The sequence below is a fragment of the Acidovorax sp. JG5 genome (genome assembly GCF_017939685.1).
In the GTDB taxonomy this organism is placed as follows: Bacteria; Pseudomonadota; Gammaproteobacteria; order Burkholderiales; family Burkholderiaceae_C; genus Acidovorax.
In genome coordinates, this window is the sequence record NZ_JAGKSE010000001.1 from 112,723 (window position 1) to 339,380 (window position 226,658).

General features: G+C 65.2%; 194 protein-coding genes, 6 pseudogenes and 1 riboswitch (2 of these 201 only partly in view). Of the genes and pseudogenes, 96 read left to right on the forward strand and 104 right to left on the reverse strand.

Translation table 11 applies throughout. The features are described 5' to 3' along the window. The 10 genes from J8G26_RS00525 to J8G26_RS00570 form a co-directional block, all read left to right on the forward strand. On the forward strand, positions 1-62 hold the 3' portion of the coding sequence (locus tag J8G26_RS00525; protein WP_210567537.1) for a site-specific DNA-methyltransferase. It extends 1,675 nt beyond the left edge of the window; 62 of the gene's 1,737 nt are visible here — the last part of the coding sequence; the start codon falls outside the window, past its left edge; the stop codon is at positions 60-62. 3 nt (positions 63-65) lie between these two features. Then, positions 66-1,820, forward strand: a complete 1,755-nt coding sequence (locus J8G26_RS00530; RefSeq protein WP_087747991.1) for an RNA-binding domain-containing protein — start codon at positions 66-68, stop codon at positions 1,818-1,820. A gap of 86 nt (positions 1,821-1,906) precedes the next feature. Beyond that, complete coding sequence (locus J8G26_RS00535) at positions 1,907-4,624, forward strand: DEAD/DEAH box helicase family protein (protein WP_210567538.1); 2,718 nt, start codon at positions 1,907-1,909, stop codon at positions 4,622-4,624. After that, positions 4,621-6,168, forward strand: coding sequence for a polyamine aminopropyltransferase (locus tag J8G26_RS00540; protein ID WP_210567539.1), 1,548 nt, complete (start codon positions 4,621-4,623; stop codon positions 6,166-6,168). Before J8G26_RS00535 ends, J8G26_RS00540 begins: the two co-directional genes overlap by 4 nt. A 76-nt stretch (positions 6,169-6,244) precedes the next feature. Then, on the forward strand, positions 6,245-10,003 hold the full coding sequence (locus J8G26_RS00545; protein WP_210567540.1) for a PAS domain S-box protein: 3,759 nt from the start codon (positions 6,245-6,247) through the stop codon (positions 10,001-10,003). Next, positions 10,003-10,992 carry a two-component system response regulator gene (locus tag J8G26_RS00550; RefSeq protein WP_087748492.1) on the forward strand — a complete coding sequence of 330 codons (990 nt, stop codon included), beginning with the start codon at positions 10,003-10,005 and terminating at the stop codon, positions 10,990-10,992. Before J8G26_RS00545 ends, J8G26_RS00550 begins: the two co-directional genes overlap by 1 nt. 123 nt (positions 10,993-11,115) lie before the next feature. After that, on the forward strand, positions 11,116-12,777 hold the full coding sequence (locus J8G26_RS00555; protein ID WP_246881193.1) for an FAD-dependent oxidoreductase: 1,662 nt from the start codon (positions 11,116-11,118) through the stop codon (positions 12,775-12,777). A gap of 294 nt (positions 12,778-13,071) precedes the next feature. After that, a complete protein-coding gene (locus tag J8G26_RS00560) occupies positions 13,072-13,629 on the forward strand; it encodes a GNAT family N-acetyltransferase (RefSeq protein ID WP_210567542.1) in 558 nt (185 codons plus the stop codon). 82 nt (positions 13,630-13,711) lie between these two features. Continuing rightward, positions 13,712-14,416, forward strand: a complete 705-nt coding sequence (locus J8G26_RS00565; protein ID WP_210567543.1) for a riboflavin synthase subunit alpha — start codon at positions 13,712-13,714, stop codon at positions 14,414-14,416. Positions 14,417-14,481: 65 nt separating this feature from the next. Then, positions 14,482-14,973: an NUDIX hydrolase gene (locus J8G26_RS00570; RefSeq protein WP_210567544.1), complete on the forward strand. Its 492-nt coding sequence runs from the start codon at positions 14,482-14,484 to the stop codon at positions 14,971-14,973. A 57-nt stretch (positions 14,974-15,030) separates the two neighbouring features. Here J8G26_RS00570 and J8G26_RS00575 read toward each other — a convergent pair whose 3' ends face one another. The 3 genes from J8G26_RS00575 to tcuA all read right to left on the reverse strand — a co-directional run bounded on the left by J8G26_RS00575 (position 15,031) and on the right by tcuA (position 18,722). After that, positions 15,031-16,008 (reverse strand): tripartite tricarboxylate transporter substrate binding protein, encoded by a 978-nt coding sequence (locus J8G26_RS00575; protein WP_210567545.1) that lies wholly within the window; start codon positions 16,006-16,008, stop codon positions 15,031-15,033. Positions 16,009-16,093: 85 nt separating this feature from the next. Further along, positions 16,094-17,275: a tricarballylate utilization 4Fe-4S protein TcuB gene (gene tcuB / locus J8G26_RS00580; protein WP_210567546.1), complete on the reverse strand. Its 1,182-nt coding sequence runs from the start codon at positions 17,273-17,275 to the stop codon at positions 16,094-16,096. Next, on the reverse strand, positions 17,262-18,722 hold the full coding sequence (gene tcuA, locus J8G26_RS00585; RefSeq protein WP_210567547.1) for an FAD-dependent tricarballylate dehydrogenase TcuA: 1,461 nt from the start codon (positions 18,720-18,722) through the stop codon (positions 17,262-17,264). Before tcuA ends, tcuB begins: the two co-directional genes overlap by 14 nt. A 181-nt stretch (positions 18,723-18,903) precedes the next feature. Here tcuA and J8G26_RS00590 point away from each other — a divergent pair, with 181 nt between their 5' ends. Then, positions 18,904-20,469 (forward strand): Fic family protein, encoded by a 1,566-nt coding sequence (locus tag J8G26_RS00590; protein WP_210567548.1) that lies wholly within the window; start codon positions 18,904-18,906, stop codon positions 20,467-20,469. A 51-nt stretch (positions 20,470-20,520) separates the two neighbouring features. On the opposite strand, the gene J8G26_RS00595 is transcribed toward J8G26_RS00590, so the two are convergent. Both J8G26_RS00595 and J8G26_RS19245 read right to left on the reverse strand, forming a co-directional pair. After that, positions 20,521-21,468: a LysR substrate-binding domain-containing protein gene (locus tag J8G26_RS00595; RefSeq protein ID WP_210567549.1), complete on the reverse strand. Its 948-nt coding sequence runs from the start codon at positions 21,466-21,468 to the stop codon at positions 20,521-20,523. A 194-nt stretch (positions 21,469-21,662) separates the two neighbouring features. Then, positions 21,663-21,790: pseudogene (locus tag J8G26_RS19245) on the reverse strand (IS481 family transposase); the annotation flags it as partial. 103 nt (positions 21,791-21,893) lie between these two features. Between J8G26_RS19245 and J8G26_RS00600 the strand changes: the two are divergent. Further along, complete coding sequence (locus J8G26_RS00600; protein WP_210567550.1) at positions 21,894-23,423, forward strand: catalase; 1,530 nt, start codon at positions 21,894-21,896, stop codon at positions 23,421-23,423. Positions 23,424-23,549: 126 nt separating this feature from the next. Here J8G26_RS00600 and J8G26_RS00605 read toward each other — a convergent pair whose 3' ends face one another. Beyond that, positions 23,550-24,449 (reverse strand): LysR family transcriptional regulator, encoded by a 900-nt coding sequence (locus J8G26_RS00605; RefSeq protein WP_060784212.1) that lies wholly within the window; start codon positions 24,447-24,449, stop codon positions 23,550-23,552. Positions 24,450-24,545: 96 nt separating this feature from the next. Between J8G26_RS00605 and J8G26_RS00610 the strand changes: the two genes are divergently transcribed. Continuing rightward, a complete protein-coding gene (locus J8G26_RS00610; RefSeq protein ID WP_055396456.1) occupies positions 24,546-25,529 on the forward strand; it encodes an NAD-dependent epimerase/dehydratase family protein in 984 nt (327 codons plus the stop codon). A 196-nt stretch (positions 25,530-25,725) separates the two neighbouring features. Continuing rightward, on the forward strand, positions 25,726-26,073 hold the full coding sequence (locus tag J8G26_RS00615) for an asparagine synthase-related protein (protein ID WP_282598111.1): 348 nt from the start codon (positions 25,726-25,728) through the stop codon (positions 26,071-26,073). Here the strand turns inward: J8G26_RS00615 and J8G26_RS00620 are convergent. Then, entirely contained in the window at positions 26,028-26,930 is a 903-nt protein-coding gene (locus J8G26_RS00620; RefSeq protein WP_210567551.1) for a nucleotidyl transferase AbiEii/AbiGii toxin family protein, read from the reverse strand. The genes J8G26_RS00615 and J8G26_RS00620 overlap by 46 nt on opposite strands. Continuing rightward, positions 26,927-27,526, reverse strand: coding sequence for a type IV toxin-antitoxin system AbiEi family antitoxin domain-containing protein (locus J8G26_RS00625; protein ID WP_210567552.1), 600 nt, complete (start codon positions 27,524-27,526; stop codon positions 26,927-26,929). Before J8G26_RS00625 ends, J8G26_RS00620 begins: the two co-directional genes overlap by 4 nt. Positions 27,527-27,832: 306 nt before the next feature. Between J8G26_RS00625 and mnmA the strand changes: the two genes are divergently transcribed. Beyond that, a complete protein-coding gene (gene mnmA / locus J8G26_RS00630) occupies positions 27,833-28,978 on the forward strand; it encodes a tRNA 2-thiouridine(34) synthase MnmA (RefSeq protein ID WP_210567553.1) in 1,146 nt (381 codons plus the stop codon). 192 nt (positions 28,979-29,170) lie between these two features. On the opposite strand, the gene ssb is transcribed toward mnmA, so the two are convergent. Further along, positions 29,171-29,719, reverse strand: a complete 549-nt coding sequence (gene ssb / locus J8G26_RS00635; RefSeq protein WP_210567554.1) for a single-stranded DNA-binding protein — start codon at positions 29,717-29,719, stop codon at positions 29,171-29,173. A 117-nt stretch (positions 29,720-29,836) separates the two neighbouring features. Next, positions 29,837-31,024: an MFS transporter gene (locus tag J8G26_RS00640; RefSeq protein ID WP_210567789.1), complete on the reverse strand. Its 1,188-nt coding sequence runs from the start codon at positions 31,022-31,024 to the stop codon at positions 29,837-29,839. Between the two features lie 290 nt (positions 31,025-31,314). Here J8G26_RS00640 and uvrA point away from each other — a divergent pair, with 290 nt between their 5' ends. Then, positions 31,315-34,314, forward strand: a complete 3,000-nt coding sequence (gene uvrA / locus J8G26_RS00645; protein WP_210567790.1) for an excinuclease ABC subunit UvrA — start codon at positions 31,315-31,317, stop codon at positions 34,312-34,314. A 61-nt stretch (positions 34,315-34,375) separates the two neighbouring features. Here uvrA and J8G26_RS00650 read toward each other — a convergent pair whose 3' ends face one another. Then, positions 34,376-36,337, reverse strand: coding sequence for a sigma-54-dependent Fis family transcriptional regulator (locus J8G26_RS00650; protein WP_210567555.1), 1,962 nt, complete (start codon positions 36,335-36,337; stop codon positions 34,376-34,378). 314 nt (positions 36,338-36,651) lie between these two features. Here J8G26_RS00650 and J8G26_RS00655 point away from each other — a divergent pair, with 314 nt between their 5' ends. Both J8G26_RS00655 and J8G26_RS00660 read left to right on the forward strand, forming a co-directional pair. Beyond that, positions 36,652-38,175 carry an aldehyde dehydrogenase family protein gene (locus J8G26_RS00655; protein WP_087748007.1) on the forward strand — a complete coding sequence of 508 codons (1,524 nt, stop codon included), beginning with the start codon at positions 36,652-36,654 and terminating at the stop codon, positions 38,173-38,175. 185 nt (positions 38,176-38,360) lie between these two features. Further along, positions 38,361-38,735, forward strand: a complete 375-nt coding sequence (locus J8G26_RS00660) for a DUF779 domain-containing protein (RefSeq protein WP_087748008.1) — start codon at positions 38,361-38,363, stop codon at positions 38,733-38,735. A gap of 79 nt (positions 38,736-38,814) precedes the next feature. Here J8G26_RS00660 and J8G26_RS00665 read toward each other — a convergent pair whose 3' ends face one another. Beyond that, positions 38,815-40,776: a methyl-accepting chemotaxis protein gene (locus J8G26_RS00665; protein ID WP_210567556.1), complete on the reverse strand. Its 1,962-nt coding sequence runs from the start codon at positions 40,774-40,776 to the stop codon at positions 38,815-38,817. A 290-nt stretch (positions 40,777-41,066) separates the two neighbouring features. Between J8G26_RS00665 and J8G26_RS00670 the strand changes: the two genes are divergently transcribed. Together J8G26_RS00670 and J8G26_RS00675 are read left to right on the forward strand one after the other, a co-directional pair. Then, a complete protein-coding gene (locus tag J8G26_RS00670; protein WP_087748010.1) occupies positions 41,067-41,507 on the forward strand; it encodes a hotdog domain-containing protein in 441 nt (146 codons plus the stop codon). An 8-nt stretch (positions 41,508-41,515) separates the two neighbouring features. Next, positions 41,516-42,442, forward strand: a complete 927-nt coding sequence (locus J8G26_RS00675) for an EamA family transporter (RefSeq protein WP_087748011.1) — start codon at positions 41,516-41,518, stop codon at positions 42,440-42,442. A gap of 101 nt (positions 42,443-42,543) precedes the next feature. On the opposite strand, the gene J8G26_RS00680 is transcribed toward J8G26_RS00675, so the two are convergent. The 10 genes from J8G26_RS00680 to def all read right to left on the reverse strand — a co-directional run bounded on the left by J8G26_RS00680 (position 42,544) and on the right by def (position 51,117). Continuing rightward, positions 42,544-43,521, reverse strand: coding sequence for a succinylglutamate desuccinylase/aspartoacylase family protein (locus tag J8G26_RS00680; RefSeq protein ID WP_210567557.1), 978 nt, complete (start codon positions 43,519-43,521; stop codon positions 42,544-42,546). Positions 43,522-43,526: 5 nt separating this feature from the next. Beyond that, the gene (locus J8G26_RS00685) at positions 43,527-44,507 is read right to left on the reverse strand and encodes a tripartite tricarboxylate transporter substrate-binding protein (RefSeq protein WP_087748013.1); all 981 of its coding nucleotides are present in this window, start codon (positions 44,505-44,507) and stop codon (positions 43,527-43,529) included. A 115-nt stretch (positions 44,508-44,622) separates the two neighbouring features. Next, a complete protein-coding gene (locus tag J8G26_RS00690; protein WP_210567558.1) occupies positions 44,623-45,516 on the reverse strand; it encodes a LysR family transcriptional regulator in 894 nt (297 codons plus the stop codon). 96 nt (positions 45,517-45,612) lie between these two features. Further along, positions 45,613-46,437 (reverse strand): orotidine-5'-phosphate decarboxylase, encoded by an 825-nt coding sequence (gene pyrF / locus J8G26_RS00695; protein WP_087748014.1) that lies wholly within the window; start codon positions 46,435-46,437, stop codon positions 45,613-45,615. 130 nt (positions 46,438-46,567) lie between these two features. Next, complete coding sequence (locus J8G26_RS00700) at positions 46,568-47,779, reverse strand: phosphoglycerate kinase (RefSeq protein WP_210567559.1); 1,212 nt, start codon at positions 47,777-47,779, stop codon at positions 46,568-46,570. Between the two features lie 84 nt (positions 47,780-47,863). Then, positions 47,864-48,199, reverse strand: a complete 336-nt coding sequence (locus tag J8G26_RS00705; RefSeq protein WP_087748016.1) for an AzlD domain-containing protein — start codon at positions 48,197-48,199, stop codon at positions 47,864-47,866. Further along, positions 48,196-49,017 carry an AzlC family ABC transporter permease gene (locus tag J8G26_RS00710; RefSeq protein WP_210567560.1) on the reverse strand — a complete coding sequence of 274 codons (822 nt, stop codon included), beginning with the start codon at positions 49,015-49,017 and terminating at the stop codon, positions 48,196-48,198. The genes J8G26_RS00705 and J8G26_RS00710 overlap by 4 nt, the downstream gene beginning before the upstream one ends. Next, on the reverse strand, positions 49,014-50,090 hold the full coding sequence (locus J8G26_RS00715) for a methionyl-tRNA formyltransferase (RefSeq protein ID WP_210567561.1): 1,077 nt from the start codon (positions 50,088-50,090) through the stop codon (positions 49,014-49,016). The genes J8G26_RS00710 and J8G26_RS00715 overlap by 4 nt, the downstream gene beginning before the upstream one ends. Positions 50,091-50,110: 20 nt before the next feature. Continuing rightward, complete coding sequence (locus J8G26_RS00720) at positions 50,111-50,611, reverse strand: hypothetical protein (protein WP_349238289.1); 501 nt, start codon at positions 50,609-50,611, stop codon at positions 50,111-50,113. Further along, on the reverse strand, positions 50,608-51,117 hold the full coding sequence (gene def, locus J8G26_RS00725; protein ID WP_087748019.1) for a peptide deformylase: 510 nt from the start codon (positions 51,115-51,117) through the stop codon (positions 50,608-50,610). The genes J8G26_RS00720 and def overlap by 4 nt, the downstream gene beginning before the upstream one ends. 199 nt (positions 51,118-51,316) lie before the next feature. Between def and J8G26_RS00730 the strand changes: the two genes are divergently transcribed. Both J8G26_RS00730 and dprA read left to right on the forward strand, forming a co-directional pair. After that, positions 51,317-52,519: a LysM peptidoglycan-binding domain-containing protein gene (locus tag J8G26_RS00730; protein ID WP_210567562.1), complete on the forward strand. Its 1,203-nt coding sequence runs from the start codon at positions 51,317-51,319 to the stop codon at positions 52,517-52,519. Between the two features lie 62 nt (positions 52,520-52,581). Then, a complete protein-coding gene (gene dprA, locus J8G26_RS00735; protein WP_210567563.1) occupies positions 52,582-53,736 on the forward strand; it encodes a DNA-processing protein DprA in 1,155 nt (384 codons plus the stop codon). A 37-nt stretch (positions 53,737-53,773) separates the two neighbouring features. On the opposite strand, the gene J8G26_RS00740 is transcribed toward dprA, so the two are convergent. The 5 genes from J8G26_RS00740 to J8G26_RS00760 all read right to left on the reverse strand — a co-directional run bounded on the left by J8G26_RS00740 (position 53,774) and on the right by J8G26_RS00760 (position 63,320). Continuing rightward, positions 53,774-56,080, reverse strand: coding sequence for a DUF1631 domain-containing protein (locus tag J8G26_RS00740; protein WP_210567564.1), 2,307 nt, complete (start codon positions 56,078-56,080; stop codon positions 53,774-53,776). A gap of 25 nt (positions 56,081-56,105) precedes the next feature. Then, complete coding sequence (gene secF, locus J8G26_RS00745; protein ID WP_087748022.1) at positions 56,106-57,056, reverse strand: protein translocase subunit SecF; 951 nt, start codon at positions 57,054-57,056, stop codon at positions 56,106-56,108. 14 nt (positions 57,057-57,070) lie between these two features. After that, positions 57,071-58,954 (reverse strand): protein translocase subunit SecD, encoded by a 1,884-nt coding sequence (secD, locus tag J8G26_RS00750; RefSeq protein WP_087748023.1) that lies wholly within the window; start codon positions 58,952-58,954, stop codon positions 57,071-57,073. Positions 58,955-59,110: 156 nt separating this feature from the next. Continuing rightward, positions 59,111-59,446 (reverse strand): preprotein translocase subunit YajC, encoded by a 336-nt coding sequence (yajC, locus tag J8G26_RS00755; protein ID WP_087748024.1) that lies wholly within the window; start codon positions 59,444-59,446, stop codon positions 59,111-59,113. Between the two features lie 298 nt (positions 59,447-59,744). After that, a complete protein-coding gene (locus tag J8G26_RS00760; protein WP_210567565.1) occupies positions 59,745-63,320 on the reverse strand; it encodes an indolepyruvate ferredoxin oxidoreductase family protein in 3,576 nt (1,191 codons plus the stop codon). A 167-nt stretch (positions 63,321-63,487) separates the two neighbouring features. On the opposite strand from J8G26_RS00760, the gene J8G26_RS00765 reads away from it, so the two are divergent. Next, positions 63,488-63,973: an Lrp/AsnC family transcriptional regulator gene (locus tag J8G26_RS00765; RefSeq protein ID WP_210567566.1), complete on the forward strand. Its 486-nt coding sequence runs from the start codon at positions 63,488-63,490 to the stop codon at positions 63,971-63,973. 150 nt (positions 63,974-64,123) lie between these two features. Then, positions 64,124-65,842 carry an MFS transporter gene (locus J8G26_RS00770; protein ID WP_087748027.1) on the forward strand — a complete coding sequence of 573 codons (1,719 nt, stop codon included), beginning with the start codon at positions 64,124-64,126 and terminating at the stop codon, positions 65,840-65,842. A 132-nt stretch (positions 65,843-65,974) separates the two neighbouring features. Here the strand turns inward: J8G26_RS00770 and J8G26_RS00775 are convergent, their stop codons facing one another. Continuing rightward, positions 65,975-67,198, reverse strand: a complete 1,224-nt coding sequence (locus tag J8G26_RS00775) for an MltA domain-containing protein (RefSeq protein ID WP_210567792.1) — start codon at positions 67,196-67,198, stop codon at positions 65,975-65,977. Between J8G26_RS00775 and J8G26_RS00780 the strand changes: the two genes are divergently transcribed. Both J8G26_RS00780 and J8G26_RS00785 read left to right on the forward strand, forming a co-directional pair. Continuing rightward, positions 67,131-67,271, forward strand: a complete 141-nt coding sequence (locus J8G26_RS00780) for a hypothetical protein (protein WP_210567811.1) — start codon at positions 67,131-67,133, stop codon at positions 67,269-67,271. The genes J8G26_RS00775 and J8G26_RS00780 overlap by 68 nt on opposite strands. 139 nt (positions 67,272-67,410) lie before the next feature. Further along, on the forward strand, positions 67,411-68,058 hold the full coding sequence (locus J8G26_RS00785) for an OmpA family protein (RefSeq protein ID WP_210567567.1): 648 nt from the start codon (positions 67,411-67,413) through the stop codon (positions 68,056-68,058). A gap of 28 nt (positions 68,059-68,086) precedes the next feature. Here the strand turns inward: J8G26_RS00785 and J8G26_RS00790 are convergent, their stop codons facing one another. From J8G26_RS00790 to J8G26_RS00805, 4 genes are read right to left on the reverse strand one after another with little or no spacing between them, the layout of a single operon-like run. Continuing rightward, on the reverse strand, positions 68,087-68,716 hold the full coding sequence (locus J8G26_RS00790) for a response regulator (protein WP_210567568.1): 630 nt from the start codon (positions 68,714-68,716) through the stop codon (positions 68,087-68,089). Then, positions 68,716-70,761, reverse strand: coding sequence for an ATP-binding protein (locus J8G26_RS00795; RefSeq protein ID WP_349238290.1), 2,046 nt, complete (start codon positions 70,759-70,761; stop codon positions 68,716-68,718). Before J8G26_RS00795 ends, J8G26_RS00790 begins: the two co-directional genes overlap by 1 nt. Further along, a complete protein-coding gene (locus J8G26_RS00800) occupies positions 70,758-71,573 on the reverse strand; it encodes a carbon-nitrogen hydrolase family protein (RefSeq protein ID WP_087748031.1) in 816 nt (271 codons plus the stop codon). The genes J8G26_RS00795 and J8G26_RS00800 overlap by 4 nt, the downstream gene beginning before the upstream one ends. Further along, entirely contained in the window at positions 71,570-75,715 is a 4,146-nt protein-coding gene (locus tag J8G26_RS00805; RefSeq protein WP_210567569.1) for a YhdP family protein, read from the reverse strand. The genes J8G26_RS00800 and J8G26_RS00805 overlap by 4 nt, the downstream gene beginning before the upstream one ends. A gap of 102 nt (positions 75,716-75,817) precedes the next feature. Here J8G26_RS00805 and glnE point away from each other — a divergent pair, with 102 nt between their 5' ends. The 11 genes from glnE to J8G26_RS00860 all read left to right on the forward strand — a co-directional run bounded on the left by glnE (position 75,818) and on the right by J8G26_RS00860 (position 88,181). Beyond that, positions 75,818-78,586: a bifunctional [glutamate--ammonia ligase]-adenylyl-L-tyrosine phosphorylase/[glutamate--ammonia-ligase] adenylyltransferase gene (gene glnE / locus J8G26_RS00810; protein ID WP_210567570.1), complete on the forward strand. Its 2,769-nt coding sequence runs from the start codon at positions 75,818-75,820 to the stop codon at positions 78,584-78,586. A 165-nt stretch (positions 78,587-78,751) separates the two neighbouring features. After that, positions 78,752-79,969 (forward strand): HD domain-containing phosphohydrolase, encoded by a 1,218-nt coding sequence (locus J8G26_RS00815; RefSeq protein WP_087748034.1) that lies wholly within the window; start codon positions 78,752-78,754, stop codon positions 79,967-79,969. A 405-nt stretch (positions 79,970-80,374) separates the two neighbouring features. Then, the gene (locus J8G26_RS00820; protein ID WP_210567794.1) at positions 80,375-80,905 is read left to right on the forward strand and encodes a glutathione peroxidase; all 531 of its coding nucleotides are present in this window, start codon (positions 80,375-80,377) and stop codon (positions 80,903-80,905) included. Between the two features lie 244 nt (positions 80,906-81,149). Beyond that, a complete protein-coding gene (locus J8G26_RS00825) occupies positions 81,150-82,460 on the forward strand; it encodes an FAD-dependent oxidoreductase (RefSeq protein ID WP_210567571.1) in 1,311 nt (436 codons plus the stop codon). Next, positions 82,457-83,245: a DUF1365 domain-containing protein gene (locus J8G26_RS00830; RefSeq protein WP_210567572.1), complete on the forward strand. Its 789-nt coding sequence runs from the start codon at positions 82,457-82,459 to the stop codon at positions 83,243-83,245. The genes J8G26_RS00825 and J8G26_RS00830 overlap by 4 nt, the downstream gene beginning before the upstream one ends. Positions 83,246-83,280: 35 nt before the next feature. After that, positions 83,281-84,513, forward strand: coding sequence for a cyclopropane-fatty-acyl-phospholipid synthase family protein (locus tag J8G26_RS00835; protein ID WP_210567573.1), 1,233 nt, complete (start codon positions 83,281-83,283; stop codon positions 84,511-84,513). Positions 84,514-84,594: 81 nt separating this feature from the next. Further along, on the forward strand, positions 84,595-85,089 hold the full coding sequence (locus J8G26_RS00840; protein WP_210567795.1) for a chalcone isomerase family protein: 495 nt from the start codon (positions 84,595-84,597) through the stop codon (positions 85,087-85,089). After that, positions 85,086-86,411: an MFS transporter gene (locus J8G26_RS00845; protein ID WP_210567574.1), complete on the forward strand. Its 1,326-nt coding sequence runs from the start codon at positions 85,086-85,088 to the stop codon at positions 86,409-86,411. Before J8G26_RS00840 ends, J8G26_RS00845 begins: the two co-directional genes overlap by 4 nt. After that, positions 86,408-86,950 (forward strand): DUF3833 domain-containing protein, encoded by a 543-nt coding sequence (locus J8G26_RS00850; RefSeq protein WP_210567575.1) that lies wholly within the window; start codon positions 86,408-86,410, stop codon positions 86,948-86,950. The genes J8G26_RS00845 and J8G26_RS00850 overlap by 4 nt, the downstream gene beginning before the upstream one ends. Next, complete coding sequence (locus J8G26_RS00855) at positions 86,947-87,729, forward strand: SDR family NAD(P)-dependent oxidoreductase (RefSeq protein WP_210567576.1); 783 nt, start codon at positions 86,947-86,949, stop codon at positions 87,727-87,729. The genes J8G26_RS00850 and J8G26_RS00855 overlap by 4 nt, the downstream gene beginning before the upstream one ends. After that, complete coding sequence (locus tag J8G26_RS00860; RefSeq protein WP_210567577.1) at positions 87,729-88,181, forward strand: nuclear transport factor 2 family protein; 453 nt, start codon at positions 87,729-87,731, stop codon at positions 88,179-88,181. The genes J8G26_RS00855 and J8G26_RS00860 overlap by 1 nt, the downstream gene beginning before the upstream one ends. Positions 88,182-88,261: 80 nt before the next feature. Here the strand turns inward: J8G26_RS00860 and J8G26_RS00865 are convergent, their stop codons facing one another. Beyond that, positions 88,262-88,876 (reverse strand): glutathione S-transferase N-terminal domain-containing protein, encoded by a 615-nt coding sequence (locus J8G26_RS00865; protein ID WP_087748035.1) that lies wholly within the window; start codon positions 88,874-88,876, stop codon positions 88,262-88,264. A gap of 102 nt (positions 88,877-88,978) precedes the next feature. Between J8G26_RS00865 and purB the strand changes: the two genes are divergently transcribed. Both purB and J8G26_RS00875 read left to right on the forward strand, forming a co-directional pair. Next, a complete protein-coding gene (purB, locus tag J8G26_RS00870) occupies positions 88,979-90,358 on the forward strand; it encodes an adenylosuccinate lyase (protein WP_210567578.1) in 1,380 nt (459 codons plus the stop codon). Positions 90,359-90,439: 81 nt separating this feature from the next. Beyond that, complete coding sequence (locus tag J8G26_RS00875) at positions 90,440-91,000, forward strand: YaeQ family protein (protein WP_210567579.1); 561 nt, start codon at positions 90,440-90,442, stop codon at positions 90,998-91,000. 73 nt (positions 91,001-91,073) lie between these two features. Here J8G26_RS00875 and J8G26_RS00880 read toward each other — a convergent pair whose 3' ends face one another. Continuing rightward, positions 91,074-91,508 carry a DUF3717 domain-containing protein gene (locus J8G26_RS00880; protein ID WP_210567796.1) on the reverse strand — a complete coding sequence of 145 codons (435 nt, stop codon included), beginning with the start codon at positions 91,506-91,508 and terminating at the stop codon, positions 91,074-91,076. A 557-nt stretch (positions 91,509-92,065) separates the two neighbouring features. Between J8G26_RS00880 and J8G26_RS00885 the strand changes: the two genes are divergently transcribed. The 3 genes from J8G26_RS00885 (at position 92,066) to J8G26_RS00895 (ending at position 93,817) form a co-directional block, all read left to right on the forward strand. Then, complete coding sequence (locus J8G26_RS00885; RefSeq protein ID WP_210567580.1) at positions 92,066-92,794, forward strand: TerC family protein; 729 nt, start codon at positions 92,066-92,068, stop codon at positions 92,792-92,794. Positions 92,795-92,899: 105 nt separating this feature from the next. Beyond that, complete coding sequence (locus tag J8G26_RS00890; RefSeq protein ID WP_087748038.1) at positions 92,900-93,352, forward strand: hypothetical protein; 453 nt, start codon at positions 92,900-92,902, stop codon at positions 93,350-93,352. Positions 93,353-93,463: 111 nt separating this feature from the next. Further along, the gene (locus J8G26_RS00895; protein ID WP_210567581.1) at positions 93,464-93,817 is read left to right on the forward strand and encodes a phage holin family protein; all 354 of its coding nucleotides are present in this window, start codon (positions 93,464-93,466) and stop codon (positions 93,815-93,817) included. Here the strand turns inward: J8G26_RS00895 and J8G26_RS00900 are convergent. Next, complete coding sequence (locus tag J8G26_RS00900; protein WP_087748502.1) at positions 93,785-95,341, reverse strand: M48 family metalloprotease; 1,557 nt, start codon at positions 95,339-95,341, stop codon at positions 93,785-93,787. The genes J8G26_RS00895 and J8G26_RS00900 overlap by 33 nt on opposite strands. An 85-nt stretch (positions 95,342-95,426) precedes the next feature. Between J8G26_RS00900 and moaC the strand changes: the two genes are divergently transcribed. The 8 genes and pseudogenes from moaC (at position 95,427) to J8G26_RS00935 (ending at position 102,948) form a co-directional block, all read left to right on the forward strand. Next, entirely contained in the window at positions 95,427-95,912 is a 486-nt protein-coding gene (moaC, locus tag J8G26_RS00905; RefSeq protein ID WP_210567582.1) for a cyclic pyranopterin monophosphate synthase MoaC, read from the forward strand. Between the two features lie 65 nt (positions 95,913-95,977). After that, entirely contained in the window at positions 95,978-96,565 is a 588-nt protein-coding gene (locus J8G26_RS00910; RefSeq protein ID WP_210567583.1) for a Uma2 family endonuclease, read from the forward strand. A gap of 67 nt (positions 96,566-96,632) precedes the next feature. Further along, positions 96,633-96,815: pseudogene (locus J8G26_RS19250) on the forward strand (PIN domain-containing protein); the annotation flags it as partial. Between the two features lie 293 nt (positions 96,816-97,108). Next, positions 97,109-98,434, forward strand: coding sequence for a nucleotide sugar dehydrogenase (locus J8G26_RS00915; protein WP_210567584.1), 1,326 nt, complete (start codon positions 97,109-97,111; stop codon positions 98,432-98,434). A gap of 21 nt (positions 98,435-98,455) precedes the next feature. Next, positions 98,456-99,922, forward strand: a complete 1,467-nt coding sequence (locus tag J8G26_RS00920) for a Fic family protein (protein ID WP_210567585.1) — start codon at positions 98,456-98,458, stop codon at positions 99,920-99,922. Then, entirely contained in the window at positions 99,919-101,082 is a 1,164-nt protein-coding gene (locus J8G26_RS00925) for a glycosyltransferase family 4 protein (protein WP_210567586.1), read from the forward strand. Before J8G26_RS00920 ends, J8G26_RS00925 begins: the two co-directional genes overlap by 4 nt. A gap of 1 nt (position 101,083) precedes the next feature. Continuing rightward, positions 101,084-102,130, forward strand: coding sequence for a glycosyltransferase family 4 protein (locus J8G26_RS00930; protein WP_210567587.1), 1,047 nt, complete (start codon positions 101,084-101,086; stop codon positions 102,128-102,130). A 122-nt stretch (positions 102,131-102,252) separates the two neighbouring features. Beyond that, positions 102,253-102,948, forward strand: a complete 696-nt coding sequence (locus J8G26_RS00935; protein WP_210567588.1) for a hypothetical protein — start codon at positions 102,253-102,255, stop codon at positions 102,946-102,948. A gap of 17 nt (positions 102,949-102,965) precedes the next feature. Here J8G26_RS00935 and J8G26_RS00940 read toward each other — a convergent pair whose 3' ends face one another. Then, positions 102,966-104,078, reverse strand: a complete 1,113-nt coding sequence (locus J8G26_RS00940) for a glycosyltransferase family 2 protein (protein WP_210567589.1) — start codon at positions 104,076-104,078, stop codon at positions 102,966-102,968. Positions 104,079-104,109: 31 nt separating this feature from the next. Here J8G26_RS00940 and J8G26_RS00945 point away from each other — a divergent pair, with 31 nt between their 5' ends. Further along, positions 104,110-104,745: a class I SAM-dependent methyltransferase gene (locus tag J8G26_RS00945; protein ID WP_210567590.1), complete on the forward strand. Its 636-nt coding sequence runs from the start codon at positions 104,110-104,112 to the stop codon at positions 104,743-104,745. A 149-nt stretch (positions 104,746-104,894) separates the two neighbouring features. Here J8G26_RS00945 and J8G26_RS00950 read toward each other — a convergent pair whose 3' ends face one another. The 4 genes from J8G26_RS00950 to J8G26_RS00965 all read right to left on the reverse strand — a co-directional run bounded on the left by J8G26_RS00950 (position 104,895) and on the right by J8G26_RS00965 (position 109,503). After that, positions 104,895-106,133 carry an oligosaccharide flippase family protein gene (locus J8G26_RS00950; RefSeq protein WP_210567591.1) on the reverse strand — a complete coding sequence of 413 codons (1,239 nt, stop codon included), beginning with the start codon at positions 106,131-106,133 and terminating at the stop codon, positions 104,895-104,897. Between the two features lie 44 nt (positions 106,134-106,177). Continuing rightward, complete coding sequence (locus J8G26_RS00955; protein WP_210567592.1) at positions 106,178-107,035, reverse strand: glycosyltransferase family 2 protein; 858 nt, start codon at positions 107,033-107,035, stop codon at positions 106,178-106,180. Then, positions 107,032-108,987, reverse strand: a complete 1,956-nt coding sequence (locus J8G26_RS00960) for a hypothetical protein (RefSeq protein WP_210567593.1) — start codon at positions 108,985-108,987, stop codon at positions 107,032-107,034. The genes J8G26_RS00955 and J8G26_RS00960 overlap by 4 nt, the downstream gene beginning before the upstream one ends. An 81-nt stretch (positions 108,988-109,068) precedes the next feature. Next, positions 109,069-109,503, reverse strand: a complete 435-nt coding sequence (locus tag J8G26_RS00965; RefSeq protein ID WP_282598113.1) for a pilin — start codon at positions 109,501-109,503, stop codon at positions 109,069-109,071. Between the two features lie 589 nt (positions 109,504-110,092). Here J8G26_RS00965 and J8G26_RS00970 point away from each other — a divergent pair. Further along, a complete protein-coding gene (locus tag J8G26_RS00970; RefSeq protein ID WP_210567594.1) occupies positions 110,093-111,490 on the forward strand; it encodes a Fic family protein in 1,398 nt (465 codons plus the stop codon). Between the two features lie 47 nt (positions 111,491-111,537). Here the strand turns inward: J8G26_RS00970 and J8G26_RS00975 are convergent, their stop codons facing one another. The 15 genes and pseudogenes from J8G26_RS00975 to sucC all read right to left on the reverse strand — a co-directional run bounded on the left by J8G26_RS00975 (position 111,538) and on the right by sucC (position 120,118). Continuing rightward, the gene (locus tag J8G26_RS00975) at positions 111,538-111,939 is read right to left on the reverse strand and encodes a type II toxin-antitoxin system VapC family toxin (protein ID WP_210567595.1); all 402 of its coding nucleotides are present in this window, start codon (positions 111,937-111,939) and stop codon (positions 111,538-111,540) included. Beyond that, a complete protein-coding gene (gene vapB / locus J8G26_RS00980; RefSeq protein ID WP_087748046.1) occupies positions 111,936-112,169 on the reverse strand; it encodes a type II toxin-antitoxin system VapB family antitoxin in 234 nt (77 codons plus the stop codon). The genes J8G26_RS00975 and vapB (J8G26_RS00980) overlap by 4 nt, the downstream gene beginning before the upstream one ends. Positions 112,170-112,262: 93 nt before the next feature. Further along, positions 112,263-112,499 (reverse strand): annotated as a pseudogene (locus tag J8G26_RS00985) (nucleotidyl transferase AbiEii/AbiGii toxin family protein); the annotation flags it as partial. Then, entirely contained in the window at positions 112,496-113,116 is a 621-nt protein-coding gene (locus J8G26_RS00990) for a type IV toxin-antitoxin system AbiEi family antitoxin domain-containing protein (protein WP_210567596.1), read from the reverse strand. The gene J8G26_RS00990 and the pseudogene J8G26_RS00985, both read right to left, overlap by 4 nt. Positions 113,117-113,303: 187 nt before the next feature. Next, positions 113,304-113,570 (reverse strand): BrnA antitoxin family protein, encoded by a 267-nt coding sequence (locus J8G26_RS00995; RefSeq protein WP_087748048.1) that lies wholly within the window; start codon positions 113,568-113,570, stop codon positions 113,304-113,306. Beyond that, positions 113,554-113,853, reverse strand: a complete 300-nt coding sequence (locus tag J8G26_RS01000) for a BrnT family toxin (protein WP_087748049.1) — start codon at positions 113,851-113,853, stop codon at positions 113,554-113,556. Before J8G26_RS01000 ends, J8G26_RS00995 begins: the two co-directional genes overlap by 17 nt. Before the next feature lie 328 nt (positions 113,854-114,181). Beyond that, the gene (gene vapC, locus J8G26_RS01005; protein ID WP_210567597.1) at positions 114,182-114,592 is read right to left on the reverse strand and encodes a tRNA(fMet)-specific endonuclease VapC; all 411 of its coding nucleotides are present in this window, start codon (positions 114,590-114,592) and stop codon (positions 114,182-114,184) included. Further along, on the reverse strand, positions 114,592-114,825 hold the full coding sequence (vapB, locus tag J8G26_RS01010) for a type II toxin-antitoxin system VapB family antitoxin (RefSeq protein WP_087748051.1): 234 nt from the start codon (positions 114,823-114,825) through the stop codon (positions 114,592-114,594). Before vapB (J8G26_RS01010) ends, vapC begins: the two co-directional genes overlap by 1 nt. A gap of 69 nt (positions 114,826-114,894) precedes the next feature. Beyond that, the gene (locus J8G26_RS01015) at positions 114,895-115,686 is read right to left on the reverse strand and encodes a 3',5'-cyclic-nucleotide phosphodiesterase (RefSeq protein ID WP_210567598.1); all 792 of its coding nucleotides are present in this window, start codon (positions 115,684-115,686) and stop codon (positions 114,895-114,897) included. A gap of 98 nt (positions 115,687-115,784) precedes the next feature. Further along, positions 115,785-116,444 (reverse strand): FHA domain-containing protein, encoded by a 660-nt coding sequence (locus J8G26_RS01020; protein ID WP_210567599.1) that lies wholly within the window; start codon positions 116,442-116,444, stop codon positions 115,785-115,787. Between the two features lie 43 nt (positions 116,445-116,487). Beyond that, positions 116,488-117,276, reverse strand: a complete 789-nt coding sequence (locus J8G26_RS01025) for a Stp1/IreP family PP2C-type Ser/Thr phosphatase (protein ID WP_210567600.1) — start codon at positions 117,274-117,276, stop codon at positions 116,488-116,490. Positions 117,277-117,616: 340 nt separating this feature from the next. Beyond that, entirely contained in the window at positions 117,617-117,745 is a 129-nt protein-coding gene (locus J8G26_RS19515) for a hypothetical protein (protein WP_282598114.1), read from the reverse strand. Then, positions 117,719-117,907: pseudogene (locus tag J8G26_RS01030) on the reverse strand (TerC family protein); the annotation flags it as partial. The gene J8G26_RS19515 and the pseudogene J8G26_RS01030, both read right to left, overlap by 27 nt. Positions 117,908-118,041: 134 nt before the next feature. Continuing rightward, positions 118,042-118,938, reverse strand: coding sequence for a succinate--CoA ligase subunit alpha (sucD, locus tag J8G26_RS01035; protein ID WP_087748055.1), 897 nt, complete (start codon positions 118,936-118,938; stop codon positions 118,042-118,044). A 19-nt stretch (positions 118,939-118,957) separates the two neighbouring features. Continuing rightward, positions 118,958-120,118, reverse strand: coding sequence for an ADP-forming succinate--CoA ligase subunit beta (sucC, locus tag J8G26_RS01040; RefSeq protein WP_210567601.1), 1,161 nt, complete (start codon positions 120,116-120,118; stop codon positions 118,958-118,960). Positions 120,119-120,290: 172 nt separating this feature from the next. Between sucC and argC the strand changes: the two genes are divergently transcribed. Together argC and J8G26_RS01050 are read left to right on the forward strand one after the other, a co-directional pair. Further along, positions 120,291-121,223 (forward strand): N-acetyl-gamma-glutamyl-phosphate reductase, encoded by a 933-nt coding sequence (argC, locus tag J8G26_RS01045; RefSeq protein ID WP_210567602.1) that lies wholly within the window; start codon positions 120,291-120,293, stop codon positions 121,221-121,223. A 152-nt stretch (positions 121,224-121,375) separates the two neighbouring features. Next, on the forward strand, positions 121,376-122,119 hold the full coding sequence (locus J8G26_RS01050; protein WP_210567603.1) for an SOS response-associated peptidase family protein: 744 nt from the start codon (positions 121,376-121,378) through the stop codon (positions 122,117-122,119). Positions 122,120-122,146: 27 nt separating this feature from the next. Here the strand turns inward: J8G26_RS01050 and J8G26_RS01055 are convergent, their stop codons facing one another. The 8 genes from J8G26_RS01055 to J8G26_RS01090 all read right to left on the reverse strand — a co-directional run bounded on the left by J8G26_RS01055 (position 122,147) and on the right by J8G26_RS01090 (position 130,424). Next, positions 122,147-123,406, reverse strand: a complete 1,260-nt coding sequence (locus J8G26_RS01055) for a branched-chain amino acid ABC transporter substrate-binding protein (protein WP_210567604.1) — start codon at positions 123,404-123,406, stop codon at positions 122,147-122,149. A gap of 67 nt (positions 123,407-123,473) precedes the next feature. Next, on the reverse strand, positions 123,474-125,108 hold the full coding sequence (locus J8G26_RS01060) for a long-chain-fatty-acid--CoA ligase (RefSeq protein ID WP_210567605.1): 1,635 nt from the start codon (positions 125,106-125,108) through the stop codon (positions 123,474-123,476). 217 nt (positions 125,109-125,325) lie between these two features. Beyond that, the gene (gene ubiD / locus J8G26_RS01065; RefSeq protein ID WP_210567606.1) at positions 125,326-126,813 is read right to left on the reverse strand and encodes a 4-hydroxy-3-polyprenylbenzoate decarboxylase; all 1,488 of its coding nucleotides are present in this window, start codon (positions 126,811-126,813) and stop codon (positions 125,326-125,328) included. Positions 126,814-126,879: 66 nt separating this feature from the next. Further along, the gene (locus tag J8G26_RS01070) at positions 126,880-127,476 is read right to left on the reverse strand and encodes a UbiX family flavin prenyltransferase (protein ID WP_210567607.1); all 597 of its coding nucleotides are present in this window, start codon (positions 127,474-127,476) and stop codon (positions 126,880-126,882) included. Further along, positions 127,469-127,879 (reverse strand): putative zinc-binding protein, encoded by a 411-nt coding sequence (locus tag J8G26_RS01075; RefSeq protein ID WP_087748062.1) that lies wholly within the window; start codon positions 127,877-127,879, stop codon positions 127,469-127,471. Before J8G26_RS01075 ends, J8G26_RS01070 begins: the two co-directional genes overlap by 8 nt. After that, positions 127,876-128,391: an SCP2 sterol-binding domain-containing protein gene (locus tag J8G26_RS01080; protein WP_210567608.1), complete on the reverse strand. Its 516-nt coding sequence runs from the start codon at positions 128,389-128,391 to the stop codon at positions 127,876-127,878. The genes J8G26_RS01075 and J8G26_RS01080 overlap by 4 nt, the downstream gene beginning before the upstream one ends. A 45-nt stretch (positions 128,392-128,436) precedes the next feature. Next, positions 128,437-129,360 (reverse strand): U32 family peptidase, encoded by a 924-nt coding sequence (locus J8G26_RS01085; protein WP_210567609.1) that lies wholly within the window; start codon positions 129,358-129,360, stop codon positions 128,437-128,439. Between the two features lie 20 nt (positions 129,361-129,380). Further along, positions 129,381-130,424 carry a peptidase U32 family protein gene (locus tag J8G26_RS01090; RefSeq protein WP_210567610.1) on the reverse strand — a complete coding sequence of 348 codons (1,044 nt, stop codon included), beginning with the start codon at positions 130,422-130,424 and terminating at the stop codon, positions 129,381-129,383. Between the two features lie 277 nt (positions 130,425-130,701). On the opposite strand from J8G26_RS01090, the pseudogene J8G26_RS01095 reads away from it, so the two are divergent. From J8G26_RS01095 to J8G26_RS01115, 5 genes and pseudogenes are all read left to right on the forward strand, one after another. Continuing rightward, a pseudogene (locus J8G26_RS01095) lies at positions 130,702-131,092 on the forward strand (MFS transporter); the annotation flags it as partial. A gap of 147 nt (positions 131,093-131,239) precedes the next feature. Further along, positions 131,240-132,160 (forward strand): TauD/TfdA family dioxygenase, encoded by a 921-nt coding sequence (locus tag J8G26_RS01100; protein ID WP_210567611.1) that lies wholly within the window; start codon positions 131,240-131,242, stop codon positions 132,158-132,160. A gap of 84 nt (positions 132,161-132,244) precedes the next feature. Then, entirely contained in the window at positions 132,245-133,300 is a 1,056-nt protein-coding gene (locus J8G26_RS01105; RefSeq protein WP_210567612.1) for an ABC transporter substrate-binding protein, read from the forward strand. 8 nt (positions 133,301-133,308) lie between these two features. Beyond that, the gene (locus J8G26_RS01110; protein WP_246881182.1) at positions 133,309-134,271 is read left to right on the forward strand and encodes an ABC transporter ATP-binding protein; all 963 of its coding nucleotides are present in this window, start codon (positions 133,309-133,311) and stop codon (positions 134,269-134,271) included. Next, positions 134,268-135,179 (forward strand): ABC transporter permease, encoded by a 912-nt coding sequence (locus J8G26_RS01115; RefSeq protein WP_210567613.1) that lies wholly within the window; start codon positions 134,268-134,270, stop codon positions 135,177-135,179. Before J8G26_RS01110 ends, J8G26_RS01115 begins: the two co-directional genes overlap by 4 nt. Before the next feature lie 6 nt (positions 135,180-135,185). Here J8G26_RS01115 and J8G26_RS01120 read toward each other — a convergent pair whose 3' ends face one another. The 6 genes and pseudogenes from J8G26_RS01120 to J8G26_RS01145 form a co-directional block, all read right to left on the reverse strand. Continuing rightward, positions 135,186-136,058, reverse strand: coding sequence for an alpha/beta hydrolase (locus J8G26_RS01120; protein ID WP_210567614.1), 873 nt, complete (start codon positions 136,056-136,058; stop codon positions 135,186-135,188). A gap of 147 nt (positions 136,059-136,205) precedes the next feature. Then, positions 136,206-137,696 carry a M20 family metallopeptidase gene (locus tag J8G26_RS01125; RefSeq protein ID WP_210567615.1) on the reverse strand — a complete coding sequence of 497 codons (1,491 nt, stop codon included), beginning with the start codon at positions 137,694-137,696 and terminating at the stop codon, positions 136,206-136,208. A gap of 223 nt (positions 137,697-137,919) precedes the next feature. Then, a pseudogene (locus J8G26_RS19520) lies at positions 137,920-139,889 on the reverse strand (methyl-accepting chemotaxis protein). A 261-nt stretch (positions 139,890-140,150) separates the two neighbouring features. After that, on the reverse strand, positions 140,151-140,735 hold the full coding sequence (gene metW, locus J8G26_RS01135; protein ID WP_087748071.1) for a methionine biosynthesis protein MetW: 585 nt from the start codon (positions 140,733-140,735) through the stop codon (positions 140,151-140,153). Beyond that, positions 140,732-141,934 carry a homoserine O-acetyltransferase gene (locus J8G26_RS01140; protein WP_210567616.1) on the reverse strand — a complete coding sequence of 401 codons (1,203 nt, stop codon included), beginning with the start codon at positions 141,932-141,934 and terminating at the stop codon, positions 140,732-140,734. Before J8G26_RS01140 ends, metW begins: the two co-directional genes overlap by 4 nt. 144 nt (positions 141,935-142,078) lie before the next feature. After that, a complete protein-coding gene (locus tag J8G26_RS01145; protein ID WP_087748072.1) occupies positions 142,079-142,642 on the reverse strand; it encodes a TMEM165/GDT1 family protein in 564 nt (187 codons plus the stop codon). 19 nt (positions 142,643-142,661) lie between these two features. Beyond that, positions 142,662-142,845, reverse strand: a riboswitch (yybP-ykoY riboswitch). A 256-nt stretch (positions 142,846-143,101) separates the two neighbouring features. Between J8G26_RS01145 and J8G26_RS01150 the strand changes: the two genes are divergently transcribed. Together J8G26_RS01150 and J8G26_RS01155 are read left to right on the forward strand one after the other, a co-directional pair. Further along, positions 143,102-143,488, forward strand: a complete 387-nt coding sequence (locus J8G26_RS01150) for an RNA-binding protein (protein WP_087748509.1) — start codon at positions 143,102-143,104, stop codon at positions 143,486-143,488. A gap of 268 nt (positions 143,489-143,756) precedes the next feature. Beyond that, complete coding sequence (locus tag J8G26_RS01155; RefSeq protein WP_210567617.1) at positions 143,757-144,305, forward strand: RNA-binding protein; 549 nt, start codon at positions 143,757-143,759, stop codon at positions 144,303-144,305. A gap of 145 nt (positions 144,306-144,450) precedes the next feature. Here J8G26_RS01155 and J8G26_RS01160 read toward each other — a convergent pair whose 3' ends face one another. The 4 genes from J8G26_RS01160 to J8G26_RS01175 are packed head-to-tail and all read right to left on the reverse strand — an operon-like array spanning position 144,451 to position 147,428. Then, positions 144,451-145,233, reverse strand: coding sequence for an SDR family oxidoreductase (locus J8G26_RS01160; RefSeq protein WP_210567618.1), 783 nt, complete (start codon positions 145,231-145,233; stop codon positions 144,451-144,453). A gap of 28 nt (positions 145,234-145,261) precedes the next feature. After that, positions 145,262-145,855, reverse strand: a complete 594-nt coding sequence (lptC, locus tag J8G26_RS01165) for an LPS export ABC transporter periplasmic protein LptC (protein WP_210567619.1) — start codon at positions 145,853-145,855, stop codon at positions 145,262-145,264. Continuing rightward, positions 145,852-146,433 (reverse strand): HAD hydrolase family protein, encoded by a 582-nt coding sequence (locus J8G26_RS01170; RefSeq protein WP_210567620.1) that lies wholly within the window; start codon positions 146,431-146,433, stop codon positions 145,852-145,854. The genes lptC and J8G26_RS01170 overlap by 4 nt, the downstream gene beginning before the upstream one ends. After that, a complete protein-coding gene (locus J8G26_RS01175) occupies positions 146,433-147,428 on the reverse strand; it encodes a KpsF/GutQ family sugar-phosphate isomerase (RefSeq protein ID WP_210567621.1) in 996 nt (331 codons plus the stop codon). Before J8G26_RS01175 ends, J8G26_RS01170 begins: the two co-directional genes overlap by 1 nt. A 48-nt stretch (positions 147,429-147,476) precedes the next feature. Between J8G26_RS01175 and J8G26_RS01180 the strand changes: the two genes are divergently transcribed. After that, a complete protein-coding gene (locus J8G26_RS01180) occupies positions 147,477-149,462 on the forward strand; it encodes a monovalent cation:proton antiporter-2 (CPA2) family protein (RefSeq protein WP_210567622.1) in 1,986 nt (661 codons plus the stop codon). A gap of 134 nt (positions 149,463-149,596) precedes the next feature. On the opposite strand, the gene J8G26_RS19525 is transcribed toward J8G26_RS01180, so the two are convergent. Continuing rightward, the gene (locus J8G26_RS19525) at positions 149,597-152,644 is read right to left on the reverse strand and encodes an EAL domain-containing protein (RefSeq protein WP_210567623.1); all 3,048 of its coding nucleotides are present in this window, start codon (positions 152,642-152,644) and stop codon (positions 149,597-149,599) included. A 200-nt stretch (positions 152,645-152,844) separates the two neighbouring features. Here J8G26_RS19525 and J8G26_RS01190 point away from each other — a divergent pair, with 200 nt between their 5' ends. Next, positions 152,845-153,399, forward strand: coding sequence for an adenine phosphoribosyltransferase (locus J8G26_RS01190; RefSeq protein WP_086913825.1), 555 nt, complete (start codon positions 152,845-152,847; stop codon positions 153,397-153,399). 62 nt (positions 153,400-153,461) lie between these two features. Here the strand turns inward: J8G26_RS01190 and J8G26_RS01195 are convergent, their stop codons facing one another. The 8 genes from J8G26_RS01195 to rpmH form a co-directional block, all read right to left on the reverse strand. After that, on the reverse strand, positions 153,462-154,325 hold the full coding sequence (locus J8G26_RS01195; protein ID WP_087748080.1) for a hypothetical protein: 864 nt from the start codon (positions 154,323-154,325) through the stop codon (positions 153,462-153,464). A gap of 412 nt (positions 154,326-154,737) precedes the next feature. Then, positions 154,738-155,229, reverse strand: coding sequence for a cyclic nucleotide-binding domain-containing protein (locus tag J8G26_RS01200; RefSeq protein ID WP_087748081.1), 492 nt, complete (start codon positions 155,227-155,229; stop codon positions 154,738-154,740). A gap of 80 nt (positions 155,230-155,309) precedes the next feature. Continuing rightward, entirely contained in the window at positions 155,310-156,734 is a 1,425-nt protein-coding gene (gene mnmE, locus J8G26_RS01205) for a tRNA uridine-5-carboxymethylaminomethyl(34) synthesis GTPase MnmE (protein WP_210567624.1), read from the reverse strand. A 203-nt stretch (positions 156,735-156,937) separates the two neighbouring features. Further along, positions 156,938-158,524: an ABC transporter substrate-binding protein gene (locus J8G26_RS01210; RefSeq protein WP_210567625.1), complete on the reverse strand. Its 1,587-nt coding sequence runs from the start codon at positions 158,522-158,524 to the stop codon at positions 156,938-156,940. 125 nt (positions 158,525-158,649) lie between these two features. After that, on the reverse strand, positions 158,650-160,362 hold the full coding sequence (yidC, locus tag J8G26_RS01215; RefSeq protein WP_210567626.1) for a membrane protein insertase YidC: 1,713 nt from the start codon (positions 160,360-160,362) through the stop codon (positions 158,650-158,652). Then, complete coding sequence (gene yidD, locus J8G26_RS01220; RefSeq protein WP_087748084.1) at positions 160,359-160,661, reverse strand: membrane protein insertion efficiency factor YidD; 303 nt, start codon at positions 160,659-160,661, stop codon at positions 160,359-160,361. Before yidD ends, yidC begins: the two co-directional genes overlap by 4 nt. After that, positions 160,658-161,149, reverse strand: coding sequence for a ribonuclease P protein component (locus J8G26_RS01225; protein ID WP_087748085.1), 492 nt, complete (start codon positions 161,147-161,149; stop codon positions 160,658-160,660). Before J8G26_RS01225 ends, yidD begins: the two co-directional genes overlap by 4 nt. Before the next feature lie 63 nt (positions 161,150-161,212). Next, entirely contained in the window at positions 161,213-161,347 is a 135-nt protein-coding gene (gene rpmH, locus J8G26_RS01230) for a 50S ribosomal protein L34 (RefSeq protein ID WP_005798102.1), read from the reverse strand. 355 nt (positions 161,348-161,702) lie between these two features. Here rpmH and dnaA point away from each other — a divergent pair, with 355 nt between their 5' ends. The 11 genes from dnaA to J8G26_RS01285 all read left to right on the forward strand — a co-directional run bounded on the left by dnaA (position 161,703) and on the right by J8G26_RS01285 (position 176,881). Then, complete coding sequence (dnaA, locus tag J8G26_RS01235) at positions 161,703-163,118, forward strand: chromosomal replication initiator protein DnaA (RefSeq protein WP_087742879.1); 1,416 nt, start codon at positions 161,703-161,705, stop codon at positions 163,116-163,118. Between the two features lie 125 nt (positions 163,119-163,243). Beyond that, the gene (gene dnaN / locus J8G26_RS01240) at positions 163,244-164,362 is read left to right on the forward strand and encodes a DNA polymerase III subunit beta (RefSeq protein ID WP_087742880.1); all 1,119 of its coding nucleotides are present in this window, start codon (positions 163,244-163,246) and stop codon (positions 164,360-164,362) included. 125 nt (positions 164,363-164,487) lie between these two features. Further along, positions 164,488-167,103, forward strand: coding sequence for a DNA topoisomerase (ATP-hydrolyzing) subunit B (gene gyrB, locus J8G26_RS01245; protein WP_210567627.1), 2,616 nt, complete (start codon positions 164,488-164,490; stop codon positions 167,101-167,103). A gap of 297 nt (positions 167,104-167,400) precedes the next feature. Further along, positions 167,401-168,423 carry a type IV toxin-antitoxin system AbiEi family antitoxin gene (locus J8G26_RS01250; RefSeq protein WP_210567628.1) on the forward strand — a complete coding sequence of 341 codons (1,023 nt, stop codon included), beginning with the start codon at positions 167,401-167,403 and terminating at the stop codon, positions 168,421-168,423. After that, positions 168,404-169,276: a nucleotidyl transferase AbiEii/AbiGii toxin family protein gene (locus J8G26_RS01255; RefSeq protein ID WP_210567629.1), complete on the forward strand. Its 873-nt coding sequence runs from the start codon at positions 168,404-168,406 to the stop codon at positions 169,274-169,276. Before J8G26_RS01250 ends, J8G26_RS01255 begins: the two co-directional genes overlap by 20 nt. A 111-nt stretch (positions 169,277-169,387) precedes the next feature. Further along, positions 169,388-170,884 (forward strand): DUF3375 domain-containing protein, encoded by a 1,497-nt coding sequence (locus tag J8G26_RS01260; RefSeq protein ID WP_210567630.1) that lies wholly within the window; start codon positions 169,388-169,390, stop codon positions 170,882-170,884. Continuing rightward, a complete protein-coding gene (locus J8G26_RS01265) occupies positions 170,884-171,627 on the forward strand; it encodes a DUF4194 domain-containing protein (RefSeq protein ID WP_246881199.1) in 744 nt (247 codons plus the stop codon). Before J8G26_RS01260 ends, J8G26_RS01265 begins: the two co-directional genes overlap by 1 nt. Next, a complete protein-coding gene (locus tag J8G26_RS01270; RefSeq protein WP_210567632.1) occupies positions 171,624-174,968 on the forward strand; it encodes an ATP-binding protein in 3,345 nt (1,114 codons plus the stop codon). Before J8G26_RS01265 ends, J8G26_RS01270 begins: the two co-directional genes overlap by 4 nt. Then, complete coding sequence (locus tag J8G26_RS01275) at positions 174,965-176,146, forward strand: Wadjet anti-phage system protein JetD domain-containing protein (RefSeq protein ID WP_210567633.1); 1,182 nt, start codon at positions 174,965-174,967, stop codon at positions 176,144-176,146. The genes J8G26_RS01270 and J8G26_RS01275 overlap by 4 nt, the downstream gene beginning before the upstream one ends. A gap of 16 nt (positions 176,147-176,162) precedes the next feature. Continuing rightward, a complete protein-coding gene (locus J8G26_RS01280; protein ID WP_210567634.1) occupies positions 176,163-176,564 on the forward strand; it encodes a YkgJ family cysteine cluster protein in 402 nt (133 codons plus the stop codon). Between the two features lie 65 nt (positions 176,565-176,629). After that, positions 176,630-176,881 (forward strand): 4Fe-4S binding protein, encoded by a 252-nt coding sequence (locus J8G26_RS01285; RefSeq protein WP_210567635.1) that lies wholly within the window; start codon positions 176,630-176,632, stop codon positions 176,879-176,881. Between the two features lie 74 nt (positions 176,882-176,955). Here J8G26_RS01285 and J8G26_RS01290 read toward each other — a convergent pair whose 3' ends face one another. After that, positions 176,956-177,825: a BRO family protein gene (locus J8G26_RS01290; RefSeq protein WP_210567636.1), complete on the reverse strand. Its 870-nt coding sequence runs from the start codon at positions 177,823-177,825 to the stop codon at positions 176,956-176,958. A gap of 324 nt (positions 177,826-178,149) precedes the next feature. On the opposite strand from J8G26_RS01290, the gene dinG reads away from it, so the two are divergent. From dinG to J8G26_RS01320, 6 genes are all read left to right on the forward strand, one after another. Then, the gene (dinG, locus tag J8G26_RS01295) at positions 178,150-180,324 is read left to right on the forward strand and encodes an ATP-dependent DNA helicase DinG (RefSeq protein WP_210567637.1); all 2,175 of its coding nucleotides are present in this window, start codon (positions 178,150-178,152) and stop codon (positions 180,322-180,324) included. Between the two features lie 53 nt (positions 180,325-180,377). Next, the gene (locus J8G26_RS01300) at positions 180,378-180,734 is read left to right on the forward strand and encodes a zinc ribbon domain-containing protein YjdM (RefSeq protein ID WP_087742891.1); all 357 of its coding nucleotides are present in this window, start codon (positions 180,378-180,380) and stop codon (positions 180,732-180,734) included. Positions 180,735-180,827: 93 nt separating this feature from the next. Further along, on the forward strand, positions 180,828-181,445 hold the full coding sequence (locus tag J8G26_RS01305) for a 3'-5' exonuclease (RefSeq protein ID WP_087742892.1): 618 nt from the start codon (positions 180,828-180,830) through the stop codon (positions 181,443-181,445). 367 nt (positions 181,446-181,812) lie between these two features. Next, a complete protein-coding gene (locus tag J8G26_RS01310; RefSeq protein WP_087742893.1) occupies positions 181,813-182,316 on the forward strand; it encodes a C40 family peptidase in 504 nt (167 codons plus the stop codon). A gap of 58 nt (positions 182,317-182,374) precedes the next feature. Then, a complete protein-coding gene (locus J8G26_RS01315; protein ID WP_210567638.1) occupies positions 182,375-183,481 on the forward strand; it encodes a 3-deoxy-7-phosphoheptulonate synthase in 1,107 nt (368 codons plus the stop codon). Between the two features lie 215 nt (positions 183,482-183,696). Further along, on the forward strand, positions 183,697-188,238 hold the full coding sequence (locus J8G26_RS01320; protein ID WP_349238291.1) for an EAL domain-containing protein: 4,542 nt from the start codon (positions 183,697-183,699) through the stop codon (positions 188,236-188,238). A gap of 451 nt (positions 188,239-188,689) precedes the next feature. Here the strand turns inward: J8G26_RS01320 and J8G26_RS01325 are convergent, their stop codons facing one another. Both J8G26_RS01325 and J8G26_RS01330 read right to left on the reverse strand, forming a co-directional pair. After that, positions 188,690-189,091, reverse strand: a complete 402-nt coding sequence (locus J8G26_RS01325; RefSeq protein ID WP_210567640.1) for a YkvA family protein — start codon at positions 189,089-189,091, stop codon at positions 188,690-188,692. Between the two features lie 393 nt (positions 189,092-189,484). Then, a complete protein-coding gene (locus J8G26_RS01330) occupies positions 189,485-190,078 on the reverse strand; it encodes a Spy/CpxP family protein refolding chaperone (RefSeq protein ID WP_210567641.1) in 594 nt (197 codons plus the stop codon). A 313-nt stretch (positions 190,079-190,391) separates the two neighbouring features. Between J8G26_RS01330 and J8G26_RS01335 the strand changes: the two genes are divergently transcribed. Next, the gene (locus J8G26_RS01335; RefSeq protein ID WP_210567642.1) at positions 190,392-191,474 is read left to right on the forward strand and encodes a recombination-associated protein RdgC; all 1,083 of its coding nucleotides are present in this window, start codon (positions 190,392-190,394) and stop codon (positions 191,472-191,474) included. A gap of 73 nt (positions 191,475-191,547) precedes the next feature. Here J8G26_RS01335 and cueR read toward each other — a convergent pair whose 3' ends face one another. After that, entirely contained in the window at positions 191,548-192,012 is a 465-nt protein-coding gene (gene cueR, locus J8G26_RS01340) for a Cu(I)-responsive transcriptional regulator (RefSeq protein WP_210567643.1), read from the reverse strand. Next, positions 192,009-192,206, reverse strand: a complete 198-nt coding sequence (locus J8G26_RS01345; protein ID WP_086926139.1) for a cation transporter — start codon at positions 192,204-192,206, stop codon at positions 192,009-192,011. Before J8G26_RS01345 ends, cueR begins: the two co-directional genes overlap by 4 nt. A 151-nt stretch (positions 192,207-192,357) precedes the next feature. On the opposite strand from J8G26_RS01345, the gene J8G26_RS01350 reads away from it, so the two are divergent. Both J8G26_RS01350 and J8G26_RS01355 read left to right on the forward strand, forming a co-directional pair. Continuing rightward, on the forward strand, positions 192,358-194,685 hold the full coding sequence (locus J8G26_RS01350; RefSeq protein WP_210567644.1) for a heavy metal translocating P-type ATPase: 2,328 nt from the start codon (positions 192,358-192,360) through the stop codon (positions 194,683-194,685). Positions 194,686-194,804: 119 nt separating this feature from the next. Continuing rightward, on the forward strand, positions 194,805-196,463 hold the full coding sequence (locus tag J8G26_RS01355) for a methyl-accepting chemotaxis protein (RefSeq protein ID WP_210567645.1): 1,659 nt from the start codon (positions 194,805-194,807) through the stop codon (positions 196,461-196,463). Positions 196,464-196,568: 105 nt separating this feature from the next. Here J8G26_RS01355 and J8G26_RS01360 read toward each other — a convergent pair whose 3' ends face one another. The 4 genes from J8G26_RS01360 to J8G26_RS01375 all read right to left on the reverse strand — a co-directional run bounded on the left by J8G26_RS01360 (position 196,569) and on the right by J8G26_RS01375 (position 199,590). Further along, positions 196,569-197,669 (reverse strand): alkene reductase, encoded by a 1,101-nt coding sequence (locus J8G26_RS01360; RefSeq protein ID WP_087742899.1) that lies wholly within the window; start codon positions 197,667-197,669, stop codon positions 196,569-196,571. A gap of 256 nt (positions 197,670-197,925) precedes the next feature. Continuing rightward, positions 197,926-198,534: a glutathione transferase GstA gene (gene gstA, locus J8G26_RS01365; protein WP_210567646.1), complete on the reverse strand. Its 609-nt coding sequence runs from the start codon at positions 198,532-198,534 to the stop codon at positions 197,926-197,928. Positions 198,535-198,668: 134 nt separating this feature from the next. Next, a complete protein-coding gene (locus J8G26_RS01370; protein WP_087742901.1) occupies positions 198,669-198,926 on the reverse strand; it encodes a YkgJ family cysteine cluster protein in 258 nt (85 codons plus the stop codon). A gap of 70 nt (positions 198,927-198,996) precedes the next feature. Further along, positions 198,997-199,590 carry an NAD(P)H-dependent oxidoreductase gene (locus tag J8G26_RS01375; RefSeq protein WP_087748089.1) on the reverse strand — a complete coding sequence of 198 codons (594 nt, stop codon included), beginning with the start codon at positions 199,588-199,590 and terminating at the stop codon, positions 198,997-198,999. Positions 199,591-199,884: 294 nt separating this feature from the next. On the opposite strand from J8G26_RS01375, the gene mnmG reads away from it, so the two are divergent. The 6 genes from mnmG (at position 199,885) to J8G26_RS01405 (ending at position 205,916) form a co-directional block, all read left to right on the forward strand. Next, the gene (gene mnmG / locus J8G26_RS01380; protein WP_210567647.1) at positions 199,885-201,891 is read left to right on the forward strand and encodes a tRNA uridine-5-carboxymethylaminomethyl(34) synthesis enzyme MnmG; all 2,007 of its coding nucleotides are present in this window, start codon (positions 199,885-199,887) and stop codon (positions 201,889-201,891) included. Next, positions 201,888-202,589, forward strand: a complete 702-nt coding sequence (gene rsmG / locus J8G26_RS01385) for a 16S rRNA (guanine(527)-N(7))-methyltransferase RsmG (RefSeq protein ID WP_087742903.1) — start codon at positions 201,888-201,890, stop codon at positions 202,587-202,589. Before mnmG ends, rsmG begins: the two co-directional genes overlap by 4 nt. Positions 202,590-202,726: 137 nt before the next feature. After that, positions 202,727-203,539, forward strand: coding sequence for an AAA family ATPase (locus tag J8G26_RS01390; protein WP_086910884.1), 813 nt, complete (start codon positions 202,727-202,729; stop codon positions 203,537-203,539). A gap of 34 nt (positions 203,540-203,573) precedes the next feature. Continuing rightward, complete coding sequence (locus J8G26_RS01395; protein ID WP_086910885.1) at positions 203,574-204,113, forward strand: alpha/beta fold hydrolase; 540 nt, start codon at positions 203,574-203,576, stop codon at positions 204,111-204,113. 5 nt (positions 204,114-204,118) lie between these two features. Further along, a complete protein-coding gene (locus J8G26_RS01400) occupies positions 204,119-205,111 on the forward strand; it encodes a ParB/RepB/Spo0J family partition protein (RefSeq protein WP_210567648.1) in 993 nt (330 codons plus the stop codon). Positions 205,112-205,139: 28 nt separating this feature from the next. After that, positions 205,140-205,916, forward strand: coding sequence for a class I SAM-dependent methyltransferase (locus J8G26_RS01405; protein WP_210567799.1), 777 nt, complete (start codon positions 205,140-205,142; stop codon positions 205,914-205,916). Here J8G26_RS01405 and J8G26_RS01410 read toward each other — a convergent pair. Continuing rightward, entirely contained in the window at positions 205,894-206,514 is a 621-nt protein-coding gene (locus J8G26_RS01410) for a flavin reductase family protein (protein ID WP_210567649.1), read from the reverse strand. The two genes, J8G26_RS01405 and J8G26_RS01410, sit on opposite strands and share 23 nt — an antisense overlap. Before the next feature lie 198 nt (positions 206,515-206,712). After that, a complete protein-coding gene (locus J8G26_RS01415) occupies positions 206,713-207,609 on the reverse strand; it encodes a helix-turn-helix transcriptional regulator (protein WP_210567650.1) in 897 nt (298 codons plus the stop codon). Between the two features lie 65 nt (positions 207,610-207,674). Here J8G26_RS01415 and J8G26_RS01420 point away from each other — a divergent pair, with 65 nt between their 5' ends. Next, positions 207,675-208,937, forward strand: coding sequence for an MFS transporter (locus J8G26_RS01420; RefSeq protein WP_210567651.1), 1,263 nt, complete (start codon positions 207,675-207,677; stop codon positions 208,935-208,937). A gap of 85 nt (positions 208,938-209,022) precedes the next feature. On the opposite strand, the gene phnE is transcribed toward J8G26_RS01420, so the two are convergent. The 7 genes from phnE to J8G26_RS01455 all read right to left on the reverse strand — a co-directional run bounded on the left by phnE (position 209,023) and on the right by J8G26_RS01455 (position 215,004). Next, on the reverse strand, positions 209,023-209,835 hold the full coding sequence (phnE, locus tag J8G26_RS01425; protein WP_210567652.1) for a phosphonate ABC transporter, permease protein PhnE: 813 nt from the start codon (positions 209,833-209,835) through the stop codon (positions 209,023-209,025). Then, positions 209,832-210,686, reverse strand: coding sequence for an ABC transporter permease (locus tag J8G26_RS01430; protein WP_210567653.1), 855 nt, complete (start codon positions 210,684-210,686; stop codon positions 209,832-209,834). The genes phnE and J8G26_RS01430 overlap by 4 nt, the downstream gene beginning before the upstream one ends. Positions 210,687-210,708: 22 nt before the next feature. Then, positions 210,709-211,539, reverse strand: coding sequence for an ATP-binding cassette domain-containing protein (locus J8G26_RS01435; protein WP_210567654.1), 831 nt, complete (start codon positions 211,537-211,539; stop codon positions 210,709-210,711). A 66-nt stretch (positions 211,540-211,605) separates the two neighbouring features. Continuing rightward, a complete protein-coding gene (locus J8G26_RS01440; RefSeq protein ID WP_210567655.1) occupies positions 211,606-212,478 on the reverse strand; it encodes a putative selenate ABC transporter substrate-binding protein in 873 nt (290 codons plus the stop codon). Between the two features lie 87 nt (positions 212,479-212,565). Continuing rightward, on the reverse strand, positions 212,566-212,898 hold the full coding sequence (locus J8G26_RS01445) for a YnfA family protein (RefSeq protein WP_210567656.1): 333 nt from the start codon (positions 212,896-212,898) through the stop codon (positions 212,566-212,568). Positions 212,899-213,072: 174 nt separating this feature from the next. Then, positions 213,073-214,497 (reverse strand): FAD-linked oxidase C-terminal domain-containing protein, encoded by a 1,425-nt coding sequence (locus J8G26_RS01450; protein ID WP_210567657.1) that lies wholly within the window; start codon positions 214,495-214,497, stop codon positions 213,073-213,075. Between the two features lie 150 nt (positions 214,498-214,647). Continuing rightward, positions 214,648-215,004 carry an EF-hand domain-containing protein gene (locus J8G26_RS01455; protein ID WP_210567658.1) on the reverse strand — a complete coding sequence of 119 codons (357 nt, stop codon included), beginning with the start codon at positions 215,002-215,004 and terminating at the stop codon, positions 214,648-214,650. 158 nt (positions 215,005-215,162) lie between these two features. Between J8G26_RS01455 and J8G26_RS01460 the strand changes: the two genes are divergently transcribed. Further along, positions 215,163-215,738, forward strand: a complete 576-nt coding sequence (locus J8G26_RS01460; protein ID WP_210567659.1) for a cob(I)yrinic acid a,c-diamide adenosyltransferase — start codon at positions 215,163-215,165, stop codon at positions 215,736-215,738. A 91-nt stretch (positions 215,739-215,829) separates the two neighbouring features. Here J8G26_RS01460 and J8G26_RS01465 read toward each other — a convergent pair whose 3' ends face one another. After that, positions 215,830-216,267, reverse strand: coding sequence for a hotdog fold thioesterase (locus tag J8G26_RS01465; RefSeq protein ID WP_210567660.1), 438 nt, complete (start codon positions 216,265-216,267; stop codon positions 215,830-215,832). A gap of 136 nt (positions 216,268-216,403) precedes the next feature. On the opposite strand from J8G26_RS01465, the gene J8G26_RS01470 reads away from it, so the two are divergent. Next, positions 216,404-217,714: a diguanylate cyclase gene (locus J8G26_RS01470; protein ID WP_210567661.1), complete on the forward strand. Its 1,311-nt coding sequence runs from the start codon at positions 216,404-216,406 to the stop codon at positions 217,712-217,714. A 187-nt stretch (positions 217,715-217,901) separates the two neighbouring features. On the opposite strand, the gene J8G26_RS01475 is transcribed toward J8G26_RS01470, so the two are convergent. After that, positions 217,902-219,422, reverse strand: coding sequence for an acetyl-CoA hydrolase/transferase family protein (locus J8G26_RS01475; protein ID WP_210567662.1), 1,521 nt, complete (start codon positions 219,420-219,422; stop codon positions 217,902-217,904). 105 nt (positions 219,423-219,527) lie between these two features. Then, positions 219,528-220,835, reverse strand: coding sequence for a solute carrier family 23 protein (locus J8G26_RS01480; protein ID WP_210567663.1), 1,308 nt, complete (start codon positions 220,833-220,835; stop codon positions 219,528-219,530). A gap of 155 nt (positions 220,836-220,990) precedes the next feature. Between J8G26_RS01480 and J8G26_RS01485 the strand changes: the two genes are divergently transcribed. Continuing rightward, on the forward strand, positions 220,991-223,120 hold the full coding sequence (locus J8G26_RS01485; protein ID WP_210567664.1) for an acetoacetate--CoA ligase: 2,130 nt from the start codon (positions 220,991-220,993) through the stop codon (positions 223,118-223,120). 49 nt (positions 223,121-223,169) lie between these two features. Here the strand turns inward: J8G26_RS01485 and J8G26_RS01490 are convergent, their stop codons facing one another. Then, on the reverse strand, positions 223,170-224,105 hold the full coding sequence (locus tag J8G26_RS01490) for a LysR family transcriptional regulator (protein ID WP_210567665.1): 936 nt from the start codon (positions 224,103-224,105) through the stop codon (positions 223,170-223,172). Positions 224,106-224,235: 130 nt separating this feature from the next. Between J8G26_RS01490 and J8G26_RS01495 the strand changes: the two genes are divergently transcribed. The 3 genes in view from J8G26_RS01495 to J8G26_RS01505 are tightly spaced (each overlapping or abutting the next) and all read left to right on the forward strand, a layout consistent with a single transcriptional unit that may run on beyond the window. Continuing rightward, positions 224,236-225,222 carry a tripartite tricarboxylate transporter substrate binding protein gene (locus tag J8G26_RS01495; RefSeq protein WP_210567666.1) on the forward strand — a complete coding sequence of 329 codons (987 nt, stop codon included), beginning with the start codon at positions 224,236-224,238 and terminating at the stop codon, positions 225,220-225,222. Next, positions 225,219-226,466, forward strand: a complete 1,248-nt coding sequence (locus J8G26_RS01500; protein WP_210567667.1) for a CaiB/BaiF CoA-transferase family protein — start codon at positions 225,219-225,221, stop codon at positions 226,464-226,466. Before J8G26_RS01495 ends, J8G26_RS01500 begins: the two co-directional genes overlap by 4 nt. After that, positions 226,463-226,658, forward strand: the 5' portion of a protein-coding gene (locus J8G26_RS01505) for an acyl-CoA dehydrogenase family protein (RefSeq protein ID WP_210567668.1). 962 nt of this gene lie beyond the right edge of the window; only the first 196 of its 1,158 coding nucleotides appear in the window; its start codon is at positions 226,463-226,465; its stop codon lies beyond the right edge, outside the window. Before J8G26_RS01500 ends, J8G26_RS01505 begins: the two co-directional genes overlap by 4 nt.

The window sequence follows — 226,658 nt, forward strand, 5'->3', positions numbered from 1 at the left end:
CGCGCCTGGCGCTGGCGCGGGTCACGTTCAAGCACATTCCGTATGACGTGAAGGCGAGGTGACCGATGACCCCGTCCCACTTGACCGCATCCGAACTGCAAGACTGGCTGCGCGTGCGCTTTCCCAAAGAGGACGAACGCCATGAGTGGAAGGAGTGGAACAGCCTCAAGTCCAACATCTCGGGCCGCAAAGGTGACGACCTCGTGTCTTACGTCTCGGCCCTGGCCAACATGGAGGGCGGCTGCATCGTCATTGGCGTGCAGGACAAAACCCTGGCATTGACGGGTATTCAGGACTTTGCCGACTACACGGTGGACAACGTGGTGCACCGTGTGCTGGGCAAAACGCCGGGGCTGCCATCCATGGGGTTTCGCGTCGAAGAACTGTGCGCCAGCGACACGGGTGCCGTGGTGTGGCTGGTGCATGTGCCGCGCCATGCACCACGCGAGCTGGTGCTGGCGCACGACAAGGCTTGGCAGCGCGATGGCGACAGCCTGGTGGAACTGCGCGAGGACCGGCGCCGCGCCATCCTGACCGAGCACCTGGCGGGCGAGGACTGGAGCGGCGTCGTGGTGGCCGGGGCCACGCTCGCCGACCTGGACGAAGCCGCCATTGCCAAGGCGCGCGAGAAGTTCCTTGAAAAGCACCAGCGCGAGGATTGGGCCGCACAGATACCGCAGTGGAGCGCAGAGAAGCTGCTGGACAAGATCGGCCTGACTATCCATGGCCGCATGACCCGGGCTTGCCTATTGCTGCTGGGTAGCCGTGAAAGTGCCACGGCGCTGCTGTCGCCCCACCCGGCGGAAATCACCTGGAAGCTGGCGGCCGAGCGGGTGGCCGAGCACTTTCACCCGCCTTTTTTACTGACAACCACCAAGGTGGCGCAGTCCATCCGCAACCCCAACATCAAACTGTTTCCGGCCAATGAACTGCTGGCCGTGACCCTGCCGCGCTACGACACGAACACGGTGCTGCTGGAAGGGCTGCACAACTGCCTGGCGCACCAGGACTACGCGCAGGGCGGGCGCGTGGTGGTGGAGGAGTCCACCGGGCTGGTGCGCATGATCAACCTGGGCGGCTTTTTCGACGGCCAGCCCGACGACTACGCCAGCGGCATGCGCACCCCCGCCCGTTATCGCAATGAGCGCCTGGCCAAGGCCATGGCCGAGGTGGGCATGATCGACAAAGTGGGCTTCGGCATTCACGACATGGTGCTGGCGCAGCGGCGGCGCTTTCTGCCGCTGCCGGACTATGAAGGATCGTCCCCCCTGCGCACGGTCTTCAATGTGTACGGACAAGAGATTGACGAAAACTACAGCCACTGGCTGATGGAGCGCACGGACTTGCCCATTGAGCATGTCTTGTGGCTCGACCGGGTGCAAAAAAAGCGCAGGCTGGATACGGCGCAAGTGACTGAACTGCGCCGGGCCGGCTTGATCGAGGGCCGTAGCCCCAATTTGCATATCTCGGCCCAGTTGGCAGTGGCAACCGGGCAGGAGGTGGCGTACCTGAATCGGCGTCGCCCTGATGCCGATGATTACAAAACGGCCTTGTGCAGGCTGCTGGCGCTGGGGCCGCAGCCACGCGCCAAGGTGGATGAACTGCTGCTGCCCAAGCTGCAACTGTGGATACCTGACCTGGCCCAGCGCAAGGAATACGTCCGAACCCTCCTCAAGGAGATGACCAAGGAAGGGCGAATTCAGAACATTGGCGGAAAAACCAAGGCGGCCCGGTGGGCGCTGACGCCGGATGGCGGATCACCAAACAACCACCAGACACCACCAAACACCACCCAATCAAAGGTGGATTCTTCCCAATGAAATTTTAAAAATCTCTTTTAAATCAATAAGTTGCATTTGGGAAGGCTGCTTTTTTGCTCCAAACTTCCCCAATCACTTCCCAATTCATGACCTCCCTCACCCTCAAGTCCTACCAGCAAACCGCCCTCGACGCCCTGGGCGCTTTTGCCCGCGCATCGCGCATCAAGGGCCCGGCGCTGGCCTTTGGCGAACTGGCGGGCCGCCCCTACAACCTTCACGCCTTTGGCGCGCAGGTGCCTTGCGTGTGCCTGCGCATTCCCACGGGGGGCGGCAAAACGGTGCTGGCTGCGCATGCGGTGCCCCTGCTGGCGCGTGAGTGGCAAGGCAGCGATGCGCCCGTGGCCGTGTGGCTGGTGCCCAGCGATGCCATCCGCCAGCAAACGCTCAAGGCCTTGCAGACGCCCGGCCATGCCTACCGCGCCGCCCTGACCGATGCCTATGGCGAGGGCCTGCAGGTGTGCACGCTCGACGATGTGGCGCAGATCGCCCCGCCCGACTGGGGGCGCCATGCCGTGGTGGTGGTGGCGACCATCCAGAGTTTTCGCATCGAGGACGCGGGCCAGCGCAATGTGTACAGCTTTGCTGAGAGCTTTGAGCCGCACTTCAAGGGCGCGCACGATGGCGATCTGGCCTGCCTGCACGACCTGCCCGACGCCGTGGTGACGGCGCAAGACGCCGCGCAGGATGCCACGGGCGTGCTGGCGGGCTTTGTGGGCCAGCCACGCTGGAGCCTGGCCAACTGGCTGGCGCTGCACCGCCCCCTGGTCATAGTGGACGAGGCGCACAACACCAAGACGGACAAGAGCTTCACCGCGCTGCAGCGCCTGAACCCCGCGTTCATCCTGGAGCTGACGGCCACGCCGATTGCGCACAAGACCAATGTGCTCTACCACGTCAGTGCGCAAGAGCTGGCGGCCGAGGACATGATCAAGCTGCCCATCGTGCTGGCCGAGCACCCCGAGGGCTGGCCCGCCGCCGTATTTGGCGCGGTGCAAACGCAACGCAAGCTGGAGGCCGAGGCGCTCAAGGACGAAGCCGAGGGCCACGGCTATGTGCGCCCCATCGTGCTGTTTCAGGCACAAAACCTGGGCGACGAGATGCCACCCGAGGCCCTGCGCCGCTATCTGGTGGACGAGCTCAACCTGCCAGACAACCAGATCGTGGTGGCCACAGGCACCACGCGCGGGCTGGACGACATCGACCTGGCGGCGCGCCATTGCCCGGTGCGCTATGTGATTACGGTGCAGGCGCTGCGCGAGGGCTGGGACTGCCCGTTTGCCTATGTGCTGTGCAGCCTGCAAAAGCTGACCAGCGCCACGGCGGTGGAGCAGTTGCTGGGCCGCGTGCTGCGCATGCCGCAGGCCCGCCGGCGCGGGCGCGAGGCGCTCAACCGCGCCTATGCCCATGTGTGCGCGGCGGAGTTCTCGGCAGCCGCGCATGCGCTGGCCGACCGGCTGATTCAGCACATGGGGTTCGAGGCGCTGGATGTGGCCTCGATGCTGGCGCCGCCATCGGCGTATCCGCTGTTCGGTGAGGCGTTTGAGTCAAATCAGCCCTTAGCGCCCGCCCCGCAAGCGCTGATAGCTACCAATTTTGAAGCAATTACGGCCACACCCGAGCTGCTGGCGGTGCCCGGTGTGCAGGCGCAGACCATTGCCGGCACCGCGCAGGTGGTGGTGGCGGGCCACATCGAGGCCAGCACCGAGGCGCTGATGCTGGCCCAAGTGCGCGGGGCCAAAAAGCAAGAACAGCTGCGCGAGCAGGTGGCCCAGCACAACGCGCTGGTGGCGGCCAGCGTGGCACCCGCATCGCGCGGCGTGCGCTTTGCGCCCGTGCCCACGCTGGCCTACCGCACCGACGCACAGGCGCCGCTGTGGCCGCTGGAGCATGGCGCGGTGCTGGGCACGGTGGAGCTCGACCTGCTCAGCCCCCAGGCGGTGCAGCTGCCCGGCTTTCATGTGGCGCAAGAGCCTGACGTGATCGAGATCGATGTGCAGGACGCACGCGTGACGCTGCGCCCCACCGATGTGCAGCAAATGGCCATGGACTACGGCGCCAGCAGCATCACCGCCGAAACGCTGGTGCGCTGGCTGGACCAGTCGCTGCACAAGGCGCTGCATGCACCGCTGGCGGGCATCACCCAGTCGCAGCGCCGTGCTTTTTTGGCGGCGGTGGTGAACCACCAGCTGCATGCCTGCGGCCTGCCGCTGGTGGTGCTGGCGCAGGCGCGGTTTCAGCTGGCCCGGTGCATCGCGATGCATGTGGGCGAGCTGCGCGACCAGGCGGCCACGCGGCAGTTTCGCCAGCTGGTGCTGCAGCACGGCCAGGCGGGCGCCTGGCTGGTCGAGAGCGATTGGGCCCGGCCCCATGTGTTTGAGCCAGGCCGCTACCCGGCGCCGAAGGCATCGCGCTACAGCGGGCGCTACCAGTTCACGCGGCATTACTTTGCCGTGCTGGCCGATCTGAAGGACGGCGGCGAAGAGTTTTTGTGCGCGCAGTTGATTGACCGCCACCCAAAAGTCCGGCAATGGGTGCGCAACCTCGATACCGCGCCCTGCGGCTTTGCCCTGCCCACGTCGCGCGGCCGGTTTTTTGCCGACTTTGTGGCCGAGCTGGTCGATGGCCGTGTGGCCTTGCTCGAATACAAGGGGGCGCATTTGCTGAGCGACCCGTATGAAACGGAAAAGAGCCAGGTCGGTGCGCTGTGGGCACAGGCCAGCGCGGGCAAAGCCGTGTTTGGGTGGCTGACCAAGCAGCAAGACGGCAAGAGCCTGGCGCAGCAACTCGATACGGTGCTGGCATGACACCTGCCACCGCACCTGGGGCGCCACCCGGCGGCGCCCGCCCCATTGACATCGCCCTGCTCGCCAGCGTGTTCGTGGTGGCGGCCTGTGGCCTGCTCTATGAGCTGGCGGCGGGCGCGCTGGCGTCGTATTTGCTGGGCGACTCGGTGCTGCAGTTTTCCACCATCATCGGCACTTATCTGTTTGCCATGGGCGTGGGCTCGTGGCTGTCGCGCTATTTCGAGCGCCAGTTGCCCGCGCATTTTTTGCGCATCGAATTGCTGGTGGCGCTGATCGGCGGGGCGCTTCCAGCTACGCTTTTTATAGCAAATGCCTACGCGCCGGGCGCCTTCCGGTTTTTGCTGTACGGCATGGTGCTGGTGGTGGGCACGCTGGTGGGGCTGGAGATTCCGCTGGTCATGCGCATCTTGAAGCGCAACGTGGCGCTGAAAGACCTGGTCTCGCAAGTGCTCACTTTTGATTACCTGGGCGCGCTGGCGGTGTCGCTGGCGTTTCCGCTGCTGCTGGTGCCGCAGCTGGGCCTCATTCGCACGGGCCTGCTGTTTGGCCTGATGAACGCGCTGGTGGCGCTGTGGGCGGTGTGGCTGTTTCGTTGGGAGCTGCGTCGCCTGCGCGCGCATGTGGCGGCCTGCGTGATGGTGCTGGGCCTGCTGCTGGCGGCGCTGGTGGGCGCCGAGCAGATCACCAGCTTTGCCGAGGACAAGTTCTACCAGGACCGCATCGTCTTTACCGCCGCCTCGCCCTACCAGCGCATCGTGGTCACCCACGGCAAGCAGGGGCACCGGCTGTTTTTGAATGGCAACCTGCAGTTTTCTGAGCGCGACGAATACCGCTACCACGAGGCGCTGGTGCACCCGGCCATGGCGGCGCACGGCGCGCCCAAGAAGGTGGCGGTGCTGGGCGGCGGCGACGGCATGGCGGTGCGCGAGATCCTCAAATACCCCTCGGTCGAATCGGTCACGCTGGTCGAGCTGGACCCGGCCATGACGCGGCTGTTCAGCGAGAACCCGACGCTCATGCGCCTGAACGGCGGGGCGCTGCAAAGCCCCAAGGTGCATGTCGTCAACACCGATGCCTTTCAGTGGCTGCAAGATGGATCAGACCTTTTTGACGTGATCGTGGTCGATTTCCCCGACCCCACCAACTTTGCCATCGGCAAGCTCTACACCCACAGCTTTTATGCCCTGCTGGAGCAGCGCCTGGCCGCCAGCGGCTACGCCGTGGTGCAGACCACCTCGCCCCTGGTGGCGCGGCACAGCTTCTGGACCGTGGTGCAGACCATCGAATCGACGGGCCTGCGCACGGCGCCTTACCACGCCCATGTGCCCAGCTTTGGCGAGTGGGGCTTCATCATCGCCAGCCGCCGCCCCTGGCGCCTGCCCGAGGCGCTGCCTGCGGGGCTGCAGTTTCTGAGCGCGGACACGCTGCCGCCACTGTTCGATTTTCCGCTCGACATGGCGCGGGTGCCCGCCGAGGTGAACCGGCTGTCGAACCAGGCGCTGGTGCACACCTACGAGCGCGAGTGGGGCCGCACCACGCACTGACAAGGCCTGAAACAGGCCGAAATGGGCGCAGTCGCCGCTTCGGCACAATGGCCCCCATTGTTTACAGGTTGCCCAGATGCTCGACCGGTTTTTTGTTGTCAGTGCCGATCAGGTGGTGCTGAACGTTTTTTGGAGCCATGACCCCTGGCTCGTCGCCGTATCGGTGGCCCTGGCCATTGCCTCGTCCACCATGGCCCTCCACCTGGCGGGCCTGGCGCAGCGTGCGCCAGACGCCGCCAGCCGCCGCCTGATCATCCTGTCGGGCTCGGTGGCCCTGGGTGGTGGGGTGTGGTCCATGCATTTCGTCGGCATGCTGGCCTTCGAGCTGTGTGCGTCGGGCAACTTCAACCCGTGGATCACCATGGGCTCGGTCATTCCCAGTTTGCTGGCGTCCTGGGTGGCGCTCCAAGTGCTGGCGCAAGCGCAGGTCAGTACCCGCTCATTGCTTTTCAGTGGCACGCTGGTGGGTGCAGGCATTGGCGTGATGCACTACACGGGCATGGCCGCATCCGAGTTTGCTTCAGCCATGCGCTACGACGTGCCGGGTTTTCTGGCATCGCTGGTGTTTGCAGTGGTGGTGGCCTGCCTGGCGCTGTGGGTGCGCCTGCGGCTCAGCCGCGTGGCACGCATTCCGCGCTGGGCCGCCACTGCGCTGGGCGGCGTGGTCCTGGGGCTGGCGATTGCAGGCATGCACTACATCGCCATGGCGGCGTTGCGCGTGGTGTCGCCAGTGGCCGAACCGGCCGCTACCGGCTCGCATTCGGTGTACCTGGCGCTGGCCATTGCCATGATGGCGCTGGTCATGGGCCTGGTCATCACGGGGGCGAACGTGAGCATCCGGTTTCGCCAGCTGCTGCGCGAAACCCGGGCCAATGCCTCGCGCCTCAGTGCACTGGTCGACACGGCCGTGGACGGCATCATCATCATCGATACGCAGGGCACGGTGCGGCTTTTCAACGGCGCGGCCGAACGGCTGCTGGGCTGGACAGCCGCCGAGGTGATGGACCGCAACATCCACATGCTCATGCCCTCGCCCCACCGCGATGCGCACGATGGCTACCTGCGCAACCACCTCGAAACCGGCCTGACCAAGATCATCGGCTCGGCGCGTGAGGTGGAAGCGGTGCGCAAGGATGGCTCGCTCGTGCCCATCCGGCTGGCTGTGGGGCGAGTGGAGCAACCGGGCGAGCCGCTGTTCGTGGGTTTTCTGACCGACCTGACCGAGCGCAAGGCGCTGGAGCGCGAGCGCCGTCAGGGCGAAGAGCAGCTGCGCTCTCTGGTCAGCAACCTGCCGGGCGTGGCGTTCCGCTGCCTCAATGGTGGCAGCTGGCCCATGCTGTTCATCAGCGATGCGGTGGTGCAGATCACCGGCTGGACAGCCGATGATTTTCTGCAGGGCCGCATCCATTTTGGCGACATCACCCACCCCGAGGACGCCGCCCACATCGCGCTGGATGTGGAGCACGCGCTGCAAACCGCGCGGCCCTACCAGGTGGAATACCGCATCAAGACCCGCGACGGCCACACGCGCTGGATGTCGGAAAGCGGCCGCGGCGTGCCGGACACGGACGGTGCCGTGCACTGGATCGACGGCGTCATCCTGGACGTCACGGACATCAAGGCGCGCAATGCCGAGTTTGAAGGCACGGTGCAGGCCATTGGCCGCTCGCAGGCCGCCGTGGAGTTTGATCTGCGGGGGCATGTCATTGCCGCCAACCCCAACTTCCTGGCGCTGACCGGCTACACCATGGACGAGGTGATCGGCCAGCCCCACGCCCTGTTCTGCCACCCAGCGTTGGTGCAAAGCGACGACTACGCCGCCTTCTGGCGCCGCCTGGGACAAGGGGATTTTGTAGCGGGCGAGTTCCAGTGGTTTGGCAAGGGCGGGCGCGAGGTGTGGATCCAGGCCACCTACAACCCCATTTTCGATGCCGAGGGCCAGGTATCGAAAATCATCAAGTTCGCCACCGACCTGAGCCAGCGCCGGGCGATGGAGGAGGCCCTGCGCACCGCCAAGGACCGGGCCGAGCAGGCCGCCGCCGCGCGCAGCACCTTCCTGGCGAACATGAGCCACGAGATTCGCACCCCCATGAACGCCATCATCGGCTTCACCGAGGCGCTGCTCGACTCGCACCTGGAAAGCACGCAGCGCCGCCACCTGGGCACCGTGCACCACGCGGCGCGATCCATGCTGCGGCTGCTCAACGACATTCTGGACACCGCCAAGCTCGAGAAAGGCGCCGTGGAGCTGGAGATCGAGGCCTTCAGCCTGCGCGAGCTGTGCGACCAGATCCTGGCCTCGCTGCGCATCACCGCGGCCAAGAAGGGCCTGTCCCTGGGGCTGGACTACCCGCCCTCCGTGGCGGAGTTCTGGCAGGGCGATGCCTTTCGCATCCAGCAGATTCTGCTCAACCTCCTTGGCAACGCGATCAAGTTCACCCACGAAGGCAGCGTCACGCTGCGGGTCTCGGGCAGCGATGGCCACCTGCTGTTCGAGGTGGTCGACACCGGCATCGGCATCGACGAGGCAGGTCTCAAGCGCATCTTCGACCCGTTCTCGCAGGCCGATGCGTCCACCACGCGCCGCTACGGTGGCACGGGGCTGGGCACTACCATCGCGCGCCAGCTCACCGAACTCATGGGTGGCCACATCGCCGTGGCCAGCCAGATAGGGCAGGGCAGCACGTTCAGCGTGCGGCTGCCGCTGCAGGTGGCCTCCGAACACGACGGGGACCCCCACACGGCCGCCGTGCGCACCAAACCCCGCCTGGCGCTGCCCCCGCTGCGCGTGCTGGCGGTAGACGACGTGCCCGCCAACCTGGAACTGCTGGACATCACCCTGCAGCGCGGTGGCCACAAAGTGGTGCAGGCCCACAGCGGAGCCGATGCCCTGCAGGCCTTTGAAAATGAGCGCTTCGACGTGGTTCTGATGGACCTGCAGATGCCAGACATGGACGGCCTGGAGGCCACGCGCCACATGCGCACCTTCGAGCAGACGCAGCGCCGCAAGCCCACCGCCATCGTGGCCCTGTCGGCCAGCGTGCTGGAGCAAGACCGCCGCAACGCGCGGGCGGCCGGCATGGACGGCTTTGCCAGCAAGCCCATCGAGCCGCTGCGCCTGATGGGAGAAATCGCACGCGTCATCGGCCTGCACGGGTTGGTGGACGACGCACCGCCCATCACCGGCTCGGCGCCCCTGGCGGCCGACACGCCCCACGGGCGCAGTGCCCCGGCGTTGCCGGCCATCGACTGGGAGCGGGGCGTGCGGCTGTGGACCCAGGCGCGCTACCTGCGCGAAGCCATTGCCCGGTTCCTGCAAGAGTCGGATGCCACCCTGGACGCCCTGCGCGCCCACGTGGCGGCCACCGATGTGCAGGCCCTGGTGGCCGCCGCGCACCGGCTGCGCGGCGCTGCGGGCAACCTGGCGCTGACCACCGTGCAGCGCCTGGCCGAGCGCCTGGAGGCCGCCGCGGCACAACCGGCCCACGCCAGTGCCCGCACGGCGCTGATTGACGCGCTGGACGCGGCGCTGGGCCAGGTGCGCCAGGCGCTGGACAGCCTGGACGCCCCCGACGCCAGCCCGCACGGCACCCCCGCCGTGCCCCATGCCCTGGGCGCGCCAGAGCGGTCCGAGGTGCTGGCTGCGCTCAACGCCATGACGCAGGCTCTGGCCACGGGAGAATTGCCCGATGGCCCCCTGGCCGTGCTGGAGCAGCACATGCCCGCAACCTGTCTGGATGGATTGCGCGAAGCCCTCGACCGTTTTGACTTTGACGATGCGCTGGACGCCTTGCGCACCTTGCACGCGCACGTCGAGAAGATACCCGCCCCATGATGCCTGCCGAAGACCCCCGCCCACGCCTGCTGCTTGTCGATGACGAGCCCACCAACCTGCAGGTGCTGCGGCACGTGCTGCAAGACGACTACCGCCTATTGTTTGCCACCGATGGTGCCCGCGCCCTGCAGATTGCCCAGCAACAAAAGCCGCAGCTCATCCTGCTGGACGTGATGATGCCGGGCATGGATGGCTACGCCGTGTGCGCTGCCCTGAAGGCCGAGCGCGACACGGCGGGCATCCCCGTGATCTTCGTCACGGCCCTCACGGACACCGCCGAAGAAACGCGCGGGTTTGACGCAGGCGCGGTGGACTACATCACCAAACCCATCAGCGCGCCCGTGGTGCGCGCGCGCGTGCGCACCCACCTGTCGCTGGTGCGCATGGACGAACTGCGCGAAACCCGCCTGCAGATCGTGCAGCGCCTGGGGCGCGCGGCCGAGTTCAAGGACAACGAGACCGGCATGCACGTCATCCGCATGAGCCACTTCGCCCAGGTGCTGGCGCTGGCGCTGGGGTATTCGGCCGCCTGGGCAGACGACCTGCTCAACGCGGCGCCCATGCACGACGTGGGCAAGATCGGCATCCCCGATGCCATCCTGCGCAAGCCCGGCAAGCTCACCGCTGAAGAATGGGACGTGATGCGCCGCCACCCCGAGATCGGCGCCGACATCATTGGCGAACACCCCTCGGGCGTGCTACGCCTGGCGCGCACGGTGGCCCTGTTTCACCACGAGAAATGGGACGGCTCCGGTTACCCCCATGGCCTTGCGGGCGAGGCCATCCCTCCAGAGGCGCGCATTGTGGCTTTGGCCGATGTGTTCGATGCGCTCACCGCGCGCCGCCCCTACAAGGAGCCCTGGCCCATTGAAGACACGGTGGCGCACCTGCGCGCGCAGGCAGGGCTGCATTTCGACCCGGCGATGGTCGATGCCTTCATCGCGCAGCTCCCCACCTTGCTGGACATCAAGAACCGCTGGCCTGACTGACCGAACCAGGCGCCCCTGGGGTGTCGCTGGTGGCTTAGAGTAGGGCCCATGCCCGTGACTTCTCCGCCCACTCCGTTCGGCCCGCCCCTCTCGCGGCGGCATTGGCTGCAAGCCAGCGGCGCCATGCTGGGCGGGGCGCTGGCCGGCTGCGACCGGGCACCGCGCACGCTCGAAGGCGGCTTCACCGGCATCGACATGGCGCGCGGCCATGCGCTGCGCGACCTGCTGGCCACCGGCACCCTGCCCGCGCCCGCCGTGGTGCGCCGAGCGCAGGTGGTGATTGCGGGCGGCGGCGTGGCCGGGCTGGCGGCGGCGCGCTCGCTGCGGCTGGCGGGGGTGGATGACTTCGCCCTGCTCGAGCTGGAAGACGCGCCAGGCGGCAACAGCCGCGGCGGCCAGGTCAACGGCATCGCCTGCCCGCTGGGCGCGCACTACCTGCCCGTGCCCGGCGACGACGCGCGCGAGGTGCAGGACCTGCTGGAAGAACTGGGCCTGCGCGAGCGCGTGGCCGGGCGCTGGCAATACGACGAGCGCTACCTAGTCCACAGCCCGCAGGAGCGCCTGTTTTTCGAGGGCGCGTGGCAAGAGGGCCTGCTGCCCGTGCAGGGCGTGCAGGGCGTGGGAGAGGCCACGCTGGCGCAATACCGGCGCTTTGCCGAACGGGTGCAGGCGCTGGGCAAGGCCGCGCGCTTCGCCATGCCCATGCTCAAGTCTTTGGATGCAAAACGGCCGCTGGCGCCCACCCATCAAGCGCTGGATGCTATAACTTTTGCTGCATGGCTGGACCAGGAGGGGCTGGATGACCCGCGCCTGCGCTGGTACCTGGACTACTGCTGCCGCGACGACTATGGCGCGGGCACGGCGCGCGTGTCGGCCTGGGCCGGCATCCACTATTTCGCCAGCCGCCACGGCTTTCATGCGCCGGGCGACGCGGCCGCCGAAGACCGCGAGGGCGTATTGACCTGGCCCGAGGGCAACGGCTGGCTCACCCAGCGCCTGGCCGCGCCGCTGCACGACGGCGGCCAGTTGCGCACGGCCTGCAGCGTGCTGCGCATCACCGAGGGACCCCGTGGCGTGCAGGTGGACGCTTTCAACCACGCCACCGACAGCGTGGAGCGCTGGCAGGCGCAGCGCTGCATCGTGGCGCTGCCGGTGTTCATGGCAGCGCGCGTGGTGCAGAGCCCGCCCGCCTTTTTGCGCCAGGCCGCGCAGCGCCTGTCGTGGGCGCCCTGGCTGGTGGCCAACATCCACATCGACGCACCGCTGACCGACCGCCCCGGCGCCGCGCCCGCGTGGGACAACGTGCTGTACGGCGATGCCAACCCGGGCGGCCTGGGCTATGTCGATGCCGGCCACCAGCGCCTGGACCCGCGCGCCGTGCTGGCCGGCCCTACCGTGCTCAGCTATTACCAGGCCCTGGGCGATGTGCCGCAAGCCCGCGCGCAACTGGCCACCCAGCCCTGGACGCACTGGGCCCAAGCCACGCTGGCCGCCTTGAGCGTGCCCCACCCCGACCTGCCGCGCCGCGCCACGCGCGTGGACATCACCCGCTATGGCCACGCCATGTCCATCCCCACGCCAGGCGTGCTGGGTTTTTTAAGCCAAATTGGCCTTCAGCCCTTACCCAACAAGCGCAAGCAGCTATCAAACGGTGAGCGCGCCGCGTGGCTGCCCACCCCCACCACCGCGCGCCTGGCGTTTGCGCACAGCGACTGGTCGGGCTATTCGGTGTTTGAAGAAGCCTTCACGCGCGGGCATGGCGCGGGGCTGGCGGTGGCGCGGTAGCGGTGCGGGTCCACTTCGGCAGTGGTGCATGTCAGTCATCAGGGCGTCACGGCCGGTGGTTACCTTTGCGGCATTGTTTTGTTTTCCGAATGCTGTTTGCCATGCCGATCCTCTCGCTCCCGCCCCTGAATGCCACCATTGCCGCCGTGCTGACCGTGACCGCCAGCGCCTGGGGCCTGCCCGCCGCCGCGCAGGTCGCCTGACCTTCCTCGCGCCAAGCGCGCAGCACAAGCCAATGAGGGGCTGACACCCCTTGCCTGACAATCCGGTGCTTGCTTTTTGCCTGCCGCCACCGTGACCTTCCCTCCCGTTTCCCGTCCGTCGCCAGTGCGCCTGCGTGCCCTGGCGCACCGCGACCTCGCGGACCTTCTTGCCGTGCAGCGGGCCTGCTATGGCCCGGGCTTTGTCGAGAGTGCCGAGGTGTTTGCGCGCCGCCTGGCCAGCCCGGCCAACTGCTCGCTGGTGCTGGAGCGCGATGGACAAGTCTGCGCCTATCTGGCGGCCTACCGCTCCGTGCTGGGCAAGGTCACGCCTTTGCACGGTGATTTCGAGCCGACGGCGCAGGCCGACACGCTGTATCTGCATGACATGGCGGTGCTGCCCGCCTGCACCGGACAGGGCATGGCCCAGGCACTGCTGCAGTCGCTGTGGGACCACGCGGCAGCGCAGGGGCTGCGGCACACGGCGCTGGTGTCGGTGCAGGGCTCGCAAACCTATTGGGAGCAGCATGGCTATGCCCCCAGGCCGTTGGACGATGCAGCGCAGCGCGAGCGCCTGGCCAGCTATGGCGCGGGCGCGGTGTACATGGCGCGCGCCATGGCGGCGGCCACCAGTTTGCCTCCGATGCGATAAAAAGAGCGGCGCACCGCGCAGGCCAGGCCGGGTGGCAAAATTCCCGGTCCCCATTCCAACGCACACCAAAAGCCGCGCCACCATGTTCACAGGCATCGTCCAAGCCACGGCAGGCATCGCCGCCATCCACGACCGCGCAGGCCTGCGCACCTTCACGCTTGACTTCCCCGAGGGCTTCTGCCACGACTTGGGCCTGGGCGCCAGCGTGTCCACCGACGGCGTGTGCCTCACGGTCACGGAAATTCTCTCGCCCACGCAGGCCAACTTTGACGTGATGCTGCAAAGCCTGAACATCACCACGCTGGGCAGCTACCAGCAGGGTGACCGCGTGAACGTGGAGCGCGCTGCCAAAGATGGCGCAGAGATCGGTGGCCACCCGCTGTCGGGCCACGTGGATTTCACCGGCACGCTGATCGAGCGCCGCGAATTCGACAACAACCTGGTGTGGCGCGTGGCCGTGCCGTCCGACTTTCGCAAATATGTGTTTGCCAAGGGCTACATCGCCATCCATGGCGCCAGCCTCACGGTGTCGGAAGTGAACCGCGCCGAGGGCTGGTTCGAGGTATGGCTGATTCCCGAAACCCGCCGCGCCACGGTGTTCGAGGGCAAGCAGGTGGGCGATGCGCTCAACATCGAGATCGAGCGCAGCACCCAGGTGGTGGTGGACACCGTGCGCGAGGCCGTGCACGAGAGCCTGGGCCGCCTGCAACCCGTGCTGGAGGCGCTGCTCCAGGAAAAGGGCCTGTCGCTCGACGACTTTGTCCAGGCGCCCGTGGTTCCGCACTGAGAGGCTGAGTGGCGCCATAAGGCGTCATCAGGCGCCTGTCACGACCCGTGGTCATAATGCGCGCCATGCCAAACCGCTGGAAACCCAATGTCACCGTGGCCGCCATCATTGAGCGTGATGGCCGTTTTTTGCTGGTGGAAGAAGACACGGCCGATGGCTTGAGGCTCAACAACCCGGCCGGTCACCTGGACCCGGGCGAGTCACCCATCGAGGCCTGCGTGCGCGAGGTGCTGGAGGAAACGGCACACGACTTCACGCCCGCGGCCCTGGTGGGCGTGTACCTCAACCGCTTCACGCGCACGCGCACCGGCGACGACATCACCTACCTGCGCTTTGCCTTTGCCGGCACCGTAGGCACGCACCACGAATGGCGTGCGCTCGATGAAGGCATCGTGCGCACCGTGTGGATGACGCTGGACGAGTTGCGTTCCAGCGCCGCCCGCCACCGCAGCCCGCTGGTGCTGCAGTGCATCCAGGACTATCTGGCCGGGCAGCGCGCGCCGCTGGCGCTAATCCATACCGACGCGAGCGTGCTGCAAAACGCAGCGGCCCTCTGACGGGGCCGCATGGTTTGGGCGAGGCCGCCTGGGCCTCGTCGGGTTGCAGTGCCGAAATCAGTCCGCCGTCAGCTTGCGCTCCTTGATGATGGCGGCCCACTGGGTCGATTCCTTCTTCATGAAGGCCGCGAAGGCGGCGCGCGTGGTGGGCTGGGGCGTGAGGCCGTGCTTGAGCAAGGCTTCCTTCACGTCGGTATCGTTCAGCACCTTCACGATTTCCTTGTTCCAGCGGTCCAGCATCGGCACAGGTGTTTTGCCGGGTGCCACAAAGGCATACCAGTTCAACGCCTCGAAGCCCGGAAAGCCCGACTCGGCCACCGTGGGGATGTTGGGCAGGTAGGCCGGGCGCGTCAGGCCCGTGGTGGCCAGCGGAATCAGCTTGCCCGACTCCACATGCGGCATGGCCGTGGGCGGTGCGGCAAAGTAGGAAGCGATGCGTTCGCCCAGCAGGTCCTGCAGCGCCGGCGCGCCGCCCTTGTAGGGCACATGCACCATGTCGATGCCGGCGCGCTGGTTGAACAGTTCGCCCGCCAGGTGCGATGCCGAGCCCGCGCCGGTAGAGGCAAAGTCCACGCTGCCGGGTTTCTTTTTGGACAACTGGATGAATTCGGCCAGCGTCTTCACGCCCGTACCCTTGTGCACCACCAGCACGTTCGGAAAGTTCACACCGCCCGAGATGGGCCCCAGGTCCTTGAACGGGTCGTAGCTGAGCTTCATCAGGTGCGGGGCGATGGTCAGCGGGCCGACCGAGCCGAACAGCAGCACCGAGCCGTCGGGTGCGGCGTTGGCGACGAACTGGTGGGCAATGTTGCCGCCCGCACCGCCCTTGTTGTCCACCACCACGGTCTGGCCAATGTTCTCGCCCAGTTTCTTGGCGATCAGGCGCGCAGCGGCATCGGCAGCGCCGCCCGCCGCAAAGCCCACCACCAGCGTGACAGGCTTCTTGGGCGGAAAGTCCTGCGCCAGCGCAGGGTTGCAGAAGGCCACAAAGGCAATGGCCGCGGCGGCGGCCTGGATCAGGGTGCGTTTTTTCATGGTGGGTCTCCTGGTGTTGTTTCTAATGAAATGTGGCTGTAGCCCAGACCAATCGGGCGCTGGGAGCTATTGTTTTTGATGAATTTCAGTCACTACCCAGCCCGATCGGGTTGGGCTGGCGCTTTTCCACCGCGTGGCGCAACAGCGCTGCGGTGCGGAAGATGCCGTGGGCAAACTTGCCATAAGGCAGCGTGGCAAACAGCGCCATCACCGCACCCAGGTGCAGGCACAGCAGCAGCGGCAGGGCGGGTGTGCCACGGCCCAGCCACAGCGCCAGGCCGCTGGTGGCGGTGAGGAACAGCAGGGCGATGAAGCCCCGGTCCATGGGTTTTTGCGCGGCATCGCCGTGCTGCGGGTGGCGGCGCAGGTTCAGCCGCCACAGGCCGGCCGTGCCCAGCGCCAGGCTCACGCCGCCCACCGCGCCCAGCAATTTGGGCAGGCTGGGCAGGTCGTAGGGGGCTGCCCAGCCGAAGGCATAGTGGTACACCGTGGCCACGCTGGTGGCGGCAAAGCACAGCATGAAGCCGTAGAACGTGAGGTGGTGAAAGCGCCGGCGCGACAGCGTGTAGGCGTCGTCCTCGTTGTGGCAACCCTCGCCGTGGCCGCCGTCCAGGTATTTGAGGCGCAGCACGGCGTCGGTGGCCTCGGCGGCGGCGGGTGTGGACAGCGGCGCGCCGCTGGTGGCGGGCGTCACGTCGCGCCAGAAGCGGCGCACGCCCAGCGCTAGCGCCAGCGTGGCAAACAGGAACACCGGCGCAAACAGGCCCACCAGCAGGTTGTGCGGGAAGATGCCGTAGAAGCCGCCCACCGGCGTGCTCCACAGGGCGCCCACGCCTGCGCCGCCAAGCGCAACGGCCAGCACCAGGAACAGCGCCAGCCCTGCGGCCAGCGCCAGCGACAGCGTGAGCCCCTGGCGCTGGTAGAGCTGGCCCAGCGCGGGCGGCCAGGCGTAGTCGGCATAGGTTTGCCCGCGCACCTGGGCCATGGCCTGCGGCACGTTCACCGCAAACTCGTGCGGCGGCGCGTATTGGCAGGCGTGCAGGCAGGCGCCGCAGTTGTGGCACAGGTTGGCCAGAAAGTGGATGTCAGCCTTGCCGAATTCGAGCCGGCGCGTCATGGCCGGGAACACGGCGCAAAAGCCCTCGCAGTAGCGGCAGGCGTTGCAGATCTGCATCTGGCGCGCCACTTCGGTCTCGGGGGCGGACAGCACGATCTCGCCGTTGGCCAGCGCCCTGGCGTCGCGCGTCAGGGCTTCAAGCGTTTGCATCATGTACTCCTGTTTTTGTAGCTGCTTGCGCTTGCTGGATGCGCGCTGGAGGCTTGTTTGACTGTAAAGCTGCTTGCGCCGCCTGCGTACCGGCAATGCGGCCAAACGCCGTGCCAATGCTCATGCCCACCCCGGCGGTGTAGCCCTTGCCCAGCACGTTGCCGGCCATCATTTCGCCCGCCACGAACAGGTTGTCGCTGGGCTGGTTGTTGAAGCGCACGGCGGCCGTGTCGTCGGTGTGCAGGCCGAGATACGTGAAGGTGACGCCAGGCTTGAGCGCGTAGCCATAGAACGGCGCCTGGTCGATGGGCCGCGCCCAGTGCGTCTTGGCGGGCGTGACGCCTTCGGTGCGGCAGTCGTCCAGGGCGGTGTGGTCGAAGCTGCCCACGCGGCAGGCGGCGTTGTAGGCGTTGAGGGTGCGCATGAAGGTGTCCACCGGCAGGCCCAACTTGTGCGCCAGCTCGGGCAGGCTGTCGGCCTTGACGCCCGGAAACACCGGCGGCATGAAGCGGCCAATGGCCTTGCTGTCGATGATCGAGTAACCAATCTGCCCCGGCTGCTGCGCCACCAGGCGGCCCCAGATGGCGTAGCGCTTGGGCCAGAAATCCTCGCCCTCGTCGTAAAAGCGCTCGGCCTCACGGTTGACCACCACACCCAGCGACACGCAGTCGATGCGCGTGCAGATGCCGCCGTCGTAGAGCGGCGCGCGCGCGTCGATGGCCACCATGTGCGCCTGCGTCGGGTCGCCAATGCGGTCGGCGCCATGGTCTTCGAGCAGATGGCGCAGCAACACGCCCTTGTTGTAGGCCGTGCCACGGATCAAAAAGTTGTCGGCCGGCCATTCGCCGCGCTCGTTCTGGCCCCAGGCTTCGCGCAGCCATTCGCGGTTGGATTCAAAACCACCGGCGGCCAGCACACAGGCCTTGGCGGTGATGCGCTGGCCCTTCACATAGGCAGCAATGAAGCGGCCGTTGTCGATCTCGATGCGGTCCACAGGCGCTTCGTAGCGGATCTGCACGCCGAGTTTTTCAGCGCTGCGGAAATACGCATTCACCAGCGCCTTGCCGCCACCCATGAAGAAGGCATTGGTGCGCGCCACATGCAGCGCGCCCGACAGCGGCGGCTGAAAGTGCACGCCGTGGCGGCGCATCCAGTCGCGGCAAGTGCTCGATTCACGAATCACCAGGCGCGCCAGGTGTTCGTTGGTCAGGCCGCCCGTCACCTTGAGCAGGTCTTGCCAATACTCTTCTTCGGGGTAGGCATCGACCAGCACATCCTGCGGCGCATCGTGCATGCAGCGCAGATTGCGCGTGTGGCCCGAGTTGCCGCCGCGCCACTCGCGCGGGGCCGATTCAAGCAGCAGCACGCTGGCACCGGCCTCGCGGGCCATCAGCGCGGCGCACAGGGCAGCGTTGCCGCCGCCGATCACCAGGACGTCGGGGCTCATGGGCAAGTTCTTTTCATCATTCATGGGGGTAGGGGAATGTAGAAAGAACACCGCCGCTTGCGCAGGGGCCGCGCGGCATGACCCCATCACGGATCGTGATGGGTGAAAGACATTCGGCAAAAACCGCCCTTGCGTTGGGTCGGCGTCAGCAAGCCGTGGCATCCTCAGCACCCATAAAGGTATGAGCACCAAACTTCCCATCAACCTCACCGACCTGCTGCGCCAGCGCACGGTCGAGGGCGAACGCATCGAATACAAGGCCGGATGGAATCCGGATGCAATCCTCCGTACCCTGTGCGCCTTTGCCAACGATTTTGAAAATCTCGGCGGCGGTTATGTAGTGATCGGGCAGGATTGCGATGCCAGCGGTGAGCCGGTGTTTCCGCCCGTGGGGCTGGCCGACAACCAGCTCGACAAGATTCAGCAGGAGTTGCTGGCTGCTTGTCAGTTGATTCAACCGCCGTATTTCCCGGTATTGAGCCTGGAGAAAGTGGATGGGCGCAATCTGATAGTGCTGTGGGCTCCGGGTGGACAGAACCGGCCCTACAAAGCGCCGGAAGCCGTCACTGCCAACAAGAAAACCTGGCGCTACTACATCCGGCGCTACAGCAGCACGGTCGAGGCCAAGGGCGAAACCGAGCAGGAGTTATTGAGCCTGGCCGCCAAGGTGCCGTTTGATGATCGCTACCACCCGTCGGCACAGATGGATGATTTATCCAAACCGCTGATGCAGGCTTTCTTGCGGGAAGTGGGCAGCGCGCTGGCGGCAGATGCGCCCGGATTGTCGGTCGAGGCCTTGGCGCGGCAGATGAATGTGGCGGGCGGCCCCACCGAGTCGCCGTGGCCCAAGAACGTGGGTCTGCTGTTTTTCAACGAGGCGCCGGAGCGGTTCTTTCCCGGTGTGCAGATCGATGTGGTCTGGTTCCCCGAAGGCGCGGGCGGAGATCGCTTCGAGGAAAAAATCTTCAAGGGGCCGCTGGCGCGGATGACACGCGAGGCCTTGCACTACATCCAGCGCAATTACCTGCGCGAAACCGTCATCAAGCACCCAGACCGCGCTGAAGCCACTCGGGTGTGGAACTTCCCCTATGCCGCCATCGAGGAAGCCTTGGTCAATGCGGTCTATCACCGGTCTTACGAAGAACGCGAGCCCATCGAGGTACGCATCAGCCACGAAGAACTGGTCATCCTGAGCTTCCCCGGCCCCGATCGGTCGATCCGGCTGGAGGACTTGCAGGCGGGCCGGGCGGTCAGCCGCCGCTACCGCAACCGGCGCATTGGCGAGTTCCTGAAAGAGCTTGATCTGACCGAAGGCCGTTCGACCGGCATTCCCAAAATCCTCAAAGTGATGGCTGCCAATGGCTCGCCCGCACCGCTGTTTGAAACCGACGAGGATCGGCTGTCGTTCGTGATTCGCTTGCCCTGCCATCCGCACGCCGTGGGCGCAACCATGGCCACCGAGCAAGTCACAGGGGAAGTCACAGGGGAAGTCACAGGGGAAGTCACAGGGGAGGTTGAGCGCCTGCTGCGCGCGATGGCGGGCGAGATGCCCCGCCATCTGATCCAATCCACGCTGGGCCTCAAAAGCGCAGAGCACTTCCGCACGGCCTACCTCAAACCCGCATTGGCGGCAGGTGCCATCGTCATGACATTGCCCGACAAACCGCGCAGCAGCAAGCAACGCTACCGACTGACCGACTTCGGTCAACACTGGTTGAAGACGCAGCCAGGCCAAGCCGATGACTGAAGTTGGCACTTCAGTCATCCGCATTTGCAATCGGCTTGCTGCTCGAACCCCTCACCCGTCGGCTGCAACCACCAAACTCGCGCCCACCCACCGCCCCGACTGCACCAGCTCGCGCACGCAGTCGCCCAGCACCACGCGCGCTGCCAGCGCGGCGGGCGAGAGCTCGTCGTCCGACAGGCTGCACAGCGCGGCGGGCCGGTAGGCCGGGCCGTCGGTGATTTCGGCCAGCGCAAAGCGCTGCGCTGCGTCGGGGTAGCGGCCCACCGCCGCCCAGGGCTGGATGGTGCTGCCCAGGCCCATGTCCACCGCATCCATCAGCAACGCCAGCGAGTCGATTTCCATGGCCATGCGCGGTGCCACGCGCGCCTGGGCAAAGGCGGCATCCAGCCGGCTGCGCAGGCCGTGCGGGCCGGTGGGCAAAATCAGCGGCTCATCGCCCAGCTGCGCCAGGGCCACCTTGCCCGCTGGCAGTGGCTGCTGCGCCGGGTGGTGCGCCGAGCGGATCAAAAACAGGCGCTCTTCCAGCAGCGGCAGCACGCTCCAGCGGCGTGCGGGCTGGGTGTCAAACAGCACGGCCAGGTCGAGCTGGCGCGCGTTGAGCATGGTCGACAGGTGCCCCGACAGGCTGCCCACCATGTGCAGGCGCACATCGGGGTAGCGCTCGTGCATGGCGCGCATCAGCGGCACACCCAGCACCGACGCTGTGGTGGGCGACAGGCCCACGCTCACGCTGCCCGTCAGCCGCGCCTGCTGCGCCGCCCGCGCGGCCTGGTCGGCATGGCGCAGCGCCAGTTGCGCCTCGCGAAAAAACGCCAGTCCCGCCTCGGTGGGCACCGCGCCCTTGGCCGTGCGCTGCAGCAGCCGGGTGCTGAGCTCGCCCTCCAGGCGGCTGATCTGCTGGCTCAGCGCCGACTGCACCATGTTCAGGTCGAGCGCGGCCCGGCCCATGGAGCCGAGCTCGACGATGCTGACGAAGTAGCGGAGTTGGCGCAGTTCCATGGGGGGCGATGGTCGCACAGTGGGTCAAGCGGCCCATAGCCTACAGCGCTGGAATCAGGTTTTCTGGGGAATTCACCAGCGTTTTGGCGGTGAAAATCTGGGTCGAGTTTGACTTGAGTGGTTCACTCTGCCACAGCGGTGGCAGCTATCGACCCTAAGCAGTCATGCGACCCTATAGGCCGACCTGTGATCGGGGTCCGTTTCTTCCACCTCACTATCGTTTTCAGGTTGATTTCATGGCGCGCAGAAAGCGTTGACTATTTTGTATTGATCGACGGACAACCTTTGTCGTTGTGGCACTTCCGTGCAGAATCTGGCCCATAGTGCTTCCTTCTATTCAAGGTAAAATATTGCACCATCAAAACTTGCGATCAAACACCTAGTCTATAGTTGTTGATGGCCCCACAACCAATTAGGAGAAATTCATGAGCGACGACACCAAAAAGTGCCCCGTAACCCACATGACTACTGACTTCGGCGCCCCCGTGGTCACTAACCGCGACAGCCTCACTGCAGGTCCTCGCGGCCCCTTATTGGCTCAGGATGTCTGGCTGAATGAAAAGCTGGCCGGTTTTGTGCGCGAGGTCATCCCAGAGCGCCGCATGCACGCCAAGGGATCGGGTGCCTTCGGCACATTCACGGTCACGCACGACATCACCAAGTACACCCGCGCTAAGATTTTCAGCGAGGTAGGAAAGAAGACGGAGATGTTTGCCCGCTTCACTGCGGTAGCTGGGGAGCGCGGTGCGGCCGATGCCGAGCGCGATATCCGTGGTTTTGCTCTGAAGTTCTATACCGAAGAGGGAAACTGGGACATGGTGGGCAATAACACTCCGGTGTTCTTCATCCGCGATCCTCGCCAGTTCCCTGATCTGAATAAGGCCGTCAAACGCGACCCTCGCACAAACTTGCGCAGCGCCACCAACAATTGGGATTACTGGACGCTTCTGCCCGAAGCTCTGCACCAAGTCACTGTCGTCATGAGCGATCGCGGCATCCCTGCCAGCTACCGTCATATGCACGGTTTCAGCTCGCACACCTACAGCCTCTGGAACCAGGCCGGCGAGCGTTTCTGGGTCAAGATGCATTTCCGGACCCAGCAGGGCATCAAGAACCTTACCGATGCAGAGGCCGGCGAATTGGTCGCCCAGGATCGTGAAAGCCATCAGCGCGATCTGTATGAAGCCATCGAACGTGGCGAATATCCCAAGTGGACGATGTTTATTCAGGTCATGCCAGAGGCTGATGCGGAGAAGTACGCCTTGCATCCGTTCGATCTGACCAAGGTCTGGTACAAGGGCGACTATCCGCTCATCGAAGTTGGTGAGTTCGAGCTGAACAAAAACTCCGAGAACTTTTTCGCCGACGTTGAACAGGTGGCCTTTTCCCCTAGCAATCTGGTACCTGGTATCGGTGTCAGTCCGGACCGTATGCTGCAAGCACGCCTTTTCAACTACGCCGATGCTCAGCGCTATCGACTGGGCGTAAATTACCACCAGATCCCTGTCAATCAGGCTCGCTGCCCAGTGCACAGCAACCACCGCGATGGTCAGGGGCGGGTCGATGGCAACTATGGTGCTTTGCCGCACTACGAACCCAACAGCTTTGGCCAATGGCAGGGCCAGCCGCAGTTCTCGGAGCCGCCGCTCAAGCTCACCGGCAATGCAGCCCACTGGAGCTACGACAAAGATGACCACAACTACTTCGAGCAACCTGGCAAGTTGTTCCGTCTAATGAACGACGGTCAGAAGGAAGCGCTTTTTGGCAACACCGGCAGAGCCATGGGCGACGCTCCAGAGTTCATCAAGTTCCGTCACATCCGCAATTGCCACGCCGCAGACCCTGCATACGGTGCAGGCGTAGCCAAGGCCCTGGGCATCAACCTTGAAAAGGCACTGGCCTCAAAAAAGGATGACCCTATGTACGGAAACCCACTGGTCGCCCTGCCTGCGTAGTAAAAGCGCCGGAAGTATGAAAAAGAGCCTTGGTAGACGCCAAGGCTCTTTTCTCACACCGTCAACTAAGTCAGGTTCTTCAGTCATTGGCAAGCAACCTCATCTGGTCAGATCGATGTCGACTTGCTAGGGAGTCACGTAGTCTTGTAGCCCCTTCAACAGTGCATCAAATGTCACCTTGCAGCTCGGGTTATTGCGCAGATCTTCGTGCATGGTGAGCCAGGTCTCCAGGCTCAGCGGAATGCTGCCAGGCAATATGTTCACCAGATTCAGGTCGCGCGCCGCTATATGCATTTGGCACACGCCAATACCGCAGCCAGCTCGGATCAGCGCAATCTGTGCCATGTCGTTGTCGGTACGCACCGCAAAGTTTTCGCGGTTCCAGATTGGGAATGCCTTGCGTGCGGCACGCACGAACGGCGTCTCTTCATCAAAGCCAATCAGCGCGTGCTGAGCCAGATCAGCCAGAGAGCTGGGAGTCCCGTGCTTGTCCAGATAGCGTTTGTGCGCATGAAAGCCAAGTGGCATCACTCCAACGCATCGGGCAATTAGTTGCTCCTGTCTGGGCTGTGTCATGCGCACGGCGATGTCGGCTTCGCGCTGCAGGAGGTCCTGCACCCTGTTGGTCAGCACCAGTTCTACCGTCAGGTCCGGGTGTGTGTCCTGCAGTTTCGCCAGGATAGGTGGTAATACCTCTTGCCCTATCACCTCGCTGGCCGTAACTCGCACTGTGCCTTGGATACCTGAGCCTTGGCTTTCGGCCGCGCGCTTCAGCGCAGCGGCAGCGCTGTACATGGTCAGGGCAAACGGCTGCAGCGCTAGCGCCGCCTCGGTGGGTAGTAGCCCCGTTTGCGAACGGGTAAACAGCGTCACGCCCAATGCTGTTTCCAGTGCGTCGACATGCCGCCCCACGGTGGGCTGGGCAATTCCCATGGAGCGCGCTGCACCGGACAGCGAGCCCTCTTCCAGTACGCCCAAAAAGGTGCGATACAGCTCCCAGCCAATATCGGTGTTGTTGATGGTCATACGAAAATGTATGGCGACTATCACATCTTGGTCAATTGCTTAATAGCAGTGCCCGCTAGAAACTCCTTGCCATCGCAACACATCCGGGGGTAATGAATGGAAAGCAACACGGCCTTGGTTCTAGGAGCCACCGGCGGCATTGGTGGCGAAATGGCTCGGCAATTACGCGATGCTGGCTGGACAGTGCGTGCATTGCGCCGAAGCGGTGAGCAGCAAATTGAGCGGCGCGACGCCATGAACCGCGAGGACGTGCTGGCAGCAGCAGAAGGCTGTTCCGTCATAGTGCACGCAGTCAACCCACCCGGTTATCGTCGTTGGGGTGAGCTGGTACTGCCCATGCTGGACAACACCATCGCCGCCGCGCATGCTAACGGAGCTACTATCGTGCTGCCTGGCACAGTCTACAACTACGGTCCCAGCTCCTTTCCCACGTTACATGAGGATTCACCGCAGCAGCCCATCACCCGGAAGGGAAGCATACGTGTGGAGATGGAGCAGCGTCTGAAGCAGGCCAGCAGCCAGAACTGCAGAGTGCTCCTGGTGCGTGCGGGGGACTTCTTCGGACCCAAGCTGGGCAGTAGCTGGTTCTCGCAGGGCATGCTAAAGCCCGGTCAGCCGGTTAAGTCTATTAGTGTGCCCAACGCACCCGGCATGGGCCACCAGTGGTCTTACCTACCCGACGTAGCCCGCACTATGGTGGAGCTGTTGCAGCTGCGTAGCACGTTGGATCCCTTTGCCGCCTTCCACACGGCCGGTCATTGGGACGCAGACGGCACCCAGTTGGCGGAAGCGATCTGCCGCGTGGTAGTCAAGCGCGGAGGAGTCAAGCCCAAAGTGAGAGCCTTCCCCTGGTGGCTTACCGTGCTTGCTGCGCCCTTTGTACCGACCCTGCGAGAGCTATGTCAGATGCGCTATTTGTGGAGCACGCGGGTAAAGATGAGCAACGCCAAGCTGGTCTCGACGCTTGGGCATGAGCCGCATACGCCGCTGGATGAGGCGGTGGAGGCCGCCTTGGAAGGTATGGGGTGCTTGCAGACGACGCCTGTGCGCAAGTTAAGCACCGTCAACAGTGATGGCTAACGACATCTGTCGCAAATTTCACAGTGCTTGATTGACTGTGATCAACCTAGACCTGCCTTTCACAGCTACCTACCGGACGACAGCTTCTGGCCGATAGCAGCCGATCCCAAGCACTACGGGATGTATGCCCTCCGTGTCGCTATGCGTTCTGCACGCCCGCACAAGGTGGCCAGCGCATAAAAATACAATCAGGGCAATGACTGCCCATACCAAACAGCGCGTTGTCGTCGGCCTCTCGGGCGGAGTGGACTCCGCCGTCACCGCCCACCTTCTCAAGCAACAAGGCCACGAGGTGGTCGGCATCTTCATGAAGAACTGGGAAGATGACGACGACAGCGAATACTGCTCGTCCAACATCGACTTTGTGGACGCCGCCGCCGTGGCCGATGTGATCGGCATCGAGATCGAGCATGTCAACTTTGCCGCAGCGTACAAGAGTCGAGAAGCGGAAGATTCCGTCGTTGCCTTGATCCCGCCCCAAGTCGCGGCGAGCGGCGCTCAGACCCAGCGCAATGCGTCTGGGTGCCATATGGCCCTCGCCTGACTGTTGGCAGCGACAACCTCCGTAGGTGGCCACAGCAGGTCATCCAGCAGCGCCACGGTGTCACCCAGGCCGGCAGCTGTGATGCGGTTCTTGTTCAGGAAGGCTTGCCACTGGCGCTGCTTGGCGGCGTCTTCGCTGAACTGCTTTGTCAGGGCCAAGGGGCGCTCGGTGGGCAGCGCGGTCTGGCGCCGGGCAAAGGTGGCGGCGATGGCGGCGGCCAGTGTGGCGCCATCCAGTTCCGTGCGCCGTGCGATCACTGCGAGGTCGAAGAAGTCCTTCATGCGGCTGTTTGCCTGCCCCAGCATCACCATGGCCTGGTACTTCTCGGCGATCACGGTGTAGACCGGATAGACCCGAAGCAGTGGGGCCGTGAAGCCGCCCAGCAGGGTGGGGTAAGCCACGGTCAGCGGCCCCGGCGTCACGGCATCACCAAAGCCTACGTCGATCTGCAACGTGCAGCGTGCGGAGCCGATGCGTGCCACCAGCGTGATGCGCGTGCCGCCGTAGGGGTTGTCTTCGCGTATGGCATCCGCCTTCACAGAATCGGGGTCGAACGAGATGCCGTCGCCCAGATCCATGGCAGCAACTTCGCAGAAGGTGGCGATCAGGTTTGCCTCATCGTCGGGGCCGAAGCCCAGCAGGTCGGCATCGCGTGTGGGGCGGTGCGGGGTGTCGTACCACAGCGCAAAGAGCAGTGCGCCCTTGAGCAGGAAGCGGTCTGCATGCGGCGAGGTGCTGACTCGCAGCAACAGGCGCTCCAGCGCAAAGCGGTTGAGCAGCAGGCTGTAGTCGTCGCCCCTCTGCTTGGCCAGCGTCAGCAGCCGCGCGAGGACGGAGGCTGACAGGTTTGCGCTCATGCCGCCACCGCCTCAAGGTAGGGCTGCATGACACGTTCAACGCGGTTGATCTGGGCGAAGTGGCTCAGCTCGTCCATGGTGACCTTGCGGCTGCGCCAGGCATCTTTCAGCGCCTCCAGCGCCACGTCCAGGCCGATCTTGTTGCGGAATTTGAAGCAGTCGGTCACCGTTTTGGCCGCGCTGTACACCCGGATGGGCGCGCCGTGGTCGGTCACGGTCTCGATGCCGTCGCTGTACGCGGCGCCGCGCAGGCGCGTGATGCGCAGCGTGGGGTAGCTCAACGCCGGTGTCTGACTGCCTTCAGGCAACGCGACCCAGACTTCGTGCGGCAGTTGCGTGCCGATCTCATGGAATTGCAGCGCGCTCAGCAGGCACAGCACGGCCTTCGGCACGCGCTGACAGACCTCGATCAGTGTCTGGTGCGCGGTGAATTCAGCGTCGGGGAGCCCGTACAGACCACGGGCGAAGCGTTGCAGCTTGCCAGCCTGGTGCAGCCGGATCAGAAGCTGCGGCGACCAGCCGTGCTCGCGCACATCCGCAGCCCGCAGCACGCGACGGTGCCGGGCCAGTTCGAGGATGTGGTCAGACTGGTTCATATGGGGAGCGAGTTTAATATTCTCATTACTTGTTTTCAAGTGATGTGATTTTCAATCGAAAAAGGATGCTGGCTGACCTGCAGCTCGCCGGCCCTGGAAAGACGGCCGCTGGGGGATGATTTGCGACGCGTTTGCAGCCTATTGGGCCTGCCGGTGCTGAGTCGGTCGCGAACCAGGGTGGGGAGAGGTCATTGCGAATATTTGTATCAAAACAGCCTTTAGGCCAATACCATCAAGCGCAAGCAGCTACTTAATCAATAGCACCTCACGCCCCACATATCCCGCGATGGCCGGATAATCCCGTCCATGAAAAAGCAACGTGTCGTCGTGGGCCTGAGCGGCGGGGTGGATTCCGCCGTCACCGCCCACCTTCTCAAGCAGCAGGGCCACGAAGTGGTCGGCATCTTCATGAAGAACTGGGAAGATGACGACGACAGCGAATACTGCTCGTCCAACATCGACTTCGTGGATGCCGCCGCCGTGGCCGATGTGATTGGCATCGAGATCGAGCATGTGAACTTCGCGGCCGACTACAAGGACCGGGTGTTTGCCGAGTTTTTGCGCGAGTACCATGCCGGGCGCACACCCAACCCCGATGTGCTGTGCAACGCCGAGATCAAGTTCAAGGCCTTTCTCGACCACGCCATGCGCCTGGGCGCCGAAAAGATTGCCACCGGGCACTACGCGCGTGTGCGTCAGAACGCCGCCACGGGCTTGTTCGAGCTGCTCAAGGGGCTGGACCCGGGCAAGGACCAGAGCTACTTTTTGCACCGCCTGAACCAGGCGCAGCTGTCGAAAACGCTGTTCCCCGTGGGCGAGCTGCACAAGACCGAGGTGCGCCGCATTGCCGAAGAGATTGGGCTGCCCAACGCCAAGAAGAAGGATTCCACCGGCATTTGCTTTATTGGCGAGCGGCCGTTCCGCGAGTTCTTGAACCGCTACATCAGCCACGCGCCGGGCCCCATCCAGGACGATCGGGGCCGCACGCTGGGCAAGCATGTGGGCCTGAGTTTCTACACGCTGGGCCAGCGCCAGGGCCTGGGCATTGGCGGCGTGAAGGCCAAGGGTGCCGAGCTGAAGGCGGCCCTGGACCGGGGCCAGCGCGGTGTGGGCGAACATGCGCCGTGGTTTGTGGCGCGCAAGGATCTGGAGAAGAACGTGCTGCGCGTGGTGCAGGGGCATGACCACCCGTGGTTGCTGTCGCACCGGCTCGATGCCCAGGATGCGAGCTGGTGCGCGGGCCATGCGCCCGCGCCGGGCCAATACGCAGCCAAGACGCGTTACCGCCAGCAGGATGCGGCCTGCACCATGGTGAGCGCGGCGGGCGCCGGCTTTCGCCTGGAGTTTCCCGAGGCGCAGTGGGCCGTTACGCCGGGGCAAAGTGCCGTGCTGTACGACGGCGAGGTGTGCTTGGGCGGAGGGGTGATTGCGGCGGTGGACCCGTCAGCCTGAGTATTTTGAAGAAAATGGCTGCTTGCGCTTGTTGCATAAGCGCAAGCAGCTATCAATATTGATGTGATGCGTGGGGCGATGTGGTCAATGGCTTGTGCCGCTGTAACGGTTCAGATCAGGCACCGGGTGCCCAATAAAAAAGCCTGCCAACACGAAGTTGGCAGGCTTTTTCATTCGCTGAAGCGTTGGCTCTTAGAACGGAATGTCGTCATCCATGTCATCAAAACCCGAGGCAGCGCGCGGTGCCTGCGCCACGGGGGCCGGCGCGGGCCGGGGGGCGGGTGCTGCGGGGCGTTGTTGCATGGGTGCCGGCGCGGCGCGGCGCGGGGCCTGGTCGTAGCCGCCGCCGGCGTCACCGCCATAGCCGCCGCCGTCGTCATGGCCGCCACCTTGGCCGCCCATGCCCTGGCGGCCACCCAGCATCTGCATCTGGTCGGCGCGGATCTCGGTGCTGTATTTCTCCACGCCGGCTTGGTCGGTCCACTTGCGGGTGCGCAGGCTGCCTTCGACATACACCTGCGAGCCCTTGCGCAAGTATTGGCCCACGATTTCGGCCAGGCGGCCGTTGAAGACCACGCGGTGCCACTCGGTGGCTTCCTTCATTTCGCCGGTCTGCTTGTCTTTCCACTTGTCGGTGGTGGCAATCGTCACGTTGGCCACCTGGTCGCCGCTGGGGAAGGTGCGCATTTCCGGGTCGCGGCCCAGGTTGCCGACGATGATGACTTTGTTGATGGATGCCATGGTGGTGTCTTTGCCTTCAAGGGATAAAAAGCGCCGGATGTGAGGGAATTCCAGGCGCCAAAGGGTGCATTGTGCCGCAAGCGGGGGTGGCGTTCGCCCGCTGCGGCCAGGCAAATTTCAGTGCCCGCCGCCCGCGCTGCGGCCCACGGGGCGCAGAGGCCATGTCAGCACCAGCCACAGGGCGGTCAAGGCCGCCGTGGTGGCAAACAGCCCCGGGGCGCCGGCCCATTTCACCAGCGCGCCGCCCAGTGCGCCGCCGGCAAACAACCCCAGCGACTGCAGCGTGTTGTAGCTGCCCAGCGCCGCGCCGCGCACCGGCGCCGGCGCCATGCGCGACACCAGGCTGGGCTGGCTGGCTTCGAGTGCATTGAAGCCGCAAAAGAACAAAAACATCAGCGGCCCCAGCACCCACAGCGTGGGGGTGGCGCCGCTGGCCGAGAGCAGCCCCAGGCCCACCTGCACCAGCAGCACCAGGGCAATGGCGCCCAGCAGGGCGCCGCGCAGGCGGCCGCGCCGCTCCATCGCAAACAGCCCCCCCATGGCCACAAAAGACAGCACCACGGCCGGCAGATACACCTGCCAGTGGTGGTCTTTGGTCAGGCCCGCCTGCACCAGCATGGCCGGCACGGCCACCCACATCGACAACTGCACGGTGTGCAGCACAAACACGCCCAGGTTCAGGCGCAGCAGATCGGGGTTGCGCCACACATCGGCCACGCTGCCGCGCGGGGCATTGCGGTGCTGGGCCGACTCGGCCGGCACCCACCACAGCACCACGGCAACGCCCGCCAGCGCCAGTGCGCAGGTCAGGCCAAACAGGCCGGCCAGGCCGATATGGGCCGTCAGCAGCGGGGCGGCCACCAGCGCCACGGCAAACATCAGGCCAATGCTGCCACCCACCAGCGCCATGGCCTTGGTGCGCACGGCGTCGCGCGTCTGGTCGGCCAGCAGGGCCGTTACGGCGGCCGACACGGCCCCGGCGCCCTGCAGCGCGCGGCCCACCAGCAGGCCGGTGAGCGAATCGGCCAGCGCCGCCAGCAGGCTGCCCGCCGCAAACACCAAGAGGCCCAGCACGATGACGCGCTTGCGCCCGAAGCGGTCGGACGCCATGCCCAGCGGCAGTTGCAGCACGGCCTGGGTGAGGCCATAGATGCCCATGGCCAGGCCCACCAGCGCGGGGTCGTCACCGCCGGGGTATTTGCGCGCTTCGAGGGCAAACACGGGCAGCACGAGGAACAGGCCCAGCATGCGCAACGCAAAGATCAGCGCCAGGCTGATGCTGGAGCGGCGCTCCAGCGGCGTCATGGCCGTGACGGGGGGGGCGGCAAGGGTGGGTGAAGGGGTTTGGGGGGGCACGGTAATGTCGGACACGCTCAAAAGGGGCCGTTGGGCCCAGGGGGCCGAGGCAGCAGAAGCGATAAAGCGTTCGATTGTCCGCGATCTGCGCGCGGGGTACCTGGGCGGCGCCCCCATGGAATGCCCTGCGTCACTATCATGGTGGGTTTTTCTGCTTTTCTGGCGTGCGCCCCACTGTGAACCCTTCCCTCCCCCAAAGTCCTGCTGACGATCAGCCTTCTGGCCCCTCGGGTCGTTACTTGGGCCATGCGCTGGCGCAGGCACGCATCAGCATCCGGGGAGCGCGCACGCACAACCTCAAGAACATCGACCTCGACATCCCGCGCAACCAGCTGGTGGTGATCACCGGGCTGTCGGGCTCGGGCAAATCGAGCCTGGCGTTCGATACGCTGTATGCCGAGGGCCAGCGGCGCTATGTGGAAAGCCTGTCGGCCTATGCGCGGCAGTTTCTGGGGCGGCTGGACAAGCCCGATGTGGACCTGATCGAAGGGTTGTCTCCAGCGATTTCCATCGAGCAGAAGGCCACCAGCCACAACCCGCGCTCCACCGTGGGCACGGTGACCGAGATCCACGACTACCTGCGCCTGTTGTATGCCCGCGCCGGCACGCCGTTTTGCCCCGACCATGGCCTGCCGCTGGCCGCGCAGACCGTGAGCCAGATGGTGGACGCCGTGCTGGCCCTGCCCGAGGACACCAAACTCATGGTGCTGGCCCCCGTGGCGCGTGAGAAAAAGGGCGAGTTCACCGAGCTGTTTGCACAGATGCAGGCGCTGGGCTACGTCCGCTTTCGGGTGGACGGGCAGATCTATGAGCACGAAAACCTGCCCCAGCTGAAGAAGACCGAGAAGCACGACATCGACGTGGTGATCGACCGCGTGAAGGTGCGCGCTGACCTGCAGCAGCGCCTGGCCGAGAGCATCGAAGCGGCCCTGCGCGTGGGCGGGCACGAGGGCAACGGCCGCGTGCTGGCGCTGGAGATGGACACGGGGCAAGAGCACCTGTTCAGCAGCAAGTTCGCCTGCCCGGTGTGCAGCTACTCGCTGGCCGAGCTGGAGCCGCGCCTGTTCTCCTTCAACTCGCCCATGGGCGCCTGCCCGGCCTGCGACGGCATCGGCCAGCGCGAGGTGTTTGACCCGACGCGTGTGGTCGCCTTCCCCAGCCTGAGCCTGGCCAGCGGCGCCATCAAGGGCTGGGACCGGCGCAACGGCTACTACTTTGCCATGCTGGAGAGCCTGGCCAAGCACTACGCGTTCGACATCGAGGCGCCGTTCGAGTCGCTGCCCGCACCGGTGCAGCACGCCATCTTGCACGGCTCGGGCGAGGAAGAAATCGCCTTTAACTACATCATGGACAGCGGCGCCTCCAAGGGCAAAGCCGTCATCAAAAAACATGTGTTCGAGGGCATCCTGCCCAACATGGCGCGCCGCTACCGCGAAACCGACTCGGTGGTGGTGCGCGAGGATCTGGCCCGCTACCGCAGCACCCAGCCCTGCCCCGAATGCCACGGCGTGCGCCTGCGCCGCGAGGCCCGCCATGTGAAGCTGGGCGAGGGCGAACAGGCCCGCGCCATCTATGAAGTGAGCCACGCCACGCTGAGCGCTGCGCACGCCTGGTTCAACGACCTGAAGCTCACCGGCGCCAAGGCCGAGATTGCCGACAAGGTGGTGCGCGAGATCGCCACGCGGCTGCAGTTTTTGAACGACGTGGGCCTGAGTTATTTGAGCCTGGACCGCAGCGCCGAAACCCTGAGCGGCGGCGAGGCGCAGCGCATTCGCCTGGCGTCACAGATCGGCTCGGGCCTGACGGGCGTGATGTATGTGCTCGACGAGCCCAGCATCGGCCTGCACCAGCGCGACAACGACCGCCTGATCGCCACGCTGCAGCACCTGCGCGACATTGGCAACAGCGTGATCGTGGTCGAGCACGACGAAGACATGATGCGCGCCGCCGACCAGGTGATCGACATGGGCCCCGGCGCCGGCGTGCACGGCGGGCGCGTGATGGCGCAAGGCACCTACGATGAAGTGCGCGCCAATGCGCAGTCGCTCACCGGCAAATACCTTTCGGGCGCGCTGTCGATTGCCGTGCCCCGGCGGCGCACGCCCTGGCTACCCGTGCTGGAGCAGGCGCCTGCCACCTCAGCCCCGGCCAAGTCGCGCTTTCCGCAGACCGAGGCCAGCAAGCGCCGCGCCGAGCGCATGGCCGAGCACCACGCGCGCCAGGGCGCCGTGCAGGCGCTGCGCGTGGCGGGCGCCACAGGCAACAATTTGCAGGGCGTGACGGTGGACTTCCCCGTCGGGCTGCTCACCTGCGTGACGGGGGTGTCGGGCTCGGGCAAGAGCACGCTGGTCAACGACACGCTGTACAAAGCCGTGGCGCGCCAGCTGTACCGCGCGCACGACGAGCCGGCCGCGCACGAAGAGATCGTGGGCATCGAGTATTTCGACAAGGTCATCAATGTGGACCAGAGCCCCATTGGCCGCACCCCGCGCAGCAACCCCGCCACCTACACGGGCCTGTTCACGCCGATCCGTGAGCTGATGGCCGAGACCAACACCGCCAAGGAACGCGGCTACGGCCCGGGGCGCTTCAGCTTCAACGTGGGTGCAGCAGGTGGTGGTGGCCGCTGCGAAGCCTGCCAGGGCGACGGCGTGGTGAAGGTGGAAATGCACTTCCTGCCCGACGTGTACGTGCCCTGCGACATCTGCCACGGCCAGCGCTACAACCGCGAGACGCTCGAAGTGCTGTGGAAGGGCAAAAACATCGCGCAGATCCTGGAGCTGACGGTGGAAGACGCCGCCGCCTACTTCAAGGACGTGCCGACCATCGCGCGCAAGCTGCAGACGCTGCTGGACGTGGGGCTGTCGTACATCCGCCTGGGCCAGAGCGCCACCACGCTCTCGGGCGGCGAAGCGCAGCGCGTCAAACTCGCGCAAGAGCTGAGCAAACGCGACACCGGCCGCACGCTCTACATCCTCGATGAACCGACCACCGGCCTGCACTTTGCCGACATCGACCTGCTGCTCAAGGTGCTGCACCAGCTGCGCGACGCAGGCAACACCATCGTCATCATCGAGCACAACCTGGACGTGATCAAAACCGCCGACTGGCTCATCGACATGGGCCCCGAGGGCGGCGCGGGCGGCGGCAGCGTGGTGGGCGTGGGCACGCCCGAGGAGCTGGCGGCCAACCCGGCCAGCCACACGGGGCGGTATCTGGCGCCGTATCTCAGCAAATAGTTTGAAAGAAATTGGCCTCTAGCGCTTGACAGTAAAGCGCAAGAAGCTATAAAAATAGTAGCTATTGAGGCGTGCGTGAAGCCAGCTTGCGGTACAGCGTCTGCCGGCTGATGCCCAGCTGGCGAGCGGCTTGCGACATGTTGCCGCGTGCGGCCTGCAAGGCCTGGTCGATGGCTGCGGTGGAGAGTTGCTGCAGGCTGAGGGCGGCCGGCAGGCCCTCCGCACCCGGGCCTGCTGCCGCTTCGCTGCGCGGGCTGGCGGGCGCCGCCGTGAGCGCCTGCACCAGGTCGTCGGGCATGTGCTCCCAGCCCAGGGTGTCTTCGCCCTCGGCCAGCATGGCGCAGGCGGTGCGCAGCACGTTGGCCAGCTGGCGCAGGTTGCCGGGCCAGGGGTAGGCGGCCAGGCGGGCCAGCAGGTCGGGCGCCACCTGCACCTCAAAACCCAGGCCCTGTTCCGTGCCCAGGTCGGCCAGCAGGCGCTGCAGCAGCGCCACAAAGTCGCTGCGCTCGCGCAGTGCGGGCAGTTGCACCGTGAGGCCGTTGATGCGGTAGTACAAATCCTGCCGAAAGCGCCCCTGCTCTGCCGCCTGCATGAGCTGGTTGTGGGTGGCGCAGATCACTGCAAAGTCCACGGGCACGGCCTTGCTGGCACCCACGGGCGTCACGCTGCGCTCTTGCAACACGCGCAGCAGGCGGGTTTGCAGGGCCAGCGGCATGTCGCCGATTTCGTCGAGAAACAGCGTGCCGCCGTGGGCCTCGCGCAGGCGGCCCAGGTGGCCTTCCTTGCGTGCGCCGGTGAAGGCGCCCGCCACGTGGCCGAAGAGTTCGGACTCAATCAGGTGCTCGGGGATGGCAGCGCAGTTGATGGCCACAAACGGCGCGTCGCGGCGCGGGCCGCTGGCGTGCAGGGCGCGCGCAAACACCTCCTTGCCCACGCCCGATTCGCCCTGCACCAGCACCGCAATGGGCTTGCCCACCACGCGGCGGGCCTTGTCGGCGGCAGCGCGCCAGCGGGCGTCGCCGGTGTCCAGCAGCGCCAGTGCGTCCTGCGTGGGTGCGGCGCGGGCCGCCGTGGCGGGCTGCGACGGGGTGACCCACGCGGCGGCATCCATCTGCACCTGGGCAAACAGCAAGCCGCCGTGGGGTGTGCGCAAAGCCTGCGGCTGCTGGGGGCGGCGCTTGTGGTGCGAGAGCAGGTCACCCAGCCGCACGTCCAGCACGCGCTCCAGCAAGGTGGCGCCCACGTCGCCCGCGTGCAGGCCCAGCTGCGCCAGGCCCACGCGGTTGGCGCCCACGATCCAGCCGTCGGCCGACACCGCCACGATGCCTTCGGCCACGCTGCCAATGCCCTCGGGCACGCTGTGCAGGTGCAGGCGGATGTTGCGTTTGCAGGTGGCGGCCAGCAGGCGGTTTTCGATCATGCGCGCTGCCGTACTGACCAGCCCCAGCGTGTGCGCGTGGCCGTTGCGGTAGTCGCCCGAGATGTCGAGGATGCCCAGCAGCTCGCCCGTGGCCGACAGGATGGGCGAGGCCGCGCAGGTGAGAAAGCTGTTGCGCTCCAGAAAATGCTCGCCGCCATGCACCTCGACCGCGCAGGCCTCGGCCAGGGCCGTACCGATGGCGTTGGTGCCCCGGTGGGCCTCGTGCCAGGATGCACCGCTGGTCAGCGCCACGCGCTCGGCCTTGTCCACAAAGTAGGGGTCGCCCAGGGTGTGCATGAGCATGCCGCGCCGGTCGGCCAGCACCACCACGCTCTGGCTGTGGCGCACCTGCTCAAACAGGTACTCCATCACCGGCCGCGAATGCGCCAGCAGCTCGGGGTTGCTGGCCAGCACATGGCGCAGGGTGCCGCTGCTGGGGTGGTCGATGGCCTGGGGCCGCCCGGTGGGCACCAGGCCCGCCGCCATACTGCGCGACCAGGAGCGCGCCAGGCGCTCGTCCACCAGGCCGCTGGGGCACTGGCCAGAGTCCAGCAGATGCTGGCGGGCCTGTCGCAAGGCGACGGGGGAAGTGTTGGGGCGCACGCTTTGTCTCCGTGCAGGCTCAGGATGGCCTGCTTGTGGGTATGGGACGAGTATGGCGGGCAGCAACGCCGGGGGCAAGGGCGCGGGCGCCAGGTTTGCGCCAACTGTTCCATTTCGTGACAGGTGTTGCGGTACGGCACAGCACGGCGGGGCCCACGGCGACAGGTGATCCCCTGGTTGGCAGAAAAATCCCAATGAAATCAACACGCCGCGCGCCTTGGCCAGCTGGCATGGGTTTTGAGTAGGGGGTTGGTATCGGACAGGCCCCATGAGGCCCGCCCGATGCACACAACCATCGCAGGAGACAACACACCATGACCGTTTACGCAGCCCCCGGCGCCGCTGGCGCCAAGATCGCCTACAAGCCCCAGTACAACAACTTCATCGGCGGCAAATTCGTGCCCCCGGTCAAGGGCCAATACTTTGATGTCATCTCGCCGGTCAACGGCAAGGTCTACACCCAGGCTGCCCGCTCCACCGCCGAAGACATCGAACTGGCGCTGGACGCTGCGCACGCCGCCGCCGACGCCTGGGGCAAGACCGACGCCGCCACGCGCGGCAACATCCTGCTGAAAATTGCCGATCGCATCGAGCAGAACCTGGAGCTGCTGGCCTACGCCGAAACCGTGGACAACGGCAAGGCGATCCGCGAGACGCTGAACGCCGACATCCCGCTGACCGTGGACCACTTCCGCTATTTCGCGGGCGCCATTCGCGCACAAGAGGGCGGCATCAGCGAGATCGATAGCGACACCGTGGCCTACCACCTGCACGAGCCACTGGGCGTGGTCGGCCAGATCATCCCCTGGAATTTCCCCATCCTGATGGCCGCCTGGAAGCTGGCCCCCGCCCTGGGCGCCGGCAACTGCGTGGTGCTCAAGCCGGCGGAGTCCACCCCCATCTCCATCCTGATCCTGGCCGAGCTGATTGCCGACCTGCTGCCGCCCGGCGTGCTGAACATCGTCAACGGCTATGGCCGCGAGGCAGGCATGCCGCTGGCCACCAGCAAGCGCATTGCCAAGATCGCCTTCACCGGATCGACCAGCACGGGCCGCGTGATTGCGCAGGCCGCCGCCAACAACCTGATCCCCGCCACGCTGGAGCTGGGCGGCAAGAGCCCCAATGTGTTCTTTGCCGACATCATGGACAAGGACGATGCGTTTCTGGACAAAGCCATCGAAGGCCTGGTGCTGTTCGCCTTCAACCAGGGCGAGGTCTGCACTTGCCCCAGCCGCGCCATCATTCAAGAATCGATCTACGACAAGTTCATGGAGCGCGTGCTCAAGCGCGTGGCCGCCATCAAGCACCAGAACCCGCTGGATACCGACAGCATGATGGGCGCGCAAGCCAGCAAGGAGCAGCTCACCAAGATCCTGAGCTACCTCGACCTGGGCAAGCAGGAAGGCGCCGAAGTGCTGGCCGGTGGCGGCCAGGCGCACCTGGGTGGCGATCTGGAAGGCGGCTACTACGTGCAGCCCACGCTGTTCAAGGGCCACAACAAGATGCGCATCTTCCAGGAAGAAATATTCGGCCCCGTGCTGGCCGTGACCACCTTCAAGGACGAAGCCGAGGCGCTGGAAATTGCCAATGACACGCTGTACGGCCTGGGCGCAGGCGTGTGGAGCCGCAACGGCAACGTGGCCTACCGCATGGGCCGCGCGATCAAGGCCGGGCGCGTGTGGACCAACTGCTACCACGCCTACCCGGCGCACGCGGCGTTTGGCGGCTACAAGGAATCGGGCATCGGGCGTGAGAACCACAAGATGATGCTGAACCACTACCAGCAAACCAAGAACCTCTTGGTGAGCTACTCAGAAAACAAGCTCGGCTTCTTCTGATGGGGGGTGGCGGTCCAAAAACCGCCCCTGGCGTCGTTGCTCCGTCTTGCCGTGGCGCTGCCACTGTCTGCGACGGAGACGCCTGGCCAGGGACGGTTTGTGAACCGCGGGAAACGTTTCTACTGACGCGGCTCGTTGTTCCAACTTGCCGCGTTTGTTTTTGCATCGCACGCTGGAGACACCCTATGGTCGATAAAGTCATCGCCACCCCCGCCGCGCTGGAGCTGGTGGCCTTTCTGCAAGCCAAACACGGGCCCGATCTGATGTTCCACCAGTCGGGCGGCTGCTGCGACAACAGCGCGGCCAACTGCTACCTGCCCGGCGAAATCACCATGGGCGCGGGCGACGTGTACCTGGGTGACATCGGCGGCTGCCCGTTCTACATCGGGCGCGCGCAGTACGAGACCTGGAAACACACGCAGCTCATCATCGACGTGATCGAAGGCACCGGCGGTACCTTCTCGCTCGAAGGGCCTGAGGGCAAGGCCTTCCACACCCGCTCTCGCGTCTTCACTGACGCAGAGCTGGCCGCGCTGGGCATCGAGCGCCCTCTGGGCTGACGTCAACGCCCCACCAGGAAGTGGTGGCGTATTTTCAAGCCAAAATGGCCTGTAGCGCTCTATACATAAGCGCGAAGCGCTATTGAAGTCGTAGCATTCCGCTGTGGCTGCGCTCATCGCCCAGGCGGAACACCGCCACCACCTGCACCAGGTCTTCGGCCTGGTTCTTGAGGCTGCTGGCAGCGGCAGCCATCTCCTCGACCAGGGCGGCGTTCTGCTGGGTGACCTGGTCCATCTGCGTCACTGCCTCACCGACCTGGGCCACGCCCAGCGATTGCTCGTGGCTGGCGGCGCTGATCTCGCCCACGATGTCGGTCACGCGGCGGATGGCGCCCACCACCTCGCCCATGGTGGCGCCGGCGCGGTCCACCAGGGCGTTGCCCTGGGCCACGCGCTCTACGCTGGCGCTGATAAGCGTCTTGATCTCGCGCGCGGCCTCGGCGCTGCGCCCGGCCAGGCTGCGCACTTCGCTGGCCACCACGGCAAAGCCCCGGCCCTGCTCGCCCGCGCGGGCGGCTTCGACGGCGGCGTTGAGCGCCAGGATGTTGGTCTGGAACGCGATGGAATCGATCACGCCGATGATGTCCGCGATCTTTTGCGACGCGGCGTTGATGCCCTGCATGGTGTCCACCACCTGCGCCACCACCTCGCCGCCCTGCACAGCCACGGCGCTGGCGCTGGCGGCCAGCTGGCTGGCCTGCTGGGCGCTGTCGGCGTTTTGCCGCACGGTGGCGTTGAGCTGCTCCATCGAGGCGGCGGTTTCTTCGAGCGCGCTGGCCTGGCTTTCGGTGCGGGCCGACAGGTCGGTGTTGCCCTGCGCAATTTGCACGCTGGCGGTGGCCACGCTCTCCGAGCCGCCGCGCACGTTGCGCACCACGTCGGTGAGCTGCTGGCGCATCTGCAGCAGGGCCGCCAGCAATTGGCCGACCTCGTTGCTGCCGTGGGCTATGGGGCCGCCGCTCAGGTCGCCCTGCGCCACGGCGCGCGACAGCTGCACGGCCTGCGCCAGCGGTTGCGTCATGGAGCGCACGAACACCAGGGCCATGCCGGCGGTGAGCGACAGCGTTGCCAGCAAGGCCGCGGCCACCCACAGCAGGTTTTGCTGCAGATCGGACACGCGGCGCTCCAGGGCCTGTACCAGGTTGTCTGCGGCCTGGGTGTTGAGCGCGTTCAGCGCTTCGATGGCGCGGGTGAAATGGTCGAAATAGTCCTTGGACGGGAGCTTGAATTCGGTGGCGTTGATCACCTCGCGCTCCAGCAGTTGCAGCGACTGGGTGATCAGGCCCTGGATCTCCGGGGTCTTGCCCCCCAGCGACTGGCGAAACTGCGGGTTCAGTTCCAGCGCCCGGTCAAAACTGCGCAGGGTTTCGGCCTGCAGTTCGGTCACGCGCTGGCGCAGCACCAGCAGCTGGCCCTTGTCTTGCGCGGGCAGCTCGCCGCGCCCCAGAAAACCCGAGCCCTGTGCGCGCAGCACGCCCAGTTTTTCGCCCAGCATCGGGGCGTGCACCAGCGCGGCCTGGATCAGCGCATGGGTGTCGGCATCGGGGTCGGTCTGCAGGCCGTAGGCGTGCAGCAGGCCCTCGTTGATCCGCATGATGGATGCAATCAGCTGCGTGTGCTGCGCCGTGCTTTGCGCCGGCTGCAGGCTGCGTGCGGCCACGGCCTGCTCCAGGGCCTTCCAGGTCTGCTGGGCCTGCGCCCACGCGCTGGTTTGCGCGGTGGGCACCTGGGCGGCGGCAAAGCTGGTTGCGACTTCGCCCATGGCTTTTTCCAGCGCATCGCGGGCGGCGGGGCGGCGCGCCGCCAGCGTCTCGTCACCGCCCAGCATGCCGGCCGACAGGCCGCGGTGCACCTGCATCAGTCGCACTACCTGGTTCAGCACCAGCGCGGGCGCGGCGCCCACGGATTCTTGCCGCGCCGCCGCAATCGACTGCAGTGAATTGCTCACGTAAAGGAACGTGGGCAGGGCGCTCATCATCAGCCCCATGGTGCCCAGGATCATGAATTTATGCAGCAAGCCCAGGCGATGGAGGAGAGACATGGCAAAAAGCGCACAGACGCGCAGGTCGTGAAAACACAAAGGCCGAACCGGGATGCCGGCAACGTTCAGACTGCGAACCCCTGCGGATTCCCACAGTCTGTAACGCAATGTACAAACACTCGCACCCAGTGGTTTTGACTCAAATCAAGTGATGACAGCTGTGTGTCGGCGGCCCATGGGCCATGGCACTGTGCGGCGTCTGCCGGTCGGACGAAGGCTTGGGGGCTGTCCGGCGGATGCAGAGGGCTGGTGAATAATGACCGACGTCTTTTTTGCGGAGATTCCCCGGCATGCATTCCATCACCTTGCGCTTTCTGGCCGCCAGCGGCGCGCCATCGGCATCTGGTCGCATCCAGGGCGGAACGGTCTTGCTCTGGGCCGACGAAGCCGGTCTGGCCTGCGCCAGCGCCTGGGCGCACGGTGACTGTGCGACGGCCTTTGTGGGCAGCACCAGTTTTTTGCGGCCCGTTCGCCCCGGTGATCTGGTGGAAGTGGAGGCCCGCCTGGCCTATACCGGCGGCAGCAGCATGAGCATGGCCATCGAAGTGCGAGCGGGCAGCGTGCAGAGCCGCGAACTGCAGCCCGTGACCCATTGCGTGGCGGTGTACGCAGCCGTGGGTGACGATGGCCAGCCCCGCGCGGTGGACGCCTGGACGCCAGAGACCCCCGGCGACATCGCGCTGGCGCAACGCGTCAAGGCCCATATCGACGCTGCACGCGCTGCACAGTGAGCAATCCCATGACGCCTCTGGCAGGGCCGATGCGGGCCCGCGATCTTCTGGCCGCGTTGGCGGTGGTGCTGCTGTGGGGGGTGAACTTCGTCGCCATGAAATGGGGCCTGCGCAGTTTCACACCGTTTCAGCTGGGCGCCTTGCGCTACCTGTGCGCGGCCCTGCCGCTGGTGCTGCTGGTGCGGGCCCCGCGCCTGCATTGGCGCTGGGTGCTGTTGTTTGGCCTGTTCCAGGGCGTGGGGCAGTTCGGCTTTTTGTTTGTAGCGCTGCAGCTGGGCATGACGGGGGCGCTGGCCAGCGTGCTGCTGCAGACACAGGTGTTTTTCACCGCGCTGTTCGGTTTTGGCGTGCTGCACGAGCGCCCGAGCCGGCCCTTGCTGCTGGGCCTCGGGCTGGCCGGGCTGGGGCTGCTGTGCTTTGCCATGAGCCAGCTGCAACCCGGCGCTGCCACGGGCGGCACCACGGTGGCGGGCTTGCTGCTGACGCTGTGCGCTGCGGCCTGGTGGGCAGCGTCGAACATCATCTCGCGCCTGGCGCAGCAAACCTCGCCGGGTTACGACCCGTTCTCGTTCGTGGTCTGGAGCAGCCTGGTGCCGGTGCTGCCGTTCACCCTGCTGTCGCTGTGGCTGGACCCCGATGCGGCCCGCTGGCTCGATCCTGCCGCCTGGGCCGCCGTACCGCTGGTGGCCTGGCTGTCGGTGGCCTACCTGGGTTGGGCGGCCACGGTGCTGGGCTACGGGATGTGGACCAGCCTGCTCAAGCGCTACCCCGCCAACCGCGTGGCGCCCTTCAGCCTGGGCGTGCCGCTGGTCGGTATTGCCGCAGGCATGGGGGTGCTGGGCGAGGTCATCACGGCTTGGCAATGGGCGGGCGTGGCCTGCGTGGTGCTGGCCCTGGTGTGCGTGGTGCTGGGGCCGCGTTTTGGCATCAAATAGGCCTGTAGCGCTTTTCCATAAAGCGCTGATAGCTACTACAATTATAGCAACTCACCGCACAAACCCTGAGCCAGGGCATCTACGCGAATGCGCTTCAGGCCTCAGAGGGGCCGACGGCGTGCGTAGCGCACCACGGTGACGCCGGCGCGCGCCTGGCGAGTGGAGGGCATCACCAGCACGCAGTCGTCGTAGGGCGTGATGACGGGCTCGCCGTCGTTGTCGCCAATCACTGTTCCGGCCTGCGCAATCACCTCCAGGCCCGTGAAGGCTTCGGTGAAACGGAAGTTGCTGCTGCGAGCCACCACCGGTCCGGTCACCTCCAGCGCCCACTGGCGGGGGGCATCGGCCTGCTGCCAGCCAGGCAGCGCGTGTGCCAGCTCGGCCGCGTCCAGCACCCGAGCTGCCGCCAGAAAGCGCACACACTGATCCTGCGCCACGGTGCGGCTGGCCAGGTCGCCATGGAAGCCGCATTCGACCAGCAGCGAGCGCGTGTCGCCCCCCTGGCCTGGGCCGTTGCCGTCGGGCAGGCCGAAGCGGCCATAGTCGCGCATGCGCACGCCGTCCTTGTGCCCGGCGTCAATTACGACATGCTCTGGCGCGCGCATGGTCCGCGCGAGCTCGAGGTTGCGAGGTTGCATGCCGGTGAGCAACAGCGGAGCCGAGGGCTCGTGCATCGAGTGGATGTCCAGCAGCCAGTCGGCGCTCGCCACGAAAGGCCGCAGGGCCGCAGCGCGGCGGCGCTCGCAGCTGTCACCGGCATCGATGCGCTCGTCCAGCCACTGGCGGTTCAAATCTTCGTCGGTGAAGCGCGAGGCGTCGTGGTGGGTGGGGTCAAAGCGGTCGAAGGCTTCAAGGTTGCAGAAGGCCAGCGTGAGCTGGCCCCGCTGCGGCCGCAGCCCGGATTCGAGCAGCCCTTTCAGCGCCCAGGCGCCGCACAGCTCGTTGCCATGCACCAGGGCGCTGATCATCACATGGCGGCCGGGCTGGCCCGAGTCAAAGTGCCAGACGCCCTCGGTGCCGGTGTTGCCGGCGCGCCAGGGGCCCAGGTCGGGCGCGGGCAGGTCAAAAGTCAGGGCCATGGGCATCATTCCTCGATCCGGGCGAATTCGACGATCTTCTTGTACTTGGCCACTTCGCTGCTCAGGAACTTGTCGATGTTCACGCCAGGCACCGACACCGTGGAGCCGCTGGCTTCAAGCTTCTTGCGCAGTTCGGGTGCCTGCAGCGCTTCGTTCAGGGCTTTCTTGAGCTTGTCGGCCACAGGCTTGGGCAGATTGGCCGGCGCCATGAGGGCAAACCACACGCCGATGTCCACGTTCTTGTACTGGGCCGATTCGGAGAGCGCCGGGATGTCCGGTGTGGCCGCCGAGCGCTTGGCTTCGGTGGTGCCCAAAGCAATCACCTTGCCACTCTTGATGTGCGGCAGTCCGCTGGAGAGCACAAACACGCCGTATTCGAGGTTGTTGCCCATCAGGTCGTTAGCGAGCGGTGCCACGCCGCGGTAGGGAATGTGCGTCATGAACAGCTTGCCCTGCTCCTTGACCATCTCGCCCGCCAGGTGCAGCGAGGTACCCACGCCCGAGCTGCCGTAGCTGAACTTGCCGGGGTTCTTGGAGACTTTCTGCGTGAATTCCGCCAGGTTCTTCACCCCCGCGCCGGTGGACGCCACCAGCACCAGCGGCTGCGAGGCAATCAGGCCGATGGCAGTGAAATCCTTGATGTCGTACTTGACCTTCTTGGTCACCAGCTTGTTGATGGCGATCTCGTTGCTTGCGCCCACCAGCAGGGTGTAGCCGTCGGGTGCGGCGCTGGCCACCTTCTGCGCGCCGATGGCGCCACCTGCGCCACCGATGTTCTCGATCACCACCGGCACGCCCAGGCGGTTGCCCAGCTCGGTGGCCACCACCCGGCCCGTCAGGTCGGTACTGCCACCCGGCGGATAGCCCACTACGATGGTGATGGGCTTGCTGGGATACGCTGTTTCCTGGGCGACCGCAGGGCCGCAGGCCAGCAAGGCCAGGCCGCAAGCCAGGGCGGTGCGGCGCGAAAGTGTGGGGAAGTGCATGGCGTTGGTCCTTGTGGTTGGATGCCCCATTGTGAGAAGGCGGCGGCTCCCTGTTCGTGCCGAAACGGCACGAACAGGTTCAAATTTGAACCGCTTTAAGAACAGTTCACGCAGGTCAGCGCAGCGTGACGGCCTGCCATACGGCCTCGGCCAGCGGGCCCAAGCGGCGCTTGGGGCGATATAAGCGCACGTCAAAACGTACTTCCATGCGCGAGCTGCCCGCCGGAGCCAGGCGCCCGCTCTTGCAGTCGGCATGCACCATGGACCAGGGTAACCAGGCCACGCCAAGCCCTTTTTGCACGTATTCGTAGTGGGCATCCGCCGAGTCGCATTCCACCAGGCGTTGCAGGCGCGGTGCATGGGGGTTGTGCGCCAGGTGGTCCTCGACCAGGCGGCCCAACGCCAGCTGGGGCGCGTAGGCAAGGTAGGGAACTGGCTGCGCCTGGGCAAAGCTGTGCAACGCCCGTCCTTCGGTCGTGGCGCGGGACACGGGCACCAGGCGGTCTGCCGCCAGCGTGACGTGGGTAAACTGCCGCGCGTCCAGTGCAATGGCCAGCGCCGGGTGGTGGTACACGAGCGAGAAATCCGCCTCACCGCGCTCCAGTATGGCCACGGTGTCGGCCAACGCCCGGGTCAGGATGCGCAACTCGCCGTCCTGCAGCACGGGGCGCAGGCGCACCAGCCAGTCGGCCACGACAGTGCGGGCCAGGGTGCGGCCGGTGGTCAGCGTCACGGTGCGGCCCTGGCGCCCGGCCAGGCTTTGCAGCTCCTCGTGCGATTGGGCCAGGTTGCGCGCCAGCTGGGCCGCAGTTTCGAGAAAGCTGGCACCCGCAGAGGTCAGGGTGACCGGGCCGCCGCCGCGCTCCACGAGGGGCGTGCCGGCCCAGGCTTCGAGCGCGCGAATGCGCCGCCCGAACGCGGGGTGGGTGACGTGGCGCAATTCGGCGGCGCGCGTGAAGCTGCGCTCCTGCGCCAGCGTGATGAAGTCTTCAAGCCACTTGAGCTGCATGGCCTGCGGACAAAAAATGGCGACTACGGATGCTGGTGCAGCCCAGGCCCCACCGGCACGCAAGCGCAGCGGGGGTCGCCAGCGGTGCCATGCAGCTCAGCCGGCCGCCGCCTGCAGCACGGCGCGGGTGCGCAGCGCTTCGTGGCGCGCGGCGGTGGCGAAATCGTCCCCATCCGAGGCATACAGAATGGCCCGCGACGAGTTCACGATGATGGGGCCGTCAGGGCGCAGACCGGCGCGCACGGTGGCCACGGCATCGCCGCCCTGCGCGCCCACGCCGGGGATCAGCAGGGGCAGCGTGGGCGCAATGCTGCGCACGCGCTCAATTTCCTGAGGGTAGGTGGCGCCGACCACCAGGCCGAGCTGGCCGTTTTTGTTCCAGGGGCCTTGCGCCAGGCGCGCCACATGTTCGTACAGCAGGGGCTGGCCTTCGATGCTGGCCAGGCGCTGGTTTTGCAGGTCGTCGCCGCCGGGGTTGGAGGTGCGGCACAGCAAAAAGGCGCCCTTGCCGTGGTAGGCCAGATAGGGCTCGATGGAATCGAACCCCATGAACGGCGAGAGCGTGACGGCGTCGGCGCCATAGCGCTCGAAGGCCTCCTTGGCATATTGCTCGGCGGTGGAGCCGATGTCGCCACGCTTGGCATCCAGAATCACCGGCACCTGGGGCGCATTGCAGCGCATGTGCTGCATCAGCCGTTCAAGCTGGTCTTCGGCGCCGTGGGCTGCAAAGTAGGCAATCTGGGGCTTGAAGGCGCAGGCCACATCGGCCGTGCTGTCGACGATCGCAGCGCAAAAGTCGTAGATCTTGCGCGGGTCGCCGCGCAGGTCGGCGGGAAACCGGGTGGGTTCGGGGTCCAGTCCCACGCAGAGCATCGAGTTGTTCTGGGTGGATGCATTGCGCAGCATGTCGAGAAAGGTCATGGGGCGCAATTTTAGGCGGCGCCATGAAGGGCACGAAACACCCATGACAACACCCATGAAAGCGCCCATGAAAAAAGGCCGTCGAAACGGCCTTGGTCTGATCGCCCCTGCGGGCAAGCAGCGCAAGTCTTCAGGACGTGGCGGCGGCCCGCTTTTCGAGAATCTCGAATGCCGGCAAGGTCTTGCCTTCCAGCACTTCCAGGAAGGCGCCGCCGCCGGTGGAGATGTAGCCCACCTGCTGCTCGATGCCGTATTTGGCAATGGCCGCCAGGGTGTCGCCGCCGCCGGCAATGCTGAAGGCGGGCGATTGCGCAATGGCCTGGGCAATCGTGCGCGTGCCGTTTTCAAAGGCGGAAAACTCGAATACGCCCACGGGGCCGTTCCAGACGATGGTGCCGGCCGATGTGAGCTGGGCCGCCAGCCGCGCGGCGGTTTCGGGGCCAATGTCCAGGATCAGGTCGTCCTCGGCCACATCGGTGGCGGCCTTGATGGTGGCGGGTGCATCGGCGGCAAAGGTTTTGGCGGTGACCACGTCGGTGGGAATCGGCACCTCGGCGCCGCGCGCCTTCATGGTCGCCATCACGGACCGGGCGGCGTCCAGCAGATCCGGCTCGGCCAGGCTTTTGCCGATAGGCAGGCCTGCGGCCAGCATGAAGGTGTTGGCAATGCCGCCGCCCACGATGAGCTGGTCCACCTTGTCGGCCAGGCTTTGCAGGATGGTGAGCTTGGTAGACACCTTGGAGCCTGCCACGATGGCTGCCAGCGGGCGCTGGGGCTGGGCCAGGGCCTTGGTGAGGGCGTCGATTTCGGCCGACAGCAGCGGGCCGGCGCAGGCGATGGGGGCGTATTGCGCGATGCCATAGGTGGTGCCCTCGGCGCGGTGGGCCGTGCCAAAGGCGTCGTTCACGAAGATGTCGCACAGGGCGGCCAGCTTGCGGGCCAGGTCTTCCTTGTTTTTCTTTTCACCGACGTTGACGCGGCAGTTTTCCAGCAGCACCACCTGCCCCGGCGCCACGGTCACGCCGTCCACCCAGTGGGCGAGCAGCGGCACACCATTTTCATAAGGGTGGCCCAGCAGCTCGCCCAGGCGCCGGGCCACGGGGGCCAGCGAGTCTTCAGGCTGGAATGCACCTTCGGTGGGGCGGCCCAGGTGGCTGGTCACCATCACGGCGGCGCCCGCGTCCAGGGCCATGCGGATGCACGGAATCGAGGCGCGGATGCGGGTGTCTTCGGTGATGTGGCCGGCGGCATCCAGCGGCACGTTCAGGTCGGCACGGATGAAGACGCGCTGACCACGAACTCGGTTCTGGGCGCACAGATCGGAAAAACGCAGGATGTTCATGGGCAAGAAGCTCGCGAAGGGGACTCGGGTAACGGGGCTGTCATTTTAGGCGCCTGTGCATTGCCGCCCTTCGCCGCCGCCGCCCTACCAGCCCCAGCCGATGTGCAGTGGCAGGTACACCAGCATGCCCACCACGATGGTGCCCAGAATGCCGCGGCGCCAAAAATAGTAGGCAACGGCGCACAGCACGGCGGGCAGGCGCGCGTCTTTCAGCGTGGTGATGAACGCGCCGTGCGCCATGAAAATCTCGGGCGCAATGACCGCCGTGAGCGCGGCCAGCGGCGCATATTTGAGCCCGCGCTTGAGCCAGTCGGGCAGGGGCAGCTCGCGCTCGGGGATCATGAAGAAGGAACGCGTCACCAGTGTGAGCACGGCCAGACCCGCCACCGCGACAAAGGGTTCCAGCCAGTCCCAGCTCATGGATGCAGCTCCTCGCGCAGGGCCACCGCGTCGCCCGCCTCGACCTGTTCGAGCTCGTCGGCGCCGATCATGCTGTCTGCCGGCACCAGCAGCACCTCGGGCTTGTGGCGGCGCCGGTCCACGGCCTCGATGAGCAGGCCCACGGTGACCGCAGCGGCAATGGCCACCAGGATGTTGAGCTTGAGCGGCAGGGCAAAGGCGGCGATGGCTGCCGTGGCGGCCACCCCCGTGGCCAGCCAGGTGGCACGGTCGAACAGCAGCGACAGCAGCACCCCCAGCAGCGCCAGCACACCGGCAAAGCCAAGCCCCCAGGACACGGGCACGGCGTTGGCCAGCAAAATGCCGGCGATCGACGGCACCTGCCAGGCCAGCCAGTTGGTGGTGGCGGCGCCCCAGAAATAAGGCAGCTGGTCGGGCTCGGGCTGCGGTTCGGGAAAGCGCTTCATGAAGGCCACGAAGATCACGTCGCCGCTGAAGTAGCCAATGGCCAGGCGTTGGCGCAGCGGCAGGTGGGCAAAGTAGCTGCGCCACAGGCTGCTGAAGATCACGAAGCGCAGGTTCACGCACGACGCCGTGAGCCACACCACCCACAGCGGCGCGCCGGTGGCCAACAGCGGAAGCACGGCCAGCTGGGCGCTGCCGGCATACACCAGCAGCGACATGAAAATCGCCATGGACACCGAGATGCCGCCCTTCACCATGGCCACGCCCGTCACCAGGGCCCAGGCGGCGATGCCCAGCGAGGTGCCGGCCATGTCGGTGATGGCCAGGCGAAACGCCGGGTGGCGCACGGTCTGGCGGACCGTCTGCAGGCTCATGGCGCGGTCGGCGCGCCCGTGGTGCCGGGCGCTGGCCCGGCCCCCAGCACCATGCCGGGCTGCAGCGGGAAGCCGCGCAGAAACTCGGAGGCCGGCAAGCGCTTGCCACCGGCGCGCTGCAGGGTGGTCAGGATCAGGGCATCTTCGCCGCAGGCCACCAGCACGCCGGTGTTGTCTATAGACAAAATCTGGCCGCAGCGCTTATCTGGAAAGCGCTGATAGCTACTAATTTCATAGTCCCAGAGTTTGATGGTCTCCGTGCCCAGCGTGGTGCTGGCCCCAGGAAAAGGGTCGAAGGCGCGGATCTGCCGGCCAATCACCTGCGCTGGCAGCGACCAGTCCACCGCGCTTTCGGATTTTTCGATCTTGTGGGCATAGGTCACGCCCTGCTCCGGTTGCTGGACAGACTGCAGGCCACCGCAAGCGGCCAGCTCCAGGGCCTCCACGATCAGCCGGCCACCCAGGTTGGCCAGGCGGTCGTGCAGCGAAGCGGTGGTGTCGCGGGGGCCAATGGGCAGCTTTTCGGTCAGCAGCATGGCGCCGGTGTCCAGGCCCGCATCCATCTGCATGATGGTGACGCCCGTCTCAGCATCGCCCGCTTGGATGGCGCGGTGGATGGGGGCGGCGCCGCGCCAGCGCGGCAGCAGGCTGGCGTGGATGTTCAGGCATCCATGGGCCCCCACGCTCCCCGCTGCGCGTGGTTCGCTGCCCCCCGAGGGGGCCTTCGCGCCTTCGGGCGGCCGTGCGGCGCTCATGGCATCCAGCACCCACTGCGGCAGGATGAGGCCGTAGGCCGCTACCACCATGGCATCGGCCTGCGCGGCCAGCAGCGCTGCACGGGCGGCAGCGGCGTCTTCGGGGAATTTGCCGTCCAGGCGCAGGCTGCGGGGCTGGGCCACTGCAATGCCATGCTCCAGGGCGCATTGCTTGACGGGCGAGGCCTGCAGCTTCATGCCCCGGCCGGCGGGGCGGTCGGGCTGCGTGAGCACGAGGGGCACGGTGAACCCGGCGTCCAGCAGACGCTGCAATGCCACGCGGGCGAATTCGGGGGTTCCGGCAAAGATGATTTTCATGGAGAAGGGGCGGCGGCGGATCAGAAATCCCTGTCATCGCCCGGGGGCTGGTCGTCGGTGAAGAGCAGTTGGCGCACGGTGCCGGCGCGGTCGATGTGAATGTGCGCCAGGCGCGGTTCGTAGTCGTCCATGAACCGGTAGGTCCAGACATCGCCGTCAAAGCGGGCCACCCGCTCGACCAGCATCGGCGGGCCGAAGGCGCGCTCCACGTCGGCCCGGCTCCAATGGTCCAGTGCAATGCCCGAAAAGCGGGCGAAGGTCAGCACCTGTTCGACGCGTTCCAGGCGGCCGGTGGCATCGAAGTCGAGGTGAAATACCTGGCGGCCGGCCGGCAGGGTGGAATAGAGCAGGCGCTCGCGGTTGCCGTCCAGGGCGGTCGTGCTGTGCGGTGCGCCCAGTCGGGCCAGCACGTCGGCGCGGCGGGCGCCGGGCTTTTCCCGGTCGGGCGAGGCGCAGGCCGACAGCAGCACCGCCAGAACCAGCACACTGGCGCCCATGCCGAGGCGGCGCAGAACGCTCACTCGCGCGCTTCCCGCTGCTGCTTGAGCAGCTTGGTCTTGATGCGGTTGCGCTTGAGGGGCGAGAGGTATTCCACAAACACCTTACCCATGAGGTGGTCCATCTCATGCTGGATGCAGATCGCCAGCAGTCCGTCTGCCTCGATCACGCGGGACTGGCCCTGGGCGTCCAGCGCCTGCACATGCACCGCATCAAAACGCTCCACTCCGTCATAAATGCCAGGCACCGACAGGCAGCCTTCTTCGTTCAGGTGCTTTTCGGCGCTGGCCCAGACAATCTCGGGGTTGATCAGCACCAGGGGTTCGTTGCGTTCCTCGGAGACGTCGATGACCACGACGCGCTCGTGCACGTCGATCTGCGTTGCCGCCAGGCCGATGCCATGGGCGTCATACATCGTGGCGAGCATGTCCGCCACCAGCGTCTGGATGCGGGCATCCACGGCCTGAACCGGCTGGGCGACCTTGTGAAGACGAGGGTCCGGGTAACAGAGAATGGGAAGAATGGCCATGGATGAAGGTGAAAGCTGTGGGTATTTTCGCCACTTTTGGCCGGCGCTGCAGCCACCAACGGCAATATTCGTTGCCCGATCAAGGGCTTGAGCAGAGAATCTAAAATGGTTTGTAACGTATCTGCCCGGCGGCCTGCATGGCGCAATCGACCGCGGCGCCAGAGAGGGGCGTTTCACAATGCATCACAAAAGGAACAGCATGACGGCATTCACCAGCGTGTGGCGAACCGCCCTGGGCGCATTGACAGTACTGGCCGGCGCCATGCTGGCCGCTCCGGCCCAGGCGCAGAACTACCCGGTTTCCAGTGGCCAGCGGGCCACGGCGCAACAGGTGGCCGAACGTGGTGTTCCTCTGTCTGAACTGGCGCCGTCAGCGCCCGACACCTATGTCGTGAAACGTGGCGACACCCTTTGGGGTATTGCGGGCATGTACCTGAACCGCCCATGGCGCTGGCCCGAGCTGTGGGGCATGAACCTCCAGGCCCTGCCCAATCCCCACCTGATCTTTCCAGGCCAGACGCTCTATCTCGAAAAAAATGGCGGTTACGCGCGCCTTCGCACCAGCGCCCGCGGCACGCCTGAGACGGTGCGGGTATCGCCGCGCACGCGCAGCGACAGCCTGGCCGACTCCGCCCTGCCAACGCTCAAGCCGCATCTCATCGAGCCCTTCCTGGTGGAACCGCTGGTGGTGGACGCCGAGGTGCTGCAGCGCGCGCCGCGCATTGTCGCCACGGTGGATGAGCGCGTGCTGATGGCCGACGGTGATCGGGCCTATGCGCGGGGCGACGCGTCCAGCCCGCTGCGGGTGGAACCGGGCGCGTCCCGCCACTACCGCGTTTTTCGGGATGCCATTGCCCTCAAGGATCCCCTGACGGGTGAAATCCTGGGCTACGAGGCGCAGTACGTAGGCAAGGCCGAGTTGGTGCGGGGCGAGTCGGTGGAAGAAACGGCCGATGGCAAGGGCGGTATCGCCTACGACTATGTGCCAGCCACCGTGGAGTTGTCAGCGACCAAGGAAGAGGTCCGCGCCGGCGACCGGTTGCTGCCAGCACCAGCGCGCGCCTTTGTCAGCTACACGCCGCGCGCCCCCCAGATGAAGGTCGATGCGCGCGTGGTCTCGATCTATGGCGGCAACTCGGTGTCCTACGCGGCGCAGAACCAGGTCATCGCAATCAACCGGGGCACGCAGGACGGCATGGAAGCCGGCCAGGTGCTCCACATCCTGACCAAGGGCGATCGCCTCAAGGACACGACGGATGCAGCCAAGACCGTGATCAAGCTGCCCAGCGAGCGCAATGGCCACGTCATGGTGTTCCGCACATTTGACCGGGTTTCCTACGCCTTGATTCTGGAAATCCGCACGGGCGTGCGGGTGGGTGATCGTCTGGTCAACCCCGAATAAGGATGGAATCGGAGCCGACGCGGTTGCCTCGGGCACGCGGCCGTCTCCAACCCGCCACTCCCATGGAACGCGATGAACTTGCCGGCTGGCTGCGCCTGACGCTGACCCCGGGCGTTGGCAACGGTGCCGCCCGCCGTCTTTTGGCGGCCTTTGGCCTTCCGACTGCCATTTTTCAGCAGTCCGAGGGCGCGCTGGCGCAGTGCGTGACGTCCGCCCAGGCGCAGGCCCTGTGCCAGGTTCCGCCGGGCCTGGCGCCGCTGCTGGAGACCACCTGGGTGTGGCTCCAGGGCGCTGCACCCGAGGGCACCGCACGGGTCGTCCTGACGCTGGGCGATGGGCGCTACCCGCAGGCCCTGCTCGAAACCGAAGACCCGCCTCTGGTGCTGTATGGCATTGGTCCGCCAGCGCTGTGGGCCGCGAATCCCTTTCCCCCCGATTGCTGCCTGGCCATCGTGGGCAGCCGCAACCCTACCGCCCAGGGTGCGGACAACGCGCGGCAGTTCGCACGCGCACTGCATGCGGCGGGGCTCACCATCGTGTCCGGGCTGGCGCTGGGGGTGGATGCCGCCGCGCACGAGGGGGCGCTGGACAGCGCGGTGGCGGGCGCCGCCGTTCCCGCCACGATTGCGGTGGTGGGAACGGGGCTCGACCGGGTGTACCCCCGCCAGAACCTGGCGCTGGCCAGGCGCATCGCCGCCCATGGCATCCTGATCAGCGAGTACCCCTTGGGCACGCCGCCCCTGGCGGCGAATTTCCCCAAGCGCAACCGCATCATTGCGGGCCTTTCGCAGGGAACGCTGGTGGTGGAGGCGGCATTGGCATCGGGCTCACTGATCACGGCCCGGATGGCGGTGGAGCAGGGGCGTGACGTGTTCGCCATTCCGGGCTCCATCCACGCGCCCCAGTCGCGCGGCTGCCATGCGCTGATACGGCAAGGCGCCAAGCTGGTGGAATCGGCGCAGGACGTGCTGGAAGAACTGCAGCTCCCTGCTCCAGAGGCAGCGCCGCAGCCAACCGCCCCTGGCACGACCCCATCGAAACCGCCCGAAAGCGCGCTGCTCCAGGCGATGGGGTTTGATCCGGTGGGGCTGGATGCCCTGATGGCGCGCACAGGCATGGACACCGCCGCCATGCAGGTGCAGCTGCTGGAGCTGGAACTGGCCGGTGCCGTGGCCCGACTTCCGGGCGGGTTGTTTCAACGCATGGGCAGCGCCTGAACGGGCCCGGTCTGCGGACCGGCCGGGTCAGCCCGGATCAACCCAGCAGCCGCTCCGGGTTGGCGTCCAGCTTGGCCAGCGCGTCGCGCGTGGCGCGCAGGGTCAGGCCTTCCTCGTCCTGGGCCACTAGCAACCCGGATTGCAGGTAGGCCGCCAACCGGCGCAGCTGGATGAGATAGCTGCTGCCGTCCGTGGCGGCAAAGAGGTGCAATTGCTTGCGTTGGCTCTGCCAGGCGTATTGCACCTGTGCCGACGCGCCGTTGTGGTCGAGGGTAAACCATGTGCCCCGCTGCAACTCCTGGGCCCAGGCCACCATGGCGTCGTCCACCGGCGCTCCGTTGTCGGCGATGACGTGGATGGATGACGCATCGATACCGAGCATCATTTCGATGTTGTCGGCATTGAGCGGCATGTCGCCCAGCGTGGCATCCCCGATGAAATCTTCCAGGTTGGCCAGGCGTTTGGCCATGGCGTCGATGTGTGCCTGCGGGATGGAGGCCGTCTTGGACAGGAAGGCATCGGCCAGGGTATCGGTCAGCACCTTGATCTGGGCGTCCTGGGCTACTCCATTGATCCCCATCAACGCCAGACCCTGCCGCAGACGTTGCAGCAGGCCTGGCAGACTCTGGATGACTTTAGCCCGGTCGCTGCGGTTGGGCTTGGCGCTGGCCGCCCAGACCAGATCGGCCGCCGTGCGCTTGAAGGTGACCGTATCGGCGTGCTGCGGCCCTTCGCGCACGGCGGACAGCGCCAGCACCTCGGCCCAGGTCTTGAAGAGGAACTCCCGAATCTCCTCGCGCACCGGCATATCGCGCAGCATGGTGCGCAGCTCGATCGTGTACTGGATCGCCAGCGTTTCCTTCTGCTCCACCTGTTGTGCCACGCTGACGAGGCGCGAGGTGGCCTGCTTTTGGGTCAGGAACTTCGACAAGAATTTTTCAAATTCGTCGTACACCAGCTGAAAGACCCGTCGTCCGGTCTCGGGGTATTGCTCGATCACCTGCACCACGCGGCGGATCTCTGCCTCCAGGGCGCTGCCGTTGATCGTGGTGGCATCAAACCCCATTACGCACGCCCCCATGCGGTCAATGAGCTGGCGGGCCGGGTGGGCAATGTTGCTGAAGAACTCGGGCTCCGCCAGGGCCACGCGCAACACCGGCACCTGCAGGCGCGCAAACCACACACGCACGGCCGGGGGAATGCGGTCCTCGGCCAGAATGCTCTGGAACATCAGCGCCACCACCTCGATGATGGCTTTTTCTCCTGCCGTCGAGGCCTTCTTCTTCAATTCGGTGGAACGCTCCCGTACCGCGCCCGCCAGCTGCACCACAGCGGCCGGGCTGTAGTCTTCGATGAGCGTGGCGACACCGCTGTAATAGGTGTCGGCCTGGACGCGGTGGGCCGTGAGGGCATGCGCCAGCGCGGCCGATGCGGGTGGTGCGTTGACCAGATCAAAGCCGGTGGCGGGCTGGGTGAGCAGCCGCCGCAGTTGCCCCATGACGCCCTGGGCCCGCAGGCGTGCACGCGACAGTGGGGTCATGCCGGTGGCGAAAGCCGTTCCCGTTCCCATGCCCTGTTGCTGGGGCTGCCTCTGTGGTGCGGCGCGTGTGGCGGCCATGGCCTCCCGGCTTTGCGTCAGTGCCTGCGATGCCAGTCCGGCCGCTGCGGCATCGCTGCCTGCCACCGTACCGCCCTCGGTCCGGCGCACGCGCGAGCGCAGGTCGTTTTGTGGGGTGACGCCCTGCTCCACATAAAACACATTCACGGCCTGGTATTGCTTTTGCAGCAGGTTGGCCAAGTCGCGCTGCAGGGGGTCCACCACAGTCAGCAGATCCGTGCGCGGCAAGCCGGCCTTGCACCATTGTTCGACGACGATCAGGCAGACGGCCTCGGGACGCAAAATGTCATTGCTGTCGAGATCCTGGCCTTCTAGGGACTGGGTTCGCTGCCGCACCGTGTCGAGCTGGTGACTGACCTGTTCGGTGATCGTGAGCGCCATGCGGGAGGCGGCGATCTTGTTTTCCACCACTTCGTCGCTGAGCAACTCGAAGTGGCCGCCAATGGCCCGGGTCTCGCGTGTCGTGCTGATATGGGGGGCCAGAGCCTCGCGCAGTGCACTGTCCAGGTTCGCCACCCAGTCGCGGTGCTGCTGCTGGTACAGCTGCCAGGTATCGCGCCGCGACTGCATCTCACGCTGCGTGCCGGTCTGGGACATCAGCTGGGTCAGGAAATCCAGAATCGTCTTGTCCACGTCGAGCAGCCCGGCGCAGAGTCCTTCCACAAACTTCTGGCGCGCCTGGCGGGCCAGGCGGCGCTGCGGCAGGGAAGGGGAAGGGGCGGGCATGTCTCAATGGTAGCGCGGTAGCGCCTCAGACCGTGGCCCCTGCATTGGGGTCGTTCGGGTCTTCATCCTTCCTGGCCACCTTGACAAGGTCTTCCCGCTTCACGCCCAGCCACATGGCAATGGCCGCTGCGACGAACACCGACGAGTAGATGCCGAACAGGATGCCGATCGTCAGTGCCAGCGCAAAGTTATGCAGGCTGGGGCCGCCAAAGAAGAACATCGACAGCACCATCGCCTCGGTGGAGGCATGGGTGATGATGGTGCGGCTCATGGTGCTGGTGATCGCATGGTCGATCACCTCGTGCGTGTTCATCTTGCGGTATTTGCGGAAGGCCTCGCGAATCCGGTCGAAGATCACCACCGATTCGTTCACCGAATAGCCCAGCACGGCCAGCACCGCCGCCAGCACCGACAGCGAGAACTCCCACTGGAAGAACGCGAAAAAGCCCAGGATGATCACCACGTCGTGCAAGTTGGCAATGATGGCGGCCACGCCGAACTTCCACTCGAAGCGAAAAGCCAGGTAGACCACGATACCCACCACCACCATGGCCAGCGCCATGAGCCCCCCGTGCACCAGTTCTTCGCCCACTTGCGGGCCGACAAACTCGGTGCGCCGCAGCGTCACGGCCGGATCGGCCGCCTTGAGCGCGGCAATGACCTGCTCGCTTTGCTGGGCAGAAGTCACGCCCTTTTGCACAGGCAGGCGGATCATCACGTCGCGCGCGGTGCCGAAGTTCTGCACCTGCACGTCGGTATAGCCCAGGCCGGAGACCGTCTCACGCACCTTGGCCAGTTCGGCGGGCTGGCTGTAAGCCACTTCCATCACGGTGCCACCGGTGAACTCCACCGACAGGTGCAGGCCGCGCGTGAGCAGGAAGAACACGGCCAGCGCAAAGGTAATGAAGGAAATCGCGTTGAAAACCAACGCGTGCTTCATGAAGGGGATGTCTTTTTTGATGCGAAAAAATTCCATGGCCGCAGTCCTCTTTAGTTCGTTTTGGCCACAGCGGTGTCGGCGTCTGGTTTCCAGACCTGTCCGATCGACAGGCTCTTGAGCTTTTTCTGGCGGCCATACCAGAGGTTCACCACGCCGCGCGAGAAGAACACGGCCGAGAACATGCTGGTCAGGATGCCGATGGTGTGCACCACGGCAAAACCGCGCACGGGCCCGGAGCCAAAGGCCAGCAGCGCCAGACCCACGACCAGCGTGGTCACGTTGGAGTCCAGGATGGTCGCCCAGGCACGTTCGTAGCCCGCGTGGATGGCCGCCTGCGGCGACAGGCCATCGCGCAATTCCTCGCGGATGCGTTCGTTGATCAGCACGTTGGAGTCGATCGCCACACCCAGGGCCAGCGCCATGGCGGCAATGCCGGGCAGGGTCAGCGTGGCTTGCAGCATCGACAAAATGGCCAGCAGCAGCAACACGTTCACCGACAGCGCCAGGGTGGAAAACACCCCAAACAGCCGGTAATACACGCACATAAAGGCGGCCACGGCCACCATGCCCCAGACCACGCTGTGAATGCCGCGCTCGATGTTGTCGGCACCCAGGCTCGGGCCAATGGTGAATTCCTCGATGATCTCCATCGGCGCTGCCAGCGAGCCGGCACGCAGCAGCAGCGCGGTGTCGTTGGCTTCGGCGGTCGTCATGCGGCCCGAGATCTGCACGCGGCCACCGCCGATTTCGCTGCGGATCACGGGGGCTGTGACCACTTCGCCCTTGCCTTTTTCAAACAGCACGATCGCCATGCGCTTGCCGATGTTTTCGCGCGTGATGTCGCGGAAGATGCGCGAACCCTTGGCGTCCAGCGTCAGGTTGACGGTGGGTTCCTGGGTCTGGCCATCAAAGCCGGGCTGGGCGTCCGTAAGGTTCTCGCCGGTCAGGATGACCTGCTTTTTCACGATGACCGGCTGGCCGTTGCGTTCCAGGTAGCGCTCGGAGCCAAACGGCACGGGGCCCCGGCCGGCTTCGGCCGAGCGCGCTTCGGTGCCTTCGTCCACCAGGCGCACTTCCAGCGTGGCCGTGCGGCCCAGAATGTCCTTGGCCTTGGCCGTGTCCTGCACGCCGGGCAACTGCACCACGATGCGGTCCAGGCCTTGCTGCTGGATCACGGGTTCGGCCACGCCCAGTTCGTTGATGCGGTTGTGCAGCGTGACGATGTTCTGCTTGAGCGCCTGCTCCTGCACGCGGCGCGTGGCCTCGGGCTTGATGGTGGCGCGCAGCCGGAACTCGGTGCCGTCGGGCGTACTGACGGTCTGCAGGTCGGTGAACTGGTCGGAGATCAGGTTGCGGGTCGCCGTCTGCGTGGCTTCGTCGCGCACCTTGATGTCGATGGTCTGGCCATCGCGGCTGATGCCGCCATGGCGGATGTTCTTGTCGCGCAGCGCGGTGCGGATGTCGCCGGCATACGACTCGGCCTTCTTGGTCAGCGCGGCCTGCATATCCACCTGCAGCATGAAGTGCACGCCACCGCGCAGGTCCAGCCCCAGGTACATGGGGCGCGCATGCAGCGCCGTGAGCCAGGCCGGTGAGCGCGACACCAGGTTCAGCGCCACGATGTACGAGGGATTGGCCGGGTCGGGCACCAACGCCTTCTGGATGGCGTCGCGGGCCTTGAGCTGGTTGTCGGGGGTATCCAGGCGCGCGCGTACCGAGCCGCCGTCGAGCGTCACCAGGTCGGGCGTGACGCCTGCCGCCTTCAGCACTTCTTGCACCCGCTGCTGCACCTCAACATCCACCTTGACGGTGGCCTTGGCCGACGAAACCTGCACCGCAGGCGCTTCGCCGAAGAAATTAGGCAGGGTGTACAGGGCACCCACCAGCAGCACGATCACCAGGATCGCGTACTTCCAGACCGGGTAACGGTTCATGATCGCGCTCTTATCAGTTGTCCATGGCGCATGGCGCCAGCCCCTGCCAGGGATGCCGTGGAACTGGCTTTGCCAGGCCACTGGCATCGTCCCCCTTCCCGCGCGTTGCGCGAGAGAACGGGGAAGCGGCGCAGCCGCTCAGGGGGATATTCATCTTTACTTGACCGTGCCCTTGGGCAACACCTGCGCCACCGCGCTGCGCTGGACCTGCACTTCCACACCGCTGGCGATCTCGATGTGCAAGAAACCTTCGGACAAGCGCGTGACCTTGCCGACGATGCCGCCAGCGGTGGCCACTTCATCGCCCTTGGCGATGGCCTCGATCATGGCGCGGTGCTCTTTCTGGCGCTTCATCTGGGGGCGGATCATGACGAAGTACAGCACCACGAACATCAGCACCAGGGGCAGCATGCCCGTGAGCGAGGACATGATGTCACCACCGCCCGTAGCGGCGGCAGGAGCGGTCTGGGCAAAAGCAGAAGAAATAAACACGGACAGAACTCCACAATGGATGGGCAAAACACAAAACGCGCCGCCGGCACGCTTCACAAGCGCCGGCCGGGGCGGAACGGGGCATTGTATGCGGCCCCCTGCGGCGCGCCCAAGGGCTAAGACCCAGGCCGACGCCGGGTGTTTGCCGCGCAACGGTGAACTTCTCCGTGGCAGTTGAAAAAATGAATGAAAATGGCACGTAGCGCTTTATGGAAAAGCGCTTGTAGCTATATATTTAATAGCACTACCCATGCAGTGGCGCCGACCTTCATGGCCCGAAAAGGCCGCGCGCCGCTGTTCAGGCGGCCTGGCGCTGGGGCGCGGCCGCCGCGCCGCCCCGCCACTGCACCAGCAGATCGTCCCATTTCGGGCGCACGGTTTTCAGGTGCCGCTCCTTCACATGCCCATAGCCGCGGATGCCTTCGGGAAGGCTGGCAATTTCCACAGCCAGCGGCAGCTTTTCGGGGGTGAGGCCCGCCAGCAGCTCGTCGATGCAGGCGCGGTATTCGACGATCAGCGCACGCTCCATGCGGCGCTCTGCGGTCTTGCCGAAGATGTCCAGCGCCGTGCCGCGCAGGCCTTTCATCTTGGCCAGCAGGCCGAAGGCGCTGCGCATCCAGGGGCCAAACGGCTGCTTGACCAGCTCGCCCTTGTCGTTCTTCTTGGCGGTCAGGGGCGGCGCCAGGTGGTGCACCAGCTTGTAGTCGCCCTCGAACATGTTCGCGATCTTGTCCGTGAAGGCCTTGTCGGTGTGCAGGCGCGCCACTTCGTACTCGTCCTTGTAGGCCATGAGCTTGAAGAGGTAGCGGGCCACGGCCTCGGTCAGGCGATGGGTGCTGCCCAGCTTGGCTTCTGCGGCCTTCACCTTTTCAACAAAGGCCTGGTATTCAGCGGCATAGGCTGCGTTCTGGTAGCCGGTCAAGAACTCCACGCGCTTGGCCACCATTTCGGCCAGCGAAGGCTTCTTGACGAACTGGATCACCTGCGCCGCCTGGAACAAGGCCTGCACTGCCGCCAGGTCGTGCGCGCAGCGGCGGCCCCATTCGAAGGCGGCCTTGTTGTTCTCGATCTGCACGCCGTTCAACTCCATGGCGCGCATCAGCGATGCGTACGTGAGCGGCACGCGGCCCTTTTGCCAGGCGTAGCCCAGCATCAGCGGGTTGGTGTAGATGCTGTCGCCCAGCAATTGGGTGGCCACCTGCTCGGCGTCAAAGCTGCCCACACCTGCCGCGCCCACGGCAGCGGCAATGGCGGCATCGCAGTTGCCGCCGGGGAACTGCCAGTCGGGGTTGTTCACAAACGCCGCCGTGGGCGTGCCGTGCGTGTTGAGCGCCACAAAGGTGCGGCCCGGCTGCATGACGGCCAGGGTGTACTTGTGCGCAGCCACGATGGAATCGCAGCCGATCACCAGGTCGGCCTTGGCCGTATCGACCTTGGTGGTGTAGATGGCGTCGGGGCGGTTGGCGATCTGGATGTGGCTCCAGGTGGCGCCGCCCTTTTGCGCCAGGCCACCGGCGTCCTGCGTAATGACGCCCTTGCCATCGAGGTGCGCCGCCATGCCCAGCAGCGAGCCGATGGTGATGACCCCCGTGCCGCCCACGCCGCCCACCACGATGCCCCAGGCGCTTTCAGCCACGGGCAGCACGGGGTCAGGGATGTTCGGAAGCGCCGACAAATCGCCCTTCTTCTCCTTCTTGGGCTTCTTGAGCTGGCCGCCTTCCACCGTCACAAAACTGGGGCAGAAGCCATTGACGCACGAGTAATCCTTGTTGCAGGTGCTCTGGTTAATGCGGCGCTTGCGGCCGAATTCGGTCTCCACCGGCTCCACGGAGAGGCAGTTGGACTTGGTGGAGCAATCGCCGCAGCCCTCGCACACCAGTTCGTTGATGACCACGGTCTTGTCGGGCGTGGCCAGGGTGCCGCGCTTCCTGCGGCGGCGCTTTTCGGTGGCGCAGGTCTGGTCGTAGATGATGGTGGTGCAGCCCTTGATCTCGCGGAACTGGCGCTGCAGCGTGTCGAGCTCGTCGCGGTGGTGCACCGTCACGCCGTCGGCCAGGGCCACGCCGTCGTACTTGTGCGGCTCGTCCGTCACGATCACGAGCTTGGCCACGCCTTCGGCCTTCAGGCTGTTCATGATCTGCAGCACCGAATGGCCCTCAGGCCGCTCGCCCACCGTCTGGCCGCCGGTCATGGCCACGGCGTCGTTGTAGAGCACCTTGTAGGTGATGTTGGTCCCCGCAGCGATCGCCTGGCGGATGGCCAGCAGGCCGCTGTGGAAGTACGTGCCGTCGCCCAGGTTGGCAAACACATGCTGGTCGGTGGAGAACGGCGCCTGGCCCACCCAGGTCACGCCCTCGCCGCCCATCTGTGTGAAGGTGGAGGTGTTGCGGTCGGGCATCCAGTTGGCCATGTAGTGGCAGCCGATGCCGGCCACGGCGCGCGAGCCCTCGGGCACGCGGGTGCTGGTGTTGTGCGGACAGCCGCTGCAAAACCACGGGGCGCGCTCGCCGGTGTCCACCAACAGAGACGTCATGGCGCGCTCACTGGCCTCGATGATGGCCAGGCGCGCCTCCATGCGGGCCACGATGTCGGCGGGCACGCCCAGCTTCTTCAGGCGCTTGGCAATGGCCTTGGCGATGATGGCGGGCGTGAGGTCCGCCTTGGCGCGCAGCAGCCAGTTCTGGCTGGGGTTGGGCATGCTCCATTCGCCGCCTGTGCCGTCACCCTCGGGCTCATCGAACTTGCCGAGCACGTTGGGCCGCACATCAGCGCGCCAGTTGTACAGCTCTTCCTTGATCTGGTACTCGATGACCTGGCGCTTTTCTTCCACCACCAAAATCTCTTGCAGGCCCTGCGCAAAGTCGCGCGTGATGGTGGCTTCGAGCGGCCAGACCACGTTGACCTTGTGCACGCGGATGCCCAGCTGGCGGCAGGTGTCGTCATCGAGGCCCAGGTCCACCAGGGCCTGGCGCGTGTCGTTGTAGGCCTTGCCGCTGGCGATGATGCCGAAGCGGTCTTGCTTGCCTTCGATGACGTTGTAGTTGAGCTTGTTGGCGCGGATGTACGCCAGGGCCGCGTACCACTTGTAGTCCATCAGGCGCGCTTCCTGCTCCAGCGGCGCGTCGGGCCAGCGGATGTGCAGGCCGCCGGGGGGCATGGCAAAGTCTTCGGGCGTGATGATCTTCACGCGGTCGGGGTCGATGTGGATGCTGCTGGACGACTCCACCACCTCCTGAATCGTCTTCATGCCCGACCACACGCCCGAGAAGCGGCTCATGGCAAACGCGTGCAAGCCCATGTCCAGAATCTCTTGCACACTGCTCGGAAAGAACACCGGCGTGCCGCAGGCCTTGAAGATGTGGTCGCTCTGGTGCGCCGCCGTGCTGCTCTTGCTGATGTGGTCGTCGCCCGCGATGGCGATCACCCCGCCATGCTTTGCCGTGCCCGCCATGTTGGCGTGCTTGAACACGTCCGAACAGCGGTCCACGCCCGGGCCCTTGCCATACCAGATGCCGAACACACCGTCGAACTTTTTGCTCTGCGGGTACAGATCGAGCTGCTGCGTGCCCCAGACGGCCGTGGCGCCCAGCTCTTCGTTCACGCCGGGCTGAAAGACGATGTGGTTCTCGGCCAGGTGCTTCTTGGCAGCCCACAGGGCCTGGTCGTACGTGCCCAGCGGGCTGCCCCGATAGCCGCTGATGAAGCCGGCCGTGTTGAGCCCCGCCGCCGCATCGCGCTGGCGCTGCAGCATGGGCAGGCGCACCAGGGCCTGTACGCCGCTCATGAAGGCGCGGCCTTCGCCCAAGGTGTATTTGTCCTCCAGGGTGACAGTCTCTAGGGCTCTGCGGATCGATTCGGGCAAGGGGGCGTTCATGGCTGTCTCCGTGGGGATGGCGGCCCTGCCACCACCTTGTGGGCGGCAGCGGGCGTCGAAATAGATGGCTTGCAGGCAGTTTAGGCAGGCGCGCCGGATATGTGCTTTCGTTTTTATGCCGTGTTTACCCTCGATTCAGAAAGGATCTTTCTTAAAATTGCCACAACATGAACAATTTAGACAAATACGACCTCGCCATCTTGCAAGAATTGCAGGCCGACGCCCGCCTGACCAATGCCGAGCTGGCCCAGCGGGTGGGGCTGTCGGCCGCGCCGTGCTGGCGGCGGGTGCGGGCGCTGGAGGAGGCCGGGTACATCAAGGGCTACCGCGCCGAGATCGACCGGCACAAGATCGGCCTGGGCGTGCTGGCCTTTGTGCGGCTCGACGCTGACCGCAGCACCGGCAACCTGACGCGGGCCATGGAAGAGGCCATTCGCCAGATTCCCGAAGTGGTGTCGTGCCACTACATCAGCGGCACCGGCACCTTCGAGCTGCAGGTGGTGGCGCGCGACCTGGACAGCTTTTCGCTGTTTGCCCGCGACGTGCTGCTCAACCTGCCCAATGTGAAAGACATGCACACGAGTTTTTCGCTGGGCGAGGTGAAAGCCAGCGGCGCCCTGCCCCTGGCACAACTGGCACGGGCGCGCACCTGATTGCTATTTATTAGATAGCTACATGCGCTTTCTGGTAAAGGGCTTGCGGCTGTTTTTAATCAAATTCTGATCGGTGCAAGCCCATGGGCTGTTGCGGGTCGCCAAGGCAGGCGCTGCGCTGGCGGGCCGGACACCGCACAATGGCGGGGCATGCCCCCACAGCCACCCCACGACAGCGCACACAGCGTCTTCCCTGCCGCACCGCCGCCCGCGGCCAACCGGCCGCCGGCACAAGCGGCCGCCGCCGCCCTGGACGCTGAACAGGCCGCCACCGCCACGCTGGGCGAAAGCGCCGCCCAGCGGGCCTCGCTCTCGCCCCTGGCCCCCCTGACGGTGCCGGTGTTTCGCATGCTGTGGCTCACCTGGGTGGCGGCCAACACCTGCATGTGGATGAACGACGTGGCGGCCGCTTGGCTCATGACCACGCTCACCACCTCACCCATCCTGGTGGCGCTGGTGCAGTCGGCCTCCACGCTGCCGGTGTTTTTGCTGGGCCTGCCCAGCGGCGCGCTGGCCGACATCCTGGACCGGCGCCGTTATTTCATCGCCACGCAGTTCTGGGTGGCCGCCGTGGCACTGGTGCTGTGCGCGGCGATCCTGGTGGGTGGCATGACGGCGCCGCTGCTGCTGGCCCTGACTTTTGCCAACGGCATCGGCCTGGCCATGCGCTGGCCGGTGTTCTCGGCCATCGTGCCCGAGCTGGTAAGCCGTCCGCAACTGCCGGCGGCCCTGGCGCTCAACGGCGTGGCCATGAACGCGTCGCGCATCATCGGCCCGCTGCTGGCGGGTGCCATCATCGCCAGCGCTGGCAGCGCCTGGGTGTTTGTGCTCAATGCCGTGCTATCGGTTCTGTCTGGCCTGGTCATCATGCGCTGGAAGCGCACCCATGTGCCCAGCCCGCTGGGGCGCGAAAAGCTGCCCAGCGCGATGCGCGTGGGCCTGCAGTTCGTGCGCCAGTCGCCGCGCATGCGGGCCGTGCTCTGGCGCATCGCCCTGTTCTTCCTGCACGCCACGGCGCTGATGGCCTTGCTGCCGCTGGTGGCCAGGGGGCTCGGCGGCGGGGGTGCGGGCACGTTCACGCTGCTGCTGGCGTCCATGGGGGCGGGCGCCATTGTGGCCGCCATGTTTTTGCCTCGGCTGCGCCAGGCCATGGCGCGTGATGTGCTGGTGATGCGCGGCACGCTGCTGCAGGCGGCCGCCATGGCGGTGATGGCCATTGCGCCCAATGTCTATGTGGCCGTGCCCGCCATGGTGCTGGGCGGCATGGCCTGGATCACCACGGCCAATTCGCTCAGCGTGTCGGCCCAGCTGGCACTGCCCAACTGGGTGCGCGCGCGGGGCATGTCGATCTTTCAGATGGCCATCATGGGCGCCACCGCGCTGGGGGCCGCCTTGTGGGGGCAGGTGGCCACGGTGACGTCGGTGCACCTGAGCCTGGCGCTGGCAGCGCTGACGGGCGTGACCGCCATGGCCCTGGTGCAGCGCCTGGTGACGGATCGCCACACGGAAGAAGACCTGAGCCCCTCGCAGGCGTTCAAGGCCCCGGTGGCGGCCACGCCGCCGCAGGCCGGGCGCGTGGTGGTCACCATCGAATACACCATCGACCCGGCGCGCGCCGCAGAATTTCGCGCACTGATGCAGGAAAGCCGCCGCAGCCGCCTGCGCCAGGGGGCGCTGTCGTGCGACCTGCTGCACGACCTGGCCGACCCGGCGCGCTATGTGGAGCAGATCGTGGACGAGTCCTGGACCGAGCACCTGCGCCGTTTCGACCGGGTGACCGCCTCCGATGTGGCGCTGCGCGAGCGCAAGCTGGCGTTTCACCGGGGCGAATCGCCTCCCGTGGTGGTGCGCTACCTGATGGAGCGCTGAAACGACAGCGGGGCTTGTTGCCCAAAAAAGCTATCAAAACCATAGCTTTTAGCGCTTATTCAGCAAGGGCTAGAGGCCATTTTTACTCAAATATTGAGCGCAGGCCTCCCAAGGCAACACGCTGCGGCCCGCTCAGCGCGGCCACAGGGCCCACAGGCGCAGGCCCTGCTTGAGCCGCCCGGCCAGTTCGCCCGCCTCGGGCCCCCAGCCAGCGAAATAGTCGGCCCGCACCGCGCCCACGATGGCGCTGCCAGTGTCCTGCGCCATCACCAGGCGCTGCATCGACACCTGCGGGCCCTTGGACGCCAGCCACACCGGCGTGCCATAGGGAATGCTCTGGCGGTCCACCGCAATCGACCGGCCGGGCGTGAGGGGCACGCCCTGCGCGCCGCGCGGGCCAAACTGGGCGTCCAGCGGGCTCAAGGGCTCTTCGCGGAAAAAAACGTAGCGCGGGTTGCTCCACAGCAGTTCGTTGGTGCGCTGCGGGTTGGCATTCAGCCAGGCGCGGATACCGGGCCAGGTGGCATCGCGCGTGGCGCCCTGGTCCAGCAGCCAGCGGCCCACGCTCTGGTAGGGCTGGTCGTTGGTGCCGGCGTAGGCCACCCGCACGGTGGTAATGCGGCCATCGGCCTCGGTAATCTGCAGGCGGCCCGAGCCCTGGATGTGCAGCACCATGGATTCGACCGGGTCGCGCAGCCAGGCAATGGCGCGCCCCTGCAGCGCGGCCTGGGCCTCGGGCAGGGTGTCGATCTGCTGGCGTGTGAACCAGGGCTTGCGGGCGCCGTGTCCGACGGGCAGTCCGTACACCGGCACGGTGTAGCCGTTGCCGGGCTGGCGGGCGGCGTCGATCATGGGCTCGTAGTAACTGGTGAGCAGGCCTTCGGCATTGCCGTCGGCGGCTTCGACACGGTAGGGCTGCAGGCGCCGCACCATCCAGGCGCGCTGCTCGTCAGTGCTGGCAATGCTGAGCTGGCGCACTTCGCCGCACAGCGCCGTGAATGGCGGCCGGGGCCGCTCGCAGCTTTTGATCCAGGCGTTCCAGGCTTCGTGCAGGGCGTCGTCGGCAAAGCCGGGCAGCTCGGCCCAGCGCACCGGCACCCAGCGGCTCCTGGGTTGCACCAGGGGCGGCGGCAGCGGCGCGGTATCGCCCGGGATGGCCGTGCCACCGGTGGCGGGCGCCGCCGCGATGGCCCCAGGCTGCGCGGGGCTTGGCGCGGGCGGGGTGGAGCAGGCTGCCAGCGTTCCTACAATCAGCGCCGTCATCACAAGGCGCAGGAGTGTCAATTTCATGGGGCTGATTTTGCTTGAAGCGTTGCTGGCGCTGGTGGTGCTCGCGCTGATTGTCTGGTGGACGATGTTTTCCGGACGCAAAGGTGGCGAGCTGAAGTTGCCGCCGCCGGACAAAGACACCGACCCGCCCAAGCCCTGAACGCGGGCGTGGCGTGCGCAAGGTTTCGTCCTACACGGCGCCTGCCTGCTGGCCGACAGCCTGGTGAAGGCGTAGAGTGAACACTGCCGACTCGATATCGGATTGGCATTCCGTCCCATCATTTACAAGGAGCCTCGCTATGCGCAAATACTTTATTCCCGGCGTCGTCGCCGTTGTTGTCCTGGCCACCGGTTGCGCCGAAATGAGCGATACCCAGCGCCGCACCGCCACGGGCGCCGGCGTGGGCGCACTGGCCGGTGCCGTGCTCAGCTCGGCCACGGGCGGCCGTGCGGGCACGGGCGCCGTGGTGGGCGCCGGTGTGGGCGCCCTGGGCACCTACATCTGGTCGCAGAACATGGAGCGCCAAAAGCGCGAGATGGAGCAGGCCACCCAAGGCACGGGCATCGCCGTGACGCAGACGCAGGACAACCAGCTCAAGCTGGACATTCCGAGCGACATTTCCTTTGCCGTGGGCCGCTCGGACATTCAGTCCAACTTCGCACCGGTGCTGGACCGTTTCGCCGAGGGCTTGCGCAACAACCCGAACACCGATGTGCGCATCATCGGCCACACCGACAACACCGGCAGCGATGCCGTGAACAACCCGCTGTCGCTGGACCGTGCGGCCAGCACGCGCAATTACCTCACGGGCCGGGGCGTGGATGGACGCCGCATCGCGATCGAAGGCATGGGCGAGCGCCAGCCCATTGCCACCAACGACACGGCCCAGGGCCGCAGCCGCAACCGCCGGGTTGAAATTTATGTGGGTGAGCGCCCCCGCGGCTAAAACGGTAGGCACCGGCGCAGCGGCTGATTCAGGGGCCGGTGCGCAGCAGGTTGGCCAGCTCCACCGCTGACTTGACCTGCATCTTGTCGAACACCCGCGAGCGATGCACTTCGACGGTGCGCACGCTGATTTCCAGCTGCTCGGCAATGAGCTTGTTGGGCAGGCCGGCCACCACCCGGTCCATCACATCGCGCTCGCGCTCGGTGAGGTCGTGCAGGCGCACCTGCAGGCTGCTGCGCTGGCGCAGTTGCTCCAGGTGCGCGGCCGACTGGGTTAGCGCCTGCTCGATGCGATCGACCAGTGCGTTGTCGGAAAACGGCTTTTCGTAGAAGTCGAAGGCCCCGCGCTTGACCGCATCGACCGCCGTCGGCACGTCGGCATGGCCGGTCAGGAAGATCACGGGCATGGCGGCCAGGTCGCCGCGCGCCAGCAGCACATCGAACAAAGCCAGACCACTCATGCCCGGCATGCGCACATCCAGCAGCAGGCAGCAGGGCTGGTGAGGTGCTGGGCAGGCTTGCCGCATTGCGTCAAAAGCTTCGGCGCTGTCGAAAGATTCGCTGAGCAGGCGGCGTGAACGCAGCAACCAGGCGAGCGCTTCGCGCACGCCCGCGTCGTCGTCCACGATGTACACAAGGGCGTCGGATACGGGTTCCATCAGGGGGCAGGAGATTGGCTGACAACGGGCACGGTGAAGGTGAATACCGTACCACGCGGCGCATGGGGCTCATAGGCCAGGAAGCCGCCATGCTGCTCGACCACCGTGCGGCACATGCTCAGCCCCAGGCCCATGCCTTCGGCGCGCGTGGTGAAGAACGGGGTGAACAATTGTTGCGCCACCTCGGGCGCGATACCGACGCCGCCGTCGGTCACCGAAAATTCCAGCCACCCGCTGTACGCATTGGATGCGCCCCGCCGCACCCGGATGGCCAGGATGCGCGGGTGGATGGCAGGGTCGTCCATGGCCTGCATGGCATTGCGCGTCAGGTTCAGCAGCACCTGCTCGATCATGGTGCGGTCGCACAGCGCGCATGGCAGATGGGGTTCCACCGAGGTCTGCACGCGCACGCCGAGCTTACGCGCCTGAAGGCTGATGATGGGCAGGATGGCATCGAGCAACTCTTGGGGGTTCACCGCCTCGCGGGTCTGGTCGCGGCGGCGCACGAAGTCGTGCACGCTCTTGATCACGCGTCCCGCGCGCTCGGCCTGGCGGGCAATGTGCTGCATGGCCATGCGCACATCCTGCAGGTGGCCAGGTTGGGCCGCGCCGGGGGCGCTGGAATCGAGCAGGTTCAGCGAACCGGTGGCATAGCTGGAGATGGCCGCCAGCGGCTGGTTGAGCTCGTGGCTCAGCAGCGAGGCCATCTCGCCCACGGTGGCCAGCCGGGCCGTGGCCTGCAGGCGATCCTGCGAGGCGCGCGAGATCTCTTCGATGCGGCGCTGTTCGCTGATGTCCAGAAACGCACTCATCCAGCCGGTGTGCAGCCCCTGGGCATTGATCAGCGGCGCCTCGATGATCAGCACCGGAAAGCGCGTGCCGTCCTTGCGCATGAAGACCGATTCGAAGCCCTCGCGCGGTGGCATCCCGCCGGCAAAGCGCGTGGCCTGGCGCTGCCGGTATTCTTCGGCGAGTTCGGGCGGCCAGTAGGGCGCTGAGGTGCTTTGCCCCAGCAGCTCTTGCGGGCTGAACCCCACCATGGCGCAGAACGCGGGGTTGACGTAGGTGATGCGTCCCTGCAGGTCGCGTGCGCGCAGGCCGGTCACCAGGGAGTCTTCCATGGCCTTGCGAAAGGCCAGGGCGTCTGCCAGGTCACGCTCTGCCTGCAGCCTGCGGCGGTTGTCCCGCACCAGCACCACCATCACGGTTACCAGCGCAATCGACATGGCGGTGACCAGCGCGGTCAGCACGTTGGGAAAGAGGTTGGGTGCGCCATGCCAGCTGTCCATGCGCAACACCAGCGTGGTGCCCGGCAGGTCAAGCAGCTGCTGGGCCGTGAACATGCGCGTGCCGCGCCGGGCCGCACCCAGCACTGCCAGCCGGGTGCCATCGGCCTCGGTAAACGAGGCCTCCTGGCTGCGCGTCAGGTTGTGCCCCACCAAATCCACCAGCATCTCTTGCAGGGCGAAGGTGGCCACCAGAAAGCCCGCGGGGTGCCCGGCGCTATGCAGGGGCAGGCACAGCTCCATCATTTCAGAACCCAGTCCGTCGCCATGCGGCTGGAAATAGCTGCTCGAATAGGCGGGGGTGCCCAGCCGGCGGGCATTGGTGCAGGCCAGCGCCGCATCGGAATGTGAGCCTTCGCGGCTGGCGGCGTCCCACGACACAGGGCGGTAGGGGGTCTGGGCGTAGGCGCGCAAGCGCAGGCTGGCGTCCCGCCACTCGATGCGCGCCAACTCGCGGCGTTGCCGCAGCAATTCCGTGGCATTGACCTCCCAGGCCAGCAGGCCCGGGCCACCCGCCTGCAGTGCCTGCAGGCTCTGCACGTTGCGCGCGAGCGCGGTGCGGATGTCGGAGCTCGCGTCCGCGGCGTCCCGCTCCAGCCGGGACTGCACCTGGCTGGCCTCGTAGCGCCCGGCCAGCCACACCAGCGTGACCAGCATGGCTGCCACCAGGGCCACCAGCAAGGTCCAGAGCGACCACCGACGCCAGGCGCTGCGCCAGCGCTGCCAGGGTGTGCGGGTGCTGGGCGGCAGGCTACTCACAGAACGCGGTGCTCCAGCGCGGGCAGCTGCGCGCGCACCTGGCGCACGCGCCCGGCATCGAGCTCGCCCAGCACCACACCCGGACCTTGCGCCAGGGCGTGGACGATCTGCCCCCAGGGATCGACCAGCATGCTGTGGCCCCAGGTCTGGCGGCCGTTTTCGTGCAGTCCACCCTGCGCGGGGGCCAGCACATAGGCCAGGTTTTCCACCGCCCGTGCCCGCAGCAGCAGTTCCCAATGGGCCTGCCCGGTGGTGTGGGTGAAGGCGCTGGGCACCAGCAGCAGGTCGGCTCCCGCGCTGGCGTGCAGGCGGTACAGCTCGGGAAAGCGCAGGTCGTAGCAAACGCTCAGTCCGATGCGCCAGGTGTGGCCGGTGCGCGATGGCAGATCAAACTGCACCGGACTGGCCCCTGCCTCGATCACCCGGCCCTCGTCGAAATGCTCACGCCCGTTGTCAAACCGAAAGAGGTGGATCTTGTCGTAGCGCGCAGCACATTGGCCCGAGGGTGCATACACCAGCGTGGTGTTATGCACGCGCTCCGGATCGGCGGTCTGCATGGGCAATGTGCCGCCCACCACCCACATCTGCAGCTCCTGTGCAGCGCGGGCGAGAAACGCCTGGACAACACCATCGCCAGGGGTTTCACGCAATGCCAGCTTGTCGGTGTCGCGCAGCCCCATGGCGCAAAAGTACTCGGGCAGCACCGCCAGTTCGGCCCCTGCCGTGGCGGCCTGTTCCAGCAGGCGGCGGGCCATGGCCAGGTTGTCGCTGCGCTGCGTGCCAGAGACCATCTGTAGGGCGGCCACTTTCATGAGGGCTCTCCTGCCGCGGATGGCACCGGTGTCTTGCCGGGCAGTTGTTCGGCCCCCGAGGGTGGTGCGGGGGCACTGCCCGATTCCCGGCTGCGCCGCGAAATGCGCACGATATTCGGATCCGTCCAGGTGCCCCCAATCTGAAATTCCTGGGTGGCGGCCTCGATCAGCGGACCGCGCAGAAAAACCTGGGCCAGAAAGCTGCCCAGTCCGATGACCGGATTGATGGCGGTGGCGACCAGCGAGGCCGTCATGGCGTTGACTTCGGGGATGACCACCACATGCAAGTCCTGGGTTTCGTGGTCGATGTTGGCGCTGCCCTCCATGAGCACAGCCGCGTTGACCCCCTTCATCTGCAGGTTGTTGGTGATGGCGACACCCTGCTCGATGCGCACGTCGCCCCGCACAAAATCGAACGCGAAGCCTTCGCTGAAGACATCACGGAAATCGAGCGTCAGGCGGCGTGGCAACGACTGCAGGCTCAGCACCCCCAGCAACTTGGCAAGCCCCGGATCGGCCTTGAGGAACTGGCCAGACTCCACATTCAGGTTGATCTGCCCCGTCATGGAGCGGTAGTCCGGGCTCATGGGCGCACCTATCCAGGCCACCTGCCCTTGCATGCGCCCCTTGCCGCGGCGCACCACCTTTTCCATGCCAAAACGGGCCAGCAGATCGCCGGAATCGCGAATGTCGAGCTGGAAGTTCATGACCGTGCGGCGGCGCGGCGCCCGTTCGCTGCCCGCCACCAACGCCCAGTTGCCGCTGCCGGTGAAGGTGGCTTCCGGCGTCATGATGTTGAACTTGCCCAGCCGCCACTCGCGCTGGGCCACATCCCCGCCCCGGTTTTGCGCTTCGATCTCCACACGCCCGAGCTGGCGGCCGCGCAGTTCAAAGTCGTCCACCACGATGTCCAGCGCGGGCATCGTGCCGGGTTGCTCGTCCAGCAGTGCTTCGAGCTGCGTGGCGGTACTTTGGGGCAGCTTCAGGCGCGCCAGCCGGGCAAACACGCGGCCCGCCGGGTTGTCACGGGTGCCGGCCTGCCGGTATTCGAGATAGCCGTTGAGCTCATCGGCGTCCAGGTTGGCACGCCAGGTGGAGCCGTCCCGCGAGCCGCCAACGACCAGGTTGTGCAATGCGCGCCCCTGCACAGTGAGCGTCTGCGCGCGCACGGCGGCGGTAGTGGGCAGATAGTCTTGCGCCGCGCTGTCTGCCTGGGTGGCGGTGGCAGGGGTGCCGGCGTCGGTGGTGGTTGCCTGTGTCAGCACCTTTTCCCAGGCGTCCACGTCAACGTGTGCCGCGCGGATGTTGGCCGCCACGCCGTCCATCGGCATGGGCGCGGATTCGCCGGCGGCCAGACCGATGCCGATGGCACCACGCACCACGCGCGTCTGGTTGCCCTGATGCTCCCGCTGGTAGCTGACCGATCCCAGCAAGCCCAGGTCCAGGGTCAACTGGTCGCGCAGGGGCGGCGGGGCCGTACCTGCCATGACCGCGGCCAAGGATTCGCGGGCCACCTGGGTCTCATAGCGCACTGGCAGCAGGGAATCTGCGGTCTTGGCCAGCGGTGCGGGCAACGTGAGGCCCATTCCCTGCAAGGTGGTGGTGACCCGTATCTCGGGAATGCCCCGGCGAAAAGCCAGCGCAAGTGTGTAGGGCGCGCTGCCGGTAGCGCTGCGCGCCAGCTGCGCAAGCATGCCCAGCTGCCGCGCCTGCTGAAGCCCCTCGGCAGTGGCCGTGCCTTGCGCCCGCACTTGCACGGCGGACTCGGTTGGGCCAGCGCCGGCCGCCAGCGCACGCATTCCGCCCTCCAGGCGCAAGTCCCCACCCAACGCGCGCGCCTGCACGCCATTCACGGAGAACCCGGTGTCGGTAAATTGCACGATGCCGCGTGCGCGCGACAGCAGGGGCGTTTCGGGTGTGATCTGCACCTCATTGCCCGCCAGCACCACACTGCCCTGCACTTTGGATTTTTCGATATCGCTGATCGGCAGGCTCAGTCGCAGCTGCAAATCGGCATTGCCCGTGCCGCTGGCCTGATCGAGCGCATGGCCTGTCATGCGCGATAGCGGGGAGGTGCGCAGGATGGTCAGCAGTTCGGACAGCGGCCCGCGCGCATCGGCGTTGACCGCGACCACGGAGTGGGACAGATCGGGAATCTGCGCCTCCACCTTGGCCAGACGCACGCCCGGCGTGCCGGCAAAACCACCGGTGGCGCCGCGCACCTGCATGGACGAGCGCTCGAACACCAGTTCGCCCGCCAGTTGCGTCAGCGCCGGCCAGGGCAACGCGCCGCCGGGTTGCAGCCGGGGTGGAACGTAGGCGTAGGTCACATCCTTGACGCGGGCTGCAATGCGGAAATCTCCCTGCCGGGGATCGTTGAAAGGCAGGTCGTGCAGGTCGCCCTTTACCCGGAACTGCACGTTGCTGGCGCTGCCCGACAGGATGGCATCGCGCACATAGTGGCGCGATTCGGCCGGGATGGATTGGGGCAGATAGCGGTGCACGCGGGTGCCGTCGGCGCGCACCAGTGTGCCCGTCAGGTCCATCACGCCGGGAAAGCGTGAAAAACGGGGGGCCTGGCTGGCGTCGCTGGTGTGCCAGCTGGCGCGCAGCTCGCCCTGAGCGTCCGCGTTGGAAAACCGCACATTGCTGGCCTGCACCGCCAGGCGTTGCCCATCCACTTGCCAGCGCAGCTCCGCACTCAGCTGGTCCAGCGGCAACACAGGGTCTTCAAAGACCCCCGGCAGAACCAGCGCACCCGACGCGATGGCCAGGCTGGCCTTGCCGCCGGCATGCGTCATGTCGATGTCCACACTGGCGCCGCGCAGACCGGGAACGCTGTTGCCCGCATCCGGTTCGCCGGCGGCCAGGGCCAGCCCCGTGACCTTGCCGCGCACCTGGTATTGCTGCAAGGCATCCAGCGGGCCGCGCCAGGTGGTGTGTACTTCGTTGACCAGCCCCTGCGGGGTGTAGGTCTGCAGTGCGGTGTGGGCGGCCTTTCCCAGTGGCAGGCGGCTGCCGATCTGGGCCAGCGCGGCAAGATCCAGGCGGTCCGCGCGCAGCTCGCCCTGGGCGGGTGCCTTGCCCGCGGCCCCCGTGTAGTGCAGGCGCAGGTTGCCCCCTGGCCACACCAGGCCATCGTCGGTCACAAACTGCAGGCCCTCGGTATAAAACTCGAAGCCGCCTTCCAGCCGCCGGCCGCCCAGCCGGCCTTCGATGGAGGGCAGCGCCAGGGCTTTGAGCTGGGGCCCCAGCGTGGCGTTGACGTCGGTCAGCAACAGGTCGGCGGTGCCACCCACAATCCGGCCGCGCTGAACGTCGGCCCAGGCGCGAACGGCGCCACGGCCTTGCGCCACCTCAAAGCCCACATCGGCATGGTGGCGCAAGCGGGAGACATCCACGCGCGAGAAATCGGCAAACAGCTGGCCGCTCCAGTGCTGCCAGTTGCCATCGCGTGCACGCAGCAGCGGCGCGCGAAACCGCCCGGTCAGCGTGAACCGCTCACCCCAGGCCGGCGGTGGCGTGGCCGCGATGCGCATGTTGTGCTGCCAGCTGCTGTTGCGCAGCAGCACATCGACCTCTTCCAGCGCCAGCTCGGGTGCGCCGCGCAGCTCGTCGGTCCAGCGCAGCGTGCCACCCTGGATGACGACTTCGCCCTGCGAAAACAGCCAGTCTGCGGCGGCGTTGTCCGCGCCCGCAGTCTCCGAGAAAGTGAGGCCCGCCACCACAATGCGGCCGTCCGCCTGCCTGCGGATGTCAAGGTCGGGGCGTTCGATGTAGAGCTGCTCGAACCCCCGGTTGAGCAGCGAGCGCGGAGACAGTGCCACCACCACGCGCGGCAGTTGCAGCGCGGCTCGCCCTTGGGCATCCAGCAGCGCCACGTCCAGAAGCTCGACGGAGGGGATCAACCCTTCGGAACGCGCCGTGATGGACCCGATGCGCACCGGTACCCCCAGCGCCCGCGCTGCCTGCGCCTCCAGTTGCGGGCGAAACTCGCCGATACGCGGCACAATCCAGCCATGCAAAGCTCCCCACCCGACGGCCAGCAGCAGCCACAGGACCAGCAGGCAACCCAGCGACCATCGCGCGAACCCGGCGACGAATCGCAACAGGCGTGTGGGGCGATTTAATGGATCGATCATTGGTGGGCTTGAATGTGGCAGGAATTATGACCCGCGACCCCGGGGTGGGTTCAGTGAAAACCGGTGTCCTTATGTATGTAGCGGCCCGCCGCGCCCCCTGCCATGTCCACCTCTTCCACTGAATTTTCGGGTTCCGCCCCTGACTCGGCCGGCCTGGCCGGGTACTCGCGTTTTTTTCAGCGCCTGCACCGCCGCTACGCACAGGATCTGGCTTTGTTGCCGGCAGGGGCGCCTGATAAAGCATCCATGGAACAGGCCTTTGCGGCGCTGCAGGAGCGCGGGTGCGACACAGCAACCGCCCTGCGCGTGCTGCGCCAGCTGGTCATGGAGCGGCTGATCCGGCTCGATTGCGAAGCCCAGGCCCCGCTGTCGGACATCACCCGCGCCGTCACCGAACTGGCCGAGTTCGCGCTGGACCGGGCGTGCCTTCACGCCCGCCGCGAACTGGACAGCCGCCATGGGGCTCCGCTCGCACCCGACGGACAGCCGGTGCCGCTGTGGGTGATCGGCATGGGCAAGCTTGGCGCGCGGGAGCTCAACGTGTCCAGCGACATCGACCTCATCTACGTCTACGCGCAGGATGGTGAAACGGCCGGCAACCCCGAGGGGCGTGGCCGCATCTCCAACCACGAGTATTTCGCCCATGCGGTGAAGATCATCTACAGCCTGGTGGGCGATACCACCGAGCACGGATTCGTCTTCCGGGTGGACCTGGCGCTGCGCCCCCATGGCAATTCCGGCCCCGCCGCAGTCTCGCTGGCGGCGCTGGAGGAATACCTTCAGGTGCAGGGGCGCGAATGGGAGCGCTTTGCCTGGCTCAAGAGCCGGGTGGTGGCACCGCAAAGCTGCATTGGCGGTGCCGAAGTGCTGGCACTGCGCAGCGTGGTGCTGCCGTTCGTGTTCCGCCGCTACCTGGATTACAGCGTGTTTGATGCGCTGCGCACCCTGCACCGCCAGATCCGCGAACATGCGGCCAAGCGCAGCGCCGGCCATCCGGAGCGCGCCAACGATGTGAAACTGTCGCGCGGCGGTATTCGCGAAATTGAATTCACGGTGCAGCTGCTGCAGGTGGTGCGCGGTGGGCAGTTTCCCGAACTGCGCCGCCGGCCCACGCTGGATGCCCTGCCACGGCTTGCCCAGGCCGGGCTCATGCCGCAGGAGACAGCCGATGCGCTGGCGCGGGCCTATGTGTTTCTGCGCCGTGTGGAACATCGCATCCAGTACCTGGACGACCAGCAGACCCATGTGCTGCCCACGCGCGACGACGATCTGGCCTGGATTGCCCGCACCATGGGCCACAGCGACTGCTGCGGTTTTCTGCATGAGCTCGATGCCCACCGTGAACTGGTGGCGCAGGAGTTCGACACGCTCTTGGGTGGCAATGGCAAGAGGGAATGCAATGGCGGCGGATGTGGCGGGCCACGTGCGGTCACCGCGCCGCCGCCCGAGCTGGAAGGCTTGCTCGAACAGTTGCCTGCCGGTTTTCGCGAGCGGGTGGCGGAGTGGCGCACCCATCCCCGCGTGATCGCGTTGCGCGACGAAGCCCGCGCACGGCTGTTCCGGCTGATCCAGCGCACGGCGCAGTGGCTGGGCGAAGGACGGGTCACCGAGGAAGCCGCCGTGCGCCTCGTGAACTGGCTCGAGCCCCTGCTGCGACGCGAAAGCTATCTGGCCTTGCTGCTGGAGCGCCCCTCGGTGCATGAGCAACTGCTACACCTGCTGGGCGCCGCCCGATGGCCCGCTCGCTACCTGCTGCAACACCCGGGTGTCATCGACGAACTGGTGGGTAACGCGCTACTGGCCGAGCGCTTTGCCGTGGCTGATTTCGAGCGCGAACTGGCCCTGCGGCTGGCTTCGTTGCGGTCCACTGGCGAGGACGACGACGAAACCCTGCTCAACCTGTTGCGCCGCGCGCAGCACGCGGAAACCTTCCGCACGCTGGCCCGCGATGTGGAGCACCGGATCACCGTCGAGCAGGTGGCCGATGACCTGAGCGCGCTGGCCGACAGCGTGCTGCGCATCTCCGCGCAGTGGTGCTGGAGCCGCCTCAAAAACCGGCACCGCGAAACCCCGCAATTTGCCATCATTGGCTACGGAAAGCTCGGCGGCAAGGAGCTGGGCTACGGCAGTGATCTCGACATCGTTTTCGTGTTCGACGATGACGATGAACGGGCCCCCGAGATCTATGCGGCGTTTGTACGCAAGCTGATCAACTGGCTCACCGTCAAAACGGGCGAGGGTGATTTGTACGAAATCGACACGGCCCTGCGCCCCAACGGCAATTCCGGCCTGCTGGTCACCAGTTTCGATGCCTACGCGGCATACCAGCAGCAACGCGGCAGCAACACGGCATGGACATGGGAACACCAGGCGATGACGCGGGCGCGCTTTGTGCTGGGCAGTGCCGCCCTGCAGGCCCGCTTTGATGCGGTGCGTGAAGCAGTGATCACGTCGCCGCGAGACCCCGTCGCGTTGCGCGCCGAGATCGTGTCCATGCGCGGGCGCGTGCGTTCGGCCCATCGCACGCGCGAGGGGCAATTTGATGTGAAACACAGCCCGGGCGGCATGGTGGATGCCGAGTTTGCCGTGCAGTACCTTGTACTGGCGTATTCCGCCCAGCACCCTGAGTTGGTGAGCAACGTGGGCAACATCGCACTGCTGCAGCGCGCCGAGCAAGTGGGCTTGCTACCTGCCGGTGTGGGCCAGGCTGCAGCCGACGCCTACCGCGAACTGCGCCGTGTGCAGCACCGTGCACGGCTCGATGAAGTGCCGACCGAAGTCGCGCCCCCCGCGCTGCAGGCAGAGCAGCGCGCAGTGCTGGCGCTCTGGGATGCGGTTTTTGGCGATAACCCGGTGCGTGCTGCGACCTGAAAGCATGGTGCATGGCGCGGTATGCCATCCCGCGACAGTATCCTGCCTTGAATAGCGAGGGGGCCCGACCGCCGAGGCAGGTGAGGGTCTGGCAAACAGCAAACCATTTCCCATGGTTGTTCGCCCTTGATGGCGACCTGCCGGTTAGATAATGTAACGAGCGCCATGAATCTTGTTGCCCTGAACATTAAATCCATCCAGTTGGGTCATCCGCTGCCTTTTGTGCTGCGTGGTGCGGATGGAGCGTTGCTGGCGCAAAAAGGCTATGTCATCCGCACCCGTGCCGAACTGGAATCGCTGGAGGCACGCGGCCTGCAACTGTGCGTAGACACGAGTGAGTCCGGCGAGAGCCACCGCGCCTACCTCGCGCAGCTGCAAAAAATGCTGCTGTCCGACACTTCCCTGGGGCAGATTGCGGCGATGAAGATCCATGCAGGCGCGCAGTCGGGAGGTACGCAGGCTGGCCGTGAACGCGATGGTAAATATGTGCCGGACTGGCCTCAACTACAGTTGCGTGCCACCCAGTTGCTGCGCGCACCACTGGCGGGCGATTTCGAGGGCCGTTTTCAGGCCCTGCACGGTGAACTGAACCGCAATTGCGAGCAAGCGCCCGACGCCACGCTGCTGGCCCTGATTTATCTGTCGGCGCAAGAAACCCGCATGTACAGCGCCACCCACGCCATGCTGGTGAGCTGCGCGTGCATGGTGGTGGCGCGCGAAATGCTGCGTTGGCCCGATGCGCGGGTGCTGCAACTGGGCAGCGCGGGGCTCACCATGAACATCGCCATGACCGAGCTGCAGGACCAGTTGGCCCAGCAGTCGCAGCCACTCACGGCCCAGCAAATCATGGCAATCGAAGACCATGCCAGCCGCTCTGAGCAGTTGCTTCGCCGCTTGGGGGTGACCGACCCCGTGTGGCTGGAAGCGGTGCTGTGCCATCACCACCGCTTGCCCGGCCCGCTGGCGAAGAAGTCCGAAGCGCAGCAAATGGCGCGCCTGCTGCAGCGCGCCGATATCTTTGGCGCCCGCCTGGCCCCCCGCGTGGTGCGCTCGCCCATGCCGGTCACGGCCGCCATGCAGGCCAGCTACTACAACGAAGAACACCAGGTGGACGAGGCGGGTGCCGCGCTGGTCAAAGCGCTCGGCATCTACCCGCCGGGCGCCTTGGTCCGGCTGGCCACCCAGGAAGTGGCTGTGGTGCTCCGCCGTGGCACCACGGCCACCACACCCCGCGTGGCCGTGGTGATGAACCGTGACGGCATGCCCACCGGCGAGATGATTCCGCGCGACACCTCCCAAACCGCCTGGAAGATCGCCGGCGTCGTGGCATACCGAGACGTGCGGGTGCAATTGCCCCTGGACCGCTTGCTGGCTCTGGTGTAGCCCCATGGCGGCTGCGGGGTTGCCCCATCGCCGCTCAGTCCCGTTGCCGCGCTGAATCCTCCCCGGTGCCTCCAGGGCGCCGCCGATTGCGCACACCCCACAGGGCCGAGCGCCCGCTGTTTTTCGGCCGCCAACCCCCGCGGCACCACGCCGCTAGCACGTACCAGCGGTTGCCATGCACCGGCCCGGTCTGTGGGCGTTCCCGCTCCACCCATCACGTTTTTTGCACGCAGACGCATTCAAGGGCTGTACGTCGTGCATACTATGCAGTATAAATAAATACCAACAGGGGCAAAATATGATGAAATGGTTAAAACCGTCTGGAGGCCCACCATGAAACCCACCACGCCATCGTTCTCTCGCCTCTCGAAGGCCTTGCGTACTGCTGCGGGCATCGCCGGGTTGATGCTGGCGGGCGCAGCGGCGCATGCGGGCGAGGCGCAGGCCTGCCCGGCCACGCTGCAGCACACCTTCGAGCGGCTGCAGGACGAAAAGCCCCAGTCGCTGTGCCAGTACAGCGGCAAGGTGGTGTTGATCGTCAACACTGCCAGCTATTGCGGCTTCACAGGCCAGTACAAGGGTCTGGAGGATCTCTATGCCCGCTACAAGGACAAGGGCCTGGTGGTGCTCGGGTTTCCATCGAACGACTTTTCCCAGGAAAGCGGCAGCAACCAGCAGATTGCCGATTTTTGTGAAAACACCTTTGGCGTGAAATTTCCCATGTTCGCCAAAAGCAGCGTCAAGGGGCCCGAGGCTTCGCCGCTGTACCGCCAGCTTGCGCAGTTGTCCGGCAGCGCGCCGCGCTGGAACTTTCACAAATACCTGCTGGGGCGCAACGGCCAGCTGGTTGACAGCTATTCCAGCCTCACGGCCCCCGATAGCAAGGGCCTGGTCCGCGCCATCGAACAGCAGCTCGCAGCTCCCCAACCCCGGTGATTTCCATGACCTCGTTACGCTTTGCCGATTTTTTTCACACCATGGGCTGGAACTTTGGCGGTATAACCCCACTCTGTAGATTGCAAGAGCGCATTGGGCACCTTACCAGTTTGACGTTGCGAAGCCTTTTGGCCCCCCGGGTTCTGATTGCCCTCCTGAAGCGCTTCTCCTCCCTCCCTCTCTTATTCGTTTCGGGACGCTTCGCAACTCTTTTATTCCAGGCGCCGGCCAGAGGGAGCCGGCCATGAAAATCGCCATCATCGGCTCCGGCATCTCCGGGCTATCCGTCGCGCACCAGTTGCGCGGCAAGGCGGACATCACGCTGTTTGAGGCGGGCGACTACTTCGGTGGGCACACCCACACCGTGGATGTCACACTGCCCGACGCCTCCGGCGCGACCGTCACCCACGGCGTCGACACCGGGTTTCTGGTGTTCAACGAGCGCACCTACCCCCACCTGATCCGCCTGCTCGCCGAGCTGGGCGTAGAGACTGCGAAGTCCGACATGTCGTTCTCGGTGCAGGTGCCCGCAGCTCTGGGCGGCGGCCGCTCTCTGGAGTGGAGCGGCACCAACCTCAGCACCGTGTTTGCCCAGCGCTCCAACCTGGTCAACCCGCGTTTTCTGGGCATGCTGCGCGACCTGCTGCGCTTCAACAAGCTGTGCACGCGCATTGCAGAAAAGCAGGCCGACGCCGCGCTGATGCAGCCGCTGGGCGATTTCCTCCAGCAGCACCGCTTTGGCGACGCGTTCCGCGACTGGTACTTCTTGCCCATGCTGGGCTGCATCTGGAGCTGCCCCACCGACCAGATGCTCAAATTCCCCGTGGCCACCATGATCCGGTTCTGCCACAACCACGGGCTCATCCAGGTGAGCAACCGCCCGCAATGGTGGACGGTGGCCGGTGGTGCGCGCAACTACGTGGACAAGATCGTGGCAGGCATCGCCGACAAGCGCCTGTCCACGCCCGTGCGCCGCATCGAGCGCGATGCCGCGGGTGTGCGCGTGGTCACCGACGGACTGGTGGAACACTTCGACCAGGTGGTGCTGGCCACCCATTCCGACCAGTCGCTTGCGCTGCTGGCCCAGCCCACGACGCAGGAGCGCGCCGTGCTCGGCTCCATCCGCTACCAGGCCAACCGCGCCGTGCTGCACACCGACACCTCGGTGCTGCCCGCACGTCGCGCCGCCTGGGCAGCGTGGAACTACGAACGTGCCCAACAACGCAGCCGCGAGTCGGCCCGCGTGTGCCTGCACTACCTCATCAACCAGCTGCAGCCCGTGCCTTTTGCCCAGCCCGTGGTGGTCTCACTCAACCCGGTGCGAGACATTGCGCCCGAGCACGTCATCGGCAGCTACGAATACGCCCACCCGGTTTTTGACATGGCGGCCATCCGCGCACAGCAGCAGGTGGGCAAGCTGCAGGGCCAGCAGCACACCTGGTTTTGCGGCGCCTGGACAGGCTATGGGTTCCATGAAGACGGCCTAAAATCCGGCCTGGCCGTGGCCGGGAAACTGCTGGCCGCTAGGCCCGCACCGCTGGCGGAGGCCGCATGACAGCGCCCGCCGTGTCCGCCGTGCCCCTCATTGGCTTCGGCCAGGTGCGCCACACGCGGCTGCGGCCCAAGCGCCACGCGTTTGCCTACTCCACATTCTTCCTGATGCTGCCGATGCGCAGCCTGCCCGATGCGCCGGGCGCGCTGGCCATCAACCGGCGCGGCGCCATCAGCTTTCATGATGTGGACCATGGCGACGGCCGCAGCGTAGAGCAAGGCGGGGCGCTGGCCTGGCTGGACGAACTGCTCAGCACCGAAGGCATCACCGACGCCACCGGCGAGGTCTGGCTGCATTGCTACCCGCGCGTGCTGGGCTACACCTTCAAGCCCGTGAGCTTCTGGTACTGCCACCGCTCCGACGGCAGCCTGCGCGCCATCGTGGTCGAGGTGAACAACACCTTTGGCGAGCGCCACTGCTACCTGCTCGATGGGCCGCAATACGGCGTGGAACAGAAGGCGCGCAAGGTGTTCCATGTGTCGCCGTTCTGCGAGGTGAGCGGCGGCTACCGCTTTCGCTTCCTGCGCACGGCAGCCGGCGCACAGGACGCAGGCCGCACCGTGGTGCGCATCGACCACGACGACGACAGCGGCCCGCTGATCCAGACCAGCGTGAGCGGCACCCTGCATGCCATCACCGATCAGACGCTGCGCCGCGCGCTTTGGGGCTATCCCGCCATGACGCTGGCCATCATCGTCCGCATCCATTGGCACGCGCTGCGGCTGTGGCTCAAGCGCGTGCGTTTCCATCGCAAGCCCGAGGCGCCTGCCTCCATCGTGACCCGTTGATCTCCATGCCGTTCCAGCCCCGCGAGACCGCCGCCATGAACTCCACCACCGCAACCCGCTCAGGCCGCAATGCCCAGGCCCTGCCCGCAGGCACGCCGGCCGCCGCCCGCACGGCGCTCAAGCTGCTGCAGCGGCTGCAGCACGGCCACCTCACGGTGCAGCTGCCCGATGGCACGCTGCAGCATTTCGGGCACGGCAACGGCCCCTTGGCCGCCATCACGCTCAAGAACTGGAATGTGTGCAGCGCCGCGCTCCGGTCGGGCGACATCGGCTTTGCCGAAAGCTATATCGCCGGCGACTGGACCACGCCGCACCTCACCGACCTGATCAAGCTCTTCATCGCCAACCGCCAGCAGGTGGAAGGCGTGATCTACGGCACCTGGGCCGGGCGGCTGCTGTACCGCATCAAGCACCTGCTCAACCGCAACACGCGCGCCAACAGCCAGAAGAACATCCACGCCCACTACGACCTGGGCAATGCCTTCTACGAACTGTGGTTGGACGACACGATGAACTATTCGTCGGCCTGGTTCGAGGGCGATGCAGGCGGCGACCTGCGCGCCGCCCAGCACGCCAAGGTGCGCCGCGCGCTGCGCATGGCCGGCGTACAGGCGGGCGACCGCGTGCTGGAGATTGGCTGCGGCTGGGGCGCGCTGGCCGAGATGGCGACCACCGAGTTCGGTGCCTCGCTGACCGGCGTGACGCTGTCCACCGAGCAGCTCGCTTTTGCCCAAAAGCGCATGGCGGCACACGGGGTACAAGCCCAGGCAGATTTGCGCCTGCAGGACTACCGCGACATCCACGACGGCCCCTACGACGCCATCTGCTCCATCGAAATGGTCGAGGCCGTGGGCCGCGAATACTGGCCCACTTACTTCCAGTCGGTGAACCGCCTGCTCAAGCCCGGCGGCAAGGCTTGCATCCAGAGCATCGTCATCGACGACAGCCTGTTTGACCGCTACATCAGCTCCACCGACTTCATCCAGCAGTACATCTTCCCGGGCGGCTGCCTGCCCTGCCCACGCGAGTTCCGCCGCGAGGCCGAGGCCGCAGGCCTGAGTGTGGTGGACGAGTTCGCGTTTGGCCAGGACTACGCCGAGACCCTCAAGCGCTGGCGCGAGCGCTTTCTGGCGCAGCGTGCGCAGATCCTGCAACTCGGGTTCGATGAGCGCTTCATGCACATCTGGGAGTTCTACCTGGCCTACTGCGAGGCCGCGTTTGCCATGCGCAACATCGACCTCGTGCAGTACACGCTGGTCAAGGATTGATGTGCTATGAAAAGCATAGCTATTAGCGCTTTATTGGTAAGCGCTGCAGCCCTGTTCAATTCGAATCCGGCCGCAGCGCAGATGGCGGAGGCCAGCCAGACTGCCACCGCTCCCCTCTCGGGTGCGCGCCTGGCGGGACAAGGCGTTCTGCGCTTCCTGGGCTTCGAGATCTATCGGGCGCGCCTGTGGGTGCAGCCGGGCTTTGAGGCCGGCAATTACGGCGCACAACCCCTGGCACTGGAGCTCACCTACCACCGCGACTTTTCAGCCGACGCCATCGCCAAGCGTTCGCTGGAGGAGATGCGCCGCGTGGGCAACTTCACTGCCGAGCAGGCCACGCGCTGGCAGCAGGCCCTGCAGGCCGCGCTGCCGGACGTGAAGTCGGGCGACCGCCTGTTGGGCATTCACCAGCCCGGCGTAGGCGCCACCTTCAAGATGGGCGGGCGCGTGGTCGGCGAAGTGCCGGACGCCGAGTTCTCGCGCCTGTTCTTTGGCATCTGGCTCTCGCCCCAGACGTCCGAGCCCGGTCTGCGGCAGCAGCTGCTGGCATCTATCCGCACGGCAGGCCAGCCATGACCGGTTCGCAGCCCATCCGCGCCGGCGCAGGCCTGGCCTATGGGCTGCTGGGCCTGCCGCTGGCGTTTGTGGCGCTGCCGCTGTATGTGCTGCTGCCCAACCACTACGCCCGCGAGTTCGGCATGCCGCTGGCCACACTGGGCGCGGTGCTGCTGGCGGCGCGGCTGTTCGACGCCATCACCGACCCGCTGCTGGGCCGCCTGGCCGACCACCTGTTTGGCCGCTCGGTGCGCGCCGTGCTGGCCGTGGGCGCGGTGTCGGCGCTGGTGCTGGCGCTGGGCTTGGCCAGCCTGTTCTTCCCGGCGGTGCGCGGCCCCGATGCGCTCATCGCCTGGGCGCTGGTGGCGCTGCTCGTCACCTACACCGCCTACAGCCAGCTCGGCATTGCGCACCAGTCCTGGGGCGCGCGCCTGGGTGGGGACGAACTGCAGCGCGGCCGCATCGTGGCCTGGCGCGAGGGCGCCGCGCTGGTGGGCGTGGTGCTGGCCTCGGTGCTGCCCGCGCTGCTGGGTTTGCCGGTCATGCTGGCGGTGTTTGCCATTGCCTTGTTGCTGGGCTGGTGGGCATGGACGCGCGCGCCGCGTCCCGCAGCGCACGCGGGTGGTGCCGTAGCGGGTGTGTATCGCCCACCGCAGCACGCCAGCCTGTGGCGGCCCTGGGGGCGCCCGGCCTTCCGCCGCCTGCTGGCGGTGTTCATGCTCAACGGCATTGCCAGCGCCATCCCGGCCACGCTGGTGCTGTTTTTCATCCAGGACCGCCTGCAGGCGCCGCCCGCGCAGGAGCCGATGTTCCTGGCCGCCTATTTCGTCTGCGCCGCACTTTCCATCCCGCTGTGGCTGCGCGCCGTGGCGCACTGGGGCCTGGCGCGCACCTGGCTGGCCGGCATGCTGCTGGCGATCGCGGTGTTTGTGTGGGCTGCCTTTCTGGGCGCGGGCGATGCGCTGCCGTTCCTGGTGGTCTGTGCGCTGTCGGGCGTGGCGCTGGGCACCGACCTGGCCCTGCCCAGCGCCCTGCTGGCCGGCGTGATTGCGGCCGAGGGCGACAGCGGCCAGCACGAAGGCGCGTACTTTGGCTGGTGGAACTTCGCCACCAAGCTCAACCTGGCGCTGGCCGCCGGCCTGGCGCTGCCGCTGCTGGGCTGGCTGGGCTATCAGCCCGGCACGCGCAGCGCAGAGGGCCTGCAGACGCTGGGCCTGGCCTACGCGGTGCTGCCCTGCGTGCTCAAGCTGCTGGCGGCGGCTGCGCTGCATGTCCTCATCCTGCGGCCCACACGCCGCACGGCGATCCTGAATACGAACCGACCCCAAGGCACCCCCCCATGATGCAACGACGCCTCCTCCTTTCGGCCGCAGTGGCTGCGCCCGTGGTCCTGTCCGGCTGCGCCAGCCAGAACCTCGATGGCTACGCCAGCGAAAAGCCGGTGCTCGACCTGGCCCAGTATTTCAACGGCAAGATCGACGCCCACGGCATCTTCCAGGACCGCAGCGGCCAGATCGTCAAACGCTTCACCGTGGTCATGGACTGCGCCTGGCAGGGCAACGAGGGCGTGCTCGACGAAGCCTTCACCTATTCCGACGGCACCACCCAGCGCCGCATCTGGCGCCTGACCAAACACGCCGACGGCCGCTACACCGGCACCGCCGACGACGTGGTGGGCACGGCCAGCGGCCAGACGCGCGGCAACGCCTTCCGCTGGAACTACACACTGGCGCTGCCGGTGGATGGCAAGGTCTACAACGTCGAGCTGGACGACTGGATGTACCTCATCGACGACCGCGTGATGCTCAACCGCGCCACCATGCGCAAGTTCGGCGTGCGCCTGGGCGAGATCACGCTGTCCTTCACCAAACGCGCAGCATGAGCCTCAACCCGCCCCTGCGCGACTGGCATGGCCGCCGGGCCTGGCTCATTGGCGCCAGCAGCGGCATTGGCCGGGCCACGGCGGCGGCGCTGCACGCGCGCGGCGCGCAGGTCATCGTGTCGGCGCGCAGCGGCGATGCGCTCAATGCCTTTGTGGCCGAGCACCCCGGCAGTGTGGCCATTGCGATTGACACGGCAGAGCCCCAGCAGGTGGAGGCCGCCGCCGCGCAGGTGCTGGCGGGCGGCGCGCCCGACCTGGTTTGCTACTGCGCTGGCTACTACCGCGACATGCGCGCCACCGATTTCGACCTGGCCGTCATGCTGCGCCACGAGCAGATCAACTACAACGGTGTGCTGCATGTGCTGGCCGGCGTGTTGCCCGCCATGCTCACAGCCGCAGAGGCCGGGCGCCCGGGCCATGTGAGTGTCATCAGCAGCGTGGCGGGTTTTCGGGGCCTGCCCAAAAGCCTGGCCTACGGGCCCACCAAGGCCGCGCTCATCAACCTGGCCGAGGCGTTGTATCTGGACCTGCACGACCTGGGCATGGGCGTGAGCGTGATCAACCCCGGCTTTGTGGCCACGCCGCTCACGGCGGGCAATGACTTCACCATGCCCGCGCTGATCTCACCCGAAGCGGCGGCGGCGGCCATCGTGCAGGGCTGGGAGCGCGGGCATTTCGACATCCACTTTCCCAAACGCTTCACGCGCGTGATGAAGCTGCTGCGGCTGTTGCCGTACCGGTGGTACTTTCCAGCGGTTCGCCGCTTCACAGGTCTTTGATGCCACACCCCGACTCCTCCAGCGTCGAAGAAGCCGTCACCCGCGTGGTGGCGTTCTTTGAGCAGCTCGCGCCCGCCCACCTGGCCGCTATCGGCCGCATTTATGCGCCCGATGCGCGCTTCAAGGACCCGTTCAACGAGGTGCGCGGCGTGCAGCCCATCCAGCAGATCTTCGCGCACATGTTCGAGGCGCTCGACCAGCCCCGCTTCGTGGTCACCGGCCGCGTGGTGCAGGGGCAGCAATGCTTTCTGACCTGGGATTTCTTGTTTGCATTCAAGAACTTCCACCGGGGCGAGCCTCAGACGGTGCGCGGCGCCTCGCACCTGGTGCTGGACGCGCAAGGCCTGATCGTGCTGCACCGCGACTACTGGGATGCCGCCGAAGAACTCTACGAGAAGCTGCCCGTGGTCGGCGCGCTGATGCGCTGGCTGCGGCGGCGCGCGGGCCAATAGCCCGCGATTTGGCCCACCCACAAACAACGATGCCGGCTTACGCCGGCATCGTTTTGGACAGTATCTAGTCCCGCCGGCGCTCAGACCGGCTTGGTATCCGCAAAGCTCGGGCGCTGCATCAGCTTGTCGAGCAGCTTGCCCAGGTTGGGATGCTCGCTGCGCCAGTCGATCAGGGGGAAGCGAAACTCCAGCCAGCCCAGGGCGCAGCCCACGGCGATGTCCGACAGGCTCAGGTGGATGCCGCTGCAAAACGGCTTGTCGCCCAGGCCCTGGCCCATGGACTTGAGGCTGGCGTGCACCTTGCCCAGCTGGCGGTCCATCCAGGCCTGGCTGCGTTCGCTGTCCTGGCGGCCCGCCCAGGTGGCTTCCAGGCGCGCCAGGATGGCGGCGTCCACCAAGCCGTCGGCCAGCGCTTCCCAGGTCTTGACCTCGACCCGCTCGCGGCCCTGCGCGGGAATGAGTTTGCCCACGGGTGACAGCGTATCGAGGTATTCCACGATCACGCGCGAATCAAAAATCGCCTCGCCGCCCTCCATCACCAGGCAGGGCACCTTGCCCAGCGGGTTGGACTTGGCAATGGTCGTGTCATCCGCCCAGACGTTTTCCTGCACGAACTGGTAGTCGAGCTTTTTTTCGGCCATCACGATGCGTACCTTGCGCACGTAGGGGCTGGTGTTGGAACCGATCAGTTTCATGTTTCTTCCATTGCGCGGGGTTGTCTGTTCCATACGCGGGCGATTCTATCGGCAGTGGCTTGGCTGACGCTGACCGTGGCGCGCAGCCTACAATCTTGCGCCATGAGCCTGTCCACCATCACCGCCCTGTCGCCGCTTGACGGCCGTTACGCCACCAAACTTGCCGCGCTGCGGCCCATCATGAGCGAGCACGGCTACATGCAGCGCCGCGTCCAGGTGGAGGTGGCGTGGTTCATCGCACTGTCGGATGCCGGTTTTGCCGAATTCAAGCCACTGACCACCGGTGCCCGCGCCTACCTGCTGGGCCTGATCAAGAACTTCTCCGAGGCCGATTCGGCCGCCATCAAGGAGATCGAAAAAACCACCAACCACGACGTGAAAGCCGTCGAATACTGGATCAAAAGCAAGTTCGAAGCGCGCCCCGAGCTGGAAAGGGCATCGGAATTCGTGCACTTTGCCTGCACTAGCGAAGACATCAACAACACCAGCCACGCCCTGCAACTGCGCTCGGGCCGCGACCAGGTGGTGCTGCCCGGCCTGGACCGCATCATCCTCAAGCTGCGCGAAATGGCCCACGCCTTTGCCGACGTGCCCATGCTCAGCCGCACCCACGGCCAGACCGCCAGCCCCACCACCGTGGGCAAGGAAATGGCCAACGTGCTCATGCGCCTGCAGGCCGCCAGCGAGCGCATTGCCGCCGTCAAAATTTTGGGCAAGATGAACGGCGCCGTGGGCAACTACAACGCCCACCTCGCGGCCTGGCCTGAGTTTGACTGGGAAGCCTTCAGCAAGAAGGTCATCGAAACGCCCGAGCCGCTGGGCCTGGGCCTGACCTTCCAGCCCTACAGCATCCAGATCGAGCCGCACGACTACATGGCCGAGCTGTTCGACGCCGTGGCGCGCGCCAACACCATCCTGGTGGACCTCTCGCGCGACATCTGGGGCTATGTGAGCCTGGGCTACTTCAAGCAGCGCCTGAAGGCCGGCGAGATCGGCTCCAGCACCATGCCGCACAAGGTCAACCCGATCGACTTCGAGAACGCCGAAGGCAACCTGGGCCTGGCCAACGCGCTGCTCAAGCATTTGGCCGAGAAGCTGCCCATCAGCCGCTGGCAGCGCGACCTGACCGACAGCACCGTGCTGCGCAACATGGGCGTGGCCCTGGGTTACGCCGCGCTGGCCTATGCCTCGCTGCTCACCGGCCTGAACAAGCTCGAACTGAACGAGCAAGCCCTGGCCGCCGACCTGGATGCGAGCTGGGAAGTGCTGGCCGAGCCCATCCAGACCGTGATGCGCCGCTATGGCGTGCAGGGCGCCTACGAAAAGCTCAAGGAAGTCACCCGCGGCCAGGTGGTGACGGCCGAGGCCCTGCATGGATTGATCCGCTCGCTGGAGATCCCGCAGGCCGAAAAAGACCGCCTGCTGACCATGACGCCCGGCAGCTACATCGGCAAGGCCGCCGAGCTGGCACGCCGCGTCTGACCCGCCTCAATTTTTGGCATTTTCAGCTCCCAGCGCTTACACGGTAAGCCCTGGGAGCTATTTATTTGTGAGCACAAAACCATGGCCATCAAATCCACCATCTTCAAGGCGAACCTGCAAATCGCCGACATCGACCACGGCTACTACGCCGACCACGCGCTCACGCTGGCCCGCCACCCGAACGAGACCGACGAGCGCATGATGGTGCGGCTGGCGGCCCTGGCCATTGCAGCGCACCAGCTCAACGACCTGTGCAACGGCGATGCCACCCTGGCGTTTGGCGCGGGGCTGTCAGACCCGGACGACCCTGATGCCTCGCTGACCGACTTCACCGGCCGCAAGCGCGTGTGGATCGAAGTGGGTCAGCCCGAGGACAAGCCGCTCACCAAGGCCTGCAGCAAGGCCGATTCGGTGATCGTCTATTGCTTCAACCACGCCGCCGAGATCTGGTGGAAGGGCATCGAAACCAAGCTCTCGCGCCTGGAAAAACTGCAGGTGTGGCGCATTCCCACCGAGGCCTCGCAGGCGCTGGCGCAACTGGCCGAGCGCAGCATGCAACTGCAGGCCACGGTGCAGGAGGGGGCCATCACCCTCAGCAGCACCCAGGGCAGCGTGCATGTGGAGCCTGTGCGCTGGAAATAAGGCGCCGGGTTTTGCATAAAACTGGCTGCTAGCGCTTCCCCATCAAGCGCTAGAAGCTATCAAAAAAAGAGCATCAGTCGCGTGGCATGAGCGCGCCGCTGGGCCCTTCGGCCGCGCGTTCGGCGTAGCGGTTGAAGCGCCAGGCGGCGTGTTCCAGCGTGATGCGGCGCCACACGGCGCGCTTTTCGGCGGGGCCCATGGCGGGCCACAACTGCACCTCGTCAAAGCTGCGCCCGCAGCCCTTGCACCAGTCGTCGCCCTGGCTGGTCGAGCAGATGGCGATGCACGGCGTGTCGGGCGTGGTGTCGTACCAGGCCAGCCAGGCGGCCCGCGCCGGCGCCGGCAGGCTTTGCTCGTCGGCCTCGTCTTCGTGGCGGAACACCATGCGCGCATACACCTCGCCCAGCGCGCTGATCTCGGGCGCCAGCGCCGCCCCAGCAGTGGCGGGCGCGCGCTCGCGCCAGTGGTTGATGGCGGCTTCGATGTCGGTGATGTGGATGGCGGCCATGGCGTGCAGTTGCAGCAAGAGGGGGCAACGGGGCACGGATCATAGCCGCGCGGCGTGCCCCGGGCGGGGCGCCACGCCGGTGGCCCTGTCTGGCGCGGGGGCAGGCGAGCGGGCTTTGCGCACTCCTGTTTTAATAGCTTCCTGCGCTTGCCAGCAAAGCGCTTGAGGCCGATTTCTCTTGAATAATGGCCCACAAAACCATGGTTTCTGGCTTGCACGCCCCGCGCGGCCTGTGTTCCAATCGCCGCTTCGAAGGGGAGTAGCTCCCGACATGTGTTCCGACCGAGGCAGTCATTGGCGATCGGGGGCATGGCATCGGAACCGTCGTCAATACGAAGCATCGCTTCCGGCGGTCCGGGTTCGGCACACACCAGGGTGCCGAACCGAGCAAGACCTTTGATGGGCCCACCGTGGGCTGATCAAGGCCGTCACCTCGCCATCTCTGCCCCTGGTGGCACGCCCCTGATCCGCCCACAGCAAGCCTCCTATCCCCGGGACGAACTCGGCGCTACAGTCGCAGCCGGGTCGTCCTTTTGCCCTTTGATATTGAGGAATTTATGGACTTTTTGGCATCGCCCGAATTCTGGCTGGCACTCGGCCAGATCATCATCATCGACATCCTGCTGGGTGGCGACAACGCGGTGGTCATTGCGCTGGCCTGCCGCAAACTGCCGCCCGCCCAGCGCACCAAGGGCATCATCTGGGGCACGGCCGGTGCCATCGTGCTGCGTGTGATCCTGATCGCGTTTGCCATGACGCTGCTGGCGCTGCCTTTCCTCAAGTTCGTGGGCGCGCTGCTGCTGGTATGGATTGGCGTGAAGCTGCTGGCCCCCGATGAAGACGGCCATGGCGACATCCAGACCAGCGACAAGCTGCTGGCCGCCATCAAGACCATCATCGTTGCCGACCTGGTGATGAGTGTGGACAACGTGATCGCCATTGCGGGCGCCGCGCAGAACGCGGGCGAACACCAGTTCCTGCTGGTGGTGCTGGGCCTGCTGATTTCCATCCCGATCATCGTCTGGGGCAGCCAGCTGGTCATCAAGCTGATGGAGCGCTTCCCGATGATCATCACGCTCGGCGGCATGCTGCTGGGCTGGATTGCGGGCGGCATGCTGGTGACCGACCCCGTCTTCTCCAACCCTGACAAGTGGCAGTGGATGTTCAAGATTGCGCAAACCGACACCATCCGCTACGCGGCCAGCGTGGCCGGCGCCTTGCTGGTGTTTGTGGCTGGCAAGGCCATTTTGGCGCGCCGCGCCGCCGCCGCGCCTGCACAGGGCTGAGGGCAAACGTAAACCCGCCGGTGCGCGAACCGTCAAACCGGCGAATGGGCTAGCGCAAAGGGGGCACTATGCCCCCTTTGTCATGCTCCCGCCTCTGGAGGTGGTATGGACAAAGTCATCGTGTACGTGGACGACGCAGCCCATGCGCAGCAGATCCTGGCGCCCTTGCTGGCGGGCGAGGCGGCTGCCGGCACGCATTGGGTGCTGGTGGCCTGCGCCCCGCGCATGACGCACCGCGTCAGCAAGTGGGTGAGCCACCGCGCCCGCGAAAACTGGCGCGACAAATGGGCCGACAAGCTTTTTGCGCAGCTGCTGCCGTGGCTGCGGTCGGGAAGCCACGGCAACGTGACAACCGTGCTGGCCAAAGGCCCCTTGCCCGAGCTGGCCACGCAATTGCAGGCCGAACTGGGTGCCGCCCGTGTGGTCGATGCCCGCCGGCCCAAGCTGGATGCCGCCGCCGACCTGTCGTCCGCTGCGTCGGCCCGCCTGTTGTTTCCGGGCACCTTGCCCGGCCTGCTGACCGGGCTGGGCGCACTGCTGGTGCTGGACATGGCCTGATCCGTTCGCCCAGGCTTCGACGCGCAGCCTGTGGTGTCGTGTTTCAAGAACGCCGCCACCAGCCAGCGCGCCCGGCCGCCTGCAAAGCCAGCCCGGTGTTATTGTGCGCGCATGAAACTCCTACTCAAATGGCTGCTCAGCGCTGCGGCACTGCTGCTGGTGGCTTACCTCTACAGCGGCGTGCAGGTGCAAAGCTTTACCTCGGCCCTGATTGCCGCGCTGGTCATCGGCCTGTTCAATGCCGTGCTGCGCCCCGTGCTGGTGGTGCTGACGCTGCCGGTGACCATCGTCACCGTGGGCCTGTTTCTCTTTGTGATCAACGCCCTGATGTTCTGGGCCGCCGCGGGCGTGCTGGGCGGTTTTCATGTCGCCGGCTTTGGCGCGGCCCTGCTGGGCTCGCTGATCTATTCGGTGCTGGGCTTGCTGATCGAATCAGCGCTCGGCGGCCTGTTCCTTCAAAAGTAGCTCCATCGCACGCAGCCGCGTGTCGATGATGGACACCTCGATGTAGTCGGCGGCGCTGCTGCTTTTGCGCGCCAGGTCTTGCCCGGCCTTGAAGCGGTCCACCGCGGCGGCATAGTCGTAACGGGCGGCGTGCGATTCGGCTTCGGCGCGCACGGCCCGCAGCGGCTGCCCCTGCGCCTGCCAGGCGCTCGCCAGCAGTTGCCACACTGTCGCATCGTGCGGGTGGGTGGCCACCCAGGTCTGCAGGGCGCCGGTTACCTCGGCGGGGCGGCCCACGCGCAGCAGGGCCTGGGTGCGCAGCACCAGCTCTGGTCGGCCGGAGCCCTGGGGCAAACGCTGCAGCGCGGCCTCGGGCAGGCCGGCAGCCAGCTCGATCTCGGCCGCCAGCCGCTGCGACTGGCGCTGGGCAGCTGCATCGCCCCGCACCACCTCGTCCAGCTTGGCCTGGGCCGTGCGTGCAGCCGCAAAATCCCGCAGCTGGTTGCTGGCCAGCGCGGCGGTGTACAGCGCCGCAGCGCGGCGCGCGGCGGGCTGGCTGGCAAAGCCGGTGCTCTGGGGCTCGGCAATCCACAGCCGCAGCGCATCCACCCCAGGGTTTGCCAGCACACGGGCCCGGGCCGCCACCATGGCGTGCTCCAGGCTGGGCGGCAGTGGTGGTGCCGCGCCGCCCGGCGGCAGCCGCGAGTGCATGTCGGCCATGCGCTGGGTGGTCAGCGGGTGGCTGCGCAAATAGGGCCACGAGCCGTTGTCGTTGAGGCGGTTGGCCTGCTGCAGCTTGTCAAACATGCTCACAAAGCCCTGGGGTGCAAACCCCGAGGGCTCCATCAGCCCGTAGCCGATGCGGTCGGCCTCGCGCTCCATGTCGCGCGAAAAATTGAGCTGGTTCTGGATGGCCACCGCCTGGCCGCCCACCATCATGGCCTGCGCGGCCCCAGGGTTCTTGCTGGCGGCCAGCGCGGCCAGCACCATGGCACCCACCAGCAGGGGCGTCTGGCGGCCTTGCTGCGCGATCAGGCGCGAGATATGGCGCTGGGTGACATGGCTCAGCTCGTGCGCCAGCACCGAGGCCAGCTCGTCGCGCGTGGCCACCACGCCGATCAGCCCCAGGTGCACGCCCAGGTAGCCACCGGGCAGCGCAAAGGCATTGACCGTGCGGTCGCGCCCCAACAGCACCTCCCAGGCAAAGCGCTCATCGAGCTCGGGCGAGAGCTCGCCGCGCGCGCGTGCAGCCGCCAGCAGCGCCTGCCACAGCCCCTGCACATATTCCACCAGCACCGGGTCATCGATGTAATCGGGGTCGCGGTACAGCTCGCGGATGATGCGGTCGCCCAGGCGGCGCTCTTCGCCCGTGGTGAGGGCGCTGCCATCGCCCAGGGTGGGCAGGGCGGGCTGGGCCGCAACAGGCAGAGCGGCACCCGCGCCAACCGCTATCAATAAAGAAGCTATCAGCGCACGCCCAGAAAGCGCTGGAGGCGAATTTTGATGAATTTTTTGTGCAGCCAAAGAGGCATCAGCCCAAGGCATTGCAGGGGTGCGTTTGCGGTTCCACATGCACGTATGATGCCCCTTCGCCCAAATGTTTCCCACCGATTCACCTGGTTACCACGCCATGTCCGCACTCACGCACTTTGACGCCCAGGGCCAGGCCCACATGGTTGACGTGGCCGCCAAGGCCGCCACGCACCGCATCGCCATCGCCAGCGGCCGCATTGACATGCTGCCCGCCACCCTGGCCCTCATCGAAGCCGGCACCGCCAAAAAAGGCGACGTTCTGGGCATCGCCCGCATCGCCGGCATCATGGCGGCCAAAAAAACGAGTGACCTGATTCCGCTGTGCCACCCGCTGGCACTGACCCGCGTTGCTATTGAATTTGAAGCTGCCAGCGCACGCCAGCCGGGCGCTACAGGCATATTTTGTGCTGCAACCGTGGAAACCGTCGGCCCCACCGGCGTCGAGATGGAAGCCCTCACCGCCGTGCAAATTGCCCTGCTCACCATCTACGACATGTGCAAGGCCGTGGACCGCGGCATGTCCATCCACGACGTGCGCGTGGTGGAAAAGCACGGGGGCAAATCAGGGAGCTTTGTGGCGTGAAATGCTGCGCGCCGAACACCCTGCGCAACGACAATAGGCCACACCCCTTGCCTGGAGATGCCGCCATGACCGTCCCCGCCACCAAACCACAGTTCGATGCCCCGTCCTACCTCGCCTGGGAGGCCGAGCAGCCCGAAAAACACGAATACCTCGATGGCGAAGTGTTTGCCATGGCCGGCGCCTCCGAATCCCATGTCACCCTGGCCGGCAACCTGTTCATGGCCCTGCGCAACCACCTGCGGGGCAGCCCGTGCAGCGTCTTTATCTCGGACATGAAATTGCAGGTAGAGGCCGACAACGCCTTCTTCTACCCCGACGTCTTCGTTACCTGCGCCGAATCCGACCGCGCCCACAGCCACTACAAGGCCGCGCCCAGCCTGGTGGTGGAAGTGCTCTCGCCCACCACCTCGGCCTACGACCGGGGCGCCAAATTTGCCGCCTACCGCAAACTGCCCAGCCTGCGCGAATACGCGCTGGTGGACACGGAACGCCTGAGCATCGACCTGTTTCGCCGCGACGAAACCGGCCACTGGGTGCTGTACCCGTCTGAGGGCGGGGACACGGTGGAATTTGCCAGCGTGGGGCTGAACATGCCGGTCGAGCAGCTTTATGAAGACGTCAGCACAGCGGAAAAAAGAATCGCCGTTGAATGACGCCCATGCGCCAACACCAAGGCATTAATGGGGGGTCTCATTAATTGGGGTCAGACTCCAATTTCCACTGCCGATAGATACCGCCGTTGCACAGCGCTGCGCAGCGCTTCATGTGCCCGACCCGCGCCCGGCCATGGACAGCCTGATTGCAGCAACCGCGCTCGTTCATGGCATGACCTTGGTAACGAGAAACGTGGCTGATTTCCAATCAACCGGCGTGGCGATTCTCAACCCATGGGAGGCCCCATGATCGACCACTGCTGATACAGCGCGGCTGGCCGCAGAAACTCAGTTGCGCCCCGTCGATAAAGTGTTTGAGGAAATTAATTGGACTCTGACCCCAATTATTCAATGGCGTTTATTCACATAAAACCAGACAAACCTCGCGCCGGATTTGGTACCCCCGTGCCCGTATCATCCGATGGCTGCCTGCGCAATGCCTTACATGCCAAGGATCTTTTTCGGCACCCAAGCCCCACAGTCTTTCGAGTCATTTTTTTACATAGCGGACAAAATCCGATTTTTATTGGCCACGACCACCCTATGCAACTAGCCACCCCAGACGCACTCGCGCTACTTGAGGAAAAAATCAGCCGTAAATCGGCCCTTGTCGGCATTTATGGCTTGGGCTACGTAGGTCTGCCTTTGGCTCTGCGCTTTGCCGAGGTGGGGCTGAAAGTGCTGGGTTTTGATATTGATGCGGCCAAGGTGCAACAACTCAATGCCGGAGGGAGCTATATCGAAAGGCTGATGCCTGCCAGCATTCAGAAAGCATTGGGGCAGGGGTTTGAGGCCACGTCTGATTTTGCGCGCACCGCCGAAGTGGATGCGCTCATCATTTGCGTGCCCACACCACTGAATGCGCACCGCGAACCCGACCTGAGCTTTATCACCGACACCATTGATGCTGCACTGCCCTACATGCACGCCGGCCAGCTGGTGAGCCTGGAAAGCACCACCTGGCCCGGCACAACCGACGAAGTGCTGGCGCCGCGCCTGCGTGCGTGTGGCCTGGAGCCCGGTGAAAACTGCGCGCTGGTCTTCTCCCCCGAGCGCGAAGACCCCGGCAACGCACATTACGGCACCAAAGACATCCCCAAAATCATCGGCGGCACTTCGCCGCGCTGCCTGGCGCTGGGATCGGCCCTATACCAGCACGCCATCCAGACCATGGTGCCCGTGAGCAGCACCCGCGCCGCCGAAATGACCAAGCTGCTGGAGAACATCCACCGCAGCGTCAACATCGGCTTGGTCAACGAAATGAAGATCGTGGCCGACAAGATGGGCATCAACATCCATGAAGTCATCGATGCCGCCGCCACCAAACCCTTTGGCTTCGTGCCCTACAAACCCGGCCCAGGCCTGGGCGGGCACTGCATCCCCATCGACCCCTATTACCTCACCTGGAAAGCGCGTGAATACGGTGTCAACACCCGTTTCATTGAACTGGCTGGCGAAATCAACCACTACATGCCGCACTGGGTGGTAGAAAAAATCACCGGCGCGCTGAACGAGCGCGCCCAAGCGGTCAAAGGCAGCCGCATCCTGGTGCTGGGCCTGGCCTATAAGAAGAACATTGACGACACCCGCGAATCGCCCGCAGTGGAAATCATGGACTTGCTGCAAACCAAGGGCGCCCACATCGACTACAGCGACCCGCATGTGCCGGTGTTTCCGCGCAAGCGCAACTACCACTTTGATCTGCAATCGGTAGCCCTGACCCCCGCCACCATCGCCAGCTACGACTGCTTGGTGCTGGCCACCGACCACGACAGCTTTGACTACCCACAACTGCTGCAACACGCACGGCTGGTGGTAGATACGCGTGGGCGGCTGGGCGTGGGGCGGGGGAATGTGGTGGCGGCGTAAGCCGCTGCAACCGGGATAGCCATGCACCTTGAAGAACTCCAGCGCATCGTGGCTTGTGGCGAGGACAGCCAGCACCAGTTCAAGCGTGAAATCACCCATCTGGACAGCCTGGCTGCCGAGCTGGTGGCCCAGACCAACAGTGGCGGCGGGCGCATATTCATTGGGGTGGAAGACGATGGCCGCATCAGTGGCCTGAGTCCACAACAGGTAAGGGCGTTCAATCAGCTGCTCAGCAACGCTGCCAGCAACAACGTGCGCCCGCCCATCCACCCCAGCACCCGCAATGTTGCGACGGAACAGGGCATCGTCATGGTGGTCACCGTGGCCGATGGCTTGAACAAGCCCTACATGGACGCGCAAGGCCGCGTGTGGGTCAAAAACGGCGCCGACAAACGCCACGTCACCTCGCGCGAAGAAATGCAGCGCATGTTCTTGAACGCGGGGCTGATTCAGGCCGACACCCTGCCCGTGCCGGGCACCCGCGTGGCCGATGTGGACATGGCCGCCTTTGACCGCTACTACCGCCAGCGCTTTGGTCAGCCCTGCCCAGAGGCCGAGCAAATCGCCAGCCTCACCAGCCTGGGCCTGCTCAAAGACCAGCAACTCACCCTGGCCGGGGTGCTGCTGTTTGGCCTGCAGCCCCAGCGCTGGTTGCCCGTGTGCATGGTCAAAGCCGTGGCGTTTTATGGCAACTCGATTGGCGATACCCAATACCAAGACAGCGAAGACATCTACGGCGCCCTGACAGAGCAGTTCCAGCGCAGCTTTGCCTTCATCAAACGCAACCTGCACCATGTGCAAAACGGCAGGGGCTTCAATACCCTGGGTGAGCTGGAAGTGCCGCCCATGGCTCTGGAGGAGTTGCTGGTCAACGCTCTCATGCACCGCGATTACTTTGACAGCGCATCCATCCGCATCCTGGTGTTTCGTGACCGCATTGAAATCATCAGCCCCGGCCACCTGCCGGGCGACCTCAGCACCGACGACATCCAGCACGGCAAAACCAAGCGCCGCAACCCCATTCTGAGCGAGCACGCCGCCCACCTGCTGCCCTACCGGGGGCTGGGCAGTGGCATTCACCGGGCGCTGCAAGCCTGGCCGCAGATTGAATTGCAGGACCACCGCAGTGGCAACGAATTCAGGGCCGTGGTGGGCAGGCCAAAGCCCCAGACCCAAGTGATTGCACCCGCAGGCATAGGCGGGTATGGGCTCTCCCCCGAAGTCGCCGACCCAGTCGCCGACCCAGTCGCCGACCCAGTCGTGCGGCTGCTGCGGGTTTTGGTGGATGGTGCGCTAGCGCCTTCTGAAATACAGCGCATCCTCGGCATCAAGCATCGCCCGACCTTCCGCGCCAACTATCTGCATCCCGCGCTGGCAGCAGGTTGGGCAGAAATGACCCTTCCTGGCAAGCCCAATAGCCGCCTACAACGCTATCGCCTGACCGATGCAGGGCACAGGCTGATGCAACAACAGCCAGGCCGCCCATGAGCCAACCCCGCATCCTCCACATCACCCGCAACCTGCCCCCCCTGGTGGGCGGCATGGAGCGACTGAACTGGCACATTGCCGATGAGCTGTCGTGCCTTGCTCAAGTGCAGCTGATTGGCCCCCAGGGCAGCGCCGCCCTGCGCCCTGCTGCTGTGCCAGTGACCGAAGTGCCGCTGCGCCCGCTGCCCCGCTTTTTGCTGGCGTCCGCATGGCAGGCCGTGGCCGTGGCGCGGCGCTTTAAGCCCCACATCGTGCTGGCAGGCAGCGGCTTGACAGCCCCTGCCGCCTGGCTGGCCGCCCGCGCCAGTGGCGCCCGTGCCCATGTGTACCTGCACGGGCTGGATGCCGCCGTGCAGCACCCCGTGTACCGCGCCGTGTGGCACCCTGCTATCCGGCGCATGGATGGCGTGATTGCCAACAGCCAACCCACTGCCGAACTGGCGCGCAATTTGGGCGTGGCTGCGGAAAGGATCCGCATCGTGCATCCTGGGGTGGCCTTGCCCGCAGCCCCGCAAAGCCCAGCGGCGCTGCAAAACTTTCGGCACCGCCACCAGCTGGGCGACCAGCGCTTACTGCTATCGGTGGGCCGCCTGACCACCCGCAAAGGCCTGCGCGAATTTGTGCAGCATGCACTGCCCGCCATCGTTCAGGCGGCGCCCGACACCCTGCTGGCCGTGGTGGGTGAAGCCCCTGCCGACTCGTTGCACGCCAGCGTGCAAACCCGCGCCAGCATCCAGGCCGTGGCCGATGCCGCAGGCATTGGCCAGCACCTGCGCTTTCTGGGCGTGATTACCGACCCGCAAGAGCTGGCCTGCGCCTATGAAAGCGCCGCCCTGCACATCTTCCCCGTGCGCCACCTGCCCGGCGACCCCGAAGGCTTTGGCATGGTCGCCATTGAAGCCGCCGCCCATGGCCTGCCTACCGTGGCCTTTGCGACCGGCGGCATTGTGGATGCGGTGGCACCGGGCCAATCTGGGCACTTGGTTACACCCGGCGACTACCCGGCCCTGGCCCAGGCCGCGCTGCAAGTGCTGGCCGATAGCCCGGGCGCGTGGCAGGCCCGCGCCAGTGCCTTTGCCGCGCAGTTTGCCTGGCCGGTCATGGGGCAAAAACTGGGGGACATACTGCAAGCGGATATAAGCCCGCAGGCCAAAGATTGAGATGCCCACAAATACTGCAGCCCCCGCCATCTGGTTCCCCACCGTGCGCACAGGCACAGGCACTGACGTGTTCACCCAGCGCCTGGTGGCAGATCTGCGCAAGCGCGGGGTGCGGGCAGAAATCACCTGGCTGCCGCTGCGCGCCGAATATGCGCCCTGGACGGTGCCCATACCCCAGCCGCCCGCGTGGGCCACGGTGGCACACGTCAACACCTGGCTGCACACGCGCTTCATCCCACGCGGCCTGCCCGTGGTGGCCACCATCCACCATGCCGTGCACCACCCGGATGCCAGTGCCTACAAAGGCCCACTGCGTGCGGCCTACCACCGCTGGTGGATAGCGCCCAACGAGCGCCGCGTGCTACGCCGCGCCCATCGCGTGGTGGCTGTGAGCCAGTTTGTGGCGAACAGCGCCCGGCACAGGCTATTGGACGTGCCCATGCAAGTCATCTACAACGGCGTGGATACCGACCGCTTTAGCCCCGGCACACGCCAGCACCAGCTCGGCAAGCCCTTCAAGTTGCTATTTGTGGGCAGCTGGATGGCGCGCAAAGGCGTGGACTTGTTGGCCCCCATACTGCGCCAGTTGGGTGATGGCTTTGTGCTGCACTACACCGGCGGCCCGGCGGCAGAAAAAGACAAAGCCCAGATGCCGCCCAACATGATCGACATGGGTCGCCTTGAGGGCGATGCTGCCGTGGTGGCAGCGATGCAAAGTGCAGATGCACTGCTGTTTCCTTCGCGCAGCGAAGGCCACCCCTTAGTGGCTGTGGAAGCCATGGCCTGTGGCTTGCCCATTATTGGAATGCATGGATCGTCCGTCTCCGAAGCGGTTACTGACGACCAAACCGGCCTGCTGTGTCCACAAAATGATGTCGCGGCGTTTGTTACTGCCACGCGCAGCCTGGCTACTGACCACGTCCGATACGCCAGACTGGCGCAAACCGCGCGGCTGCAGGCAGTGGAGCAGTTTTCAGAAACCACCATGATCGACGCATACCTGCACCTCTACCACTGCACCACAGCAAGTGCCAAAGGTGCCTTGTGACTGCCGCCATCACCATCCATTTCAAAAAACCCAAGCTCACCAGTGCGTGTATTGACAGCTTGTTGGCTGACGGCTGGGCCCCCATTCTGGTTTGGGATAACTCAGAAGACGCAGGGGTCAGCTTGCAAGAGCTGCAAACCCGCTATGCGGCAGAGCCCCGCGTAGTGCTGGCAGCCAACCCCCGCAATCTGGGTTTTGGCAAAGGCATGAACGCTGCGCTGGCCGCCTTGGGGCGCTATGGCTATACCGGACCGGTGCTGCTGATCAACAACGATGCCCAGGTGCAACAGGGGATGCGCTTGGCGCTGGAGGCGCAACTGACGCACACCAGCACCCCCATGCTGATTGCACCGCGCCTGATGCAGGACGGCCAAGAACAAGGCTGGCTGTACTACCAGCCATGGCTGGCGTTGGTCACCAAGCGACCCGTATGGGGCAGCTTTGCGTACCTGAGTGGCTGTTGCCTGCTGGTGCAACGGCCCGACAACACCCAGCCTTTGTTTGACGAAAGCTTCTTCATGTACGGAGAAGACGTAGAACTGTCCTGGCGCATGCGCCGCCAGGGCGGGCAATTGGTGCTGCTTGACCGCAGCTATCTGCACCACGACGGGTTGGCCAGCAGCGGCCATGCCAGTGCTGCTTACGAGCAGTATTTGGTGCAGTCCCACTGGCTGCTGGCGGGGAAACTGGGGGCCAATGCCTTTTCTGCCACTTTGATGCGTGTGTCACGTATTCCATCCCTGCTGGCCCGTGCTTGCCTGCGGTCGTGGCGGTATCGGTCATGGGTGCCATTGCGGGCAATTTTAAAAATTATTTAAACCAAACCCTATCAAAATCACCTTGCCAGAAGTGATGTACTTCTCAGCCACCAAAAAAACCGCCTATAACCACGTGTCAAATACCTCGGCCCTACCATCACCCACTCTATCATAAGCAGCTTACTGGCAAGCCAAGGATATTTTTTAAATACATATTGCATAGGATGTGCATTTGAATCTATCTTTTGAGCATTTTTTATTACCCGGCTAAAAAATAACGGGGCCAATGGAAAAACAGAATGGGCGTGAGTAAGTAGTGCAGCAGCCGCAGCGGCAGACCGCTCAGACGATCCTCTACCAGCAGACAGCAATTGCTGATGAAATGATAATATTGAATTCACCAAAATTTGGGAATTTTCGATAGTGCGATTTACACGAGAAAGTCGTTCAGCGTCGTGCTGCACATAAACAACAACCGGGAAATTCTCGACCAATAACTTTTTTTCCTCATTCGCCACAACACCAATGATCCAAATGTAATCATCATGAAGAACTACATCTTCGCGCCATGTTTTTTTATTTATTGCAGCTCTAAGAAAAATACACCCAGCCGTCATATTATTTATGGAAATAGACAGCAAGCTAGAGCAAACAAAATCTCGCGTTTTTGGCAACGACTGCAATGAAAAAATATTATTACGCTGGTCAAATATCAAAAGTGGCGCAACCGAAATATCAGCCTTCGAATTTTTTATATTCTTTAACTGATCCGCAGACGAAGGCAACAAATAGTCATCATCATCAAGAAACCTGACGTACATGCCTCTTGATTTTTTTAAACCATGATTTCTCGCCACGCAAGCATGGCCGCAGTCAATGTGAAACCATTTTACCCTTTCATCCTGGCGATATTTGCCTTCGACAATCTTCCATGCATCGTGCGGACCATTTGGCACCACAACCACTTCAATATTTTCATCTGCAAATGAATCAAGAGCACTCTTAATTGCTCGATCTAGCATATCAGATCGATTGTAAGTTGGAATAATTATAGATAGCAACGGATCCATAGCAATGCCCCAAATAACATATCGAAAAATTTTAAGAACACTTAAAAATATAATTTTTGGCTGGATTCCTGGTGGGTCTTTTAGGTGCAATATATGCGGGAACAATGTTTGGACGTTCACGCCATACCGAGACGGAACCAGAATTGCATCTATGGATGCGCTAGGATTTGTTAATGGCAATACAGAAAGTTTTGGTTGCCCTCGGTGCGGCTGCAATGACCGCGAGCGGCACTTGGTTTTATTTCTCGAGGCATCAAGAATTTCCACCAAACTAACCAATTCAAAAATTTTGCATTTTGCGCCAGAACATCATCTGACGCCTTGGATAAATTCCCTATCTCCATCAGAGCATGTATTATGCGATTTGAATCCAAAATCAAAAAATATCGAAAAAATAAATATTGAAAAAATTCCATATCCAGATAAATATTTTGATTTTGTGATAGCAAATCATGTACTAGAGCATGTTGGAGATGACTTTCGTGCGCTATCTGAAATTAGAAGGGTACTATCGATCGGCGGATACGCAATACTCCAGACCCCTTTCAGTTCTGTAATTAATTCCACTTGGAGTGACCCCGGAATATCAACTGAAAACGAAAGGCTTCATGCATATGGACAAGAGGATCATGCAAGACTATATGGCCTCGATATTTTTAAAAGACTTTCATCAAGCGGCCTCGTCTCTCGCTGCAAGACACATGGAGAACTACTAAGCAATATTGACCACTCCCGCTATGGAGTCGGAGAAAAGGAGCCATTTTTTCTCTTTGAAAGAATTGATTAATTATTTATTTCTTAAATGAAATTTAATACGAAAGAAAATAAATTTTTATCTCTACCCTGTCCACAACAACTATAAACATCGACTGACAGCCAGCTGGGTGTATCACCTAACACTCCTATGGAATCAGGTAAGGGCATGCCAAATTTTCATCAACCGGAGTATTGGTACTTGCGCAGTACGCTGAGGAGAAAAAACACGACCATCGTGACCTCTGCGGCGTAACTAGCCCACACAGCCCCCGTCAGGCCGTACACGGGTGCCAATACTGCCACGCTCACCACGCTAACAACCCCGCCGATCGCATAGGCCCAGCCAATCTGCTGCATTCGCCCATAGTGGATGGCGTGGCAATTAAGCAGTGCGCGCAACACCTGCAGCAAAGGCAACCAGGCCAACATGCGCAACACCGCCACCGCATCGGCAAAATCGGCACCAAACATCACAGGCAGCACCGGAGCCACCAGCCATAGGGCAACACCCATAGCCAACGCCAGCACCAGCAGGGCTGCACCGGTGCGGAGCAACTGCCGCACCGGGTTGGCTTGGGCATACAAGCGCGGCCACAACGCTTCCTGCAATGCCAAAACAGGCAGGCTGGCCATGTCCACAACCCGCTGGGCCACGTTGTAGGTGCCAGCCAAGCCAAACCCTGCTTGTGCCAGCATGGGTTTGTTGAACTCGCTTTGCAATTTGGCGGCAAAAACGGCCAAACTGAACGGTAGCCCGCTGCGCGCTGTCATGGGCTCGGGCAACACTGCGTCAGGCGCTTTAGCTGCTGCACGCAAAGGTCGCCATAACAGCCCGGCATAGATCAAACCGCTGGCGGCGTAAGTCCACAGCACGGCGACAATTCCTGCATCCCCCATGCTTGCCCACAACAAACCCACAGCCGCCAGCCGCACGCCCGGTAAACCAGCGTGTACGGCGCCAAAGGCGTGGGTGCGCTGTTGCGCTTGCAGGTGGCGAGCGCACAGCTCGGTCAACGAGGTCGCCGATAGTTCGGCTGCCGCCACCACTATGAGGGCCTGCAACGCTATGCGCTCAGGCAGCAACCACAGGGCCACCACCACCGACGCTGCCACACACGGCAGAAGTGTGCGAAGCCACCAACGCAGCGCACGCGCCAGGTAATGGCCTGCGTGCGCTGGGTCGCGTGCCGCATTGCGCAGCAGTATGTGCGATAAGCCCAAGCCCACAAAAGGGGAGAAAAACGAGGAGACAGCCACCACCGCCACGAACTGCCCATAGGTCTGTGCACCCAGTTGCCGCGCCAGCCACACCACCGTGGCGGCCTGCATGGAGGCCCGCAGCAGCATCCAACCGAGCAGGATCGTGCCATTACGCGCCAAGCGACCAGGGCGGTAGCGGGCGAAGATTTGTGGCCTCATACGCTACACAGCACCAACCAGGCAGGTGTCACTGATGGGCAGCCTCATTTGTTGTCACGGTACATCAGCGCCGTGATCTGCTCAGAGATCAACCCCATCATGAAAGTGATCACGCTGCCGGTATAAAGCAATGCGCTCATATTGGTAAAGCGCCCTTCATGTGCCCAAGTCCAGCCGTACCAGCCGCTGGCGAATAAAAACATGGCCAAAGCCACGGGCGCAAAAATCTTCAGCGGTGAAAACAGCGTGCCAATCTTGAAGATGATGAGCAAAAACCGCGTGCCGTCGCGCAGCAGGCGGATGTGGCTTTTGCCGATGCGTTTGGCTGCGTGGATGGGGATGTAAGCGACTGAATATCCAGCACGGAAAAACGCCATGGTGCTGGTGGTGGGGTAAGAAAAGCCGTTGGGCAGCAGGTAGAGAAACTCCCGGAACTTGCTGGCCCGCACGGCGCGAAAGCCGCTGGTCAGGTCTTCCACCTTGTGCCCGGTCATCCAGCTGGCCAGGCGGTTGTAGAGGCCATTGGCAAAACCGCGCCCCAGGCTGGCTTGCGAGCCTTTTTGGCGCGCGCCCACCACCATGTCGTGGCCGTTGTTCAGCTTGTCTAAAAGGCGCGGAATGTCGGCGGGGTCGTGCTGGCCGTCCGCGTCCATAAAGACGATCACTTCCCCCGTGGCTGCGCGAGCGCCAGTCTTGATGGCCGCGCCGTTGCCTTTGCTGTAGGGGTGGTGCACCACGCGCGCGCCTGCTGCCTGGGCCACGGCGGCGGTTTCATCGGTGGAGCCGTCGTTGACTACGATGATTTCGGCGTCTTGCCAGAGACTGCGCAACCGCTCTATGACAGCACTTATTGCTTTGGCTTCGTTTTTAGCTGGCAGCACTATTGAAATCATATCCTTCATGGCTTTTCCATTTTTGCAAGAATATTGCTGCGTTCATTTAAAATATTTGCCCTATATTCAAGATGGCTATCCATCATGGCCGCTTTGTTTAGCTCATCCAATGCCAAATCAAACCTGCCACTCATAGCCAAGGCCTGTGCATACATGATGCGACTTGCAACTGTGTCATTAATATCAATCGCTTTTTTGATCGAATTTGTACCGCCTGGCAAATCGCGCATGCGATTAATGCGATATTGTGCAATAAGTTTCAATATCTCACCCCGCTCACTGTGCGGGGTAAGTGGGTTATCAAATGCAGCCTGCAAAATTTCCAGCGTATCACCATCCGGCAAATTACATACCTCGTTCACCTGACAAGATACCAGTGAACTCAATACGGATGTATTTACATTTTTATATCGTTCGTTTCTGAAGCCGTTCTTCATTAGAGATATCAAATCATCTTCAGGCATGTTTCCCAGCATATAAGCCAACTGTACACGCGCCATAAGCGGCAGCATGGACGTAGAATCATTTTTGGCAGATTGCATGAATGCTTCATCAGCCAATTTGGCAAAATTGGGGTCCCCAGAAGAGTTCATCAAAATAACATACACCCGGCCCAACTCATAATTGGCACGCGCAGATGCGGGTCGATTTTCCGCCTCAAGCGCAGCCCATTCGACGGGATTAGACCACTGAAGCGAACGCACATGAGTGACAAAACCCAACAAGCACAAATAAAATATCAAGGATATCACGACGATGCGGCCGTATTTTTGCAAATCAATTCGTTTCACCAAAAGTGGCAAAACCAACAACGGACCAATAATGGCAAAATAATTTCTATGCTCATATACCAGCTCAAGTGAAAAAATAGTAGATTCGAGAGCGTGAGAAATCAGAAACCACCCCCAACCATAAAGCAGAACGCCAAATCGATTGCGTTGATGCCATGCCACCAATGTTATAAAAATTAAAATGGCAAAAGCAAAAATGGTTGAAGGAGGGGATAGCAATGATTGAGACAATTCAAAATCATCGTGGTAGAGCGACAGCTGAGAGTTTGCCGGAAAAACCAGCATGCGCAGATAAAAAATCAAAACTCGCGCCTGAGTCAGCCCGCGTTCAAGCAATGTAAAATCGCGGTTAGCATAGGCAGCGGGACTTACCATGCTAGGCAATTTAAAAATAGCTACATAAGCCACGGCCAACCCAACCATCCACATCACCACGGTGCTGAGATGCCAGCGCACTACCTTGATCGCTTGATTGTTGTAGCGAAAGCGAAAAAGGCACCATTCCGTCCATAAGAGCAGCGGCATAAACAACACGCCAGACTCTTTGGATAGTGCAGAGAGAAGCAGGCAACAAACAACCAGAACGACACAAATTGCACCCCAGCACAGTGGGCGCTTAAGCTGCACTTGTGCATAAGTTGCACTGCGATAGCTGGAATAGATCACAAGACCAGCCATTCCAAACAATGTGCACAGGCTGGTCATGCGCTGCACTACGTAAAGCACCGCCGTCAAATTCAACGGATGCAAGCCCCACAGCGCAGCAACAATCAGGCTCGCCCAAGCCAAATGCTGCTGGTTTCTGCGTTCAGTGCCTTCACCAAGCACCCGTATGATAGTTTGCGCAAAACAGCCCACCAAAACTGTATTGAGCAGGTGAATAAAAAGATTGACCAGCTTGAACTGAAAAGGGATGAAATCGCCAGCCCAGTAATAATTCAAAGCAAAAGTCAGCAATGCGACAGGTCTTCCAAGCGGGCCCGCTTGGCCAGAAACTGCTGCAGCCAAAAACTCTAGCCCATCGCCATTTTTGATACGTAAATTGCGGTTTTGAATGATATTTACATCGTCATCAAAAACAAATCCGCCATACATGCCCGGCCAATAACAAATGACAACAATACCCAGAAGCACACCCCAGGCGATCAAAAAAACATGCTTCTTTTGCACCACTATTGGGCCCCCTGAAATTCAATTGCCAATAGAAAAACGGGCGCCCTGGGCGCCCGTTTAAAGATCGAAAAATGCAGTTTAGTTACGGCATTCAGACGGTACGTATTTAGCGTTAAGAGTCGTTGTGCACTTCCAAGTCACGCTGCCAACGTTAGCAGTGCTAGGCGTCAATAAAATATTTCCACTTGCCACCAAGGTACCGTTGTAGGCCACGGTGATTACCCCATTGGTGTCAATGGTAACAGAATTAACACCTTTACCCTTGATGGAAGCAGCAGTTGGCATACCTGCCGATGCATTGCTTGCAGGGAACCTGCCGGTGGTGGACCAAAACTCTGTCACGGTGGTCTTGGCGCCAGATGCCAAGCTCAACCCTTCAGAAACGCGAGCGCGCTTGGTGTAGTCCTGATAAGCAGGCAGAGCCACGGCAGCCAAGATACCGATGATCGCGACCACGATCATCAATTCGATCAGGGTGAAACCCTTTTGTGCCATTTGCATGGAACGCTTCATAAAAAACTCCTTGGAGGTCAATTGCAATTGAAAACCTGCAGAAGGATTCTCCAGGTTCGCGACAGTTGCAGCAGGTTCCGTGCCAGTGGGTGGGTGCAACAAGACGTTTCTGTCGCTGCTGGATGTGGGGGCAATCGGCAGCGGGTTGTTGCTGCGGTGTCTTTGCGGCGGGTGTGGCTGACAATTTTGTCGTGACAGAAAGTGTCGCAAAGTGCGTTTTTGGAGGAGATTCGGGGTCAGATGACAATTTTTGCTCCAATTGGCCTTAAGCCCTTATGTAGAAAGCGCTGGCAGCTATCAAAACAGGTGCAACCTACACCTCGAATCCTGCCCCGCCTGCAGCCAGAAAATGCCATGCGGCGCCCCGTTGCCGGGGGGTGTGATGGCATCGAAGCGGCGCACTTCTTTGCCGATCATCTCCGTCTCGGATGGCTTGGTGTGCGTGATGTCGATGGGACAGCGCTTGCCGGGGCTGAGTTGCGCCAGGGCGCGCGGTACAGAAAACGATGGGCGCCCACCTAGAACGCACCTTGGATGAACCCATGGCGCGGCCCATGCCGCCACCTCACAATTGCGCCACAATCGCGCCATGGCACCCAAAATCGCGCCACTTACAGACCATGCAAAGCCGGCTGATCTGCTGCGCAGCATTCAGAATGCCCCGGCCGGGTTGACGCTGGCGCAGTTGCTGGAGCGCCACCCCAGCGTGGCGCGCCGCACGGCACAGCGCTGGCTTGGCCAGTGGGCGGCCGATGGCAGCATCGTGGCGCAAGGCGCTGCGCGTGCGCGGCACTATCGCGCCGCAGCCATGCAAGGCGTGCCAGGCTTGGGCCCACATCCACGCTCAGGCCCAGACGGCTTCCCGGCCGCCATCCCGCTGTCGGCTGACAGCCTGGATGTTTTGGCTTACGTTGACCAGCCCCTGCAGGCGCGCAAGCCGGTGGGCTATCAGCGCGATTTTCTGCAGGCTTATCAGCCCAACCTGACTTGGTATCTGCCAGCACCACTGCGCCGCCAGTTACACCAGATGGGCCAAACCGCCGATGCACACGCGCCTGCGGGCACTTACAGCCGTGCTATCTTGAATCGGCTGTTGATTGATTTGTCTTGGGCGTCTAGCCAACTGGAGGGCAACACGTATTCACGCCTGGATACGCGGGCGCTGATTGAGCATGGACAGGTGGCCGCTGGCAAGGCGGGCATCGAGACGCAGATGATCTTGAACCACAAATCGGCCATCGAGCTGCTGGTAGAGAACGCTGGCACTGCGCGCCTGGACCGCTACACGCTGATGAATTTGCATGCGGCACTGGCAGAAAACCTGCTGCCCAACCCGGCTGACGAGGGGCGTTTGCGCCAGCATGTGGTGGAGATTGGGCAAAGCGTGTTTCGCCCGCTGTCGGTGCCGCAGCAGCTCGATGAGGCGCTGAACGAACTGCTGGACAAGGCGGGGCAAATCAGCGACCCGTTTGAGCAGTCTTTTTTCATGCTGGTGCATGTGCCTTATCTGCAGCCTTTTGCGGACATCAACAAGCGCACCTCACGCCTGGCGGCCAACCTGCCGCTGTTTCGCGCCAATCTGTGCCCGCTCACTTTTGTGGATGTGCCCGAGCAGGCTTACAGCCGCGCCATTTTGGGCGTGTATGAGTTAACCCGGGTCGAGTTGCTGCGCGACGTGTTTGTCTGGGCCTATGAGCGCTCTACCCAGGAGTATCTGGCCATCAAGCAAGACTTGGCCGAGCCAGACCCGACCCGGCTGGCCTACCGGGGTCTGATCAAGCAAACCATCCATGCGGTGGTGACGCACCTGGGCGGCGACGCACTGGCCCTCATCGCGCAAGCCGTGGCCGCGCACGTGCCAGAAACCGAGCGGCCCGCAGTGCACGCGCTCATCGTGGAAGAACTGCGCCGCCTGCATGAAGGTGTGCTGGCGCGTTATGGGCTGCGGCCGTCGGAGTTTGCGGCGTGGCAGGCGGGTAAGGGTTAAACCTATGGATCCGGCCCTGTGAAGTTTGACCCGCTCGCCCTGGGGGGCTATGACTGCTGCACCCAGTTTTCCAGCCGCAGGCCGGGCACCCGCTCGAACTCGCGTGTGTTGTGCGTGACCAGGGGCGCGTCCAGGCTGAGTGCGTGGGCGGCGATCATGGTGTCTAGGGCACCGATGGGTTGGCCTTGGCGCTCCAGGTTGGCGCGCAAGTCGCCATAAGCCCAGACCGCGTTGGTGTCGAAGGGCAGTATTTCCAGCGGCGCCAAAAACATCTCCAGTGCGGCCCTGTTGCGCGCCGAGCCGCTTTTGGCCACGCCGTAGGCCAGCTCTGCCGCCACCACGCTGGACAGGCCCACGTCGCCCAGGCGGTATTGGCGAAACCGCGCCAGCACTTCGGGTGGCCTGGCGTTGATGATGTAGATGCAAATGTTGGTGTCCAGCAGAATCATGCGCAAATCTCGGGGCGCACCTGCTGTGGCGGCTGTTCGCGCGCAAGCACAAAGCCGGGCTCGAAAGCCGACAGGGCGGCTTCGAGGGTGTCCCAAGGGTTGTCCAGCGGCAGCAGCAGCACGCCGTTGCCGAAGTGTCGAACCCCGACATCGGTCCCTGTGAAACGAAATTCCTTGGGCAACCGGACCGCTTGGCTGCGACCCGATTGAAAGAGACGGGCGGTTTCCATGGTGTGCCTTTGATCATTGATAATCACCAATGGTAGCTACTCTCTTGTGTTCGCGCAAACAGGGCAAGGCAAATTGGAGTCTGACCCCAATTTCTCCGGGCCAAATCCAAGCAGATCGGCATCGCGCGTTGGCCGATGTGGTTGGTCGTACCACAGTGAAAACAGCAGCGCGCCCTTGAGCAGGTAGTTGGCGGCATGTGGCGAGATGGACAGCCGGTACAGCAGCCGCTCTAACCCGAAGTGGGTGAGCGTGAGGTTGAAGTCTTGCTTCGTGGCATCGGCGCGCTGCTTCAGGCGGGCGCGGATGGAGGCAGCCAGGTTGCGGCTCATGCCACGATGCTTTCCAGATAAGGCCGCATGACATTGGCCACGCGATCCACGGTGGCGTAGCGCCAGAGCGCATCCATCGTCAGCTTGCGTTGTGACCAGCCATCGCGCAGCGCTTCCAGCGCCACGTCCAGGCCGATTTTGTTGCGGTATTTGAAGCAGTCGGCCACTGTTTTGGCCGCGTTGTACACGGGCACCTGCACGCCATCAATCGTGACCGTTTCGATGCCTTCGGTCAAAGCCGCCCCCGACATGCGCACCACGCGCAGCGCCGGTTGGTCCAGGCGGGGCGTGGGCGAATGGTGGGGGATGGCAGTCCAGACCTCGTGCGGTGCCTGCGTGCCGATGCCGTGGACACGCAGCGCCGACAGCAGGCACACCACGCCACGCGGCACACGCAGGGCGACCTCGGCCAGAGACCGGTGCTCGCTGAGCACGCGCCCCGGCAGGCTGTAAACGCCGCGGGCGACACGCTCGAGCTTGCCGACGGAGACCAGGCGGCTGAGAACCACTGTCGGAAGGCCCTGCCCAGCGAGATCGCGCGCACGCATGAGCGGCTGGCGCTCAGCAAGCGCCAGGACGGCTTGTTCGAGCGTGGTGGATTCCGAGCTGGGTGCCATGCGGGATTTTGTTGTAATTATTAGTCATTTGTCAACAAATGACTTGATAATGGAAACCCAAAAAAATTGGGGTCAGGTTAATTGGGGTCAGATTCCAATTTTGCTGGGGCAGGTTTTTTAAGAATGCGGCCCACCCGACCCGCGCCCAGAACTGCATTGAGCCTACAAGCCCGCGCAGCCAGCGCACTCAATGGCTGTGCAGCTTTTCTTGTAGCCAGACTTTGATGAGCGACTGGTAGGGCACGTCGCGCGCGTTGGCCGCCACTTTGAGTGAGTCCAGCAGGTGCTGGGGCAGCCGCAGAGAGATGGTCTTGGTGGTGGGCTTCAAGTTCGGCAGGGTGACTTTTGTGGCCTTCGACCAATCGAGATGCTCGGTCGAGCTGTGCGTTTCCCAATAGGCACGCTCTTCGGCCTCGTTGGCGAATGTGGGAATGGCTTTAGTGGGCTTGTTCATAAATGGCTCGCTCCTTTCGGTGCATGTCCCGCGCTGAAATGACACGGATCAATGCGCCTGACTGGCGCAGGGTGAACGTGATGTGCAAAGCCCGCCCGTCGTCTGTCTTGCCCAGCGCATGAAGGCGAAGCTCTGTCTGACTGTGGTTCGTGTCCTCCACAAGTAACAACGGAGCGTTGAAAAATACTTGCTCAGCTTCTGCCATGGAAACACCGTGTTTGTCGTTCTTGCGGGCGTTACCGTCATCCCAGTTGAATCCGGTGATGGTGCTGAAATCAATCATATTTGTATATTATCATCATATCAATTTCTTTAAAAATCGAAGAAATTGGGGTCAGACCCCCAAAGAAATTGGGGTCAGACCCCCATAGCAGACCATGCAAAGCCGGCTGATCTGCTGCGCTGCATTCAGAATGCCCCGGCCGGGTTAACGCTGGCGCAGTTGCTGGAGCGCCACCCCAGCGTGGCGCGCCGCACGGCACAGCGCTGGCTTGGCCAGTGGGTGGCCGATGGCAGCATCGTGGCGCAAGGCTCTGCGCGTGCGCGGCACCAGAAATTGGGGTCAGACCCCCATAGCACCCTCTGACTTGCCGTGGTGCATGCGATGGGGGTCACTTGTTCGTGCCGACCCAGTTTTCCACTTGCAGGGCGGGCACCCTGGCGAACTCGCCCACGTTGTGGGTCACCATGACGAGCCCTTCGCTGCGCGCATGGGCCGCTATGTGCAGGTCGTTCACTCCCATGGGCTGGCCGATTTTTTCCAGCCCGGCGCGGATGGCGCCATAGTGCTGGGCCGCCTTGCTGCCGTAGGGCAGCACTTCAAGGCGGCTGCAAAAGTCTTCGATGACCGCCAGGTTTTCGCTGACCTTGCTGCTTTTTTCGGCGCCGTGCATGAGCTCCGACAAGGTGATGGCCGATATGGCCATGCGGCCGGCGTTGGCGTTAAAGATCGGCATGACCTCGACGGGGCGGCGCTTCACAACGTAGATGACGATGTTGGTGTCGAGCAGGTAGCGCAGCATCAGAGCGATTCCCGCTCTGCCTGGTGCTGGCTGGCGCGCTCTGGCATGAAGTCGTCGCTCACTGCAGGGCCGTTCAGAAAGAAGCTGTCCCATGTCTGCCCCACGGGGGAAATGATGCGCTCGTTGCCTTTGGCCCGCACTTCGACTTTGCGCACGCCGTCGGGCAGGCGCAGGTCGATGGGGATGCGGACGGCTTGCGTGCGGTTGTTGATGAAGACGGTGCTGATGGTCATGGCCGCGCTCCTGGGCAAGGGTATATGGCGAAAGTATATGGCAACGGGTTGCCGTGCCACAGCTGTGCCCTACACCTCAAACGCTTGCCCCGCCTGCAGCCACGAAATGTCATGTGGCGCCGCGTTGCCGGGGTGCGTGAGGGCGTCGAAGCGGCGCACTTCTTGCACGATCAATTGCGTCTCGGACGGCTTGGTGTGCGTGATGTAGATGGGGCATTGTTTGCCGGGCGCGAGCTGCGCCAGCTCTTGCGCCAGGGTGTGGGGTGCCAGGTGCAGGCTGCGCTGCGCCAGGGCGCTTTCGTGGTTGCTGAAGGCGGTTTCTATGACCAGCATGGCCAGGGGCAGCTGGTTGATGCGTTGCCAGAAGGCGGGGTTGGGGCCGGTGTCGCCGCTGAACACCCACCAGCCGGTGTGGCCTTGCACGGCGTAGCCCACGGCGGGCACGGTGTGGATGGCGGGCAGCACTTCGATGTGCAGGCCTGCTATCTGCAGCACTTGCCCGGTTTGTAGTGCTGTGTAGGCCAGCAAGGGCGCTGCAGCGCTGGGTATGCCACTGAAATCAGGCCAGATGATGTTGTTGAATATGTGGGACTGCAGCGCGGCGATGGTGGCGGGCAGGGCGTGCACCTGCACCGGCGTGCTGCGCAGGGAGGACACGGCATCGAGCATCAGGGGCAGGGCTGCCACATGGTCCAGGTGCGAGTGGGTGAGCAGCACATGGTCGATCTGGCGCATTTCTGCCAGGGTGAGGTCGCCCACGCCGGTGCCTGCGTCGATGAGAATGCGCCCATCCACCAGAAACGAGGTGGTGCGGCAGCCCTGGGCAATGGCGCCGGAGCAGCCCAACACGCGAACCTTCATGCCAGCCTTGCTCGAAGTTGAATCAGAACGGTCTGTTTTGTCGGCACCCAAAAGCCACCCCCGGGGCGCTGCTGGCAATGCAGCAACCCACAGAGTTATCAGATTTGTTCGAATTGCATGTCGGTGCCTGCCAGGGTGATGCGGTCACCATGTTTGAGGGGCACGGAGGCGCCCACCATGGGGGCGCCGTTAATCAAAGGCATGTTGGCCCCTTCGACGTGGGCCAGCACATGGCCCTGGTGGCGCTTGGTGATGGCGGCCACGGCCACGCCGGGCTTGCCAATGGTGGTAACCACTTTCCGCAAGGCCACCTCGCGCCCGGCGGCCGCGCCCGACAGCACGCGAATGCGCGCCGAATAGGGGGCGACCCCCGATGGGGTTGGTGCAGGGGCGGGGCGGGGCGCCGCCGCCGCAAGCGAGGACGCCATGCTGGGCCTGAAGGCCGTGGTTTTTTCGAAGTTTTCGCTCTCGGCTGCTTGAAGGAAGCGGATCTTGTATTTGCCCAGTTCAATGACGTCGCCGTTGCGCAGCTCCTGGCGCTTGATGGCCTTGGCGTTGACATAGGTGCCATTGGTGCTGCCCAGGTCTTCGATTTCGACCTCGTCTTCGGTCATGTGGATGACGGCGTGCTCTCCGCTGACGGCAAGGTTGTCAATGACGATGTCGTTGTAGGGGCGTCGGCCCAGCGTGGTTCGGTCCTTGGTCAACTCGACCTCTTTGATGACAACGCTGTCGATCGAAACGATCAATCTGGGCATGATCCACTCCTAAGATGTTGAGTTGTTGTATGCGTGAACGGCATCATGCAGTCCTGACCCATCGGGACATGAAGCCACGTTTCTTGCCGCGCGCTGTGGTTTGCACCAGTAGCACGCTGATGTTGTCGCGCCCGCCCTGGGCATTGGCGGTGTCGATGAGCAAAGTGGCTTTGTCTTGCAGCGGCACGGATGCGCGCAGTATTTCGGCAAGGTCGGCATCGGACACCATGTCGGTCAGGCCGTCCGAGCACATGAGGAACAAATCGTGCGGGGCCACCTGGAACTCGTTCACTTCCATTTGCACATGCGGCTCCACCCCCAGCGCACGCGTGACCAGATTGCGGTTGCCGGACGCGGCGGCTTGCTGGGGGGTGAGAAAGCCTGCGTCCACCTGTTCCTGTAGCCAGGAATGGTCGCGCGTGATTTGCTGCAACACGCCATCGCGCAGGCGATAACAACGCGAATCGCCGACGTGGCCCAAAATGAGCCGGTCGCCCCGAAATACGCCCACCACCAGCGTGGTGCCCATGCCGGCGTACTGGGGGTTGGAAAGGGATGCGCCCAAAACGGCGTGGTTTGCGTTTTCCACGCAGATTTCGAGCGCCTTTCGAACGTCGACAACTTGCGCAGCCTTGCCCATTTGAGTGAGCCAACGCGCCATTTCCGAACGAATGAAGGTGGTGGCCATGGCACTGGCGACTTCGCCAGCGTTGTAGCCGCCCATGCCGTCCGCCAGTATGGCCAGTTGCGCATCGCGGTCAAAGGCCACCGCATCTTCGTTGTTGCTGCGCACCCGTCCACGGTCGGTGCGGGCGAAAAATTCGTAGGTCATGGAGGTTGCCGCGTGCGTCGTCAGGCAGCCGAAGACTGTGAAAGCGCCGAATTCCGGACAGCGGGAGGTTTCATCACGGTTACCAGGAAATCTGCCATGTCAGGCCCATTGCATTGCGCCCCGCATCATAGACGAGCGCATGGGGTTTGCAGCGCTAGCGCCATGGGGGTGGTGACCAGCCCTGGTGTCATGGATTGGGAAGCGCTTGCATGGTCAAAAAACTCTCAGTCTTGCTGTTTCGACTGGGAGTCAGGCAGCAATTTCTGCGCCCGCATCATGATGCGCCCCGGCCAAAGCCAATAGCCTTGGCTCGCCGGGCCTGGCGCTCAATCGCGCCCTTTTACTGACGATCCTGGCGGCAGGTCGTCATGGACATGTCATTTTTGTCACTGTCCAGGCTGTCCACGCTACGTCGCACCTGCGGCCAGAACTTGCCGATGCCCACCGTCAACGCTATGCGCAGCACCACGGCTGCGCCGGAACCCCAGAAAACGGCCTTGCGTTGCTGGTGCGGCGGCAGGGAGCGCGCGGCCAGTGCAATGACGACCGCGATGTCGCCAGAAAGAACGATGTTGATCCAGACGATCTTGACGAGACCGATCCAAAAATCGGCACTGCGCAGAAATTCAATGACGTAACTCCATTGTCATGAATGCAAGAAGCGCCCGAAACCAGGGTTTCGGGCGCTTCTGTTTTTTTGAGACGCCAATCTATCGGGCGGCGGCGCCCGGGTCGTCCGTAATTCTGCTTACGGCAGCGACTGAATTACTTCAGCTGGGCCTTGAGCAGCTTGCCCAGTTCCGAGGGGTTGCGCGTGATGACGAAGCCCGACTCTTCCATGATGGCGAGCTTGGCATCGGCCGTATCGGCACCGCCGGAGATCAGCGCGCCTGCGTGGCCCATGCGCTTGCCGGCCGGAGCCGTCACGCCCGCGATGAAGCCGACGATGGGCTTCTTCATGTTGGCCTTGCACCACTGCGCTGCTTCGGCTTCGTCGGGGCCGCCGATTTCGCCAATCATGATGACGGCATCGGTGTCGGGGTCGTCATTGAAGGCCTTCATCACGTCGATGTGCTTCAAGCCATTGATGGGGTCGCCACCAATGCCCACGGCGGTGGATTGGCCCAGGCCCACTTCGGTCAGCATGGCCACGGCTTCGTACGTCAGCGTGCCCGAGCGGCTCACCACGCCGATGCGGCCCTTGCGGTGGATGTGGCCGGGCATGATGCCGATCTTGATTTCGTCGGGCGTGATGATGCCGGGGCAGTTGGGGCCCAGCAGCAGCGTCTTCTTGCCGCCGGCGGCTTCCTTGGCCTTCATCTTGTTGCGCACCATGAGCATGTCGCGCACTGGAATGCCTTCGGTGATGCAGATTGCCATGTCCAGGTCGGCCTCGACGGCTTCCCAGATGGCGGCAGCGGCGCCTGCGGGCGGCACGTAGATCACCGACACGGTGGCGCCGGTTTGCGCGGCGGCTTCCTTGACGGAGGCGTAGATCGGGATGTTGAAGATCGACTCGCCGGCCTTCTTGGGGTTCACGCCGGCCACGAAGGCGTTCTTGCCGTTCGCGTATTCCTGGCACTTTTCGGTGTGGAACTGGCCAGTCTTGCCCGTGATGCCCTGGGTGATGACCTTGGTGTCTTTGTTGATGTAGATCGACATGGGTATTTCTCCGGGCTTCTTACTTCACTGCTGCCACAATTTTTGTAGCGGCTTCGGCCATGGTGTCTGCGGCAATTATGGGCAGGCCGGACTCGGCCAGCAGCTTCTTGCCCAGCTCTTCGTTCGTGCCCTTCATGCGCACCACCAGCGGCACCGACAGGTTCACGGCCTTGCAGGCGGTGATCACGCCGGTGGCGATGGTGTCGCACTTCATGATGCCGCCGAAGATGTTGACCAGAATGCCTTCCACCTTGGGGTTGCTCAGCATGATCTTGAAGGCTTCGGTGACCTTCTCGGCGGTGGCGCCACCGCCCACGTCGAGGAAGTTGGCCGGCTCGCCGCCAAACAGCTTGATGGTGTCCATGGTGGCCATGGCCAGGCCGGCGCCGTTGACCAGGCAGCCGATGTTGCCATCCAGGCTGATGTAGGCCAGGTCGAACTTGCTGGCTTCCACTTCGGCCGGGTCTTCTTCATCGAGGTCGCGCAGGGCCACGATTTCGGGGTGGCGGAACAGCGCATTGGGGTCGAAGTTGAACTTCGAGTCCAGGGCCATCAAGTTGCCCTTGGAGTCGCAGTTCAGTGGGTTGATTTCCACCAGCGACGCGTCGGTTTCCATGTAGCACTTGTAGATCTTGGCGAAGATGTCTACGGCCTGGTCGATGGAAGCGCCGGTCAGGCCAATGGCTGCGGCAACTTTCTTGCTTTGCTCGGCGGTGATGCCGGTCATCGGGTCGATCATCTCGGTGACGATCTTCTCGGGCGTGGAGTGGGCCACTTCCTCGATGTCCATGCCGCCCTCAGACGAAGCGATCAGGGCCACCTTTTGCGTCGCGCGGTCGGTGACCAGCGATACATACAGCTCGTTCTTGATGTCGGCGCCGTCTTCGATGTACAGGCGGCGCACCTTCTGGCCTTCGGGGCCGGTCTGGTGGGTCTTGAGCTGCATGCCCAGGATTTCGCCCGCAATGCGCTTGACGTCGTCAATGGTCTTGGCAACCTTCACGCCGCCGCCCTTGCCGCGCCCACCGGCGTGGATCTGGGCCTTGACAACCCACACGGGGCCGCCGAGTTTCTGGGCTGCTTCAACGGCTTCTTGCACCGTGAACGCGGGAATGCCACGCGGAACGGGCACACCAAAATTGCGCAAGATTTCCTTGCCTTGGTATTCGTGAATCTTCATGAGGTCTCTCTCAGGGAAGGATGGTATTTACCCGTTTACCATGAACAACAATTGTCTGGACGCGGGCTGGGAACATGGCAGCGGGCGACTGTATCATGCTGCACCGCACCAACCCTTGTGCCCAGCTTACAAGGTCGCCCACAGCACATTCACCCCTTGCAGGAGCATTCACATGTCCAGAATCTTTATCGATGGCGAAGCCGGCACCACGGGCCTGCAAATCCGTGAACGCCTGCAGGCCATGCCGCAGATCGAACTGGTCAGCATTGCCCCCGAGCTGCGCAAGGACCCTGCCGCCAAGCGCGAACTGATTGCGGGCGTGGACCTGGTGGTGCTGTGCCTGCACGACGACGCCGCGCGCGAGACCGTGGCCATGGTCGATGACATCGAAAAAAACACCGGCCGCCAGGTGAAGGTGATCGACGCCAGCACCGCGCACCGCACGGCACCGGGCTGGGTGTTTGGTTTCCCCGAGCTGGCCGCCGGTCAGGCGCAGGCCGTGCGCGAGGCGCTGCGCGTCTCCAACCCCGGCTGCTACGCCACCGGCGCGATTGCCCTGCTGCGCCCGCTGGTCGATGCGGGCCTGGTGCCTGAAGACTTTCCGCTGGCGCTGCCTTCGGTCAGTGGCTATTCGGGCGGCGGCCGCACCATGATCGAGGCTTATGAGCAGGGCCAGGCCGCACCGTTCGAGCTGTACGCGCTGGGCCTGTCGCACAAGCACCTGCCCGAGATCCTGAAATACACCGGGCTCACGCGCCGGCCCATCTTCGTACCGGCCGTCGGCAACTTCCGCCAGGGCATGCTGGTGCAGTTGCCCCTGCACCTGGATCTGCTGCCGGGCCAGCCCAAGGCGGCCGACCTGCACGACGCGCTGGCCGCGCACTACGCCCAGAGCAACACGCCCGCGCAGTGGGTGAGCGTGCTGCCACCCACCGAAGATGGCAAGTTGGAGCCCACCGCGCTCAACGACACCAACAAGCTGGAGTTGCGCGTGTTCGCCAACGAAACCTACCGCCACGCCGTGCTGGTGGCGCGCCTGGATAACCTGGGCAAGGGCGCCAGCGGTGCTGCGGTGCAAAACCTGCAATTGATGCTGGGTTTGTAAGCGGGCACGCACTGCGATAGCGGGATGTGACGCAGCCGGTTGGCTGGCCAGGCCACTGATTTGCTCTGCATTTGATAGCTTGTAGCGCTTATCAATAAAGCGCTTGATGCCCTTTTCGCTGCGAAACTCCCCCACGCAGGTACCATGGCCCGATGAGTACCCATTACGAAACCCTGCAGCAAGCCGATACCTACCGCGAGGCGTTTGCGGTAGAGCCCCCAGCAGCGCTGGGCGAGCGCCACCTGTGGCCGCGCAAGCCAGGCTTTTTCATCGTGCATGCAGCGACGGCGGCGGCCCTGTCGCAACCGCCAGGGGCCGCGCCCGAGGCCGCGCCGCCATCCACCGACAACGCTGCGCCCGCACGCGTGCTGGTGCCAGCGCAGTGGGGCCTGGTGCCGCACTGGGTCAAGTCGGCGTCCGACGCCAAGCTGCGCGCGCCCAAGCTGGTCAATGCCAAGTCCGACACCGCCTCGACCGGCACGGCGTTTCGCGATGCCTGGCTGAAGGGCCAGCGCTGCATCGTGCCCATGGCCGCGTTTTATGAAGACGACCTGCGCAGCGGCAAGGCCGTGCCCACCCGCGTTGCGCGCGTGGACGGCAAGCCCATGGGCGTGGCAGGCCTGTGGGCACGCTGGCAAGGCGCGGATGGCGAGGTGATCATCAGCTACTGCCTGCTCACCGTGAACGCCAACAACCACGCGCTGCTGCACCGCTACGGCCAGCCGGGCAGCGAGAAAAGCATGCCCGCCATCCTGAACGAAGGCGCCTACGACGCCTGGCTCACGGCCCGGCCCGAGAAGGCCAAGGAGTTCATGCGGCAGTACGCGGCGCAGTGGCTCACAGCCAACCCGGTGGAGAAGAAAGCGGACAAGGTGCCCAAGGGCTTGCTGGGCTGACGCTGCACCTACCGCCCAGGGGCGCGCTCAGGAAGGCCGCCTCATCTGGCAAGAAGTGGGCTGGGCGCTAACGTAAGAGTCCCAGACCACTTCGGAGCGGAAGCCGTAACCGGTTTTCTCGGCGTCGTACTTCACACCCTTGCTGCCCTGCTTGGCCCAGATGCCCAGGTAAAGCGGGGCTTCGAGCTGGTGGTCGGTCTTGCGCATGCGCACCTCGCCCATGGGGCTCTTGTAGGTCATGCCTTCCAGGGCGAGCGCGACCTTCTTGGCGTCGGTGGACTGCGCCTTGCGCATGGCCTCGCGCAGCATGTGCACGCTGTTCCAGTGGGCGGCAAACACAAAGTCGTCGCCCGTCTTTTTCTTGTAGTCCACGTAGATCTTTTCCAGCTCGGGAGTAGGGGCGTTGTGCACCCAGTTCCAGATCACCCCCACCTTGTCCTCACCCCAGGGGCCAATTTGCGCGGGCGTGCCAGGGTTATTGGCGTTGAGCGTGAAGTAGTTGATGTTCAGGCCGTAGTCGCGGGACGACTTGAACAACAGCGTCAGGTCGCTGCCCCAGTTGGACGTGATGACCGTATCGGCCTTGGCAGCGGCCATCTTCGCCACGTACGAGGCAAAGTCGCGCGTCTGCGCAATGGGGATGAAGTCTTCACCCACGATCTCGATGTCGGGCCGCTTGCGGGCCAGGTACTCCTTGGCGGCCTTGGAGACCTGGCGGCCGTGGGTGTAGTCCTGGTTGATCAGGTACACGCGCTTCACATCCTTGCGGCCTTGCAGATAGGTGGTCAGCGCCTCCATCTTCATCTCGCTCGATGGATAGAAGCGGAAGTGCCAGAAGCTGCAGCGCTCGTTGGTGAGCTGCGGGTCCATGGCGGCGTAGTTGAGGTACACGGTGGCGCGCTCCGGGTCGCGCTCGGCGAGCTTGTTGAGCGCATCGACCAGCGCCAGCGCCACGCCCGATCCGCCCCCCTGGGTGATGTAGCGCACACCCCGGTCGGTGGCGGCCTTGAGCGCGTTCAAGCTCTCCTGCGGCGTGCCCTTGTTGTCAAAGTCCACCACCTCGAACCGTGGCTCGTTGGGCCCCGCCTTGGCGTTGACCTGCGCCACCACCTCGCGCAGCTGGTTGAGCGAGCGTTGGCCGGTGAGCGCAAAGGGGCCGGACAGCAGGTCGATGAAGCCGATCTTCACCGTCTCGGCCGCGCCGGCGTGCGCCGCGATCACCAGCGCTGCGGCGCAGGCGCCGGCCTTGAGCCATTGGTGAGGCCATTTCCTGGGAACCATGTTCATGTGTGTCTCCGTGGGGTGGGTGAGTGGGAAAGAAAGGAAAGCCGACAGCCGTCAACGCGTGGCTGTGTCACTCGCCGCCGAACACCGAGCCATGGCGTTGCCGCAGCTCGTTTTTCTGGACCTTGCCGGTGCCGCCCAGCGGCAGGCTGTCCACAAACAGCACGTCGTCGGGCAGCCACCACTTGGCGACACGCTGCGCGAGAAAGTCCAGGATCTGCGCTTTGTCCACCGGCTGGCCCGGCTTGCGCACGATGAAGAGCAGAGGGCGTTCGTCCCACCGGGGGTGCTTGACGCCGATGACGGCCGCCATGGCCACTGCGGGGTGGGCCACGGCGGCGTTCTCCAGGTCGATGGAGCTGATCCACTCACCGCCGGACTTGATCACGTCCTTGGTGCGGTCGCGGATCTGCACCACGCCTTGCGGATTGATGGTGGCGATGTCGCCCGTGGGGAACCAGCCATCGGCCAGCGCCGAGCGCTCGGCCTTGTGGTACCGGTCCACAATCCATTGGCCGCGCACCATCAGCTCGCCCTGTGCAACGCCGTCACGTGGAAGGCTGGCGCCGTTTTCGTCCACCAGCTTGAGTTCGATGCCGAACACCGACTTGCCCTGCTTGGCGATCAGCGCGTGGCGGTCCTCGGGCGGCAGCTCGGCATCACCCGCGCCCAGCGTGCTCATGGTGGCAATGGCCGTGGTCTCGGTCATGCCCCAGCCGTGGCGCACGTCCACGCCAAACTGGTCGTTGAACTTGGCGATCAGCGCCTTGGGCATGGCCGAGCCGCCCACGCCCGTGCGCCGCATGGTGCTAAAGCGCAGCTGGTGCTGTTCCACATGCTGGATCAGGCCCATCCAAATGGTGGGCACACCCGCGCTGACGGTGACGCGCTCGGTTTCCATCAGCTCGTACAGGCTGGCGGCGTCCAGGCGCGGGCCGGGCAGCACCAGCTTGGCGCCGCCAATCAGGGCTGCATAGGGCAGGCACCACGCGTTGATGTGGAACATGGGCACCACGGGCAGGATGGTCTCCTGCGCGCTGATGCTGAGCACGCCCGGCATGCAGGCCGACAGGGCGCTGAGCACCAGCGCCCGGTGCGAATACAACACGCCCTTGGGGTTGCCGGTGGTGCCCGACGTGTAGCACAGCGCCGCGCCAGTCTTTTCATCGCATTCGGGCCAGGTGAAGCGGTCGCCCTGGCGGGCCACCAGCGTCTCATAGGCCTCGACTCCGGGCACCCCCTGCAGGTCGATGGCGCCCAGCGCACCGGCATCACACAGGGCCACCCAGTGCCGCACGCGGGGGCACGATGCCGCAATGGCGCGCACCAGCGGCGCAAAGCTGGTGTCGAACAGCACCACCTCGTCGTCGGCGTGGTTGACGATGTAGGCCAGCTGCTCGGGGTGCAGGCGCGGGTTGCAGGTGTGCATGACCATGCCGCTGCCGGACACGGCGTAATACGCCTCCAGGTGGCGGTGGTTGTTCCAGGCCAGCGAGCCCACCACGCTGCCGGGGCGAAGCCCCAGCGCCTGCAGTGCGTTGGCGAGCTGCCGGGCGCGCCGCGCCATGTCGGCAAAGCGGTAGCGGTGCAGGCTGCCATCGGTGTCGCGCGAGACGATCTGCTGGTCGCCGTATTGGTTCTCACCATGCTCGAGGATGGCCGAAACCAGTAACGGCCGGTCCATCATGCTGCCGGGCTGCTGCATTGCTTTTGTCTCCTTGTGGTGTGCGCGGTGCTGCATCGCGGCATCCGTGGGGTGCCGGTGCAGGGCCCTCTATGCCGGGGCTGGCGCATCGTCGCAAACAACGCGGGGCGTGCTTGTCTTCTGCGCGACTGGGGTGAGAGCCGCCCCCGTGGTGCGCCTTGGCCCGCGCAGAATGACCGGAATGCCGCGTTGACGCAGGGCCTACGGCCTTGGCGCGCTAAAAACCGAGCGCTGCGAAGAGCGCGTCCATGCGCGCCTGCACGGCAGCGTCCATGGCCATGGGGCGGCCCCACTCGCGCTGGGTTTCGCCGGGCCACTTGTTCGTGGCATCCATCCCCATCTTGCTGCCCAGGCCGCTCACGGGCGAGGCGAAGTCCAGGTAGTCGATGGGGGTGTGCTCCACCATCATGGTATCGCGCGCCGGGTCCATGCGGGTGGTGATGGCCCAGATCACGTCTTTCCAATTGCGCACGTCCACATCGGCATCCACCACCACGATGAACTTGGTGTACATGAACTGGCGCAAGTGGCTCCACACGCCCATCATCACGCGCCGCGCGTGGCCTGCGTAGGCCTTGCGGATGCTGACCACCGCCATTCGGTAGCTGCAGCCTTCGGGCGGCAGGTAGAAGTCCACGATCTCGGGGAACTGCTTTTGCAGCAGCGGGATGAACAGCTCGTTCATCGCCAGGCCCAGCACGGCGGGCTCGTCGGGCGGCTTGCCGGTGTAGGTGCTGTGGTAGATCGCGTCCCGGCGCTGCGTGATGCGGTCTATGGTGAGCACGGGGAACTCGGCGCATTCATTGTAGTAGCCGGTGTGGTCGCCATACGGCCCTTCCAGCGCGTGCTGCCAGCCGCTCGCGTGGGTGGCATCGGGCTGGATGTGGCCTTCGAGCACGATCTCGGCGGTGGCGGGCACTTGCAGGGGCACGCCCAGTGCCGCCACCACCTCGGTGCGCGCGCCGCGCAGCAGGCCGGCAAACTGGTATTCGCTCAAGGCATCGGGCACGGGCGTGACGGCACCGAGCAGCGTGGCCGGGTCGGCCCCCAGCGCCACGGCCACGGGGTAGGGCTGGCCGGGGTGTGCGGCGCAGTGGTCGGCAAAGTCCAACGCGCCGCCCCGGTGCGCCAGCCAGCGCACGATGACCTGGTTGCGCCCGACCACCTGCTGGCGGTAGATGCCCAGGTTTTGCCGCGCCTTGCGCGGCCCGCGCGTGATGGTCAGGCCCCAGGTGATGAGCGGGGCCACGTCGCCCGGCCAGCAGTGCTGCACGGGCAGGCGGGCCAGATCGACATCGGGGCCTTCCCACACCTCCTGCTGGCAGGGCGCGCCGCGCGCCACGGTGTACGGCGCCATGTTCCACAGGGTCTTGAGCAGCTGGCCCATGCCCAGCATGTCTTTGAAGCCTTTCGGCGCCTCGGGCTCCTTCAGCGTGGCGAGCAAGGTGCCCAGGGCGCGCACGCCGCGCAGGTCGGGCACGCCCATGGCGCGGGCCACGCGGGCTGTCGTGCCAAACAGGTTGGTCAGCACCGGCATGCGGTGGCCCGTGGGCTGGGTGAACAGCAGCGCCGGGCCGCCCGCGCGCAGCACGCGGTCGCTCAGCGCGGTCATCTCCAGGTGGGGCGATACGGGTTCCGCCACGCGGCGCAGCTCGCCCGTGGCTTCGAGCTGGGCCATGAAGTCGCGCAGGTCGCTGTAGGCCATGTCAGGTCCAGAATTTGAATGAAATTGGCCTCTAGCGCTTATCCATCAAGCGCTAGCAGCTATCAATTAAGGAGTATCTGGCGCCAGCCCCTGCCAGCGCGGCGCCAGGTCGTGGGGCACGTCGATGAGGTCGAGCACGCGCGCCACGCTGTAGTCCACCACTTCGCCCACGGTCTGCGGGCGCAGGTAGAAGGCGGGCAGCGGCGGGCAGATGATGCCGCCCATCTCGGTCACGGCCACCATGTTGCGCAGGTGCGTGAGGTGCAGCGGCGACTCGCGCACCATCAGCACCAGACGGCGGCGTTCCTTGAGCGCTACGTCTGCCGCACGCGTGAGCAGGTTGTCGGCCAGACCATGCGCAATGGCGGCCAGCGTGCGCATGGAACACGGCGCCACCACCATCGCGTGGCACTGGAACGAGCCACTCGCAATGGCCGCGCCCACGTTGGCCACATCGTGCACGCGGTGCGCCAGGGCCTCGACGGCGGGGCGGTCCATGTCCAGCTCGTGCTGCAGGTTGCGCCAGCCCACGTCCGAGACAACCAGGTGCGTCTCGATGCCGCTCTGGCCCTGCAGCACCTGCAGCAGGCGCGCGCCATACACGGCGCCGCTGGCGCCCGAGATGGCGACGATGATGCGGCGGGTGTGGGCAACATCAGCCATGCGAGGGTTCCACGGCGACAGAGCGAGCCAAGGGCTGCGCCTGCTGGTCGGCCTCGACCTGCTCCAGCACCAGCGCGGCCTGCACCGGGTCGAAATCTTCGTGCGTGCGCTTTTTCACGCCGTATTGCTGCAACTGGTAATGCCGGTCGGGCGCAATGCCGTGGCGCGCCAGCGTGCTTTTGACGCACACCAGCGGGCAGCCGTCGAGCGCGATGATGGGCCGACCCGAGCGCACGGTTTTCATGAGGTGCGGCACATCGCCGCCCACACCGGCGATGCACGACATCTCGGCCACGCCGCGCCGATCGAGCTGCAGCGCGACATGGTTGGCCAGCTGCGCGGCGCTGGAGCAGCCCGAGCAGGAATAGACGAGGGGGTGGTTCGGATCGGCGGCCATGGTCATCCTCCTGTGGTGTGCGAAGCGGAGTCGATGCGCTGCCGGAGGTGGCCCAGCACCTGGCGCGGTGACAGCAACGGCACCCACTGGCGCGGGTCCAGCACGGGCAGCTCGATGGCATCGAGCGCGTTCTTCACCACCAGGCCCAGCTCGGTATCGCCCTCCATCGACAGGCGGCGGTTGAAAAACAGCGTGTCGGGGTCTTGCTGGCGCTGGGCCAGCAGCAAAAAGTCGTGGGCGGTGGCGCTCAGCGTCAGATCGGCGACCTCAGGGGCAACCAGCGGGGCGCGGGGCGCAAAGCGCTGGCCTGTCCAGGCAAAGTCGAACACCAGGCGCGCATCGCGCACCTGCACGCGCATTTTCTTGTGCAGCATCAGCTGCCCCACATCGGCGGGCAGATGCCGGGCCAGTGCCAGGTTGAGCGCCGTCACCAGCAGCAGCGAGCCGGGGTAGGCGGGCAGGCGCGACAGCAAGGCCCCCACCGGTGAGGGAACCAAAAAATCAGAAGAAGCAGCCATGGTGTGGGGGTGGCACGCGGGCCAGGTAGAAAAGCACGATGTCAATCAGAGGCCGGGTGCGGTGGCACCGGCGTGCCCCTGCTCCAGACCAGGACGGCCGAACCAGTAACCGTTGCAGGGCTGGTCGGGCATGAAAGGCTGCATGCGCAACACAAAGTCTGCGCCGCCAGGCTGCGCCAGGCGCCGAGCTTCATCGAACAGCGCAATGATCTGCGCCATGTGCTGCGACTGCGGGCTCAGCCGCACCAGGTCCACGCCCATGGCGCGCATCGCGGCCAGCTCGTTGGCCAGGTTGTAGACCCGGGCCGATTGCGTCTGCGTGCCGTTGAGCATGAGGAAGTCCTCGCTCTCGCGGGTGCGCAGCGTCAGGCCGTCGGCATGCTCCAGGCAGCTGAAGCGGCAGTCGTCTTTGGGCAGGTTGCAGTGGCGCGCCGTGAAGCAGCGCGCCGAGTAGGCCAGCGGCATGCGCCCGTAGGCGAACACTTCCGTTTCCAGGCCCGCAGGGCGATTCACCAGCATGGCGGCCAGCGCATCCTGCGCCATCTCCAGCGGCATCACCCAGCGGCTGGCGCCCAGCTGCGCCATCCATTGCAGCGAGGGTGCGTTGTACAGGTTGAGGTGCGGGCCCGCCACAAAGGGCCGACTTGTCGGTTGGCCCGACAGGCAGCGCACCGCGCCCATGTCGTTGGCCTCGACGGTGAAGTCCGCGTTGTCAGCGATCTTGTGCAGCACGCTCACGTCCGAGCCCGACTCGATCAGCACCTGCGTGGACAGCACGGCCTGCTTGCCGGCGTCCTGCAGCATGCGGGCGATGTCCAGCCAGTCGGTCAGGCGCAGTTCGTGGCGGCGCGAGCACACCGTCTCGCCCAGATACACGACATCGAGCGGCGTGGCGGCCATGGCCTCGTAGAACGCAAAGATGGTTTCGCGCGGCCAGTAATACAGCAGCGGTCCCAGGGATAGTTTCATGGTGCGGTCTCCGGGGTGCGTCATTTCCAGGGCCGGTGGTAGGCACCCAGCGTGTGCTGCTGGCCTTCTGCCACTTGGTCGAGGCTTGCCATCCAGGTGGTCTTGGGGGCGTAGCGGTGGGGGTTGGCCAGGCACTGGTCCATGGCCTCGCGCCAGACCTGGGTGACTTGCGCCACATAGGCCGGGCTGCGCTGGCGGCCTTCGATCTTGATGGCGCGCACGCCGATCTTGAGCAACTGGGGCAGCAGCTCCAGTGTGTTGAGGCTGGTGGGCTCTTCGATGGCGTAGTAGTTCTCGTCGTCCCCCACGTCGAACCGGCCCTTGCACAGGGTGGGGTAGCCGGCGTTTTCGCCGGGCGCATAGCGGTCGATCAGCACGCCATTCAGGCGCGACTCTCGGCCCTGCGGCGTCTCCTGCCAGCGCACGGCCTTGGGCGGCGAGCACACGCCGTGCGTGTTGGGGGATTCGCCCGTGACGTACGACGACAGCGCGCAGCGCCCCTCGACCATCACGCACAGGCTGCCAAAGCCGAACACCTCGATCTCCACCGCGGTCTTGTCGATGACCTGGCGCACCTGCTCCATCGACAGCACGCGCGGCAGCACGGCCCGCACGATGCCGAACTGCTCGCGGTAGAAGTTGATGGCCTCGTAGTTGGTGGCCGAGCCTTGCACCGACAGGTGCAGGCGCAGCTGGGGATGGCGCTGCGCCGCGTAGTGCATGAGCCCGGGGTCGGCCAGAATGACGGCGTCCACACCCAGATCCACCGCCTTGTCCATGGCGCTGCGCCAGGGTGCGGGGTCGGACGCCTGCGGGTAGGTGTTGAGCGCCATGAAGACTTTGCAGCCGCGCTCATGCGCGTAGCGGATGCCGTTGGCGATAGCCGCCTCGTCAAAGTTCAGTCCGGCAAAGTTGCGCGCGTTGGTGGCGTCGCGCAGACCCAGATAGACGCAGTTGGCACCGTTGTCCACCGCAGCCTTCAGGGCGGGCAGGCTGCCGGCGGGGCAGACCAGTTCAAGGGCAGGCGCCGCAGGGGGCGCCGCAATCGGGTTCAAGGATTCCATCACAAGCAATCAATAGCCGGCTCCGGGCGTGGAGCCACGGCACTGGCGGCACCTTAGCGATGTGGAACCGTGCGGCGGCTGATCTTCGTCAACTGCAGGGCACAATTCCAGACGAATACAGTCGGGCTTTGACGCAGGCCATGCCTTCGGGCCACTGGCATCGCGTTCATGCGCCCCGTCACCCTCTCCCCAACGCCCTACCGCCATGAACAAAAACCTCTGGCTGCTGGCCTTGTGCCAGGGCCTTTTGCTGACCAACAACGTGGTCTTCATCGCCATCAAGCGCTGGTGCGAGCTGCCCATCATGGGGGCGGGCGTGCTGCTGAACCTTGGCCTGCGTGGCCGTCGCGCTGTTGGGGGTGGACTTGCACCACTTCGGCATTGCGCTGTTCATGCTGGGGGTGGGCTGGAATTTTCTGTTCACCGGCAGCACGGCGCTGGCCGTGACGGCCTACCGCCCTGAAGAAAAAGACCGCGCCCAGGCGGCCATCAACTTCTGCGTGTTTGCCACGCTGGCCGTGAGCTCGCTGTTCTCGGGCGTGCTGGTCACCACCCAGGGCTGGACGCTTCTCAAACATGGCCCGCTGGCGCCCATTGCGGTCACCGGCGCGGCCTTGCTGTGGCTGGCATTGCGTCAGCGCCGGGCGCGGGTGGCGTCAACGCCCTAGACCGCCATCGATATTTGTTTTTGTCATTTGCAAGCGCGAAAAACGTGGTTTTCACCGCCGGGCGCCTTCCCTAGACTTCATTCGCACTGACCCGCCCGGGCCGCATCGGCGGCCCCGGTTTGGCGCCGGTGTCGTGAGAAGTCGCCCATGTCTGCTGTTCTGTCCGCTGGTGATGCCGCCACCCCGGTGGCTGCCACCCCCGCATCGCAAACCTTTGAAATCCGCCCCGTCGCCGATGCGGCCGGCCCGCTGGGGGCCGAGGTGCTGGGGCTCGATCTGGCGCAAGCGCTGACCGCCGATGACTTTGCGCGCCTGCACCAGGCGCACCTGCACCACCATGTGTTGGTGTTTCGCAACCAGCGCATCACGCCGCGCCAGCACATCGACTTCAGCCGCCGCTTTGGGCCGCTGCAGATCCATGTACTGAAGAACTTCCAGCTCGCGGGCCACCCCGAGATCCTGGTGGTGTCCAACATCAAGGAAAACGGCCAGCCCATCGGCCTGGGGGATGCGGGCCATTTCTGGCACTCCGACCTGTCGTACAAGGTCGTGCCCAGCCTGGGTTCACTGCTACACGCCCAGGAACTGCCTGCCGTGGGCGGCGACACCCTGTTTGCCGACCAGCACGCGGCCTACGACGCCTTGCCCGAGGCGCTGAAAAAAACCATCGCCCCGTTGCAGGCCGAGCACAGCTACCTGGCCCGCTACGACGAGCTGCGCGCAAAGAGCCCCTGGCGCCCCGCGCTGACACAGGCGCAGATCGATGAGGTCAAGCCTGCCGTGCACCCCGTGGTGCGCACCCACCCCGAAACCGCGCGCAAGGCGCTGTTTGTCAGCGAGCACTTCACCACGCGCATCGTGGGCCTGCCCGAAGACGAAAGCCGCGACCTGCTGGCCCAGCTGTTTGCTGCCAGCGTAAAGCCCGAATTCGTCTATCGCCACCGCTGGCAGCCGCATGACTTGGTGTTCTGGGACAACCGCTCGGTGCAGCACCTGGCCACGGGCACCCCCGACACCGAGCGCCGCAAGCTCTACCGCACCACCATCGAAGGCGATCTGCCTTTCTGAGGCACTTCATTTTTTATAGCTGCTAGCGCTTATCCCATAAGCGCCATAGGCATTTTTTACTTTTATTCCACCGAAAGCCCTGCCATGACCCACCCCACCCGCCGCCTTTTCACCCGCCGCACCTTGGGCCGCAAGACGGCCGCCGTGCTCACTGCTGCGGGCCTGCTCACGGCGGGCCTGGGCTTGTCGGCCCCGGCGCATGCCGCCGAAGGCCAGTTGCGCATTGCCCAGCAGTTCGGCATCGTCTATCTGCTGCTCAACGTGGCGCAGGAACAAAAGCTGATTGAAAAACACGGCAAGGCAGCCGGGGTGGACATCAAGGTGGACTTCCTCAAGCTGTCGGGCGGCTCGGCGGTGAACGATGCGCTGCTGTCGGGCAACATCGACATTGCCGGCGCCGGCGTGGGCCCTCTGTTCACCCTGTGGGACCGCACCAAGGGCAAGCAGAACGTCAAGGGCGTGGCTTCGCTGGGCAATTTCCCCTATTACCTGGTCAGCAACAACCCGGCCGTGAAGACCATTGCCGACTTCACCGACAAGGACCGCATTGCGCTGCCGGCCGTCGGCGTTTCAGTGCAGTCGCGCGTGCTGCAACTGGCCTCGGCCAAGCTTTGGGGCGAGAAGGAATACAACCGCCTCGACAAGCTGCAGGTGGCCGTGCCGCACCCGGACGCCACCGCCGCCATCATCAAGGGCGGCACCGAGATCAACGCCCATTTCGGCAACCCGCCGTTCCAGGACCAGGCCCTGGCCGGCAACCCGAATGCGCACATCGTGCTCAAGTCCCACGACGTGCTGGGCGGCCCCGCCTCGGCCACGGTGCTCTACGCCACCGAAAAATTCCGCGCCGAGAGCCCCAAGACCTACAAGGCCTTTGTCGATGCACTCGACGAGGCGGCCAAGTTCGTCACCGCCAACCCCGAAAAGGCGGCCGACATCTACCTCAAGGTGTCGGGCGGCAACACCGACCGCAAGCTGCTGCTGAACATCATCAAGAACCCCGAGGTGCAGTTCAAGGTGAAACCCGAGAACACGCTGGGCCTGGGTCAGTTCCTGCACCGCGTGGGCGCCATCAAGAACCAGCCCACCGCGCTCAAGGACTACTTTTTTGACGACGCCCTGACCGCGGGCGGCAACTGATCGCCACCATGCCCTGGCCCCACTGGATTCGCCACCGCTCGCGCCAGCAAGGCCTGGTGGGCCTGCCTGCCCGACCCGCGCAAACGCCAGCACCCGCGCCCGGGGCCACGCCCGCGCTGGAGGCACCGCTGCTGCAGGTGGACGGCGTCAGCATCGACTACCGCACCGATGCGCGTGTGGTGCGCGCCACGCACCGCGTCTCGTTCGACGTGCACGCGGGCGACCGCTTCGTGCTGCTGGGCGCCTCGGGCTGCGGCAAGTCCACGCTGCTCAAGGCGGTGGCCGGGTTCATCGCGCCGAGCGAGGGTCGCATCCTGCTCGATGGCCAGGCCGTCACGCGGCCGGGGCCGGATCGCGTGGTCGTGTTCCAGGAGTTCGATCAACTGCCGCCGTGGAAAACGGTGCGCGACAACGTCATGTTCCCGCTGCTGGCCTCGCGGCGCGTGGGCCGGGCCGAGGCGGCCGAGCGCGCGGCGCTTTACATCGACAAGGTGGGCCTCACCCCGTTTGCCGACGTGCACCCGCACCAGCTCTCGGGCGGCATGAAGCAGCGCGTGGCGATTGCCCGCGCGCTGGCCATGCAGCCGCGCGTGCTGCTGATGGACGAGCCCTTTGCCGCCCTCGACGCGCTCACGCGCCGGCGCATGCAGGAAGAGCTGCTGGGCCTGTGGGACGAGTTCCGCTTCACGCTGATCTTTGTCACGCACTCGATTGAAGAGGCGCTGGTGGTGGGCAACCGCATCGCCATCCTCTCGCCGCACCCGGGGCGCCTGCGTGCCGAGATCAACAGCCACCTGTTTGGCCTGCACAGCCTGGGCGGCGTTGAGTTCCAGGCCACGGCGCAGCGCATCCATCGACTGCTGTTCGACGAACCCGGCGCCGTGCCCGGATCGGTTGCCGCCGATGCGGCGCAGATCGCCCAGCGCCCGCCCCCTGCACCGGGCCACCTGCCTTTCCGGATTTCCGTATGAGCACCACCTTCCCATCGCCCGTGCCTTCGCTGGCGCTCCAGCCACCGCTCACCCCGCCCGTGCGCCCCGAAATCGAACGCGGACTGGAGCCGCTGGGCAGCATCGCCCCCGAGCAACCCCTGCCGCTGGCGGCCCGCATCTGGCAGCAGGCCTGGGTGCGCAAGTTTGTCATCCTGGCGGTGCTGGCGGCACTTTGGGAAGTAACCGCCCGCTGGCAGGACAACGACCTGTTGCTGCCCACGTTTGTGCAAACGGCCAAGGCGCTTGTCGAAGGACTGGCCACGGGCGAGCTGCTGCAAAAAGCGGCCATCTCGCTGTCGGTGCTACTCAAGGGCTATTTCGCGGGCATCGTGGGCGCCTTCGTGCTGACGACGCTGGCAGTGTCCACGCAGTTCGGGCGCGACCTGCTGTCCACGCTCACGTCCATGCTCAACCCGCTGCCAGCCATTGCGCTGCTGCCGCTAGCGCTGTTGTGGTTCGGGCTGGGGCAAGGCAGCCTGGTATTCGTGCTGATCCATTCGGTGCTGTGGCCGCTGGCGCTCAACACCTACGCGGGTTTTCAGGCGGTGCCCGAGACGCTGCGCATGGCGGGGCGCAACTACGGCCTCACCGGCATCCGCTATGTGCTGCAGATCCTGGTGCCAGCGGCGCTGCCGTCCATTCTGTCGGGGCTGAAAATCGGCTGGGCCTTTGCCTGGCGCACGCTGATCGCGGCCGAGCTGGTGTTTGGCGCATCGTCGGGCAAAGGGGGCCTGGGCTGGTACATCTTCCAGAACCGCAATGAGCTCTACACCGACAAGGTGTTTGCCGGCCTGGCACTGGTCATCATCATCGGCCTGCTGGTGGAAAGCCTGGGCTTTCACACGCTGGAGCGCCTGACGGTGCGGCGCTGGGGTGTGCAGCGCTGAGGCCCGTCAGCCCACGGCCGGACAGCGCTGCAGCAGCCACTGGCGCAGCAGCGCAAACACCGGCGCGGCGAGGTCGGGGCTTTCGTTGAACAGCTCGTGGAACAAGGGCTCAAAGCGCTGTGACTGCACCATGCCCCGGGGCGCCGCAGCGGCAAATGCCCGGCTGCCCGCGGGGTTGACCAGCCTGTCGGCTCCGGCCCACATCAGCAGGGTGGGCACGCTCCAGTGCGCGGCCCGCGCCACCGTGGCGGGCCCGCCGTCGGCGATGAACCGGGCCAGGCGGCCGCTGATGCGGTCGTGGCACAGCGGATCGGCCAGATAGGCGGCCACCACGGCCGGGTCGTGCGAGAGATATTGCGCATCGAGCCCGTTGCCCACGCGCAGGTTGGGCAGGATGCGCGCCAGCGTGGCCAGCAGCAGCTTTTGCACGGCATTGAGCCCCGGGTCCAGGGCGGGGGACGAGAGCACCAGCGCATCCACCGGCCGCAGGTGCATCGACACGAAGCGCGCCGCAACCAGCCCGCCCATGCTGTGGCCCAGCAGCACCAGCGGCTCGCCTGGCGCCATGCGGGCACGGGTGGCGTCCACCATGTCGGCCAGATCCTCCAGCAGGCGCATGTCGCCGGTGAGGCCGCCGCGCGGGCCGCCCGACTCGCCATGGCCATACTGGTCGTAGCCCCGCACGGCAAAGCCCCAGGCATTGAGGCGCTGTGCCACGGCGTCGTAGCGCCCCACATGCTCACCCAGGCCATGCACCAGCAGCACGGTGCCGCGGGTTGCGCCCTCTGTCAGGGGCCAGTCCTGCACCGCCAGGTTTTCGCCATCTGCCGCGGTGAGGGTCGTCAGGGTGCTCAAGGTGGAAACAATGGTGTCAGACATCGGTCGGGCAAGGGTTGGGCCAGTGTGGCACGCAGCGCGGGCGGCACTGGCAGCACGCGTTGCAGTGGAGGTTCCAGCAGACAGCAGGGGAAACGGGAGCGGCCGGGGCGGGCCTGCGCAGCGCGCACGCGCCCCAGCGGTCGATGCTCAGGCGGCAGTGGCCTGTGCTGCGGCCTGCTGTGCCATGGCGCCGATCACCTGGGCCACCGAGGCGGTGAGACGCTTGGCATAAGGCACATGCAAAAACTCGTTGGGGCCGTGCGCATTGCTCTTGGGGCCGAGTACGCCGCACACCATCATCTGGGCCTTCGGAAAGCCCTCGCTGAGCATGTTCATCAGCGGGATGGTGCCGCCCTGGCCGATGTAGCCGCAGGGCGCGCCAAAATGCGCCTGCGAGGCCGCGTTGAGCGCCTGCTCGAACCACGGCGTGGTGGCCGGGGCATTCCAGCCCGTAGCGCCGCCGCCGTTTTCAAAAGTGACCCGGGCCTGGTAGGGCGCGTTGTCTTCGAGCAGGGCTTTGAGCTGTTGCACGGCCTGGGCGGCATCCACCAGCGGCGGCAGGCGCAGGCTGAGCTTGAAGGCGGTATAGGGGCGCAGCACGTTGCCGGCATCTTGCAGTGCCGGAAAGCCTTCGGCACCGGTCACGCTCAACGTGGGCGCCCAGGTGCGGTTGAGCAGCGCCTGCAGTGGGTCGGTGGTGGTGGGCAGCGCAAACTGGGTAGAGCCGCCGCAGTCGTAGTGCGCCCACGGAAAGCGCTTGTACACCTCTTCGCCCAGGATGGCAGCCGTGGCGCGGGCCTGGGCCAGGCGGTCGGCGGGCACCTCGCAGTGAAAGCTGGCGGGCAGCAGGCGGCCGGTGGCGCTGTCTTCAAGGCGGTCGAGCACCTGGCGCATGATGCGAAACGACGAGGGCACCAGGCCCGAGGCATCGCCCGAATGCACGCCCTCGGTCAGGATCTCGACCTTGAGCGTGCCGCTGGCCATGCCGCGCAGGCTGGTGGTGAGCCACAGTTGGTCGTAGTTGCCGGCGCCGCTGTCCAGGCAGATCACCAGCCCCACATCGCCCAGGCGGGCGCGCAGGGTGTCGATGGTGGGCAGCAAATCGCGCGAGCCGCTTTCCTCGCAGGTTTCGATCAGGCCCACGATGCGGGGGTGCGGCACATCCTGGCGCTTCAGTTCCTGCACCGCTGCAATGCTGGCATAGACGGCGTAGCCATCGTCGGCACCGCCGCGGCCGTAAAGCTTGCCGTCTTCGTATTTGGGCGTCCAGGGGCCCAGGTCGCTGCGCCAGCCGGAGAACTCGGGTTGCTTGTCCAGGTGGCCGTACATCAGCACCGTCTGGTGGGCGGCGGGCTCGGTGGCCTCGATCTCGAAGAACAGCACCGGGGTGCGGCCGGGCAGGCGCACGATCTCCAGCCGCAGGCCGGCCACTTTTTGCGCCTCGACCCAGGCGGCGGCGTTGCGCACCACGGTGTCAAGCAGCCCCAGCTGCGCCCAGTCGGGGGCAAAAGTGGGCGACTTGGCCGGGATGGCGATGTATTCGGTGAGCTGGCGCAGGATGTCGTTGTCCCACGCCTGGCTGACCCGCTCCAGCGCCAGCGCAGGTTGAAGGACTTGGGAAGGGACACGGGCGTTCATGGGCGGGCTCCAGCGGCAATTCGAAAACCGCATTCGACCACAACGCGCCCGCCGGCGCCACGGCTCAATGGAGAGATACCGGAGCGGTCTTGGGATTGCGGCCTGCGACGGCGCGGTGCAGCAGGCTCGCCACCGCAAGGCAGGGCAACTCTGGTGGGGCTGGCCCGCTGTAGTGATCAGGGGGTCAGGGCCGTGGCGTCAACACCCTGCGCGGGGGAATCTCCTATACGGCGCCCGGCAGGGCAATGTGCCCGGCCGCGTCACCGCCCGACAGCTTGAACACCTGCACCGCATCGGCAAGGCGCGTGGCCTGTTCGCGCAGGCTGTGGGCGGCTGCGGCCGACTCTTCCACCAGCGCGGCGTTCTGCTGCGTCATCTGGTCGAGCTGGTTCACGGCGATGTTGACCTGGCCGATGCCCTCGGACTGCGCGCTGGACGCCGCGGTGATCTCGCCAATGATGTCGCCCACGCGTTGGACCGAGCCGACGATTTCGTCCATCGTGGTGCCGGCGTTCTGCACCAGGCGTGCGCCCGATTCAACCCGCTCGACCGACGCGCCGATGAGCTGCTTGATCTCGCGGGCGGCCTCGGCGCTTCGCCCGGCGAGCGAACGCACCTCACCGGCCACCACGGCAAAGCCACGGCCCTGCTCGCCGGCCCGGGCCGCTTCCACCGCGGCGTTGAGCGCCAGGATGTTGGTCTGGAAGGCAATGGAGTCGATCACGCCGATGATGTCGGCGATCTTGCGCGAGCTCTGGTTGATGTCGCCCATGGTGGTGACGACCTCGCCCACCACCCGGCCACCGCGCGCCGCCACCTCGGCGGCCGAGCTGGCCAGCTGGTTGGCCTGCTGGGCTGCGTCGGCCGACTGGCGCACCGTGGCGGTAAGCTGTTCCATGCTTTGCGCGGTCTGGGCCAGGCTGCTGGCCGTGGCCTCGGTGCGTGCCGACAGATCCTGGTTGCCGCTGGCGATCTCGGCGCTGGCCGTGGTGATGCTGTCCACCGCCGTGCGCACCTGCTGCAGCATCTGCACATAGCGCTGGCGCATGCCCTCCACCTCGTGCACCAGGGCGCCAATCTCGTCGCGCCGCGTGGTGTGGAAGGCCTCGGTCAGGTCGCCCTGGGCCACCAGCGTGATGGCTTTGGTGAGCCCCTGCAGGGGCCGGCTCACGCCGCGGCGCAGCATCATGAACAACCCCACCGCCAGCAGCGCCACCGCCACCGCCATCAGGCACCACACGGCCAGCGTGACGCGGCGTTGCCGCCCATGGCCTCGGCGTCGGGCACCTCGGCCACCACCCACCAGCCATCGGCCCGCGTCTTGCGCGCCAGCGCCCAAGGGTCGGACGACTGCCCGCCCAGCACCGGCGCCGCCTGGCGCACATAGCCGCCGTCGGCCGTGGCCAGCGCGTCAAAGAACGCACGGTCCTGGGGATAGGCCTCCAGCACCTTCTTGCCGCGCGCCGTGGGGTGGGCCACAAACACCGCATCGGCCAGCGACTTGCCTGGATCGATCACATAGGTGCCACCGTTGTCGAAAAAGCGCGTCTGCGCCACCTGTTTTTCCAGCATGGTCTCGAACACGCTCACGTCGTTGGCGATAAACAGCAAGGCAATCACCTTGCCGGTGCTGTCCTTGGACGGAACGTAATAGCCCATGTAGGGCTTGCCGTTGACCACGGTGCGGCCCACATAGGGCTCGCCCGTCTTCACGCGCTGGTAGGCCGCACTGTCGCGCTCAAGCAGCGTGCCTTGCTGGCGCTCGCCCTTGTCGTTCTTGACCGAGGTCGTCACGCGCACGAAGTCGTCACCCTTGCGTGCAAATACGGTCGCAATGCCGCCCGTTTCATTGGCGAACTTGTCCACCGAGCCGTGGTCATCATTGACCAGCGCACCAAAGCTGCGCAACTCGCCCGTGCCTTCGTCGAGCTGCATGTTGGCCTCGAAATAGCGCTGAAAGCCCCGCATGGTGAGCTGCACGAGCTCGCGGTTGGTGGCGTCGGCCGCGTCAATCGATTGCGCCACGCTCTGGGCCGTGTTGCCCACGCTACCGACCACTTCGGCACGGGTGCTGCGCTCGGTAAGAACCGCGATCGCCAGACCCACCAGCACCAGCACCAGCGCCACCAGACCAATGGCCATCAAGGTGACCTGGCGCGCCACAGAACGGTTATTGGCAAGGGATGCTGCCATAAGGGTTGTCTCCGGAAAATGAATGCATGAAGCCGGCTGTGCCGGTCTGCTCCCACTCTAAGACAGGGGCGTAGTTACATTCATTAACGCATTCCCTTACGCAGTGTCGCGTACCGGCGCGTTGGTGCCAGCCCGTTGACGACGCACCATGCAAATTTGAGGAAAAACAGGCTTTTACGCTTATGCAGTAAACGCAAACAGCTCTGTTATTGATAGCAAATCAATTCCCAACCCCGTGGGGCGGCAACCCGGTGCTGGGAATCAGGCGTGCTCGAAATGGAACACCGCAGTGCCCGCCCGCGCGTTCGGGCACCAGCGCACAGCGCGCCCGTCCTGCAGGCCGAACGCGTCGATCACGCGCAAATTGTTCTTAAGCGCCAGCACCTCGAAATCCTTGTAGGTGCCGACACGGATGTTGGGCGTGTCGTACCACTGGTAGGGCAGGCGGCGCGTGACGGGCATGCGCCCGCGCAGCACCGACAGGCGGTTGGGCCAGTGCGCAAAATTGGGGAAAGCCACCACGCCGGTGCGCCCCACGCGCGCGGTTTCGCGCAGCATGACCTCGGCGTTGCGCAGGTGCTGCAGGGTGTCGATCTGCAGCACCACGTCAAACGAGTTGTCGCCAAACATCGCCAGGCCTTCGTCGAGGTTGAGCTGGATCACGTCCACCCCGCGCTGCACGCAGGCCAGCACGTTGGCGTCATCAATCTCGATGCCGTAGCCGCTGCACCCGCGCTCGCGCTGCAGGTAGGACAGCAGGGCGCCGTCGCCACAGCCCAGGTCCAGCACGCGCGAGCCGGGCGGCACCATGCGGGCAATGGCCTGCATCGTGGTTTTCTCGGTCATGCGAACTCCTTTGCAATGCTATCGAAATACGAGCGCATGACGCTCATGTAGCGGGCGTCATCGAGCAAAAAGGCATCATGCCCGTGGGGGGCGTCGATTTCGGCATAACTGACGTGGCGGCGGTTGTCGAGCAGGGCCTTGACGATCTCGCGGCTGCGCCGGGGAGAAAAACGCCAGTCGGTGGTGAAGCTGATGAGCAGGAATTTCGCCGTGGCACGCGCCAGGGCCTGGGTCAGGTCGCCACCATGGCCGCGCGCCGGGTCAAAGTAATCGAGCGCGCGCGTGATCAGCAGGTAGGTGTTGGCGTCGAAATACTCGCTGAACTTGTCGCCCTGGTAGCGCAGGTAGCTCTCGATCTGGAACTCAATGTCCTGGGTGCTGTAAAGGTAGTCGCGCAGGTCCGGCGCTGGGCCGCCCCGAGCCGGACCAGCCCCCTCGGGGGGCAGCGAACCACGCGAAGCGGGGAGCGTGGGGGCACGCAGACTGCGGCCGAATTTCTCGTTCATCACGTCGTCGCTCAGGTACGTGATGTGGCCGATCATGCGGGCGATGCGCAGGCCGCGCTGGGGGATTACGCCATGCCGGTAAAAGTGGCCGCCGTGGAAATCGGGGTCGGTCACGATGGCGCGGCGTGCCACCTCGTTGAAGGCAATGTTCTCGGCCGTAAGGTTGGGCGCGCTGGCCACCACCACGGCGTGGCGCACGCGCTCGGGGTATTGCAGTGTCCAACTCAGGGCCTGCATGCCACCCAGACTGCCGCCCAGCACCGCCGCCAGCTGGGTGACGCCCAGGCGGTCGAGCAGCCGGGCCTGCGCGTTGACCCAGTCTTCCACCGTCACCACGGGAAAATCGGCGCCGTACACCTCTCCCGTGTCGGGGTGCAGGTGCATGGGGCCGGTGGAACCAAAGCACGAGCCCAGGTTGTTCACGCCGATCACGAAGAATTTGTCGGTATCCACCGGCTTGCCCGGGCCGATCATGTTGTCCCACCAGCCCGCGCTCTTGTCCTGGCCTTCGTACACCCCGGCCACATGGTGCGAGGCATTGAGGGCATGGCAGACCAGCACGGCGTTGGAGGCATCGGCGTTGAGCGTGCCGTAGGTCTCGAAGGCCAGGTGGTAATCGCGCAGCGATGCGCCGCTTTGCAGCGGCAGCAGCTGCGGAAAATGCATGGTCTGGGGTGTGGCAATGAACGACATAAAAAAAACCGGCATCGCTAAAAACGAGGCCGGGGATAGGTCGGACGGGTCTTTAGCAGAATTTATTAAGCGCCCGCAAGCTGTGGCAAATCGGCGCGTGGGGCAAATATACCAAAAGGGCCGCCCAACGGCGGCCCTGGTCGATCAGGTTGGCGCAAAAATGGCCACCAGCCCGAGGACCACGAAAATCACCGCCGACACAATGTGCACGATGCGAATGGGCACCAGGCGCGTGATGCGGTCGCCCAGCCAGACCACGGGTGCGTTGGCCAGCATCATGCCCAGCGTGGTCCCGGCCACCACCCACAGGTAGGCGTTGTATTGCGCCGCCAGCATGACGGTGGCGATCTGCGTCTTGTCGCCCATCTCGGCCAGGAAAAAAGCCACCAGGGTGGTGCCAAACACCCCCCAGCGCGGCGTGCCGTCGGCATCCCCCTCATCGAGCTTGTCCGGAATCAGCATCCAGACCGCCATGGCGATGAACGAGGCGCCCAGTATCCAGCGCAAGACCTGCGGCCCCACGACCGTGGTCACCCAGGCGCCAACGGCACCCGCCAGCCCGTGGTTGGCCAGCGTGGCGACCAGAATGCCCAGAACGATGGGCCAGGGCTTGCGGAAGCGCGCGGCCAATACCAGCGCCAGCAACTGGGTCTTGTCGCCCATCTCGGCCAGGGCGACGATGGCGGTAGAAACAAAAAAGGCTTCCATGGGGAGGGGTATCCAATCCGGCCGGATGGGTGGTGAACGCATTGACTGCACCCCGACTCCGGCCAATGGATCGGCATGCAGTCAATGGTCTCGCCCAGCTCAATGCAAGCCGCATGCGCCATAGGTTGTGAGAACCCAAGTGTGTTGACGCCTGCCCCCGGCGCGGTGTGCTGCCAGGCGGGCTACTCCCCAAAGACCGCCGTATTCTAGTGCAGTGCGCCGCCCTGTCCGCTGCGGCGGCAGCCGCCGCCGCCAAGGTTTCCTACCCGAAAAATTTTTCCTTAGAAATAAATATTCACGCGGCGCATAAAAGTGATTAATAATGGCTTCGCTTTTCTGCAATGCAGGAAAGCAGTTAAGTTAGCGGTGATTGGTCAGTTTCGCGTCTTTGAAGTCGTCACAGGTTTGTTGATTGCGTAGGACTCCCATCGCGTTTTCATGTTTTTTCAGGAGTCCTTCATGGGCAACAAACTTTACGTGGGCAACCTGCCCTACTCTTTCCGCGACGAAGACCTGCAGCAGACCTTCAGCCAGTACGGCACGGTCGGCAGCGCCAAGGTCATGATGGAGCGCGATACCGGCCGCTCCAAGGGTTTCGGCTTTGTCGAAATGGGCAGCGATGCTGAAGCCCAAGCCGCCATCCAAGGCGTGCATGGCACCAATTTTGGCGGCCGTGACCTCGTGGTCAACGAAGCCCGTCCCATGGAGCCACGCGCTCCCCGTAGCGGCGGCTTCGGCGGCGGTAACGGTGGTGGCGGCTACGGTGGTGGTGGCGGTGGCTACGGTGGTGGCCGCAGCGGCGGCGGTGGTGGTGGTGGTTACGGCGGTGGCCGCAGCAGCTACTAAGACCGTTTCAGCAGGTGCCTGCACCTGCTACCGGCAAAACAAGGAGCCTCAGGGCTCCTTTTTTCATGCCTGCAGCATTGCGGCAACAACCGCGCAAAGCACTTGCCTTTTTTCAAAAACTGTGAGACATATCGTGACTGCGGGGGTTTTCTCGCCTAAAAAGGTTTGCGGTGATCCGTCGGTTTCGCGCATAGGGCGTCATTGAGATTAGCTGGCTGCGTTTTCTGGACTCCATCGCTTTATTCATGTGTTTTTGAGGAGTCCCGTGATGGGCAACAAACTGTATGTCGGCAACCTGCCGTACTCGGTGCGCGACAGCGATCTGGAACAGGCCTTTGGCCAATTTGGTGTCGTGACGAGCGCCAAGGTCATGATGGAGCGCGACACCGGCCGCTCCAAGGGCTTCGGCTTCGTCGAAATGGGCACCGATGCCGAGGCGCAGGCCGCCATTCAGGGCATGAACGGCCAGCCTTTGGGTGGACGCGGCATCGTCGTCAATGAGGCCCGCCCCATGGAACCCCGTCCACCCCGCAGTGGCGGCGGTGGTTTTGGCGGTGGTGGCGGCGGATACGGTGGCGGTGGCCGCAGTGGTGGAAGCGGCGGCTATGGCGGTGGCGGGAGCTACGGCGGTGGCCGTGAAGGCGGCGGTGGTGGTGGATACGGTGGTGGCGGCGGTGGCCGAGGTGATGGCGGCGGTTACGGCGGCGGTGGCCGCAGCGAAGGCGGCTTTCGCAGCCCCTACGGCTCAGGCTCGCGCAATGGCGGTGGCCGCAGTGGCGGCGGGGGTGGTGGCTATGGTGGCGGCAACAGCTACTAAACCGTACACCAGCAGGATGGTTGGGTAGAAGCCCCTTTGGGGGCTTTTTTCATGGCCGCAGGTTTCGGGAGCTGATGCCGCCCCGACGCCAATTTGCCAAGATGGGCGCCAGCAAGCCTCACACCGGCTTGGTCGTCCACCGCAGTTATTCCACCTCATCCTGGCGGTGCTTGCGGGGCCGGCCTGCCAGCAGTGCGTCCAACAGCGCGTTGGGAAGCAAGCGCAGCAGTTTGGCGACAACACCCATCTGCCAGGGAATGACGCGGTAACTCACCCCTGCGACAATGGCCTGGAAGGCGCGGTCAGCAAAACAATCGGCCTGCATCAGGAACGGCATGCCGTAGCGGTTGTGGCGCGTGAGCGGCGTGTCGACATAGCCTGGCGAAATCGTAACCACGCGCACCCCGTGCGGACGCATCTCGCCGCGCAGGCTTTCGCAATAGCTGATGACCGCCGCCTTGCTGGCGCAATAAGCCCCATGCCCAGGCAAGCCGCGGATGCCCGCCACACTGCCGATACCCACCAGGGTGCCGCCGCGGCGTTGCACCATACCGCTCACAAACGGTTGGAAGGTGGCCGCCATGCCGATGTTGTTGGTGGCAAAGGTGCGCACCATAACGTCGATATCGGCACGGATGGCGGTGTCCATGCCCACGCTGATGCCGGCGTTGGCAATGACCACATCGGGCAGACCCTGGCGCGCTATGCAGTCCCGGCCCGCGGCCATGATGCTTTCAGGCACCGACACATCAGCACTATAAATTTCATAGCTACTGGCGCTTATCCCTTGGGCGCTAGCCCATGATTTGATGTCAAATGTGCGCCGTGCCACCAGCGCCAGCCGATAACCACCCTGATGAAAACGCAGGGCCAGCGCCTGGCCAATGCCGCTGGAGGCGCCCGTGATGAAGACGAGCGGGGCCGTCATGGGGTCGGTCTGCACGCTGTTGGGCGACTTATCGCGACGCCGCAGGCATCAGCACGCCCCGCACACGCCCGCGCAGTTGCAGCACCTGATCGAGGTTGTCATATTCCATGGCATCGGCCGTGAACTGGTCGTTGCCCCGGATGAGGACGACAGGCTGGTCGGAGCGCACACGCTCGGCCTGGGTGAACGCGTGTAGGAATTCACCCCGAAATTCCAGGCGCGGCTGCGTCTCGCGCGTGACCACCGCGTTGCCAAAAAGCTGCACCTCAGAGCCATCGGCATTGCTCAGTGCGCGATGGGCCGTGGCCAGGGTCACGACGCCCTGCGGCGTCACCGAGCGCATGCGCACATTGTCGATTTCCAGGGTGTCCGTGTCGGGAAAATGCCGCCCCATGTCGCCCTTGACCTCGCTTTGCATCCGCCCGGTGGCGTCAAAACTCTTGACCGAAAAGGCCTTCATGAAATAGTCGGGCTGGTGGCCGTTGCTGGGCGCGGCCGCGGCGGCGATGGGCGCGGGGGCGTTGCGCACCAGCCACCAGGTGCCCAAGGCCAGCAGCCCCATGAGGATGATCGGAAGGTAGAGCGTAAACCGCTCCCAGCCCTGGCGCAGCAGCGGGGTCATAGCGTGTAGCCCGCCAGCAGGGCTGCATAGCGGCCACTGGCCACCAGCAGCAGGTCGCAAAATTCGCGCGCCGCGCCTTCGCCGCCACGCGCCAGCGTGGTGTGGTGCGCGGCATGGCGCACTTCCACATGGGCATTGGCGGGTGCACAGGCCAGGGCGCAGCGGCGCATGACGGGCAGATCCGGCCAGTCGTCGCCCATGGCGGCAGCCTGCGTCCAGGAGAGCCCCAGCTTCGCCAGGATCTGCTCGGCCGCCGGGCGCTTGTCTTCGGTGCCAAAAACTGCATGCTCGACACCGAGGGCCTGCAGGCGCAAGCGCAACGGGGCCGAGTCGCGGCCGGTGATCACGGCCGGGGTGATGCCCGCCTGCTGCAGCAATTTGAGGCCATGCCCGTCCAGGGTGTTGAAGCGCTTGAGCGTTTCGCCGGCTTCGCTGATGTACAGGCCGCCATCGGTCAGCACCCCGTCCACATCAAAAAACGCCACACGCACGCCCTGGGCCTGCAACAGCAGCGCCGGATCGAAGTTCAGCACGGGCCCGCCGTCGGCTGCAGGAAAAGTAGAGGAACTGGCGCTCATCAGATCACCTTGGCGCGCATCAGGTCGCGGATGTGGACCACGCCTTCCAGCGTCCCGGTCGCTCCCACCACCAGCACGCTGGTGATGCCGTGGGTTTCCATCATTTCGGCGGCATTGACCGCCAGGGCGTCGGGCGCAATGCGGCGGGGCGGGGCGTGCATGACCTGGGCGGCCGTGGTCTTGCGCAGGTCGGCGCCCGCTTCGATACGGCGGCGCAGATCGCCGTCGGTGAAGATGCCCAGCACCTGCCCCGCGCCGTCCACCACAGCGGCGGAGCCCAGCCCCTTGGCGCTCATCTCGCGCATCAGCTCGCTGAAGGTGGCGTCGGGCAAAACGCGCGGAACCGCGTCGCCCGAGCGCATGACATCGCTCACATGCGTCAGCAGTTTGCGGCCCAGGGCGCCGCCGGGGTGCGAACGGGCAAAGTCTTCGGGCCGAAACCCGCGCGCATCGAGCAACGCCACGGCCAGGGCATCGCCCATGGCCAGTTGCGCGGTGGTGCTGGCCGTGGGCGCCAGGTTCAGCGGGCAGGCTTCGCGCTGCACGCTGCAGTCGAGCGTGAGGTCGGCGTGGCGGGCCAGCGTGGAGTGCGGGCCGCCCGTCATGGCGATCAGGGGCACGCCCAGGCGCTTGAGCACCGGCAGCAGCGCCGTGAGCTCGCCACTTTCGCCGCTGTTGGAGATGGCCAGCACCAGGTCGTCGGCGGTCACCATGCCCAGATCGCCGTGACTGGCCTCGGCGGGGTGGACAAAAAAGGCGGGGGTGCCGGTGGACGCCAGGGTGGCTGCAATCTTGCGCCCGATGTGGCCGCTCTTGCCCATGCCCATGACCACCACGCGCCCGGTGGTCTGCAGCACGCGCTGCACGGCTTGCACAAACCGGGCGTCCAGGCGTGCGGCCAACCCGGTGAGGGCGGCGGCCTCGATGTCAAACGTTTCCCGCGCCAGGCGCAGGACCTGATCCGGATCAAGAGGGGAAAAGGCGGCGGGAGTCATGCGCGGATTCTATCGACCGGGGTGCGGGGCCTCGGATAGCATTGGTCTATGTCCTCACTCGCGCTGACCTTGCTTTATCTCCTGGCCGCGGTGTTGGGGGTGGTGGTGTGTCGCAGCCTCAAACTGCCGCCGATGCTGGGCTACCTGGCCGCGGGCGTGCTGATCGGACCCCATGCGCTGGCGCTGGCGCAGAACTCGGAAGGGGTGCGGCACCTCGGTGAATTCGGGGTGGTGTTCCTGATGTTCGCCATCGGGCTCGAATTCAGCCTGCCCAAGCTGCGCGCCATGCGCCGCCAGGTGTTTGGCCTGGGGCTGCTGCAGGTGGTGCTGAGCATGCTGGTGGTCACCGGGCTGCTGCTGGCGCTGGCGCACCTGGTGGGCGGCGTGTGGGCGCTGGGCTGGCAGTCGGCCCTGGCGCTGTCGGGGGTGCTGGCCATGAGCAGCACGGCCATCGTCGTCAAGCTGATGGCCGAGCGCTCCGAACTTGAAAGCGAGCATGGCCGGCGCGTGATGGGCATCCTGCTGTTCCAGGACCTGGCGGTGGTGCCCCTGCTGGTGCTGATTCCGGCCCTGGGCTCGTCGCCCGACCGCCTGCTCACGGCGCTGGGGCTGGCGCTGCTCAAGGCCGCGCTGCTGGTGGGCCTGCTGCTGACGGGCGGCCAGCGCCTGATGCGCTGGTGGCTCACGCAGGTGGCGCGGCGCAAGAGCGACGAGCTGTTCATGCTGAACCTGCTGCTGATCACGCTGGGCCTGGCCTGGCTGACCGACCTGGCCGGCCTGAGCCTGGCCCTGGGCGCCTTCATTGCGGGGGTGCTGGTCTCGGAGACGGAATTTCGGCACCAGGTGGGCACCGATATCCGCCCGTTCCACGACGTGCTGCTGGGCCTGTTCTTCATCACCATCGGCATGATGCTGGACTGGCATATTCTGGTGGACCGCTGGGCGCTGGTGCTGGTGCTGGTCACGGTGCCACTGCTGCTCAAGCTGGTGCTCATCCTGGTGCTGGCGCGCGGCATGGGCGCCACGGCCGGGGTGGCGCTGCGCACCGGCCTGTATCTGGCGCAGGCGGGCGAGTTCGGCTTTGTGCTGCTGTCGCTCACGCTGGAAAACGGGCTGGTGCAGCCGGCGCTCATGAACCCGATTTTGGCGGCCATGGTGCTGTCGATGCTGGCCACGCCGTTTCTCATCCTGTACAGCAACCGCATCGTGATGAGGCTGGTGGCCAGCGACTGGCTGCAGCAGTCGCTGCAGATGACCACCATCGCGCGCAAGTCCATCAACACCAGCAAGCATGTGATCATTTGCGGCTTTGGCCGCTGCGGCCAGAACCTGGCCCGGATGCTGGAGCGCGAAGGCATTCCCTACATGGCGCTGGACCTGGACCCCGACCGCGTGCGCCAGGCCGCCGCCGCGGGCCATTCCGTGGTCTATGGCGATGCCACGCGCCTGCAGGCGCTGATGGCGGCGGGGCTGGTGCGCGCCAGCGCGGTTGCGGTGACCTATCTGGACGTGCCGTCGGCACTCAAGGTGCTGGCCAACACGCGCGCCCATGCGCCGCAGGTGCCCGTGGTGGTGCGCACGCAGGACGACCTGCACCTGGACAAGCTGCAGGAGGCCGGCGCCACCGAGGTGGTGCCCGAGGCCATCGAGGGCTCGCTCATGCTGGCCAGCCACGCACTGGCACTGGTGGGGGTGCCCATGCGCCGGGTGCTGCGGCTGGTGCAGGACCAGCGCGATGCGCGCTACAACCTGCTGCGCGGCTACTTCCATGGCGCCGATGACGACACCGTGAACGAGCGCGACCAGGAGCGCCTGTCCACCGTCACGCTGCCACCCGGCGCCAAAGTCGTCGGTCAGTCGCTGGGCGGGCTGGCCTTGCCGGCGATGGGCGTGCGGGTGGTCAATTTGCGGCGCGGCGACGGCCATCCGGGTGCCGCGGTGGCCGAAGCGCTGCTGGCGGCGGGCGATACGCTGGTGCTGTCGGGGCACCCTGCTGCGCTGGCGCTGGCGGAAGACAAGCTGCTGCGGGGGTAAAGGCAGGAGGCAGCCCCTGAGCGGCGGGGCGGCCCTTGCGCGGCGGTACTCGCTTCACGCAGTGCCTGTACCCAAAGGGACTGGAAAAAATGAATGGAATACGGCTCTAGCGCTTATCCATAAAGCGCTAATAGCTATATTTTACATAGCAAATCGACAGGTCCGGGCCGCCCGAACAGGTAGCCCTGGAACTGCCGGCAGCCGTTGCGCAGCAAAAAAGCGCGCTGGCCCTCGGTTTCCACCCCTTCGGCCACCACATCCAACCCCAGGCTGCTTGCCAGCGTAATGATGGTGCAGGCGATGGCCGCATCGTTGGGGTCGGTGAGCACATCGCGCACAAAACTCTGGTCGATCTTGAGCTGGTCGAGCGGCAGGCGCTTGAGGTAGCCCAGCGAGGAATAGCCCGTACCAAAATCGTCGAGCGAAAACCCCACCCCCAGGGTGCGCAGGGCCTGCATTTTCAGGATGCTGTCTTCCACGTCATGCAGCATCAGGCTTTCGGTCAGCTCCAGCTTCAGCCGGCGCGGGCTGGCGCCGGACTCGCGCAGGGCATCCAGCACCTGCTGCACAAAGTGGGGATGCCGGAACTCCTGCGCACTGACGTTCACCGCCACGCTCCAGCCGACGCTGTGCGGCATGGCCGCCCACAGCGCCAGTTGCGCACATGCCAGGCGCATGACCTGTCGCCCCAGGGGCAAGATCAGCCCGGTCTGTTCGGCCAAGGGGATGAAATCGCCGGGCGGCACCATGCCGCGCTGCGGATGCATCCAGCGCACCAGGGCCTCTGCGCCTAGCACATCGCCTGTCTCATTGACCACCGGCTGGTAGTGCAGCAGGAACTCGTCGCGCTGCAGGCCCTGCCGGATATCCCCTTCCAGTGCCGAACGTGCACTGGCGGCCGCCTGCATGGCCGGGTCAAAGAAACACAAGGTGTTGCGCCCCTGGGCCTTGGCCTGGTACATGGCCAGGTCAGCGCGCTGCAGCAATTCATGCACCGGCTGCCCTGCGTCGCGAAACAGCGCAATGCCGATGCTCGGGGTGCTGTGTATCTCGCGGTTGTCCACCTGAAAGGGCCCGTTGAGCGACGCGATGATCTTCTGGGCAATGGCCTCCGCCTCGACGGCGGCCTCGGGCTCCGCGCTGTGCAGCTGCTGGAGAATCACCACAAATTCATCACCGCCCAGCCGTGCCACGGTGTCCATGGCACGCACGCACGATCGCAAGCGCGCGGCCACCTGCACCAGCAGGCGGTCGCCCATCTCGTGGCCCAGGGTGTCATTGATGGCCTTGAAGTTGTCCAGGTCCAGAAACAGCAAGGCGCCATGGCACGCTTCGCGCACACAGCCCAGGGTGGCGTGCTCCAGCCGGTCAAGCAAAAGCCGGCGATTGGGCAGCGCCGTGAGCTCGTCGTAAAACACCAGCCGCTGGATCTCGGCCTCCGCCTTCTTGCGTTCAGTGATGTTGCGCGCAACGCCGCGGTAGCCGGTACACCGGCCTTCGGCATCAAAAATGGGTTCGCCACTGATGGACACCCAGACGGGTGTGCCGTCAGTGGTGGTGCGCTGCATCTCGAAGTCATGAAAGACCTCATGGGCCTGCAGCTGTTGGCGGTGCTTGCTCCACTGCCCGGGCGCCACCACGGCGTCGGGCAGTTCCCAGCGGGTCAGTCCGTACTGCGTTTCGTCCGGGATACCGCGCTCGACGCTGCCGTCGAACCGGACAAACCGGAAGTCGGCATCCTGCTCCCAGTACCAGTCCGAGGAAAGATCGGTAACGCTGCGCCAGCGCGCCTCGCTCTCCCGCAATGCCTGCAATGTGCCCAGGTAATCGGTCACATCCGCAAAACTACGCACCCAGCCGCCCGCCTCCAGCAGTCGCGTGCGCACTTCCAGGTACCGCCCTGCGCGTGTCTTGCGGATATAGGTTTCGGGCATTGCTGAGCCCCCGGCGTGGTCCGATGCCAGGTAGGCCCGTGCGGGCGATTCGATCAGGTCGAGATCCTGCCCGAAATCTCCCCGCTCGGTCTGGAAACGCACCACGTCTTCCACGAGCGGCTGCGTTGCGAGCAGTTCTTCGGGCAAATCCAGCAGTTCCAGATAACGCCGGTTGTACAGGCGTATGCGCCCGTTGGCATCCACGTTCGCGATGCCCTGGGACACGCTGGCCAGCGTGCCTTCCAGCGCGCGGGTCTTTTCGGAGAGCAGGGCACTGGTGCGTGCCAGCCGGGACTCGACTTCGCTGCGCGCCAGCTCGGCCCGGCGGGCCAGTTCCAGCTGGCCCACGGTGTTGCGCAGCGGCTGCAAAAACTGCACATCGGCCTGCGAATAGCCCCCCGGGCGATTGGCCAGCCCGACCATGGCGACCAGCTCCCCTGCGGCATGGATCGGCAGGCCCAGATAGGTTGTGAGCGCCGGGTGCCCCTGCGGCCGCCCGGCACTGCGCGGGTCTGCGGCGGGGTTGTTGCTGATGACGGCCTCGCCCGTCAACAGCGCCGCGCCCAAGAGCGAGTGCGGATTGTCAAAAACCATCCCCTCCTGGGCGTGCTGGGCATAGCGGACCCGCGAAGCTGCGTCCCAGCTGATGTCGGTCATGGCATGCACCCGCAAGAACGGCAGGCCCTGGGGCGCGCGCTGTACCTGCCCCACCAGCCCGAACGCACTGCCGGTGAGCGCCATCAACTCCTGCAGCACCGCATCAAACGCCGCGCGGGGAGAAGTTTGGGCAATGAAAATGGCCTGAACTTTGGAGATCGCCTGCAGCAGGCGGTGCTGCCTTGCCAGCATGGCCTCGGCGGTCTGGCGGGCCCGTGCGACCGTGCTGCGTTCCAACACCGCCTCAATCTGCGCGGGAAGCGCCAGCAAGTGATCGCGTTGCGGGGTCTGCACCAGAAAATCACTGAACCCGTGCCGCATGGCCTGGGCCGCCTGAGCCTCCTCGCCCGGGAGCACCATGATCAGCGCCGGCACATCGTCGAGCATTTTCAGCACATCAAAGGCCGTGCCATCGGCCATGCTGCGCACCGTCAGCACCACGTCGATTTGCTGGCGGGCCAGTATCCGGCGGGCTTGCGCAAGGGTGGGCGCCATGTCGACTGTCCAGTCCAGCCAGGGATCGACCAGCGCATGGACGACGGACTGCGCATGGTCAGAGTCGCCATCGATCAAAAGGACAGAGATGGGCATGGGCCGATCCGGAGTGCGAAACCAAATCGGCCCCAAAAAGCCGATGGCGGAACAAGGAGAAACAACAGTTACCGATTATGGGGGCAGCCCAGGCTGCACAGCCGCTGTGTCATGCGTGCGACGCAGTCCTTACACTTCGGGCGTCGAGTGAAACGGGCTTGCCCGCGTTGCTCTTTGTTCATTTCCCAATCCACCCCTCCATGCAGCCCCTTAGCGTCAACGAGTACCTTCGCCAGCACATCCGCACGGTTCCTGACTGGCCCGCGCCCGGAGTGCAGTTTCGTGACATCACGCCCCTGCTGCAGGACCCCAAAGTCTTTCGCGTCCTGATAGATGCCTTCGTTCACCGCTACATGGACCGCGCCCTGCGCCCCGATGTGGTGGCCGGGCTCGACGCGCGCGGTTTCATCCTGGGGGCCGTGGTGGCCTACGAACTGAACGTGGGGTTCGTGCCCATCCGCAAGAAGGGCAAGCTGCCATTCACGACGGTCGAGGAAACGTATGAGCTCGAATACGGCAGCGCCACGGTCGAATTGCACACCGACGCCGTCAAGGCAGGAGACCGCGTGCTGCTGATCGACGACCTGATTGCCACCGGCGGCACCATGATGGCCGGCAAGAAACTGCTGGAAAAACTCGGCGCCACGGTCACCGAAGGCGCCGCCATCGTCGATTTGCCGGAGCTTGGTGGGTCACAACGGCTGCGCGAAGGCGGCCTTGCGCTGTACACCCTGGTGGACTTCGCCGGGCACTGAAGCCATACCGGGCGCTCCAGGCGGCCAAGGCCTGTGTGTCTGGCCCTGCCAGACGCCTTGCCTCAATTCAGATCGCCGTACTGGGTGGTGCTGAGATCGGGAAAGGTCCCGTCGGCACCGGGTATCACCGTGTCTTCAAATCCGGTCGGCCGCGACGGCGGCAACAGCGGGCCCGATCGCACAGACACCCCCGGCTTGACGGCCGCGGCAGGGGTGGGCCGGGCACCCGCTGCATCCGACAGCGCACGCTTGAATGCAGCCACTTCATCGGCCTCGATCGGATCAAAACGCTGCACAGGGCGCGCCGCAGCGGCAGCAGGGCGGGCCGGCACCGGGGTGGCTGGCAGCATGGGCGCTGCAGGGGCCGCCGCGCTCACCGGCGCGACCGGGCGTGCGGCCGGGGCCTGCGGCGCCCGCACCGGCACCGCGGGCGCAGCAGAGGCCGTGGGCAGCGACGCGCCAAGGGGCGCAATGCCCTTTTGGGGAATGCCCACGGCCACATGATCATTGATGCGCCAGTAAACCGCCGTCACCAGAATGTCGTAACGGGCCTTGGCCGTCTGGGCGATCAGCGCCTCGATCTCGCTGAGCCGCACGGTTTCTCCACCAAACTCGCGGGCCAGGTCCATCATGACGAGAAACTGCCGGCCCCGCTGGTCCAGCGACAGCACCTTGAACTTGTAACTGGCCGACAGCACTCCAGCGCGCACCATGGCATCGCGCACCACGGTGTAGAGCAGTTCGCGCCGCTCCATGCGTTCATTCTTGCGATTTACCGCGTGTTCCGCAGGCTGGGGTTCCAGGGTGGGCTTGCGTCCCACGGCCAGCGGAACGGTGGCATCGGCATTGAACAACCCCGAAGGGTCCAGGGCTGCACGGGCTTTCGGCGGTGAAGGTTTGCGGCTAAACCAACTGAACAGGGACATCGTTTGCTTTCTGGCGATAGCACCGGTAAATAACCCGATCAAGTTTACCCGGCGCCTCCCAGCAAGCGCCCCCGCAAGCGTGCTGAAAATACCCGGTTTGACATCCTCGCCGCCTCTGCCCAGAGGCTGAACTCTGGCCCGCAAAGTGAATTTGCCCGGCCTTGTACCTGGCGTGCCCGCCTTTGAACGGAATCCAACCCAGCGATTACTTGCCCGATTTTGGATTGCTGACGCGCCAGTTCAGACGGGCCTTCTTGAACTGCTTGCGCCGCGTAGCGTATTCCACGCACACCAATTGCACAGTGCCGCTGCCCACGCTCACGCCGTCGCATTTACTGCCCCCGTGAACTTTTGCAGGTCGTAGCTTGTGCTGGCAGCGCTATCCGTCCCCGCTCAAATCAGGCGCCTTTGGTCAGGTGGCTGCAACGCGGCGGCGGCGATTGCTCAGCCGTTTGGCTAGCACGGCGCCAGCGGCCATGGCCAGCCCCAGTGCGATGGCCGGCTGGCGATTGGACAGCTCGGTGAAGCGCAGCGCGGTCAGGCTCCAGAGCTTGGTCGGGGCACTGGCCTGCACCGTGGCGCTGCGGGGGCGCAGCGAGAAGAAGGCGCCTTCACCCACCACCGAGCCCGGCCCCACGATCGCCAGCCGCAAGCGCTCTTTCTCGTCCTGGTAATGCACGCTCAGGCTGCCGCTTTCGACCAGGTAAAGGGTGCGGTCCGAAGCACCCTGGGCAAACAGCACATGCCCTGCTGGCAGGGTGTAGGGCTGCAGATAGGCACAGAAGATGTCCCACTGCGCCGGGGTGAAGGGATTGGTCATGCTGTCTTCCGCGCCCGCCTGGGCAATGGCGTTGAGCAGGTCAGTGAGATCCACTTTGGATTGGAGGGGCGTGATGGCGTTCATGGCCCTCCGAAACTACCTGTGCAACAGAGCAGGCACAAGCATTCTTTACGACTGTTTACAACAAAAGCCAACCGATGCCGTTATTTGCCGATGCAAAAGCTGGAAAAGATGACGCCCAGCAAGTCGTCGGACGAGAATTCCCCCGTGATGGCGCTCAGCGCGTTCTGGGCCAGCCGCAGTTCCTCGGCCAGCAGGTCCAGCGCGGGGCCTTGCGCATCCAGCTGCGCCGCGGCCTCGTGCAGATGCGCCTGCACCGCACGCAACGCCTGCACATGCCGGGCGCGGGCGATGTACACGCCTTCGGGCGCCGACTGCCAGCCGGCCACCTGCAGCAAGATGCGGCGCAAGGCATCGAGCCCCTCGCCCGTGCGCGCCGACAGGTGCACGGCAGCGCGCCCTGCGGCCGGGGGCCGCGCTGCTGCGCCGGGCACGCAATCGACCTTGTTCCAGACATCAATGACAGGGGTTGATTTAGGCAGTTTTTCGGCCAGAGCGCTTTCTATGACTGCGTCTGCAGCTCTGTATTCGATAGCATCCCAGCGGACCAGATCGTGCAGGAACAGCACCGCATCGGCGCCCGCGATTTCGTCCCAGGCACGGGCGATGCCGATGCGTTCGACCTCGTCGTCGCTGTCGCGCAGGCCGGCGGTGTCGATCACATGCAGGGGCACGCCTTCGATCTGGATGGTCTGCTGCACCTTGTCGCGCGTGGTGCCGGCAATGGGGGTCACGATGGCCAACTCAGCACCCGCCAGGGCATTGAGCAGCGAGCTTTTGCCGGCATTGGGCTGGCCGGCAATGACCACCTTGATGCCTTCGCGCAGCAGCGCGCCCTGCCGGGCACGCTGCATCACCTGGGCCAACGTTTGCTCTAGTTTTTGTAGCTGTCCGCGCGCGTCTGCCTTGCGCAGGAAGTCGATTTCTTCCTCAGGAAAATCCAGCGTGGCCTCCACCAGCATGCGCAGATGGATCAGCGCATCGCGCAGCGCATGGATCTCTTGCGAGAACGCCCCGGTCAGCGAGCGGCTGGCGCTGCGCGCGGCCGCCTCGGTGCTGGCGTCGATCAGGTCGGCAATGGCCTCGGCCTGGGCCAGGTCAATCTTGTCGTTCAGGAACGCGCGTTCGGTGAACTCGCCCGGCTGTGCCAGCCGCAAGCCGGGCAGGCAGGGCTGGCCCGTGGCCAGATCGGCGGCTGCGCCCGCCTCCAGGCAGCGCGCCAGCAGCAGTTGCAGCACTACGGGGCCGCCGTGGGCCTGCAGTTCCAGCACGTCTTCACCGGTGTAGCTGTGCGGGCCGGGAAAATACAGCGCCAGCCCCTGGTCGATGGCCTGGCCCGCCGCATCGCGAAAGGGAAGATAGGTGGCTTCGCGCGGCCGCAGCGTGCGGCCGCACAGCGCCTGGACCAGGCCGGCGAGCTGCCTGCCCGAGACGCGCACGATGCCGACCGCGCCGCGCCCCGGGGCAGTGGCGATGGCGGCGATGGGGTCGGAGTGGCGGGGCAGCATGGGTGGGTGGCAGGCGTTGTGCGGGGGAGAAGGGGAGCGGCATGATAGCCGCGCAATGCACAAGGCCCGCGCGTGCGGGCCTTGTGCCAGGGCTTTATCGCTTTAAAAACAATAGCACCTTGCGCTTTATCTCATTGGGCTTGAGGCACTTTTTGCTCAAAATCCACAACGCAGCGGGCAACCCGGGCCATGTCTTCAACAGCTCACTTGATCGTGGTCCAGACGGGCATCGGGCGGTCGTCCGCGCGGTGCTGCGTTTCCACGTTGCTGCGCATGGCCCAAGGACGGATCTGGTGGTGCACCGGCAGGTACAGGTACTCGTCCTTGACCAGCTTGAGCGCGTTGGCCAGCAGCGCGTCGCGCTTGGCGGTGTCCATCTCGACCTTGATCTGGCTGATCTTGGTGTCCAGCTCGGCATTGCTGAAACGCCCGGCGTTGTAGACGCCCGCAGACGTCTTGCCGTCTTTGGTGGCCATGAGGGAGTCGAGCGAGTAAAGCGCATCGAACGTGGCCACGCCCCAGCCGAACAGGTAGGCGCTGACGTCGTTGTTCATGACGCGCGTGACGAACTGCGACATGGGCGCAGCCTGCAGCGTGGTCTTGACGCCAATCCGTGTCCACATGGCGGTCACTGCCTGGCAGATGGCCTCGTCGTTCACATAGCGGTCGTTCGGGCAGTCGAGCTTGAGCGAGAAGCCGTTGGGATAGCCGGCATCGGCCAGCAGCTTTTTGGCGGCTTCGACGTCGTACTTGGCGGCGCGCTCGTCCAGTGCCTTGCTCCAGCCGTGGACCATGGGTGCCACCATGGTGCCGGCGGGCACCGAGAGGTTGCGCATGGTGCGGCTGTGCAGGCCGGCCGAGTCGATGGCCTGGTAGAGCGCCTGGCGCACGCGCTTGTCCTTGAGCGGGTTCTTGCCTGGTGTGCCCGCACCGGGGAGCTCGTCGCGGAACTGGTCCAGGCCCAGGTAAATGGTGCGGTTCTCGGCGCCTTCGACGAGCTTGATGTCGGGGCTGCCCTTCATGCGCGCCAGGTCTTGCGGCGGCGGATCAGACACAAAGTCCACCTGGCCCGAGATCAGCGCGGCCGAGCGCGTGGCGGCCGACTTGATGGGCGTGAAAACCACCTCGTCGATGTTGCCCGTGGGCTTGTCCCACCAGTTGGGGTTCTTCTTGAGCGTGACCTTCACGTCCGGCTGCCAGCCGACCATGATGAAAGGACCGGTGCCGTTGGCGTTGCGCGCAGCGAAGTTTTCTTCCTTGGCAGCGTAGTCCTGCGATTTCAGGGCATTGTTCTTCTCGGCCCAGGCCTTGTTCATGATGCGCGCTTCCGTCAGCTCGCGCAGCAAGATGGGGTTGGGGCCCTTGAGGATCAGATCCACGGTGTGATCGTCCACCTTCTTCACTTCCTTGACGCTCTGCACGGCCGACTGCATGTTGGACGGCGGTGTCATCGCGCGCGTCAGCGAGAAGACCACGTCGTCCGCCGAGAAGGGCGCTCCGTCATGGAATTTGACGCCCTTGCGCAGCTCGAACCGGATCTGCGTGGGCGAGATCTGCGTCCACTTGGTGGCCAATGCCGGCTCGATCTTGTAGGCCTTGTCGTAGCGCACCAGGCTTTCGTACACCTGCTGCAGGAAGGCGTGCGTGGTCTGGTGGTTTTGCGCGTGCGGATCCACAGTCAGGATGTCATTGGCGCCTGCCCAGCGCATGGTGGCAGCCCCCGCCGCCCCGGTAGCCAGCAGCGCAGCCAGACACAGGGCACCCAGCTTGAAGTTCGGTCGATGGTTCATCAGCTTTTCCTCGTGGTCGTGAATCGTGAATGAGGTGACAAGCAAGCATCGTACCCAAAACGACAACGGCCGCATGCGCGGCCGTTGGGTTTCAGTCGCACCGCAGTGGTGCGCCAGTGTGGGGGTCAGCGGAACTTCGGCAGATTGAACTGCGGCGGCACGCCCATGCGGGTGTTGATAAGCCACTGCTGCGCAATCGACAGGATGTTGTTGGTCAGCCAGTACAGCACCAGGCCGGCCGGGAAGAAGAAGAACATCACGCTGAAGATCAGCGGCATGAACCACATCATCTTGGCCTGCATCGGATCGGGCGGTGCGGGGTTCAGCGCCGTCTGCAGCAGCGAGCTGGCCGTCATCAGCAGGGGCAGGATGAAGTACGGGTCGGGCGTGGACAGGTCGGTAATCCAGCCAATCCAGGGCGCGTTGCGCATCTCGACGCTGGACAGCAGCACCCAGTACAGCGCAATGAACACGGGGATCTGGATCATGATGGGAAAGCAGCCACCCATGGGGTTGACCTTTTCCTCGCGGTAGATGCGCATCATCTCCTGCTGCATCTGCTGCGGCTTGTCTTTCAGGCGCTCGCGCATCTCCATGATCTTGGGGTTGATGGCCTTCATCTTGGCCATGCTGGCGTAGGCCTTGGCGTTGAGCCAATAGAACAGGATCTTGAGCAGCAGCACCAGGCCCACGATGGACCAGCCCCAGTTGCCCAGGATCTTGTGCAGTTGGTCGAGCAACCAGTACAGCGGCTTGGCCAGGATGGTGAGCCAGCCGTAGTCCTTGACGAGTTCGAGGCCGGGGGCCAGCTTTTCCAGGCTGGTCTCGATCTGTGGGCCGGCGAACAGTTGGGCCTGCACCGTCTTGCTGGCGCCGGGGGCGATTTCACCCACCGGCGTGATCATGCCAACCGAATACAGGTTGGTGTCGACCTTGCGCATGAACAAGTCGCGCTGGATGCCGTCGCCCAGCAGCCAGGCGCTGGCAAAGTAATGCTGCACCATGGCCGCATAGCCGTTGGTGGCGGTCTTTTCGATCTCGGCCTTGCCTTCTTCGATCTTCTTGAACTCGACCTTCTGGTATTTCTTGGCGTCGGTGTAGACCGCGGGGCCGGTGAAGGTGGAATAAAAGGAAGACTCTCCGGGAGGCGGGTTGCCGTCGCGCACCAGTTGCAGATACAGCTGGGGCGACACCGGCGTGCTGCCGGTGTTGACCACTTCATGGGCCACGGCCATGTCGTAGGCGCCGCGCTTGAGCGTCCAGGTCTTGACCAGCTTCAGGCCACCCAGGTCGGGCGATTCAAAGCGCACGCTCAGTTCGTTCTCGCCGTCCTGCAGCGCGCGAGGGCCCGGCACGGCCTTCATCACCGTCTTGTGGGTCGGGTAATTGCCGCCGATCAGGCCCGTCTGGGCCATGTACACCCGCTGGGCGCTCTCGTCAAACAGGACGAAATTGCGGGACTTGTCGGCCATGTCCACATGCTTGAGGAGCTCTGCATGGGTGAGCGAGCCGCCTTCGCTGTCAAAGGTCAGGCGGTACACATCGGTGGTCACCTCGACCCGCTCGCGCACGGCGGGCGCTGCGGGGGCAGGCTGGCCCGGCACCGCGGCCGCCCCTTGCACAGGCGCGGCAGGCGCCACCGTGGGCGACGGCACGCTGGCAGCCCCCGCCAAGGCGGATGCGGCACCCGCAGGGCCCTGTGCAGGCGCCGTCACGGCGGGGGTGGGTGATGGGAAAAATGTGGCTTTGTTCCCGTTGTGCAGCTGCCACTTGTCCCACAGCAGAACCATGGAAAAGCCAAAAATCACCCACAGGATGGTGCGGCGAATGTCGTTCATGAAGACTTCTTTGGTGAGGATGGTTGGGTGTTGGAAGGAGAAAGCCGCGAGAAAAGCCGCATGCTGCGCGGCAAGTCTTGCGGGCCCGGAGGAACCGGATCGAGACCCCCGTCACACCAGGGGTGGCAGCGTACCAGCCTGCGCACTGTAAGGTAACTGCCCGCCGCAGCGCCATGCTGCTCCAGCGCCTGCAGCGAATAAGCCGAACAGGTGGGTTCGAACCGGCAGGCCGAGCCCAGCCAGGGGCTGAGGAACAGCCGATAGCCTTTGACCACGCCGATCAGCAGCGCACGCATCATGGGGCGGCCACCTGCATTGGCGCTGTCGCTGGTGCCTGCGCTGCGGCAGAGCGCCGCGCCGCATGGCCAAACAACTGCAGCAACTCGGCCCGCACCGCCTGCTTGAGCGGGCCGGACGTGGCGCTGACGAACTGCTTGCGATCAAACGTGGAACGCAAGCGCACCACATGGGCAGCCTGCGGCAACCGGGCCTCGAACAAGGCCGCCACGGCATAAATCTGTCGCTTGATGGTGTTGCGGGTGACGGCGCGACGCGCCCAGCGCTTGGGCACCATGGCGCCCAGCCACACATCAGACACGCCAAACAGGGCCTGCGACCCTTGCGCAGACGGCAAGGAATCGGGCCCTGTAGGAGCAATGCGGGTCGCTGCCGCGGCGGTATTCTCGGCGTCCAGCACCAGACGGTGCAGCGCGAAATGCGCAGTGCGGGAGACAGTGCCCCCCGCCATGGCCGCCTGAAACTGCGGACGGGTTTTCAGCCGTTGCATGCAAGCGCCCCGTTTGGAACCTGACGGCGCAAACCGGGGAGCAGGCCGGAGACCGTAACGGCCTCAGACGGCCAGGCGCTTGCGGCCCTTGGCGCGGCGTGCGTTGATCACGGCGCGGCCGCCGCGGGTCTTCATGCGGACGAGGAAACCGTGGGTGCGCGCGCGGCGCGTCTTGGATGGCTGGTAAGTACGTTTCATGATGCTATTCCTTGAGGTTCAGTTCCGGACTGCTGCTCTTGAACCCCGCCCCCGTGGTCGCAGCGCCCTTGCGGGAAACGCGCACAAACCAAAGACTTGGCGGAGCACCAATATCGGCGCGCCGGGTCAAATCACCCTGAACACATTCAGGGAAACCCGAAATTATCGCAGGCTTGACGCCGGCTGGCAATGCCCATCTGGTTGTGGGCCTTTGCGGGCGGGGCGGGCACACCCGCCTTGGCGACCCGCCACCCCCTTCCCGCAGGTGCTTTTCAAATTGTGGATAACTCCTTGACAAGCTACAATCCGCGGCCTGCAACCGTTCCTCCTATCCACAATAACAATGCCCCCTGAAATGACCGAGGAATCCCATCGCAGCCCCATGGGTCAGCCCGGCGCCGATGCCGGCCAGGGCCTCTGGCAGGCCTGCGTAGAGCAGCTCGCCCAAGACCTGCCCGAGCAGCAATTCAACACCTGGATCAAGCCCCTGGTAGCGCAGGTGGCGGAAGACTTTTCCAAGGTCACGCTGCTGGTGGGCAACCGCTTCAAGCTCGACTGGATTCGCGCCCAGTATGCGGGCCGCATCGCCGCCCTGCTGGAAGCCATCTATGGCCAGCCCGTCACGCTGGAGTTAGCGCTTGCTCAGCGGGAAGCCGTTGCCCGCACTTACATCCGGCCTGCAGCCTCCCCAGCCGCTGCCCCTTCTGACGCGTCCACCCACAGCAGCGATGAAGCCCCGGCGGGCGCCTTTCGCACCCGGCTCAATCCGGCCCTGACCTTCGAAACCCTGGTGGAAGGCACGGCCAACCGCATGGCGCGCTCGGCCGCCATGCATGTGGCGGGCATGCCGGGGCATCTGTACAACCCGTTGTTCATCTACGGCGGTGTCGGCCTGGGCAAGACCCACCTGGTGCACGCCGTGGGCAACCGCCTGCTGCAGGACAAGCCCGACGCCAAAGTTCTCTACATCCACGCCGAGCAGTTCGTGTCGGATGTGGTTAAGGCCTACCAGCGCCGCACCTTTGACGAGTTCAAGGAGCGCTACCACTCGCTCGATCTGCTGCTGATCGACGATGTGCAGTTTTTTGCCAACAAGGACCGCACGCAGGAAGAGTTCTTCAACGCGTTCGAAGCCCTGCTGGCCAAAAAGAGCCACATCGTGATGACCAGCGACACCTATCCCAAGGGACTGCCCAACATCCACGAGCGGCTGGTTTCGCGCTTTGATTCGGGCCTGACGGTGGCCATCGAGCCGCCCGAGCTCGAAATGCGCGTGGCCATCCTGATCAACAAGGCCCGCGCCGAAAGCACCGAAATGCCCGAGGAAGTGGCCTTCTTCGTGGCCAAGAACGTGCGCTCCAACGTGCGCGAGCTCGAAGGCGCGCTGCGCAAGATCCTGGCCTATTCGCGCTTCAACCAGAAAGAAATCTCCATCCAGCTGGCCCGCGAGGCGCTGCGCGATCTGCTGTCCATCCAGAACCGGCAGATTTCTGTGGAAAACATCCAGAAAACGGTGGCCGACTATTACAAGATCAAGGTCGCCGACATGTACAGCAAGAAGCGCCCGGCCAGCATTGCCCGGCCGCGCCAGATTGCCATGTACCTGGCCAAGGAGCTGACGCAAAAGAGTCTTCCGGAAATCGGCGAATTGTTTGGCGGCCGCGACCACACCACGGTGCTGCATGCGGTGCGCAAGATTTCTGGCGAGCGCCAGCAACTCACCGAACTGAACCAGCAGCTGCATGTGCTGGAGCAAACGCTCAAGGGTTGATGCAGGTGGTGCAACCCCAGCGGGGGCGCCCCGGTTAACAGGCAAAATGGCGGTTTATGCGGCAGGGAGGAGGCACGATCTGTGCTGCTGTCCACACACCGTCCCCAAAACCACAAGAGGTTGACATGATCGTTTTGAAGGCAACACAAGACAAGGTTCTCGCGGTATTGCAATCGGTCTCCGGCATCGTGGAGCGCCGGCATACCCTGCCCATCCTGGCCAATGTGCTGATCCGCAAGACGGGCAACGCCCTGCAACTGACGACCAGCGACCTCGAAATCCAGATCCGCACCACGGCCGAGCTGGGTGGCGACACCGGCGACTTCACCACCACCGTGGGCGCGCGCAAGCTCATCGACATCCTGCGCACCATGCCCGGCGACCAGACCGTGAGCCTGGAATCGGCCCAGTCCAAGCTCATCTTGAAGGGCGGCAAGAGCCGCTTCACGCTGCAGACGCTGCCCGCCGAAGACTTTCCGCTGGTGCAGGAATCGGCGGCGTTTGGCCCCGTGTTCAGCGTGCCGCAAAAGACGCTGAAGGACCTGCTCAGCCAGGTCTCGTTTGCCATGGCGGTGCAAGACATTCGCTATTACCTCAACGGCATCTTGTTCGTCGCCGAAGGCAAGCAACTGAGCTTGGTGGCCACCGACGGCCACCGCCTGGCCTTTGCCAGCGCCACGCTGGATGTGGAAGTGCCCAAACAAGAAGTGATTTTGCCGCGCAAGACGGTGATCGAGCTGCAGCGCCTGCTGTCGGATGCGGGCGGCGACAACCAGCCCCACATCGAAATGCAGTTTGCCAACAACCAGGCCAAGTTCACCTTTGGTGGCATGGAGTTCGTCACCAAGCTGGTCGAAGGCAAGTTCCCCGACTACAACCGCGTAATTCCGCGCAACCACACCAACAGCGTGACCCTGGGCCGCGCGCCGCTGCTGGCCAGCCTGCAGCGCACCGCCATCATGACCAGCGACAAGTTCAAGGGCGTGCGCCTGAACCTGGAGCCCGGCACCCTGCGCGTGGCCAGCAACAACGCCGAGCAGGAAGAGGCCGTGGACGAGCTCGACATCGACTACGGCGGCGACTCCATCGAAATCGGCTTCAACGTCACCTACCTCATCGACGCCCTGGCCAACATGGACCAGGACATGGTAAAGGTGGAACTGTCGGACGGCAACAGCTCGGCGCTGATGACCATCCCCGACAACGCCCACTTCAAGTACGTCGTCATGCCCATGCGCATCTGACGCACCATTACCACAAAACACTATTGTTTTGATAGCTGTTAGCGCTTATTGGATAAGCGCTAGAGCCCGTTTTTATCATTGAACACATTGGAAACCGCCGGTTTCCACGGATCCCAAGGCCCACCATGACCGCTGACAACACGCAACCCGAGCCCACCGAAAACGGCTCCACCGGCAATGGTGAGCCCGTTGTGCAAAAGATCGACACCAACCAGGCCGGCGCCAGCGAAAGCTACGGCGAAGGCGCCATCACCATCCTGGAAGGGCTGGAGGCCGTGCGCAAGCGCCCCGGCATGTACATCGGCGACACGAGCGACGGCACGGGGCTGCACCACCTGGTGTTCGAGGTGGTGGACAACTCCATCGACGAAGCGCTGGCCGGCCACTGCGACGACATCGTGGTCACCATCCACTCCGACAACTCGATTTCCGTCACCGACAACGGCCGCGGCATTCCCACCGGCGTGAAGATGGACGACAAGCACGAGCCCAAGCGCTCGGCGGCTGAAATCGCGCTGACCGAGCTGCACGCCGGCGGCAAGTTCAACCAGAACAGCTACAAGGTCTCGGGCGGCCTGCACGGCGTGGGCGTGAGCTGCGTGAACGCGCTCTCCAAAAAACTGCGCCTCACAGTACGCCGCGAAGGCAAGGTGCATGTGCTGGACTTCAGCCAGGGCTTTGTGCAAAACCGCATCATCAACCAGGTGGACGGCGTCGACGTCTCGCCCATGAAGGTCATCGGCGACACCGAAAAGCGCGGCACCGAAGTGCACTTTTTGCCCGACACCGAAATCTTCAAGGAAAACAGCGATTTCCATTATGAAATCCTGGCCAAGCGCCTGCGCGAGCTGAGTTTTCTGAACAACGGCGTGCGCATTCGCCTGAAAGACGAACGCAGCGGCAAGGAAGACGACTTTTCGGGCGCCGGCGGCGTGCGCGGCTTTGTCGAGTTCATCAACAAGGGCAAGACCGTTCTGCACCCCACCTCGTTCTACGCGGCGGGCGAGCGCCCGGCCGAAACCTATGGCGGCATCCCCGGCACGCACATCGGCGTGGAAGTGGCCATGCAGTGGAACAGCGGCTACACCGAGCAGGTGCTGTGCTTCACCAACAACATCCCGCAGCGCGACGGCGGCACCCACCTGACCGGCCTGCGCGCCGCGATGACACGCGTCATCAACAAATACATCGAAGAAAACGAGTTCGCCAAGAAGGCCAAGGTTGAAGTGACCGGCGACGACATGCGCGAAGGGCTCTGTTGCGTGCTGAGCGTGAAGGTGCCCGAGCCCAAGTTCAGCAGCCAGACCAAGGACAAGCTCGTCAGCAGCGAAGTGCGCGCGCCCGTGGAAGACATCGTGGGCAAGCTGCTCACCGACTATCTGCAGGAGCGCCCGGCCGACGCCAAGATCATCTGCGGCAAGATCGTGGAAGCCGCCCGCGCCCGCGAGGCCGCCCGCAAGGCGCGCGAAATGACGCGCCGCAAGGGCGTGCTCGACGGCATGGGCCTGCCCGGCAAGCTGGCCGACTGCCAGGAAAAAGACCCGGCGCTGTGCGAGATCTACATCGTCGAGGGCGACTCCGCCGGCGGCTCTGCCAAGCAGGGCCGCGACCGCAAGTTCCAGGCCATCCTGCCGCTGCGCGGCAAGATCCTGAACGTGGAAAAAGCGCGCTACGAAAAGCTGCTGACCAGCAATGAAATCCTGACGCTGATCACGGCCCTGGGCACCGGCATCGGCAAGGCCGGCGGCAGCACCGGCAACGACGATTTCGACGTCGCCAAGCTGCGCTACCACCGCATCATCATCATGACCGACGCCGACGTGGACGGCGCCCACATCCGCACCCTGCTGCTGACCTTCTTCTACCGCCAGATGCCCGAGCTGGTCGAGCGCGGCCACATCTACATCGCCCAGCCACCGCTGTACAAAGTGAAGGCCGGCAAGGAAGAGTTGTATCTGAAGGACGCACCCGCGCTCGACGGCTTTTTGCTGCGCATTGCCCTGAACCATGCCAGCGTGTTCACCGGCAGCGCCGGCGAGCAGACCCTGAGCGGCGACACCCTGGGCGAACTGGCGCGCAAGCACCAGATCGCCGAAAGCGTCATCGCCCGCCTGGGCAACTTCATGGACGCAGAAGCCCTGCGCGCGATTGCCGACGGCGTCTCGCTCCAGCTCGACACCGTGGCCGAAGCCGAAACCAGCGCCGTGCAGCTCCAGGCCAAGCTGCGCGAACTCAACACCACTGGCGCCCCCGCCGAAGTGGCTGGCGAATTCGACGCGCGCACCGACAAGCCCCTGCTGCGCATCAGCCGCCGCCACCACGGCAACATCAAGAGCAGCGTCATCACGCAAGACTTCGTGCAGGGCGCCGACTACGCCGCCCTGGCCGAAGCCGCCGAAACCTTCCGCGGCCTGCTGGGCGAAGGCGCCAAAGTGATGCGCGGTGAAGGCGACAAGCGCAAGGAAGAAAAAGTGGGCGACTTCCGCCAGGCCATGAAGTGGCTCATCAGCGAAGCCGAACGCTCCACCAGCCGCCAGCGCTACAAAGGCCTGGGCGAAATGAACCCCGAGCAGCTGTGGGAAACCACCATGGACCCCACCGTGCGCCGCCTGCTGCGCGTGCAGATCGACGACGCGATCGAGGCAGATCGCGTGTTCACGATGCTGATGGGCGATGAGGTGGAGCCGCGGCGGGATTTCATTGAAACGAATGCGCTGCGGGCGGGGAATATTGACGTCTGATCTTGTTGTCAAACGATAGAGAACATGCAAACTTTGCCAAGTTAGTGCAAAAGTACTGCCAGAGAAAAGAAAAAGGCGCTCAAATTGAGCGCCTTTTTCTTTGGATAAGTATGTGTGGGCCGGGTATCTTCGGGAACCTCAACAGATCAACCGCTGGTGTATCTCAGACAGGCGACGCACCAGCTTACTTGAACGAATGGGTGGCTGGAAGGTTTTGTAAACCTTTCGTAGGTGAGTTTCTGCGGAGCCTTTGTTCATTTATTATTCACGTTCATTCGAAATGAACACGATGTACAAATGAACAACAGCGGTATTCTCACTAAGGCGATTGAGGCCACCAGCCCCCCTTTGAACTGGGAGGTTCTTGAAGAAGAGGCTCCTTCATCACCGGGCGATGCGGATGCCATCCTTGCACTGCGCCTTAAGGAAGGCCCAGCTCAACGGTTCGCGGTGGAAGTAAAAACCGTTGTGCGTATTGAAACCCTGAGAGCACAGGTAACCCGTAGTTCAGCAATCTCTCGTCACCCGAGTTGGCTTGTTGTTGTTCCCTACATGTCGAAGAAAAATTCCGCACTTTGCCGGGAGGCCGGGTTGAACTTCATAGACACCGCAGGAAACGCCTTCATCGACGTTCCCGGTTGCTACGTCTTCATCACTGGCAAGCAACGGCTTGAACAAGAGCCCGTTGGATCTGGCCATGAGGTCATGGGGTCTGCAAGCGCCTTACGGGTCATCTTCACTTTGCTGACTGAACCCGGCATGCCGGAAAGCCCGCTACGCGACATCGCCACAAAGGCGGGGGTCTCACTTGGCTCCGCAGCAAAGGCTATGGAAGGCCTTCGACGCCTGGGCCACTTGAGCCCCGGTGACACCCAAAGCCGCAGACTTCTCGCCGTTGACACCCTGCGAACGGAGTGGGCCCGCAATTACCCCATCGCACTGCGCAACAAGCTCAAGCCTCAGCGGTACGCACCGCAGAATGGACGGTGGTGGAAGGACGCCAAGCTGCAGCCGGAAGAGGCGGCTTGGGGGGGCGAGGTGGGCGCCGCCCTCAAGACCTCCTATCTCCAGCCCGAGCTGGCCACCATCTATTGCTGGAAGGACCGAGGAGGGCTGTTGATGCAGCATCGCCTGCGGCCCGATCCCAACGGCACCGTTGAAATCCTCGACGCCTTCTGGACGCCTCCCAGTTCTAGCGCTGAGCCCATCGCACCGTTGCTGCTGATCTACGCAGACCTCATGACCAGCCTGGATGGCCGCAATCGCGATGTGGCAAGCCTGCTGAGAAAGGAGATCTTCGATGCTGAAACGGCTTCCTGACCGCGACATAGACCCTGCCCTGCGCGCGATCCTGGAAGAGGCGCGCAGCGCCACCGAAGCTCTGGAAATCCCGTTCTTTGTGGGCGGCGCCATGGCTCGGGACATTACCTTGACCCACGTCTTCGGGCAGGAGGTGAAGCGAGCAACACGCGACGTGGACCTCGGGCTCTACCTTGACAACTGGGACCGCTTTCAACACCTGAAGAATGCGCTGGTTGACACGTGCTTGTTCCACGCGGTGGATGGCAAGCCCCACCGGCTGCACTATGGATCTCCAAAAGGTATCCCTCTGGATCTGATCCCGTTTGGCCGTATAGAGCACCCTGCGGGCGAGATTGCGTGGCCTCCAGGCAATGACGTAGTGCTCAACGTGGCCGGGTTCGAGGACGCGTTTCGCAGTGCGCTGGTGGTAGACCTTGGCGCGGGGCTAGTCATCAAGACATGCGCCCTTCCATCCTTGGCTGTGCTCAAACTCATCGCATGGCATGACCGTCGGAAATATTCCAACAAGGACGCCACCGATCTGCTGTTCATCGCACAGAACTACGCCGCCGCCGACAACATGGATCGGCTCTACGAAAGGGAGTCGAAACTGATGGAAGCCGCCGACTACAACCCTGAATTGGCAGGTGCCTACTTGCTTGGCAAGGATGCGGCTTTGCAGTCGGGAAACGACACAGCGGCTATCGCCAAAGCCATCCTTGAAAACAAGGTGCTGCAACAGGAGCTGATCGACCAAATCGTCCGCGCGAAAGCGGTATCGCACAGCCGCGAAGACGAGCAGAGGTATACCCAGTATCTGAAAGGTTTCAGCACGAGCTTCCTCAAGCAACTGGGTGAGCTCGGTCAGTAACGGGTACACGCGAATCGGCATCGCTCGTGTGATTTGCCATCGTGTATGTCCTCCCGCTCTAAAAGTGATGAATACTTGGCGGAAGCCATTGGAATACCTCCGGCGTCGCCCATGCCCACCCTCAACCAGCAGCGCACCCACAAATACATCGCAACCCGCCAGCAGCACCCGGCCTGGCTGCTGCTGGCGTCGCGGCGGGCGCCGCTGGTGCTGAGTTGCCTGGATGCGCTGTTTGAACACCAGCGCGATGGCGTGCCGTTTGATGCCGCCGTGCAGGCGCTGGCGGACATGCTGGCCGCTCATGCCAACGAAGTGGACTTCGAAATCGACAGCACCGACACCCTGAGCCAGGCCCGGCGCGAGGTGCGCGAGTGGATACGGCGCGGGCTGGTGGTAGAGCGTGAGGGGCGTGTTTTTGAGACCGATGCGCTCAAGACCGCGCTGCGTTTCATCGCGCAACTCGATGGTCGGATGATGACTTCCACCGCGTCACGCTTGGCCGTGGTGCAGCGCGAAATCGACAACCTGGCGGCCGCGCTCAACCCCGACCCGCAAAGCCGCACCGAGCATCTGCAGCGCCGCATGGCTGACCTGCAGCAGCAGCTTGATGATGTGCAGGCGGGCCACATCGCCACGTTGACGGCGGAGCAGGCCGTGGAAGGCATTCGCGAGGTGTATGCGCTGTCGGTCAGCCTGCGGGCCGACTTTCGGCGGGTGGAGGATTCGTGGCGCGATGCCGACCGTGCGCTGCGCGAGGCCATCATCAGCGCCCGCCACCACCGGGGCGCGGTGATGGACCAGCTGCTGGACGGCCACGCCAACTTGCTGAACACGCAAGAGGGCCGCGTGTTCGACAGCTTCCACCAACAGCTGTCCAACCAAACCGAGCTGACCGAGATGCGCCAACGCATCCGCCAGATCCTGGCGCACCCGGCAACCGACCATGCGCTCGATGGCCTGCAGCGCAGCACGCTGCACCTGCTGGTGCAACAGCTCATCAAAGAAGCCAAGGTGGTGCAGGCCGTGCGCGCGCGCAGCGAGCGCGAGGTCAGCCAGTTCATGAAAACCGGCCAGGCGGCCGAGAACCAGCGCGTGGGCCAGTTGCTCAACGACGTGCTGGAACAGGCCCTGCGCATCGACTGGCAACGCCAGGCCGTGCGCCGCCAAAGCGCGCCGCTGCCGCCACTGGGCGTGGCCCTGGGCAGCGTGCCACTGGTGGAGCGGCTGCGCGCCAAGTCGCTGGACGGCGGCGAGCAGGCCGCGCTGCTGCTGACCACCGAATACGCCGACCTGGGCCAGATGGACGTCGAGTTCTGGCAGGCGTTTGAAGGGCTGGACCGCGACGCGCTGGTGCAGCGCACCTTGCAAACGCTGGCAGACCGGGGCCAAGCAATGACCTTGGCGGAACTGGCCGCGGCACTGCCCCCGGGCGAGCACGACCTGGAGACCTTTGCGCTGTGGCTGGCCATGGCGCGCGAGGCGGGTATCGATCTGCAGCCGGGCGAGGAGCACATCGACACAGAAGATGGTGGCCAGCGCTGGCGCTTTACGGTGCCACGCGTGGCGCTGGATGGCGCGCAACTGGCGCACAGGGAGTGGGAGCTGTGATGGAGCAAGAGCCGGATATTTTTGACCGCATGGCCGCCCAGGCGGTGGACAAGCAGGCACCACAGTCACTATCAAAAGAAGAGCTGCCCGCGCTTTCTGAAAGCCCGCTGGCAGCACAAAACCCCGCAAAAACTCCGCAAAACGTGCGCCAGGCGCTGCAGTTTTTGCTGGCCCATGGCTGGCTCGAATCCGTCGCCAAGCCCAAACTGTTCAGCGTGATCGCGGCGCAAACGACGCTGCTCGATGCGCTGCTGGAGCCCCTGGACTTGCGCGTGGTGGTGGACGACGTGCGCGGCCTGGCCTTTTTGGCCGTGGTGCCCGACTACGCGGGCGACGACGCCGACGAAAGCGAGCAGGACGACTGGACGCACCCGCTGATGAAGCGCCAGCGGCTGACGCTGGAGCAGTCGCTGCTGCTGGCGATTTTGCGGCGCGAGTTTTTGCAGCGCGAGCAAGAAAGCGGCACTGGCGCGGTAGTGCGCGTTACCGTGGACAGCCTGCTGCCACAGCTCGAAACCTACCTTGGCAGCACGGGCAGCGACATGCAAGAGCGCAAGCGCCTGGGCCAGTTGCTGGAGAACCTGCGCACGCACGGCATGGTGACGGAGGTGGATGCGCAAGACTGCATCACCATCCGCCCCATGATCGTGCACCTGCTCAACCCCGAGAACCTGCAAACGCTGCTGCTGCGCCTGCGCGAAGTGGCCGAAGGCGGCGCAGGCCAGGTGGAGGGCACGCCATGAGCGCCGACGCCTCCTTCATCCTGCAAGAGCTGCACCTGTACAACTGGGGCGCATTTGCGGGCCGCCACCAGGTGGCCATCGACCCGGGCAACAGCGCCATCATCGGCCCCACGGGCAGCGGCAAGACCACGCTGGTGGATGCGCTGATGACGCTGCTGTGCGCCAGCCCGCGCTACAACCTGGCCTCCACCGGCGGGCACGAAAGCGACCGCGACCTGGTGAGCTATGTGCGCGGCGCCAGCGGCCAGGGCAATGACAGCGGCGACCACATTGCGCGGCCCGGCCGCTGCGCCACCGGCGTGGCAGCACGGCTGGTGCGCGAGGGCGCGGCGGGGCAGGAATCCGTCTGGCTGGGCGCGCTGCTGTGGTTTGACGGCAGCAGCCAGTCGGCGGGCGACATGCAAAAGCGCTGGTTCTTTGCGCAGGGGCAGGGCCACAGCCTGGACCTGTGGCTGGAAGAACAACACAGCGGCGGCGCGCGCGCACTGACGCGGCTGGCCAAGGACAGCGACGGCTTGCAGATGTACAGCAGCAAGGCGCCGTACCTGGCCAAGCTGCACAGTTTTTTTGAGGTCGGCCCCAACGCCTTCACGCTGCTCAACCGTGCGGCAGGCCTCAAGCAGCTCAACAGCATTGACGAGATTTTTCGCGAGCTGGTGCTAGACGACCATTCGGCCTTTGACGACGCGCAGAAAGTGGTGGATGGGTTTGCCGAGCTGGCCTCCATCCACGCCGACCTGGAGCTGGCCAACGCGCAGTGGGTGTCGCTGCTGCCCCTGCGCGATTTGGCCGCACGCGAGCAGCAGCAGGCCCAGCACCTGGCGCACTTGCAGGCGCTGCAGCAGCAACTGCCCCACTGGTTTGCAGCGCAGGGCGTGCAATGGTGGGGCCAGCGCGTGGCGCAGTTGCAGGCACAGATCGCTGCCCGCAGTGGCGAGTTGCTGGAAGCGCAAGAGCGCGTCCACACGGCGCGCAAGCATGAGCAGGATCTGCACGGCCTGTACCTGCAAGCGGGCGGTGCCAATATCAATGTGCTGCGCGAGAACATCGACCACGCACGCAAGGAACTGGCACGCATCCAGGGCCATCTGGTGCAATACCAGGCGCTGGCACGCAACCTGGGGCTGGGCGAGAACGCAGGGGCCGATCACCTGAGCCACCACCAGGCCCAAGCACAGGCCGCGATGGAACAGATCGACGCACGCCAGGCCGAACTGCAGGCCAGCGCCGAACACGCCATCGCCCAAGCCCACAACGCCCACACCCGCTTGACCGAGACCCAGGCCGAATACGACGCCGTGCGCCAACGCCCCGGCTCCAACCTGCCGGTGGAGTTTCAGCGCTTTCGCACCGATCTGGCCGACCATCTGGGCTTGCCAGAGAGCGACTTGCCCTTTGCCGCCGAGCTGCTCGAGGTGCGCAAAGCCGAGCAGGCGTGGCGCGGCGCCATCGAGCGTGCGCTGGGCAGCCACCGCCTGCGCATCCTGGTGCCCCAGGCGGCGATGCACGCCGCGCTGCAATGGGTGAACCAGCGGCACAACAAGCTGCATGTCCGCCTGCTGGAAGTGCGCGATGCCACGCCTGCGGCGTTCCTTGCCGACGGCTTTGCACGCAAGCTCAACCTCAAGCCCGCCACACCCACAGCGCACCTGAACACGCTGCGCCAATTGCTGTCTGGCCTGGACCGCCACTGCGTGCCCGACGTGCAAACCCTGGAGCGCACACCCCACGCCATGACGGCGCAAGGGCTGATGTCCAGCCACTCCGGCCACTTTGACAAGCAGGACCAAAAGCGGCTGGACCAGGACTGGATGACAGGCTTTGACAACCGCGACCGGCTCGCGCATTTGCTACAACAAAAGGAGCTGCTCGCGATTGACTATCAAGCGCTGGAGGCCGAAAAGATCCAAATCCTTGCCACCCAGCGCCGCGCGCAGGAGCAGCGCCAACTGTGGGCGGCACTGCAAGCGCTGCAGCACGACGACCTGGACACCACTGCCGCCGATGCGCAGTTGCAGCACAAAGAGCAGCAACTGCAGGCGCTGCTCCACCCCGACTCAGACACCGCCCAAGCCCAGCAGCGCTGGGAGGCCGCACAGGCCCAGACCCGCACCGCCGATGAACAGCTGCGCCACCTGCAAACAGCGCAGACGCAAGACGAGACCTTGCAGGCTGCTGCACAGACGAAGCACAGCGCTTACCAGGCGCGCAGCGCTGGCGCGCCAGTGATCGCCGCCGACTTTGCTGCACAGCTGACCAGTACCGGCCACCGCCTGCCCCCGCTCGATGGCGACAACCTCGAAGCCCAGGAGCGCGACGCAGGCACTGCCGTGCAAGCCAAAACCACCGAGGCCAGCAAGAAGCTCAACACCCTGCACACCGACATCGTGCGCCAGATGGGCAAAGCCAAGGCCGAAGACCGGGGCGCGCTGGCCGACCACGGGCAAGAGGTGGATGCGCTGCCCCACTACCTGCAGCGCCTGCAGGTGCTGGAGGAAGAAGCCCTGCCGCACAAGCGCCAGCGGTTTCAGGAATACCTCAACAACACCTCGCAGCAGGGCGTGGACACCCTGCTCAATGGCATTGCCGCGCAGGTGGCAGACATTGAAGAGCGCATTGCCCAGCTCAACGCCACATTGCGGCGCGTGGATTTTCAGCCCGGCCGCTACCTGCAACTGGAGCCCCGCGCCGTCGTGCACCAGAGCCTGCAAGAGCTCAACCGCGCCCAGGCCCAGCTGCGCACCGAAAGCCTGCGCGACGATGGCGGCCAAAGCCACTACCGCGCGCTGCGCGCCATCGTGGAGATGCTGCAAACCCACGCCACCAACCGCCGCAGCAAGGCCGCGCAGGCGCTGCTGGACGCCCGCTACCGCTTGCAGTTTGCCGTGCTGGTGCTGGAGCGGGGCAGCGGCCAGATGCTGGAGCGGCGCACCGGCTCGCAAGGCGGCAGTGGGGGCGAGAAAGAAATCATCGCCAGCTACGTGCTCACCGCATCACTGAGCTACGCGCTGTGCCCCGACGGCGCCAGCCGCCCGGTGTTCGGCACCATCGTGCTGGACGAAGCGTTCTCCAAAAGCTCGCAGGCCGTGGCCGCGCGCATCATCCAGGCGCTGCGTGAGTTTGGCTTGCACGCGCTGTTCGTCACGCCCAACAAGGAAGTGCGCCTGCTGCGCAACCACACGCGCAGCGCCGTGGTGGTGCACCGGCGGGGTGCGCAGGCCACGTTGGCATCGTTGCGCTGGGAGGAGATTGATGCATTCAGAAAAGCACCCCCTGAGTCGCCTGCGGCGCCCGTTTCAACGGTGACGGGCGATGCGCTGGACGATGCATCACCGGCATGAAATCACCCCAAACCCTGGCGGCCAAACTGGCCCAGCAATGGCACAGCGCCGATTGGCGCGAGCGCCAGCTTCTGGGCGGTGGCGCCGCGTGGCCGCTGACCCTCTCCATCGGCCAACCCGACTCCGCTGTCTTCATCGGTGACGCCGCCGCGCTGCGCAGCCATCTGCAACAGTGGCGCGCGGTGGAGCAGCACGGCCTGGGCAGCGTGCAATGGCAAGAGCGGCGCTACCGTGGCAGCAGCGACGCCATCGCCGTGCCCACGCACTGGCAGCTGGCCAAGCCCTCGCAGTGCGTGGCGGCCATCGGCCACTTCAAGGTGCCGGGGCATGCACAGGTCCACAAGGACTATGCCCGGCTCAGCACGCTCATCGCGGCGGTGGAGCGCAGCGGCTTTCAGCGCCTGCTGGTGCGCCGCCTGGTGCAGTGGCGCGACACACCGACCGAAGCCGTCATCACCGCCGCACGCATGGCGCTGCAACTGGAGCCCGGCTGCGCCCAGGGCAAGCCCCTGCGTGCATTGGCCGTGCAGGGCAACGACAGCAAATTCTTCGAGCGCCACGCCAGCCTGCTCACCGCCTTGCTGGACGAGCGCTTTGACGGCGAGGCCAGCCGCCAAGGGCTGCTCGGCTTTTTGGGCGCGCTGCCGGAGGATGACCACTGGCTGCTCATCACCCCACTGGCCCCCGGCCTGCTGCCTTTTGCACGCCAGCGCGTGCGCGCCAGCGAGCTGCTGACCACACCGCTGCCCGCCCGCCGCATCCTGCTGGTAGAAAACGAACGCAGCCTGCACCAACTGCCCCAGCCCCTGGCGGGCACCATCGCCGTGCTGGGCGCGGGGCTCAACCTGGGGTGGCTTGCAACGCCATGGCTGCAAGAGCGCCAAGTGGCCTACTGGGGCGACCTGGACACCTGGGGCCTGCACATGCTCGCCATCGCGCGTGGCCATGTGCCGCACCTGCGGGCACTGCTGATGGACCGCGCCACCTTCAACGCCCACCAGCCACTGGCCGTGGCCGAGCCGGTGCACGCGCCCGCAACCGCCTGCGGCCCGTTGGGGCCCGATGAAGCTGGGCTGGACGGACACCTGCGCGCGCAGGAAAAAGGGCGGCTGGAGCAGGAGTTCTTGCCCACAGACACCGTGCACCGCGCCGTGCGCGCCTGGGCGGATGGAGATTAGGCACAATCCCACCCCCATGCGCTCTCCCATCTCCATCGTCAACGTCGACCGCCTCGACACCTGGTCCCGCTACCGCGCTGGCCTGTGCGACACCTGCGCCGCCAACTGCTGCACCATGCCGCTGGAGGTGCAGTTGCCCGACCTGGTGCGGCTTGGCTTGGTGGATGCGTTCGAGGCCGAGCATGAGGAGCCCCGGCACATTGCCAAGCGCCTGCAAAAGGCGCGGCTGATTGACCACTTCAACCACAAGAACGTGGTCTTCACGATGGCCCGGCGGGCCAGTGGGGATTGCAACTTTTTGCACCCCACCACGCGGCTGTGCACGGTGTATGACCAGCGGCCCGAAACCTGCCGCCTGCACCCGCAAAAGAAAAGCCCCAAGCCGGGGTTTTGTGCCTATGGCCGCCGCACGGCCTGACGGCATGGGTGGCTGCGGCGGCTGATTCTTCCAATGGCGCTGTCTGACCACGCAACGCCCGCACCATGCCCGCCAAAGCCCTGCCCAGCATCGACCCCGCCCGCTGCACCGGCTGCGGCTGGTGCGTGGCGGTGTGCCCGCCGCATGTGCTGTCGCTGCAGGTTGAAGGAGTTTCGGCATGGGGGCCCAAGCGGGCGCAGTTGCACGATGCCGCGGGCTGCACGGGGTGCGCGCTGTGCGCGCTGCGGTGCCCGTTTGATGCCATTCGCATGCTGCGCTCGGCGGGCGGGGCATTGCCGCGAAAAGATGGGGCGTGAACTGCTGTGGAGCGGATAGCGGCCTGAAGCCTATCTGCTCCATCTGCTCCAGGTGATTTCGTTGTGCCCGTGCTTTACGACTTCCTGGGTGCCTTGATGGCTTTGGCGGGCTTGTCTTTCTTGTCGGCCTTGGACGCCACCGGCGGCAGGTAGTTGGCCCCTGTCACCACCGGTTTACCGGTCTGGCTCTCCAGCTGGTTGCGGGCCTGGCGTGCGATGCGGCCACCGGTTTGGGCGGCCGTCTTGTTTTCGGCCATGCCGGTGGCTTGCACGCTTTCGGCAATCTGGCGGGTCGATAGTTCGGCCAGGGCGGTGAAGATCAGCTCGGCCTCGCTCATGTGGTCACGCAGGTTGTGGCTGCTGAGGCCCTTCATGTCTTTGTGCTGTGCCACGCTCACGCCCGCCCACTCCTGGTGAATGATGTTGGTGAGGATGGCGAATTCACTGCCCGCCTTGATGTCGTGCTCACTCCAGTAATCGGTCAGCTTGTTGCGGGTTTCCTGCCCGGTCATGCGCTGCTGGATCCATTGGTCGCTGCGGCCATGCTGCTGCCAGGTCTGGCGGGCTCGGTCGAGCGACAACGCCGGGTCGGCCATCTCCTGCATGCGCTCGTAACCCACCTTGGCCAGCCAGAGCTTGATGGGTTCGGCCTTGGGGACGGATTGCACGAGCCGCAGCAGGGTTTCGGCGGTGGCTACGTCGGTCAGGCGCTGTTTGCCATCAGCGGCGGGCATTTTCAACTGGTGACAGGCTGTCACCAGTTGACTGCCTTCGTTGACAAGCCGCCGCTTGAGCTGGTTCCAGTATTTCCGAGCGGTCAAATCATCCGGCTGCTGCGTCAGCACCTGCACCACGTCAATCACAGAGAACCACCAGGTTTCCGTGCTTTCGTCGTACACGCGGCGGATGGATTGGCCGTCCAACTGGGTGGGCAGGATTTTCATACCGAACGCCTTTCAAGAACCTGTTTCATCGGCCTCTGAAAGAGGCCAGAGACTAAGGGGCAAAACGCTGGGACCATGGAAGTTGGCATGCCTTCCCAGGCCCAAAAATACTGTATATATTATCAGTCTATGCTCTTTCATCTAGCGCTGCCGCAGTCGTGTCAGGCCCTTGGTGCACACACGGTATCGACCTGGCGCCAAAGCGCCTTCACCCATCCTGATTGCTATTGAATATATAGCTAACAGCGCTTATCCATAAAGCGCCACACGCCATTTTTATCAGTGATTCTTTCCGCCCACACCCTGTGCCACACTCTCCCCCCTATGTCTTCTACAGAGTGGGCCCAGGCGGCCCTGCAGTCGTTTGATGCGGTGGTGCAGGCCACGGCAGGGTTTCGCAGCCGCGCTGGCCAGCGGTTGATGGCCGAGCAGGTGGCGCGCACGTTCAGTACGGCCACGCTGGGCAAGGTGGATGAGGAGGGTGGCGAGGCCGCGCCCACGCGCGCCATTGCCGTCATCCAGGCGGGCACGGGCGTGGGCAAGTCGCTGGCGTATTGCGCGCCCGCCATTGCGCTGGCGCTGGCACGCGGCACGCGGGTGCTGATCTCGACTGCCACGGTGGCGCTGCAGGAGCAATTGGTGAACAAGGACCTGCCCGCGCTGGCCGCGCGCATGCCCCAGCCGTTCAAGTTTGCGCTGGCCAAGGGGCGTGGGCGCTATGTGTGCAAGCTCAAGCTCGACCGGCTGGCGGGCACGGGCGAGGCGCATGGCGAGGACGATGACGACCTGTTCCCCGAAGAGGCCGCCAGCGCCCGCCACAAACGCTCGCACCAAGAGACCGAGGCGCGCATGCAGTTTTATTCGACCATGGCGCAAACCCTGGCCAAGGGCGCGTGGGATGGCGACCGCGACAGCCTCGATAACCCGCCCGAGCCCGAGGTGTGGAGCCCCGTGGCGGCCGAGGGCGCGTCGTGCACGGGCAAGCACTGCCCGGCCTTCAGCCAGTGCACTTATTACGAAAAACGCAAGGAGCTGGTGGGCGCGCAGGTGATCGTGGCCAACCACGATCTGCTGCTGTCGTCGCTGGGCGCGCGCGTGCTGCCCGAGCTGGACAACTGCCTGCTGGTGCTGGACGAAGCCCACCACCTGCCCGCCACGGCGCTCGACCAGTTTGCGTGCAGCATGGATTTGTCGCGCATCACCTGGATCGAGCGCCTCTCCAGCCGGGGCCTGCGCATTGGCGCACTGCTGGAGGTGGAAGAGATTGCCGACATCCCCAAACACGCGGCCCAGCTGCGGCAGACATTGCAGGACCTGGCGCGCATCGTGATGGATGTGTATGGCCCCGCGCTCAAGAGCCAGAAGGACACCTGGGGCCCGGCGCGCGTGCGGGCGCCGCGTGGCGAGCTGCCCGAGCAACTGATCGCCCCGCTGGGCCTGCTGGCCGCCAGTGCCGATGGCTTTCTGGAAGCGCTGCGCGCCATCAGCAAAGCGCTGCGCGCCGAGATGCGCGACAAGCCCGACGAGGCCAGGCGCCTGTCCACGCTGTATGCGCAGATCGGCATGCTGGCGCCGCGCCTGGAAGCGCTGCACGCCACCGCGCAACTGCTGCTGCAGGACGCGCCCGAGGGCGCAGATCACACCTTTGTGCCAGCCGCCAAATGGTTCACGCTGGAGACGGACGGCGACTTCATCGTGGTCAAGGCGCACGCCAGCCCCATCCTGCCCGGCACCATGCTGCGCAACCACCTGTGGAGCGCGGTGCGCGGCGCGGTGCTGACCTCGGCCACGCTCACCAGCTGCGGGCACTTTGACTTCTTTTTGCGCGAGGCGGGCCTGCATGGCGACGATGCCGCCACCACGCTCGAAGTGCCCAGCCCCTTCAACTACGCCGCGCAGGGCACGCTGATCGCCGCCGAAACGCGTGCCGACCCCAAGAACGCCGCGCAGTTCACCGCCGAAATGGTCGATGCGCTGCTGCACGACATTGCCCGCGTGGAATACGGCGCGCTGGTGCTGTTCACCTCGCGCGAGCAGATGCGCCAGGCCGTCGATGCGCTGCCCACCGCCATGCGCAGCGTGGTGCTGGTGCAGAACGCACTGCCGCGCACGCAGCTGCTGCGCCGCCACCGCGAGCGGGTGGACAACGGTGAGCCCTCGGTCATCTTCGGCATGCAGTCGTTTGGCGAGGGGCTGGATTTGCCGGGGCGCCTGTGCGAATCGGTCTTCATCACCAAGCTGCCCTTTGCCCCGCCCGACGACCCCGTGGGCGAGACCCGCGCCGAATGGCTGCGCGCCGTGGGCCGCGACCCCTTCAGCGAACTGGTGGTGCCCGCCACCGCCATCCGCCTGGCGCAATGGGTGGGCCGCGCGATCCGCACCGAAGAAGACATGGCGCATGTCTATTGCTACGACAAGCGCCTGACGCGCACCAGCTACGGGCAGCGCCTGCTCAAAGGGCTGCCGCCGTTTGCGCTGGAGCAACGCGCGCCGCTGTAGCCGCTGTACAGTCGCCAGCCCTTGTCACCACCACTGCAACCAGAAAGAACCCCATGCCCCACACCGTGCCCGCCTGCCCCCAATGTGGCCTGGAGAACACCTACCCCGACGGCAGCAGCTACGTGTGCCCCGACTGCGCGTTTGAATGGCCGCAAGTGGCTGATACAGCAGACACCGACGCCGATGCAGGCGACGGCATCGTGCGCGACGCGAATGGCAACCCGCTGGCCGATGGCGATGCGGTGATCCTGGTGAAAGACCTCAAGGTCAAGGGCTCGTCGTCCACGCTCAAGAAGGGCACCAAGATCAAAAGCATTCGCCTGGTCGATGGCGCCGATGGCCACAACGTGGACTGCAAGACCGACCTGGGCAGCATGCTGCTGAAGTCGGAGTTTTTGAAGAAGGCTTGATGCTTTGTTATTGATAGCTGGTAGCGCTTGATACATAAGCGCTGCAGCCAAAAAATGTGTGGAAATATGACATGCCCACCATTCAAGCAATCCATGTCCCACCCCATCGCCGTCATCGACTTTGAAACCACCGGCATCTCGCCCGGCCAGGGCGCGCGCGCCACCGAGGTGGCCATCGTGCTGCTGGAAAAAGGGCAGGTGGTGGACCGGTTCCAGAGCCTGATGAAAACCGGCGCGTGGATTCCATCCTTCATCACCCAGCTCACCGGCATCACCAATGCCATGGTGAACGCCGCGCCCGACGCGGCCACCGTGATGGCGCAAGCCGCGCGTTTTGTGGGCAACGCGCCCATGGTGGCGCACAACGCGTCGTTTGACAGCAAGTTCTGGCAGGCCGAGCTGGCCCTGGCCGGGCAGCCCGCGCCGCAGCCGTTTGCGTGCACCGTGCTGCTGTCGCGGCGCCTATACCCGCAAGCGCCCAGCCACAAACTTGGTGTGCTGGTTGATTACCACGGCCTGCCGCGTACCGGTCAGGCCCACCGGGCGCTGGCCGACGCCGAAATGGCAGCCGCCCTGCTGGCGCGCATGCAGCACGACCTGCGCACGCAATGGCGCGTGGCCCAGCCAGACCATGCCCTGCTGATGGCGCTGCAGCGCTGCGCCAAGCCTGCGGTGGGCAAGCTGCTGGCGCAGCACGCTGCCAACGCGTGAAGCGCGCACGCAATTTTTACTCCTTTTTTTATAGCTTTAAGCGCTTATCCATCAAGCGCCACAGGCCTTTTTTGCTTGAAAACGTAACCAGTCATCGCGCTTGCCCATAATCGCGCCACTTCCTCCACCGAAAGGCCGTCTATGTTGCGCTGTGGGCCCATGCCTGGCTGATCGGTGTGGCGCCACTGGGCCGCTGCCCCCACCCGCCGCCGCGCGGCGGTGGGGCTGAACCTGCATATTGCGGCGCTTCATAAAAGATAGCTTCCCGCGCTGATGGGTTGTGCGCCAGCAACTGTTTTTGATGCAAATCCCTACGGCACCATCGGGCTATGGGCCGTGGCCCCGCCCTTGCATTACCCTTCGGCCCATGCGCGCATTTCCCCCTCTGGCCTGCGTGGCCTGCGCTGTCGTCCTGCTGGGGCTGGGCGGCTGCAGCACGCCGCCGCCGTCTTCCCCGTCACCGCCCGCCCCGTGGCGCAGCGCGGCATCGCAACTGTCGGACGAGCAGGCGCACGACATCGCCATTCACGCACTGGGGCTGGTGGGCACGCCCTATCGCTATGGCGGCAACACGCCGGATTCGGGCTTTGACTGCAGCGGGCTGATCGGCTATGTCTATCGCCACCGCGTGGGCACGGCGCCACCGCGCACGGTGGCGCAGCTCAGCGGCTGGGGGCAGCAGGTGGCCAATGGCGAACTGCGCAGCGGCGACATGGTGGTGTTTGGCACAGGGCGCGCACCCACCCATGCGGGCATCTACGTGGGCGAAGGGCGCTTTGTGCATGCGCCATCCTCGGGTGGAACGGTGCGGCTTGATCATCTGCAATCGCGCTACTGGTCCCGCCAGAACGCATCGTTTCGCCGACTCTGAAGGGCCGGGCGGCCCTGTCACGGTGCGGTGGGCGTGCCGCGCGACAATCGGTGCCACCATGACCCACGCCCAACACTCTGCCCACCCCGTTTCCACCCACGACGCCACGCGCATTGATGACACACGCATCAAGGCCGTGCGCCCGCTCATCACCCCTGCGCTGCTGCAGGAATGGCTGCCCGCGCCCGACGCCGCGCAGGCGCTGGTGGAAGCCAGCCGCACCGCCATCTCGCGCGTGCTGCACGGGCAGGACGACCGGCTGATCGTGGTGGTGGGGCCGTGCTCCATCCACGACCATGGCCAGGCGCTGGAATACGCGCACGCACTCAAGGCCCAGGCCGATGCGCTGGGCCAGGATCTGCTCATCGTGATGCGCGTCTATTTTGAAAAACCCCGCACCACCGTGGGCTGGAAGGGCTACATCAACGATCCACGCATGGACGGCAGTTTTGCCATCAACGAAGGGCTGGAGCTGGCCCGCCAGTTGCTGCTGGATGTGCTGGCCGTGGGCCTGCCGGTGGGCACCGAGTTCCTCGACCTGCTCAGCCCGCAGTTCATCAGCGACCTGGTGAGCTGGGGCGCCATTGGCGCACGCACCACCGAGAGCCAGAGCCACCGGCAGCTCGCATCGGGCCTGTCGTGCCCCGTGGGCTTCAAGAACGGCACCGATGGTGGCGTGAAGGTGGCCAGCGACGCCATCCAGGCCGCGCAGGCGCCGCACGCCTTCATGGGCATGACCAAGATGGGCCAGGCCGCCATTTTTGAAACGCGTGGCAACCACGACTGCCATGTGATCCTGCGCGGCGGCAAGCAGCCCAACTACCAAAAGGCCGATGTGGATGCAACCTGCGCCGTGCTCCAGGCCGCCGGGCTGCGCGAGCAGGTGATGATCGACGTGAGCCACGCCAACAGCAGCAAGCAGCACCAGCGCCAGATCACGGTGGCCGCCGAGGTGGCCCAGCAGATTGCCGCAGGCGATGCGCGCATCACCGGCCTGATGATCGAGAGCCACCTGCAGGAAGGCCGCCAGGACATCGTGCCCGGCCAGCCGCTGCGGCACGGGGTGTCGGTCACCGACGCCTGCATCAGCCTGGCGCAGACGGTGCCGGTGCTCGAAAACCTGGCAGCCGCGGTGCGCGCACGGCGCCAGAAGCGGGCCGCATAACAGGCGCCCGGGCGGGATGCCTGAAAGCATCTGCGCGGTATGGCATTAACATCCCGTGGCAGAAACGCCCCGCCTGCCGCTGCCACCTCCCCTGGGCTTTTCAATATCGTTCCACCTGTTCCCTGTTCTTTGCGGTCTGGACACTCCATGCAGGCAATGCCGATATTCATGCTCGCCTCACCATGCTGCCTTGGCGGCCCATGGGGATAGTGCGCGTGCCGCCTGCACAAAACGACCCCCAGGAAACCGCGCGCCTGAATGCGCTGCAGTCTTATGCCATCCTGGACACGCCCGCCGAAGAAGCGTTTGACCAGCTGGCCATTCTGGCCGCACGCATCTGCAGCACGCCGATGGCGGTGGTCAATTTTCTGGACAGCGAACGCCAGTGGTTCAAGGCAGCCGTGGGCGTGCCCTTCAAACAGACCGACCGGGCTATTGCGTTTTGCAGCCATGCACTGAGCGGCAGCCGCGACCCCCTGGTGGTGGCCGACGCGCGCCAGCACCCGCTGTTTGCCGACAACCCGCTCGTGCTGGGCGAGCCGCATATCCGGCTGTATGCCTGCTTCCCGCTGGTCACCCCCGAAGGCGCGGCGCTGGGCACGCTGGCGGTGCTGGACACGGTGCCCCGCCCGTTGGCCGATGAGCAGCTGGAGGGCCTGAAGATTTTGGCCGGCCAGGCCATGGTGATGCTGGAGCTGCGCCGCCAGCAACGCCAATGGTCGCAACTGGTGCAGGAACGCGACCGGATGCATGCCGAGCTGGTGAAAAAGAGCGAAACGCTGGGCGAGGCCGCCCGCGCGGCACGCATCAACGAGGAGCGCTTTCACCTGGTGGCGCGCGCCACGGCCGACGCCATCTGGGACTGGAACCTTTCCACCGATGCCATGTGGTGGAACGAGGGCATGCAGAACCTGTTCGGCGTTCCGCCAGGCGAGTTGCTGCCCGACAGCCGATCGTGGACCCTGCGCCTGCATCCCGATGAAAGCGCCGAGCTGCTGCGCAGCATCCACGCAGCCATTGTTGGCAACACCAGCCACTGGTGGGCCGAATACCGCTTTCGCCGCCAGGACGACAGCTATGCCTGGGTGCTGGACCGCGGTTTCCTGATCCGCGATGGCGATGGCCGGGCCGTGCGCATGGTTGGCGGTATGGCAGACATCAGCGCCCAGAAGCTCGCCGAAATGGAAACGCGGCGCGATGCGCACAACCACGCCCAGCTGCTGCAGCTGCAGCAGCGCATGTCATCCATGGACCTGCCGCTGCCCGAGGTGCTGGCCCTGGTGGCCCGGACGGTGCTGGAGCAGACCGGCGCACGCGGTGCCATGGTGGATCTGCTCGAAGGCGCGCACCTGGTGGCCCACGCATCCGCGGGCGACATGGTGCGCCCCCAGGGCATGCGGCTGCCGGTGGAGCAAAGCCTGGTGTGGCCCGCGCTGCAGCAGGGCCGCACCGTGGTCTGCCATGACACCAATGCCGAAGGCTGGGACCTGGGATCCAAGCCGCACTGGCGTGGCATCCGGTCGGTAGCAGCGGCCCCCTTGCGGGCGGGCAATGCGGTGGTGGGATCGCTCATGCTCGCCTCCGACCGGCCCCACGCCTTCTCGACCCGCGACGTGGCCCACCTGGAGATCCTGACCGAGTCCCTGGGCACCATGGTGCAGCTGCGCCACGTGGCCAGCCAGCTGCATGCCTCGGAGCTGCAATACCGCATGCTGTTCGACGCGCACCCGCACCCCATGTGGGTGTACGCGAAGGACAGCCTGCGCCTGCTGGCGGTCAACAAGGCCATGGTTGCGCACTATGGCTACACCGAGGCCGAGCTGCTGCAGCTGGACCTGCCCGCGGTGTGCGACCCCAAGGACCGTCCCGGCCTCAGGGAGCGGCTGCACGACATGTTTCAGTTGCCACCCGACGCCTTCGTGGTGCGCCGGCATGTCCGCAAGGACGGCACGCTGATGCAGATGGAGATTTCCGCGGGCAACATCAGTTTCAACGGGGTGGCTGCCCGCCAGGTGCTGGCCATTGATGTCACCGAACGGGTGCGCACCGAAGACGAGCTGCGCCGCATGGGCCGGGCGCAACGCCTGCTCAGCGCCTGCAACGAGGCCCTGGTGCGCGCCACGTCTGAGGCCACGCTGTTGCAGGAAATCTGCCAGATCGCCGTGGACATTGGCGGCTACCGCATGGGCTGGGTGGGTTTTGCGCTGAACGACGAATCCAGATCAATCGAATTCGCTGCCCATGCGGGCTACAACGACCGGTATCTTGAGGCGTTGCAGCTGAGCTGGTCCGAAGACAGCCCCTACGGGCAGGGCCCAGCCGGTGTGGCGGTGCGCAGCGGCGCCCCCGTGATCGTGCAGGACATCCGCACCGAAGCGAGCTTTGCCGACTGGACCGAGCGCATGCTGGAGCACGGCTTTCACGGCGTGATCTGCCTGCCCTTGCGCGAACGCGAGCACACCTTGGGTCTGCTGTACCTGTATGCGCCCGAGATCCTGCACATCAGCACTGACGAGGCAACGCTGCTGCAACAACTGGCCAACGACCTGGCCTTCGGCATCATGAGCCTGCGCGCCCGCATGGAACAGCAGCGCTTGCAGTCCGCAGTGCTCAAGATGGCGGCCGCTGTGTCGGCCAGCACGGGCACCGAGTTCTTTGTGCAGCTGGCCAAGAACATGGCCGAGGCCCTGGGCGCCGAGGTGGGCTGCGTGGGCCGCCTGCTGCCGACGCAGCAGGGGCAGGCGCCGCGCGCGGTGGCACTGGCGGCGGTGCTGGATGGCAAGAAACTGCCGAACATCGAATACGCGCTGGCCGGCACACCCAGCCTGCTGCTGCTCAGCCAGCCCCAGGTGGTGGTGCAGGAAAACGCAGCGCAGCAGTATCCCGAAGCGCCCATCCTGCGCCAGATCGCAGCGCAAGGCTATGTCGGGCAGCAGCTGTGCAACGCCGATGGCGAGGTGCTCGGCATGATCTTTGTGGTGTTCCGCCAGCCGCTCAGCAACCCCGACTTCGTGACCTCGACCCTGCGCATCTTTGCCAGCCGCGCCTCGGCCGAGATCGACCGGCAGATGTCCGACAAGCGCATCCGCCACCAGGCCTCGCTGCTCGACAAGGCCCAGGACGCCATCATCGTGCGCGATCTCGAGCACCGCATCATCTACTGGAACAAGAGTGCCGAGCGGCTGTATGGCTGGTCGCAACTGCAGGCGCTGGGCCAGTCCATCGAGACCCTGCTGTACGACGACCCCACGCAGTTTCGCCGCGCCACCCGGGCCACCCTGGAACATGGCGAGTGGACCGGCGAAATCGTGCAGCGGCACCGCGACGGCAGCCCCATCGATGTGGAAGGGCGCTGGACACTGGTGAAAGACGATGCCGGCGAGGGCCATTCGGTGCTGGCCATCAACACCGACATCCGTGCGCGCAAGGCCACCGAGCGCGAGATCCAGCGCCTGGCGTTCTACGACGCGCTCACCGGCCTGCCCAACCGCATGCTGCTGATGGACCGCATGGGCCAGGCGCTGGCCAGCGCCCAACGGCGCCAGCAGGGCGGAGCGCTGCTGTTCATCGACCTGGACAACTTCAAGACCCTCAACGACACCCTGGGCCACGACCAGGGCGATCTGTTGCTGCAGCTGGTGGCGCAGCGCCTGAACAGCTGCGTGCGCAGCGTGGACACCGTGGCGCGCCTGGGTGGCGACGAGTTCGTGGTGATGCTGGAAGAGCTCAGCCAGAACCCCGAAGAACTGGCCCGGGATGCCCTGGGCGTGGGCGAAAAAATCCTGGCCATGCTGGCCGTGCCCTATGCGCTCAAGGGCTACCAGTACCGCAGCACCCCCAGCATCGGCATCGCGCCGTTTGAGGGCGACCAGACCAGCGTGGGCGAGCTGCTCAAACAGGCCGACCTGGCCATGTACCAGGCCAAGACCGCCGGGCGCAACACCTTGCGCTTTTTCAACCCTGAAATGCAGGCCGTGGTGACCGCGCGCGCCGCACTGGAGGAAGACCTGCGCTCAGCCCTGTCGCAAGACGAATTCCTGCTGCATTACCAACCGCAGATCGACCAGGCGGGCCAGTGCGTCGGGGTGGAAGCGCTGGTGCGCTGGGCCCACCCGCAAAGGGGAATGGTGTCGCCCGCGCAATTCATTGCGCTGGCCGAAGAGACCGGGCTCATCCTGCCGCTGGGCCGCTGGGTGCTGCACCACGCCTGCATGCAGCTGGCCCACTGGCAGAGCGATCCGCAGCTGGCGCACCTGACCATGGCCGTCAACGTAAGCTCGCGCCAGTTTCGCCATGCCAGTTTTGTGGACGACGTGGCCCGGGTGTTGGCCATCACTGGCGCACCCTCGGAAAAACTCAAGCTGGAGCTGACCGAAAGCCTGCTGGTGGAAGACATGGAAACCACCATCGCCACCATGGCGGCGCTGCGCTCGTATGGCGTGGGCTTTTCGCTGGACGACTTTGGCACCGGGTATTCCAGCCTGGGCTACCTCAAGCGCATGCCGCTGGACCAGCTCAAGATCGACCAGAGCTTTGTGCGCGACCTGCTCACCGACCCCAACGACGCCGCCATTGTGGACACCATCATCGCCCTGTCGCGCAGCCTGGGCCTGGAAGTTATCGCCGAAGGCGTCGAAACCCCCGAACAACGCGATTTGCTGGCCCGCGCGGGCTGTCACCTCTACCAGGGCTATCTGTTCAGCCGCCCTCTGCCCACGGACCTTCTGGAGGCCTTCCTGCGGCCCGATACGCCCTGAGGCAGATTCACCCCCCGGTTTTTCCACCCACCGCAGCCTGGCCTGCGGTTTTTTTTGCCCCATTTTTTACCGTCCGAAAGGCGTTATCCCTTCAGGAAGAACGCGGCGGGGGACTTGTTGGCTTGTTATTAATTAAAGACTTCTATAAATACATAGTGGTAGTAGTAGAAGGCGGCTTTTTCTGTGGACAAGTGCCTTTTGCCTTGGCTTGACAACCACTTGCGTCGCCTCCAACCCTGTGGACGCAGCCCGGCTGCCGCTGTCCGCCGCACGGGGATAAAACCGGGCCGGGCCGCCTTTCTGTGGATAACTGCCCGGTTGTGCCAAAACTATCCCCCGTTTTGTGCACATGCACCGGGTGTGCACAAGTTTTGATGGAAATCAGGCGTTAGCGCCCGTCCATTCAGCGCTATTAGCTATTTATTCAATAGCAAAAAGGGGCCAGAAGGCGCTATGCAGCCAGCCAGGGTTGGATCAGCCAGTGCCACAGTGCCAGGCCGGCGCCAATCCAGCAGATCACGATCAGCACGGCGCCGATGCGGCTGGTGGGTTTGCCGCCTTCGGTCTTGATCCACCGGTCGGCCTGGTCGCGGCATTCCTGCAGTACGGGCGCCGGCATCAGCCGGATCACCAGCCAGATCAGCCCCGGCAACAGCAACACGTCGTCCAGGTAGCCCAGCACGGGGATGAAGTCCGGAATCAGGTCAATGGGGCTCAAGGCATAGGCCACCACCAACACGCCCAGCGCCTTGGCATACCAAGGTGTCTGCGGGTGCTGCGCGGCGAACCACAGCGTGACGCCGTCCCGCTTGACAGTTCTGGCCCAGGTTTTCAGGTGGTTCGCAAGGTGCACAGGTTTTTCCGGTGGGGGTACGGGGCAGGCCGCGCGCCATTTTTAGAGCATTCAGGGCGGCCTCAGGGGCGCAAAGAAGGTTTTGGTTGTTCTTCTATGGTTCTATATATAAATAGTAGTAGTAATAGAGGGCGCCCGTTTGTGTGGACAAGGCATTTTTCCTGAATGCTGGCGCGCAGTTGCGTCGCCTGAAAGTATGTGGGGGGAGGCCGGTGAACTTTGCTGCCGGCAGATAACAACTTTTGGTTTTTTGGTTGTGCTGTGGATAACTGCCCGGTTGTGCCAGCAATGCCCCCAGCGTTATCCACAAACGCAAAAAAAGCCCGGCACCTTGGTAGGCGCCGGGCTTCGGTGGAGAACGCAGATCAGGGCATGGCGCCCCTGCCTGGGGTATTAACGGGCGGGGCCGCCCATAGGCATGTCGCCGCCGCGCATCATGCCGTGGCGGCCATCATCGCCATGGCCCCCGTCGCCATGGTGCCCACGGTGATCGCCTTTGCCGCCATGGCCACCCTTGCTGTGCATGCCGTGCATGCGCTGGGCCTGGGCGTCGAAGGTCTTTTGCTGCTCTGGCGTCAGGGCGGCATAGAAGGTTTTGGTGGCTTCGCCGCGGCGGTCGGCCTCGGCGGCGTGCTGGGCGCGCAGAGCGCGCATGCGGTCGATGCGCTCGGGGGTGGTGAGCTTTTCCATTTCCTTGCGGTCCATCGTGCGGTCCAGGCGGGCGGGGCGCTCGGCTGGTTGCATGGCGGTGGTGAAGGCGGTCCAGGCGGGTTCTTGCGCCGGCGTCAGTTTCAGTTGTGCCTTGAGGGCGTCGATGCGTTGGGCCATATGGGCCTGGCGGCGCTCTTGCCGGTCGCCCGGCTTGTGGGCCTGTTCGGCCGAGGCACCCGCGGCGGGTGGCATGGCGGGGGCTGGCTGGGCCAGCACGGGCAGGGCGAGGGCGGCCATCATGGCGGCGGCGGCGATACGGCGTTGGAAGAAAGACATCGTGTGGTTCCTTATCAAAGGGGTTGGTCCGCCGGTACGACCGTTCCAGCGGTTGAGGGCCAGTGTGCGCGGCCCATGTAACCCTCCCGTGTTGGATTGGTGTGCCTGTGTAAAGTTGCAACAAGAAGTCCGGCGCTTGGCCTGAAGGAATTCAGCATCAAAATGGCATGAAGCGCTTATGGGTTAAGCGCTGATAGCTATCAAAAACTGAGTGAAAGCGGGCGTTGCACCCGCAAGGGGGGCCGCCGACCCCCGACAATGTCGGCTGTACTCCGCAATGGCTGGAAATGGCCAGAAGAAACAAAGGTTGTCCGTGTTCAAGAACATGATCGTGTACCGCATTGCGCCGCAATGGCAGGTGGAATTGACGCAGGTGGAAGAGGCGCTGGCCAAGGCGCCCTTTCTGGAATGTGGTGCCACACAAGAAAAGTCGCTCGGCTGGGTGCCGCCGCGCGGTGATGCGCATGGCCCGCTGGCCGAGTCGGTGGGCGGGCAGTGGATTTTGCGTTTCATGGTCGAATCCAAGGTGTTGCCCGGCAGCGTGCTGGCGCGCCGCGTGAAGGAAAAAGCCGAACGCATCGAGCAGGAAACCGGCCGCAAGCCCGGCAAGAAGGAAAGCAAGGAGCTCAAAGACGAGGCCAAGCTTGATCTGCTGCCCATGGCCTTCACCAAACAGGGCTCGATGTGGGTGTGGATCGACACCGCATCGCGCCTGCTGGTGCTCGACACCTCAGCCCAAGGCCGCGCCGACGAGGTGGTGACGCTGCTGGTCGAATCACTGCCGGGTTTGTCGGTCTCGCTCATCAACACCCAGACCAGCCCGCAGGCCGCGATGTCGCACTGGCTGAGCACGCAAGAGCCGCCCGTGGGCTTCACCGTGGACCGCGAATGCGAGCTCAAAAGCGCCGACGAAGCCAAGGCCGTGGTGCGCTACGCCCGCCACCCGCTCGACATCGAGGAAGTGCAGGCCCACATCGCCGCCGGCAAGCTGCCCACCAAGCTGGCCATGACCTGGGACGACCGCGTCTCGTTCATGCTGACCGAGGGCCTGCAGATCAAGAAGGTGGCGTTTCTGGACACGGTGTTTGAAGGCACCAAGGCCGACGACGGCGGCTTTGATACCGACGTGGCGATTGCCACGGGCGAGCTGGTCAAGCTGATCCCGGACCTGATCGAGGCGCTGGGCGGCGAGGCCGAGAGTGGCGTGGCCGAGAGCGGCGTGGCCAGTGCAGCGCAGGCAATGGGCGCTGGCGCCGCGCCCGCAGCCGCACCAGTGCCACAGTCTGCGCCATCGTCCGCGCCGTCCGCACCCGCGCGCAAAAGTGCGGGCGGTGGCGTGGTGACCGGGCCGGTGACGCCCCCGGAAGACACCGACCCCGAATCAGCGCCGTTCTGAGATCGGGAGCCTGTTCTCAGGCATTTCATCCAGCAAGAATGGGCCCAATCGCTTACTGGGTCAGCGCAAGAAGCTATGAATTAAATAGCATTTTGGGCGCTGTGGCAGGGTTGCCATGGGCGGTGGCCAGGTCGTCCAGGATGGGGCAATCGGGCCGGTCGTTACCCTGGCAGCAGGACACCAAGGTTTGCAGTGTGCGCTGCATGGCCTGCATGGCGGCGATGCGTGCGCCCAGGTCGTCGATGTGCGCCTGGGCGATGCGTTTGACATGGCCGCTGGCGCGGCTCTTGTCTTGCCACAGGCCCAGCAATTCGCGGATTTCTTCCATCGAAAAACCCAGCGTGCGCGCGCGGCCGATGAAGCGCAGCGCGTGCACGTCGGCCTCGGTGTACTGGCGGTAGCCGCTGTCGGTGCGGCCCACGGGGGGCAGCAGGCTCAGCGATTCGTAGTGGCGCACCATGCGCGCCGACACCCCGGCGCGCCGGGCGGCCTCGCCGATGGGCACGGGCCAGCCCTGTGCCGGCGTGCGCGTGCTCATGCGGCGACCTGGTAGCCCTCTTCGGCAATGGCGGCGGCCAGGGCCTCGCGGGGCTGGGTGCTGTCGATATCGACACGGTTGTGCGCGCGGTCGATGCGCACGGTGGCAGCGGGGTCGATCTGCTGCACGGCCTGGGTGACGGCGCGCTCGCAGTGGCCGCAGGTCATGCCCTGGACTTGAAGGGTGTATTGCATGCGATTTCTCCGGTGAAAAAGTGATGACACAGGAATAATGAACCTTGACATGGTGGCATAGTCAAGCGCCCGCAAAGGCACTGGCGTCTGCAAGGTTGATGGGGCATCCGTTCTTGACCTTGCCATCATGGCAAGGATTACCGTACCCACCATGAACACTTCTGCCACCCCCCCCGAATCCCTGGAAACCCCGGAAACCATCGACCTTGGCATTGGCGGCATGACCTGCGCCAGCTGCGTGGGCCGGGTGGAGCGGGCGCTGCGCAAAGTGCCCGGCGTGCAGGATGCCACCGTGAACCTGGCCACCGAGTCGGCGCGCATCGCCTATGTGCAGCCGCCGGGTGCGCAAGGCCCGGCCATGGACGCCGTGCTGCGCCGCGCGGTGCGCAATGCCGGTTACGAGCCGCGCGCGGCAGGGCAGGACGATGCGCCCGAGAACCTGTCGCCCTGGGCCGGTTTTTTGCCGGTGGGCGTGGGCCTGCTGCTGTCGGCCCCGCTGGTGCTGCCCATGCTGGGCGATCTGCTGGGCTACCACTGGATGCTGCCCGCCTGGGTGCAGTTTGCGCTGGCCACGCCGGTGCAGTTCATTTTGGGGGCGCGCTTTTACAAGGCGGGCTGGCATGCGCTCAAGGCCCTGACGGGCAACATGGATTTGCTGGTGGCTATTGGCACGTCGGCGGGCTGGGGCTTGTCTATGTGGCTGTGGCTCACGGCGCCAGAGGGGCATGCGCCGCACCTGTATTTCGAGGCCTCGGCGGTGGTGGTCACGCTGGTGCTGCTGGGCAAGTGGCTGGAGGCGCGCGCCAAGCGCCAGACCACGGCGGCCATCCGCGCACTGCATGCGCTGCGCCCCGATGTGGCCCACATGCTGGGGCGTGATGGCGAGGTGGATGTGCCGGTGGCCGAGGTGATGGCGGGCGACCGGCTGGTGGTGCGCCCCGGCGAGCGCATTCCGGTGGACGGCAGCGTTCTGGAGGGCCACACCCAGGTGGACGAGTCCATGCTCACCGGCGAGCCCTTGCCTGTGACGCGCGAGGTGGGCGCGCCCCTGACCGGCGGCTCCATCAATGGCGATGGCCGCGTGGTGATGCAGGTGTCGGCCGTGGGCGCCGAGACGGTGCTGGCGCGCATCATCCGCCTGGTCGAGGACGCGCAGGCCGCCAAGGCGCCCATTCAGCGCCTGGTCGATCAGGTGTCGGCGGTTTTCGTGCCGGTGGTGCTGCTGGTGGCGCTGGCCACGCTGCTGGCCTGGCTGTGGACGGGCGCGGGCTTCGAGGTGGCGGTGATCCACGCCGTGGCCGTGCTGGTGATTGCCTGCCCTTGCGCGCTGGGGCTGGCCACACCGGCGGCCATCATGGCGGGCACCGGCGTGGCGGCCAAGCACGGCATCCTGATCAAGGACGCGCAGGCGCTGGAGCTGGCCCACCAGGTGGATGTGGTGGCGTTCGACAAGACCGGCACGTTGACGGTGGGCCGCCCCCGGCTGACCGCCTTCGAGGTGGTGCCGGGCCAGGACGAGGCGGCCGTGCTGGCGGCTGTGGCCAGCGTGCAAAGCGGCAGCGAACACCCGCTGGCGCGTGCCGTGGTGGCGGCTGCGCAAGAGCGCGGCCTGCAGACCGTGGCGCCCGACGGCGTGCGCGCCGTGCCGGGGCGCGGCACCGAGGGCGAGGTGCAGGCCCGCAGCTACCTGGTGGGCAGCCTGCGCTGGATGGACGAGCTGGGCGTGAAAGAACTGAAGGAGGGCGCGCTGGCCGCGCGGGCGACCGCCTTGCAAAGCGATGGCGCCACGGTGTCGGCCGTGGCCGAGCGCACCACCGACGGCCTGGCCTTGCGCGCCATCCTGGCCTTTGGCGACGAGCCCAAGGCCGGCGCGCGCGAGGCGCTGGCGGCGCTGCGGGCGCTGGGCGTGCGCACGGTGATGATCTCGGGCGACAACCGGGGCGCGGCCGAGGCCATGGCGCGGCGCCTGGGGCTGGACCCCGATGCCGGCGAGGTGATGGCCGAGGTGCTGCCCGGCGAGAAGGCGGCGCGCGTGCAGGCGCTGCAGGCGGGGAGCGATGAGCACCGCCGGGCCGCCCCAGGGCGCGAAGGACCCCTCGGGGGGCAGCGAAGCACACGCAGTGGCAAGCGTGGGGGGCATGTGGTGGCGATGGTGGGCGATGGCGTCAACGACGCCCCCGCGCTGGCGGCCGCCGATGTCGGCATGGCCATGGGCAACGGCACCGATGTGGCCATGCATGCCGCCGGCATCACGCTGATGCGCGGCGACCCGATGCTGGTGGCCGCGGCGCTGGATATCTCGCGGCGCACCGTGGCGAAAATCCGGCAGAACCTGTTCTGGGCCTTTTTCTACAACGTGGCCGGCATTCCGCTGGCGGCGCTGGGGTATCTGAGCCCGGTGGTGGCTGGCGCAGCCATGGCCTTGAGTTCGGTGAGCGTGATGGCCAATGCGCTGTTGTTAAAACGCTGGCGAAGGTAACAACTTCGGGTACTGCGTGGAGTGTGGTCACCGATGTCTGGCAAACTGCAACGTTTTGTTGCATATCCGTGGCTGCGACCGGCGGCCGGGGTGCTTTCAGACTTGGAGGAAGACACATCATGAATCTCTTATCGCTCATGCGGCTGTTCACCATCCGCTTTCGGATGTTGGGCGCCATTGCCGTGGTGCTGGTGCTGTTGGGCATGTTGGGGGGCGCCGGCATGCTGGGCATGTTCCGTATCCACGACATGAGCGAGGACTTTGTGGCGCGTTCGTTCTCCGAGGTGAGCCACATGGCCGAGTTGCGCGGTGAGATGGGCGCGATCCGCCAGCACGAAAAGGACATGATCATCTCGTATGAGAAGCCCGAGGACGTGAAGGCGGCGCACACCCGTTGGCTGGCCAGCGTGGAGCAGTCCAAAAAAGTCGCAGCCCGCTTTTTGGAAGGTCCGCAGGACAGCGACAACGCCATCGCGCAGGCCATCGCCAAGCGCCTGGACAGCTACCGCGACCAGTTCGCCCATGTGGCGCGCCAGCTCGAAGCGGGTGGCTACGACACGGCCACCATTGCCAACCGCATGAGCAGCAAGGCCGTGGCCGAGTTCGACGAGGCCGACAAGCTGCTCAAGGAGCTCGACGGCGTGCTGCGTGCCGAAGTGACGGCGGCCGTGGCCGACCAGAAAAATGTGGCCAACCAGACCCTGTGGCTGTTTGCCCTGGCGGTGCTGATCACGGTGGCGGTGGTGGTGCCCACCACGCTGATGAACATGCTGTCCATCTGCCGCCCGCTGGCCGAGGCCCGCCGTATGGCGCTGGCGATTGCCGGCGGCGACCTGTCGCAGCGCATCGTTGCCGATGGCAAGGACGAAGTGGCCGACCTGCAGCGCGCGCTGGCCGACATGCAGCAGGGCCTGGGGGCGCTGGTGGCGCAGGTACGCGATGCCAGCGGCAGCATTGCCACGGCCAGCCAGGAGATCGCCATGGGCAACCAGGACCTGTCCGCGCGCACCGAGCAGACGGCCAGCAATGCCCAGGAAGCGGTGGCCTCGCTGTCGCAAATCACATCCAATGTGCAGCAGACTGCTTCGTCGTCGCAGCTGGCCAACCAGCTGGCCAGCTCGGCCTCCAGCACGGCCCAGCGCGGTGGTTCGGTGGTCGAGCAGGCCGTGGCCAGCATGCACGAGATTTCGGCATCGAGCCGCAAGATCGGCGACATCATCGGCCTGATCGATTCGATTGCCTTTCAGACCAACATCCTGGCGCTGAACGCCGCTGTGGAAGCCGCCCGCGCGGGTGAGCAGGGCCGGGGCTTTGCCGTGGTGGCCAGCGAAGTGCGCAGCCTGGCGCAGCGCTCGGCGGCGGCGGCCAGCGACATCAAGGGCCTGATCAGCAACAGCGTGACCGCCGTGGACGGTGGCGTGCGCCATGTGGAAGAAGCCGGCGCCGCGATGCAGGAAATCGTGGCCAGCGTGCAGCGTGTGGGCGACATCATTGGCGAGATCACCGCCGCTGCCTCCGAGCAGTCGGCCGGCATTGGCCAGGTGAACCAGTCGGTGGGCGATATTGACCGCATGACGCAACAGAATGCGGCGCTGGTGGAAGAATCGGCCGCCGCCGCCGAATCGCTGCGCGAGCAGGCTGCGCGCTTGTCGCAGGTGGTGCAGCAGTTTCATCTGGCCGATGAAGGCCGTGGCATGGCGGCCCTGTCCCACGCCGCCGCCGCCGGGCCGGAGCGCCGCGCATTGGTTGGCCGCGCCACGCCCCAGCTGGCGGGCTGAAGCGGGCATTCGTGCATCGCCTGATGTGGAGATGCTATTAATTAAATAGCTGCCAGCGCTTTGTACAAAAGGGCTGGAGCCACTTTTGGCTTAAAACGCCCGCCCTCAGAACAAGGTGGGGTAGTCTGTGTAGCCTTTGGCCCCGCCGCCATAAAAGGTGGCGCGGTCGGGCTCGTTCAGGGGCGCGTTCTTTTCCAGCCGGGTGACCAGATCGGGGTTGGCAATGAAGGGCCGGCCAAAGGCCACGATGTCGGCGCCCGCTGCCACGGCGGCTTCGGCCAGGGGGCGGTCGTAGGCGTTGTTCACCATCCAGGCACCCTTGCCGCCGGCCTTGCGGTACACGGCCTTGAGGGCGGCGTAGTCGAAAGGTCGGTCGGCCAACTCCCGGGGGCCGCCGGTGGCGCCTTCGATGATGTGCACATAGGCCAGCCCCAGCGGGGCGAGCTGGGCCACCAGGTAGTCAAAGAGCTGCTGAGGGTTCTCGTCCACGATGTCGTTGGCGGGCGTCACGGGCGACAGGCGGATGCCGGTGCGGCCGCCACCGACTTCATCGACGATGGCGCGCACCACTTCGAGCGTGAGCCGGGTGCGGTTCTTGATGCTGCCGCCGTAGTCGTCGGTGCGCTGGTTGGCGCCGGTTTTCAGGAACTGGTCGAGCAGGTAGCCGTTGGCGCCGTGGATCTCTACGCCGTCAAACCCGCAGGCGATGGCGTTGCGCGCGGCGTGGCGGTAGTCCTGCACGATGCCGGGCAGCTCGTCCAGTTCAAGTGCGCGCGGCATGGAGGTGTCGGTGAAGGTGGGCACGCCGTCCTTGATCAGCACCGTCTTGGTCTTGGCGCGAATGGCCGAGGGCGCCACGGGCGCGGCGTTGCCTGGCTGCAGGTCGGTGTGCGAGATGCGGCCCACATGCCACAGCTGCACCACGATCTTGCCGCCTTCGGCGTGCACGGCGCGGGTCACGCGCTTCCAGCCGTCAAGCTGCTCGGTGCCATACAGCCCGGGCACGTCGGCATAGCCCTGGCCCTGGGGGCTGATGGCCGTGGCCTCGGTGATCAGCAGGCCGGCGCTGGCGCGCTGCTGGTAGTAGGTGGCCATGAGCGGCGTGGGGATGGCGTCGGGCGCGCGGTTGCGCGTGAGCGGCGCCATGGCGATGCGGTTGGCCAGGTGCAGGTCACCGGCCTGGACGGGTTCGAACAAAGAGGGCATGAAGGGCTTTCGTCGCAAGGGGGAAGAGGGGATATGCCCGAGGGCAGATTTTCCCCCAAGGGTACTGCAGTGCGGCACTGGCTGCAGTATGCAGCGGGCAGCACGGTCAAGCCATTGTGTGCTAGTTGCGCTATCGCAGAAGAAACTGGCTTAATTAAAACAATAGCAGTCAGCGCTGATGGGGCAAAGGCTGCGCGCTGTTTTATTTCCGTGCGCCGGTGCGGGCGGACCGCAGCGGCGCACGCGGGCGTGGCGCTTATTTGAGCAGGCCTTCGGCCTTCATCGCTGCTTGCACGGCGGGGCGGACACCCACGCGTTCGCGGTAGGCTGCCAGATGGGCCAGGCCTGAGAGGTCGAGTCCGACGAAGCCCGCCCAGTTGGTCACGGTGAACAGATAGCCATCGGCCACGGTGAACTGATCGCCCATGAGGTATTGCTTGCTGGCGAGCTGGCTGTCCACCCACTGCAGGCGCTTGAGCAACTGTTCGCGCGCGGTGGCCTTGTATTCCTCGGGCGTGGCGGGGTTGAACAGGGGGCCGAAGCCCTTGTGCACCTCGGTGCCGATGAAGGTCAGCCACTCTTGCAGGCGGTAGCGCTCCATGGTGCCGTTGGCCGGGGCCAGTTGCTTGTCGGGGACCTGGTCGGCGATGTATTGCACGATGGCCGGGCCTTCGCGCAGGCGTTCGCCGTTGTCCAGCTCTAGCAGGGGCACATAGCCCAGCGGGTTGATGCCGTAGTAGTCGGTGCCGTCCTGCAGCTTGTGGCTCTTGGTGCTGGCCAGCACGGGCGTGAACGCCAGGCCGGCTTCGTGCAGGGCAATGTGGGGCGACAGGGAGCAGGCGCCGGGCGAGTAGTAGAGCTTCATGAAAAAAATCCTCTTGAGCGATGGAAAGGGAGAAGCCGGATGCTATGCGCTGCAGGTGTTTTTTGCTGGCGCCGGGGCACTTGCGCTGGCAGCGGTAGCGGGCATGTTGCAGGCGTCTTCGGGGGGGGCGATTTTTACGCGGGGCGGGTTTGCTCTTCCAGCTGCACCAGGTACAGCATGGCGTGCTCCCGGTCGGTGCCGCACATGTCGGCCGATGGCATCAGCCCGGCGCACACGGCCGGGCGCCCGGGCTGCCCAAATACCAGGCAGCGGGCGTCGTCGCCCAGCTGAACGCAGCGCACGCCGGCAGGCTTGCCCCGTGGCATGCCGGGGATGGGCGAGCTGATGGAAGGGGCGGTGCAGCAGGCGCCGCAGCCCGGCCGGCAGTTCATGGAAGAGGTGATTTTGATAGCTGTCTGCGCTTGCCCATTGGGCGCTGCAGGCCGTTTTTGCTTGAAATACTCAGCCCGCTGCCGGATGCAGCCGCCCGGCCGCCCACAGCACCTGATCGACCACGGCGCGCACGCGATCGCGGTGCGCCGGGTGGACCAGGGCGCCGTGGTCGTCGAAGGCGCTGTCTGCATGGCCCAGCGCAAAGGCTTGGGGTGCCAGCCAGCATTTCAGATTGATCAGCAAGGGCGCCAGGTGGCTTTGCGAGCGCAGGCCGCCCAAAGCGCCCGGCGAGGCGCTGAGCATGCCCACGACCTTGTCGCGAAAGGACCGGGTGCCGTCTTGCCAGTCGGGGTGGTTTTTGACGGGGCTGGAGGCCCAGTCGATGGTGTTCTTGAGCAGGGCGGTGTAGCTGCCGTTGTATTCGGGGGCGCAGATGATCCAGGCCGGGTGTTCCCACAGGATCTGCTTGAGCCGCAACACATCGGCGGGCGTGCCTTGGGCTTCCAGATCGGCGCTGTACATCGGGATGTCGAACTCGGACAGTTCCAGCAGCGTGACCTGGGCACCGGCTTCGCGGGCCATGGCGGCAGTGGCCTGGGCGAGGCGCCGGTTGAACGATTGCTGGCGGGTGCTGCCGGCAAAGACGAGGAGTGGGTGGTGCATGCCCGACATTGGAGCACAGACCCGGGGCAGGATTCCTGCGGGTGCGGCCCTTGGATGAGCGTGCGACGCAGGCCTTGGTGCAGAAGGCCCTGTTTCACGTGAAACAAGGCCGGGCAGGCTGGAGCGCACATGCGCCGCAAGGGTGTCGGCATGGCCCTTGGGCGTGCGCCAGCCAAAGGTGGGAAAATTGCAGGCTTTCCGCTGCACGGCCCACAAGGCCGGCGCGGGGTGGGCGCAGGAGCGTCGGTGTTTGGTGTGTGTGTCGTTATGGGCCGGTGGCCCTGGAGTTGTCCCATGTTGTATCCCCAGGAATTTGATGTGATCGTGGTCGGCGGTGGCCACGCCGGCACCGAGGCCGCGCTGGCCGCTGCGCGCATGGGGCAACGCACGCTGCTGCTCACCCACAACATCGAGACGCTGGGGCAGATGAGCTGCAACCCCAGCATAGGCGGCATCGGCAAGGGCCACCTGGTCAAAGAGGTGGACGCGCTGGGCGGCGCCATGGCGCTGGCGACCGACGAGGGCGGTATCCAGTTCCGCATCCTCAACAGCAGCAAGGGCCCGGCCGTGCGCGCCACGCGGGCGCAGGCCGACCGCATTCTGTACAAGGCCGCCATCCGCCGCATGTTGGAGAACCAGCCCAATCTGTGGCTGTTCCAGCAGGCGGTGGACGACCTGATGGTGGAATCCACCGGTTCTGGCGACCGCGTGGTGGGCGCCGTCACGCAGGTGGGCATCCGCTTTCGCAGCCGCACCGTGGTGCTGACGGCGGGCACTTTCCTGGACGGCAAGATCCATGTGGGCCTGAACAATTACGCCGCCGGCCGGGCAGGGGACCCGCCCGCCGTGTCGCTGTCGGCACGCCTCAAGGAGCTGAAGTTGCCCCAGGGCCGCCTGAAGACCGGCACGCCGCCGCGCATTGACGGGCGCAGCATCGACTTTTCGAAGTGCACCGAGCAGCCCGGCGACGGCATGCCCGGCGGCGTGAACGAGGGCACGGTGCCCGTGTTCAGTTTCATGGGCAATTCGCAGATGCATCCGAAGCAGGTGCCTTGCTGGGCGACCCACACCAACGAGCGCACGCACGACATCATCCGCAGCGGCTTTGACCGCAGCCCCATGTTCACCGGCAAGATCGAGGGCGTGGGCCCGCGCTATTGCCCCAGCGTGGAAGACAAGATCAACCGCTTTGCCGACAAGGACAGCCACCAGATCTTTCTGGAGCCCGAGGGGCTGACCACGCACGAGTTCTACCCCAATGGCATCAGCACCAGCCTGCCGTTCGACATCCAGTACGACCTGGTGCGCAGCATGCCCGGGCTGGAGAATGCGCACATCCTGCGCCCCGGCTACGCCATCGAATACGACTACTTCGACCCGCGCTCGCTCAAGAGCAGCTTCGAGACGCGCCAGATCCAGGGCCTGTTCTTTGCCGGCCAGATCAACGGCACCACAGGCTATGAAGAGGCGGCGGCCCAGGGCTTGTTCGCCGGCATCAACGCCGCCCTGCAGTGCCGGGGCGACGCGCCTTGGCTGCCTGGCCGCGACGAGGCCTACCTGGGCGTGCTGGTGGACGACCTGATCACCAAGGGCGTGACTGAGCCCTATCGCATGTTCACCAGCCGGGCCGAGTTTCGCCTGCAGCTGCGCGAGGACAACGCCGACATGCGCCTGACCGAAGCGGGGCGCCGCATGGGGCTGGTGGACGATGCGCGTTGGGACGCCTTCAGCCGCAAACGCGATGCGGTTTCACGTGAAACAGAGCGCCTCAAGGCCACCTGGGTGAACCCGCGCAACCTGCCAGCGGCGGAATCCGAGCGCGTGCTGGGCAAGCGCATCGAACATGAATACAACCTGTTCGAGTTGCTGCGCCGCCCCGATGTGAACTATGCCAACCTGGTGTCGATGGATGGCGGCAAGTACGCGACCAAGGACGTTTCACGTGAAACGCTGGGTGACCTGAGCGAGCCGGTGGTGGAGCAGGTGGAAATCGCCGCCAAGTATGCGGGTTACATCGACCGCCAGAAGGGCGAGGTGGAGCGCGCCGCGCATTTCGAGAAACTGCGCCTGCCGGCCGAGCTGGACTACATGCAGGTCACGGCGCTGAGCATCGAGGCGCGCCAGGTGCTCAGCCGACACCGCCCCGAAACCCTGGGCCATGCCTCCCGCATCACGGGCATCACGCCGGCGGCGATCTCGCTGCTGATGGTGCATTTGAAGAAAGGTGGGTTCAAGGAGTTTGCGGTGGCCCCAGTTGTCCCGGACACCCCTGCGAAGGCAGAAGGGGAAATAGCGGCATGACGATGGCAGTGCACAACGATGCCTTGCGCCAGCAACTGCAGGCGGGCGCGGACGCGCTGGGCTTGGGCCTGGCCGAGGCGCAAATCACCCAGCTGCTCGACTTTCTGGCCCTGCTGCAAAAGTGGAACAAGGTCTACAACCTGACGGCCGTGCGCGACCCGCAGGAGATGCTGACGCACCATTTGCTCGACAGCCTGGCGGCGGTGGCGCCGCTGCGCCGCCAGGTGGCGGCATTGCGGCAGGGCGGCGTGCCCACACCTGCTCCCGTGCGCTTGCTCGACGTGGGCTCGGGTGGCGGCCTGCCCGGCGTGGTGTTTTCCATCTGCTGCCCGGATGTGGATGTGAGCTGTGTGGATACCGTGGGCAAGAAAGCTGCGTTCATCCAGCAGGCGGCGGTGGCGCTGAAGCTGCGCAACCTGCACGGCCTGCACGCTCGGGTCGAGACCTTGACCACACCGTTCGACATCATCAGCTGCCGCGCCTTTGCTTCGCTGCCCGACTTCGTGGGCTGGTCGCGGGCTGCGCTGATGGCGCCGCACGGTGTCTGGCTGGCCATGAAGGGCAAGCACCCTTCGGATGAAATCGCCGCCTTGCCCGCCGCCGTGCAGGTGTTTCACGTGGAACAGCTTACCGTGCCGGGGCTGGATGCCGAGCGCTGCATCGTCTGGATGCAACCGGCCACAGCGCCCGTGGCTTAAACTCGCCGCATCGTTCTCCGGGAGGCGCCGCCGCCGCAGCCATTGCACTGAGGCTGGAATGTGGCAAGCGCCTTGCGCGCCGGCTTGGGCTTCGAACGGGCCATTTCCACATCAACCCCCACCACCACAGCATCCACATGGCCAAGATTTTTTGCGTTGCCAACCAGAAGGGTGGCGTTGGCAAGACCACCACCACCGTCAACCTCGCCGCGGGCCTGGCCAAGATCGGCCAGCGCGTGCTGATGGTGGACCTGGACCCGCAGGGCAATGCCACCATGGGGTCGGGCGTGGACAAGCGCAGCCTGGAGCTGACGGTGTACGACGTGCTGCTCGAATCCGCCTCGGTCAAAGAGGCCGCAGTGCTGGCGGAAAAATGCGGCTACTGGGTGCTGGGCGCCAACCGCGAACTGGCCGGCGCCGAGGTGGAGCTGGTGGCGCTGGAGCACCGCGAAAAACGCCTCAAGGCGGCGCTGGCCGAGGTGGCGGGCGACTACGATTTTGTGCTGATCGACTGCCCGCCGTCGCTCTCGATGCTCACGCTCAACGGCCTGTGCAGCGCGCACGGCGTGATCGTGCCCATGCAATGCGAGTACTTCGCGCTCGAAGGCCTGACCGATCTGGTCAACACCATCAAGCAGGTGCACGCCAACCTGAACCGCGAACTGCAGATCATCGGCCTGCTGCGCGTGATGTTCGATCCGCGCATCACGCTGCAGCAACAGGTGAGCGAGCAGCTCAAGGGCCACTTTGGCGACAAGGTGTTCAACAGCGTCATCCCGCGCAACGTGCGCCTGGCCGAAGCGCCCAGCTATGGCCTGCCCGGCGTGGTGTTCGACCCGGCGGCCAAAGGCAGCCAGGCCTTTGTCGAATTTGCACAGGAAATGGTCGAGCGTGGGCAGCGCATGGCTGCGGCATCGGATGCTGCAGTCAAAATGGCCTCCAGCGCTTGATAGTAAAGCGCTGACAGCTATTTATTTGATAGTAATGAAGGCCTCCAACATCCTGCTGCTGCCCGGCTGGCAGAACTCCGGCCCCGACCACTGGCAAAGCCTGTGGGAGGCCCGCCACGGCTACCACCGCGTGGAGCAGCACGACTGGATGCGCCCCCTACGCGGCGACTGGTCGGCGCGGCTCGAAGACACCGTGGTCGATGCCGACGGCCCCGTGGTGCTGGTGGCGCACAGCCTGGGCTGCATCCTCACCGCCTGGTGGGCGGCGCATTCGCCCAGCGCCCACCGCGTGCAGGGTGCGCTGCTAGTGGCGCCCGGCGATGTGGAACGCCCCGACCTGGCCGCGCAAATTCACGGCTGGGCACCCATCGCGCGCCAGCCGCTGCCGTTCCCCGCCTGGCTGGTGGGCAGCCGCAACGACCCGTATTGCAGCTTTGAGCGCGCCGAAGGCCTGGCGCAAGCCTGGGGCGCGCGCTTCATCGATAGCGGCGCGCGCGGCCACATCAATGCCGAATCCGGCCTGGCAGACTGGCCCGAGGGCCACCACCTGCTGCACACCCTATTGAAAGATTGACGAACATGGTCACCAAAAAACCCAAGGGCCTCGGCCGCGGACTCGAAGCCCTGCTCGGCCCCAAGGTGGCCGAAGGGGTCGAAAAGGCCCAGGCGGTCGATGCGGGCCTGCCCAGCAGCCTGCCCCTGAGCGAACTGGTGCCCGGCGTGTACCAGCCGCGCACGCGCATGGACGAGGGTGCGTTGTACGAGCTGGCCGAAAGCATCAAGGCGCAGGGCATCATGCAGCCCATTTTGGTGCGGCGCCTGAGCGACGAACAAGCCCTGCTGCGCCGCCAGGAGCGGGCAGCGCAGGGGCCATCGCCGGCGCTGGGCGCCCTCAGCCCAGACGGGCCGTTGTACGAAATCATCGCGGGCGAGCGGCGTTTTCGGGCGTCGCGGCTGGCGGGCCTCGATGCCGTTCCGGTGCTGGTGCGCGACGTGCCCGACGAGTCGGCCGCCGCCATGGCGCTCATCGAGAACATCCAGCGCGAAGACCTCAACCCGCTCGAAGAAGCCCAGGGCCTGCAGCGCCTGGTGCGCGAGTTCGGCCTCACCCACGAGCAGGCCGCGCAGGCCGTGGGCCGCTCGCGCAGCGCCGCCAGCAACCTGCTGCGCCTCTTGAACCTGGCCGATCCCGTGCAGACCATGCTGATGGCCGGCGATATCGACATGGGCCACGCCCGCGCGCTGCTGGCGCTGGACCGCGCCGCGCAGATCACGGCGGGCAACCAGATTGCGGCGAAAAAACTCTCGGTGCGCGAGGCCGAGGCCCTGGTCAAAAAGATCGGCGCCGAGTTCAACCTGGTTGCCACGCGGCCCAAGCAGGAAAAATCGCGCGACCTCAAGCGGGTGGAAGAAGAACTCTCGGACCTGCTCATGGCCGAGGTCGAGGTGCGCGTGAAAAAGCGCGTGAAACGCAACGGCCGCATGGAAGACATGGGCGAGCTGTCCATCCAGTTCGGCTCGCTGGAGGCCTTGAACGGCCTCATCGACCGGCTGCGCGGCAACAACGCCTGACCGGCCCGGCGCAGGGCCCGTGCCTCCGATGGCTCGCCGGTTTTTCCCTTGGCCCTTGCCCGCACTGGCGGCCTGGGCGGCGGCGTGGCTGCTGTTTGGGGCCTTGCAGCGCGCGCACCTGCCTGCGGCATGGGCGCTGGTGCTGGCCTGCGGCCTGGGCACGGCGGCCAGCCTGCTGGGCGACACCTGGTGGCGGCGGGGGTTGATTGCGGCGGGGTTTCCGCTGTCGCTGGCCCTCACGGGGGCGGCGGGCCTGCCCGCCTGGGCCTGGCTGGTGCCGCTGACCCTGCTGCTGCTGGTTTATCCCCTGAATGCCTGGCGCGACGCCCCGCTGTTCCCCACCCCGCCCGACGCGCTCAATGACCTGCCCGACAGTGCCCCGCTGGAGCCTGGCGCGCGCGTGCTCGACGCGGGCTGCGGCCTGGGCGATGGCCTGATTGCGCTGCGCCAGGCCTACCCCCTGGCCCGACTGGAGGGGCTGGAGTGGAGCCGCCCGCTGCGCTGGCTGTGTGCCCGCCGCTGCCCCTGGGCGCGGGTAGCGCAGGGCGATATCTGGCGGGCCGACTGGAGCGGCTACCAGCTGGTTTACCTGTTCCAGCGCCCCGAGAGCATGGCCCGCGCCGCCGCCAAGGCCCAGGCCGAGATGGCGCCCGGCGCATGGCTGGTGAGCCTGGAATTCGCCGTGCCCGGCGTGCTGCCCCATGCGCAAATGCACGCACCGGATGGCCGGCCGGTGTGGGTGTACCGCATGCCTGCGGCCCCCGCCGGGGCGGGGCAGCCGCTCAGCGCGGCCGGTACATCTTGAACAACTGCTCCGGCCCCACCGTGAAATAGTCGGCCGGTCCACCGCCGCGCAGGATATGCCCGGCACCCGCCGTGTCGTACACGCCGTCTTTCAACAGCGCCTTGGCGATGTGCACGGCCACCACTTCGCCCAGCACCAGCCAGGTGGGCACCTTTTCGCCGTCGATGCCTTGCAGTTGCAGGATCTGCGTGCTGCGGCATTCCAAGGTGACGGGGCTTTCGGCCACGCGCGGCGGGCGCACTTTGTCGGAGGGCAGGGGCGTGAGCCCCGTCAGCGAGAACTCGCTCACTTCGGGCGGCACGGCTGCGCAGCTCTGGTTCATGGCCTCGGCCAGTTCGCGCGTGGCCAGGTTCCACACAAACTCGCCCGTGGCCTCGATGTTGCGCAGCGTGTCCTTGTAGCCGATGCTGGCAAAGCCCACGATGGGCGGCACGTAATTGAAGGCGTTGAAGAAGCTGTAGGGCGCCAGGTTCAGCGCGCCGGTGGCATCTTGCGTGGAGATCCAGCCAATGGGGCGCGGGCCGACGATGGCATTGAACGGATCGTGCGGCAGGCCGTGGCCCAAGCGGGGTTCGTAGGTGTGGATTTCAGCGGTCATGGGCCAGAGGCGTTGGTTGGGGGCAGGGGGGTGACGATACCCGGGCGCCGGAAACTCTGCAGCAGCGCCGGATGCGGGGAATGGTTTGCTATCAATTAGATAGCTGTTGGCGCTTTATTCATAAGCGCTACAGGGCAAAAAGCACCGAATTACCTGCGCAGCATGGCCGGGTGATGCCGGCCAGCTGCGCCATACGCATCAGCGCGCCGCCCCCAGAAATCGCCCTGGCGGCTGCCCCACCGATTTGCGCACCATGGCGCTGAAGGCGCTGGGGCTGTAGCCCAGTTCGGCGGCGATCTGCCCCATGGGCATGCGGCCCGCAGCCAGCGACACGGCCTTGGCCAATATCACCTGCTGGCGCCACTGCGTGAAGGTGCTCGAGAGCTCGGTGCGAAACAGGCGCGCCACGGTGCGCGGGCTGGCGCCGGTGTCTTGCGCCCACGCGCTCAAGGTGGCGTGGCGCGTGGGGTCGGCCAGCACCGCCTCGCACAGGTGGCGCAGGCGCTTGTCGTGGGGCAGGTCCACGCCCAGCTTCACGGCGGCGGCGCGGCGCAACTCGCCCAGCACCAGGGCGTTGAGGTGGCGTTCGCGCGTGCGTTCGTCGGCGGTGGATGGTTGGGTGGAGGCGGGGCCGTCGTCGGGCGTGGTGGGCAGCTCGCGCACCAGGGCGCGCAGCAGGTCGGACACCTCCAGCACGCGGCACTGGCGCCAGGCGGCTTCCTCGTGGCGCGGCACGCCGGGGCCGCAGCGCCCGCGCGGCTGGTGGAAATACAGCGTGCGCAGATCGGCGTCTTCCACCATGGTCACGGCATGTTCCACGCCGGGCGGAATCCATAGCGCGCGCGAGGGCGGCACGATGTAGGTGCCCCGGTCCACCGTGAGCCGGATCACGCCCGTGGTCGATATGGCCACCTGCGCCCACGGGTGGCTGTGCGGCATCACCTGCGTGTCGGCCGCCAGCTGGCGCACCTTGGCGCGCACCGGGCGCTCGGCGCTGGGCACAAACAGGTGCGGCGTGAGCGAATCCACATACGACAGCGCCCGCCGGGGGCGCGATGGCGGTGCGGTGTCTGCGGGCGGGGCTGCTTTTGGCATGTTGGCGATAGAAGTTGGCAGGCTATCGTAAACCTGCCGTGGCCGGCTTGCCTAAGATCACAGCCATGACCCAAGCATCCCCTGGCGCACCCAGCGCCGTTCCCCTGCGGCAGGACGCCCGCACCATCGGCCTCATCGGCCTGGCGCATGGCAGTTCGCATTTTTTTCACATGCTGCTGCCGCCGCTGTTTCCGTGGCTGATTGGCGAGTTTGGCTACAGCTATTCCGAGCTGGGCCTGCTGGTGTCGGTGTTTTTTGTGATCTCGGGCGTGGGCCAGGCGCTGTCGGGCTTTCTGGTGGACCGCGTGGGCGCGCGCCCGGTGCTGTTTTTTGCGCTGTCGAGCTTTGCCGCCGCCGGCCTGGCGGCGGGCACGGCGCAGGGCTATGCGGGGCTGCTGCTGGCGGCGGCGCTGGCGGGGCTGGGCAATGCGCCGTTCCACCCGGTGGACTTCACCATCCTCAACAAGCGCGTGTCGCCGCAGCGCCTGGGCCATGGTTTTTCGGTGCACGGCATCAGCGGCAACCTGGGCTGGGCCACGGCGCCGGTGTTCATGGCCGGCATTGCCACGGCCACGGGCTCGTGGCGGGCGGCCTGCCTGTGCGGCGCGCTGCTGGCGCTGGTGGTGCTGGCCGTCATGGTGTGGCAGCGCGACGCGCTGGACGACCGCCAGGGCAGCTGGGCGCACCAGGCCCCCGGCGCCAAGGCCGTGGCCGACGAGCATCCGATGGCCTTCCTCAAGCTGCCCTCGGTGTGGCTGTGCTTTTCGTTCTTTTTCTGGAGCACCTGCGCGCTGAGCGCCATCCAGAGCTTTGCCAGCCCCGCGCTGCAGAGCATGTATGGCCTGCCGCTGAGCGTGACGGCCCTGGTGGTCACCGGCTACATGCTGTGCGGCGCGGCGGGCATGGTGGTGGGCGGCTTTCTGGTGGGCCGCGTGCAGCGGCTGGAGAAGGTGATCTCGGTGTGCCTGCTGGCCTCGGCCGCCCTGCTGGTGCTGGTGGGCACGGGCTGGCTGCCCGGCATGGCGGCGGTGGTGGTGGCGGCGCTGGCCGGCGTCGGCACCGGCCTGGCAAGCCCGTCGCGCGACATGCTCATCAAGCGCGCCAGCCCGCCCGGCGCCACCGGCCGTGTTTATGGCACCGTGTATTCGGGGCTGGACCTGGGCTTTTGCCTGGCCGCGCCGGTGTTTGGCGCCTTGCTGGACCGGGGCATGACCTCGGGCATTTTCTACGGCTCGGCCATCACGCTGGCGCTGAGCGTGGTGTCTGCCGCGCTGGTGGGTGTGGGCGTGGCGGCGCGGTTGCGGCGGCCTGCCGGGGTGGCGGCCTGAGAAGGAAATTGAATGAAAAATGGATCTGGCGCAGGCCCATCAAGCGCAGTGCGCTATTGAAATAATAGTATTTCTTGTCAGATCGTCAGATCGCCAGCCAGCGCCGGCTGGCGAAGCTCAGCGCATCCACCAGCGCCACCAGCGCCAGCATGGCGACCAGCACGCTGCTGGTTTCACCCATCTGGAACAGCCCCATGTGAAACGCCAGCATCTGCCCCAGCCCGCCGGCCCCCACCACGCCCAGCACGGCGGCGGCGCGGATGTTGTTTTCCCAGCGGTACAGCGTGTAGCTCAGCAGCTGCGGCAGCACCTGGGGCAGGGTGGCGTACAAAAACACGCGGCTGCTGGCCACACCGCGCACGCGCAGGGCGAAGCCGGGGCCCGGCGGGGCGTTTTCGATGGCTTCGGCAAACAGGCGGCCCAGCACGCCCGAGGTGTGCAGCGCCAGCGCCAGTGTGCCGGCAAACGGCCCCAGCCCGGCCGCGATCAGCAGCAATGTGGCCCACACCAGTTCGGGAATGCTGCGCAGGGCGTTGAGCACGAGCCGCGTGGGGCCGCGCCAGCGTGCCGGGTCACCCTCAAACGTCTTGCTGGCGGGCAGGGCCAGCGCCAGGCCCAGCAGCACGGCCAGCAAGGTGCCCAGCGCCGACATGGCCAGCGTCTCCAGCGTGGCCCACAGCAGTTTTTGCAGAAACGCCGGGCGGGTTTCGGGCTGCAGCAGCTCGGCCAGAAACCGGCCCATCTTGGCCAGCGCCGGGGCGGACAGAAACTGCGCCCATTGCAGGTCCAGCGACCAAAAACTCAGGCCCACCAGCGCCAACGCAGCGGCGGCCACGCCCCAGCAGGCCAGGCAGCGGCGGGCGATGGGCCGGGGTGCGGAAGTGCGGTGCGTGTTCATGCCAGCCTTTGCCGCAACCAGGCGCTGATGCGGTCCGCCAGCCAGACCAGCGCCATGAACACCAGCAGCATGGTGGCCACCTCGGCGCCCTGGAACATCTTCATCGAGGCATCCATCTGCTGGCCCAGCCCGCCCGCGCCGACAAAGCCCAGCACGGCCGACGAGCGGATCGCGCATTCCCAGCGGTACACCGTGTAGCTGGTGAGCTCGGCCGCGTTCTGCGGCAGCAGCGCGTACAAAAAGGCCTGCAGGCGGCCCGATCCATTGCGCAGCAGGCTGGCGGCGGCGTGGGGCTCGGCGCTGTCCAGAATCTCGGCATACACCTTGCCCAGCATGCCGGCAAACGTGAGCGCAATGGCCAGCACGCCAGCCGTGGGGCCCAGCCCCACCACGCGCACAAAAACCAGCGCCCAGATCAGCTCGGGCACGCTGCGCAGCACCACCAGCAGCCAGCGCACCACAAGCCGCACCAGCGCCGGCAGTGGCGCCATGGGGCCGGTCAGCGCCGAGATGGACAGCGCCCGCACCGACAGCAGCGCCAGCGGCACCGCCAGCACCAGCGCCAGCGTGAGGCCTGCGGTGGCAATGGCCACGGTGCGCCAGGTCTCGCGCGCCACCAGGGCCAGAAACTCGGCGTCCCAGCGGGGCGGGATGAAGTCTGCCGCAAAGCGCAGCGCGGGTTTCAGCGCATCGGGCGCCAGCAGCTGCCAGGGCTTGAACTCGGTCAGCGCCAGCATCGGCCACAGCAGCACCAGCGCCACCACGGCCCCGGCCAGGCGGCCGCGCCAGGCCGGGTCGCGCCGCGCGGGCGGCAGGCTTGTGCCGTGGGGTGCAGGCAGATCAGACGACATGGCAGACGAAATGCACCATGCGCTAGCGGCACTGCATGGGCACGGGTGCCGCAGGCACGGGCGCATCCGGGGCGGGCGGCGCCGTTGCTGCCAGCTCGTCCAGGTGCTGCGCATACAGCTGGTGCAGGTGCGCGGGCGTCACCTGCGCTGCAGGCAGGTCAAAGGCCAGCGCGCCGTCGCGCAGCCCGATCACGCGCGGGAAATGCGCCAAGGCCATGTCCACATGGTGCAGCGTGGCGACCAGCGTGGCCCCGCGCTCATGGGCCGCCTGCGTGAGCGAGGCCAGCGCCTGCTGCGCGCGCGCCGGGTCGAGCGCGGACAGGGGCTCGTCCACCAGCAACAGGCTGGCCTGCGAGGCCAGCGCCCGGGCCAGGCCCACCCGCTGGCGCTCGCCGCCCGAGAGCCGGTCCACCCGGTCGAACAGCTTGTCGGCCACGTCAAAACGGGCCAACGCCTGCTCGGCCAGCCCGATGCCCGTGGGATAGACCAGGCTGCGCAGGCTGGCCCACAGGTTTTCGTGCGGCAGGCGCCCCGCCAGCACCGCCGTCACCACACGCTGCCGGGGTGGCAGCGGCGGCACCTGGGGGGCCAGAAACAGCCGGCCGCGCAGGCGCTGCAATGCGCTGCGCGGCAGTGCCCAGGGGTCGCGGCCATCGAGCTGCAGGCTGCCACTGGCGGGCCGCTGGGCGCAGGCCAGCAGCTGCAGCAGCGTGGTCTTGCCCGCACCCGAGGGGCCGATCACGGCCACCTGCTCGCCCTGCGCCACCGCCAGGTCCAGGCCGCGCAGCGCTGCTGGTGCACCGGCGCGTGCGGCCGGGTGGCGCACGGTGGAGTTGTGCAGCACCAGTTTCATAGTCAAATCAGGCTGTAGCGCTTGATTGATAAGCGTTAGTAGCTATCAAAAACAGAGCAATCACCTTCACTTGATCAGGCCCGCGCTGCGCGCTGCCGTCTCGATGCCCTTGTAGTTGCTGGCCTGGGTGGGAATGAAGCGCGTGGCGCGCTGCAGGTCCAGAATGTCCTTGCCTTCAGGGGTGTTGCGGTTCAGGTCCACAAACGCCTTGGTGATTTTTTCGCGCTGGGCCACGGGCATGTCGCTGTGCACGGTCCAGTTGTAGTCAAAGTAGGCCGGGGTGGTGAAGATCACCTTCACCTTGCCGGTGTCCACCTTCTTGTCGGCCACAAATTTTTCCCACACCGAAATGTTGAGCGCACCCGCATCCACCTTGCCCGAGGCCACGGCGGCAATGGTGGCGTCGTGCGCGCCCGAATAGGCCACGCGCTTGAAGTCCTTGTCGGGGTCGATCTGGGCCTGCAGCAGGTAGCTGCGCGGCATCAGGTGGCCCGAGGTGCTGGACTGCGAGCCAAAGCTCACGGTCTTGCCCTTCAGGTCGGCCAGCGACTGGATGGCCGGGTCGCTGGTGATGAAGACCGAACGGAATTTTTCATCCTCTTCGCGCTGCACCAGCGGCACCACCTTGCCGCCCGAGCGGATGCTGGCCTGCACAAAGGTGAAGCCACCGTACCAGGCCATGTCCACCTGTTTGTTGGCCAGCGCCTCCACGGCGGCGGCGTAGTCGGACACCGGGGTGAACTCCACCTTGGTGCCCAGTTTCTGCTCCAGGTATTTCACCAGCGGCGCGGCCTTGCGCGCCAGCTCGGTGGGCGATTCGTCGGGAATCGCCGTGATCTTGAACACCGCCTGGGCCTGCGCCAGGCCGGCCAGGGCCATGGCGGCGCCGGCCAGCACTGCTTTGATGAAGGTGCGGGTCGAAGGAGAAGAACAGGTCATGGGGGTTTCCAGAATGTGGGGCCGATGGGCCGGTGATTGTCGCGGGTTTGGCCGCCGTGGCGCCACCCCACAGACGGCCTGTGGTGTTCAGGCGCTTCGGGGGGCGAACATGATGACCCCCATGCCCGCAAGCGCCAGTGCCGCGCCGGCAATGTCCCATGGCGTGGGGCGAACTCCGTCCACCACCCACAGCCAGACAATGGCCACGAAGACATAGACGCCGCCATAGGCTGCATACACCCGCCCGGACGCCGTGGGGTGCAGCGACAAAAGCCAGGCGAAGGCCGCCAGGCTCAACGCGCCAGGCACGAGCAACCATGCGCTTTTGCCGTGGCTGAGCCAAAGGCCGGGTAGATAGCAGCCCACAATTTCTGCCAGCGCAGTCACAAGAAAGAGCAGAACGGTTTTTGTTTCTGGCATGGTTTTGACTGCGTTGGGCGCTGCAAACGGGGGCCAGCATGGCGCAAGGACCGCAGGGCCATCGTGCGCCTTGGTAATGCCTGATTTTAAGTGCCAAAAGTGACTGAAGCGCTTGTGTATAAAGCGCTAATAGCTATCAAAAGATGAGTAACCGGCGGATGCTTTGGCTTGCGCTCACAGCGCAAAAATCTTGCCCGGATTCAGGATGTTCTTCGGGTCCAGCGCGCGTTTGATGGCGCGCATCATGTCCACCGCGCCGGCGCCGGTTTCGTCGAGCAGAAAGCCCATTTTGTGCAGGCCCACGCCGTGCTCGCCGGTGCAGGTGCCGCCCATGCTCAGGGCGCGGGCCACCAGCTGGTGGTTCAGGGCCTCGGCGGTGGTGCGCTCTTCGGGGATGTGGGGGTCGAGCAGGTAGCCGAAGTGGAAGTTGCCGTCGCCCACATGGCCCACCAGAAAGTAGGGGATGCCGCTGGCTTCGGCTTCGTCCACGGATTCGAGCAGGCAGTCGGCCAGGCGGCTGATGGGCACGCAGGTGTCGGTGCTGATGGCGCGGCAGCCGGGGCGGCTTTGCACGGCGGCAAAGTAGGCGTTGTGCCGCGCGGTCCACAGGCGCGTGCGTTCTTCGGGCGTGCTGGCCCATTCAAAGGCGTTGCCGCCCCATTCCGTGGCGATCTCCTGCACGGTTTCGGCCTGCTCCTGCACGCTGGCGGGCGAGCCGTGGAACTCCATCAGCAGCATGGGTTCTTCGCGCAGGCCAAGCTTGCTGTGCGCGTTGACCATGCGCACGCTGTGGCGGTCGATCAGCTCGACCCGCGCAATCGGCACGCCGAGCTGGATGGTCTGGATGGTGGTGCGCACCGCAGCCTCGATGCTCGGGAACGAGCAGATCGCGGCGCTTACGGCCTCGGGCAGCGGGTACAGGCGCACCGTCACTTCGGTGATCACGCCCAGCGTGCCTTCGCTGCCCACCATCAGGCGCGTGAGGTCGTAGCCGGCGGCGCTTTTCTTGGCGCGCGTGCCGGTGCGGATGACTTCGCCGCTGGCGGTGACCACTTCGAGCGCCAGCACGTTTTCGCGCATGGTGCCGTAGCGCACGGCGTTGGTGCCGCTGGCGCGCGTGGCGCACATGCCGCCAATGCTGGCGTCGGCACCGGGGTCGATGGGGAAGAACAGGCCGGTGTCCTTGATGGCGTCGTTCAATGCTTTGCGCGTGATGCCAGGCTGCACCGTCACGGTAAGGTCGTCGGCGTTGACGCTGAGCACCCGGTTCATGCGGCCCAGGTCGATGCTGATGCCGCCCTGCACGGCCAGCAGGTGGCCTTCGAGCGACGAGCCCGCGCCGTAGGGAATCACCGGCACTTCGTACTGGCTGGCCAGCGCCACGGCGTCCTGCACGTCGCGCGTGCTTTCGGCAAACACCACGGCCGAGGGCGGCGGCGCCTGCAGCGAGCCTTCGTCGCGCCCATGCTGCTCGCGCACGGCCTGGGCCAGCGAGCACTGCGCGCCAAAGCGGCTTTGCAGCGCGTCAATCAGCGCTTGCGGCACGTCGCGCAGATGGATGGTGGGCAGCAGGTGCGAGGCGGCGGTGGGGGCGTTCATGGGCGATCTCCGGGTAACGCAAAAGAATACCACCGGGCACCCGTTCGGGCGCCGTGATGGGGCAGGAAGCCTCACCACGGCGCTACGCTTTCACGCTATCGAAGGGAGTGGCGGCGATCGCGCCGCCGGCGTTTCTCGGGCCGTTATCCGTTACCTGGCGCCCTTGTCGAACTCGGTGCGCGACAGGCTGCCGTCACGGTCGGTGTCGAGCTGCTCGAAGCGGTTGCCAATGGCCGGCAGCATGGCGGCTTCATCGGCGCTGAGTTTGCCGTCGCGATTGGCGTCGGCGCGGTCAAAGGCTGCGGCGGCGGCAGAGCCCGTGGCGGTGGGCGTGCCGGGGTTGAGGGAAGACGTGGCGGGTCCGTAGGAGGGTCCCCTTTGTGCCTTGGGTGCTGCGGCCGGTGCGGTCTGGGCCTGCAGGGCAGCGGCGCCGCCCAGCGTGAGTGCTGTGAACAGCATGACGCTGCGGGCTTCAAAGGCAAAGGTGCGGCGTTGAATGGCTTTCATGGGATGTAGAACTCCGTCAAAGTTGAACAGGGTTTCATTGCATCGCAGCACGCCCTGCGTGACCAGCAGTTTTGCCTGCTGTTGCCCCAGCCAACATTTGCCAGCGTGGTGTAACGGACAATGCATTCCCCAGAACAAAGAGCCAACAAGGAGCACACATGGGCAACCGACTCACACAGATCGCCACGCGCACGGGCGACGACGGCACCACCGGCCTGGGCGACAACACGCGCGTGTCCAAAGACAGCCCGCGCCCGCATGCCATGGGCGATGTGGACGAGCTCAATTCGCACCTGGGCCTGCTGCTGTACGAGCCCATGCCGCAGGATGTGCGCGAGCTGCTGATCGATGTGCAGCACCAGCTGTTCAACCTCGGGGGCGAGCTGTCGATTCCGGGCTTCGAGTTGCTCAAGGACGAGGCCGTGCTGCAGCTCGATGCGGCGCTGGCGCACTACAACGCCGCGCTGCCGCGCCTGCAGGAATTCATCCTGCCCGCCGGCACGCGCGCCGCCGCCCAGGCCCATGTGTGCCGCACCGTGGCGCGCCGCGCCGAGCGCGCCGTGGTGGCGCTGGGCAAGCACGAGACCATGCGCGAGGCCCCGCGCCACTACCTTAACCGGCTGTCCGATTTGCTGTTCGTGCTGTCGCGCGTGCTCAACCGAATGGACGGCGGCGACGACGTGTACTGGAAGAGCGAGCGCCTGGCGCGCGGGGCGCAGGATGCTACTGAATAAATAGCTGCTTGCGCTTGTTGGATAAGGGCTTGAGCCCTATTTCCCTTGAAAATTGCGCGCGCTAGCGCCTTTGCGTCGTCAACACGTTCCTTTATAGGCTTGGGCGGGGCTGTGGCGCCAGGATGGCCATGGTGATGCGCGAGACGCAGGTCAGCTCACCCGCGTCGTTGACCATGTCGATCTGCCACACCTGCGTGGTGCGGCCAATGTGCACGGCACGCGCTGTGCCGGTGACCCAGCCGCTGCTGGCGGCGCGGATATGGTTGGCATTGATGTCCAGCCCCACGCCGCGGTGGCCTTCGGGGCAGGCATAAAAGGCGCCGATGGAGCCCAGGGTTTCGGCCAGCACCACGCTCACGCCGCCATGCAGGATGCCAAAGGGCTGGCGCGTGCGCTCGTCCACCGGCACGCGGCCGCGCAGGAAGTCGTCGCCCAGTTCGGTGATTTCGATGCCCAGGTGCGTGGCGGCGGTGTTGGCGTTGGTCTGCGCCAGCAGTTCGAGAGAGATGGGCTTTTTCCAGATGGACATTGCGGCTCCGGTGTCGTGTGTGGTGGCCTGGCCAGGGGCACAGGCGGGTCGTGCCAAATTATGCGGGCCTGTTATCAGGCCGTCCTGTCGCGCCGGCAAAATGCCCTGGAATGTCAGTATTTGTTACGATTGTTTGATGAATGTTCCGCAAGTGCCCGATGGGGAGTACCTGCCGCTGTTCTCCGAGCTGCTCGATAGCCTGGGGCTGGCCTTGTGTGCTTTCGATGGCCAGGACAACACGCTCCTGTGGAATCGCACATTTCTGCGGTTCTTTCCGGAACACGCGGGGCATGTGCATGCGGGCGAGTCTTATCGCTGCAATCTCGCGCGGTTTTATGCCGCGCGTCTGAGCGAAGACGAGCGCCCGCGGATCGCGCACTATATTGAAGACGGCATTGCGCGCCACCGCAGCCAGACACAGCCCTTCGTGTTTTTTCATCGCGATCGCTGGCTGCGCGTGGCTTCGCAGCTGCTGCCGCAAGAGCGTGGCCGCGTGCGCATCTGGGCGCAGGTTCCAGACCCGCAGGCGAACCCGGCCATCTACCAGATGCCACTGTCTGCCGGGGCTGGCGCCAGCGGACCGGACACGTCGCTGGAACATGTGGCCGAGGGCATGCTGGTGTGCGACCTGCAGGGGTGCATCCAGCACGCGAACAGCCATTTTCTGCGTCTGTATCGCCTGGACAGCGCAAATGACGTGGTGGGGCAGCGGTTTCGTGATGTGCTGGCCCGTGTCTGGGCCAGCCAGCCTGCGCCGCCGCCAGGGGATCAGGCTTTGCTGGACAACGAACGCTTTGCCGATGAGCCCTGGATCGTGCCGCTGCCGGGCGACCATTGGGTGCGCGTCATCAGCCGCATCGCCGACGATGGCCTGTGCTACAGCATCCATGTGGACATCACGAGCCTGAAGCGCCAGATGCGCACCCACGAACAGCAGGTGCTGGACCTGGACTTCAAGGCGCGGCACGACAGCCTGACGCAGCTACCCAACCGCCGCAGCCTGGAAGCACATCTGCTGCAGGCACTGCAGGAGCCTCCCGCCGCAGAGCAATGCCATGTGCTGTGTTTCCTGGACCTGGACGGATTCAAGCCCGTCAATGACACGGCAGGCCATGCCGCCGGCGATGCGGCGCTGCAGTCGATTGGCCGGCTTTTCGCCGAGCAGGTGCGGCCCGCGGATGTGGTGGCGCGGCTTGGCGGAGACGAGTTCTGTGTGCTGCTGCGCGACACCCGGCCCAACGTTGCCGAGCGGGTGGCGCAGCGCATCATCGACCAGCTCCAGGGCATGCCCCAGCAGTGGCATGGGTATGTGTTCACGGTGGGCGTGAGCATTGGCCTGACGGTGCTGCGCTGCGGGGACGACACGGTGCCAACCGCGCTGGTCCGCGCCGACCAGGCCTGCTACCAGGCCAAGCATGCCGGGCGCAACCGGCTCGCCTGGGCCTGAGAGGCTGAGAGTCTTTCATCCATGTCCGCCTTGCACGCCAAAACACACCGGTTCGTCGTTGCAAATACTCGCCATAGCCCGAGCTATGGCTGTGTTTTGCGCCTAGACCCGGCGCGTTTTGACGCGCCTTTCGGGCACGGCCGACAAACGCTCAGCCTCTGACGCGCCGGGGCCGAGGGCGTTCTCATCAAGCGCCTGGGCGCATGCTGCCGGTATCGACGAACCGCTGGTGCCAGCTTAGCGCCTCGGTCAGGATATGCGGCGTGTGCAGCGCGCCCTGGTGGCGTGCGCGGTCAAAGTAGTCCTGCAGCAGCGGGCGGTAGTCGGGGTGCGCGCAGCGGTCGATGACGACCTGTGCGCGCTGCTTGGGGCTAAGGCCGCGCAAATCGGCCAGGCCCTGCTCGGTGACGATGATCTGCGTGTCGTGCTCGGTGTGGTCCACATGCGAGACCATGGGCACGATGCAGCTGATGGCGCCGTCCTTGGCCACCGATGGCGTCACGAAGAACGACAGGTAGCCATTGCGCGCAAAGTCGCCCGAGCCGCCAATGCCGTTCATCATGCCCGTGCCCATCAGGTGGGTGGAGTTGATGTTGCCGTAGATGTCGGCCTCGATCATCGAGTTCATGGCGATGATGCCCAGGCGGCGCACCAGCTCGGGGTGGTTGCTGATCTCCTGCGGGCGCAGGATGATGCGCTCGCGGTAAAAATCGATGTTCTTCTCGAAGTCTTCGTAGGCGCTTTTGGACAGCGAAATCGCGGTGGCCGAGGCGCGGCTCATCTTGCCCGCGCGCAGCAAATCGAGCATGCCGTCCTGCAGCACTTCGGTAAAGCCCAGCAGGTTGTCAAATGGCCCGTGCAGCAGGCCGGCCAGCACCGCATTGGCCACGTTGCCCACGCCCGACTGGATGGGCAGCATTTCTTTGGGCAGGCGGCCCGCCTTCATCTCATGGTCGAGGAAGTCGATGATGTAGCTGGCAATTTTGTTGGAGTTCTCGTCCGGCGTGGCAAACACGTTGTCGCGGTCGCCCTTGTGGGTTTCGACCACGGCCATCACCTTGGCCGGGTCCACGCGCAGGTAGGGCTGGCCGATGCGGTCGTCGGCGTGCGTCATGTTGATGGGCACGCGGCGCGGCGGAATGGCCGTGCCGTAGTAGACGTCGTGCATGCCTTCCATGCGGGCCGAGGGCTTGGTGTTGACCTCCAGGATCACCTTGTCGGCGATCTCCAGCCAGGTCTTGTTGTTGCCCACGGCGGTGGAGGGGATCAGCAGGCCATCGGCCGTGATGCCCAGCACCTCGATCACGGCGACATGCATGGGGCCGAGAAAGCCAAACCACGCATGCTGCGCGACATGCGACAGGTGCATGTCGATGAAGTCGATCTCGCCGGCGTTGATGGCTTTGCGCGCGATGGGGTCGGTGTTGAAGGGCAGGCGCTGGCCCAGGGCATGGGCCTCGGCCATGGCGCCGTCGCATTCGGCGGCGGTGGATGCGCCCGTCCAGACGTTGATCTTGTAGGGCTTGCCGGCGGCGTGCTCGGCCTTGGCATGGGCCGCAATGGCCTGGGGCAGGGCCTTGGGGTAGCCCGCGCCGGTGAAACCGCTCATGCCGACGTTGGCGCCTGCCGGAATGAGCGCCGCCGCCGCTTCGGCCGACATGACGCGTTGAAGAAAGGCAGGGTGGTGAACCCGATCGGCCAGGGACATGGAAAAACTCCGCAACGGTTGCTGAACGCCGCAGGCTGCGGCGGGGCGAAAGCTGCAAATTTTATCCGGGGGTGCTGGCGCGCCTCAGGGTTTGCCCTGACAGGGTTATCGCGGGGTGCGCGCAGCCGTGCCTTGGCTGTTGAGCAGCGCGTACAGCAAGATGGCGCCAAACGTGGCGGTGCCGATGCCGCCCAGTGCGAACTGGCCGAACTTCAGCGTGAAGTCGCCCGTGCCCAGGATGAGCGTGATCGCGGCCACGATCAGGTTCTTGTTCTGCGAGAAATCGACCTTGTTGCCCACCCAGATCTTGGCGCCGGCCACGGCGATCAGGCCGAACACCACGATGGAGACGCCGCCCATCACCGGCAGCGGAATGGCCTGGATCACGGCGCCGAATTTGGGGCTGAAGCCCAGCACGATGGCGATCAGCGCCGCCACCAGGAACACGGCGGTGGAATAAATCTTGGTGGCTGCCATCACGCCGATGTTCTCGGCATACGTCGTCACGCCGGTGCCGCCCGCAGCGCCGCTGACCATGGTGGCAATGCCATCGCCAATGAAGGCGCGGCCCATGTACTGGTCCAGGTTCTTGCCGGTCATGGCGGTAACGGCCTTGATGTGGCCCAGGTTCTCGGCCACCAAAATGATGACCACCGGCGCAATCAGCAGCATGGCCGGCGCGCTGAATACCGGCGCCGAAAAGCCCGGCATGCCCACCCAGGGCGCGGCCAGCACGGCCGAGAGGTCGAGCGGCTTGCCCAGGCCCAGGCCGTTGGTCAGCACGGCATAGATCACGCTGGCCACGATCAGGCCCACCAGAATCAGCAGGCGCTGCACCATGCCGCGCGTGAGCACCGCCACCAGGCCCACGCTGACAAACGTCACCACCTGCATCCAGCTGTCAAAGTTGCTGGTCGCCATGTTCTTGATGGGGATGCCCGCCAGGTTCAGGCCGATCACCGCCACCACCGAGCCCGTGACCACGGGCGGCATGAAGCGCTCGATCCAGCCCGTGCCCACCACTTGCACGATAAAGCCCACCAGCGTATACAACGCGCCGCAGGCGATGATGCCGCCCAGCGCCAGCCCGATGTTGGCGTTGGGCCCCTTGCCGGCGTAGGACGTGGCCGCGATCACCACGCCGATGAAGGCAAAGCTCGAACCCAGGTAGCTGGGCACCTTGCCGCCGGTGATGAGGAAGAAGATCAGCGTGCCTATGCCGCTCATCAAAATGGCCAGGTTGGGGTCGAACCCCATCAGGATGGGCGCCAGCACCGTGGCGCCAAACATCGCAATCACATGCTGCACGCCCATCACCGCCGTCTGCGGCCAAGGCAGGCGCTCGTCGGGGGCGATGACGCCGCCCTGCTGCAGCGCGTCGGCGCTTTTCTCCCTCCAGGTCATGAATCCCATGGATATTTCTCCGTTGTGAATTGATGACGTGCATGGTAGGGGATTTGCGCGCCTTGCCGGCGCTGTTGGCGCGGCGCAGGGGCTGTCACGCCAGCGACTGGGCACGCGGTAAAACCCCGTGGTGCTGCGCAGCCAAGGCGCTCTACGCTAGCCGCATGACTGCTTCCTACCTTCCCCAGATTCGCCTTTACCAGAACTGGCTGCGCGAGCAACGCGGCCTGCAGTTTGCCGACTACGACGCCCTGTGGCGCTGGTCCGTGACCGACCTGGACGCCTTCTGGCAAAGCATCTGGGACTATTTCGACCTGCAGTCGCCCACGCCGCACAGCGCCGTGCTGGCCAAAAACACCATGCCCGGTGCGCAGTGGTTTCCCGGCGCGCAGGTCAACTACGCCCGGCAGGTGCTGCGCCATGCCGATGCGGCCGACGCCGCCGGCCTGCCGGCCATCGTCAGCAGCAACGAAAAGCGTCAGCACCGCGAGCTGAGCTGGCCCGAACTGCGCCGCCAGGTGGCATCGCTGGCGCTGCACCTCCAGGCCCAGGGCGTGCAGCCCGGCGACCGCGTGGCCGCCTATTTGCCCAACGTGCCCGAGGCCATGGTGGCCTTTTTGGCCACCGTCAGCATTGGCGGCGTGTGGAGCATCTGCGCGCCCGACATGGGCACGCACGCCGTGCTCGACCGCTTCCGCCAGATCGAGCCCAAGGTGCTGATCGCCGTGGACGGCGTGACCTATGGCGGCCGCGACCACGACCGCCTGGCAGTGCTGGCCGAGCTGCGCGCGGCCCTGCCGAGCGTGCAGCACACGCTGCTGCTGGGTAATCTGAATGCTACTGTTTCAGTAGCTGGTTGCGCTGACTGGATAGGGGCTACAGCTCGAAATGATGCTGAAACGACGGCGTTTGAACCGCTGTGGCTGCCTTTTGATCACCCGCTGTGGGTTGTCTATTCGAGCGGCACCACGGGCTTGCCCAAGCCCATCGTGCACGGTCACGGCGGCATGGTGCTGGTGGCACTGCAGCTCAAATGCCTGCACAACGACGTGGGCTGCAGCTACGCACCCAACAGCCTGGGTGAGCGCTTCCACTGGTACAGCTCCACCGGCTGGGTGATGTGGAACGCGCAGGTCAGCGGCCTGCTGGGCGGCACCACCTGCGTCATTTTTGACGGTAACCCCGGCGGCAGCAAAGAGCACCCTGACTGGGGACTGCTGTGGCGCTTTGCCGTTGAGACCGGCGTGACCTACTTCGGTGCCGGCGCGGCCTTTTATGCCAACTGCATGAAAGCCGGGCTCGCGTTGCACGATTGCGGCGACCTCTCGCGCATCCGTGCGCTGGGCACCACCGGCTCGCCGCTCTCGCCCGAAATGCAGGAGTGGGGCACAGCGCAGTTCAGGTTGATTCGTGGCATGGCGGACAAGACGCCCGCCGCCGCCGGGCTGTCCGCGCCTGCGCAGGCAGGCGCAGAGCCGCAGCCCGACATCTGGTGGAACAACATCTCCGGGGGCACCGATTTCTGCGGCGCCTTCCTCGGCGGCCACCGCGAGCTTCCGCAAGTGCCCGGCGAAATGCAATGCCGCATGCTCGGCGCCGCCGTGGAATCGTGGAACGCCGAGGGGCTGCCGGTGACCGACGCGGTGGGCGAACTGGTCTGCACGCGGCCGATACCGTCGATGCCGCTGTTCCTGTGGGGCGACAAGGACGGCAGCCGCTACCTGTCGAGCTACTTCGACATGTACCCCGCAGGCCACGGCCGCCAGCCCGGCGGCGGCGATGGCCCCGCCAGCATGGGCGCCGTATGGCGCCATGGCGACTGGCTGAAGATCGGCGCCAATGGCGGCTGCATCATCTACGGCCGCAGCGACGCCACCATCAACCGCCACGGCCTGCGCATGGGCACCAGCGAGATCTACAGCGCCGTCGAGGCGCTGCCCGAAGTGCTCGACAGCCTGGTGGTGGACCTCGAATACCTGGGCCGCGAGAGCTACATGCCGCTGTTCGTGGTGCTGCGCCCCGGCAGCGCGCTCGACGACGCCCTGCGCGAGCGCATCAACGGCGCCGTGCGCACCGCATTGAGCCCGCGCTTCGTGCCCGACGACATCCATGTGGTGGCCGAGGTGCCGCGCACGCTGAGCGGCAAGAAGCAGGAGCTGCCCGTCAAAAAACTGCTGCTGGGCCAGCCCATCGAGAAGGTGGTCAACAAGGATGCGATGGCCAACCCACAGTGCCTCGATTGGTACGTGGCGTTCGCCGCGCGCCGCGCGGTGCCGGCCGCTGCCGTCGGCTGAACGCCGCGCCTGCTGCGGGATGGCGCACTGGCGTTGCGGGGGCAAGCCTTCAGTCGGCCGACGGCTGTGCCGCGGGCGGCGGCGCCACATCGGGCGCTGTGGAAAAGCGCAGGGCATGCTCGGTGAAGCGCTCGACGAGCCGGCTGGTATTGCCTTGCAGCCGCGCCAGCGCAATGCCCACATGAAACCCCGGCGGATTGTCGGTCAGTGCGAGGCATTTCACGCCACGCGGCATCACCAGCCGCGCCACGCCGGCGACCAGCCCCACGCCCAGGCCCGAGGCCACCAGGCTCATGATGGTCTGCACCTGCATGGCCTCCTGGGCCACATGCGGCGTGAAGCCTGAGAGCTGGCAGCGCATCAGCGCCAGGGCCGAGAGGCTGGGCACCTTGTCCCGCGGGTACATGATGAAGGGCTCGTGTGCCGCTTCGGACAGCGCGATGGCCTCCTGCGCCGCGAGCGGGCTGCGCTCCGAGACGGCGAGGACGAAGTCGTCGCGGTCCATGGGCAGTAGCTCGAACGGGGCCGGGTGCAGCACGGGGTAGCGCACAAAACCCACATCGAAGCGGCGCGAGACCAGGCCGTCGAGGATTTCGGACGAGGTGGCCTCGGTCAGTTCGAGCTCAATCTTGGGAAAACGCTCGCGCAGCGAGGGGATCAGCTCGGGCAGCAGCGCATACGTCGCCGAGCCGATGATGCCCATGCGCAGCAGTCCACCCTGGCCCTGGCGCGCATCCAACACGGCCTGGCGGCATTGCTCGGCGTGGAACAACGTGAGCCGCGCATCGGCCAGCATGGCCTCGCCCACCGGGGTGATGAAGACGCCCGTGGAGCGGCGCTCGAACAGCGCATCGCCCATTTCTTCTTCGAGTTTGCGGATGGACACCGACAACGGCGGTTGCGCCATGTGCAGCAGCTCGGCCGCGCGGTGGAAGTTGCCCGTTTCTGCGAGCGTGACGAATTGGCGCAGCTGGCGCAGGTTCATGTGATATCCAAACGGTATTGGCTTTTCAATTCTTAATATTAGACGGCACTAGCCCTGCTGGCTAGAGTGCGAGCCAAGGCCCCCACGGAGGGCCCGGCAAACCTGCCCCCATTCCAGGAGACAAATTCCCATGCACAAGCGCAGAACCATTCTGGGCGCCCTCGGCGGCGCCGCCCTGATCACGCTGGGCGCCGCCACCATCGCGCCCGTCGCCCAGGCGCAGACCTTCCCATCGAAGACCATCAAGTTCGTCGTTCCCTTCGGGCCCGGCAGCGGCACCGACACCTCTGCGCGCTATTTCGCGCGCAAGCTCCAGGACATCACGGGCCAGTCCGTGGTGGTCGAGAACAAGCCGGGCGCCAACGGCTTCATCGCCGTCAAGCAGGTGCTGACGGCGCCAGCCGACGGCTACACCGTGTTCATCGGCAGCAACTCCACGCTCGCCGTGAACGCCGCGCTGTTCAAGGAGCTGCCTTACGACCCGGTCAAGGATTTCGCACCGCTGACGATGATGATGCGCTCGCCCGCCATGCTCACCGTCACGCCGCAGGCGCCGTACCAGGACCTCAAAGGCTTGCTGGCCTACGCCAAGGCAAACCCCGGCAAGATCAATTTCGGCGCCGGCTCGGCGGGTTACCAGCTCATGGGCGAGTTGCTCAACGATGCGGCCAAGGTGCAGACCGTGCATGTGCCGTTCAAGGGTGCAGGCGAGACCATGACGGCCGTGGCCTCCGGCACGGTGGACTATGCCTTTGCCGAGGTGACCGCCGTGCAGGAGCTGGCCAAGGGTGGCCGCGTGAAGGTGCTCGCCGTGGCGGCCGACAAGCGCGTGGCCTCGTCGCCCGACGTGCCCACCGCCAGCGAGGCCGGCTTGCCCGGGTTCGAGGCCTACACCTGGGTGGGCGCCATGGTCAGCGCCAAGACGCCAGCGGCCGAGACGGCCAGGCTCGCCGAGCTGTTCACGGCGATCTCCAGGACGGACGAGACCCGTGCCTTCTACGAGCGCATTGGCGCCACACCCATGACCGGGGGCCCCGCGCAGATGCACGAGTTCCAGAAGAACGAGATCGCGCTGTGGAAGCGCATCGTGCACCAGGCCAAGGTGCCGCAGCAATGAGCGAAAGGGCCGCCATGCCGCCAGGAGCGCTCCAGCATGTAAAGGTGCTGGATCTTTCGCGCGTGCTCGCAGGGCCGTGGGCCGGCCAGACACTGGGGGACCTGGGGGCCGAAGTGATCAAGGTCGAGCGCCCCGGCACCGGCGACGACACCCGCGCCTGGGGACCGCCCTATGTGACGGACCCACAGGGCGAGTCCACGGGCGAGTCGGCCTATTACATGTGCGCCAACCGCAACAAGCAGTCGGTCACGGTGGATTTCACGCGGCCCGAGGGCCAGCAGATCGTGCGCCAGCTCGCGGCGCAGTGCGATGTGCTCATCGAGAACTTTAAGACCGGCGGCCTCGTGCAGTACGGGCTTGATTACGCGAGCCTGAGCGCGCTCAACCCGCGCTTGGTGTATTGCTCGGTCACCGGCTTCGGCCAGGACGGGCCCTATGCGCACCGCGCGGGGTATGACTTTCTGATCCAGGGCATGGGCGGGCTCATGAGCATCACTGGCCGCTCCGATGGCGAGCCCGGCGGCGGCCCCATGAAGGTGGGGGTGGCGCTCACCGACATCCTCACCGGCCTGTATGCCAGCACGGCCATCCTGGCCGCCCTGCAGGCGCGCGAGCACACGGGCCGGGGCCAGCACATCGATCTGGCGCTGCTCGACGTGGGCGTGGCCTGCCTGGCCAACCAGGGCATGAACTTCCTATATGGCGACAAGGTGCCGCAGCGCATGGGCAACGCGCACCCCAACACCGTGCCCTACCAGGACTTTCCGACCGCCGACGGCCACATGATCCTGGCCATTGGCAACGATGGCCAGTTCGCCCGCTTCGGCCATGCGATTGGCGCGCCCGAATGGGCGGCGGACGCGCGTTTTGTGCGCAATGATGGCCGCCTGGCCCACCGCACCGAGCTGGTGGAGCGCATCCGTGCCGTGACCATGACGCGCAGCACGCGCGACTGGATCGCGCTGCTCGAGCAGCATGCTGTGCCCTGCGGCCCCATCAACACCGTGCGCGACGTGTTCGAAGACCCGCAGGTCAAGGCCCGTGGCCTGCAGATAGCCATGCAGCACCCGCAAGCGGGCGAGGTGCCCCTGGTCGCCAGCCCGATTCGCCTGTCGGACACGCCGGTCACCTACCGCCACACCCCCCCGCAGCTGGGCCAGCACACCGACGAAGTGCTGACCCGCCACCTGGGCCTCACGGCCGAGGCGCTGCAAACCTACAGAGACAACGGAGTATTGGGATGAGTACCCTGGATTCACTCACGCTTACGCGCATCCCTGCGCAGGACGAAGCCTTGCGCGCCGAAGTGCGCGCCTTTCTGGTCGAGGCCACCCGCGAGATACCGGCGCACATCCGTGCACGCTCGTGGAGTGGCTACAGCACCGAGTTCAGCCGCCGGCTGGCCGCCAAGGGCTGGCTTGGCGTCACCCTGCCCC

What these genes read in the sequence shown, in the direction of transcription:
- J8G26_RS01180 (WP_210567622.1), top strand. Translation starts at nt 147,477, where the DNA reads ATGTCCTCACTCGCGCTGACCTTGCTTTATCTCCTGGCCGCGGTGTTG.
- J8G26_RS01435 (WP_210567654.1), bottom strand. Translation starts at nt 211,539, where the DNA reads ATGAAACTGGTGCTGCACAACTCCACCGTGCGCCACCCGGCCGCACGC.
- J8G26_RS00790 (WP_210567568.1), bottom strand. Translation starts at nt 68,716, where the DNA reads ATGGAACCCGTATCCGACGCCCTTGTGTACATCGTGGACGACGACGCG.
- tcuA (WP_210567547.1), bottom strand. Translation starts at nt 18,722, where the DNA reads ATGAGCCCCGACGTCCTGGTGATCGGCGGCGGCAACGCTGCCCTGTGC.
- J8G26_RS00805 (WP_210567569.1), bottom strand. Translation starts at nt 75,715, where the DNA reads ATGATCGATCCATTAAATCGCCCCACACGCCTGTTGCGATTCGTCGCC.
- J8G26_RS00685 (WP_087748013.1), bottom strand. Translation starts at nt 44,507, where the DNA reads ATGCACTTCCCCACACTTTCGCGCCGCACCGCCCTGGCTTGCGGCCTG.
- J8G26_RS01255 (WP_210567629.1), top strand. Translation starts at nt 168,404, where the DNA reads ATGCTGAAACGGCTTCCTGACCGCGACATAGACCCTGCCCTGCGCGCG.
- J8G26_RS00545 (WP_210567540.1), top strand. Translation starts at nt 6,245, where the DNA reads ATGCTCGACCGGTTTTTTGTTGTCAGTGCCGATCAGGTGGTGCTGAAC.
- J8G26_RS01490 (WP_210567665.1), bottom strand. Translation starts at nt 224,105, where the DNA reads ATGAACCTGCGCCAGCTGCGCCAATTCGTCACGCTCGCAGAAACGGGC.
- J8G26_RS01200 (WP_087748081.1), bottom strand. Translation starts at nt 155,229, where the DNA reads ATGAACGCCATCACGCCCCTCCAATCCAAAGTGGATCTCACTGACCTG.
- J8G26_RS00550 (WP_087748492.1), top strand. Translation starts at nt 10,003, where the DNA reads ATGCCTGCCGAAGACCCCCGCCCACGCCTGCTGCTTGTCGATGACGAG.
- dinG (WP_210567637.1), top strand. Translation starts at nt 178,150, where the DNA reads ATGTCTTCTACAGAGTGGGCCCAGGCGGCCCTGCAGTCGTTTGATGCG.
- J8G26_RS01460 (WP_210567659.1), top strand. Translation starts at nt 215,163, where the DNA reads ATGGGCAACCGACTCACACAGATCGCCACGCGCACGGGCGACGACGGC.
- J8G26_RS01410 (WP_210567649.1), bottom strand. Translation starts at nt 206,514, where the DNA reads ATGACCGCTGAAATCCACACCTACGAACCCCGCTTGGGCCACGGCCTG.
- J8G26_RS01315 (WP_210567638.1), top strand. Translation starts at nt 182,375, where the DNA reads ATGACCCACGCCCAACACTCTGCCCACCCCGTTTCCACCCACGACGCC.
- J8G26_RS00915 (WP_210567584.1), top strand. Translation starts at nt 97,109, where the DNA reads ATGCAACTAGCCACCCCAGACGCACTCGCGCTACTTGAGGAAAAAATC.
- J8G26_RS00705 (WP_087748016.1), bottom strand. Translation starts at nt 48,199, where the DNA reads ATGAGCTGGGACTGGCTGGAACCCTTTGTCGCGGTGGCGGGTCTGGCC.
- J8G26_RS01115 (WP_210567613.1), top strand. Translation starts at nt 134,268, where the DNA reads ATGAGCACCACCTTCCCATCGCCCGTGCCTTCGCTGGCGCTCCAGCCA.
- J8G26_RS01150 (WP_087748509.1), top strand. Translation starts at nt 143,102, where the DNA reads ATGGGCAACAAACTTTACGTGGGCAACCTGCCCTACTCTTTCCGCGAC.
- J8G26_RS19525 (WP_210567623.1), bottom strand. Translation starts at nt 152,644, where the DNA reads ATGCCCATCTCTGTCCTTTTGATCGATGGCGACTCTGACCATGCGCAG.
- rsmG (WP_087742903.1), top strand. Translation starts at nt 201,888, where the DNA reads ATGACGATGGCAGTGCACAACGATGCCTTGCGCCAGCAACTGCAGGCG.
- J8G26_RS00920 (WP_210567585.1), top strand. Translation starts at nt 98,456, where the DNA reads ATGCACCTTGAAGAACTCCAGCGCATCGTGGCTTGTGGCGAGGACAGC.
- moaC (WP_210567582.1), top strand. Translation starts at nt 95,427, where the DNA reads ATGTCCGCACTCACGCACTTTGACGCCCAGGGCCAGGCCCACATGGTT.
- J8G26_RS01430 (WP_210567653.1), bottom strand. Translation starts at nt 210,686, where the DNA reads ATGTCGTCTGATCTGCCTGCACCCCACGGCACAAGCCTGCCGCCCGCG.
- J8G26_RS00740 (WP_210567564.1), bottom strand. Translation starts at nt 56,080, where the DNA reads ATGCCCGCCCCTTCCCCTTCCCTGCCGCAGCGCCGCCTGGCCCGCCAG.
- J8G26_RS01070 (WP_210567607.1), bottom strand. Translation starts at nt 127,476, where the DNA reads ATGGCTGATGTTGCCCACACCCGCCGCATCATCGTCGCCATCTCGGGC.
- J8G26_RS00855 (WP_210567576.1), top strand. Translation starts at nt 86,947, where the DNA reads ATGAGCCTCAACCCGCCCCTGCGCGACTGGCATGGCCGCCGGGCCTGG.
- mnmG (WP_210567647.1), top strand. Translation starts at nt 199,885, where the DNA reads ATGTTGTATCCCCAGGAATTTGATGTGATCGTGGTCGGCGGTGGCCAC.
- J8G26_RS01225 (WP_087748085.1), bottom strand. Translation starts at nt 161,149, where the DNA reads ATGCAACGGCTGAAAACCCGTCCGCAGTTTCAGGCGGCCATGGCGGGG.
- J8G26_RS01355 (WP_210567645.1), top strand. Translation starts at nt 194,805, where the DNA reads ATGAATCTCTTATCGCTCATGCGGCTGTTCACCATCCGCTTTCGGATG.
- J8G26_RS00865 (WP_087748035.1), bottom strand. Translation starts at nt 88,876, where the DNA reads ATGAAACTGATCGGTTCCAACACCAGCCCCTACGTGCGCAAGGTACGC.
- J8G26_RS01075 (WP_087748062.1), bottom strand. Translation starts at nt 127,879, where the DNA reads ATGACCATGGCCGCCGATCCGAACCACCCCCTCGTCTATTCCTGCTCG.
- yidC (WP_210567626.1), bottom strand. Translation starts at nt 160,362, where the DNA reads ATGAACGACATTCGCCGCACCATCCTGTGGGTGATTTTTGGCTTTTCC.
- J8G26_RS00815 (WP_087748034.1), top strand. Translation starts at nt 78,752, where the DNA reads ATGAATCTTGTTGCCCTGAACATTAAATCCATCCAGTTGGGTCATCCG.
- J8G26_RS00835 (WP_210567573.1), top strand. Translation starts at nt 83,281, where the DNA reads ATGAACTCCACCACCGCAACCCGCTCAGGCCGCAATGCCCAGGCCCTG.
- dnaA (WP_087742879.1), top strand. Translation starts at nt 161,703, where the DNA reads ATGACCGAGGAATCCCATCGCAGCCCCATGGGTCAGCCCGGCGCCGAT.
- lptC (WP_210567619.1), bottom strand. Translation starts at nt 145,855, where the DNA reads ATGACCCCGCTGCTGCGCCAGGGCTGGGAGCGGTTTACGCTCTACCTT.
- ubiD (WP_210567606.1), bottom strand. Translation starts at nt 126,813, where the DNA reads ATGGCCTACAGCGACCTGCGCGACTTCATGGCCCAGCTCGAAGCCACG.
- J8G26_RS01155 (WP_210567617.1), top strand. Translation starts at nt 143,757, where the DNA reads ATGGGCAACAAACTGTATGTCGGCAACCTGCCGTACTCGGTGCGCGAC.
- J8G26_RS01060 (WP_210567605.1), bottom strand. Translation starts at nt 125,108, where the DNA reads ATGCAGCAGCCCGGCAGCATGATGGACCGGCCGTTACTGGTTTCGGCC.
- J8G26_RS01300 (WP_087742891.1), top strand. Translation starts at nt 180,378, where the DNA reads ATGCCCCACACCGTGCCCGCCTGCCCCCAATGTGGCCTGGAGAACACC.
- J8G26_RS00715 (WP_210567561.1), bottom strand. Translation starts at nt 50,090, where the DNA reads ATGAAAATCATCTTTGCCGGAACCCCCGAATTCGCCCGCGTGGCATTG.
- rpmH (WP_005798102.1), bottom strand. Translation starts at nt 161,347, where the DNA reads ATGAAACGTACTTACCAGCCATCCAAGACGCGCCGCGCGCGCACCCAC.
- J8G26_RS00675 (WP_087748011.1), top strand. Translation starts at nt 41,516, where the DNA reads ATGACGCCTCTGGCAGGGCCGATGCGGGCCCGCGATCTTCTGGCCGCG.
- J8G26_RS00730 (WP_210567562.1), top strand. Translation starts at nt 51,317, where the DNA reads ATGACGGCATTCACCAGCGTGTGGCGAACCGCCCTGGGCGCATTGACA.
- J8G26_RS00885 (WP_210567580.1), top strand. Translation starts at nt 92,066, where the DNA reads ATGGACTTTTTGGCATCGCCCGAATTCTGGCTGGCACTCGGCCAGATC.
- J8G26_RS00610 (WP_055396456.1), top strand. Translation starts at nt 24,546, where the DNA reads ATGGAAAGCAACACGGCCTTGGTTCTAGGAGCCACCGGCGGCATTGGT.
- J8G26_RS01500 (WP_210567667.1), top strand. Translation starts at nt 225,219, where the DNA reads ATGAGCGAAAGGGCCGCCATGCCGCCAGGAGCGCTCCAGCATGTAAAG.
- J8G26_RS01105 (WP_210567612.1), top strand. Translation starts at nt 132,245, where the DNA reads ATGACCCACCCCACCCGCCGCCTTTTCACCCGCCGCACCTTGGGCCGC.
- J8G26_RS01455 (WP_210567658.1), bottom strand. Translation starts at nt 215,004, where the DNA reads ATGAAAGCCATTCAACGCCGCACCTTTGCCTTTGAAGCCCGCAGCGTC.
- J8G26_RS01110 (WP_246881182.1), top strand. Translation starts at nt 133,309, where the DNA reads ATGCCCTGGCCCCACTGGATTCGCCACCGCTCGCGCCAGCAAGGCCTG.
- yidD (WP_087748084.1), bottom strand. Translation starts at nt 160,661, where the DNA reads ATGATGCGTGCGCTGCTGATCGGCGTGGTCAAAGGCTATCGGCTGTTC.
- J8G26_RS00990 (WP_210567596.1), bottom strand. Translation starts at nt 113,116, where the DNA reads ATGGCACCCAGCTCGGAATCCACCACGCTCGAACAAGCCGTCCTGGCG.
- J8G26_RS00770 (WP_087748027.1), top strand. Translation starts at nt 64,124, where the DNA reads ATGCCCCCACAGCCACCCCACGACAGCGCACACAGCGTCTTCCCTGCC.
- sucC (WP_210567601.1), bottom strand. Translation starts at nt 120,118, where the DNA reads ATGAAGATTCACGAATACCAAGGCAAGGAAATCTTGCGCAATTTTGGT.
- J8G26_RS01445 (WP_210567656.1), bottom strand. Translation starts at nt 212,898, where the DNA reads ATGCCAGAAACAAAAACCGTTCTGCTCTTTCTTGTGACTGCGCTGGCA.
- J8G26_RS01210 (WP_210567625.1), bottom strand. Translation starts at nt 158,524, where the DNA reads ATGAACCATCGACCGAACTTCAAGCTGGGTGCCCTGTGTCTGGCTGCG.
- J8G26_RS00530 (WP_087747991.1), top strand. Translation starts at nt 66, where the DNA reads ATGACCCCGTCCCACTTGACCGCATCCGAACTGCAAGACTGGCTGCGC.
- J8G26_RS01415 (WP_210567650.1), bottom strand. Translation starts at nt 207,609, where the DNA reads ATGCCAAAAGCAGCCCCGCCCGCAGACACCGCACCGCCATCGCGCCCC.
- J8G26_RS00930 (WP_210567587.1), top strand. Translation starts at nt 101,084, where the DNA reads ATGCCCACAAATACTGCAGCCCCCGCCATCTGGTTCCCCACCGTGCGC.
- J8G26_RS00955 (WP_210567592.1), bottom strand. Translation starts at nt 107,035, where the DNA reads ATGAAGGATATGATTTCAATAGTGCTGCCAGCTAAAAACGAAGCCAAA.
- J8G26_RS01140 (WP_210567616.1), bottom strand. Translation starts at nt 141,934, where the DNA reads ATGTCGTTCATTGCCACACCCCAGACCATGCATTTTCCGCAGCTGCTG.
- J8G26_RS01160 (WP_210567618.1), bottom strand. Translation starts at nt 145,233, where the DNA reads ATGACGGCCCCGCTCGTCTTCATCACGGGCGCCTCCAGCGGCATTGGC.
- pyrF (WP_087748014.1), bottom strand. Translation starts at nt 46,437, where the DNA reads ATGACCTTTCTCGACATGCTGCGCAATGCATCCACCCAGAACAACTCG.
- mnmA (WP_210567553.1), top strand. Translation starts at nt 27,833, where the DNA reads ATGAAAAAGCAACGTGTCGTCGTGGGCCTGAGCGGCGGGGTGGATTCC.
- dnaN (WP_087742880.1), top strand. Translation starts at nt 163,244, where the DNA reads ATGATCGTTTTGAAGGCAACACAAGACAAGGTTCTCGCGGTATTGCAA.
- argC (WP_210567602.1), top strand. Translation starts at nt 120,291, where the DNA reads ATGTCCAGAATCTTTATCGATGGCGAAGCCGGCACCACGGGCCTGCAA.
- J8G26_RS01275 (WP_210567633.1), top strand. Translation starts at nt 174,965, where the DNA reads ATGAAATCACCCCAAACCCTGGCGGCCAAACTGGCCCAGCAATGGCAC.
- J8G26_RS00670 (WP_087748010.1), top strand. Translation starts at nt 41,067, where the DNA reads ATGCATTCCATCACCTTGCGCTTTCTGGCCGCCAGCGGCGCGCCATCG.
- dprA (WP_210567563.1), top strand. Translation starts at nt 52,582, where the DNA reads ATGGAACGCGATGAACTTGCCGGCTGGCTGCGCCTGACGCTGACCCCG.
- J8G26_RS01195 (WP_087748080.1), bottom strand. Translation starts at nt 154,325, where the DNA reads ATGTCCCTGTTCAGTTGGTTTAGCCGCAAACCTTCACCGCCGAAAGCC.
- sucD (WP_087748055.1), bottom strand. Translation starts at nt 118,938, where the DNA reads ATGTCGATCTACATCAACAAAGACACCAAGGTCATCACCCAGGGCATC.
- vapC (WP_210567597.1), bottom strand. Translation starts at nt 114,592, where the DNA reads ATGCTGCGCTACCTGCTCGACACCAACATCGTCATCTACGTTGTGAAG.
- phnE (WP_210567652.1), bottom strand. Translation starts at nt 209,835, where the DNA reads ATGAACACGCACCGCACTTCCGCACCCCGGCCCATCGCCCGCCGCTGC.
- J8G26_RS00875 (WP_210567579.1), top strand. Translation starts at nt 90,440, where the DNA reads ATGGCCATCAAATCCACCATCTTCAAGGCGAACCTGCAAATCGCCGAC.
- J8G26_RS00570 (WP_210567544.1), top strand. Translation starts at nt 14,482, where the DNA reads ATGCCAAACCGCTGGAAACCCAATGTCACCGTGGCCGCCATCATTGAG.
- J8G26_RS00665 (WP_210567556.1), bottom strand. Translation starts at nt 40,776, where the DNA reads ATGTCTCTCCTCCATCGCCTGGGCTTGCTGCATAAATTCATGATCCTG.
- J8G26_RS00825 (WP_210567571.1), top strand. Translation starts at nt 81,150, where the DNA reads ATGAAAATCGCCATCATCGGCTCCGGCATCTCCGGGCTATCCGTCGCG.
- J8G26_RS00890 (WP_087748038.1), top strand. Translation starts at nt 92,900, where the DNA reads ATGGACAAAGTCATCGTGTACGTGGACGACGCAGCCCATGCGCAGCAG.
- J8G26_RS01290 (WP_210567636.1), bottom strand. Translation starts at nt 177,825, where the DNA reads ATGAAAATCCTGCCCACCCAGTTGGACGGCCAATCCATCCGCCGCGTG.
- J8G26_RS00555 (WP_246881193.1), top strand. Translation starts at nt 11,116, where the DNA reads ATGCTGGGCGGGGCGCTGGCCGGCTGCGACCGGGCACCGCGCACGCTC.
- J8G26_RS00660 (WP_087748008.1), top strand. Translation starts at nt 38,361, where the DNA reads ATGGTCGATAAAGTCATCGCCACCCCCGCCGCGCTGGAGCTGGTGGCC.
- J8G26_RS00950 (WP_210567591.1), bottom strand. Translation starts at nt 106,133, where the DNA reads ATGAGGCCACAAATCTTCGCCCGCTACCGCCCTGGTCGCTTGGCGCGT.
- J8G26_RS01025 (WP_210567600.1), bottom strand. Translation starts at nt 117,276, where the DNA reads ATGACCTACGAATTTTTCGCCCGCACCGACCGTGGACGGGTGCGCAGC.
- J8G26_RS01400 (WP_210567648.1), top strand. Translation starts at nt 204,119, where the DNA reads ATGGTCACCAAAAAACCCAAGGGCCTCGGCCGCGGACTCGAAGCCCTG.
- secF (WP_087748022.1), bottom strand. Translation starts at nt 57,056, where the DNA reads ATGGAATTTTTTCGCATCAAAAAAGACATCCCCTTCATGAAGCACGCG.
- J8G26_RS01330 (WP_210567641.1), bottom strand. Translation starts at nt 190,078, where the DNA reads ATGTCTTTCTTCCAACGCCGTATCGCCGCCGCCGCCATGATGGCCGCC.
- J8G26_RS00785 (WP_210567567.1), top strand. Translation starts at nt 67,411, where the DNA reads ATGCGCAAATACTTTATTCCCGGCGTCGTCGCCGTTGTTGTCCTGGCC.
- J8G26_RS00710 (WP_210567560.1), bottom strand. Translation starts at nt 49,017, where the DNA reads ATGAGCCTGCAGACGGTCCGCCAGACCGTGCGCCACCCGGCGTTTCGC.
- J8G26_RS01000 (WP_087748049.1), bottom strand. Translation starts at nt 113,853, where the DNA reads ATGATTGATTTCAGCACCATCACCGGATTCAACTGGGATGACGGTAAC.
- J8G26_RS01145 (WP_087748072.1), bottom strand. Translation starts at nt 142,642, where the DNA reads ATGGAAGCCTTTTTTGTTTCTACCGCCATCGTCGCCCTGGCCGAGATG.
- J8G26_RS00850 (WP_210567575.1), top strand. Translation starts at nt 86,408, where the DNA reads ATGATGCAACGACGCCTCCTCCTTTCGGCCGCAGTGGCTGCGCCCGTG.
- vapB (WP_087748051.1), bottom strand. Translation starts at nt 114,825, where the DNA reads ATGACCATCAGCACCGTCTTCATCAACAACCGCACGCAAGCCGTCCGC.
- J8G26_RS00995 (WP_087748048.1), bottom strand. Translation starts at nt 113,570, where the DNA reads ATGAACAAGCCCACTAAAGCCATTCCCACATTCGCCAACGAGGCCGAA.
- J8G26_RS01020 (WP_210567599.1), bottom strand. Translation starts at nt 116,444, where the DNA reads ATGCCCAGATTGATCGTTTCGATCGACAGCGTTGTCATCAAAGAGGTC.
- J8G26_RS01085 (WP_210567609.1), bottom strand. Translation starts at nt 129,360, where the DNA reads ATGAAACTATCCCTGGGACCGCTGCTGTATTACTGGCCGCGCGAAACC.
- tcuB (WP_210567546.1), bottom strand. Translation starts at nt 17,275, where the DNA reads ATGCAAACGCTTGAAGCCCTGACGCGCGACGCCAGGGCGCTGGCCAAC.
- J8G26_RS00900 (WP_087748502.1), bottom strand. Translation starts at nt 95,341, where the DNA reads ATGCCTTGGGCTGATGCCTCTTTGGCTGCACAAAAAATTCATCAAAAT.
- J8G26_RS00615 (WP_282598111.1), top strand. Translation starts at nt 25,726, where the DNA reads ATGACTGCCCATACCAAACAGCGCGTTGTCGTCGGCCTCTCGGGCGGA.
- J8G26_RS01470 (WP_210567661.1), top strand. Translation starts at nt 216,404, where the DNA reads ATGAATGTTCCGCAAGTGCCCGATGGGGAGTACCTGCCGCTGTTCTCC.
- J8G26_RS01475 (WP_210567662.1), bottom strand. Translation starts at nt 219,422, where the DNA reads ATGTCCCTGGCCGATCGGGTTCACCACCCTGCCTTTCTTCAACGCGTC.
- J8G26_RS01015 (WP_210567598.1), bottom strand. Translation starts at nt 115,686, where the DNA reads ATGAAGGTTCGCGTGTTGGGCTGCTCCGGCGCCATTGCCCAGGGCTGC.
- J8G26_RS01265 (WP_246881199.1), top strand. Translation starts at nt 170,884, where the DNA reads ATGGAGCAAGAGCCGGATATTTTTGACCGCATGGCCGCCCAGGCGGTG.
- J8G26_RS00820 (WP_210567794.1), top strand. Translation starts at nt 80,375, where the DNA reads ATGCTGGCGGGCGCAGCGGCGCATGCGGGCGAGGCGCAGGCCTGCCCG.
- purB (WP_210567578.1), top strand. Translation starts at nt 88,979, where the DNA reads ATGAGCCTGTCCACCATCACCGCCCTGTCGCCGCTTGACGGCCGTTAC.
- J8G26_RS00910 (WP_210567583.1), top strand. Translation starts at nt 95,978, where the DNA reads ATGACCGTCCCCGCCACCAAACCACAGTTCGATGCCCCGTCCTACCTC.
- J8G26_RS01175 (WP_210567621.1), bottom strand. Translation starts at nt 147,428, where the DNA reads ATGACTCCCGCCGCCTTTTCCCCTCTTGATCCGGATCAGGTCCTGCGC.
- J8G26_RS00680 (WP_210567557.1), bottom strand. Translation starts at nt 43,521, where the DNA reads ATGGCCCTGACTTTTGACCTGCCCGCGCCCGACCTGGGCCCCTGGCGC.
- J8G26_RS00625 (WP_210567552.1), bottom strand. Translation starts at nt 27,526, where the DNA reads ATGAACCAGTCTGACCACATCCTCGAACTGGCCCGGCACCGTCGCGTG.
- J8G26_RS01360 (WP_087742899.1), bottom strand. Translation starts at nt 197,669, where the DNA reads ATGCCCTCTTTGTTCGAACCCGTCCAGGCCGGTGACCTGCACCTGGCC.
- J8G26_RS00830 (WP_210567572.1), top strand. Translation starts at nt 82,457, where the DNA reads ATGACAGCGCCCGCCGTGTCCGCCGTGCCCCTCATTGGCTTCGGCCAG.
- J8G26_RS01375 (WP_087748089.1), bottom strand. Translation starts at nt 199,590, where the DNA reads ATGCACCACCCACTCCTCGTCTTTGCCGGCAGCACCCGCCAGCAATCG.
- J8G26_RS01125 (WP_210567615.1), bottom strand. Translation starts at nt 137,696, where the DNA reads ATGAACGCCCGTGTCCCTTCCCAAGTCCTTCAACCTGCGCTGGCGCTG.
- J8G26_RS00780 (WP_210567811.1), top strand. Translation starts at nt 67,131, where the DNA reads ATGGGGCTGATTTTGCTTGAAGCGTTGCTGGCGCTGGTGGTGCTCGCG.
- gstA (WP_210567646.1), bottom strand. Translation starts at nt 198,534, where the DNA reads ATGAAGCTCTACTACTCGCCCGGCGCCTGCTCCCTGTCGCCCCACATT.
- secD (WP_087748023.1), bottom strand. Translation starts at nt 58,954, where the DNA reads ATGAACCGTTACCCGGTCTGGAAGTACGCGATCCTGGTGATCGTGCTG.
- J8G26_RS00590 (WP_210567548.1), top strand. Translation starts at nt 18,904, where the DNA reads ATGAGCACCAAACTTCCCATCAACCTCACCGACCTGCTGCGCCAGCGC.
- vapB (WP_087748046.1), bottom strand. Translation starts at nt 112,169, where the DNA reads ATGGAAACCGCCCGTCTCTTTCAATCGGGTCGCAGCCAAGCGGTCCGG.
- J8G26_RS01080 (WP_210567608.1), bottom strand. Translation starts at nt 128,391, where the DNA reads ATGGCTGCTTCTTCTGATTTTTTGGTTCCCTCACCGGTGGGGGCCTTG.
- J8G26_RS01285 (WP_210567635.1), top strand. Translation starts at nt 176,630, where the DNA reads ATGCCCGCCAAAGCCCTGCCCAGCATCGACCCCGCCCGCTGCACCGGC.
- J8G26_RS01250 (WP_210567628.1), top strand. Translation starts at nt 167,401, where the DNA reads ATGAACAACAGCGGTATTCTCACTAAGGCGATTGAGGCCACCAGCCCC.
- J8G26_RS01465 (WP_210567660.1), bottom strand. Translation starts at nt 216,267, where the DNA reads ATGTCCATCTGGAAAAAGCCCATCTCTCTCGAACTGCTGGCGCAGACC.
- J8G26_RS00605 (WP_060784212.1), bottom strand. Translation starts at nt 24,449, where the DNA reads ATGACCATCAACAACACCGATATTGGCTGGGAGCTGTATCGCACCTTT.
- J8G26_RS00765 (WP_210567566.1), top strand. Translation starts at nt 63,488, where the DNA reads ATGAACAATTTAGACAAATACGACCTCGCCATCTTGCAAGAATTGCAG.
- J8G26_RS01305 (WP_087742892.1), top strand. Translation starts at nt 180,828, where the DNA reads ATGTCCCACCCCATCGCCGTCATCGACTTTGAAACCACCGGCATCTCG.
- J8G26_RS00800 (WP_087748031.1), bottom strand. Translation starts at nt 71,573, where the DNA reads ATGAAAGTGGCCGCCCTACAGATGGTCTCTGGCACGCAGCGCAGCGAC.
- J8G26_RS00575 (WP_210567545.1), bottom strand. Translation starts at nt 16,008, where the DNA reads ATGAAAAAACGCACCCTGATCCAGGCCGCCGCCGCGGCCATTGCCTTT.
- J8G26_RS01405 (WP_210567799.1), top strand. Translation starts at nt 205,140, where the DNA reads ATGGCTCGCCGGTTTTTCCCTTGGCCCTTGCCCGCACTGGCGGCCTGG.
- J8G26_RS01190 (WP_086913825.1), top strand. Translation starts at nt 152,845, where the DNA reads ATGCAGCCCCTTAGCGTCAACGAGTACCTTCGCCAGCACATCCGCACG.
- J8G26_RS01390 (WP_086910884.1), top strand. Translation starts at nt 202,727, where the DNA reads ATGGCCAAGATTTTTTGCGTTGCCAACCAGAAGGGTGGCGTTGGCAAG.
- def (WP_087748019.1), bottom strand. Translation starts at nt 51,117, where the DNA reads ATGGCCATTCTTCCCATTCTCTGTTACCCGGACCCTCGTCTTCACAAG.
- J8G26_RS00860 (WP_210567577.1), top strand. Translation starts at nt 87,729, where the DNA reads ATGCCACACCCCGACTCCTCCAGCGTCGAAGAAGCCGTCACCCGCGTG.
- J8G26_RS00600 (WP_210567550.1), top strand. Translation starts at nt 21,894, where the DNA reads ATGAGCGACGACACCAAAAAGTGCCCCGTAACCCACATGACTACTGAC.
- J8G26_RS00640 (WP_210567789.1), bottom strand. Translation starts at nt 31,024, where the DNA reads ATGACGCCGCTGGAGCGCCGCTCCAGCATCAGCCTGGCGCTGATCTTT.
- J8G26_RS01090 (WP_210567610.1), bottom strand. Translation starts at nt 130,424, where the DNA reads ATGGAATCCTTGAACCCGATTGCGGCGCCCCCTGCGGCGCCTGCCCTT.
- J8G26_RS00760 (WP_210567565.1), bottom strand. Translation starts at nt 63,320, where the DNA reads ATGAACGCCCCCTTGCCCGAATCGATCCGCAGAGCCCTAGAGACTGTC.
- J8G26_RS01485 (WP_210567664.1), top strand. Translation starts at nt 220,991, where the DNA reads ATGACTGCTTCCTACCTTCCCCAGATTCGCCTTTACCAGAACTGGCTG.
- J8G26_RS00540 (WP_210567539.1), top strand. Translation starts at nt 4,621, where the DNA reads ATGACACCTGCCACCGCACCTGGGGCGCCACCCGGCGGCGCCCGCCCC.
- J8G26_RS00970 (WP_210567594.1), top strand. Translation starts at nt 110,093, where the DNA reads ATGGCACCCAAAATCGCGCCACTTACAGACCATGCAAAGCCGGCTGAT.
- J8G26_RS00690 (WP_210567558.1), bottom strand. Translation starts at nt 45,516, where the DNA reads ATGCAGCTCAAGTGGCTTGAAGACTTCATCACGCTGGCGCAGGAGCGC.
- J8G26_RS00895 (WP_210567581.1), top strand. Translation starts at nt 93,464, where the DNA reads ATGAAACTCCTACTCAAATGGCTGCTCAGCGCTGCGGCACTGCTGCTG.
- J8G26_RS01310 (WP_087742893.1), top strand. Translation starts at nt 181,813, where the DNA reads ATGCGCGCATTTCCCCCTCTGGCCTGCGTGGCCTGCGCTGTCGTCCTG.
- J8G26_RS01350 (WP_210567644.1), top strand. Translation starts at nt 192,358, where the DNA reads ATGAACACTTCTGCCACCCCCCCCGAATCCCTGGAAACCCCGGAAACC.
- J8G26_RS01495 (WP_210567666.1), top strand. Translation starts at nt 224,236, where the DNA reads ATGCACAAGCGCAGAACCATTCTGGGCGCCCTCGGCGGCGCCGCCCTG.
- J8G26_RS01420 (WP_210567651.1), top strand. Translation starts at nt 207,675, where the DNA reads ATGACCCAAGCATCCCCTGGCGCACCCAGCGCCGTTCCCCTGCGGCAG.
- J8G26_RS01450 (WP_210567657.1), bottom strand. Translation starts at nt 214,497, where the DNA reads ATGAACGCCCCCACCGCCGCCTCGCACCTGCTGCCCACCATCCATCTG.
- J8G26_RS01480 (WP_210567663.1), bottom strand. Translation starts at nt 220,835, where the DNA reads ATGGGATTCATGACCTGGAGGGAGAAAAGCGCCGACGCGCTGCAGCAG.
- J8G26_RS01440 (WP_210567655.1), bottom strand. Translation starts at nt 212,478, where the DNA reads ATGACCTGTTCTTCTCCTTCGACCCGCACCTTCATCAAAGCAGTGCTG.
- J8G26_RS01050 (WP_210567603.1), top strand. Translation starts at nt 121,376, where the DNA reads ATGAGTACCCATTACGAAACCCTGCAGCAAGCCGATACCTACCGCGAG.
- J8G26_RS01370 (WP_087742901.1), bottom strand. Translation starts at nt 198,926, where the DNA reads ATGAACTGCCGGCCGGGCTGCGGCGCCTGCTGCACCGCCCCTTCCATC.
- J8G26_RS01170 (WP_210567620.1), bottom strand. Translation starts at nt 146,433, where the DNA reads ATGAGCGCCAGTTCCTCTACTTTTCCTGCAGCCGACGGCGGGCCCGTG.
- glnE (WP_210567570.1), top strand. Translation starts at nt 75,818, where the DNA reads ATGTCCACCTCTTCCACTGAATTTTCGGGTTCCGCCCCTGACTCGGCC.
- J8G26_RS00840 (WP_210567795.1), top strand. Translation starts at nt 84,595, where the DNA reads ATGGCGGAGGCCAGCCAGACTGCCACCGCTCCCCTCTCGGGTGCGCGC.
- J8G26_RS00925 (WP_210567586.1), top strand. Translation starts at nt 99,919, where the DNA reads ATGAGCCAACCCCGCATCCTCCACATCACCCGCAACCTGCCCCCCCTG.
- mnmE (WP_210567624.1), bottom strand. Translation starts at nt 156,734, where the DNA reads ATGCTGCCCCGCCACTCCGACCCCATCGCCGCCATCGCCACTGCCCCG.
- J8G26_RS01280 (WP_210567634.1), top strand. Translation starts at nt 176,163, where the DNA reads ATGCGCTCTCCCATCTCCATCGTCAACGTCGACCGCCTCGACACCTGG.
- J8G26_RS00565 (WP_210567543.1), top strand. Translation starts at nt 13,712, where the DNA reads ATGTTCACAGGCATCGTCCAAGCCACGGCAGGCATCGCCGCCATCCAC.
- J8G26_RS00535 (WP_210567538.1), top strand. Translation starts at nt 1,907, where the DNA reads ATGACCTCCCTCACCCTCAAGTCCTACCAGCAAACCGCCCTCGACGCC.
- J8G26_RS00845 (WP_210567574.1), top strand. Translation starts at nt 85,086, where the DNA reads ATGACCGGTTCGCAGCCCATCCGCGCCGGCGCAGGCCTGGCCTATGGG.
- J8G26_RS00880 (WP_210567796.1), bottom strand. Translation starts at nt 91,508, where the DNA reads ATGGCCGCCATCCACATCACCGACATCGAAGCCGCCATCAACCACTGG.
- ssb (WP_210567554.1), bottom strand. Translation starts at nt 29,719, where the DNA reads ATGGCATCCATCAACAAAGTCATCATCGTCGGCAACCTGGGCCGCGAC.
- J8G26_RS01120 (WP_210567614.1), bottom strand. Translation starts at nt 136,058, where the DNA reads ATGTCTGACACCATTGTTTCCACCTTGAGCACCCTGACGACCCTCACC.
- metW (WP_087748071.1), bottom strand. Translation starts at nt 140,735, where the DNA reads ATGACCGAGAAAACCACGATGCAGGCCATTGCCCGCATGGTGCCGCCC.
- J8G26_RS01100 (WP_210567611.1), top strand. Translation starts at nt 131,240, where the DNA reads ATGTCTGCTGTTCTGTCCGCTGGTGATGCCGCCACCCCGGTGGCTGCC.
- J8G26_RS00655 (WP_087748007.1), top strand. Translation starts at nt 36,652, where the DNA reads ATGACCGTTTACGCAGCCCCCGGCGCCGCTGGCGCCAAGATCGCCTAC.
- J8G26_RS00965 (WP_282598113.1), bottom strand. Translation starts at nt 109,503, where the DNA reads ATGAAGCGTTCCATGCAAATGGCACAAAAGGGTTTCACCCTGATCGAA.
- J8G26_RS01345 (WP_086926139.1), bottom strand. Translation starts at nt 192,206, where the DNA reads ATGCAATACACCCTTCAAGTCCAGGGCATGACCTGCGGCCACTGCGAG.
- J8G26_RS01260 (WP_210567630.1), top strand. Translation starts at nt 169,388, where the DNA reads ATGCCCACCCTCAACCAGCAGCGCACCCACAAATACATCGCAACCCGC.
- J8G26_RS00700 (WP_210567559.1), bottom strand. Translation starts at nt 47,779, where the DNA reads ATGAACATCCTGCGTTTTTCCGATCTGTGCGCCCAGAACCGAGTTCGT.
- gyrB (WP_210567627.1), top strand. Translation starts at nt 164,488, where the DNA reads ATGACCGCTGACAACACGCAACCCGAGCCCACCGAAAACGGCTCCACC.
- cueR (WP_210567643.1), bottom strand. Translation starts at nt 192,012, where the DNA reads ATGAGCACGCGCACGCCGGCACAGGGCTGGCCCGTGCCCATCGGCGAG.
- J8G26_RS01270 (WP_210567632.1), top strand. Translation starts at nt 171,624, where the DNA reads ATGAGCGCCGACGCCTCCTTCATCCTGCAAGAGCTGCACCTGTACAAC.
- J8G26_RS01395 (WP_086910885.1), top strand. Translation starts at nt 203,574, where the DNA reads ATGAAGGCCTCCAACATCCTGCTGCTGCCCGGCTGGCAGAACTCCGGC.
- J8G26_RS00620 (WP_210567551.1), bottom strand. Translation starts at nt 26,930, where the DNA reads ATGAGCGCAAACCTGTCAGCCTCCGTCCTCGCGCGGCTGCTGACGCTG.
- J8G26_RS00945 (WP_210567590.1), top strand. Translation starts at nt 104,110, where the DNA reads ATGGATGCGCTAGGATTTGTTAATGGCAATACAGAAAGTTTTGGTTGC.
- J8G26_RS01055 (WP_210567604.1), bottom strand. Translation starts at nt 123,406, where the DNA reads ATGAACATGGTTCCCAGGAAATGGCCTCACCAATGGCTCAAGGCCGGC.
- J8G26_RS00975 (WP_210567595.1), bottom strand. Translation starts at nt 111,939, where the DNA reads ATGATTCTGCTGGACACCAACATTTGCATCTACATCATCAACGCCAGG.
- J8G26_RS00595 (WP_210567549.1), bottom strand. Translation starts at nt 21,468, where the DNA reads ATGGAACTGCGCCAACTCCGCTACTTCGTCAGCATCGTCGAGCTCGGC.